General features: G+C 59.4%; 101 protein-coding genes and 23 pseudogenes (2 of these 124 cut by a window edge). 57 read left to right on the top strand and 67 right to left on the bottom strand.

Going from position 1 to position 230,686, the window contains the following annotated elements:
* On the top strand, positions 1 to 1,407 hold the 3' end of the coding sequence (locus KBY02_RS06870; RefSeq protein WP_116893820.1) for a DUF3320 domain-containing protein. 4,431 nt of this gene lie to the left of the window's left edge; the window shows 1,407 of its 5,838 coding nt (coding positions 4,432-5,838); its start codon lies beyond the left edge, outside the window; it ends in the stop codon at positions 1,405 to 1,407.
* Between the two features lie 25 nt (positions 1,408 to 1,432).
* Here KBY02_RS06870 and KBY02_RS06865 read toward each other — a convergent pair whose 3' ends face one another.
* Complete coding sequence (locus tag KBY02_RS06865; protein ID WP_003406840.1) at positions 1,433 to 2,551, bottom strand: metallophosphoesterase; 1,119 nt, start codon at positions 2,549 to 2,551, stop codon at positions 1,433 to 1,435.
* Positions 2,552 to 2,804: 253 nt separating this feature from the next.
* Between KBY02_RS06865 and KBY02_RS26430 the strand changes: the two genes are divergently transcribed.
* Positions 2,805 to 3,110, top strand: coding sequence for an alcohol dehydrogenase catalytic domain-containing protein (locus KBY02_RS26430; RefSeq protein WP_374754958.1), 306 nt, complete (start codon positions 2,805 to 2,807; stop codon positions 3,108 to 3,110).
* On the top strand, positions 3,074 to 3,211 hold the full coding sequence (locus tag KBY02_RS26425; protein WP_225650245.1) for a zinc-binding dehydrogenase: 138 nt from the start codon (positions 3,074 to 3,076) through the stop codon (positions 3,209 to 3,211). Before KBY02_RS26430 ends, KBY02_RS26425 begins: the two co-directional genes overlap by 37 nt.
* A 427-nt stretch (positions 3,212 to 3,638) precedes the next feature.
* On the opposite strand, the gene KBY02_RS06855 is transcribed toward KBY02_RS26425, so the two are convergent.
* Entirely contained in the window at positions 3,639 to 4,493 is an 855-nt protein-coding gene (locus KBY02_RS06855; RefSeq protein ID WP_003406836.1) for a helix-turn-helix transcriptional regulator, read from the bottom strand.
* Between the two features lie 1,050 nt (positions 4,494 to 5,543).
* On the bottom strand, positions 5,544 to 6,332 hold the full coding sequence (locus KBY02_RS06850) for a helix-turn-helix transcriptional regulator (protein ID WP_024638706.1): 789 nt from the start codon (positions 6,330 to 6,332) through the stop codon (positions 5,544 to 5,546).
* Positions 6,333 to 7,095: 763 nt separating this feature from the next.
* On the opposite strand from KBY02_RS06850, the gene KBY02_RS06845 reads away from it, so the two are divergent.
* The 3 genes and pseudogenes from KBY02_RS06845 to KBY02_RS06835 form a co-directional block, all read left to right on the top strand.
* Positions 7,096 to 8,271, top strand: a complete 1,176-nt coding sequence (locus KBY02_RS06845) for an efflux RND transporter periplasmic adaptor subunit (RefSeq protein WP_173924662.1) — start codon at positions 7,096 to 7,098, stop codon at positions 8,269 to 8,271.
* Positions 8,272 to 8,519: 248 nt separating this feature from the next.
* Entirely contained in the window at positions 8,520 to 9,125 is a 606-nt protein-coding gene (locus KBY02_RS06840) for a LysE family translocator (protein WP_024638704.1), read from the top strand.
* A gap of 87 nt (positions 9,126 to 9,212) precedes the next feature.
* Positions 9,213 to 9,883 (top strand): annotated as a pseudogene (locus KBY02_RS06835) (helix-turn-helix domain-containing protein); the annotation flags it as partial.
* Between the two features lie 278 nt (positions 9,884 to 10,161).
* On the opposite strand, the gene adeC reads toward KBY02_RS06835, so the two are convergent.
* The 6 genes from adeC to syrB1 form a co-directional block, all read right to left on the bottom strand.
* Positions 10,162 to 11,580, bottom strand: coding sequence for an AdeC/AdeK/OprM family multidrug efflux complex outer membrane factor (gene adeC / locus KBY02_RS06825; protein WP_024638702.1), 1,419 nt, complete (start codon positions 11,578 to 11,580; stop codon positions 10,162 to 10,164).
* On the bottom strand, positions 11,577 to 12,407 hold the full coding sequence (locus tag KBY02_RS06820; RefSeq protein ID WP_011267816.1) for a helix-turn-helix transcriptional regulator: 831 nt from the start codon (positions 12,405 to 12,407) through the stop codon (positions 11,577 to 11,579). Before KBY02_RS06820 ends, adeC begins: the two co-directional genes overlap by 4 nt.
* Positions 12,408 to 12,631: 224 nt before the next feature.
* Complete coding sequence (gene syrE / locus KBY02_RS06815) at positions 12,632 to 41,005, bottom strand: non-ribosomal peptide synthetase (RefSeq protein ID WP_225650070.1); 28,374 nt, start codon at positions 41,003 to 41,005, stop codon at positions 12,632 to 12,634.
* 400 nt (positions 41,006 to 41,405) lie between these two features.
* Positions 41,406 to 42,617: a syringomycin E biosynthesis aminoacyltransferase SyrC gene (syrC, locus tag KBY02_RS06810; protein WP_032655798.1), complete on the bottom strand. Its 1,212-nt coding sequence runs from the start codon at positions 42,615 to 42,617 to the stop codon at positions 41,406 to 41,408.
* 72 nt (positions 42,618 to 42,689) lie between these two features.
* Positions 42,690 to 43,622, bottom strand: coding sequence for a syringomycin E biosynthesis L-threonyl-[L-threonyl-carrier protein] 4-chlorinase SyrB2 (syrB2, locus tag KBY02_RS06805; protein ID WP_011267819.1), 933 nt, complete (start codon positions 43,620 to 43,622; stop codon positions 42,690 to 42,692).
* Positions 43,623 to 43,639: 17 nt separating this feature from the next.
* Positions 43,640 to 45,484 carry a syringomycin E biosynthesis L-threonine--[L-threonyl-carrier protein] ligase SyrB1 gene (gene syrB1 / locus KBY02_RS06800; protein WP_054091199.1) on the bottom strand — a complete coding sequence of 615 codons (1,845 nt, stop codon included), beginning with the start codon at positions 45,482 to 45,484 and terminating at the stop codon, positions 43,640 to 43,642.
* Positions 45,485 to 45,815: 331 nt separating this feature from the next.
* On the opposite strand from syrB1, the gene KBY02_RS06795 reads away from it, so the two are divergent.
* The 7 genes from KBY02_RS06795 to KBY02_RS06765 all read left to right on the top strand — a co-directional run bounded on the left by KBY02_RS06795 (position 45,816) and on the right by KBY02_RS06765 (position 125,583).
* A complete protein-coding gene (locus KBY02_RS06795; RefSeq protein WP_058823026.1) occupies positions 45,816 to 46,877 on the top strand; it encodes a TauD/TfdA family dioxygenase in 1,062 nt (353 codons plus the stop codon).
* A gap of 80 nt (positions 46,878 to 46,957) precedes the next feature.
* The gene (gene syrD / locus KBY02_RS06790) at positions 46,958 to 48,658 is read left to right on the top strand and encodes a cyclic peptide syringomycin export ABC transporter SyrD (protein ID WP_003408051.1); all 1,701 of its coding nucleotides are present in this window, start codon (positions 46,958 to 46,960) and stop codon (positions 48,656 to 48,658) included.
* 138 nt (positions 48,659 to 48,796) lie between these two features.
* Complete coding sequence (gene sypA, locus KBY02_RS06785; protein ID WP_225650067.1) at positions 48,797 to 64,936, top strand: syringopeptin non-ribosomal peptide synthetase SypA; 16,140 nt, start codon at positions 48,797 to 48,799, stop codon at positions 64,934 to 64,936.
* Positions 64,937 to 64,974: 38 nt separating this feature from the next.
* Positions 64,975 to 81,348 (top strand): syringopeptin non-ribosomal peptide synthetase SypB, encoded by a 16,374-nt coding sequence (gene sypB, locus KBY02_RS06780; RefSeq protein WP_225650243.1) that lies wholly within the window; start codon positions 64,975 to 64,977, stop codon positions 81,346 to 81,348.
* 424 nt (positions 81,349 to 81,772) lie between these two features.
* Positions 81,773 to 122,398, top strand: coding sequence for a syringopeptin non-ribosomal peptide synthetase SypC (sypC, locus tag KBY02_RS06775; protein WP_225650065.1), 40,626 nt, complete (start codon positions 81,773 to 81,775; stop codon positions 122,396 to 122,398).
* Positions 122,399 to 122,461: 63 nt separating this feature from the next.
* The gene (gene macA / locus KBY02_RS06770) at positions 122,462 to 123,619 is read left to right on the top strand and encodes a macrolide transporter subunit MacA (protein WP_225650051.1); all 1,158 of its coding nucleotides are present in this window, start codon (positions 122,462 to 122,464) and stop codon (positions 123,617 to 123,619) included.
* Positions 123,620 to 123,621: 2 nt separating this feature from the next.
* On the top strand, positions 123,622 to 125,583 hold the full coding sequence (locus KBY02_RS06765) for a MacB family efflux pump subunit (RefSeq protein WP_011267827.1): 1,962 nt from the start codon (positions 123,622 to 123,624) through the stop codon (positions 125,581 to 125,583).
* A gap of 214 nt (positions 125,584 to 125,797) precedes the next feature.
* On the opposite strand, the gene KBY02_RS06760 is transcribed toward KBY02_RS06765, so the two are convergent.
* Entirely contained in the window at positions 125,798 to 127,132 is a 1,335-nt protein-coding gene (locus KBY02_RS06760; RefSeq protein ID WP_011267828.1) for a diaminobutyrate--2-oxoglutarate transaminase family protein, read from the bottom strand.
* Between the two features lie 276 nt (positions 127,133 to 127,408).
* Here KBY02_RS06760 and KBY02_RS06755 point away from each other — a divergent pair, with 276 nt between their 5' ends.
* The 6 genes and pseudogenes from KBY02_RS06755 to KBY02_RS06735 all read left to right on the top strand — a co-directional run bounded on the left by KBY02_RS06755 (position 127,409) and on the right by KBY02_RS06735 (position 136,492).
* Positions 127,409 to 128,839, top strand: a complete 1,431-nt coding sequence (locus KBY02_RS06755) for an efflux transporter outer membrane subunit (RefSeq protein WP_024651665.1) — start codon at positions 127,409 to 127,411, stop codon at positions 128,837 to 128,839.
* Positions 128,836 to 129,939 carry an efflux RND transporter periplasmic adaptor subunit gene (locus KBY02_RS06750; protein ID WP_096135967.1) on the top strand — a complete coding sequence of 368 codons (1,104 nt, stop codon included), beginning with the start codon at positions 128,836 to 128,838 and terminating at the stop codon, positions 129,937 to 129,939. The genes KBY02_RS06755 and KBY02_RS06750 overlap by 4 nt, the downstream gene beginning before the upstream one ends.
* The gene (locus tag KBY02_RS06745; protein ID WP_225650050.1) at positions 129,936 to 132,965 is read left to right on the top strand and encodes an efflux RND transporter permease subunit; all 3,030 of its coding nucleotides are present in this window, start codon (positions 129,936 to 129,938) and stop codon (positions 132,963 to 132,965) included. Before KBY02_RS06750 ends, KBY02_RS06745 begins: the two co-directional genes overlap by 4 nt.
* A 476-nt stretch (positions 132,966 to 133,441) precedes the next feature.
* A pseudogene (locus KBY02_RS26420) lies at positions 133,442 to 134,212 on the top strand (MCP four helix bundle domain-containing protein); the annotation flags it as partial.
* Positions 134,207 to 135,070, top strand: coding sequence for a methyl-accepting chemotaxis protein (locus KBY02_RS26415; protein WP_374954521.1), 864 nt, complete (start codon positions 134,207 to 134,209; stop codon positions 135,068 to 135,070). The pseudogene KBY02_RS26420 and the gene KBY02_RS26415, both read left to right, overlap by 6 nt.
* A gap of 243 nt (positions 135,071 to 135,313) precedes the next feature.
* A complete protein-coding gene (locus tag KBY02_RS06735; RefSeq protein ID WP_011267844.1) occupies positions 135,314 to 136,492 on the top strand; it encodes a DUF2252 domain-containing protein in 1,179 nt (392 codons plus the stop codon).
* Positions 136,493 to 136,588: 96 nt separating this feature from the next.
* On the opposite strand, the gene tspO is transcribed toward KBY02_RS06735, so the two are convergent.
* Positions 136,589 to 137,029: a tryptophan-rich sensory protein TspO gene (tspO, locus tag KBY02_RS06730; protein WP_024642940.1), complete on the bottom strand. Its 441-nt coding sequence runs from the start codon at positions 137,027 to 137,029 to the stop codon at positions 136,589 to 136,591.
* Positions 137,030 to 137,397: 368 nt separating this feature from the next.
* On the opposite strand from tspO, the gene KBY02_RS06725 reads away from it, so the two are divergent.
* Positions 137,398 to 138,723: an NAD(P)/FAD-dependent oxidoreductase gene (locus KBY02_RS06725; RefSeq protein ID WP_225650048.1), complete on the top strand. Its 1,326-nt coding sequence runs from the start codon at positions 137,398 to 137,400 to the stop codon at positions 138,721 to 138,723.
* Positions 138,724 to 138,749: 26 nt separating this feature from the next.
* Here the strand turns inward: KBY02_RS06725 and KBY02_RS06720 are convergent, their stop codons facing one another.
* The gene (locus KBY02_RS06720; RefSeq protein ID WP_116894075.1) at positions 138,750 to 139,820 is read right to left on the bottom strand and encodes an alpha/beta fold hydrolase; all 1,071 of its coding nucleotides are present in this window, start codon (positions 139,818 to 139,820) and stop codon (positions 138,750 to 138,752) included.
* A 382-nt stretch (positions 139,821 to 140,202) separates the two neighbouring features.
* Here KBY02_RS06720 and KBY02_RS06715 point away from each other — a divergent pair, with 382 nt between their 5' ends.
* From KBY02_RS06715 to KBY02_RS06695, 5 genes and pseudogenes are all read left to right on the top strand, one after another.
* Positions 140,203 to 140,733: a hypothetical protein gene (locus tag KBY02_RS06715; RefSeq protein ID WP_024638175.1), complete on the top strand. Its 531-nt coding sequence runs from the start codon at positions 140,203 to 140,205 to the stop codon at positions 140,731 to 140,733.
* 326 nt (positions 140,734 to 141,059) lie between these two features.
* Entirely contained in the window at positions 141,060 to 141,284 is a 225-nt protein-coding gene (locus KBY02_RS06710; protein WP_024638174.1) for a hypothetical protein, read from the top strand.
* A 756-nt stretch (positions 141,285 to 142,040) separates the two neighbouring features.
* Positions 142,041 to 142,505 carry a DUF3429 domain-containing protein gene (locus KBY02_RS06705; RefSeq protein WP_116894076.1) on the top strand — a complete coding sequence of 155 codons (465 nt, stop codon included), beginning with the start codon at positions 142,041 to 142,043 and terminating at the stop codon, positions 142,503 to 142,505.
* An 811-nt stretch (positions 142,506 to 143,316) separates the two neighbouring features.
* Complete coding sequence (locus KBY02_RS06700) at positions 143,317 to 147,387, top strand: P-loop NTPase fold protein (RefSeq protein WP_122319739.1); 4,071 nt, start codon at positions 143,317 to 143,319, stop codon at positions 147,385 to 147,387.
* Between the two features lie 507 nt (positions 147,388 to 147,894).
* Positions 147,895 to 148,122, top strand: a pseudogene (locus KBY02_RS06695) (IS3 family transposase); the annotation flags it as partial.
* On the opposite strand, the pseudogene KBY02_RS06690 reads toward KBY02_RS06695, so the two are convergent.
* Positions 148,062 to 148,602: pseudogene (locus KBY02_RS06690) on the bottom strand (IS21 family transposase); the annotation flags it as partial. The pseudogenes KBY02_RS06695 and KBY02_RS06690 overlap by 61 nt on opposite strands.
* Positions 148,603 to 148,723: 121 nt before the next feature.
* Complete coding sequence (locus KBY02_RS06685) at positions 148,724 to 149,800, bottom strand: hypothetical protein (protein WP_116893650.1); 1,077 nt, start codon at positions 149,798 to 149,800, stop codon at positions 148,724 to 148,726.
* A 705-nt stretch (positions 149,801 to 150,505) separates the two neighbouring features.
* On the opposite strand from KBY02_RS06685, the gene KBY02_RS06675 reads away from it, so the two are divergent.
* The gene (locus tag KBY02_RS06675) at positions 150,506 to 151,363 is read left to right on the top strand and encodes a TIGR02391 family protein (RefSeq protein WP_116893649.1); all 858 of its coding nucleotides are present in this window, start codon (positions 150,506 to 150,508) and stop codon (positions 151,361 to 151,363) included.
* A 127-nt stretch (positions 151,364 to 151,490) separates the two neighbouring features.
* On the opposite strand, the gene KBY02_RS06670 is transcribed toward KBY02_RS06675, so the two are convergent.
* From KBY02_RS06670 to KBY02_RS06660, 3 genes and pseudogenes are all read right to left on the bottom strand, one after another.
* On the bottom strand, positions 151,491 to 153,272 hold the full coding sequence (locus tag KBY02_RS06670) for a UvrD-helicase domain-containing protein (protein WP_116893648.1): 1,782 nt from the start codon (positions 153,270 to 153,272) through the stop codon (positions 151,491 to 151,493).
* A complete protein-coding gene (locus tag KBY02_RS06665; RefSeq protein WP_116893647.1) occupies positions 153,272 to 155,410 on the bottom strand; it encodes an AAA family ATPase in 2,139 nt (712 codons plus the stop codon). Before KBY02_RS06665 ends, KBY02_RS06670 begins: the two co-directional genes overlap by 1 nt.
* 99 nt (positions 155,411 to 155,509) lie before the next feature.
* Positions 155,510 to 156,094 (bottom strand): annotated as a pseudogene (locus KBY02_RS06660) (site-specific integrase); the annotation flags it as partial.
* A gap of 1,495 nt (positions 156,095 to 157,589) precedes the next feature.
* Between KBY02_RS06660 and KBY02_RS06655 the strand changes: the two are divergent.
* Complete coding sequence (locus tag KBY02_RS06655) at positions 157,590 to 158,885, top strand: tyrosine-type recombinase/integrase (RefSeq protein ID WP_024642949.1); 1,296 nt, start codon at positions 157,590 to 157,592, stop codon at positions 158,883 to 158,885.
* 101 nt (positions 158,886 to 158,986) lie between these two features.
* Here KBY02_RS06655 and KBY02_RS26410 read toward each other — a convergent pair whose 3' ends face one another.
* From KBY02_RS26410 to KBY02_RS06640, 3 genes and pseudogenes are all read right to left on the bottom strand, one after another.
* Positions 158,987 to 159,379: an MFS transporter gene (locus tag KBY02_RS26410; RefSeq protein ID WP_370737600.1), complete on the bottom strand. Its 393-nt coding sequence runs from the start codon at positions 159,377 to 159,379 to the stop codon at positions 158,987 to 158,989.
* 418 nt (positions 159,380 to 159,797) lie between these two features.
* Positions 159,798 to 160,187, bottom strand: coding sequence for an MFS transporter (locus KBY02_RS06645; protein WP_050586788.1), 390 nt, complete (start codon positions 160,185 to 160,187; stop codon positions 159,798 to 159,800).
* A gap of 268 nt (positions 160,188 to 160,455) precedes the next feature.
* Positions 160,456 to 161,349: pseudogene (locus tag KBY02_RS06640) on the bottom strand (acetyl-CoA C-acyltransferase); the annotation flags it as partial.
* 2 nt (positions 161,350 to 161,351) lie between these two features.
* Here KBY02_RS06640 and KBY02_RS06635 point away from each other — a divergent pair.
* A pseudogene (locus KBY02_RS06635) lies at positions 161,352 to 161,684 on the top strand (DUF3772 domain-containing protein); the annotation flags it as partial.
* A 160-nt stretch (positions 161,685 to 161,844) separates the two neighbouring features.
* Here KBY02_RS06635 and KBY02_RS06630 read toward each other — a convergent pair.
* The 10 genes and pseudogenes from KBY02_RS06630 to KBY02_RS06585 form a co-directional block, all read right to left on the bottom strand.
* A pseudogene (locus tag KBY02_RS06630) lies at positions 161,845 to 163,089 on the bottom strand (OprD family porin).
* Positions 163,090 to 163,160: 71 nt separating this feature from the next.
* Positions 163,161 to 164,504: pseudogene (locus tag KBY02_RS06625) on the bottom strand (MFS transporter).
* A gap of 56 nt (positions 164,505 to 164,560) precedes the next feature.
* The gene (locus KBY02_RS06620) at positions 164,561 to 165,322 is read right to left on the bottom strand and encodes a 1,6-dihydroxycyclohexa-2,4-diene-1-carboxylate dehydrogenase (RefSeq protein ID WP_024642953.1); all 762 of its coding nucleotides are present in this window, start codon (positions 165,320 to 165,322) and stop codon (positions 164,561 to 164,563) included.
* Positions 165,323 to 165,332: 10 nt separating this feature from the next.
* Positions 165,333 to 166,355, bottom strand: coding sequence for a benzoate 1,2-dioxygenase electron transfer component BenC (gene benC, locus KBY02_RS06615; protein ID WP_024642954.1), 1,023 nt, complete (start codon positions 166,353 to 166,355; stop codon positions 165,333 to 165,335).
* A 10-nt stretch (positions 166,356 to 166,365) separates the two neighbouring features.
* Positions 166,366 to 166,854 (bottom strand): benzoate 1,2-dioxygenase small subunit, encoded by a 489-nt coding sequence (gene benB / locus KBY02_RS06610; protein WP_024642955.1) that lies wholly within the window; start codon positions 166,852 to 166,854, stop codon positions 166,366 to 166,368.
* Positions 166,851 to 168,242 carry a Rieske 2Fe-2S domain-containing protein gene (locus tag KBY02_RS06605; RefSeq protein ID WP_024642956.1) on the bottom strand — a complete coding sequence of 464 codons (1,392 nt, stop codon included), beginning with the start codon at positions 168,240 to 168,242 and terminating at the stop codon, positions 166,851 to 166,853. The genes benB and KBY02_RS06605 overlap by 4 nt, the downstream gene beginning before the upstream one ends.
* Before the next feature lie 83 nt (positions 168,243 to 168,325).
* Positions 168,326 to 169,294: an AraC family transcriptional regulator gene (locus KBY02_RS06600; protein ID WP_024642957.1), complete on the bottom strand. Its 969-nt coding sequence runs from the start codon at positions 169,292 to 169,294 to the stop codon at positions 168,326 to 168,328.
* Positions 169,295 to 169,396: 102 nt separating this feature from the next.
* Positions 169,397 to 170,302, bottom strand: a complete 906-nt coding sequence (gene catA / locus KBY02_RS06595; protein ID WP_024642958.1) for a catechol 1,2-dioxygenase — start codon at positions 170,300 to 170,302, stop codon at positions 169,397 to 169,399.
* 62 nt (positions 170,303 to 170,364) lie between these two features.
* On the bottom strand, positions 170,365 to 170,655 hold the full coding sequence (gene catC / locus KBY02_RS06590; RefSeq protein WP_024642959.1) for a muconolactone Delta-isomerase: 291 nt from the start codon (positions 170,653 to 170,655) through the stop codon (positions 170,365 to 170,367).
* Between the two features lie 26 nt (positions 170,656 to 170,681).
* Entirely contained in the window at positions 170,682 to 171,803 is a 1,122-nt protein-coding gene (locus tag KBY02_RS06585; protein WP_060400589.1) for a muconate cycloisomerase family protein, read from the bottom strand.
* Positions 171,804 to 171,905: 102 nt separating this feature from the next.
* Here KBY02_RS06585 and KBY02_RS06580 point away from each other — a divergent pair, with 102 nt between their 5' ends.
* Positions 171,906 to 172,772, top strand: coding sequence for a LysR family transcriptional regulator (locus KBY02_RS06580; RefSeq protein WP_024642961.1), 867 nt, complete (start codon positions 171,906 to 171,908; stop codon positions 172,770 to 172,772).
* A gap of 379 nt (positions 172,773 to 173,151) precedes the next feature.
* Here KBY02_RS06580 and KBY02_RS06575 read toward each other — a convergent pair whose 3' ends face one another.
* Positions 173,152 to 173,781 (bottom strand): substrate binding domain-containing protein, encoded by a 630-nt coding sequence (locus KBY02_RS06575; RefSeq protein WP_306345887.1) that lies wholly within the window; start codon positions 173,779 to 173,781, stop codon positions 173,152 to 173,154.
* An 18-nt stretch (positions 173,782 to 173,799) separates the two neighbouring features.
* On the bottom strand, positions 173,800 to 174,057 hold the full coding sequence (locus KBY02_RS26255; RefSeq protein WP_024642963.1) for a LysR family transcriptional regulator: 258 nt from the start codon (positions 174,055 to 174,057) through the stop codon (positions 173,800 to 173,802).
* Positions 174,058 to 174,402: 345 nt separating this feature from the next.
* On the opposite strand from KBY02_RS26255, the gene grxB (KBY02_RS06570) reads away from it, so the two are divergent.
* A complete protein-coding gene (gene grxB, locus KBY02_RS06570) occupies positions 174,403 to 175,050 on the top strand; it encodes a glutaredoxin 2 (RefSeq protein ID WP_225650041.1) in 648 nt (215 codons plus the stop codon).
* 329 nt (positions 175,051 to 175,379) lie between these two features.
* Positions 175,380 to 176,788, top strand: a pseudogene (locus KBY02_RS26405) (carboxylesterase/lipase family protein).
* A gap of 53 nt (positions 176,789 to 176,841) precedes the next feature.
* Here KBY02_RS26405 and KBY02_RS06560 read toward each other — a convergent pair.
* The 6 genes and pseudogenes from KBY02_RS06560 to salA (KBY02_RS06535) all read right to left on the bottom strand — a co-directional run bounded on the left by KBY02_RS06560 (position 176,842) and on the right by salA (KBY02_RS06535) (position 184,173).
* The gene (locus KBY02_RS06560; protein WP_225650040.1) at positions 176,842 to 177,984 is read right to left on the bottom strand and encodes an MFS transporter; all 1,143 of its coding nucleotides are present in this window, start codon (positions 177,982 to 177,984) and stop codon (positions 176,842 to 176,844) included.
* A gap of 265 nt (positions 177,985 to 178,249) precedes the next feature.
* Positions 178,250 to 179,044, bottom strand: a complete 795-nt coding sequence (locus tag KBY02_RS06555; RefSeq protein WP_032607983.1) for a transporter — start codon at positions 179,042 to 179,044, stop codon at positions 178,250 to 178,252.
* A 175-nt stretch (positions 179,045 to 179,219) separates the two neighbouring features.
* The gene (locus KBY02_RS06550; RefSeq protein WP_024642968.1) at positions 179,220 to 180,671 is read right to left on the bottom strand and encodes an aldehyde dehydrogenase; all 1,452 of its coding nucleotides are present in this window, start codon (positions 180,669 to 180,671) and stop codon (positions 179,220 to 179,222) included.
* Between the two features lie 44 nt (positions 180,672 to 180,715).
* Positions 180,716 to 181,849 carry an NAD(P)-dependent alcohol dehydrogenase gene (locus KBY02_RS06545; protein WP_024642969.1) on the bottom strand — a complete coding sequence of 378 codons (1,134 nt, stop codon included), beginning with the start codon at positions 181,847 to 181,849 and terminating at the stop codon, positions 180,716 to 180,718.
* Positions 181,850 to 181,893: 44 nt separating this feature from the next.
* A pseudogene (gene catA / locus KBY02_RS06540) lies at positions 181,894 to 182,831 on the bottom strand (catechol 1,2-dioxygenase).
* Positions 182,832 to 182,889: 58 nt separating this feature from the next.
* Positions 182,890 to 184,173 (bottom strand): salicylate 1-monooxygenase, encoded by a 1,284-nt coding sequence (salA, locus tag KBY02_RS06535; RefSeq protein WP_024659597.1) that lies wholly within the window; start codon positions 184,171 to 184,173, stop codon positions 182,890 to 182,892.
* 143 nt (positions 184,174 to 184,316) lie between these two features.
* Here salA (KBY02_RS06535) and KBY02_RS06530 point away from each other — a divergent pair, with 143 nt between their 5' ends.
* A complete protein-coding gene (locus KBY02_RS06530; protein ID WP_024642971.1) occupies positions 184,317 to 185,216 on the top strand; it encodes a LysR family transcriptional regulator in 900 nt (299 codons plus the stop codon).
* Positions 185,217 to 185,478: 262 nt separating this feature from the next.
* Here KBY02_RS06530 and KBY02_RS06525 read toward each other — a convergent pair whose 3' ends face one another.
* A complete protein-coding gene (locus tag KBY02_RS06525) occupies positions 185,479 to 186,381 on the bottom strand; it encodes a LysR family transcriptional regulator (protein ID WP_024642972.1) in 903 nt (300 codons plus the stop codon).
* A gap of 216 nt (positions 186,382 to 186,597) precedes the next feature.
* Between KBY02_RS06525 and KBY02_RS06520 the strand changes: the two genes are divergently transcribed.
* The 5 genes from KBY02_RS06520 to KBY02_RS06500 all read left to right on the top strand — a co-directional run bounded on the left by KBY02_RS06520 (position 186,598) and on the right by KBY02_RS06500 (position 189,804).
* Positions 186,598 to 186,795 carry a tautomerase family protein gene (locus KBY02_RS06520; RefSeq protein ID WP_024642973.1) on the top strand — a complete coding sequence of 66 codons (198 nt, stop codon included), beginning with the start codon at positions 186,598 to 186,600 and terminating at the stop codon, positions 186,793 to 186,795.
* A gap of 89 nt (positions 186,796 to 186,884) precedes the next feature.
* Positions 186,885 to 187,238, top strand: coding sequence for a putative quinol monooxygenase (locus KBY02_RS06515; RefSeq protein ID WP_046236254.1), 354 nt, complete (start codon positions 186,885 to 186,887; stop codon positions 187,236 to 187,238).
* An 80-nt stretch (positions 187,239 to 187,318) separates the two neighbouring features.
* The gene (locus KBY02_RS06510) at positions 187,319 to 187,933 is read left to right on the top strand and encodes a nitroreductase family protein (protein WP_024642369.1); all 615 of its coding nucleotides are present in this window, start codon (positions 187,319 to 187,321) and stop codon (positions 187,931 to 187,933) included.
* 76 nt (positions 187,934 to 188,009) lie between these two features.
* Positions 188,010 to 188,804 carry an SDR family NAD(P)-dependent oxidoreductase gene (locus KBY02_RS06505; protein ID WP_024660247.1) on the top strand — a complete coding sequence of 265 codons (795 nt, stop codon included), beginning with the start codon at positions 188,010 to 188,012 and terminating at the stop codon, positions 188,802 to 188,804.
* A 49-nt stretch (positions 188,805 to 188,853) separates the two neighbouring features.
* Positions 188,854 to 189,804 (top strand): alpha/beta fold hydrolase, encoded by a 951-nt coding sequence (locus KBY02_RS06500; protein ID WP_024642371.1) that lies wholly within the window; start codon positions 188,854 to 188,856, stop codon positions 189,802 to 189,804.
* Positions 189,805 to 189,892: 88 nt separating this feature from the next.
* On the opposite strand, the pseudogene KBY02_RS06495 reads toward KBY02_RS06500, so the two are convergent.
* A pseudogene (locus tag KBY02_RS06495) lies at positions 189,893 to 190,793 on the bottom strand (LysR family transcriptional regulator).
* Between the two features lie 100 nt (positions 190,794 to 190,893).
* Between KBY02_RS06495 and KBY02_RS06490 the strand changes: the two are divergent.
* Positions 190,894 to 191,523 carry an NADPH-dependent F420 reductase gene (locus tag KBY02_RS06490; protein WP_024642388.1) on the top strand — a complete coding sequence of 210 codons (630 nt, stop codon included), beginning with the start codon at positions 190,894 to 190,896 and terminating at the stop codon, positions 191,521 to 191,523.
* Between the two features lie 20 nt (positions 191,524 to 191,543).
* Positions 191,544 to 192,407: pseudogene (locus KBY02_RS06485) on the top strand (DODA-type extradiol aromatic ring-opening family dioxygenase).
* On the opposite strand, the pseudogene KBY02_RS06480 reads toward KBY02_RS06485, so the two are convergent.
* From KBY02_RS06480 to KBY02_RS06455, 7 genes and pseudogenes are all read right to left on the bottom strand, one after another.
* Positions 192,360 to 192,762: pseudogene (locus KBY02_RS06480) on the bottom strand (IS3 family transposase); the annotation flags it as partial. The pseudogenes KBY02_RS06485 and KBY02_RS06480 sit on opposite strands and share 48 nt — an antisense overlap.
* Position 192,763: 1 nt before the next feature.
* A pseudogene (locus KBY02_RS06475) lies at positions 192,764 to 193,487 on the bottom strand (IS3 family transposase); the annotation flags it as partial.
* Positions 193,488 to 194,037: 550 nt separating this feature from the next.
* A complete protein-coding gene (locus KBY02_RS06470; RefSeq protein WP_024641763.1) occupies positions 194,038 to 195,090 on the bottom strand; it encodes a LacI family DNA-binding transcriptional regulator in 1,053 nt (350 codons plus the stop codon).
* A gap of 227 nt (positions 195,091 to 195,317) precedes the next feature.
* On the bottom strand, positions 195,318 to 195,689 hold the full coding sequence (locus tag KBY02_RS26400; protein ID WP_328585991.1) for an MFS transporter: 372 nt from the start codon (positions 195,687 to 195,689) through the stop codon (positions 195,318 to 195,320).
* An 18-nt stretch (positions 195,690 to 195,707) separates the two neighbouring features.
* A pseudogene (locus KBY02_RS06465) lies at positions 195,708 to 196,583 on the bottom strand (MFS transporter); the annotation flags it as partial.
* Positions 196,584 to 196,762: 179 nt separating this feature from the next.
* Positions 196,763 to 197,923 carry an L-talarate/galactarate dehydratase gene (locus KBY02_RS06460; protein WP_024641764.1) on the bottom strand — a complete coding sequence of 387 codons (1,161 nt, stop codon included), beginning with the start codon at positions 197,921 to 197,923 and terminating at the stop codon, positions 196,763 to 196,765.
* A 40-nt stretch (positions 197,924 to 197,963) separates the two neighbouring features.
* Positions 197,964 to 199,280, bottom strand: coding sequence for an MFS transporter (locus KBY02_RS06455; RefSeq protein ID WP_046236274.1), 1,317 nt, complete (start codon positions 199,278 to 199,280; stop codon positions 197,964 to 197,966).
* 371 nt (positions 199,281 to 199,651) lie between these two features.
* Here KBY02_RS06455 and leuC point away from each other — a divergent pair, with 371 nt between their 5' ends.
* Both leuC and leuD read left to right on the top strand, forming a co-directional pair.
* Positions 199,652 to 201,073: a 3-isopropylmalate dehydratase large subunit gene (leuC, locus tag KBY02_RS06450; RefSeq protein ID WP_024641766.1), complete on the top strand. Its 1,422-nt coding sequence runs from the start codon at positions 199,652 to 199,654 to the stop codon at positions 201,071 to 201,073.
* Complete coding sequence (leuD, locus tag KBY02_RS06445; protein WP_024641767.1) at positions 201,070 to 201,684, top strand: 3-isopropylmalate dehydratase small subunit; 615 nt, start codon at positions 201,070 to 201,072, stop codon at positions 201,682 to 201,684. The genes leuC and leuD overlap by 4 nt, the downstream gene beginning before the upstream one ends.
* A gap of 73 nt (positions 201,685 to 201,757) precedes the next feature.
* Here leuD and KBY02_RS06440 read toward each other — a convergent pair.
* Positions 201,758 to 201,958, bottom strand: a pseudogene (locus KBY02_RS06440) (LysR substrate-binding domain-containing protein); the annotation flags it as partial.
* Between the two features lie 65 nt (positions 201,959 to 202,023).
* On the opposite strand from KBY02_RS06440, the gene KBY02_RS06435 reads away from it, so the two are divergent.
* Both KBY02_RS06435 and KBY02_RS26395 read left to right on the top strand, forming a co-directional pair.
* Complete coding sequence (locus KBY02_RS06435) at positions 202,024 to 202,323, top strand: IS3 family transposase (RefSeq protein ID WP_011266541.1); 300 nt, start codon at positions 202,024 to 202,026, stop codon at positions 202,321 to 202,323.
* Between the two features lie 59 nt (positions 202,324 to 202,382).
* A complete protein-coding gene (locus tag KBY02_RS26395; protein ID WP_225650235.1) occupies positions 202,383 to 202,784 on the top strand; it encodes an IS3 family transposase in 402 nt (133 codons plus the stop codon).
* On the opposite strand, the gene KBY02_RS06425 is transcribed toward KBY02_RS26395, so the two are convergent.
* The gene (locus KBY02_RS06425) at positions 202,677 to 203,492 is read right to left on the bottom strand and encodes a LysR substrate-binding domain-containing protein (RefSeq protein WP_374954518.1); all 816 of its coding nucleotides are present in this window, start codon (positions 203,490 to 203,492) and stop codon (positions 202,677 to 202,679) included. The two genes, KBY02_RS26395 and KBY02_RS06425, sit on opposite strands and share 108 nt — an antisense overlap.
* A 102-nt stretch (positions 203,493 to 203,594) precedes the next feature.
* Positions 203,595 to 204,480 (bottom strand): annotated as a pseudogene (locus KBY02_RS06415) (alpha/beta fold hydrolase).
* A gap of 202 nt (positions 204,481 to 204,682) precedes the next feature.
* Here KBY02_RS06415 and KBY02_RS06410 point away from each other — a divergent pair.
* From KBY02_RS06410 to KBY02_RS06400, 3 genes are read left to right on the top strand one after another with little or no spacing between them, the layout of a single operon-like run.
* Entirely contained in the window at positions 204,683 to 205,111 is a 429-nt protein-coding gene (locus KBY02_RS06410) for a MarR family winged helix-turn-helix transcriptional regulator (RefSeq protein ID WP_024642061.1), read from the top strand.
* 50 nt (positions 205,112 to 205,161) lie between these two features.
* The gene (locus tag KBY02_RS06405; RefSeq protein ID WP_024660460.1) at positions 205,162 to 206,418 is read left to right on the top strand and encodes a M20 family metallopeptidase; all 1,257 of its coding nucleotides are present in this window, start codon (positions 205,162 to 205,164) and stop codon (positions 206,416 to 206,418) included.
* Positions 206,384 to 207,034, top strand: coding sequence for a trimeric intracellular cation channel family protein (locus KBY02_RS06400; protein WP_225650032.1), 651 nt, complete (start codon positions 206,384 to 206,386; stop codon positions 207,032 to 207,034). Before KBY02_RS06405 ends, KBY02_RS06400 begins: the two co-directional genes overlap by 35 nt.
* Before the next feature lie 22 nt (positions 207,035 to 207,056).
* Here KBY02_RS06400 and KBY02_RS06395 read toward each other — a convergent pair whose 3' ends face one another.
* On the bottom strand, positions 207,057 to 207,953 hold the full coding sequence (locus tag KBY02_RS06395; RefSeq protein ID WP_024642059.1) for a LysR family transcriptional regulator: 897 nt from the start codon (positions 207,951 to 207,953) through the stop codon (positions 207,057 to 207,059).
* Positions 207,954 to 208,060: 107 nt separating this feature from the next.
* Here KBY02_RS06395 and KBY02_RS06390 point away from each other — a divergent pair, with 107 nt between their 5' ends.
* The 3 genes and pseudogenes from KBY02_RS06390 to grxB (KBY02_RS26390) all read left to right on the top strand — a co-directional run bounded on the left by KBY02_RS06390 (position 208,061) and on the right by grxB (KBY02_RS26390) (position 209,759).
* Positions 208,061 to 208,675 (top strand): nitroreductase family protein, encoded by a 615-nt coding sequence (locus KBY02_RS06390; protein ID WP_024642058.1) that lies wholly within the window; start codon positions 208,061 to 208,063, stop codon positions 208,673 to 208,675.
* 21 nt (positions 208,676 to 208,696) lie between these two features.
* Positions 208,697 to 209,002: a putative quinol monooxygenase gene (locus KBY02_RS06385; protein WP_024642057.1), complete on the top strand. Its 306-nt coding sequence runs from the start codon at positions 208,697 to 208,699 to the stop codon at positions 209,000 to 209,002.
* Positions 209,003 to 209,073: 71 nt separating this feature from the next.
* Positions 209,074 to 209,759: pseudogene (gene grxB, locus KBY02_RS26390) on the top strand (glutaredoxin 2).
* 48 nt (positions 209,760 to 209,807) lie between these two features.
* Here the strand turns inward: grxB (KBY02_RS26390) and KBY02_RS06375 are convergent.
* The 4 genes from KBY02_RS06375 to catA (KBY02_RS06360) form a co-directional block, all read right to left on the bottom strand.
* On the bottom strand, positions 209,808 to 210,674 hold the full coding sequence (locus tag KBY02_RS06375) for a transporter (RefSeq protein WP_046236259.1): 867 nt from the start codon (positions 210,672 to 210,674) through the stop codon (positions 209,808 to 209,810).
* 150 nt (positions 210,675 to 210,824) lie between these two features.
* Positions 210,825 to 212,276, bottom strand: a complete 1,452-nt coding sequence (locus KBY02_RS06370; RefSeq protein WP_024642055.1) for an aldehyde dehydrogenase — start codon at positions 212,274 to 212,276, stop codon at positions 210,825 to 210,827.
* 27 nt (positions 212,277 to 212,303) lie between these two features.
* Positions 212,304 to 213,452 (bottom strand): NAD(P)-dependent alcohol dehydrogenase, encoded by a 1,149-nt coding sequence (locus KBY02_RS06365; protein ID WP_024642054.1) that lies wholly within the window; start codon positions 213,450 to 213,452, stop codon positions 212,304 to 212,306.
* A gap of 46 nt (positions 213,453 to 213,498) precedes the next feature.
* The gene (gene catA, locus KBY02_RS06360) at positions 213,499 to 214,455 is read right to left on the bottom strand and encodes a catechol 1,2-dioxygenase (protein ID WP_032607580.1); all 957 of its coding nucleotides are present in this window, start codon (positions 214,453 to 214,455) and stop codon (positions 213,499 to 213,501) included.
* A 742-nt stretch (positions 214,456 to 215,197) separates the two neighbouring features.
* Between catA (KBY02_RS06360) and KBY02_RS06355 the strand changes: the two genes are divergently transcribed.
* A complete protein-coding gene (locus tag KBY02_RS06355; protein WP_024642052.1) occupies positions 215,198 to 216,445 on the top strand; it encodes a hypothetical protein in 1,248 nt (415 codons plus the stop codon).
* A gap of 145 nt (positions 216,446 to 216,590) precedes the next feature.
* On the opposite strand, the pseudogene KBY02_RS06350 reads toward KBY02_RS06355, so the two are convergent.
* From KBY02_RS06350 to salA (KBY02_RS06335), 4 genes and pseudogenes are all read right to left on the bottom strand, one after another.
* Positions 216,591 to 216,809: pseudogene (locus KBY02_RS06350) on the bottom strand (type II toxin-antitoxin system RelE/ParE family toxin); the annotation flags it as partial.
* A 143-nt stretch (positions 216,810 to 216,952) separates the two neighbouring features.
* Positions 216,953 to 217,090 (bottom strand): annotated as a pseudogene (locus KBY02_RS26140) (helix-turn-helix domain-containing protein); the annotation flags it as partial.
* A 74-nt stretch (positions 217,091 to 217,164) separates the two neighbouring features.
* Positions 217,165 to 217,986 (bottom strand): C58 family peptidase, encoded by an 822-nt coding sequence (locus tag KBY02_RS06340; RefSeq protein WP_024660461.1) that lies wholly within the window; start codon positions 217,984 to 217,986, stop codon positions 217,165 to 217,167.
* Positions 217,987 to 218,585: 599 nt separating this feature from the next.
* A complete protein-coding gene (gene salA / locus KBY02_RS06335; protein ID WP_024642050.1) occupies positions 218,586 to 219,875 on the bottom strand; it encodes a salicylate 1-monooxygenase in 1,290 nt (429 codons plus the stop codon).
* A gap of 259 nt (positions 219,876 to 220,134) precedes the next feature.
* Here salA (KBY02_RS06335) and KBY02_RS06330 point away from each other — a divergent pair, with 259 nt between their 5' ends.
* Both KBY02_RS06330 and KBY02_RS06325 read left to right on the top strand, forming a co-directional pair.
* Positions 220,135 to 220,332, top strand: a complete 198-nt coding sequence (locus tag KBY02_RS06330) for a tautomerase family protein (RefSeq protein WP_024642049.1) — start codon at positions 220,135 to 220,137, stop codon at positions 220,330 to 220,332.
* An 87-nt stretch (positions 220,333 to 220,419) separates the two neighbouring features.
* Positions 220,420 to 220,773, top strand: coding sequence for a putative quinol monooxygenase (locus KBY02_RS06325; protein ID WP_024642048.1), 354 nt, complete (start codon positions 220,420 to 220,422; stop codon positions 220,771 to 220,773).
* A gap of 45 nt (positions 220,774 to 220,818) precedes the next feature.
* Here KBY02_RS06325 and KBY02_RS06320 read toward each other — a convergent pair whose 3' ends face one another.
* A complete protein-coding gene (locus tag KBY02_RS06320) occupies positions 220,819 to 221,688 on the bottom strand; it encodes a LysR family transcriptional regulator (protein ID WP_225650030.1) in 870 nt (289 codons plus the stop codon).
* Positions 221,689 to 221,786: 98 nt separating this feature from the next.
* Here KBY02_RS06320 and KBY02_RS06315 point away from each other — a divergent pair, with 98 nt between their 5' ends.
* From KBY02_RS06315 to KBY02_RS06305, 3 genes are all read left to right on the top strand, one after another.
* Complete coding sequence (locus KBY02_RS06315; protein WP_024642047.1) at positions 221,787 to 223,154, top strand: MFS transporter; 1,368 nt, start codon at positions 221,787 to 221,789, stop codon at positions 223,152 to 223,154.
* A 120-nt stretch (positions 223,155 to 223,274) separates the two neighbouring features.
* On the top strand, positions 223,275 to 223,742 hold the full coding sequence (locus KBY02_RS06310) for a carboxymuconolactone decarboxylase (RefSeq protein ID WP_225650028.1): 468 nt from the start codon (positions 223,275 to 223,277) through the stop codon (positions 223,740 to 223,742).
* A complete protein-coding gene (locus tag KBY02_RS06305; RefSeq protein ID WP_225650026.1) occupies positions 223,705 to 223,857 on the top strand; it encodes a hypothetical protein in 153 nt (50 codons plus the stop codon). The genes KBY02_RS06310 and KBY02_RS06305 overlap by 38 nt, the downstream gene beginning before the upstream one ends.
* Positions 223,858 to 223,962: 105 nt before the next feature.
* On the opposite strand, the gene KBY02_RS06300 is transcribed toward KBY02_RS06305, so the two are convergent.
* From KBY02_RS06300 to KBY02_RS06280, 6 genes and pseudogenes are all read right to left on the bottom strand, one after another.
* Positions 223,963 to 224,757, bottom strand: coding sequence for an SDR family NAD(P)-dependent oxidoreductase (locus KBY02_RS06300; protein WP_024642046.1), 795 nt, complete (start codon positions 224,755 to 224,757; stop codon positions 223,963 to 223,965).
* Positions 224,758 to 225,226: 469 nt separating this feature from the next.
* On the bottom strand, positions 225,227 to 225,436 hold the full coding sequence (locus tag KBY02_RS26385) for a hypothetical protein (RefSeq protein WP_412548784.1): 210 nt from the start codon (positions 225,434 to 225,436) through the stop codon (positions 225,227 to 225,229).
* Positions 225,437 to 225,440: 4 nt separating this feature from the next.
* A pseudogene (locus KBY02_RS06295) lies at positions 225,441 to 225,592 on the bottom strand (IS66 family transposase); the annotation flags it as partial.
* 466 nt (positions 225,593 to 226,058) lie between these two features.
* Complete coding sequence (locus tag KBY02_RS06290; protein ID WP_024642044.1) at positions 226,059 to 226,463, bottom strand: response regulator; 405 nt, start codon at positions 226,461 to 226,463, stop codon at positions 226,059 to 226,061.
* Positions 226,417 to 227,097 (bottom strand): response regulator, encoded by a 681-nt coding sequence (locus KBY02_RS06285; protein ID WP_225650024.1) that lies wholly within the window; start codon positions 227,095 to 227,097, stop codon positions 226,417 to 226,419. The genes KBY02_RS06290 and KBY02_RS06285 overlap by 47 nt, the downstream gene beginning before the upstream one ends.
* Before the next feature lie 192 nt (positions 227,098 to 227,289).
* Positions 227,290 to 228,483 (bottom strand): PAS domain-containing protein, encoded by a 1,194-nt coding sequence (locus tag KBY02_RS06280; protein ID WP_225650022.1) that lies wholly within the window; start codon positions 228,481 to 228,483, stop codon positions 227,290 to 227,292.
* A gap of 557 nt (positions 228,484 to 229,040) precedes the next feature.
* On the opposite strand from KBY02_RS06280, the gene KBY02_RS06275 reads away from it, so the two are divergent.
* Together KBY02_RS06275 and KBY02_RS06270 are read left to right on the top strand one after the other, a co-directional pair.
* Positions 229,041 to 230,060 carry a sensor histidine kinase gene (locus tag KBY02_RS06275; protein ID WP_197709712.1) on the top strand — a complete coding sequence of 340 codons (1,020 nt, stop codon included), beginning with the start codon at positions 229,041 to 229,043 and terminating at the stop codon, positions 230,058 to 230,060.
* Between the two features lie 150 nt (positions 230,061 to 230,210).
* Positions 230,211 to 230,342 (top strand): annotated as a pseudogene (locus tag KBY02_RS06270) (integrase); the annotation flags it as partial.
* Between the two features lie 100 nt (positions 230,343 to 230,442).
* Here the strand turns inward: KBY02_RS06270 and KBY02_RS06265 are convergent.
* Positions 230,443 to 230,686 carry the 3' end of a putative bifunctional diguanylate cyclase/phosphodiesterase gene (locus KBY02_RS06265; RefSeq protein WP_024660464.1) on the bottom strand. 1,745 nt of this gene lie beyond the right edge of the window, so the window shows 244 of its 1,989 coding nt (coding positions 1,746-1,989); its start codon lies beyond the right edge, outside the window — the gene reads right to left on this strand; its stop codon occupies positions 230,443 to 230,445.

The raw sequence follows: 230,686 nt of genomic DNA, 5'->3' as shown, positions 1-230,686 counted from the left end.
GACCTGTTGGACAACGCCCGCAAGCAATACCCGCAGATCGAGCCGTTTTTTCAGGACACACAGACCGAGCCGGTGGTCGTCAAGAATCTGGAAACAGTCCAGGGTGATGAGCGCGATCTGATCATGCTCGGGATAGGCTATGGCCCGACCGAGCCGGGTGCGCAGGTCATGTCCATGAACTTTGGCCCCCTCAACAAGGACGGCGGCTGGCGCAGACTGAACGTCGCCATCACACGGTCTCGCCGGGAAATGCTGGTGTTCTCATCCTTTGACCCGTCAATGATCGACCTGAACCGGACCAATGCCCGTGCAGTCCGTGATCTGAAGCATTTCATAGAATTCGCCCAGCGCGGACCAAAAGCCCTGGCCGAGGCGGTACAGGGCTCGGTCGGTGGTTATGACTCGCCGTTCGAGGAAGCAGTCGCTCAAGGGCTACGGCGCCTCGGTTGGCAAGTGATTCCGCAGATCGGAGTCTCTCGTTTCCGCATTGATCTGGGAGTTGTCCATCCGGATCGTCCGGGTGACTATCTGGCCGGCGTCGAATGCGATGGCGCTACCTATCACAGCGCCGCCACTGCCCGGGATCGGGACAAGGTCCGCGGAGCAATTCTCAGTGGCCTCGGCTGGAGTCTGGTGCGGCTATGGTCCACGGAATGGTGGGTGGACAAGGAAGGGGCATTGCAGAGGCTGAACGCAGCGTTGAACGATCTTTTGGCGCAATCCCGGGCAGAAACAGAGGACCATCGGATACCAGAGCCGCCAACGGCCGAGCCTGTCGTCATAGACTTTTCTAACGGTCCCCGCATCAGTGGCGAGTCATCTGAAGAGCTGGCTGCCCCAATCAGTGAGTTGTCGGCGGAGACGGGTGAGATTCGCATAGCGCGGTCTCATGACCTTCCACCTGCCGCCGCGGGGCAGAAGGGTATCTATCGCATAGCCGACCTTTCTGCCCTTGCGCCACTGATCCAGGCCGACCAGTTTCACCTGCCTGGTTACACGCCGGTACTTCGCCAGCTCATTGAAGAGGTGCTGCGCCAGGAAGCGCCGATTCTCGATGCAGTTTTAGTCCAGCGCATTGCGCGTGCACATGGTTTCCAACGCTCGGGGCGGCTTATCAGAGACCGCGTGCTGGAGTTGGCGGAACAGCATCATTATGTCCAGCAAGCGGGGTTTGAAGAGGTATTCGTCTGGCACGCGGAAGGCGACGTGGCCGGATGGACGACATACCGGGTTCCGGCCTCAAGCGAGGACACACGAGCCATAGAAGAGGTTGCTGCTGAAGAATTAAGCATTGCAGCGGCGAATGTCGATGCCGAAGACAAGGCCCTGGAGGTTGCTCGATTGTTCGGTATAAAGCGCCTCACAGGACCTGCGCGTGAACGGATGGAGCGAATCTTCAGTGCATAAAAGCTAGCGCCCCGCTGATGGGGCGCTAAAGCGCCCGCCGAAGCGTGATCCGGGTCAATTCCGAAGGTTTGCCAAGCCGAATGGCAAACCCCGGCCAGAGTGCGGTGCCGTTGTTGACGTACAGTTGCATCCCGCCCACCTCATAAAGCCCCGACACAAATCCGCCGTTGGCCAGGGCCAGCAGCCAGTGAAGGCCAAAGATCATGCCGCCATGGGTATGCCCGGAGAGTTGCAGCGCTACGCCGTGGGTCGCTGTTTCCTCCGCGTTTCTGGGTTGATGGTCGAGCAGGATGATCGGAGTGTCTTTCGCGATGCCTGCTATGGCTTTTTGCAGGTCAGGCGCGGGGAAGCCGGTTTTCGGCGCCGTGACATCGGTGACGCCGGCCAGAGCGATGCGTGCACCGTCGTGCTCGATCAGCGTGTGGCTGTTGGCGAGCGGGATCATGCCCAGAGAGACGAAGTGCTGCATCCACGCCTGGTTATCAAAAAAGTACTCATGATTGCCGGGGATGACGTACACGCCGTCCGGCGCACGCAAATCGCGCAGGGCCTCGATATCCTGCTTCCGGTCGTTGAGCGAGCCGTCAATGAGATCGCCGGTGATGACGATCAGATCGACACCCAGCGCATTTGATTGCTTGACGACCTCACGCGTCCACGGCGCATCGAACAGACGACTGATGTGCATGTCCGTCAGTTGCAACACTTTATAGCCGTCGAATTGCGGAGGCAGGTTTTTAATCGCGATCTGGATGTCTTTCACCGGCGGCACGCGCGCGGCCTGCTGGACACCGACTGCCGCCAGCACCAGAGCTGCCACACCGATGAAGTACCGCAGATTGGCCGGAATGCTCAGCGTCTGCCAGCGCACCAGCATCGTCAGCAATGTGCCGATGTCGACAATGATTTGCAGTACCGCCAGCAACAGGATCGCGCCGAACGCCCAGTTGAACAGCATCACGATGTAGCGTGGAAACTCCGGCGAGAACACGCTGCCGGAGGAAAACCGGCAATACAGATGGTATTGCGAGGCAAGGACAAGCAGCACCGCAACGGCGATTTTCGCCGATAACGCCCAGGGCATCGGCCATAGGAATCGGGCGATGACGTACAGGCAGGGCATGCTGAACATGACGTGAAACATTAACGTGCTCCGTTGGCGATATCGATGAAGAGGATAACTGCGTCAAGGGCACGGGCAGTAATGAGGTCGAACTATTCTCGTACTGCAGCGTATTGCCGGGCCGGGGTGCCAAAGATCATCGTACCGAGGCAGAATTGCGACACAAGCAGACCTGAGCTGCCAAGTTTCTGGTAACGAGCGGCGATTGTCGAGCCATGCTTGAACGTGTCGATATATCGGCAGGCACCCACATCGATAGCGCTGAGCAGGTATCGTGCAGGCGACACGCTGCAGAACACGCGGCCCGAGCCGATCGCCGGGCCGGGGCAGACTATCGTGCGTGGCGCCGCGCCTGGTGAGCCTCATCATCCGGGATGTTCAAATCCTGCGTGGCAGATACGGCCCCAGACAATTACCAGAGCGCATTCCCATGTCCGAAAGCGTGGGTGAGGTCATCGCGGTAGGCGAGGGCGTCAGCCAGGTCAAACCGGCTGAACTCGTTTTGTGTCTGGGGACCGGCGGAGTGGCGTTGGCTGAGTTCTTATTCAAGCCATCGAGGCCAATGGAATTGCAACGGTAGTCGCCAGGACATTCAAATTCGCCGATGCCCCCGAGGCCTACGCGTATTTCGCTGCCGCGCAGCACATCGGCAAGGTACTGATCGAGTTCGAACAGCAGTGAGGTCACCGCGCCGTAGTTGAACCTATAGCGAAAGGCTTACACGAGCCGGAGCGGATCAGCCCTGTACGACTCGCTCGCGAAGTAGCAATCTATACCCATCAACCGTTGCGCAGGAGGCGCTTCGGAGGTCAAGGATGATCACTATTGCCGGGATGGCTACTGACAGGATGTTGGAATGGTATTGATAGAAAAACGACCCGCTTCGGCGGGTTTTTTTATGGGCGCAAGGAATGGCGATGCGCACATGCCTGAACAGGGTGGTCGTCTACACTCGACGTTGATCAGTCGAGCGATGCGGTGATGATCTCTGGCATACGCCCGATGGCGCGGCGGTCGCGGTCGCGACGGGTATCAACCGATCTACAGACCGTACCGCTGCATGGCGGGAGAATCCCCGAACGTGGAACAGCAATTGGACGCCTTCTGCTCAGACAGCTGCCTGAAACATCTCTACAGGGATGGAGTGCTGCACGCTATGCTCGGTATGCAACCAGCGAAGTAGCGCACTGCGACCGGCGATGCCCATTTTTACCGCAGCGCGTTTGAAGTAGCTTTCCACCGTGCTGACTTTCAGATCAAGCCTGTCCGCCAGTTGCGGTACTGTGAGACCGGCCAGCAGCCCGACACACACTTCGGTTTCGCGCGAAGACAGGCTCAGCGCAGAGGCCTCGAGGCGGCCAAGGAAACGCTGACGCAGGCCTTCCATGGCATCTTTGTTTTTCAGGCTTTTTGTGACAGGCGAGGGGATTGTCGAAATAAGGGTAGGCGTCACAGTCGCGATATGCTGCTTCACAATGGGCAACACGACCCAGGACAGGTCCTTGAGACGGGCGCGCTCCTGACTGGTGAATGCCTTAGCAGAGGGTGACCGATAAACCGACAGTACATATTCACCCTTGCCCGGGTAGGCGAGATGTACCTGGGGGAGAGATGCATGAGGGTGCAGTTCACCTGGCTTCTCCTGCGCGTTGTAGGCGGGTGACTCGAACCTGATGGATCTGTCGACGCGAGTGTCTGCCAGCTCTGTCGGGCTCAACAGAACAGGCTCCAGACGTCTGTTGTCGATCCCCGGGTTGAGCACCTGGTGCAGATTTCCACCAAAGACACCGATGGCGTGAGTGCCGGTTACTTCATTCGTAGATCGACTGAGTCCCTGAATGACATGGGTCGCATCCACGGGCAGCGAAGCGGTAATCATCTCGTGGAGCAAGCGGGCGAACTGACGGCTTCCAATACCGGAGATCACTTTGCCGAGATGCGGGAAAAGCTGTTGCATGTTCATCGGGGTTCCTTTTTCCGTTTATAAAGAGACACGCCAAGGCGCAGCCTTGATTCAGCAGATGAATAAGTAAGTGTTTTGTATTCTTTGAGTCCTGTGGGCAAACAGGTTGTATGTAGATCGTCATACAAAGTTTATAAAGGTTCAGCAATAGGTTGAAAGTTAAATAGGAACGGTGTCCAGGAGCGTACAATAATAAAAAGTCAAGCGCGTTACGAAAAGCGAGAACGCTAACCCTACACACTGCACTGTTTAACAGTGGCGACTTTTATCGATTTTTATTGAGTTTGGCATTTCCTGCACGCCTCCGGGAAATGCGAATCACTCTGGATAACTAGCGGACTGGCTGATGACAGTCGCCCTGGAGGGCGCCACCCTGCAGCCTGAAGTGGCGGTGTAAAAGCAGGCAGTAACGTTGGCATGACGATCAACTCCTATCCCTATCCATGTTGTCGGCGTATGCGCACGGGGCGTGGCGATACGGGTCGTGCAGCACCGTTTTTTATATTAAGGTGATCATATAGGTCACAAAAAGCTTGAATTAAGCTACGCTGACCGTTATGACCGAATACTAACCATATAGTTCATGTTTCACGCCTGAATTGCAATGAAAAAAGATTAATCGAAAAGAGAGGTATCTCACACTACTGCTTCTATAGGGCTGCGTGTCATTCCGCGTCGCATTACTGGATGTGCTGCGCATCGGGAAGAAGCGCGTGAGTGCCCCGGCGCGTCGCGACCTACTATTTATTGGGCTGGATAGCAAGTGAATAAGCCCTTGCGTTAGTGCATAGGAAATGCGAGCAATAACACCCTTCATCAGGACGCGCTTGTTTTCTATTTTATTTTATGTTGGTTTCTCTACAAGCCATTGTTTAATTCTGTTTGCCGCAGAACAGTAGATTCAGTCTGTTTAGCCGATGGATGGCCCGTTGGCTGACAGTGCGGCCGGGTAGCGTCGTCTCGGAGCTGCCTGGGCCGACCGCCTGGTGCAGATTGACTTCAGCCGCCAGTCGATCGAACGGCTAACAACGCTCTGCGGTGGAGGCTGGCTCACGCTATTTGAGATACGCCTGTCATCCACTTGACCAAACCGTGTCGCCCCTTCACGCCAAGTTTCGCTCCGGCGCGCTTGAGGTAGGTCTCGATAGAGCTGTTCTTGACGTGCAGCTTGTCAGCCAGCTCTGGAACCGTCGCACCCGCCAAAATGCCAAGGCAGATTTCTTTTTCACGCAATGACAACCGGACCTCCGACTGGCTCAGCTTTTCGTTGAATTCACGGTGAAGCTGCTGGCCGCCCTGTGTAATGGCTTCGTTGTCAGCGTGCGCATTGCACAAGGTACGGGTCGTCTGGGCATGTCGCTCCAGCAGGGGCAGCAATGCCTCTGAAAAATTTTTCAAGAACGATAATTCGTGAAGTGAAAAGTCACGTTGGTGCTGATCGCGGTGCAAGGAAATGACATAGCGCCTGTTCGACTTGCGCGACACGAGATTGCAGTGATACGTACCCGACGAACCAGAGCTGGCCTGTCCAACGCTGCAGAGTGGTTTCAGATGAACGAGCAGAAAGTCGTCCACATTGAGCATTCGAGCGAGCAGCATCTCCTGGTTCTGCGACACAGTCAGGCTCATCGGTTTGTGATCGGCGTTCTCTTGCCCCAGAGGCTGGATGCTGATAACGCTTCCTTCATTCTCGTCGATCGTCCATTCGCTCAGGTCAAGGAAATCGATGGGGACGGTGGCCGCGATGATTTGATACATGTTCGCAGCGAATCCTGCATCACCCACACTTGCGATTAACTTCCCCAGTTCCAAAAAATACGCTGACTGATTTCCCGTCATTTGTAGATTGGCTTCCATTACACATTTGCCCCCATGGCGTTAGTCTCCAGCCGAACCAAAAGCAACCTCGCATACAGGGCAGCCCTCTTATTGCCTAGTAATGAGTATACTGTCTGATTGTAGGACAATATTACTAGCGCCTTAAAGAATTTACACATAGGGACCCTGCTCAGTCTGTAGGGGAAAAGGGGGACAAACGTCTCGCTACAGGCCGGTTCGCCAGCGCCCACTGTGTTCACCTAGTACTTGGCAAAAACCATAAGAGGACATTCAGTGCAACGTCTCAGAATAAAAGATCTTTTACGGCTGGCCGTTTCGAAACATCACCGGTGCAACTACTCAGGCACGACGTTTACAGCGACATACATGACGGGCCGGGTGTCTCGAAAATAAAGTTTTCACGCCTGCGCTATTGCCTCTCGCGGCCGCTGTAGCGTGCTCAAAATATATTTCGCTTTTGCGTTTCAGACACAGCCGTCCGGCGGCACCGTCCACAGTGCCCGCACAGGAATCGGTTCTCGTCCAGGCCGCCATCCGGAAAAGCCGGATAGAGCAATCGGCGACGCCCCGCGACAATGTCCCGGAATGCGGGGACAGACGCACACAGGCCCTGATGTTTCCATTAGTACATGGCTGCAGGATGAACGCCTGCCTCGCAGGACAGCTGTAGTATCGAAGTAGAGACTCTCATGTACGCCCTTTATTTAAGTGTTGATCCGTTGATTCATCCGAGATCCGGGACGCCCATTGAGCGGGGAATACCGTGAGCATGGTCGGCTTTTTCCGGAAATTGAATGTCCGCAAAATCCTTTTGAGAATCGTCCTGATCGATCTGACGGTTTCGCTGGCAGGCTATGCCTTCTATAAGGGCGCCAGCGGAGAAGAAGAGACTGCCTTTCTATCAGCCGCAGCAGAAGTTACGGACATTGAGTACGCCGTATCCGCACAGGGTGTGCTTCAGGGGCGTAATCAAGTGGACGTTGGCGCCCAGGTTTCCGGGCAATTGCAGTCCCTGAAAGTCAAACCAGGTGACCAGGTCAAAAAAAACCAGCTGTTGGCAGAGATCGATCCACTGCCCGCCAGAAATGCTCTGCGCCAGGCGGTTGTCAAGATCGAACAACTCACGTCTGAGCGGGACGCGACACTGCACAGGTTGAAACTTGCCGAGTCGAATGATCGTAGATATCAGGAATTGGGCGCTACGACGGCGGTTTCCAAAGCGGATCAGGACAAGGCCCGATTCGAGCTGGAGACCCAACGCGCCAACCTGGTGTCGCTCACCGCACAATTACACACGGCCCGCGTGCAGGAAGAAGCCGCACGCATCAAACTCGACTACACACGAATCTTCGCACCAATGGATGGTCAGGTCCTCGCCATCGTCACTCAGGAGGGCCAGACAGTCATTGCAGACCAGACGGCACCGGTCATTCTGAAGATGGCGCAACTCGACACCATGACCGTGAAGGCGCAGGTTTCCGAAGCCGACGTGCTCAAGATCAAACCCGGTCTTGCGATTTACTTCACTATCCCGGGCGATCCTGACACACGCTATAACGCCACCCTCAAGGCGATCGAGCCGGGTCCTGTGGACGCTGCAAGCCAGACCGGAGCAACAGCCGAAAGCGGCAAAGCCGTCTTCTACAACGCTCTTTTCGATGTCCTCAACCTTGAAAACCGCTTCTACATCAACATGACCGCTAACGTGCGAATTGTGCTGGAGGCGAAGGAGGGCGTATTAACGATCCCTGTCGCCGCACTGGGTGATCGGCGGGACGACGGCACCTACAGTGTAAGGGTGCTGGGTGAAGGTAACGAGATCAGAACAGCCTACGTAGGGCCGGGTATCAATAACCAGGTCAGGGTCGAAATACGTTCGGGGCTTAAAGCCGGCGACAGAGTGGTCATCGGAGAGCGGGGCGGTGTGGAAGGTGTTTAAGGGTAGGACGAGGATGTATTGGCAATAAGCGATCAAGGACAGTTTTCAGCCGACGTCAAATCGATAACGCACACCTTGCAAGCGTCTGATCAATGAAATGGGCGTACGTTTAGAAATAAGGTCACTAGCGGATTAACAATCGGTGCCCGCTTCAGGGAATTCCTGAAGGTGTAAGCGCTGGCCCATGCGCCTGTCGTTTTAATGTTTGAAAACCTGGTGAATTGGAAAACTATTTTGGAGTACAGGGCATGACCATGTATTACGTTGCAATTGCAATGCTCACCGTGCTGCTGGTGCCGGGGCCGACCAATTCGCTGCTGCTGCAGTCCGGGATCAGTCGTGGCCTGAGTACGTATTCGCTGAAGCTGGTCGCTGCCGAATGGGCGGCTTATGTGATTCAGATTAGCGCGTGGGGGTTATCCATTGATGCTCTGATCGAACACTATGGTTGGGTGGTGGTGACGACCAAGGTTCTGGCCGTGATGTTCCTGTTCTACATTTCCCTGAAACTGTGGTTTTCGATTCACCAGGACCCCGACGGAAAGCCCTCTCCGATTTCGGTCTCCGCGTTGTTTTTGGCAACACTCAACAATCCGAAAGGGCTGTTTTTCGCCACACTCATAGCCCCCGCAGGGACGTTTTTGCACGTGGAAAGCTACCTTTCATTCATGACGGTTTTTTCCCTCGTGGTTCTTCCTGTCGGTATGACATGGGTTGCGCTGGGTGCCATTTTTGGTCGAAAACTACCGTCGATAATAGCGGGCAATCGAGTCAATCGATTGGTTTCACTGGTCATCGGACTGTTCGCGATTATTGCTTTGTATAACGTCGCGGCAACAACGATTTTCACCTGAACTGCCCACTCCGTCACTGCGCCGCCTCTTTAATATTTATCTAACGTTGATTGTGCTTATGTGGTTAGTCACTGTTGGAGTCGTCACGTGAGCTATCGAGACATAGTGCTCAGTGACGAGGAACAAGTCGAATTGAGTCAGCGCTTGAATTCAGCGACGATCAGCCCTCGCGAAGGCCGCCGGGCGCAGGTGATTTTGCTCGCTGCACAAGGCTGTTCTCGTACCGAGATTGCCAGGTTGACCGGGCTATCGGTTGTTTCAGTCACCCGCTGGTGCAAGCGTTTTCGAGAGCTGCGCCTGTCAGGCCTGGTGGATCTTCCTGGACGAGGCCGCAAGGCATACCTGCCAGCCGAAGCCTTGAAACAAACTCTTGATCAAGTCACCCAGCCGCGTATCGGCCATGCCCGATGGAGCTGTCGAAGCATGGCGAAACTGGTCGGCATATCGCCAGCCAGCGTCCAGCGCATATGGGCCGCCAACGACATGAAGCCGCACCTGACGCACACGCCAAAACTATCCAGCGATTCGGGTATTGAAGAGGAATCCGGGGAGGTTGGTGGAGGTATATCCGAAACGTCCGAATAAGGCGTTGGCGTTTTGTTGTAATGAGCAACGCCAGTCCCGGGTTTTGGAGTACCCAGGCCCGGGCTCTTGAGGTTCTACCTGTCCGATCAACTACCGCATGGCAAACTGAATTACCTGCAGGGCGCTTGATCAGATCCATTGAGGGCCGGTATCAGCCATGGCTGAAATGCCTGAACTGAATACCGGCGCGCAAGTGCTTGCTGATGCGACGCAACCCGCCAGGCCGGGTTGCTCTCAGCCATGATTGGGCATTGGCTCGCCGCGCGCAGGAATCAGATCCCGCTCCGAATAAAAGCCCTGCACCAGGCGATTCTTTGACCGGTACTCACACAGCACGAGCAGAGTGTCCGGGAGCGGGGTAACCGCGGGTTCATGCTTGACCACCATGATTCTGCCGCCCGAGCGAAGGCGTACATGTGCTCCAGGTTCGAATATGCCCATCTTCAGTTCCTCACAAGGGTGTTGATGTACGCTCTGTCCAGCCGCCGCCCAGCGCCTTGTAGAGATTGACCTCGGCGGTCAGCTGCGACAGTCGATCGGTGATCAGGTTTTGTTGAGCGCTGAATAAAGAGCGTTGGGCGTCGAGGAATGTCAGGCTGCTGTCGACGCCAATGCGGTAACGTCGTTCGGCAAGGCGGTAATACTCCTGGTTGGCCTGTACAAGATCGCTCTGCGCCTTCAACTGATGCTTGTAGGTCTGACGCGCTGCCAGACCATCGGCGACCTCCTGAAAGGCGGTCTGTATCGATTTTTCGTACTTTGAAACGCTTATATCCTTCTGGATTTTCGAATAATCCAGGCTCGCTCGCAGACTGCCGGCGTTGAAAATCGGGATATCGATCTGCGGTGAAAACACCCAGCCTCCCGAACCGCCTTTGAACAAACCGGACAGTTCGGTGCTGGATGTACCGGCGTTGGCCGTCAGGGTAATGCTCGGGAAGAATGCCGCTCGCGCAGCACCGATGCTGGCGTTGGCCGACTGCAACTGGTATTCGGCTTCAAGAATGTCCGGGCGTCGTTGCAGCAGATCAGAAGGCAGCCCCGCCGGCACTTCAGCGAGCCATTCGGAGGACAACGGACGGCTGGGCGCGCTGTCCGCAACCTCCGTGCCCACCAGTAAAGTCAGGTTATTGAGGTCCTGAGCGGCCTGGCGCTGGAACGTCGCCAGACTTGCCCGTGCGCTCTCCACCGATGTGCGCGACTGGGCCAGGTCCAGTGACGAAGAAGCGCCGACTTGCTGGCTGCGAGTGGTCAGCTTCAGGCTCTTTTCGTAGGACATCAGCGTGTCCTGAGTCAAGGCCAATAGCTCCTGGTCGGCACGCCAGGTCAGGTAGGCAGTGGCGACACTCGCCACCAGGCTTAGTTGGGTGCTGCGCCGGGCCTCTTCGCTGGACAAATAGGTGAGCGAGGCCTGATCGCTGAGACTGCGTATGCGTCCGAACAAATCAAGCTCGTAAGAGCTGATACCCAGCGTTGCCGAATAAGTACCGCTGGTCACCGGGCCGCCGGTCTGCGTGATACTGGCGGGCTGGCGTTGCCGGGTACCGCTGCCTGTGGCGCTGATCGCGGGAAACAGATCGGCGCGCTGAATGCGGTATTGCGCTTGATAGGCCTCGACGTTGAGCGCTGCAACGCGCAAGTCACGATTGTTGAGCAGGGCGCTTTCGATAAGCTGTTGCAGCGTCGGGTCGCGGAACAGGTCACGCCAGCCCATGTCCGCCGCCAGCGGACCAGAGAGTGCTGGCGCATAGGCTGAGGATTGTGGGTAGTGCGCGGCAACCGGTGCCGCCGGGCGCTGATAGTCCGGAATCAACGAGCAGCCGCTCAAGGACAGTGCCGTAAACAGCCAGGGGCCAATTGATCTGTTCATTCTGCGCCTATCATCCATTTGGCCAGTCCATGTCGACCGCTGATGCCCAGCTTGGCGGCGGAACGTTTCAGGTAGGTTTCGATGGAACTGCTCTTGACGCAGAGTTTTTCGGCGATCTCAGGGACTGTGCCGCCCGCGAGGAATTCCAGACAGGCCTCCTTCTCGCGTGCCGATAGCGAGACGTCGCAGGCAAGCAAGCGTTCGTTGAACTCGCGTTGCAGGTACTTGTACTCAATGGGAACCGAGCCGTGAGACAGCATGCCACCAGCGTTTTTCATACCGGATTGGCGATGTACGCGGGCATGCCGTTCCGACAAAGGCAACAGGGCCTCCGAGAGGTATTTCAAAAAAGACAGCTCTTGCAACGAGTAATCTTTGTCAGCTTGCGGACGGTGCAGTGAGATCACACAACAGCGATTGGCCTTGCGCGAAATCATGCTGCACTGGTGGGAGGTTCCGAGACAGTCATTGCCTTGCTGGTTTTTCATCCGGGCGTTCAGGTGAATCAGCAGGTCGTCCTCTACCTCCAGCACGCGCTTGACCAGTGGATGGTCGCTGCGGTGTCTGGCACGGGTCGGACACACCGTTTGCATCTGCGGATTCAACTCAGCGCCCGCGTAGCCCAGCAGCTGTACATCGGTCACCGTCGCCTGACTGTCATCAACGGTCCACTCGCTCAGTTCCACACGGCTTACAGCCAGCGATGTATTGATTAACTGGTACATGTTGCTCAGAAACATGTCATCTCCGACGCTAGACACCAGCTTCCCGAGTTCCAGATAAATGTGCGTTTTCACTTCATCTTTGGCATTCACTTGTCGGTTCATATGTCCATTCCTGAAGATCAGAAGTTGCGTGCAATTCTGTCGACCAGACTGTGAATTCCGCCCTCAGGACGCTCAAATCCTTCGCGCCTTAACATCACTAGAATCCGGCATCACGCATGAAAGTCTTCACAAAAAACGATTCAGCTCTAGGTTCCAATTAAGCTGAGTTGCGCAGGAAAAGTCTGTCACTGGATACCGGGACATCCTGCGCAACCTGGCGGTTACTACTCAGCTGGCGCGGTTATCGAACGTAAAACCTCTTCTCTGCGGGGCTCCTGGTTGGGCTCCTTGTTCAGCGCCCGGGAGATCGCCTGGCCCAGTGCGCTGACCTGAGGCGCCCTGACCAGCGTTTCGTGGGTGCCGGGAAGCTCAGTAACGTTCACCGGGGAATCGAGCAAGGCCGTCCAGCCCAGCAGCGGATCGTCGCGCTCCTCTGCACTGGCGGTAAACAGTGTCACCGTAAGTGGGGCAGGCGGGCTGACATAGTTACCGATGGCGATATGGGTTGCATGGGCCACAGCAAGATGGCTGCGTAACAAGGTGGCATCGACGTCCTGTGGCAGTTCCTCCGGGAGCAGGCGGTGTGCCATGCACAGTGCCAGCATTTCATCGATGGCATCCGTGCCGGCCAGCTCGGTGAGCTGCCGGAATACTTCGGGGTCGAGCTGCTCTGGTAGCCAGTCCATCAGGAATTGACCTTCGCTCAATGCCTCCGGCGCTTGCTGCTCAAGACGCGCGGAGGTGTCGATGATGCCCAGGAACTCCAGTTTTTCACCGCTGGATTGCAGCTGGCGGGCCATTTCATAAGCGATAAGACCACCTGCAGACCAGCCGCCGATCCGGTAAGGCCCTTTCGGTTGTACCTGGCGAATCGCCGCCAGGTAACGCGCAGCCATGGCCGGCACCTCAAACAGCGGCGTCTCTCCAGCCGCCAGACCACTGGCGGCCAAGCCATACAGCGGCACCTGCGGGTCGATTGCCGCGGCCAGATCGCGCACGTACTGCACTTCGCCGCCCAGTGGGTGCACCAGAAACAGCGGTCTTTGCGAGCCAGTGCGGCGGACCGGCACCAGGTTGCTGTGCTGGCCGGGGCGTGCCTGGCCGTCCAGGGTTCTGGCAAAACCGGCAATGGTCGGCTCGATGAACAGATCGCGGACCGCGATCGGTTTGCCGAGCACCTTGCGCAGGCGCGAGGCCATTTGCACCGCCATCAGCGAAATACCGCCCAGCTTGAAGAAGTCGTCATGGCGACTGACCTTTTCCAGCTTGAGCAACTCTTTCCAGAGGTTGGCGAGGGCGATCTCGGTCTCGCCTTCGGGCGCTTCGTAAGGCAGGGCTTCAGGCTGTTCGTCTTCGACCGTCGCAGCGATAGTCGCGGTATGCGCCGAACGCGGCAGCGCTGGCGTGTTGTCCAGCACTTGGCCAATCGACTGCCGAGCGTCGCTCACCATGTTCTCCAGAACCCTTGCAAACAGCTGCATGATGGCCTGCGCAGTGGTTTTGTCGAACAGGTCGCTGGAGTATTGCAGGCCGCCGCTCAGGCTTTCGCTAGAATCCACCAGTGACAACGACAGGTCGAACTGAGTGGTGTGATGCTCGCTGTCCAGCAACTCGACTTCCAGGTCAGGTAATTGCAACAGCGAAGGCGGCGTATTATCCAGGCTCAACATCACCTGGAACAACGGGCTGTGGCTCATGTTGCGGGTTGGCTGCAAGGCGCTCACCACTTGCTCGAACGGCAAGTCCTGATGATTGTAGGCAGCCAGCGTAAGGCTCTTGATCCGGTCGAGCATGTCGTTCAAACGCGTCTCTCGGTCGGTTGCCACACGCAATGCCAGCGTATTGGCAAAGAAGCCGATCATTGGCTCCAGCTCGGGATGCTGGCGGTTAGCGACAGGCGTACCTACCACCACATCGGTCTGCCCGCTCAGGTGGCTCATGAGCATCGACCATCCTGCCAGCAGAACCATGAACGGCGTGCTGCCTTGAGCCTGGCTGAAGGCACGCAAGTCGGCACTCAATGCTGGCGAAAACACATGCTCGACCATCCCGCCGGTATAGCTCTGGATGGCCGGGCGCGGACGGTCCAGTGGCAGATTCAACACACTTGGCGCTCCTTCCAGATGCTTGCGCCAGAAGTCGATCTGGGCCTGCAGGGCGGGGCCGTCGAGGGATTGCCGTTGCCAGGCGGCGTAGTCCACGTATTGCAGTGGCAGCGCGGGCAGCGGGTCTTTCTGGCCTTGACTGAAGGCGGCGTAAAGCGCGCTCACTTCCTGAGCAAGGACGCTGTTGGACCAGCCGTCGGAGACGATGTGATGCAACGTGATCAACAGCACATGCTCAGCATCCGCAACCCGCAGCAAATGCCCGCGCAGCATCGGCCCCTTGGTCAGATCGAACAGTTGCGTGGCATTTTCCTGACCCAGACGGGCCAGGGTCGAAGTGCGCTCGTCACCGGACAGGTCGCGCAGATCCTGTTTCAACAACGGAAAGCGGCTATCGGCCGGGGCGATCTTCTGCACCGGTTCACCGTCCACCAGTTCAAAACGCGTGCGCAGGGTTTCGTGGCGGGCAACCAGGCGATCCAGCGTTGCCTCCAGGGCAGCGGTGTCAAGTGCCCCTGTAAGGCGCAACGCCATCGGCAAGTGATAGGCCGCACCCGCGGCGTGATCCAGGTGATCGAGGAACCACAAGCGCTGCTGGGAAAAGGACAGCGGCAGACGGCCAGAGCGATTGGCCCTCGGAATCGATTGTGCTTCACCTGGCGCTGCGGCGTTGACCAGTGAAGCCAGGCCACGCACGGTCGGGGCGTCGAAGAGTTCACGCAAGGTGATTCGTGTACCAAGTTTGCGCCGCAGTCGCGACAGCAACTGCACGGCGAGCAACGAATGACCACCCAGTTCAAGGAAGCCGTCGTTGCGACCTACCTGGTCCAGATGCAACAAGGCTTTCCATATCTCGGCGATGGCCTCTTCGGTTTCGCCTTGCGGCGCCTCGTAAACCTTGCTGGCCAACGCATCCTGACCGGGGGCCGGCAGCGCACGGCGGTCGAGTTTGCCGTTGGCGGTCAGCGGCAGGGCGTCCAGCTGGACGAAAGCGCTGGGCACCATGTACTCCGGCAGATGCCTGAGCAATTCGCTGCGCAAGTGTTCGGCTGCCACCGATTCACCACAGACATAAGCGACCAGGCGCTGGCTGTCCGAATCACCCTGGCTGTCGTCGCGGGCAATCACCACCACCTCGCGGATGCCTGGTACGGCCAGCAGAACGTTTTCGATTTCACCCAGCTCGATACGGAAACCGCGAACCTTCACCTGGAAGTCGTTGCGGCCCATGTATTCCAGCGTGCCGTCTGCCAGCCAGCGACCCAGGTCGCCGGTTTTGTAAAGCCGGGCGTTGGCGACATCGGAGAACGGGTCAACGATGAAACGCTCGGCACTCAGCTCGTCACGGTTGAGGTAGCCACGGGCCACACCGCTACCGCCGATATGAATTTCCCCGGCGACGCCCAGTGGTGCCGGCTCGCCACGCGCATCCAGAACATGCACCTGGACGTTGGCAATAGGCCGGCCGATGCTTGGTTTTTCACCCAGGTCGCGGATCAGATCGATGGTCGCGTCCACTGTGCACTCGGTCGGGCCATACATGTTGTAGAAGCGGATGGTCGGGCAGTTACGCAGTTTCTCCCAGGTGCTGGCGTTGATCGCCTCACCACCCAGCAGCACGCTGACCGGCTGATAGCTGCTGCGTTCCAGCAGGCCGGCCGAGAGCAGGGTGTCGAGCTGCGACGGGGTGGAGTCGAAGGCATGAACCTGATGCGCTTCGAGGAAGTCCAGCAGTTCGCTGCCGTTGGCACGCAGCAGTTGCGGGATGATCACCAGCTTGTGGCCAGAGAACAATTGCGAGATGCCTTTGATCGACATGTCGAAGAAGAAGCCGGCATTCAGCGCCACGGTGGCCGGTGTCGGGCAATGCTGATGGGTCGTGCGGGTCAGCACGTTCCAGAAGTTGAACACCGAGCGGTGCTCGACCATGACACCTTTCGACTGGCCGGTGGAGCCTGAGGTGTAGATCACGTAGGCCAGGTTTTCCGCCGTCAGGCCGTCGACCACGGGATTGGCGTCGAACGCCTGATCATCCGCCGCGAGCAGCGATTCAGCGCTGTCCAGCAGCATCAACGGCGTGTCGCCGACCGGCAGGCTGAGCGCGCCCTGCGTCAGCAGCGCGCGCGGCTGACTGTCCTGCAGCATGAAGGCCATACGGTCAGCAGGGTGGGCAGGGTCAATCGGCACGTAGGCGGCACCGGACTTGAGCACGCCCAGCAGGCCGACAATCATGTCCAGGCTGCGTTCGGCGCAGATGGCCACGCGCTCGTCCGGCTGCACACCGAGTTGCAGCAACTGCCGGGCCACGTGGTTGGCGCGGCGGTTGAGCTGGCGATAGCTCAGTTGGCGGTCTTCATAGACCAGCGCTACGGCATCAGGATTGCGGCGGACCTGGTCTTCGAACAAGGCATGGATCGGTACGGCCGGTGCGAAGTCGCTGGCGGTGTCGTTGAAGTCGTTGAGCAGCAGCTGCCGCTCGGCTTGCGGAATCACTTCAAGACTGCTCGCCAGGCGTGCCGGATCCTGCTCAAGGGCGTTGACCAGCTCGGCAACCGCCTGACCGAGGTAGGCGGCAATCCGGTGCGGATCAATGCCATCTATAGACTGCGCGGTCAGCGAAAAGCCATTGGCCTCATTGGCTACGGCAATTTCGATCGGGTAGTTGGTACGGGTTTCGGAGCCCAGGAAATGAACACCTTCCTGCTCCTCGCCCATGTCCTCGATGTTTTCCCCGGCAGTGTTCACCAGATCACCGTGACGGCAATTGAGGATCACGGTGAACATCGGCAGCGATGCATCCACTGCGCTGCAGCGCTGCGCCAGGGCCAGAGGCGCCTGCTCGTGGGTCAGCAGCCCGCTCAGCTGTTGGTAGGCATCCTGAACGATATCGCGCACGCTGTTTTGTTGCAGGCGAATACGCATCGGCAAGGTATTGATGAACATCCCCAGCGCATGGTTGGCGCCGGAGGTGCCCTGGGAACGTCCCGAAAGCACGGTACCGAAAATCCCGTCGTCACGGCCGCTGGTGGCGGCCACCACCAACCCCCATGCCGCGTGGAACAGCACCGAGGTTGGTACGCCCTGGGCCCGTGCGGTGCTGTGGATCCGCGCGCTGAGATCGTCGCTCAGATCCTGCACCGAACGCAGGATTGTTGCATCGCCGCCACGCACATCGAGCACGCCGTAGGGCGCAGTGGTGGTATCGACATCGCCCAGCAGTTGACGGAAGTAGGCTTCATGTTCGGCCTGGGAAACACACGCGGCCCGGGCGATGAAGTTGCGGTACGGCTGGGATGGCGGCAGGGCGTCGGCGCGTCCGTCCATCACTGCCTGGATCTCGCCCATGATCAGGCGCAGGGTAACGTTGTCACTGATCAGGTGATGGTCCAGCAGTGCCATCAGCCACTTTTCCTGCCGGGTATCGTAAGTGATATACGCGGCTATCAGCGGTGCCTGTTGCAGGTCCAGGCGCATATGGTAGGTATTGGTGCGTTCGCGCAGCATCTGCAAGGCGTCTTCACCCGGCGCGGTGTCGAGCTGAATGACTGGCAACTGTGCCTGACGATGCACCACCTGCACCGGCTGCGGCAGACCCTGCCAGCGCAGGGAGCTGCGCATGATGTCGTGGCGGTTGATCACCACTTGCAGCGCGCCGAGGAATTTGTCGAGCAACGCACGGCTGTCGAACGTCGCTAGGGTGCGCATCAGGTAGGCGTCGCCTTCTGACTGCAACAGATGGTGAAACAGGATGCCTTCCTGCAACGATGACAGTGGATAGATATCCTGAACATTGGCGACGCCGCCTGGCACATCGGCAACGATATGCTCCAGTTCCTGCCGGGTCAGTTTCACCAACGGCAGCATGTCCGGGGTCAGCGCCGTGCAATCGACGGGAATCAGGTTCGCCGGGGCGACCCGTTCCGCCGCAGTACCGCCCGCCAGGACCGCGGCCATGGCTTGCAGGGTTGGTGCCGAGAACACCGTACTCACGTCCAGCAACAAGCCGATCTGACGCAAGCGCTCGATCAGGCTGATGACGAGGAAGGAGTGACCACCCAGTTCGAAGAAGTGATCCTGACGACCGACACGTTCAACCCCGAGCAATTCCTGCCAGGCAGCGGCCAGGGTCGTTTCGATAGCGCCTAGCGGTGCTTCGTAGTCACGACTCACCGTCGCGAACTGGTCCGGCGCGGGCAGGGCGGCACGGTCCAGCTTGCCGTTGGTGGTCAATGGCCAGGTTTCAAGGGTCACAAAGGCACTGGGCAGCATGTGTTCGGCCAGCACGCTGGCCAGTTGGCTGCGCAGCAGCGCTGACTCGGGAGCAGCGCCGTCCTCGGCAATCAGGTAGGCGACCAGGCGTTTGTCGCCGGGGCGATCCTCACGCACGATGACCATCGCTTCACGAACGTCGGGGCAGGCGAGCAATTGCGCCTCGATTTCGCCCAATTCGATACGAAAGCCGCGAATCTTGATTTGCGAGTCATTACGGCCGACGTAGACCACGCCGCCGTCGCTGCGGTAGTGCGCAACGTCGCCGGTGCGGTAGAGCCGTGCGCCGCTTTGCAACGCATAGGGGTCGGCAATAAAACGTTCGGCATTCAGTTCCGTGCGGTTCAGGTAATGCCGGGCAACGCCGGCGCCGCCGATATAAATCTCGCCATTGACGCCCACCGGTACCGGCTGCTGATAGTCATCGAGGATACGCAGGCACAGGTCGTCCAGTGCCGGGCCGATCAGGCTTGGCATGGCGGTGTCGATTTCCGACTGGCTGATCGGGTAGTAGGTGGCATGCACGGTGATTTCCGTGATCCCGTACATGTTCACCAGACGGGTACGCGACAGCGGTGTGCGTGCGGTCCAGGGCTGCAGGCTGCGGAAGTCCAAAGCCTCACCACCGAACACCACTTCACGCAGCGCATGCTCCTGCGGGCTGCGTTCGCGGGCCTGGATGAACTGGCGGAAAGCGCTTGGCGTCTGGTTCAGAACGGTGACCTGCTGCTCGCAGACCAGCGCATAGAAGTCATCCGGCGAACGCGCCACCTCACTCGGGACGATGACCAGTTTGCCGCCGTAGCACAGCGCGCCCCAGATTTCCCAGACCGAGAAGTCGAAGGCGAAGGAGTGGAACAGCGTCCAGACATCCTCATGCCCGAAGTTGAATTGCCCGGCGGTGGCGTCGAACAGGCGGGCCACGTTGCCGTGCTCGACCAGCACACCTTTGGGCAGGCCTGTCGACCCTGAGGTGTAAATGACATACGCCAAATGCTCGCGAGACAGTCCCAGCGCAGCAGGCTCAGGGTTGCGGTCCAGTGATTCATCTGCCAAATCGGCACTGTCGTTGTCCGCGCCGAGGGTCAGTACCGGCACGCTGTGTGCCGGCAGCACGTCAAGGCAGGCCGACTGGGCCAGCAACGCCACCGGCGCACTGTCTGTCAGCAGGTAGCCGAGACGCTCGGTGGGGTAAGTCGGGTCCAGCGGTACGTAGGCCGCACCGGACTTGAGCACGGCCAGCACTGCGCAGATCATCTGCGTACCACGCTCTGCGAGGATCGCCACCCGGTCATCGGGACGCACGCCTTGGGCGAGTAGTTCATGGGCCAGGCGGTTGGCTCGGCGATTGAGCGCCTGGTAGCTCACCTCATGCCGGCCAAAGACCAGCGCGATGTTCTGCGGATGGGCGGCGGCGAACTGTTCAAAGCGCTGATGCACCATCAGCCCCGAGGCGAATACCGCCTTGGGCTGCAGTAGCGCTGGCGAGGCCAGGCGCTGCGCCGGGCTGAGCAACGGCAGGCCGAGCACAGGTTGCGCGACATCCTCGACCATCGCTTCCAGCAGCGTATGGAAATGCTGGGCAAAACGCTCGACGGTGGAGCGATCGAAGAGATCGCTGGCGTATTCGATGACCCCGTTCAGGGCGCCGTTTTCGCTAGCCAGGGTCAGCATCAGGTCGAACTGCGCGGTTTCATGGGCTTGTAGCACGGGGTGCAGGCTAAGGCCCGGCAGCTTCAACTCGCCGCCGATGCTGGTGTTATCCAGCGACAGGGCGACCTGACACAGCGGGCTATGACTCATCGAGCGTGGCGGCTGCAAGGCTTCGATCACTTGCTCGAATGGAATGTCCTGATGCTCATTGGCCGCCAGCGTGGTCTGGCGGACCTGTTCCAGCAGTTGCGCCACGCTCGGGTTCTGCGTCAGATCAACGCGCAGGGCCAAGGTGTTGACGAAGAAACCGATCAGGTTCTCGGTTTCGGTGCGGCCACGGTTGGCGCTCGGCACACCTATCACCACATCGCGTTCGTTGCCCAGACGGGTCATAAGCACCGACCAGGCACTGAGCAGGCCCATGAACAAGGTGACGTTATGGGCCTGGCAGAAGCGCTCCAGACGCTGATGAAGCGCTGCGTCGATCGTCACGGGTACAGCGCCGCCGCGGTAGCTTTGCACCGCCGGACGTGACCGGTCGGTGGGCAGCGACAGCAGTGTCGGCGCGCCGCCCAGGTGCTCACGCCAGAAGTCGGCCTGCTCGGCAAGGCGCTCGCCGGTAAAGGTGCGGCGTTGCCAGGCGGCGTAGTCGGCGTACTGGATTGACAGGGCCGGCAGCGGGTCCGGCCGCTGCTCAGTGAAGGCCTGGTAGAGGGCGGTGAACTCGTTGATCAGCACCCCCACCGACCAGCCGTCGGAGATGATGTGGTGCTGGGTGATCAGCAACATGTGCTCATCATCCGCCAGGCGCAGCAGACGCCCGCGAATCAGCGGGCCCTGGCGCAGGTCAAACGGCGCAGCGGCCTCGCTGTCGGCGATGCGTGAAGCGTTGAGGCTGGCCTGTTCATAAGGCTGCGAGCGCAAGTCCTCTTCTGCCAGGGCGAAACCGCTGTCCGCCGCAGCGATGACCTGCACCGGCTGTTCACCGTGCAGCTCGAAGGTGGTGCGCAGGCTTTCATGACGTGCAACCAGACGGTCGAGCGCAGCCTTGAGCGCGCGGTGATCCAGCTCGCCGCGCAGCAGCAGCGACATCGGCATGTGGTAAGCACTGCTGGCACCAGGGTCGAGCCTGTCGAGGAACCATAGACGCTGCTGGGAAAAGGACAGTGCCAGCGGCGCGTTACGCTCGATGGGTTCGATGCTGTCGGAATCGACCGTTTGCAGGCCGTCGACCACCTTCGCCAGCTCGGCCACGGTCGGGTGATTGAACAGCTGGCGCAGCGCCATGTCACCGTTCAGTTGCTGACGCACACGGGAAACCAGTTGCGCAGCCAGCAGCGAATGACCGCCAAGCTCGAAGAAGCCGTCATGACGACCCACGCGTTCAAGGCCCAGCAGTTCCTGGAATATTTCCGCCAGGGCCTGTTCGGTGGCACCTTCCGGCGCAACGTAGGTTCGCTCGAACATCGCATTCAGGTCGGGGACCGGTAACGCCTTCTGATCAACCTTGCCATTGAGCGTCAGCGGCAAGGCATCCAGGCGTACGAACACACTCGGAACCATGTACTCCGCCAGATCGGCACTCAATTGCGCACGCAGATCCTCCGGATCAGGTGCATCAACGCCCGCATGCACGGTGTAGTAAGCCACCAGACGGGTGTCACCCGGGCTGGCTTCATGCGCCACCACCACGGAGTTGCGAACGCCGTCGCACAAATGCAGGACGCTTTCGATTTCGCCAAGCTCGACGCGGAAGCCGCGGACCTTGACCTGCCCATCGTTACGCGCCAGGTATTCAAGGTTACCGTCCGGCAACCAGCGCGCCAGGTCGCCGGTGCGATAGAGTCGCGCGCCGGCCTGCTGGCTGAACGGGTCTTCGCTGAAACGTTCAGCGGTCAGCTCCGGGCGGTTCAGGTAGCCGAGTGCGACGCCTGTGCCACCGATATAGATCTCGCCGACCACGCCCATCGGCACCGGCTCGCGCCGGGCGTCAAGCACATAGACCCGCACGTTGGCGTTGGGCTTGCCAATCGGCAGGCTGAGGGTGTCAGGCAGTACATCGAAGATTTCGTAGCTGGTGGCACAGGTGGTGCCCTCGGTCGGGCCATAGCCGTTGAACAGGCGTACCTGAGCGGAGTGCTCCCGGACCCGACGGAACGAGGCCGGATCAGCGCGCTCGCCGCCACACATGATCATACGCAGGCCTGCCAGGGCCTCGGGAATCAACCCGGCATACAGGTTGAACAGGGCGGTCGAGCTGATCATGGCTGTTACACCATGGCGCTTGAGCAGGGCGGCGAAGGCCACCGGCTCAAGCAGCACCTGCGGCTCGATAATCACCGACTGGCCGCCATTGAGCAATGCACCCCAGATTTCCGGAGTGCTGGCGTCGAACGCCGGGTTGGACGAAAACGCCACACGGTCCTCGGCGGAGAAGTCGTAGTAGCCGTTGTCCTGAACCAGCCGCACAATGCCGTTGTGGGTCACGATCACGCCCTTGGGCACACCGGTGGAGCCAGAGGTGTAGATGATGCACGCGGGGGTCTCGCCTGCGACTTCAGTTGCAGGCACGACTGGCTCTTGGTTCAGCGCTGACAGCTCCAGTGTGTCCAGATCCAGCCTTGGCGTCATGTCAGGTGCCGTCAGGTCGCTACGGCTCAGCAGCATGATGGCTTCGCTGTCCTCGAGCATGAAGCGCAGGCGCTCTTCAGGGGCCAGACGATCCAGCGCCAGATAAGCCGCGCCGCATTTGAGGGTGGCCAGCATGCTGGCCAGCAATTCCACCGAACGATCCAGCAGAATCGCCACCCGGGTTCCCGGTCCCACACCGTGTTTGCGCAGGTGCTGAGCCAGGGCATTGGCGCGGCTGTCGAGTTCAGCGTAGGTCAGTGTCTGCTCACCCTGGCGGACGGCAATTGCCTGCGGTGCAGCTTCGGCATGGGCCTCGAACAAGCGATGCATCAACTGACCGACAGGGTAGGTGCGCTCTGTGGCATTGATATCCTTCAGCAGGTACTCGCGCTCGGCAGTGTCGAGCAACGGTACCTGTTCCAGCACTTGCTGATCATCGGCCGCCATAGCCTCCAACAAGCGCAGGAAGTAGCCTCGATACCGACGCATGGTGCTTTCGTCGAACAGTGCCGTGGCGTACTCCAGCGTGCCGATCAGTTGCCCGTCCACCTCGCCGATGTCCAGCGCCAAGTCGAACTTTGCCGTATCACCGGCCACTGCGACGCCTTGCAGGGTCAGGTCGCCAAGCACCAGCGCGGTGTCCTCGTTGTTTTGCCATGACAGCATGGCCTGAAAAATCGGGCTGTGGGACAGGCTGCGTTGCGGTTGAACCACTTCAACCACTTGTTCGAACGGCAGGTCCTGATTTGCCTGGGCAGCCAGAGTTCGCTGTTTGACTTGCCGTACCAGCGCTTCGACGCTCGGCGTGCCTGAGAGGTCGACCCGTATAGCGAGGGTGTTGACGAAGAAGCCAATCAGGTTCTCCACTTCGGCGCTCATACGGTTGGCCACCGGCGTACCGATCACCACGTCATCCTGACCGGACAGCCGTCCCAACAGCGCGGCCCAGGCGCCCATGACGGTCATGAACAGACTGCTGCCGTGGCGTTGGCTCAAGGCCTTGAGGCCACGGGTCAATTGTGTATCGAGCACCAGTTCCAGCGTCTGCCCGCTGTAGTCCTGTTGCGCCGGACGTGGTCGGTCGGTCGGCAGGGTCAGCAAGGCCGGCGCACCAGCCAGGGCCTGCTGCCAGTACTGACGCTGTTGTTGCAGCACGTCGCCACTCAACCAGTCACGCTGCCACAGTGCGTAGTCGACGTATTGCACTGGCAAGGCCGGCAGTGGATCATCCGCACCCTGGCGGAAGGCGTCGTAAAGGGCACCCAGCTCGCGATTCAACACCCCGGTTGACCAGCCATCGGAGACGATGTGGTGCATGGTCACCAGCAACACGTGGTCGTCATCGGCCATGCGCACCAGACGCCCGCGCACCAGTGGTCCATTGACGAGGTCGAAGTGCTCGCTGGCCTCTTGTGCCGCGATGGCGAGCAGCTTGTCTTCGGCATCGGTCTGCCCGGCCAGTACCTGCAGTTGCAGTCTGAAACCTGTTTCTGCGGCAGAGATACGCTGCTCCGCAGGCTGTCCCTGCTCTTGGACAAAGGTCGTGCGCAGCGCCTCATGGCGGGCCACGATACGGTCCAGTGCGCGTTGCAGCGAAGCCTGATCAAGGTTGCCACGCAGACGCAGTCCCGCCGGAATATGGTAAGCGGCGCTGCCACCTTCCAGTTGCGCGAGGAACCATAGGCGCTGTTGGGCAAACGACAGCGGTAGCGCACCCGAACGTTGCACAGGCTTGATCGCCACGCGAGCGTTGTCCTGCGTGTTGCCCAGCCGCTCGGCGAACTGCCGCAGCACCGGTGCCGCGAAAAACACTGACGGTGAAACCTCCAGATTCAATTGCTGACGAACCTGAGCCAGTACGCGCATGACCAGCAATGAATGACCGCCGAGCGCGAAAAAGTCATCATGACGGCCGACTTGTGCGACGCCCAGCACATCGGCCCAGATTGCGGCGATTGCCGTCTCCAGCGGGCCATCGGCTGCTTCGAAATCATGCTGATCGAAGGCGTCGGCATCCGGCTCGGGCAACGCTCTTCGATCCAGTTTGCCGTTGGCGCTCAGCGGCAATGCGGCCATGCGCACGAACGCTGCCGGGATCATGTATTCCGGCAGGTTGAGTTGCAGTTGCTGGCGCAGCGCGCGCGGGGTCAGGGCAGGGCCAGACTCGTCGCGAGTGGCATATTCCACAAAATACGCGATCAGTTTCGGCGTGCCGCCGCTGTCCTCGCGAATCACGACGAGGCTTTCGCGCACACCTGCAACCTCGGCCAGGCGTGCTTCGATTTCGCCCAGCTCCAGACGCAGCCCGCGCAGCTTGGCCTGGGAGTCGTTGCGGCCGAGGAATTCGATATTGCCATCAGCCCGGTAGCGCGCCATGTCGCCGCTGCGGTACAGCCGTTCGCCCGCCACGAAGGGGTTGTCCATGAAGCGTTCGGCAGTCAGTTGCGGCAAATTCAGATAGCCGCGAGCAATACCTGCGCCGCCGATATACAGCTCGCCCGCGACACCCGGCGGAACCGCTTGGCCAAGCTCATCGAGCAGATAAATCCGCGTATTGGCCAATGCCCGACCAATCGGCAAGACCCCGTCGACCTGGCTGGTTGCCTCGAACTCGAAGCAGGTGCTGTCGATACTGGCTTCAGTGACACCGTAGGCCTGGACGATCTGCACGTGATCGCCACAAAGCTTGCGCAGTTGCCGGGCGCTGTGCGCGGTCCAGATATCCGAACCACAGACCACTGTGCGCATGAACGACAGGTCGTGCCCCGTCTCTTCCACCCAGCCCAGCAATGCGTTGAGTACGGCTGGCACGAAATCCGCAAATCCGATCGACTCCTCGCTCAACAGGCGGTAAAGCGCAGGCGGGTCCATCAATGTCTCGCGTGGGCACAGTACCAGTGTGCCGCCGAAAGACAGAGAGCGGATCAGGTCGGCGCTGAACACATCGAAGGAAAACCCGGCCATCTGCAAGTGATTGAGTGGCGCGTGCAGTGCGTACAGTTGCTCCCACGCCGCGCTGACGGCGAACAATCCGCGATGCTCGACCATTACGCCTTTCGGCACGCCGGTGGAGCCCGAGGTGTAGATCACGTACGCCAGATTGTGCGCACCGAGTGTTTCCACCACCGGGTTGTCGCCACGCTCGGAGAGGGTGGTGCGCTGATCCTCATCGAGCAGCACCAGCGGCAAGTCCAGCGTCGGCAGATGCGCCTGCACATCACGCTGGGCCAACAGTGCCGACGGCGTACTGTCTTCAATCATGTAGGCCAGACGCTCGGCGGGGTAAGCCGGATCCAGTGGCACATAAGCAGCACCGGCCTTGAGCACACCGAGCACGCCGATCAGCATTTCCACGCCACGCTCGACGCAGATCGCCACCCGATCATCCGGTTTGATGCCCAGGCTGATCAGATGGTGAGCCACACGGTTGGCCTGACGGTTCAATTCGGCATAGCTCAAGCGCTGCGCCCCGAAGGCCACGGCGATGGCGTCGGGCTGCGCCTGAACCCTTTCTTCGAACAACTGATGAATCGTGCGATCCTGAGGGAAGGGCGCCTCTGTTGCGTTGAGGCCTGCCAGCAAATGTTCACGTTCGTCGGCACCCAGCAAGGCTACGTGCTCCAGCACCTGCTGGTCGTCGGCGACCATGGCCTCCAGCACACGCTGGAAGTAGCCCAGATAGCGCCGCATGGTGCTCTCGTCGAACAACGCTGTGGCGTACTCCAGCGTGCCGACCAGTTGCTCATCCACCTCGGCCATGTCCAGCGTCAGGTCGAATTGGGCAGTATCAGCGGCCAATTCGATGCTTTTCAGAGTCATGTCGCCGAGCGTCAGATCAGACGCCTCGTTGTTTTCCCACGACAACATGGCCTGGAAAATCGGGCTGTGGGACAGGCTGCGTAGCGGATTGATGACTTCCACGACTTGTTCGAACGGCAAGTCCTGATGCGCCTGGGCATCGAGAGTCTGCTGCTTGACCCGCGCCAGCAGCGTCTCTGCCGTGGGCTTGTCACTGAGGTCGACGCGGATGGCCAGAGTGTTGACGAACAGGCCCACCAGCCCTTCGACTTCGCTGCGAGTACGGTTGGCTACTGGCGTACCGATGACCACATCATCCTGGCCAGCCAGGCGTCCCAGCAGGCCGGCCCACGCGGCCATGACCGTCATGAACAGGGTGCTGCCGCGGCGTTGGCTCAATGCCTTGAGACCTCGGGTAAGGTCTTTGTCGAACACGACGGGCAGTGCTGCACCGGCATAGTCCTGCAGCGCCGGACGCGCACGGTCGGTGGGCAACATCAACAACGCCGGAGCATCTGCCAGGGTTTGCTGCCAGAAATTGCTTTGCTGTTGCAGCACATCGCCACTCAGCCAGCGACGTTGCCACACGGCGTAGTCCAGGTATTGCAGCTCCAGCGGCGCCAGCGGGTCGTCCTGGTCCTGACTGAATGCGGCATAGAGCGCGGACAATTCGCGGGTCAGCACATCAACCGACCAGCCATCGGAAACGATATGGTGCAGGGTCAGCAACAATACGTGATGGTCCTCGGCCATACGAATCAGGCGGCCACGAATCAACGGGCCCTGTTGCAGATCGAAGCTTTGCAGCGACTCTTCGCTGGCCAGTGCCTGAAGTTTTTCCTCGGCATCCGCCAACCCTTGCAGATCGTGCATTTGCAGGTTGAAACCGGTGTCCGCCGGGCTGATGCGTTGCACCGGCTGTCCGTCATCGCCCTGCATGAACGTGGTGCGTAAACCTTCGTGGCGCGCCACGATACGCTCCAACGCCCGTTGCAATGCCTTGAGATTCAGGTTGCCATGCAGGCTCAGGCCGGCAGGTATGTGGTAGGCCGCGCTGGCGCCTTCCATCTGGGCGAGAAACCACAGACGTTGCTGGCCGAATGACAATGGCCACGCCTGATCGCGTGCCACCGGTACGATGTCCGGCAATTTGCTGCGTCCGGCCTGAGCGATGGCTACGGCCAGGGCACTCAGTTCGGGATGGGCGAACAGTGCAGCCAGACCAAGTTCGACGCCCAATTGATGACGCACCTGGGAAATCAGGCGCATCGCCAGCAAGGAGTGGCCGCCCAGTTCAAAGAACTGATCATGACGGCCCACCCGTTCCAGATCGAGCAGGTTTTGCCAGATCTGCGCCAGCGCAATCTCGGTAGCCCCTTGAGGCTCCACGTGCTCGCGGCTGGCAAAGGCATCGTCAGCCGGAGCCGGCAAGGCCTTGCGGTCGAGCTTGCGGTTCGGCGTCAACGGCAGTTCATCAAGCAGCACGAACGCGCTCGGCAGTATGTACTCGGCCAGTTGCGGTGCCAGTTCGGCGCGCAGTTCAGCGGCTGTGATCTGGGTTTGCGGCTGGGCAACCACATAGGCCACGAGACGTTTTTCACCGGGATTGTCCTCCCGAGCGATCACCACCGCTTCCTTGACCCCTTTGCAATTGCCGAGACGGGCTTCGATTTCGCCCAGTTCGATGCGGAAACCGCGCACCTTGACTTGGAAATCGTTACGGCCCAGGTACTCGATCCGGCCGTCAGCCATGTAGCGTGCCAGGTCACCGGTTTTGTACATCCTGGCATCAGGGCTTTTGCTGAACGGATCAGCGAGGAAGCGCTCGGCGTTGACCTCTTCAAGGTTCAGGTAACCGCGTGCCACGCCGTCGCCGCCAATGTAGATTTCACCGGCCACGCCATACGGCACTGGCTGCTGATGAGCGTCGAGCAGGTAAATGCGCGTGTTGGCCATCGGCTTGCCGATGGTCGCATTGCCGCTGCCTTCGCTGCCGGCCGCAGCGTCGTAGCTGACGTAGGCCGCAGTGCAGGACACCGTCGCTTCGGTCGGCCCATAGGTGTTGATCAGACGAGTGTGCGCCGGGCGCACCTCGTCCCAGAGCTTGAGCTTCTGCGCCGACAATGCGTCACCTGTGACGTTGATCAGACGCACATGCTGCAGACGTTGCTCAGCAGCCTGCGGCTGGTTGTGCCATTCGGCAACCAGCGTATGCCAGTGCGCAGTGGTCAGGTGCAGGACGGTGGGTTGAATGCCATGGGTTTCAGTCCCTTCGCTGCCGAAGATCTCGCGGCTTGGTGCCAGGGTCGCGCCGGCCAGGAGTGCCGGGAAGATCTCTTCCACCGACAGGTCGAAGTTCAGGGTGTTCTGCTGCAGCACCGTGTCGCTCTGAGACAGGTCGAACAGCCGCGCCGCATCGACGCTGTAGTTGACCAGGCCGCGATGCTCGATCATCACGCCCTTCGGATTACCGGTGGAGCCCGAGGTGTAGATCACATACGCCAGGTTGCGCACGCCGAGGGTCGGTACGACCGGGTTGTCATCACACTCGGCCAAGCCCTGGTATTGCTCGTCATCGAGCAATACCAGCGGCATGGACAATGCGGGCAAGCGCTCCTGCAAGCCGCGCTGAGTGAGCAACGCCGCTGGCTGGCTGTCGGTGATCATGTATGCCAGGCGCTCGGCCGGATAGGCCGGGTCAAGTGGTACATAAGCCGCCCCTGCCTTGAGCACACCGAGCAGGCCGATCATCATTTCCACGCCACGCTCGACACAGATCGCCACCCGATCATCCGGAACAATGCCCAGGCTGATCAGGTGATGAGCGAGACGGTTGGCCTGACGGTTCAAGTCGGCATAGCTCAGGCGCTGCCCCTGGACAGCCACGGCGATGGCATCAGGTTGTGTGCGGACCTGTGCTTCGAACAGGTGCTGAATGCACAGGTCCGTCGGGTAGTCCTGGCGCGTCTGGTTGAAGGTCTCCAGCAGCAGGTTGCGCTCGGCGGCAGGCAGCACATCCAGCTGCGTAACGGCCATCTGCGGTGTGTGCGCCAGCGCGTCGGTCAGTTGCTCCAGCGCGCACTGCATCATGGCGCACAGGCGTTGCGGATTTGCGGGCTGCATGCTGTGTATTATCAGGTCGAGCTCACTGCCGTAATCGTTGACCGACAAGCACAGCGGATAGTTGGTCCGCTCGGTGCCGTCGAGCAGGCGCATGCCCGGCCATTGCAACCGGCTGTCCTCGCCCTGGTGCCGGTAATTGAGCAGGCTGGAGAACAACGGCACCCCTGTGGCCACGCTACTGCAACGTTGGGCCAGGGCCAGTGACGCCTGCTCGTGGCTCAGTAATTCGCTGAGATCACGGTGTGTGGCCATGACCAGTTCCTGGGCGCCTTGTGTGGTCAGTTGCACGCGGACCGGCAGGGTGTTCATGAACATGCCCATGGCCCGCTCGGCGCCGGCCGTACCTTGCAGGCGGCCGGTGACCACGGTGCCGAACACCACGTCATCGCGACCGGTACAACGGGCCATCACCTGGGCCCAGGCGACATGGAACAGAACCGCCGGGGACATGCCGCGCTCCCGGGCCTGAGTCCGAATACGTATGCAAAGGTCACTGTTCAATGCCAGTTTGGCCTCTTCGACGTCATTGCCGTCGCCCTGAACTTCCAGCAGTTCGAAAGGAGCGGTGGGTGAATCAACATCAGCCAGGCGGCGTGTGAAGTAAGCTTCGTGGGCACTTGAAGGGCTGGCGAGGGTCTGTGCGACAAAATCCCGGTAAGGCTGCGGTGGCAGCAGGTCTGCGCTCTGGCCTCGCATCAACAGGCGAATTTCTTCGAGTATGAGTTCTACGGTGACGTGGTCGCTGATCATGTGATGATCAATCAGCGCCAGTAGCCAACGTTCCGAGTTTGGGTCGCGAGCAATGTAGGCCAGCAGCAGCGGGGCCTGTCGCAGATCCAGGCGCAGACGACCTGGATCACTTAGCCGGTCCAGCTGACTGAGTGCGTCTTCCTCCGGCGTCAGGGTGAGGGTATGGACCGGCAATTGCGCCTGGCGGTGCACCACTTGCACCGCTTGCGGCAGGCCGATCCAATGCACCGAGCTGCGCAGGATGTCATGGCGGTCGATAACCGTTTGCAGGCCCTCAAGAAAGGCGTCAAGGCGCGCACGGCTGTCGAACTCGATCATCGAGCGCATCAGGTAGGCGTCGCGCTCACGATTCAGCAGGTAATGGAACAGGATGCCTTCCTGAAGCGGTGCCAGCGGGTAGATGTCCTGGATATTGGCGGCTCCGCCGGCAACGGCGGAGGTGATCAATTCAATCTGAGCGACGCTCAGTTCCACCAGCGGCAACATGTCTGGCGTCAATTGCGTGCAATGGGCTGGAATGCGGTTGGCGGGTACCTGGAACAGAACGTGTTTGTCCTGACTGATAGCCAAGGCCATTTCACGCACGGTAGGCGCAGTGAATACAGTCTTTACGTTGAGATTCAGGCCCTGCTTGCGCAGACGCTCGATCAGAGAGACGGCCAGCAGTGAGTGGCCACCGAGCTCGAAAAAATGGTCGTGACGCCCGACCTGCTCAATGCCCAGCAGGTCTTGCCAGATAGCCACGATCTGCGTTTCGGTTTCGCCTTGTGGGGCTTCATAGCCACGGCTGATCAGCGCATCAGCATCCGGAGCCGGCAAGGCCTTGCGGTCGAGCTTGCGGTTCGGCGTCAGCGGCAGTTCATCAAGCAGCACGAACGCGCTTGGCAGCATGTACTCGGCCAGTTGCGGTGCCAGTTCGGCGCGCAGGTCAGCGGCTGTAAGCTGGCTTTGCGGCTGGGCAACCACATAGGCCACCAGGCGCTTGTCTCCCGGGTTATCTTCCCGAGCGATCACCACCGCTTCCTTGACCCCGGTGCAATTGCCCAGGCGGGCTTCGATTTCGCCCAGTTCGATGCGGAAACCGCGCACCTTGACCTGGAAATCGTTACGGCCCAGGTACTCGATCCGGCCGTCAGCCATGTAGCGCGCCAGATCGCCGGTTTTGTACATCCTGGCATCAGGGCTTTCGCTGAACGGATCAGCGAGGAAGCGCTCGGCGTTGACCTCTTCAAGGTTCAGGTAACCGCGTGCCACGCCGTCGCCGCCAATGTAGATTTCACCGGCCACGCCATACGGCACTGGCTGCTGATGAGCGTCGAGCAGGTAAATGCGCGTGTTGGCCATCGGCTTGCCGATGGTCGCATTGCCGCTGCCTTCGCTGCCGGCCACGGCGTCATGGCTGACGTAGGCCGCGGTGCAGGATACCGTCGCTTCGGTTGGCCCGTAGGTGTTGATCAGGCGAGTGTGCGCAGGGCGCATCTCGTCCCAGAGCTTGAGCTTCTGCGCCGACAGTGCGTCACCCGTGACGTTGATCAGGCGCACATGCTGCAGACGTTGCTCAGCGACCTGCGGTTGCTTGTGCCACTCGGCCACCAGCGTGTGCCAGTGTGCGGCGGTCAAGTGCAGGACAGTCGGATCAATCCCGTGGTTTTCAGTCCCTTCGCTGCCGAAGATCTCGCGGCTCGGCGTCAGGGTGGCACCCGCCAGCAAGGCCGGGAAGATTTCTTCCACCGACAGGTCGAAGTTCAGGGTGTTCTGTTGCAGCACGGTGTCGGTTGGGGATAAGTCAAACAGCCGCGCCGCATCGACGCTGTAGTTGACCAGACCGCGATGCTCGATCATCACGCCCTTCGGATTACCGGTGGAGCCCGAGGTGTAGATCACATACGCCAGATTGCGCACGCCGAGGGCTTCCACCACAGGGTTATCGTCACGCTCGGTAAAGGTTTTGCGCTGATCATCGTCGAGCAACACCAGTGGCAAGGTCAGGGTCGGCAGATATTCCTGCAAGTGACGCTGGGTCATTAACGCCGCTGGCTGGCTGTCTTCGATCATGTAGGCCAGGCGCTCGGCAGGGTAAGCCGGGTCCAGCGGCACATAAGCGGCACCGGCCTTGAGCACACCGAGCAGGCCGACCATCATTTCCACGCCGCGTTCGACGCAGATCGCCACCCGATCATCCGGGCCGATGCCTAGGCCGATCAAGTGATGAGCCAGACGGTTGGCCTGACGGTTCAATTCGGCATAGCTCAGGCGCTGCGCCTGGAAAGCCACGGCGATGGCATCCGGTTGCGTGCGGACCTGTGCTTCGAACAGGTGCTGAATGCACAGGTCCGTCGGGTAGTCCTGGCGGGTCTGGTTGAAGGTCTCCAGCAGCAGGTTGCGCTCGGCGGCGGGCAGCACATCCAACTGCGTAACTTCCTTCTGTGGTGTGTGCGCCAGCGCGTCGGTCAATTGCTCCAACGCACACTGCATCATGGCGCACAGGCGTTGCGGATCCGCAGGTTGCACACTGTGTATCAACAGGCCCAGGTCACTGCCGTAATCGTTGACCGACAAGCACAGCGGATAGTTGGTGCGCTCGGCGCTGTCGAGCAGGCGCAGGCCCGGCCATTGCAACTGGCTGTCCTCGTTCTGGTGCCGGTAGTTGAGCAGGCTGGAGAACAACGGCACACCCGTGGCCACGCTACTGCAACGCTGGGCCAGGGCCAATGATGCCTGCTCGTGGCTCAGTAACTCGCTGAGATCACGGTGGGTGGCCATGACCAGTTCCTGGACGCTTTGCGTGGCCAGTTGCACGCGGACCGGCAGGGTGTTCATGAACATGCCCATGGCCCGCTCGGCGCCTAACGTACCTTGCAGACGGCCGGTGACCGCGGTGCCGAACACCACATCATCGCGACCGGTACAACGTGCCAGCACCTGAGCCCAGGCGACATGGAACAGCACCGCCGGGGACATGCCGCGCTCCCGGGCCTGAGTCCGGATACGTGCGCAGAGGTCACTGCTCAATGCCAGTTCGGACTCTTCGACGTCATTGCCGTCGCCCTGAACTTCCAGCAGTTCGAACGGAGCGGTGGGTGAATCGACATCGGCCAGGCGGCCGGTGAAGTAAGCTTCGTGAGCACTGGAAGGGCTGGCGAGGGTCTGTGCGACAAACTCCCGATAAGGCTGCGGTGGCAGCAGTTCTGCGCTCTGGCCTCGCATCAACAGGCGAATTTCTTCGAGTATCAGTTCCAGGGTGACATGGTCGCTGATCATGTGGTGATCAATCAGCGCCAGTAACCAACGTTCCGAGTCTGGGTCGCGAGCAATGTAGGCCAGCAGCAGCGGGGCCTGTCGCAGATCAAGGCGCAGACGACCTGGATCACTTAGACGATCCAGCTGGCTGAGTGCGTCTTCATCCGGCCTCAGGGTGAGGGTATGGATCGGCAATTGCGCCTGGCGGTGCACCACTTGCACCGCTTGCGGCAGGCCGACCCAATGCACTGAACTGCGCAGGACATCATGGCGGTCGATAACCGTTTGCAGGCCCTCAAGAAAGGCGTCAAGGCGCGCACGGCTGTCGAACTCGATCGTCGAGCGCACCAGGTAGGCGTCGCGTTCAAGATTCAGCAGGTAATGGAACAGAATGCCTTCTTGCAGCGGTGCCAGCGGGTAGATGTCCTGGATATTGGCGGCTCCGCCTGGAACCGCGGAGGCGATCAGTTCAATCTGATCGACGCTCAGTTCCACCAGCGGCAACATGTCTGGCGTCAACTGCGTGCAATGGGCCGGAATGCGGTTGGCCGGCGCCCGGAACAGGGCTTGTTTTTCCTGGCTGATGGCCAAGGCCATTTCACGCACGCTGGGCGCAGTGAATACGGTGTTTACGTTGAGATTCAGGTCCTGCTTGCGCAGACGGTCGATCAGAGAGACGGCCAGCAGTGAGTGGCCGCCGAGTTCGAAGAAGTGGTCATGACGCCCGACCTGCTCGACGCCCAGCAGGTCTTGCCAGATTACCGCGATCTGCTCCTCGATTTCGCCTTGTGGGGCTTCGTAGCCACGGCTGATCAGCGCGTCACCGTCGGGTGCCGGCAGCGCCTTGCGATCCAGCTTGCCGTTCGAGGTCAGTGGCATCGCTTCAAGCAGCACATAAATGGCCGGAACCATGTACTCCGGCAACACTTGCTGCAGGTGACCGCGCAGGGTTTCGAGATCGACAGCAGTGTGCTCGGCAGACTGCGTGTAGTAAGCCACCAGACGTTTGTCGCCGGGTATGTCTTCGCGAGCAGTGACCACCGCTTCATGGACCGCCGGGTGTTTAGCCAGGGCGGCCTCGATTTCGCCGATTTCGATACGCAAGCCGCGGATCTTCACCTGAAAGTCATTGCGGCCCAGGTATTCCAGTGCGCCATTGGCCAGCCAGCGACCGACGTCGCCGGTTTTGTACAGACGTGCCTGCGGGTCGTTGGAGAACGGGTCGGCGATGAAACGTTCGGCGCTCAGTTGCGGCTGGTTCAGGTAACCCCGCGCCACGCCGATACCGCCAATGTGCAGCTCACCGGCCACGCCCATTGGTTGCAGCTGGCCCAAGGCATCGAGTACGTGCATCTGAATGTTGGCAATCGGGCGGCCGATGGGCACGCTTTCGCCCGGATCCGTCGGACGACATTCCCAGGCGGTAACGTCGATGGCCGCTTCGGTCGGGCCATACAGGTTGTGCAGTTCAACGCCCTTCAGGTGTTGCTCGAAGCGGCGCTGCAACGCACGAGGCAAGGCCTCGCCACTGCACAGCACGCGGCGCAGTTGCGGGAAGTCGCGGGTTGAGCGGTGTTCCAGAAACACATCGAGCATCGAGGGCACGAAGTGCAGCAGGGTAATGCCCGCGTCACTCATCACCTGCGCCAGGTAATCCGGATCCTGATGGCCACCGGGACGGGCCATGACCAGCTCGGCACCGGTCAGCAGTGGCAGGAAAAACTCCCAGACCGAGACGTCGAAACCGAACGGGGTCTTTTGCAGTACGCGATCCTGACTGTTCACCTGATAGGCGTCGCGCGCCCAGAGCAAGCGGTTGACCACGCCCAGGTGTTCGTTCATCACGCCTTTGGGCGTGCCGGTAGAGCCCGAGGTGTAGAGCACGTAGGCCAGGTGATTCGGCTGGAGGCCCAGGGCCTTGGCATCCGGGTTGCCGGTCGGCTGCCTGGCCAGTTGCGCGCGGTCATCGTGGCCATCGAGCACCAGCACCGGATGATCCGAGGCCGGCAGGTTGTCGCTCAGGTCCCGAGTGGTCAGCACTGCCTGCGGCGAGCTGTCCTCGAGCATATAAGTCTGGCGGGCGCTGGGCAGGTCAGGGTCGATCGGCACGTAGGCGCCACCGGCCTTGAGAATACCCAAGAGCGCCACGACCATTTCCGCGCCGCGACGCAGGCTGACTGCGACCCGCGTATCCGGCTCCACGCCCAGTTCGATCAGGCGATGGGCGAGCTGGTTGGCCTGCTGGTTGAGTTCGGCGTAAGTGAGCAACGGCCCGCTGTCGCCGCGTACGGCGCAGGCATCCGGACGCTGGGCGGCCTGTTGTTCGATCAGTTGGTGAATCAGGACATCACGCGGATAAGGGTGGGCTGTGTCGTTGAAGCCCGTCAGCAACAGCTCGCGCTCATCGTCCGGCAGTATCGACAGGCTGTTCAGCGCTGCTTGCGGCGTGTGTTCCAGTGCGTCCACCAGGTTGCGCAGTGCAACCTGCATGTACTCGCCGATGCGCTGGGCATTGATTTGCTGGACGGCCTGAATGGTGAGTGTAAAAGCATCGCCCAGATCATCGACATTCAGGGTCAACGGGTAGTTGGTATGGTCTTCGGTGCCGAAGGACTCGATCCCGCCCCAGGCGCTGGCAGCTTCTGCCGAAACATCGCTCACGACCCTGTGTCGGTAGTTGAGCAATGCACTGAATAGCGGCGTCGGTGCGGCCACGCCGCTGCAACGCTGGGCGAGCACCAGCGGAGCATGCTCATGCCCCAGCAAAGCTGTCAGCCGCTCGTGGGTCGCCTTCAATCCCTCGGCCACTGTCGTTGCGCCGATATCGACGCGCAACGGCAAGGTGTTGATAAACATGCCCAACGCACGGTCGGCGCCATCACCGGCCTGCATACGGCCCAGCAGTACAGTGCCGAACACCACCTGTTCGCAGGCCGAGACATTGCCCAGCACCCGTGCCCAGGCCAAATGCATCAGGCTCGCGACGCTGACGCCTGCCTGTCGAGCCTGAGCCCGCAAACGCAGGTTCAGTTCAGCCGCCAGGGTCACGCTGGCCTCTTCGAGGTTGCGACCACGGTCCTGCACATCCTGCAAACCGAACGGCAGCGTCGGCTCGTCGATATCGCCGAGCATGTCGCGGAAGAACGCTTCGTGCTGTGCCTCGCTGACACCCAGGCGTGCCTGAGCGACATAGTTGCGATATGGCACTGCCTCACCCAACGCCTTGCCCTGACCGAGCAGGTGCGCCTGAATTTCCTGCAGTATCACGGACAGGGAAGTGGCGTCGCTGACCAGGTGGTGGCACAGCAGCATCGCCAGCCAGCGGTCGTTGACCGGGTCATGGCTAAAGACAATGCGCATCAATGGCGCAGTACGCACATCGAGGCGGTAATGCCGACGGTCGAAGCGTTGGTGTAATTGCTCGTCAACCGGGCCGTCTGCAGAGTCGAGGAACAACTCGGTGACGTGCAGTTCAGCTTGACGCAGCACGACTTGCACCGGCTCATCGAGATCTTCCCACAGCACCGCGGTGCGCAGGATATCGTGGCGGTTGATCACGCCTTGCAAAGCGCCACTGAAATCGTCCAGTCGCGCCCGGTCAGATAGCGCGAACAGTGCTTTCAGGGTGTAGGGGTCGCCCTGTTCGGCACTGATATGGTGGTAAAGAATCCCAGCCTGCAACGGTGCCAGCGGGTAGATGTCCTGCACGTTGGCCACGCCGCCCGGCATGTCCTTCACCACGTGGTCGATCTGCGCCTGAGAGAGGTTGATCAGCGGCAACATCTGCGGGGTGATACGGTCGCAATGCTCGGGAATAAGATTGGTCGGCACCACGACTTCCGAGCCTCCACCGGCAGCTGCCGCCAGTGCCGCCACGGTCGGTTGGCCGAACAGCACATGCACATCGGCACTCAGGCCAACCTGGCGCATGCGTTCGATCAATTTCACCGCCAGCAGTGAGTGGCCACCCAGTTCGAAGAAATGGTCATGGCGTCCCACCTGTTCAACCTTGAGCACATCGGCCCAGATCGATGCCAGCAGGGTTTCCACTTCGCCTTGCGGCGCTTCGTAACCACGGCTGATCAGCGCATCACCGTCCGGGGCTGGCAGCGCCTTGCGATCGAGCTTGCCGTTCGATGTCAGTGGCATGGCCTCGAGCAGCACATAAATGGCCGGAACCATGTACTCCGGCAACTGTTGCTGCAGGTGACTGCGCAGGATTTCAAGATCGACAGCAGTGTGCTCGGCAGACTGGGTGTAGTAAGCCACCAGACGTTTGTCGCCGGGTATGTCTTCGCGAGCAGTGACCACCGCTTCGTGGACCGCCGGGTGTTTGGCCAGCGCCGCCTCGATTTCGCCGATTTCGATACGCAAGCCGCGGATCTTCACCTGAAAGTCATTGCGGCCCAGGTATTCCAGTGCGCCATTGGCCAGCCAGCGACCGACGTCGCCGGTTTTGTACAGGCGTGCCTGCCGGTCTTCGGAAAACGGGTCGGCGATGAAACGCTCGGCACTCAGGTCCGGCTGATTCAGGTAACCCCGCGCCACGCCGATACCGCCAATGTGCAGCTCACCGGCCACACCCAATGGTTGCAGCTGGCCCAAGGCATCGAGTACGTGCATCTGAATGTTCGCAATCGGGCGGCCGATGGGCACGCTGTCGCCCGGATCCGTCGGACGGCATTCCCAGGCAGTAACGTCGATGGCCGCTTCGGTCGGGCCATACAGGTTGTGCAGTTCAACGCCCTTGAGCTGTTGCTCGAAACGGCGCTGCAACGCACGAGGCAAGGCCTCGCCACTGCACAGCACGCGGCGCAGTTGCGGGAAGTCGCGGGTTGAGCGATGTTCCAGAAACACATCGAGCATCGAGGGCACGAAGTGCAGCAGGGTAATGCCCGCGTCACTCATTACTTGCGCCAGATAGTCCGGATCCTGATGGCCACCGGGACGGGCCATGACCAGTTCGGCACCGGTCAGCAGTGGCAGGAAAAATTCCCAGACCGACACGTCGAACCCGAACGGGGTCTTTTGCAGCACGCGATCCTGACTGTTCACCTGATAGGCGTCGCGCGCCCAGAGCAAGCGGTTGACCACGCCCAGGTGTTCGTTCATCACGCCTTTGGGCGTGCCGGTGGAACCGGAGGTGTAGAGCACGTAAGCCAGGTGATTCGGCTGCAGGCCCAGGGCCCTGGCATCCGGGTTGACGCTCTGCTGCCTGGCCAGTTGCGCACGGTCATCGTGGCCATCGAGCACCAGCACCGGAAGATCCGAGGCCGGCAGGTTGTCGCTCAGGTCCCGAGTAGTCAGCACTGCCTGCGGCGAGCTGTCCTCGAGCATATACGCCTGGCGGGCGCTGGGCAGGTCAGGGTCGATCGGTACATAGGCGCCACCGGCCTTGAGAATACCTAACAGCGCCACGACCATTTCCGGGCCGCGACGCAGGCTGACCGCGACCCGCGTATCAGGCTCCACGCCCAGCTCGATCAGGCGATGGGCGAGCTGGTTCGCCTGCTGGTTGAGTTCGGCGTAAGTGAGCAACGGCCCGCTGTCGCCACGTACGGCGCAGGCATCCGGACGCTGGGCGGCCTGTTGTTCGATCAGTTGGTGGATCAGGACATCACGCGGATAAGGGTGCGCAGTGTCGTTGAAAGTTGCCAGTTGCTGATGCTCGCTTGTGCTCATCAGCGGGAAGTGCGCCAAAGGCGTGTCGTGTTGATTCAGCACAGCTTCAAGCATGGCGAAAATGCGCTGCTGTACGCGCTGAGCTTCCTCGAAGGTGAAGTAAGCGGTGTTGAAGTTGAAATCCAGGTGGATGTCTTCAGAAGGATGGTAGTCGCGTACGAAGATCGCCATGGGCGTCTGCTCGTAACCGTTGTCCAGCATCAGCACCCGCGCCGGGTCCTCGCTGCCGAACGTGACGTCACCATCGAAGCTTTCGAATGACAGTGAAACATCGAACAACTGGTGGCGTCCGTTTTGCGCCAGCCGCAGGCTACGGTTGAGTTCGGCAATCGGGAAACGCTGGTGGCGATAAGTGCGACGTAGTTGCGTGCCGATGTTATTCATCAGATCGACCAGCGTTTCATGCGGATCGAAGCCCACGCGAATCGGGCTGACCGAGGAAAACATACCGATGGTGGCTTTCTGACGAGCATTGGTACGGTTATGCACCGGCATACCGACAACGATCTCATCGACGCCCACGGTGCGGCAGAAATAGGTGCTGATCACTCCGACCAGTACATGAGCCACGGACAGGTTGCATTCGCTGGCAAACTGCGTCAGCGCGTTGTAAAGCGCGCGGGGCAACATGGCTTGAACCTGGTCACTGGGGGCTGGGACGTTGGTAAGGCCTGCCTTGAAGTCCGCCCTGCGTTGCAGCAGAACCGGCGGCAGTTGTGCGTAGGACTGCTCCCAGAACAGTCGATCACGCTCGTAGCGAGAAGACGCCATGTAGGCCCTGTCTTCTTCAAGGAACGAGAGGTAAGAAGGCCCCTCGGCAAGCGTTTCCTTGCCTTCCAGCAAACCTGAGTAGGCATCGCTTACGGCGTGCGCGATCAGCACTGCACCGATGCCGTCGGCAACCAGGTGGTGCAAGCGATTGAACCAGTAATGGAGTTGCGGCCCGCAACGAACCAGACGCGATTCCCAGAGTTGTCCGGTCATTGACTCAAAGGGTTGGCGGAACGACTCGCGCAGATGCGCAATGGCCTGCTCGGTGTCGCCGTCGACCTCAGGAAAATCGGTCACTTCAAGCTTGAACGGCGCCTTGGACAGAACCCGCTGGCCGCCCATACCCCTTTCGTGGCTGAAACTCAGACGCAGCGCGTCATGGCTGTCGATAACCCTCTGGATGGCTTTTTCGAACAGTGCAATATCGATGTCGCCCTTGATCTCCAGAGTCATGCCGATGTTGTAATAAGGCAGGTGCGGATAGGCGAGCTGATCAAGCCAGATACCTTGCTGAACCGAAGCCAGCGGAAGGAGCTCTTGTCCTTGCGTGCACAGATTGTCGATCAACGAATTCATCTCAAAGCACCTGTTTGCGAAATCAATTGGCTCGTCTCCGGTCGATGGACGGCGCGGCATGGCGCTGGACGACTGCCAGTCGGCGGGAGGATTAAAAACATTGAAAAAAAAATAGAGCATCCACCTGGGGATGTCTGTCATGGGAAGCTGGGACAACTGCGCGCGGTGGTCTTCCGGGTTGGTTGATCAGTGATTCGGGACGGCGCCGCGCCGCGCCGGTATAGAGGCCTGGACCGATTCGATTGACCTATGGAGCGGGGCGCTGAAGGGAAGGTTGGTGATTGCTGCGCCAGTGTGCCGCTTTGAAGGTGAGTCGGTCGCCGCCGCGCTCAAGGTCGCAGAGCAGAGTAAAGCTGGGGGCCTAAGCCCCCTTTCCATTCGGCGAGGTATCGAATGCCTGTCAGGCGACAGCGGGCTGAAGAACTTCTTCGAGGAAGCTGAAGGCGGTTTGTTTCGATTGCTGGCTGGAGGCAAAGAACGCCAGGTGGCTGCCATTGCGCTCTACGTGCAGCGTGGCGTCCTTGATCGACGCGGCGATATGCCGTGAGCCGCCGATGTGCGTAGTCGAGTCGGCATCGCCAGCCACTACCAGGGTTGGCGCGGTGATGCGCGTCAGTCGTGGTGCCAGCTCGGTCTTGTTCAGCGCGTCATTCAAACGCGCATAGCGATAGAACAACTCGGGATTGACGTAGGGGTAAAGCACTACGTGGGCAATGGACTCAGGGGTGGTGGCCAGCGTTGCCTGATCGAGGAACATCGCTTGCAGGTCGGCAGCCTCGTCTCGATCCTGAGCAGCGCTTTCCATCAGCCACTCGAAGTTTTGCTGATGAGCGGTGCGCAGGTCATTGTCGCCCAGGTTGTAATCCCCATGCCACAGGCTCAGGGAGTTGACCCGCTCGGCGTGGGCAGCAGCGGCGCTCAGGGCGATGACCGCGCCGCCGCAGATGCCCATCAGATGTGCGGTCGATAACCCGAAGTGATTCATTACGCTGATCATGTCGGCAACCTGGGCATCGGTGTCCACCGCGATCTGGTCGAACGCCTCGCAGGCACCGAACAGCCCTCGGGTTTCCCAGGTCACGACAAAAAAGCGCTCGCTCAAGGCGTCGAACCAGTCGCGGCAGAGATCGAACGGAATGCCGCAGGGCAATGCCAGAACCACAGGAGGCCGTTCGCGGTTGGCACTGGCATGCACCAGCAACGGAGCATGGTCGCGGGTGGTCAGGTGTAATGTCTCGATGTGCGGCACTGCACCGCTGAATTCGAAATGCTTGAGCAGTCGATTGAAGGCGGTGACGTCTCCAGCATCGTCGAAGTGCTCGTAGCTATAGTCGAGCGCTTCGCAGATTTTGCGGCTTATAAAGTATTCGAACGACGACAGTTGCGTCTCGCCACCGTGCAAGTACTGCAGGGTGCGCACACCAATGCGCGCAAACGCCGCATTGATCGCCCGCTCCGTGGCTCGCACGCTGGAGCACGCCGGCTCTGGCAGAGGGCCGTCGTCCCGGGCGAGAAAGCTCAGGCACACCGGATCGGGCAAATTGAGGGCAAGGTGCCTGAGCATCCTCACCGTCTCGCACAGACGCATCGCTGCATCGGAGGAAATAGTCATGGATCTTCACTCTTTGTCGGGCGCTTTTTTCAGGCACATTGCGCGAGGCTACTGTCGTATGACGTGTGCGGGTCAGACCGCTTCGAATTTCTTGCCGCGTGTAGTGTGGGTCACAAGCCGGTTGTATTCCGGTGTTTCGTCACCGATCACTTGCACCGCGCCGTATTTCTCCAGACTGATGCGACCGCCGTACTCTTCGATATGATCCGAATCCGGGTAGACATGGACGAACGAGGGTACATAGCGTGACGCGAAGCCCATGCGCATTTCCTGTGATTCGCCACTGTGCGGATAGGACGCGTGCATCAGCGTCGACCAGAAAATAATGAACTGCCCGGCTTTCATCTGCATGGGCACAGCAGAGGCCTCATCGGGTTTCCAGTCCTTATCGATCTGCAACTGGCGATAGTCATAGCCGAAGAAACCGCGACGCACGCCATCCTTGACCACCGAGTTGTTGGCATCGGGCTCATAGGTCATGCGCTTGGTTTCGTCGTAATTCATGCTGTTCTGGGTGCCGGGAATGAACTGCAGGCAACCATTGGCAATGTTCGCGTCGGTAAATGCGGTCCAGACAGTAATGGTGCCGCCGAACTCTTCGTTTTCCGGCCAGATGATCTGTGGCTTGCCGGAGGCATTGGCGAAGGTGTCGGCCTGGTGCCAGTCGGTGCCTTCATCGCCCGGATATTTGGGAAAGAACTCGGTACGCCAGCAGAGGACGTTCGGGCCGAGGATGCTTTCGACGCGATCGCAGATTTCCGGGCGACAGATGTGGCTGGCCAGGAAATCATCGTCCAGATGGCGATCATAGTTGGCGATGTTGGTGCCACCGGAAATGGCGTCCAGATCCTGGTAGGCGGCAGCGCTACGGTCGAGCAGGCGCAGACGGGTGCGCTTCCAGGTTTCTTTCATTTCTTCTGGCGAGTAAGCGTCAAACGGCCCGATAAAACCGTTTTTCTCGAACGAGGCACGCTGTTCCGCAGTTAAGGCGAATTTTTTGCTCATGAGCTTTTCCTTTTCGGTCAATGGGCTTGAACAAGGCTACGGGTGATGTGGTCGGCCAGGACTTTGGCCGTTGCGCCATCCGCCAGGATCCCGGGGTCGAGGTTGATTTTGTAATGTGTCTTGAGCTTGCTCAGCGAGCGGATCAGTGCCAGTGAAGTGCCGCCGGAATCGAAGAAATCATCATTGACGCCGATGTTTTTCAGACCCAGGTCTTCGCTCCAGACCTTGAGCACGAAGTGCTCCTGCTCACTGAGGCCCTTGACGTCTGCCGCGCCTGAAGGCGCCGTGCCAGCGGCAGGCGAGGGCAGTTGTTGCTTGTCGATTTTGCCGTGATGAGTCACCGGCAGTTCTGCCAGCGGCACATACACCGAGGGACGCATGTACTCCGGCAAATTTTCGGCCATCAATGCGGCAACTTCGCTGCGAGCCTGTTCGGTCCAGGCGTCGACGCCCTGGCCTGGCACCACGTAAGCCACCAGGCGCAGGTCGCCATCACCGTAATCATGTACGCCGACATGGGCAGCGGCCACGCTCGGGCTGGTTTGCAGAGAGGCTTCGATCTCGCCGGGCTCGATGCGGAAACCGCTGATTTTCAATTGCTCGTCGCAGCGACCGGCATAACGGTATTCGCCATTACTCTCCAGGGTCATCAGGTCGCCAGTACGATAGGCGCGTACAGCACCGGGTAACTCGACGAAGCGCTCGACGTTGAGCGCCTCACGGTTCAGGTAGCCCTGAGCCACGCCCGCGCCTTCGATGTACAGCTCGCCGCTAGTGCCTGCCGCGACCGGCGCCTGGTTGGCGTCAAGCAGGTGCAGGCGCCAGCCGTGCAGCGGCTTGCCCAGCGACACCATGGCTGCTGTTTCCAGGTCCTGCGCCAACACTCGCTTGAAGGTGGTGTGAACGGTGGCCTCAGTGATGCCGTACATGTTGATCAGCGCGGGCTTCTGGTCACCGTGGCGCTCGACCCAGGGACGCAGCACGCTGGCGGGCAACGCTTCGCCACCGAACACCACGTAGCGCAGCGCCAGCGGCGCGGTGTTGCCACGATCGGCCTCATCAAGACCACGGAAAGCCGATGGCGTCTGGCTGAGCACGGTGATGCGCTGATCGGCGAGCCATTGACGCAGGGCGGCAGGAGAGCGCGAGACGTCATACGGGACAACGGCCACCTGGCCGCCGTGGGCGAGGGCACCCCAGATTTCCCAGACCGAGAAGTCGAAACCGATGGAGTGGAACATCGACCAGACATCCTGGGCGTTGAAGTCATAGGCGCGTTGGGTACTTTCCAGCAGGCGACTGACGTTGCCATGGGAAACCTGTACGCCCTTGGGCTCACCGGTGGAGCCAGAGGTGTAGATGATGTAGGCAGTGGAATTATTCGGGTCGATACGGGTGTCTTGAGCGGCCGGTTGCAGCGCCGGCGCGGACAGTAACTCGTCAAGTGCCAATACGCGCAGAGACGATATTTTCGGCAGGTTGGCGGCATCGCCGATGATCAGGCTCAGCTCGCTGTCGCGCACGATGTGCTCGACGCGTTTGCCAGGGTATTGCGGGTCGACCGGCACATAGGTGCCGCCGGCTTTGAGAATACCCAGCAGGCTGGTGACCAGATCGACGCTGCGCGGCAGGTACATGCCCACACGCGTGCCGTAGGTCACGCCTTCATCGCGTAAACGTGCAGCCAGCTTTGTCGACAGCGCGTCGAGCTGTGCGTAGCTCAACGTCCGGGCTGCATCGCTCACCGCGGTGCGCTCAGGAAATTGACGCGCCCTGTCACTGAATATCTCGTGCAGGAAAGCACCGGGCTTGAGAGGGGCTGACGCGGCGCTAAGCGATTCGTCAGTGTTCGTAATCGGCATGACCAAAGCTCCTGTGTAATAACCAGATGCAGCGCTCAAATCCGCTGCAATCGAGACATCCCTGCGGCCTGACGAATCCGTCAATGGGCCGGCATGATCCGCAGTTGGCGCATTTCAGCACCGACTACCGGGCTGCGTCTGTCGAGGGAAATGGGGACAAAGCCTGCCGATTCAGATCAGTACGCATCGACACTCTTCGCGACCGATGTCCCGGATTGCGGTGACAGACGCCTTAGGCCATCAGTGTTTTTATTCTTGCGCGGTGCCGGAGCGTGCTGGTCTGGCGCCCTACAAAAGTGGATGTGAAGGGCTGAGGTCCAGGAGTTTGTTCATGAGTCTTCAAGCTAACACTGCGCCCGTTTTCGCTGATGAACAGCAAACGGATGCGCCAACCTGGCCCGACAGGGCCGCTGACCCGTCGGTACGGTTGTCCTTGCTGGCTACCGGTAACAGTTTGCCTGTGGTGATCGAGCCAACGGCTGACGGGCTGGACCCGGTGCAGTGGGCCAGCGCCCGGCGCGAAGCGATCGAGACGCTGCTGTGCCGTCACGGCGCGGTCTTGTTTCGGGGATTTGATCTGCCTTCGGTCGCGGCCTTCGAAGGCTTTGCCGAGGCGCTTTCGCCTGGCTTGCACGGCACTTACGGCGACCTTCCGAAGAAGGAAGGCGGGCGCAATGTCTATCGCTCAACGCCGTATCCCGAGCGCGAGATGATCCTCTATCACAACGAGAGTTCGCACCTGGAAAGCTGGCCACGCAAGCAATGGTTCTTCTGCGAGCAGCCATCGCGGGTGGGTGGGGCAACGCCGCTGGCGGATATCCGTCAAGTGCTCGCGTACCTGCCGAAAGAGGTGGTCGAGCGCTTCGAGAGCAAAGGTCTGCTTTACAGCCGCACCTTCACCGCCGGTGTCGAGCCGAGCTGGGAATCGTTCTTCGGTACGTCCGAACGCAGCGTTATTGAACAGCGTTGCCGCGAGCAAGGTACGGACTTCGAATGGCTTGACGGCGACACCCTGCAGCTGCGCACCCAGTGCCCGGCGGTGATCACCCATCCATTCACGGGCGAGCGTTGTTTCTTCAACCAGGTGCAATTGCATCACCCATATTGCATGGGCGAGGAACTGCGTGAGGACCTGCTCGACATGTTCGGCCCCGACCGCCTGCCGCGGTTGGTCAGCTATGGCGACGGCTCAGCCATCGAGGACCCGGTAATGGCCTTGATCGGTGAAGCCTACGAGGCTTGCGCTGTGCGTTTCGCATGGCGCAAGGGCGATGTGGTGATGCTTGACAACATGCTTGCCGCCCACGCCCGTGATCCTTATGAAGAACCCCGGCTGATCGTTGTCGCCATGGGCGAAATGACCGCTCGGGGCGACGTTTGGCAACCGGCCTGAATGATCGACATCCCGTTATCAAGCCAGGACTTTCAACCACCGGCGCCCGCGCTGGCTAATGCATTCAAGGGCAGCAGCTAATGAAAACCAAGCAAGAGAAGAAGGCCAGACCAGGCTCGATCATGCGTCTGTTATGGAGCAGCCATCCCTGGCTGACGTTCTTTACGCTGCTGACAGGGCTCATCAGCGGCGTTGCGTCCATTGCCGTGGTCAATGTGATCAACCAGGCGATTCACGAGGAGACCTTTCAGCGTCAGTCGCTGTTCTGGTTTGTCGGCCTGAGCGTGGTGGCGCTCCTGTTCCGCAACGGTGCGTCGCTGTTTCCGGCTTACGCCAGCATGCGCATCATGACCCGTCTGCGCATTGCCCTGTGCCGCAAGATCCTCGGCACGCCGCTTGAGGAAGTCGACCGCCGCGGTGCGCCGAATGTGCTGACCCTGCTGACCAGCGATATTCCGCAACTCAACGCCACGCTGTTGATCATGCCGACGATCCTGGTGGAGTCGGCGGTGTTCCTGTTCGGTATTGCCTACCTGGCCTACCTGTCCTGGGTGGTGTTTGCGATAACCATCTCGCTGATGATCCTGGGCGTTGCAATGTACCTGCTGTTTTTCATGGGTGGCATGAAGTTCACCCACAAGGTGCGCGACGAATTCACGGCCTTCAACGAATACACACACGCGCTTGTGTTCGGCCTCAAGGAACTGAAACTCAACGGTATTCGCCGCCGCTGGTTCAGCCGCTCGGCGATCCAGGAGTCTTCGGTTCGGGTCGCGAAGTACAACTACATCGAACGGCTCTGGTTTACTGCCGCCGAAAACGTTGGCCAGTTGACCCTGTCGTTGCTGGTCGGCTGCCTGCTGTTCGCTGCGCCGATGTTCGCTGTTATCGACGCCAAGACCATGAGCGCCAGTGTGCTGGCGGTGCTGTACATCATGGGCCCGCTGGTGATGCTGGTCAGCGCCATGCCGATGCTGGCCCAGGGACGTATTGCCTGCACGCGACTGGCGGATTTCGGATTCTCCATCAACGAACCGCATCCGGAGCCGGAAACCAGCGATGCAGACAATGTGCTGCTTCTCGATCACAAGAAGTCCTGGGGCAGTATCCAGCTCAAGAACGTACACATGAACTACAAGGACCCGCAGAGCAGTTCCGGTTTTGCCCTGGGACCTATCGACCTGACGATCCACTCCGGTGAGCTGGTCTACATCGTCGGCGGCAACGGTTGTGGCAAAAGCACCCTGGCCAAAGTGTTCTGCGGCCTGTACATCCCGCAAGAGGGTCAGCTACTGCTCGACGGTGCGGCGGTCACGGACGACTCGCGCGGCGACTATCGCGACCTGTTCTCGGCGGTGTTCTCTGACTTCCATCTGTTCAACCGATTGATAGGTCCTGACGAGAAAGAACATCCCAGCACCGATCAGGCGCAGACATACCTCTCGACTCTGGGCCTGGAAGACAAGGTCAAGATCGAGGGACTTGGTTACTCGACCACCACGGCCTTGTCATACGGCCAGCAGAAACGCCTGGCACTGGTGTGCGCCTACCTGGAGGACCGTCCGATTTACCTGCTGGACGAGTGGGCCGCCGACCAGGACCCGCCGTTCAAGCGCTTCTTTTACGAGGAACTGCTGCCGGACCTCAAGCGCCGCGGCAAGACGATCCTGATCATTACTCACGACGATCAGTACTTCCAGCTGGCCGACCGCATCATCAAGTTGGCGGACGGTTGCATCGTCTCCGACGTGAAGTGCGCGGTTGAGGGCAAGCGCGCCTGATCTGAAGCGCTGTTCAACTTTCCAGGGACGATCCTTCACGACACGGCATGAAGCCGGTTGCTCCCTGGCCACGACCTGACTACCGGCTGCCGCCGCCTTTTGCGCGCGGCGAGGCCGCCCCTTTGCGAGAAGAAATGTATGGCACTTGCCCTGACCGCTGCCCAACGCAATATCTGGCTGGATCAGATGACCCAGGGCGACTCGCCGTTATACAACATCGGCGGCCATCTGGAGATCGACGGCGCCCTCGATTACGAACTGTTCCAGCGAGCCGTGGACCTGTTGATTGCAAAACACGACGCCCTGCGCATGGTCCTGCTCGACCAGCGTGACGAGGAGGGCGTGCCGTTGCAGGCCTTCGCCACGAGCATGCCGATGCCGGTCACACCGATTGACCTGCAAGGGCAGGACGATCCGTTTCAGGCTGCCGAATGCTGGATGCAGCGTCAGCTTGAGCGTGCGTTCCGTCTCGATGGCGAACCGCTGTTCCGTATACATTTGCTCAAGCTCGAAGCACAGCGCTTCTACTGCATGATTTACGCCCACCACATTGCACTCGACGGCTGGGGCATCGACGGGCTCTGCGCGTCGCTCAGTGAGCTTTACAACGCGCTGCACGATCAGCACACACCCGATCTGACGGCACCGTCCTATGTCGACTTCATCAAGGACGACAGCCAGTATCGCGGATCGCGACGTTTTGCCCTCGATCAAACCTATTGGCTGGACAAGTACCGCGACATCCCCGAGCCCTTGCTGGTGCCACGCCCGCGTCCGGCTCAGATTCAGAACGAAGCACCAAGCCGCAGCGGCCACCTCAGCTACGGTCTGGCCCGTGACCTGGAACAGCAGATCGACGACCTGGCCCTGAGCCTGAACGCCTCGTCGTTCCATGTTTTGCTGGCCGTGCTGTACGTGTACTTCACCCGCGCCTATCAGCGTGACGAACTGGTTATCGGCTTGCCGATCCTCAATCGCCCCAATGCCAGCTACAAAAAGACCCTCGGGCTCTTTACCCAGCTCAGCTCAGTGCGTCTGAAATTCAGTGTCGACCTGCCGTTCGCCGAGCTGGTCCAGGGCATCTGCCGGGCGGTCAAGCAGGATTACCGCAGCCAGCGCTTTCCGGTCAGCGAACTCAACCGTTTGCTTGAATTACGCCGTGCCGAGCGCACGCAACTGTTCGATCTGACGTTCTCCTATGAGCGCAACAATCACCTGCTGCGCTTCGGCCAGGCAACCGCCCACGCCGTCAAATCTTCGAACAATCACGAACAGACGCCGCTGGCCATCCATTTGCGCACCAACGCTTACGAGGCTGAATCGCGACTGCACTACATCTACAACGAGGCATATTTTCAGCACGACGAAATCGCCCCCCTTGCCGAACGCTTGCAGCACGTCATTGAGCAGGGGCTGGCGAACCCGCACCTGCCTGTGCATGGCTTCTCGCTGACCGGCATGACCGACACTTTCAAGATGCAGACGTGGAATGCCGGTCAGCCACATTTTGCCAATGACCTGACGATTCACCAGCAGTTTGAAGCTCGCGCCGCAGAACGCCCGGACGCCGCTGCACTGGTGTTCGAAGAGCAGACCCTGAGCTACGGCGAGCTCAACGCGCGTGCCAATCAGGTTGCCCATCGTCTTTTGGCCTTGGGGGTACGCCCTGACGATCGCGTGGCCATCTGCGTCGAACGCGGCCCGGCAATGATTATCGGCCTGCTGGGCATCCTCAAATCCGGCGCCGGTTACGTGCCTCTGGACCCGGCTTACCCGCTTGAGCGTCTGGCCTACACCCTCGGCGACAGTGCGCCGGTAGCATTGTTGAGCCAGCAGTCAGTACAGCCGGCATTGCCGGCGTCGGATGTGCCGCTGATCTATCTCGATGATGTCGACTTGCAGGACGAGCGCGCCTGCAATCCGCAGGTATCGGTCAGGCCCAGCGACCTTGCCTACGTGATCTATACCTCCGGTTCCACCGGCCTGCCCAAGGGCGTGATGGTCGAGCATCGTAATGTTGCACGGCTGTTTTCGGCCACCGAAGAGTGGTTCGGCTTCAATGAACAGGATGTCTGGGCGCTGTTCCATTCGTTTGCCTTCGACTTCTCGGTCTGGGAAATCTGGGGCGCGCTGCTGCACGGCGGGCGCCTGTTGATCGTCCCGCAACTGGTCAGTCGCTCGCCCGAAGACTTCTATAACCTGCTGTGCAGCGCCGGGGTCACGGTGCTCAACCAGACGCCGAGTGCGTTCCGCCAGCTGATTGCGGCCCAGGGCGACAAAGAGCAGGTGCATTCGCTGCGCCAGGTGATTTTCGGCGGTGAAGCGCTGGAAACAGCGATGCTCAAGCCGTGGTACGCCCGTAAAGTCAACGCCTCAACACAACTGGTTAACATGTACGGCATCACCGAAACCACGGTGCATGTGACTTATTACCCGTTGCAGCCCGAAGACGCCCAGCGCGTTGGCGCCAGCCCGATCGGCAAACGCATTCCTGACCTTCAGCTGTACCTTCTGGATGCCTATGGCCATCCGCTGCCACCGGGTGCAGTCGGCGAGTTGTACGTCGGCGGGGCAGGTGTGGCGCGTGGCTACCTCAATCGCGATGAATTGAACACGACGCGCTTTCTCGACGATCCGTTTGCCTCGGCGCCCGGTGCGCGGATGTACCGCTCTGGCGATCTGGGTCGCTGGTTGCCGGACGGCAGCCTGGAATACCTGGGGCGCAACGACGAACAGGTCAAGATTCGCGGTTTCCGTATCGAGCTGGGCGAGATCGAAGCCCGATTGAGTGCCTGCGAAGGCGTGCGTGATGCCGTGGTTGTGGTACGTGAAGACGAACCGGGCGACCGGCGTCTGGTGGCCTATGTCATCGGCACCGCCGGGCAGGAACCGGACGCTACCTGGTTGCGTGAACAGCTGCGTCTATCGCTGGCCGAGCACATGCTGCCGAGCGCTTTTGTCAGCCTGGAGGCTTTCCCGCTGACCGCCAACGGCAAGCTCGACCGCAAGGCACTGCCGGTGCCAACTGCCGAGGCCTTTGCCCGGAGTCAATATGAGGCGCCGGAGGGCCTGGTGGAAACCAGGCTGGCCACATTGTGGGTAGAGCTGCTGGGCGTCGAGCAGGTAGGCCGACATGACCAGTTCTTCGAACTGGGTGGGCATTCGATGCTGGCGGTAAAACTGATCGAGCGCATGCGCGACATCGGTCTGAATGCCGACGTGCGCGTACTGTTCGGCCAGCCGACCCTGGCCTCGTTGGCGGCCGCCAGCGGCAAGACCACAGACGTGCAGGTGCCAGCCAGCAGGATTCCCGCCGATTGCCAGCGTATAACGCCGAACATGCTGCCCCTGGCCCGGCTCACCCAGGCACAAATCGACCGTGTGGTCGCCGCAGTGCCGGGCGGGGTGAGCAACGTGCAGGATATCTATGGGCTGGTGCCGTTGCAGGAGGGCATCCTCTACCACCATCTGTCCAGTGGGGAGGGTGATCCGTACCTGTTGCAGGCGTTGTTGCGGTTCAATGGCTTCGAGCAGTTGCTGGACTTCACGGAGGCCTTGCAGCAAGTCATTGACCGTCACGACATTCTGCGCACGGCGGTAGCCTGGGAAGAGCTCGACGAGCCAGTGCAGGTGGTCTGGCGTCAGGCACGGCTGCGGGTCGAGGCGTTTTTGCCGCACCCGGACCAGGGTGATGTCGCGGCCCAGTTGCAGGCACAGTTCGATCCACGACGGATACGCATGGACCTGCATCAGGCACCGATGATGCGCCTGCATTACGCCGAAGATCCCGTCAACCAAAGCTGGGTGGCGGTGTTGCTGTTCCATCACCTGATCGATGACGCCACCTCGCTGGCCCTGCTGGGCGCAGAGATCGAGGCGTTCAGACAAGGACGCGGCAACCGTCTGCCAGCGTCGGTACCGTATCGCAATCATGTGGCTCAGGCGCGATTGAGCATGAGCCGCGAGGAGCACGAAGCGTTTTTCCGCGACATGCTCGCCGATGTTGACGAGCCGACCCTGCCGTTCGGCCTGCAAGACGTGCAAGGCGACGGCAGCGGAGTGGAAGAAGCCCTGTTGCCGGTTGACCCGGAGCTGGCCGGACGCCTGCGCGCCCATGCCCGGCGCCTCGGCGTCAGCAATGCCAGCCTGCATCACCTTGCGTGGGCGCAGGTGGTCGGGCGCCTGTCAGGGCGTCAGGATGTGGTCTTCGGTACCGTGCTGATGGGCCGCCTGCTCAGTGGTCAAGGCGCCGAGCGGGCCTTGGGCATGTTTATCAATACCTTGCCATTGCGCGTCGCTGCCGGAGAGCAGGGCGTTGAGGCCGCTGTGCGCACCACCCACGCACGGTTGGCGGCGTTGGTCAGTCATGAGCATGCACCGTTGTCCCTGGCCCAGGGATGCAGCGGCGTGGCAGCACCGACACCTTTATTCAGTGCGCTGATGAACTACCGCCATGTCGCGGTCGGCGCCCAGACACCTCAACAGGCGGGGCAGACCAGAACCTGGGCCGGTGTCGAGGTACTCGGCGGTGAAGAGCGCACCAACTACCCATTGTCGCTATCAGTGGACGACCTCGGCGATTCCTTCGGCCTGACCGTTCAGGCGGTGGCCGGAATCGATGCCCGGCGCATCTGCGGTTACATGCACACCGTACTGGAGCAACTGGCCGACGCGCTGGACAGCCGACACGATGCTCCCTTGCACAGCCTCGACTGGTTGCCCGCGCACGAGCGTCGTCAATTGCTGGAGGACTTCAACGCGTTCGATCGCGACTACCCGCAAGACCTTCTGCTGCACCAACTGTTCGAGGCCCAGGCGGCTGCGCAACCGGATTCGGTGGCGGTCACCTACGAAGACCAGCGCCTGAGTTACGCCGAGCTCAATCAGTGGGCCAACCAGATTGCCCATCGGTTGATCGCTGCAGGCGTTGGCGCTGATGACCGCGTAGCGATCTGTGTGGAACGCAGTCTGGAAATGATCGCCGGCCTGGTGGGCATTCTCAAGGCCGGCGCAGGCTACGTGCCACTTGACCCTTCCTACCCTGAAGAACGCCTGGCCTATATGCTCGAGGACAGCGCACCGAAAATGCTGCTGACCCAACGTGGTTTGCGCGAGCGCTTTGCGCAGGTCGCCATGCCGGTGCTGCTGCTGGAAGCCGACGCCCGCGCCGAGAACGGTATCGACCGCGCGCCGGTGACCAATCCGCATCCCGCGGGGCTTGGCGCACAGCACCTGGCGTACCTGATCTACACCTCGGGCTCTACCGGTCAGCCCAAAGGCGTGGCCATGCCCCATGCGCCGCTGGTCAACCTGATGCAGTGGCAGATCGCTCAGAGTGTCGAGGACTCGCGCCCCAGGCAGCGCACCTTGCAGTTCGCAGCACTGGGTTTTGATGTGGCCTTTCAGGAAATCTTCAGCACCTTGTGCGCAGGTGGCGAGCTGTCGCTGATCCACGCTGATACCCGACTGAATTTCCGCCGCCTGTTCGAGCATATCTGCGAGCAACGTATCGAACGCCTGTACATGCCGTGCATTGCCCTGCAGGCGTTGGCCGAGGCCGTGGTCACCGAACCCGAACAGCCTGAGTGCCTGTTGCAGGACGTGATCACTGCGGGTGAACAACTGCGAATCACCGAACCGATGCGCCAGTTCTTCGCCCGTCTGAACGACGCTCGCCTGCATAACCACTACGGTCCGACCGAGTCGCATGTGGTCACGGCGCTGACCCTGGATGGCGACCCACAGACCTGGCCAACCTTGCCGAGCATTGGACAGCCGGTGGCCAACACCCGCATCTACCTGCTCGACGAACACATGCGTCCGGTGCCGGTGGGCGTTGCGGGTGAACTGTACATCGGCGGCGCGTGTGTCGCCCGTGGCTACCTGAACCGCAATGACCTGACCGCTGAACGCTTTATCGCTGATCCGTTTGCTGCCAGCGATGCCGGCAACCCACGCACACGTCTGTACAAGACCGGCGACCTGGGTTGCTGGCAGGCGGACGGCAGGATCGTCTACCTGGGCCGTAATGACGACCAGATCAAAATCCGTGGCTTTCGTATCGAGCTGGGGGAAATCGAGGCACGCCTCGGTCAATATCCTGGCTTGCGCGATGCAGCGGTGCTGGCCCGCGAAGACCTTCCCGGTGAAAAGCGCCTGGTGGCGTACTTCAGCGTGCAGGCCGGTCAGGTTGTGCCCGAGGCCGACCCGTTGCGCCTGCATTTACAGGCACTGCTGCCTGATTACATGATCCCGGCAGCCTATGTGCACCTGGAAAAACTGCCGGTGTCGCCCAATGGCAAGCTGGATCGTCGTGCGTTGCCGCAGCCGTCGGCCGATGCCTTCGTCAGTCGCGACTATCAGGCGCCGCTCGGCGACACCGAAACCACGCTGGCTGCGCTCTGGTGCGAAGTGCTGAGTGTGGAGCGGGTCGGTCGGCAGGACCATTTCTTCGAGCTGGGCGGTCATTCGCTGCTGGCGGTGAAGCTGATCGAGCGCATGCGCCAGGTTGGCCTGAGTGCCGACGTTCGCGTCCTGTTCGGCCAGCCCACCCTTGCTGCACTGGCGGCGGCGGTGGGCGGCGGCATCGAGATCGAAGTGCCCGCCAATGGCATTCCCGAGGGCTGCAGGCACATCACCCCGGACATGCTGACCCTCACCGCGCTGGACCAGGCAAGTATCGAGCGCATTGTCGCCGACATTCCCGGTGGCGCGGCGAACGTGCAGGACATCTACCCACTTGCACCGTTGCAGGAAGGCATTCTTTATCACCATATCGCGGCTGAACAGGGCGACCCGTATCTGCTGCAAGCGACCTTCGCCCTGCGCGACCCGGCACACGTACGGCGCTTTGCCGAAGGCTTGCAGGCGATGATCGATCGCCATGACATCCTGCGCACGGCGCTGGTCTGGGAGGGTCTGGAACAACCGCTGCAAGTGGCTCTGCGCCGGGTCGAACTGTCGATGGAGCAGATCACCCTGGCCCAGGACGGCGGCGATATCGTCGCTCAGTTGCAACGCCGTTTTGATCCACGCGAGTACCGCCTCGATCTCAATCAGGCCCCGCTGATTCACCTGGCCTTTGCCGAGGACTCGGAGAACCAGCGCTGGGTGGCAATCCTGCTGTTCCACCACATTGCCCTTGACCACACCGCGCTGGACGTGATGAGCGTAGAAATGCTCGCCCACTTGCAAGGCACCGCAGCACAACTGCCGGCGGCGATGCCTTACCGGAACTACGTGGGTCAGGCTCGTCTGGGCGTGAGTCGCAAGCAACACGAGGCGTTTTTCCGCGAGATGCTCGGTGATGTCGATGAACCGACCCTGCCATTCGGCCTGCTTGAAGTGCAAGGTGACGGGCAGGGTATCAAGGAGGTTCGCCACGCTCTTCCGGCTGATCTGTGTCAGCGTCTGCGTACTCAGGCGCGGCAACTGGGGGTGAGTGCAGCCAGCCTGCATCACCTGGCCTGGGCGCGAGTGCTGGGCAGCGCCAGCGGACGGGAAGACGTGGTCTTCGGCACTGTGTTGCTGGGACGTATGCAAAGCGGCCTGGGTGCTGACCGCGCCCTGGGGATGTTCATCAACACCTTGCCGCTGCGGGTCGATGTCGGTAACTGCGCCGTGCGTCAGGCCGTGCGTCAGACCCACGCCCGATTGACCGCATTGCTCGGCCACGAACATGCGCCGTTGGTGTTGGCTCAACGTTGCAGCGCGGTGGCCGCAGCCTCGCCGCTGTTCAGCGCGCTACTCAACTACCGCCACAGCCCGGCACGCGAAGCCAGCGGTGGCGAGCGTTGGGCGGATACCCAGGTGCTCGGCGTACGCGAAAGGACCAACTACCCGTTGACCCTGTCGGTGGACGATCAGGGCGACGGTTTCCTGTTGAGCGTACAGGTGGCTGCCGGATTCGATGGCCAGCGGATCTGCGGTTATATGCAGACCGCCTTGAGCCATCTGGTCGAGGCCCTTGAATCCGCGCCGGACTCAGCCGTGCGTGACCTGTCGGTGGTGCCGGAAACAGAACGCCGGCAACTGCTGGTGGCGTTCAACGACACCGCGCGGGATTACCCGCAGCAACAGACCGTGCATGGCCTGTTCGAAGCTCAGGTGCGTGCGCACCCAGAAGCTTGCGCGGCGATCCACGACGGCGTTGCCGTGAGCTACGCCGAACTCAACAACAGAGCCAACCGCCTGGCGCGGCATCTGCTGGGGCTCGGTGTGCAGCCGGGTGACAGCGTGGCGATCCTGCTGGAACGCAGCCATGATTTGCTCGCCAGTCAGCTGGCAGTGCTCAAGTGCGCGGCGGTGTACGTGCCGCTGGACGTCAACGCGCCTGTAGAGCGACAGACGTTCATGATCGAGGACAGCCAGGCGCATGTCCTGCTGACCCTCAGCCGGATGTCGCTGACAGCCAGCACTCAGCGTATCGATCTCGACGGCCTGACCCTGGACGGTCTGAAAGACACTGATCTGACATTACCGCAGTCCAGCGAAAGTGTCGCCTACATCATGTACACCTCTGGTTCGACGGGTGTTCCGAAAGGTGTGCTGGTGCCGCATCGGGCCATCAGCCGTTTGGTGATCAACAACGGTTATGCCGATTTCAACGCTCAGGATCGTGTGGCGTTCGCCTCCAATCCGGCCTTTGACGCCAGCACCCTGGACGTCTGGGCGCCACTGCTCAATGGTGGCTGTGTGGTGGTGATCGGGCAGCACGATTTGCTCTCGCCACTGAATTTCCAGCGCCTGCTGCTGGAACAATCGGTAAGCGTACTGTGGATGACCGCCGGATTGTTCCATCAATACGCCACGGGTCTGGGCGAGGCTTTTTCGCGGCTGCGCTACCTGATTGTCGGCGGCGATGTGCTGGACCCGGCAGTGATTGCTCGGGTGCTGGCGAACAATGCGCCGCAACATCTGCTCAACGGTTATGGTCCGACAGAAGCCACGACGTTCTCCGCGACTTACGAAATTACCTCGGTCGACAATGGCTCGATCCCTATAGGCAAACCGGTGGGCAACACTCGCCTGTATGTGCTCGACAGCCAAGGCCAGCCGGCGCCGTTGGGCGTGGCCGGCGAGCTGTATATCGGCGGGCAGGGTGTCGCCAGGGGTTATTTGCACCGGGATGAGCTGACCCTTGAGAAATTTTTAGCTGACCCGTTCGACAGCGACCCACAGGCTCGCTTGTACCGCACCGGCGACCTGGTGCGCTGGCGTGCCGACGGCAATCTGGAGTACCTGGGTCGCAACGACGATCAGGTCAAAATTCGTGGTTTCCGCGTTGAACTGGGTGAAATCGAAGCGCGCCTGGCCGAACACGTCGATGTTCGCGAAGCCGTGGTGCTGTGCCGTCAGGATGTGCCCGGCGACAAGCGTCTGGTGGCTTATGTCACAGCGCAGCAGGCTGAAACTGCGCTGGACATCGAACACCTGCGCAACCATCTGCATGGCTTGTTACCGGACTATATGGTGCCGGCGGCCTACGTGCAGCTCGATGCGCTGCCGCTGACCGCCAACGGCAAGCTCGATCGCAAGGCGCTGCCAGTGCCGGATGCGCAGTCGCTGATCAGCCGGGGCTATGAAGCCCCTCAAGGTGAAGTCGAGACTCTGCTGGCGTCGATCTGGGCCGACGTGCTCCAGGTCGAGCAGGTAGGGCGTCATGATCATTTCTTCGAATTGGGCGGCCACTCGCTGCTCGCGGTGACGCTGATCGAGCGCATGCGTCAGATCGGCCTGAGAGCCGATGTCCGCGTGCTGTTCAGCCAGCCTACTCTGGCGGCGCTGGCAGCGGCGGTCGGCGGCGGAACGGAAGTTGTAGTGCCGGCCAACCTGATTCCCGAACGCTGCGAACACATCACCCCGGACTTGCTGCCGCTGATCAGTCTGACCCAGGCGCAGATCGACCTGGTGGCTGCCAGCGTGCCGGGCGGCATGGCGAACGTGCAGGATATTTATCCACTGGCGCCTTTGCAGGCCGGGATTCTCTATCACCACATCAGTGCCGAAGAGGGTGACCCCTACACCTTGAAAGCGTTGTTCGGGTTATGTGACCGGGCGCGACTGGACGATTTCAGCGGCGCTCTGCAAGGCGTGATCAATCGCCACGATATCCTGCGCACCGCCGTGCTGTGGGAAGGTCTCGACGAACCGGTGCAGGTGGTGCTGCGCAGGGCCGAACTGCAAGTCACCGAGCTGTTCCTCGACCCGGCGGACGGCCCGGTCGATGAGCAATTGCACCAGCGCTTCGATCCTCGGCATTACCGCCTCGATGTGCGTCAGGCGCCACTGATGCAAATTGTCTTCAGCCACGACCCGCTCAACGACCGCTGGCTGGCAATGCTGCTGTTTCACCACATGGTCAACGACGCCACCTCGCTGCAGGTGGTGCTGCATGAAGTTCAAGCGCACCTGCTTGGCCAGAGCGCAGTCTTGGGCGAGCCAGTGCCGTATCGCAATTATGTTGCCCAGGCCCGCTTGGGTGTCAGCGATGCCCGACACGAAGCGTTTTTCCGCGACATGCTCGGCGATATCGACGAACCGACGCTGCCATTCGGGTTACAGGATGTTCAGGACGGCGGCCGCGACATCGAAGAGGCCTGTGTGACCCTGACCACAGAACTGAACCAGCGTCTGCGGGCTCAGGCCAGGCAGGCGGGCGTCAGCGCCGCGAGCCTGATGCACCTGGCCTGGGCGCGGGTGCTGGGCAGTGTCTCAGCCCGCGAGCAGGTGGTGTTCGGTACGGTATTGTTGGGCCGTATGCAGGCCGGTGATGGCGCCGACCGTGCCCTGGGCATGTTTATCAACACCTTGCCGCTGCGCGTCGATGTCGGCGCAGCAACGGTGGTCGAGGGATTAAAAGCAACTCACGAGCAACTGACCGCCTTGCTGGGCCATGAACATGCGCCGCTGGTGCTTGCCCAACGCTGCAGCGGTGTCGCTGCACCGGCACCCCTGTTCAGCGCGCTGCTCAACTATCGGCACATGGCGCAGACCAGGATGACGGCGCAGTACGAAGCCGCCTGGCAAGGGATCGAGACCTTCAACGCCAAGGACAACACCAATTACCCGCTGACCTTGAATGTCGACGATACAGGCGATGGCTTCCGGTTGTCGGTGCTGATCACTGCCGATATCGGTGCGCAGCGGCTGTGCGATTACATGCAGGCGGCGATTGAGCAACTAGTTCAGGCTCTGGAGCAAACGCCTGCGGCGCCGCTGAACAGCCTGACCATCCTGCCAGCGGCGGAGCGTCAGAAGGTACTGGTCGACTTCAACGCCACGGCTACCGATTCACCACGGCAGATGACCGTGCACGCGCTATTCGAGGCTCAGGCTGAGCGCACGCCTGAAGCCACGGCAGTAGCGCATGATGCGACGACTCTGAGTTACCACGAGCTGAACCTTCAGGCCAACCGTCTGGCGGCAAAACTGCTGGAGCTGGGCGTGCAGCCGGGGCACAGCGTCGCGCTGCTGTTGCCACGCTCCATCGACCTGGTGCTCAGCCAGCTTGCTGTGCTCAAGTGTGCGGCTATCTACGTACCGCTGGACATCAATGCCCCGCAGGAGCGTCAGACCTTCATGGTGCAAGACAGCCAGGCGGTGCTGGTGCTGACCTACAGCACTGAAACCCTGGATCCGGGCACGCAGCGTCTGGACCTGGACACCCGGCCAGCGAGCACGGTGCCGGCAGACAACCCGAATCCAGAGGCCTGCGCCGATTCTGTGGCCTACATCATGTATACCTCCGGCTCGACCGGCACGCCCAAGGGGGTGCTGGTACCGCACCGTGCCATCAGTCGTCTGGTAATCGACAACGGCTACGCGGACTTCAATGGGCAGGATCGCGTGGCTTTCGCCTCCAATCCGGCCTTCGACGCCAGCACACTGGATGTCTGGGCACCGCTGCTCAACGGCGGCTGCGTGATCGTGGTCGAGCAGTCGGTATTACTCTCGCAGGAGGCATTCCGGGCGCTGTTGCTGGCGCAGTCGGTCAGCGTGCTGTGGCTCACCGCCGGCCTGTTTCATCAATATGCCGACGGCCTGATGGAGGTCTTTGCGGGCTTGCGCTACCTGATTGTGGGCGGCGATGTGCTGGACCCGGCGGTCATCGCCAGAGTCCTGGCACAGGGCGCGCCGCAACATCTGCTCAACGGCTACGGCCCGACCGAAGCCACGACCTTTTCCACGACCTACGAGATCACTGCGGCAGACCACGGTGGCATTCCGATCGGCCGGCCGATTGCCAACAGCCAGGTTTATGTACTCGATGCCTTGCGTCAACCGGTGGCGGTGGGCGTGCCCGGCGAGCTGTACATAGGCGGGCAGGGCGTGGCCAAGGGCTATTTGAACCGTGATGAATTGAGCGCCACACAGTTCGTCGCCGATCCATTCAGCGGGCATGACGGTGCGCTGATGTACCGCACCGGCGACCTGGGACGCTGGAGGGCCGACGGCAATCTGGAATACCTGGGCCGTAACGACGGTCAGGTGAAAATTCGCGGCTTCCGTATTGAACTGAGTGAAATCGAGGCCGTTCTGGCCACGCACCCTGCGGTACACGAAGCCGTGTTGCTGGCGCGGCAGGACACAGGAGAAAAGCGCCTGGTCGCCTATTTCACCCTGCGTGAGCCACAGCAAACGCTGGAAATCGAAACCCTGCGCAGTCATCTTCAAGCCCGCTTGCCGGACTACATGGTGCCCGCAGCTTATGTGCGCCTCGATGCGCTGCCACTGACAGCCAACGGCAAGCTGGACCGCAAAGTGCTGCCTGTACCCGATGCACAGGCATTGGTCAGCCGTGGCTACGAAGCGCCGCAAGGCGAGGTGGAAAACCTGCTGGCGACCATCTGGGCCGAGGTGCTCAAGGTCGGGCAGGTCGGTCGACATGACCATTTCTTTGAACTGGGCGGGCACTCGCTGCTGGCCGTCAGCCTCATCGAACGCATGCGCCAGGCCGGCTTGAGCGCTGACGTTCGCGTGCTGTTCGGCCAGCCAACCCTGGCAGCGCTGGCTGCAGCGGTGGGTGGCGGAAGTGAAATAACAGTCCCGGAAAATGCCATCCCGGACGATTGCACGCGCATCACTGCGCAGATGCTGCCACTGGCCGATCTCGATCAGGTCGCTATCGACCGTATTGTCGCCAGCGTGCCGGGTGGCGTCAGTAATGTGAAAGACATCTACCCGCTGGCACCGTTGCAGGAGGGGATTCTCTACCACCATCTGGCTGCCGAACAAGGCGACCCGTACGTTCTGCAGACGCTCTTCGAGATCGCTGATCGTCAGCGTTTGAACGCCTTTGTCGACGCCTTGCAAAGTGTGATCGACCGTCACGACATCTTGCGTACCGCAGTGCTGTGGCAAGGTCTGGAAACACCGATGCAGGTCGTCTGGCGGCAGGCTCGCCTGCATCTGGAGCAGATCGAACTCGACCCGGCCGACGGCGCGGTCATCAATCAGTTGCAACAGCGCTTCGACCCTCGCCATTCGCGGCTGGACATGAGCCAGGCACCGCTGCTGCGTGTGGTCTTCGCCGAAGATTCGCCCAACCAGCGCTGGGTGGCAATCCTGCTGTTCCATCACATGGTCCTCGACCATACGGCGATGGAGGTTGTGCTGCATGACATGCAGGCACACTTGCTCGGCCAGGCTGACCAACTCGACGCCGCCATTCCGTATCGCAATTATGTGGCCCAGGCTCGCCTGGGCGTGAGCCGCGAGGCCCATGAAGCGTTCTTCCGCGAACTGCTGGGGGACATAGACGAACCGACGCTGCCGTTCGGCCTGCTGGATGTGCAGGGCGACGGCCGCGATATCGAAGACAGCAGCCTGACACTGGACGCTCCGCTCAATCTGCGCCTGCGTGCCCAGGCCCGCCAGTTGGGAGTAAGTGCCGCGAGCCTGGTGCATCTGGCGTGGGCTCAGGTGTTGAGCAAGGTATCGGGCAGGCAAACAGTGATATTCGGTACTGTGCTGATGGGCCGCATGCAGAGTGGCGAAGGCGCCGACCGGACGTTGGGGATGTTCATCAATACCTTGCCGCTGCGCGTCGATCTGGCCGGGCAGGGTGCACGGGACGGGGTGCGGGCGACCCATGCCCGGCTCACCGCGTTGCTCGGCCACGAACACGCGCCGTTGGTGCTCGCGCAGCGTTGCAGCGGCGTGGCGGCGCCATTGCCACTGTTCAGTTCGCTGCTCAACTACCGTCACAGTGCCGTGGCAGAGCCCTGCGACGAGTCGATTGAGGCCTGGCGCGGTATCGAGGTGCGCAGTGGCGAGGAACGCACCAACTACCCGCTGACCTTGAACGTCGATGACCTGGGCGATGGTTTCCGGTTGTCAGTGCTGGTAACCGGCAAGGTCGGTGCCGGGCGGGTTTGCGGGTACATGCAGACCGCGCTGGAAAACCTGCTTGTTGCGCTGGAACAGTCGCCGGACACTGCCCTCGACAGCCTGCCGATCCTGCCGGCTGCCGAGCGCGAGCAGTTGCTGGTGCGGTTCAACGATACCGAGCTGGATTACCCGCACGAACAGACCATTCATGGCTTGTTCGAAGCACAGGCCGAGCGCACGCCGGAAGCGCTGGCAGTAGTCCACGGCAAACAGCGCCTGACGTATCGCGCGCTCAACGAGCAGGCCAACCGCCTGGCCCATGCGTTAATCAAGCAGGGTGTTCAGCCGGATTCCAGAGTCGGAATCTGTGTTGAACGCGGCGCGGAAATGGTCGTCGGTTTGCTGGCGATTCTCAAGGCGGGCGGCGGTTACGTGCCGCTCGACCCGGCTTATCCAGCGGAACGTATTGCCTACATGTTGCAGGACAGCGCTCCGGCAGCCGTGCTGGCTCAAACCGCTACTCAGGGCTTGCTGGCCGACGTTTCGGTACCTGTCATCAATCTTGACCTGAGCGATTGGCAGGACGAATCCGTCCAGAATCCGCGGGTGCCGGGGCTGACTTCGGCGCATCTGGCCTACCTGATCTACACCTCGGGCTCCACCGGCTTGCCGAAGGGTGTGATGATCGAGCACCGCAATACCGTGAACTTCCTGACCTGGGCGCACGCAGCTTTCGACGCTGGTACAAACAACTCGGCGCTGGAAAAAACGCTGTTCTCTACCTCGCTGAACTTCGACCTCGCGGTCTACGAATGCTTTGCGCCGCTGACTTCAGGCGGCAGCATCGAGGTCGTCAGGAACGTTCTGGAACTCCAGCATCTGGATGACGATATAAGGCTGATCAACACTGTGCCTTCGGCGCTGAAGGCGTTGCTGGAGACGGACGGCCTGCCGAAGTCAGTCCACACCGTCAACGTGGCCGGTGAAGCGCTCAAACGCAGTCTGGTCGAGGTGCTGTTCGAGCAAACCGGCGTGCAGCGCCTGTGCAATCTCTATGGCCCATCGGAAACCACTACCTACTCGAGCTGGGTGGCGATGGATCGCGAAGACGGCTTCGCTGCGCACATCGGCAAACCGGTGGGCAATACCCGGTTCTACTTGCTGGACGAACAGCAACAACCTGTTCCACGGGGTGTTGCGGGTGAGATCTATATCGGCGGCGCGGGCGTGGCACGGGGTTACCGGAATCGCGATGACCTGACCGCCGAACGCTTCCTCAAGGACCCCTTCAGCCCGCAGCCAGCAGCACGCATGTACCGCACCGGCGACCTGGGTCGCTACTTGCCGGACGGCAATATCCAATACCTGGGCCGTAACGATGATCAGGTGAAGATCCGTGGCTTCCGTATCGAGCTGGGCGAGATCGACGCCTGTCTGGCCAAGCATCCTGCAGTGCAGGACGCGATAGTCACCGCCCGTGAAGACGTCCCCGGCGACAAACGCCTGGTGGCCTATTACACGGCTCAGTCCGCACAAACGGAACCGGCCATCGACAGCCTGCGCGGCTGGCTGCTGGGGCAGTTGCCGGCCTACATGGTCCCGGTGGCTTATGTGCGTCTCGACGCATTGCCCCTCACGCCCAACGGCAAGCTCGACCGCAAGGCGTTACCTGCGCCGGGCGAGGGCGCTTTGATCAGCCGTGGCTATGAAGCTCCGCAAGGCGAGAGAGAAATACTGATCGCCGAGATCTGGCAAGCATTGCTGGGCGTCTCGCAGGTTGGACGACATGACCACTTTTTCGAACTGGGCGGCCACTCGCTGCTCGCGGTGAGCCTGATGGAACGCATGCGCCAGGAAGGCCTGGAAGCCGAAGTCAAGTCGCTCTTCGAGCACCCGACCCTTTTGGAATACGCGGCAACGACGGAAAGAATGGAGATTGTTCTGTGAGCATGATCGAACTGCTGGCAATACTGAAAGAGAAAGATGTGCAGCTTGCCGTCAAGGGCGACCAACTGCTCGTCAGCGGCAAGCGGCAGTCCCTCACCGAGCCCGCCGTGCTGGCGATGTTGCGCGAGAACAAGGCGGCGTTGATCGAACTGATCAATGCCGGCGAGTATTACAGCGGCAAGGCCGATGAAGTGGAGGTTCCTGCTCAGGCGATTGCGCCGGGCTGCGAGCGCATCACGCCGGACATGTTGCCGTTGATAGAACTCGACCAGGCCGCCATCGAGGCCATCGTGGCCCGCGTCCCTGGCGGTGTGCGCAATGTGCAGGACATCTACCCGCTGGCGCCCTTGCAGGAAGGCATTCTTTATCACCATATCGCCGCCGGGCAGGGCGACCCTTACATACTGCAGGCACAGTTCACGATTGCCAGCCGGGAACGTTTCGACGAGTTCACCACGGCCTTGCAACAGGTCGTCGATCGCCACGACATCCTGCGTACCAGCGTCATATGGGAAGGCCTGGCCGAGCCAGTGCAAGTTGTCTGGCGCAAGGCTGATCTGGTGCTCAGCGAAATCACCATTGACCCTGCCGCAGGCACCGCCAGCGAGCAATTGCAACAACGCTTCGACCCACGGCATTACCGCCTCGATATCAGCCAGGCACCCTTGCTGCGACTGGCCTTCACCCACGACGTGGTCAACCAGTGCTGGGTAGCGATGCTGCTGTTTCACCACATCGCCATCGACCATGCAGCCCTGGAACTGGTCCAGCACGAAATCCATGCGCACCTGTACGGCCAGGCCCACACCCTGGGCGAGCCGGTGCCTTACCGTAACTACGTGGCCCAGGCCCGACTCGGCGTCACCAACAAACAGCACGAAGGTTTTTTCCGCGAGATGCTCGGCGACGTCGATGAACCGACGTTGCCGTTCGGCCTGCACGATGTGCGCGGCGACGGCCATGGCGTCGAAGAAGCACACCAGACTTTGCCCATCGAGCTGAGCCAGCGTTTGCGGACTCAGGCCCGGCTGCAAGGAGTGAGCGCGGCGAGCCTGCATCACCTCGCCTGGGCACAGGTGCTCGGGCGCCTTAGCGGGCGTAATGATGTTGTGTTCGGCACGGTTCTGCTGGGGCGCATGCGCGGTGGCGAAGGGGCTCGCCGGGCCTTGGGGATGTTTATCAATACCTTGCCGCTGCGGGTGGCCGTGGGAGAGCAGGACGTGCGCGCCGGGGTCAAGGCGACCCATGCGCATTTGACAGCGTTGCTCGGCCACGAACACGCCTCGCTGGCGTTGGCCCAGCGTTGCAGCGGCGTGTCCGCACCGACGCCACTGTTCAGCGCGTTGCTCAACTACCGCCACAGTTCCGCTGAGGCGGTGACTGGCCAGGCGGTTCAATTATGGGAAGGGATCGCGGTGAGGGGCGGCGAAGAGCGCACCAACTATCCGTTGATTTTGTCCCTCGATGATCTTGGCGAAGGATTCAGCCTCAATGTTCAGGCGGTCGCCGGTATCGGCGCCCAGCGGGTTTGCGGGTATATACAGACGGCACTGGAAAGCCTGGTGCATGCGCTGGAGCAGACGCCGCAGGCGCCTTTGAACCGCTTGCCGATATTGCCAGCCGATGAGCGTGAGCAGTTGCTGGTGGCGTTCAACGACACCGCACTGGATTACCCGCAGCAGCAGACCATTCACGGGATGTTCGAAGCCCAGGTCGAGCGCACGCCGGAAGGGTTGGCAGTGGTCCACGGCAAGCAGCGCCTGACGTATCGCGAGCTTAACCAACAGGCCAACCGTCTGGCCCATGCGTTGATCAAGCAGGGCGTACAACCGGATTCCCGCGTCGGCATCTGCGTTGAGCGCGGTGCGGATATGGTCGTCGGCTTGCTGGCGATCCTCAAGGCGGGTGGCGGTTACGTGCCGCTCGACCCGGCTTATCCAGCGGAACGTATTGCCTACATGTTGCAGGATAGCGCTCCGGCCGCAGTACTGGCTCAAACCGCTACTCAAGGCTTGCTGGCCGACGTTTCGGTACCTGTCATCAATATGGATCTGAGCAATTGGCAGGACCAATCCGTCCAGAATCCGCAGGTGCCAGGGCTGACTTCAGCGCATCTGGCGTACCTGATCTATACCTCGGGCTCCACCGGCCTGCCGAAAGGCGTGATGATCGAACACCGCAACACCGTTAACTTCCTGAGCTGGGCGCACAGTGCTTTCGACGCTGCTGCACTGGAAAAAACACTGTTCTCCACCTCATTGAACTTCGACCTCGCCGTCTACGAGTGCTTTGCGCCGCTGACCTCGGGCGGCAGTATCGAGGTCGTCAAGAACGTGCTGGAACTGCAACACGGCGAGCACGATATCGGCCTGATCAACACCGTGCCGTCAGCGCTCAAGGCCTTGCTGGACGTTGACGGTCTGCCGACATCGGTCCACACCGTGAACGTGGCCGGTGAAGCACTGAAGCGCAGTCTGGTGGAGTCGCTGTTCGAAAGAACCGGCGTGCAGCGCCTGTGCAACCTCTACGGCCCTTCGGAAACCACTACGTACTCAAGCTGGGTGGCGATGGACCGCGAACACGGCTTCGCTGCGCACATCGGCAAACCAGTGGGCAATACACAGTTCTACCTGCTGGATGAACAGCAACAGCCTGTGCCGCTGGGCGTCGCGGGCGAGATCTACATCGGCGGCGCCGGTGTGGCGCGGGGTTATCTGAACCGCGACGACCTCACTGCCGAGCGCTTTGTCAAAGATCCGTTCAGCTCGCAGCCAGCGGCACGCATGTACCGCACCGGCGACCTGGGGCGCTACCTGCCAGACGGCAATATCGAATACCTCGGTCGTAACGACGATCAGGTGAAAATCCGCGGCTTCCGCATCGAACTGGGCGAGATCGATGCACGCCTGGCCAAACACCCAGCCATTCATGAAGCGGTGGTGGCTGCACGCGAAGATGTACCGGGCGACAAGCGTCTGGTGGCCTATTACACCCTGAGCGCAGGCCATGCTTCGGTGGACATCGACAACCTGCGCAGCCATTTGCAGGAAAAGCTGCCTGAGTACATGGTTCCGGCCATCTACATAATGCTGGAAAAACTGCCGCTGACCCCTAACGGCAAGCTTGACCGCAAGGCGTTACCAGCGCCGGACAGTGAAGCACTGAGCTGTCGTGGTTATGAAGCCCCGCAAGGCGAAACCGAAACGCAGATCGCGGTCATCTGGCAAGACCTGCTGGGCGTTGCCCGGATCGGGCGTCACGACAACTTCTTCGAACTGGGTGGACACTCGCTGCTGGCGGTGAGCCTGATCGGGCGCATGCGTCACCTCGGCCTGAGTGCTGATGTAAAAACGCTGTTCAGTCAGCCAACCCTCGCCGCACTGGCCCGTGCCTTGGGCGGCGCTGAACCAGGTAACGGGGAAGTCATTGTACCGGCCAACCTGATTACCCAGGGTTGCGAACGCATCACTCCAGACCTTTTGCCACTGATCAGCCTGACCCAGGCGCAGATCGATCAGGTAGTGGCCTGCGTGCCCGGCGGCGTAGCGAATGTGCAGGACATCTACCCGCTGGCGCCATTGCAGGAAGGCATTCTCTATCACCATATCGCCGCAGAGCAGGGCGACCCTTACGTGCTGCACTCACAGTTCACACTGTCGGATCGTCAGCGTCTGGAAGCCTTTGCCAAAGCGCTGCAACAGGTCATCGACCGCCATGACATCCTGCGCACGGCGGTGATCTGGCAGGGGCTGGACGAACCGCTGCAAGTGGTCTGGCGCAAGGCCGAGCTGAGTATGGAACAGGTCCATCCGGACCCGCGCAACGGCGATATCGCACGCCAGTTGCGAGAGCGCTTCGACATTCGTCACTCGCGCCTTGATCTGACCAGGGCGCCACTGATGCAACTGGTGTTTGCCGAAGACGAAGCCTGCCAGCGCTGGGTGGTAATGCTGCGCTTCCATCACATGGCGCTGGACCACACTACGCTGGAGGTGGTGCGCCATGAGATTCAGGCGTATTTGCTCGACCAGCCAGATACCCTCGGCGCGGCCATACCGTATCGCAACTACGTGGCCCAGGCCCGCCTGGGTGTGAGCCGCGAGGAGCAAGAGGCGTTCTTTCGCGACATGCTCGGCGATGTCGATGAACCGACGCTGCCGTTTGGCGTAAGCGATGTGCAAGGCGACGGTCAGCCGGTCAAAGAGGCTACCTGTGTGCTGCCGTCGACGCTGAGCCTGCGTCTGCGCGCCAGTGCCCGACAACTGGGGGTGAGTGCCGCCAGCCTGCATCACCTGGCCTGGGCTCAGGTGCTGGGCAGGGTATCGGGCAAGCAGGATGTGGTGTTCGGCACCGTACTGATGGGCCGTATGCTGGGCGGCGAGGGCACGGAACGGGCACTGGGGATGTTCATCAACACTCTGCCACTGAGGGTTGTCGTGAACGAACAGGGCGTGCGCGCCGGGGTCAGAGCGACCCACGAACGCCTGACCGAATTGCTCGGCCATGAGCACGCATCCCTCGCCCTGGCCCAGCGTTGCAGCGGCGTAGCCGCACCGACCCCGTTGTTCAGCGCCTTGCTCAACTACCGGCACAGCGCCCCGACCAGCGTGTCCGAACAGGCCATGCAGGCGTGGCAGGGTATCGATGCCCTGAGCAGCGAAGAACGCACCAACTACCCGCTGACCCTGAACATCGATGATCTGGGTGACGGCTTCAGCCTCAATGTATTGGCGGTCGCGGACATCGATGCCCAGCGCGTCTGCGATTATATGCAGACGGTCTTGAGCCATCTGGTCGAGGCTCTTGAATCCGCACCGGATTCAGCCGTATGCGGCCTGCCGATAGTGCCGGAAGCCGAACGCCAGCAACTGCTGGTGGCGTTCAACGACACCGCGCGGGATTACCCGCAGCAACAGACCGTGCATGGCCTGTTCGAAGCTCAGGTGCGTGCGTACCCCGAGGCTTGCGCGGCGATCCACGATTGTGTTGCCGTGAGCTACGCCGAACTCAACACCCGGGCCAATCGCCTGGCGCGGCATCTGCTGGGGCTCGGTGTGCAGCCAGGTGACAGCGTGGCGATCCTGCTGGAACGCAGCCATGATTTGCTCGCCAGTCAACTGGCAGTGCTCAAGTGCGCGGCGGTATATGTACCGCTGGACATCAACGCACCGGTCGAGCGCCAGAGTTTCATGATTGAAGACAGCCGGGCTCGTGTCCTGCTGACTCACAGTCAGGTATCGCTGACAACAAGCGCCCAGCGTATTGACCTCGATGGCCTGACGCTGGAGCGTCTGAAAGGCACTGATCTGGCATTGCCGCCGCAGTCCAGCGAAAGCGTTGCCTACATCATGTACACCTCCGGCTCCACCGGCACGCCGAAGGGGGTGCTGGTGCCGCAACGGGCCATCAGCCGTCTGGCGATCAACAACGGCTATGCCGATTTCAATGCACAGGATCGCGTCGCATTTGCCTCCAACCCGGCCTTTGACGCCAGTACCCTGGATGTCTGGGCGCCGCTGCTCAATGGCGGCTGTGTGGTGGTGATCGGGCAGCACGACTTGCTCTCGCCGCTGAATTTCCAGCGCCTGTTACTGGAACAATCGGTAAGCGTACTGTGGATGACCGCCGGATTGTTCCATCAATACGCTTCAGGTCTGGGCGAGGCCTTTTCGCGCCTGCGCTACCTGATTGTCGGCGGTGATGTGCTGGACCCTGCCGTTATTGGACGGGTACTGGCGAACAACCCCCCACAGCATTTGCTCAACGGTTATGGCCCGACCGAAGCCACCACGTTCTCCGCTACCTACGAGATTGTGTCGGTCGGCAATGGCTCGATTCCTATCGGCAAACCCGTGGGCAACAGCCGTTTGTATGTGCTCGATAACCAAGGCCAACCGGTGCCGCTGGGCGTGCCCGGCGAGCTGTATATCGGTGGGCAGGGTGTCGCCAGGGGTTATCTGCACCGGGATGAGCTGACCCTTGAGAGATTCGTCGCCGACCCGTTCGACAGCGACCCACAGGCTCGCTTGTACCGCACCGGCGACCTGGTTCGCTGGCGTGCCGACGGCAACCTGGAATACCTCGGTCGCAATGACGAGCAGGTGAAGATTCGTGGTTTCCGTGTTGAACTGGGTGAAATCGAAGCACGTCTGGCCGAACACGCCGAGGTTCGCGAAGCCGTAGTGCTGTGCCGTCAGGATGCGCCCGGCGACAAGCGTCTGGTCGCTTATGTCACGGCGCAGCAGCCTGAAACTGCACTGGACATCGAACACCTGCGCAGCCATCTACAAGGCTTGTTACCGGACTATATGGTGCCGGCGGCCTACGTGCAGCTCGATTCACTGCCGCTGACCGCCAACGGCAAGCTCGATCGCAAGGCCCTGCCAGTGCCGGATGCGCAGTCGCTGGTCAGCCGTGGTTACGAAGCACCGCAAGGCGAAGTGGAAAAACTGCTGGCCTCGATCTGGGCTGATGTACTCAAGGTCGAGCAGGTCGGTCGTCATGATCACTTCTTTGAACTGGGCGGCCACTCTCTGCTGGCGGTGACGCTGATCGAGCGCATGCGTCAGGTCGGCCTGAGTGCCGATGTGCGTGCGCTGTTCAGCCAACCGACCCTGGCCGCGCTGGCAGCAGCGGTCGGCGGCGGCACGGAAATCGTAGTGCCGGCCAACCTGATCCCGGAACGCTGCGAACACATCACCCCGGACTTGCTGCCGCTGATCAGTCTGACCCAGGCGCAGATCGACCTGGTGGTTGCCGGGGTGCCGGATGGCGCCGCAAACGTGCAGGACATCTACCCGCTGGCGCCCTTGCAGGCGGGGATTCTCTACCACCACCTCAGTGCGGAACAGGGCGACCCCTATGTACTGCAATCGCAGTTTGCTTTTGCAAGTCAGGAGCGTCTGGAGGATTTCGTCGTGGCCCTGCGACGGGTTATCCAACGCCATGACATCCTGCGTACCGCGCTGGCCTGGGAAGGCCTCGACGAGCCGGTGCAGGTGGTCTGGCGTCACGCCAGCCTGATCCGCGAGCGTCTGCATCCGGACCCGCAAGGCCCCGATGTGTCTGCACAGCTTCATCAGCGTTTCGACGCCCGGCACTATCGTCTGGACATTCGTCAGGCACCGATGATGCGTTTGATTCATGCCTGGGATGAGCCCAACCAGCGCTGGCTGGCCTTGCTGCTGTTTCATCACCTGGCGCTGGACCACACGGCGCTGGATGTGCTGCGACACGAGATGCAGGCCTGCCTGCTGGGCCAGCAAGCGCAACTGGGCGCGCCGGTGCCGTATCGCAACTATGTGGCTCAGGCGTGTCTGGGCCTGAGCCGCGAGGAGCACAAGGCATTCTTCCGCGACATGCTGGGCGACGTCGACGAGCCGACGCTACCATTTGGCCTGCAGGATGTGCAGGGCGACGGTCACGCTATCGAAGAGGCGACGCGGGTCTTGTCTGCGGCGCTGAACCTGCGCCTGCGGGCTCAGGCCCGGCAACTGGGCGTGAGCGTTGCCAGCCTGGCGCACCTGGCGTGGGCGCAAGTACTGGGTAAGGTGTCGGGCAAGCAGGATGTGGTGTTCGGCACCGTACTGATGGGCCGGATGCAGGGTGGTGATGGCGCTGACCGGGCCCTGGGAATGTTTATCAACACCTTGCCGCTGCGGGTTGCCGTAGGTGAGCAGGGCGTGCGGGCCGGGGTGCAGGCGACGCATGCGCGACTCACGGCATTGCTGGGCCATGAACACGCGTTTCTGGCACTGGCCCAGCGTTGCAGTGGCATATCCGCGCCGACACCGTTGTTCAGCGCCTTGCTCAACTACCGGCACAGCGCCGAGGCCCGGGTGTCCGAGCAGGCCACACTGGCCTGGCAGGGTATCGAAACCCTCGGTGGAGAGGAGCGCACCAACTACCCGCTGGCCTTGAATGTCGACGACCTGGGCGATGGTTTCAGCCTGAATGTGCAGGTCAGCGGCAACGTAGGCGCCATGCGGGTGTGTGACTATATGGAAACCGCGCTGGAGCAGCTGCTTCTGGCGCTGGAGCAGAACCCCGAAGCGCCGCTGAACAGCATTGCGATTCTTTCGGCTGCCGAACGGGAGCAGCTACTGGTCGGGTTCAATAACACCGCGCTGGATTACCCGCACCAGCAGACCGTGCATGGCCTGTTCGAAGCACAGGTCCGTAACAACCCGGAAGCTTGCGCCGCAATCCACGACGGCGTTGCCTTGAGTTATACCGAACTCAACACCCGGGCCAACCGTCTGGCGCGGCATCTGCTGGGGCTTGGCGTGCAGCCGGGTGACAGCGTGGCGATCCTGCTGGAACGCAGCCATGATTTGCTCGCCAGCCAGCTGGCAGTACTCAAATGCGCAGCGGTGTATGTACCACTGGACGTCAACGCTCCGGTAGAGCGCCAGGCGTTCATGATCGAGGACAGTCAGGCGAGTGTCCTGCTGACCCTCAGTCAGATGTCGCTGACAACCAGCACTCAGCGCGTCGACCTTGACCGCCTGATGCTAAACGGCCTGGATAACGATGATCTGGCGCTTGCGCAGTCCAGCGAAAGCGTCGCCTACATCATGTACACCTCAGGCTCCACCGGCACGCCGAAGGGGGTGTTGGTGCCGCACCGGGCCATCAGCCGCTTGGTGATCAACAACGGTTATGCCGACTTCACTGCGCAGGATCGCGTGGCGTTCGCCTCCAATCCGGCCTTTGACGCCAGCACCCTGGACGTCTGGGCGCCACTGCTCAATGGTGGCTGTGTGGTGGTGATCGGGCAGCACGACTTGCTCTCGCCACTGAATTTCCAGCGCCTGCTGCTGGAACAATCGGTAACCGTACTGTGGATGACCGCCGGGCTGTTCCATCAATACGCCTCGGGGCTGGGCGAAGCGTTTCCACGCCTGCGCTACCTGATTGTCGGCGGCGATGTGCTGGACCCGGCAGTGATTGCACGGGTACTGGCGAACAATGCGCCGCAACATCTGCTCAACGGTTATGGCCCGACCGAAGCCACGACGTTCTCCGCCACCTACGAGATTGTGTCGGTCGACAATGGCTCGATCCCTATCGGCAAACCGGTGGGCAACACTCGCCTGTATGTGCTCGACAGCCAAGGCCAGCCAGTGCCGTTGGGCGTACCCGGCGAGCTGTATATCGGCGGGCAGGGCGTTGCCAAGGGCTATTTGAATCGGGATGAGTTGAGCACTACGCAGTTTGTCGTCGATCCGTTCAGTGAACAGATCGATGCGCTGATGTACCGCACGGGCGACCTGGTTCGCTGGCGCGCCGACGGCATCTTGGAATATCTGGGTCGCAACGACGATCAGGTCAAAATCCGTGGTTTCCGCGTTGAACTGGGTGAAATCGAATCGCGCCTGGCCGAGCACGCCGATGTTCGTGAGGCCGTGGTGCTGTGCCGTCAGGATGTGCCTGGCGACAAGCGTCTGGTGGCTTATGTCACAGCGCAGCAGGCTGAAACTGCGCTGGACATCGAACACCTGCGCAACCATCTGCAGGGTACGTTGCCGGACTACATGGTGCCGGCAGCCTACGTGCAACTCGATACACTGCCGCTGACTGCCAACGGCAAGCTCGATCGCAAGGCGCTGCCGGCGCCGGATGCGCAATCGCTGATCAATCGTGGTTATGAAGCCCCGCAAGGCGAAGTCGAGACCCTGCTGGCAGCGATCTGGGCGGACGTACTGACGGTCGAACGGGTCGGTCGGCATGATCACTTCTTCGAACTGGGCGGTCATTCGCTGCTGGCGGTGATGCTCATCGAACGTATGCGTCAGGTCGGCCTGAGTGCCGACGTGCGTGCGCTGTTCAGTCAGCCGACCCTGGCCGCACTGGCGGCGGCGGTGGGTAGCGGTCGTGAAATTCACGTCCCGGCCAATGGCATTACAGCGGACTGTCAGCGGATTACACCGGACATGGTGCCGCTGGCAAACCTCGATCAGGTCGCCATCGACCGGATCGTTGCCACGGTACCCGGTGGCGTCGCCAACGTGCAGGACATCTACCCGCTGGCGCCGCTGCAGGAAGGTATCCTCTATCACCACCTCAGCGCTGAACGCGGTGATCCGTATTTATTGCAATCGCTGTTCAGCTTCGACAGCCAGGAGCATGTCGACGATTTTGCCCGCGCCTTGCAGTTCGTGATCCAGCGTCATGACATCCTGCGCACTGCGCTGATCTGGGAGGGCCTGGACGAACCGATGCAAGTGGTCTGGCGTCAGGCGTTGCTGATGCGCGAAAGCTTCGATGCCGACCCGCACGGTAGAGACATGGCAGCACAGTTGCACCAGCGTTTCGACGCCAGGCACCATTGCCTGGACATTCGTCAGGCGCCGATGATGCGTTTGATTCATGCCTGGGACGAGCCAAACCAGCGCTGGCTGGCGTTGCTGCAGTTCCATCACCTGGTCATGGACCACACCACGCTGGACGTGGTGCGCTACGAGATGCAGGCCAGCCTGCTGGGGCAGGAGGCGCAACTGGGCGCGGCGGTTCCGTATCGCAACTATGTCGCCCAGGCACGACTGGGCGTGAGCCAGGACGAGCATGAAGTATTCTTCAGCGACATGCTGGGCGACGTCGACGAGCCGACGCTGCCGTTCGGTTTGCAGCAGGTGCACGGTGACGGCCATGGCATCGAAGAGGACCAACTGGCGGTAGGTGCAGACCTCAGCCGCCGCTTGCGGGTCCAGGCCCGTCAACTGGGAGTGAGTGCCGCGAGCCTGGTCCACCTGGCCTGGGCGCGATTGTTGGGTCAGGTCTCGGGCCGTGACGACGTGGTGTTTGGCACCGTGCTGCTGGGCCGGATGCAAGGCGGCGACGGCGCCGATCGGGCGCTGGGGATGTTTATCAACACCTTGCCGCTGCGTGTGACGCTGGGCAGTCGCAGTGTCTGTGAAAGTGTCAGGGAGGTGCATGACAAACTGACCGCGTTACTCGGCCATGAGCACGCCTCGCTGGCACTGGCCCAGCGTTGCAGCGGCGTGGTCGCACCGGCGCCGTTGTTCAGCGCCTTGCTCAACTATCGCCACAGCAGCGTTGCCGTGACCGATGAGGCGCTGACGGCCTGGAATGGCATGCAATCGCTGGGCGATGAAGAACGCACCAACTATCCGCTGACCCTGAACGTCGATGACCAGGGCGAAGACTTCCTGTTGACGGTCCAGACTGTGCCTCTGATCGAGGCCGCACGGATCTGCGCCTATATGCAGCAAACCCTGAACAGTCTGGTCGATGCACTGGAACAGGCGCCGCAAACTCCACTGCACGCCATTTCGATACTGCCGCGCAAAGAGCGTACCCAGTTGCTCGAACAGTGGAACGAGCCTGGCCAGCACTACGCGAATGAAACACCGATCCACCAGCAGTTCGAAGCCCATGCCGCAGAACGGCCGGACGCCGTGGCACTGGTGTTCGAAGCGCAGACCCTGAGCTACGGCGAGCTCAACGCACGTGCCAACCAGGTCGCTCATCGCTTGCTGGCGTTGGGTGTGCGCGCGGATGATCGCGTGGCGATCTGCGTGGAACGTGGCCCGGCGATGATTATCGGCTTGCTGGGCATCCTCAAATCCGGCGCTGGTTACGTGCCACTGGACCCGGCTTATCCCCCTGAGCGCCTGGCCTACACCCTCGGCGACAGCACACCGGTGGCATTATTGAGCCAGCAGTCAGTGCAGCAAGCGTTGCCGGTGTCGCAAGTGCCGGTGATCTATCTCGACGATGCCGGTTTGCAGGACGAATCCGTCGACAATCCGCAGATTTCGGTCAAGCCCGACGACCTGGCCTACGTGATCTACACCTCCGGCTCAACTGGCCTGCCCAAAGGCGTGATGGTCGAGCATCGCAACGTTGCAAGGCTGTTCTCGGCCACCGAAGACTGGTTCGGTTTCAATGAACAGGACGTGTGGGCGCTGTTCCACTCGTTCGCCTTCGACTTTTCGGTCTGGGAAATCTGGGGCGCGTTGCTGCATGGCGGGCGTCTGCTGATTGTGCCGCAGTTGGTCAGCCGTTCACCCGAAGACTTCTACACCCTGCTGTGCAGCACCGCAGTGACGGTGCTCAACCAGACACCGAGTGCGTTCCGTCAACTGATTACTGCCCAGGGCGAGAACGATCAGGCGCATTCACTGCGCCAGGTGATTTTCGGCGGTGAAGCGCTGGAAACAGCGATGCTCAAGCCGTGGTACGCCCGCAACGTGAATGCTGCTACACAGTTGGTAAACATGTACGGCATCACCGAAACGACCGTGCATGTGACCTATTACCCATTGCAGCCTGAAGATGCCCAGCGCGTCGGCGCCAGCCCGATCGGCACGCGTATCCCGGACCTGCAGCTTTATCTGCTCGATACCTGTGGCGAACCGGTACCGGTCGGCGTAGTCGGCGAGCTGTACGTGGGCGGGGCCGGTGTGGCGCGCGGCTACCTGAACCGTGAGGCACTGACGGCCGAGCGTTTTCTAGATAACCCGTTCAGTACGGTGCCGGGCACGCGCCTGTATCGCACCGGCGACCTGGGGCGCTGGCTGGCAGACGGCACCCTGGAGTACCTGGGGCGTAACGACGAACAGGTCAAGATTCGCGGCTTCCGCATCGAGCTGGGTGAAATCGAAGCGCGTCTGGCTGAATATCCTGACGTCCGCGATGCCGTTGTGTTGTGTCGTGAGGACGTGCCCGGAGACAAGCGTCTGGTGGCCTATGTCACGACGCTGCACCCGGAAAGCCTGCTGGACATCGAAACCCTGCGCGAGCATTTGCAAGAGACATTGCCGCAGTACATGGTGCCGGCAGCCTACGTGCAGCTCAATGCACTACCGCTGACCGCCAACGGCAAGCTCGACCGCAAAGCCCTGCCAGCGCCCGACCGCTCGGCGCTGGCCAGTCGTGGCTACGAAGCGCCCGAGGGCGACACCGAGATGGCCATTGCGCGGATCTGGCAAGACCTGCTGCAACTGGAGCAGGTCGGTCGGCATGATCACTTCTTTGAACTGGGCGGTCACTCGCTGCTGGCCGTGAAATTGATCGAGCGCATGCGCCAGATCGATCTGGTTGCCGACGTGCGCGTGCTGTTCAGCCAGCCGACCCTGTCTGCCCTGGCGGCAGCGGTGGGCGGCAAGGAGGCCGTCGAGGTACCCGCCAACCTTATTCCCGCCAACTGCGAGCGCATCACCCCCGACATGCTGCCACTGGTCTCACTGAGCCAGGAAGACATCGACCGTGTGGTGTCCAGCGTGCCCGGCGGTCTGGCCAATGTGCAGGACATCTACGCGCTGGCGCCGTTGCAGGAGGGGATTTTGTATCACCACCTTGCCGCGGCCGAGGGTGATCCATACCTGCAATACGCACTGTTTGCCTTTGACAGCCTCGAGCGTCTGCACAGTTTCGCCCAGGCGCTGCAAGGTGTCATAGCGCGGCACGACATCCTGCGCACCGCGGTGCTTTGGGAGCGCCTCGATGCAGCGGTGCAAGTGGTCTGGCGTGAAGCCCCACTGTGCCTGGATGAACAGCTGCTGGACCCGGCCGATGGCGACATCGCCGAACAGTTGCTCAAGCGCCTGGACCCGCGTAACACGCGGCTGGACATCCGTCAGGCGCCGATGCTGCGCATCGGCTATGCACAGGACACGGTGAACAACCGCTGGCTGGGCATGCTGTTGTTCCACCACCTGGTCGACGATGCCACGTCATTGCGCATACTGAGCAGCGAAATCGAGGCGCACATGCTCGGTCAGCAAGCCTCGCTGCCGCCGTCCGTGCCTTACCGCAACTACGTGGCCCAGGCCATGCTTGGTGTCAGCCGCGAGGAGCACGAGGCGTTTTTCCGCGACATGCTGGGTGACATCGATGAACCGACGCTGCCGTTCGGTCTGCAGGACGTGCAGGGCGACGGGCGCGGTATCGAAGAAGCGCGCCGGTCGCTCGATATCGACCTGAGCCGACGCCTGCGCGTGCAGGCCCGCCAACTCGGGGTGAGCTCCGCCAGCCTGTATCACCTGGCCTGGGCCCGTGTGCTGGGCGCTGTGTCAGGCAAAGAGGATGTGGTGTTCGGCACCGTGTTGCTCGGTCGCCTGCAAGGCGGCGCCGGGTCCGACCGGGCGCTGGGAATGTTCATCAATACCTTGCCGCTGCGTGTCACGCTGGGCGAGCAGGGCGTGCGCAGTGGTCTGAAAGCCACTCACGCACGACTCAGCGGGCTGCTGGCCCATGAACACGCCTCGCTGGTACTGGCCCAACGTTGCAGTGGTGTACCCGCTTCGACGCCACTGTTCAGTGCCTTGCTCAACTACCGGCATGTCGCCGCCGAGGTCAATCAGCAGACGTTCGATGCCTGGCAGGGCATCGACAACCTGCACGGCGAGGAACGCACCAACTATCCGCTGACCCTTTCAGTAAACGATGAAAGTGTCGGCTTCAGCCTGACGGTCCAGGCCATTGCCTGCATCGACGCGCAACGCGTCTGCGCCTATGTGCAGACTGCGCTGGAAAAACTAGTCAGTGCACTGGAGCAGTCCGGCGAAGTGCCGTTGGCCGGTTTGTCGGTTCTGCCGGCAGCAGAGCGTGAGCAACTGGTGCTCGGGCTCAACGCTACCGAGCTGGATTATCCGCATGAGCAGACCATCCATGGGCTGTTCGAAGCGCAGGTGCAGCGTACTCCGCAAGCGCTGGCAGTGGTCCATGGCAAGCAGCGCATTACATATCGCGAGCTTAACGAGCAGGCCAACCGCTTGGCGAATGCCTTGCGCAAGCAGGGCGTTCAGCCGGATTCTCGCGTCGGGATCTGCGTTGAACGCGGCGCGCAAATGGTCGTCGGCTTGCTGGCGATTCTCAAGGCGGGGGGTGGTTATGTACCGCTGGATCCGGCCTATCCGGCGGAGCGGATTTCGTACATCCTGCAGGACAGCGCGCCAGCGGCGGTGCTGGTCCAGGCGGCGACCCGGCATTTGCTGGCAGGCGTTTCGGTGCAGGCCATCGACCTTGATGATCAGAGCGCCTGGCAAGACGAGCCGGTACAGAATCCAGACGTCGAGGGCCTGAGCTCGGCACATCTGGCGTACCTGATCTACACCTCCGGTTCGACCGGCTTGCCGAAAGGCGTGATGATCGAGCACCGTAACACCGTTAACTTTCTGACCTGGGCCCACCATGCTTTCAACGGTTCGGCACTGGAAAGGACGTTGTTCTCCACCTCGCTGAACTTCGACCTGGCAGTCTACGAATGCTTCGCGCCGCTGACGTCGGGTGGCAGCATCAACGTGGTGAAAAACGTCCTTGAACTGCAACACGGCGAACACGATATCGGCCTGGTCAACACCGTGCCGTCAGCGCTGAAAGCGCTGCTGGAAATCGACGGTTTGCCAGAGTCGGTCCACACCGTAAACGTCGCCGGCGAAGCGCTCAAGCGCAGCCTGGTGGAAAACCTGTTCGAAAAAACCGGCGTGCAGCGGCTGTGCAACCTTTACGGACCGTCTGAAACCACCACCTACTCAAGCTGGGTCGCCATGGATCGCGAAGACGGCTTCGCTGCGCATATCGGCAGGCCGGTGGGCAACACCCGGTTCTACCTGCTGGACGAGCAGCAACAGCTCGTTCCACGCGGCGTGCCAGGTGAAATCTATATTGGCGGGGCCGGTGTAGCCCGCGGTTATCTGAACCGCGATGATCTGACCGCCGAACGCTTCCTCACGGACCCGTTCAGCCTCACACCGGGGGCGCGGATGTACCGCACCGGCGACCTGGGGCGCTACTTGCCGGATGGCAATATCGAATACCTGGGGCGCAACGACGATCAGGTGAAGATCCGAGGTTTTCGTATCGAACTGGGCGAGATCGATGCGTGTCTGGCCAAACACCCAGCGGTACACGAAGCGGTGGTCATGGCTCGTGAAGACGTGCCGGGCGAAATCCGTCTGGTGGCGTATTTCACACCGACCGACCCGGCAGTGATAACGGATAGCGGGAGTCTGCGCACGCACCTGCAAGGGCTGCTGCCGGACTACATGCTGCCGGCCGCGTATATGCCGCTTGATGCGTTGCCGTTGACGCCGAACGGCAAGCTCGACCGCAATGCCCTGCCAGTACCGGACAGCAGCGCATTTGCCTCGCGAGCCTACGAAGCCCCGGTGGGTGAGGTGGAGATCAAGCTGGCAGCGCTGTGGGCGGAGCTGCTCAATGTCGAAAAGGTCGGGCGTCATGACCATTTCTTCGAACTGGGCGGGCATTCATTGTTGGCGGTGACCCTGATCGAACGCATGCGTCAGGCGGATATGGAAGCCGACGTGCGAGTGCTGTTCGGTCATCCGACGCTTCTTCAGGTGGCGGCCTCGGTGGGGCAGGTCAAGCGGGTGGAGGTACCGCAGACGAAAATCCCGATGCTCAATCGCAAACGCCGTATCTGAAACCACGGCAACTGCCCGGCCGATCGATAATCGGTCGGGCGGTTGCCTTTCACCTTGAAGCCTTTCTCAAGACCTCCTTTCAAGGTCGGTTCGCAACCTTCCAGTCCGTATCCGTCTGACTGAACGCCCCTGTATCGCTGCGTCGACGTCACGCTCAAGTCTTGTCCCAGCTTCCCACGACAGACAGTCGCCCATGGATGCTCTAATTTTTGCGGCGTGTGGGAAGCACGGCGAACGGGAAGTTTCGTGTGTGTATCGAAGGACCGCAGCCCTTTGTTGCTGCGGCTCCCATCATACCTGCGCCCGGACCCCGCTCTGTCTTCGAGTTTCGAAGCCCCTCCGTTTTTATCGTGCGAACACTGTTTGCGACTCCGTGCTCCAGAGTCGTCGACCCTCTCCGAAATGATAAACAGCAGGTTACTCGATGCACTTCAGCGAATTGATGGCAGTTCTTTCCACGCACGCTATCCGTCTTCAACAGGAAGAAGACGATCTGGTGATTCTCGGTGACGACGAGGGGCTGGACAGTGCCACTCTTGAAAGCCTGAGCGTGCACAAGGCGGAGCTGCTTACGCTGGTGGCTCGAATGGGCGGTGACTGGCTCAGCCCGGCCTTTCGCATTACTGCCGACATGCTGCCGCTGGCCAATCTGAGCCAGGAAGCGATTGACAGAATCGTCGACGCGATACCGGGTGGGGCTGGCAATGTGCAGGACATCTACCCGCTGGCGCCCCTGCAGGAAGGCATTCTCTATCATCACCTGACGGCCGGGCAGGGCGACCCCTATGTGTTGCGAGCGTTGTTCGGGGCCGAAAGCCGCGAACGTCTCGACGACTTCGCCCAGGCACTGCAGGCGGTGATCGAACGCCATGACATCCTGCGCACGGCGATGGTCTGGGAAGGCCTCGAAGAACCGGTGCAAGTGGTATTGCGCGAAGCAACGCTGGCCGTGGATGAGCTGACGCTGGACGCGGCTGGCGGCGACATCGAAACCCAGTTGCACGAACGCTATGATCCCCGGCATTTCCGTCTCGATCTGCGCCAGGCCCCGTTGATGCGCATGGTGTGCGCTGAAGATCCGGCCAACGCGCGCTGGGTCGCTATCCTGCTGTTCCACCACATCGCCATTGACCACGCTGCGCTGGACCTGGTGAAGCACGAGATGCAGGCGTTTCTGCTCGGCGAAGGCCATGCCTTGCCCGAAGCAGTGCCTTATCGTAACTACGTGGCACAGGTCCGACTGGGTGTCGGGGCTGATGCTCATGAAGGTTTTTTCCGCGAGATGCTGGCCGACATCGATGAGCCGACGCTGCCGTTCGGCGTGCTCGAAACGCCGGGCGGCGACTCACTGATCGAAGATGTGCACCTGCCCGTCGATGACGCATTGAGCGCGCGCCTGCGGACACAGGCCCGACAGCTTGGGGTCAGCGCCGCGAGTCTGCATCACCTCGCCTGGGCGCGGGTGGTGGGTGCACTGTCGGGTAAATCGGATGTGGTTTTCGGCACGGTGCTGATGGGCCGGATGCAGGGCGGCGACGGCGCTGACCGGGCGTTGGGCATGTTCATCAACACCTTGCCGTTGCGGGTCAGGCTCGAAGGGCATGCGGTGCGTGAAGGGGTCAGAACCACCCATGCACGGCTGACGGCCTTGCTCGGTCATGAACATGCGTCGCTGGCCCAGGCCCAGCGTTGCAGCGGCGTTGCCGCACCGGCGCCGTTGTTCAATTCGCTGCTCAATTACCGTCACAGTGCCAGCGAAGCGGTGGCTTCAGCCGAAGCGCTCCAGGCCTGGAACGGCTTGCAGAGTCTGGGCAGCGAGGAGCAGAGCACTTACCCGATCACGCTGTCGGTGGATGACCTGGGCCAGGGCTTCAGCCTGACGGTTCAAGCCTTGGCGCAGATCGGTGCACAGCGTATCGGCGAGTACATGTTGACGGCACTCGGCGCGCTGGTAGAGGCGCTGGAGCAGCAGCCGCAAACCCCGTTGCAGCGTCTGCAAGTCCTCTCTGCAGCCGAACGCCAGCAAGTGCTGCACGACTTCAATGACACGGCACGCGAATACCCACGCAACAGCAGCCTGCAGGAACTTTTCGAACAACAAGTGGCGACGCAGCCTGATGCACTGGCTGCTGTGCAGAATGACCAGTGCCTGACGTACCGGGAACTGAACGGTCGCGCCAACGCGCTGGCCCGTCACCTGGTCGACCTCGGTGTGCAACCGGGCGAGCGGGTGGCATTGCTGCTGGAGCGCTCCCTTGATCTGCTGGCCGGTCAGTTGGCGATTATCAAATGCGGGGCGGCGTATGTGCCGCTGGACATCAACGCCCCCGCCGAACGTCAAGCGTTCATGCTGCAAGACTGCGGTGCGCGGCAGGTGCTGACGCTGTCTCGCCATGACCTGCCCGACGGCATTCAGCGGATTGACCTTGACCTGCTGGAACTGCAAAGCGATGCACCCAACCCGGTACATTCGGCGTCCGCCGAGTCGGTGGCCTACATCATGTACACCTCCGGTTCCACTGGCATGCCCAAAGGCGTGTTGGTGCCGCACCGTGCTGTCAGCCGTCTGGTGCTCAATAACGGTTATGCCGATTTCAATGCCGGGGATCGTGTAGCGTTCGCCTCCAACCCGGCATTCGACGCCAGCACCCTGGATGTCTGGGCGCCGCTGCTCAATGGCGGCTGCGTGGTGGTGGTCGAGCAGTCGGTGCTGCTGTCACTTGACGAGTTCCGCGCGCTGCTGCTGTCTCAGTCGGTCAGCGTGCTGTGGATGACCGCGGGCCTGTTTCATCAATATGCCAGCGGCCTGATGGAGGCCTTAGCCAGGTTGCGCTACCTGATCGTCGGGGGGGACGTGCTGGACCCGGCAGTAATCGCCCGGGTGCTGGCAGAAGGCGCACCGCAACACCTGCTCAACGGCTACGGCCCGACCGAAGCGACGACCTTTTCCACGACCCATGAGATCACCTCGGTCGGCAGCGGCTGTATACCCATCGGCCGGCCGATTGGCAACAGTCAGGTCTATGTGCTCGATACCTTGCGCCAACCGGTAGCGGTCGGAGTGGCGGGGGAGCTGTATATCGGCGGACAGGGCGTGGCCAAGGGTTACTTGAACCGCCCGGAGATGAACGCCACCCAGTTTGTCGCCAACCCTTTCAGCGACGACGCTGGAGCCCTGCTGTACCGCACTGGCGACCTTGGCCGCTGGAACGCAGACGGGATTGTCGAGTATCTGGGCCGTAACGACGACCAGGTGAAAATCCGTGGTTTCCGTATCGAACTGGGTGAAATCGAAGCGCGTCTGGTCGAGTGCCCCGGCGTCAGAGAAGCCGTGGTGCTGGCCCGCCAGGACGAATCTGCACACAAACGCCTGGTGGCGTACGTGGTCGGCGAAGAAAACAGCGCCTTGTCAGCGGTCGAACTGCGCCGCGAACTGGCGGCGTCTCTGGCCGAATACATGGTGCCAAGCGCCTTTATGGTGCTGGACTCTTTCCCGCTGACCGCCAACGGCAAGCTTGATCGCCGGGCCTTGCCGGTACCGGACGCCGACGCCTACGCCAGCCGCGAATTCGAGGCACCCGAGGGTGAAGTGGAAATCACCCTGGCGCGCTTGTGGTCCGAATTGCTCAACGTTGAGCGCGTCGGTCGTCACGATCACTTCTTTGAGCTGGGCGGGCACTCGCTGCTGGCCGTCAGCCTGATAGAGCGCATGCGCCTGGCGGGGCTGAGCGCCGATGTACGCGTGCTGTTCAGCCAGCCCACGTTGGCCGCACTGGCCGCCGCCGTCGGCGCAGGCCGTGAAATCAATGTACCGGCCAACCTGATTGGCCAAGGCTGCGAGCGCATCACTCCAGAGCTGTTGCCGCTGGCAAGTCTGACCCAGGTGCAGATCGACCAGGTGGTGGCCAGCGTGCCCGGCGGCGTGGCGAATGTTCAGGATATCTACGCGCTGGCGCCGTTGCAGGAAGGCATTCTTTATCACCACATGGCAGCCGAGGTCGGCGACCCCTATGTGTTGCAGAGCCAGTTCGCCTTTGATAACCGCGAGCGCCTGGACGCCTTCGTTCAGGCTTTGCAGATGGTTATCGACCGTCATGACATTCTGCGTACCGGGGTGGTCTGGGATGGTCTGGACTCACCTGTGCAAGTGGTCTGGCGCGAAGCGCAGTTGCACCTTGAAGGGCTTGAGCTTGACCCGGCAGACGGTGAGATCGGCGCGCAACTGCATAGCCGCTTCGACCCGCGTCACTACTGCCTCGATATGACTCAGGCGCCACTGATGCGCCTGGTCTACGCCGAGGATCCGCTCAATCAGCGAATCACCGCGATGCTGCTGTTCCATCATATGGCCCTGGATCATATGGCTATGGAGGTGGTGCAGCATGAAATGCAAGCCTGGCTGCTCGACGAGAGCGAAACCCTGTCGGCGCCAGTGCCATACCGCAACTACGTGGCTCAGGCGCGGCTGGGTGTCAGCCAGGCTGATCATGAAGTGTTTTTCCGCGACATGCTGGGTGATATCGACGAGCCGACGCTGCCGTTCGGCCTGCAGGATGTGCAGGGCGACGGGCGTGGTATAGAAGAAGCCGTCCTTGCCGTGGATAGCCAGCTGAACCTGCGCCTGCGTGCTCAGGCCCGACAACAAGGGGTGAGTGCCGCCAGTCTGGTGCACCTGGCCTGGGCCCAGGTGCTGGGCAAGGTTTCCGATCGTCGCGATGTGGTGTTCGGCACCGTACTGCTGGGCCGTATGCAGGCCGGCGAAGGCGCCGACCGAGCACTGGGGATGTTCATCAACACCTTGCCGCTGCGGGTCGCCGTGGGCGGGCAGGGTGTACGCGCCGGGGTCAAGGCGACACACGCGCAACTCACTGCGTTGCTCGCTCACGAACATGCATCGCTGGCGCTGGCTCAGCGTTGCAGCGGGGTTGCCGCACCGACGCCACTGTTCAGCGCACTGCTCAACTACCGCCACAGTGCGGTTGGCAGCGTGTCCGAACGTGCCGTACAGGCCTGGCAGGGTATTCATGCCCTGAGCAGTGAAGAGCGCACCAACTATCCATTGACGTTGAACGTCGATGATTTGGGTGACGGCTTCAAACTGGCTGCGCTGGCGACGAACGCGATCGGTGCGCAGCGCGTGTGTGGCTACATGCACACGGCTCTGGAGCATCTGGTGGACGCGCTTGAGCTAATGCCACAAGCGTCGTTACAAGGCTTGTCGATCCTGCCGGCTGTCGAACGTGAGCAGTTGCTGGTGGGTTTCAACGACACCGCGCTGGATTACCCGCAGCAGCAGACCATTCACGGTATGTTCGAAGCGCAGGTCGAGCGTACTCCGCAAGCGTTGGCAGTGGTCCACGGCGAACAGCGCCTGACGTATCGCGAGCTTAACGAGCAGGCCAACCGCCTGGCGCATGCGTTGATTAAGCAGGGCGTGCAGCCGGATTCCCGCGTCGGCATCTGCGTTGAGCGCGGTGCGGATATGGTCGTCGGCTTGCTGGCGATCCTCAAGGCGGGCGGCGGTTACGTGCCGCTCGACCCGGCTTATCCAGCGGAACGTATTGCCTACATGTTGCAGGACAGCGCTCCGGCCGCAGTACTGGCTCAAACCGCTACTCAAGGCCTGCTGGCCGACGTTTCGGTACCTGTCATCAATCTTGATCTGAGCGATTGGCAGGACCAATCCGTCCAGAATCCGCAGGTGCCAGGGCTGACTTCGGCGCATCTGGCGTACCTGATCTACACCTCAGGTTCGACCGGTCTGCCGAAAGGCGTGATGATCGAACACCGCAACACCGTTAACTTCCTGACCTGGGCGCACAGTGCTTTCGACGCCTCTGCACTGGAAAAAACGCTGTTCTCCACCTCATTGAATTTCGACCTGGCGGTCTATGAGTGCTTCGCGCCGCTGACCTCGGGCGGCAGCATCGAAGTCGTCAAGAACGTGCTGGAACTGCAACACGGCGAACACGATATCGGCCTGATCAACACCGTGCCTTCGGCGCTGAAAGCGCTGCTGGAAGTCAACGGCCTGCCGGAATCGGTGCACACCGTGAACGTGGCCGGTGAAGCGCTCAAGCGCAGCCTGGTGGAAGATCTATTCGAAAGGACCGGCGTGCAGCGCCTGTGCAACCTCTACGGTCCTTCGGAAACCACCACCTACTCGAGCTGGGTGGCGATGGATCGCGAAGACGGTTTTGCTGCGCACATCGGCAAACCGGTCGGCAACACCCGGTTCTACTTGCTGGATGAGCAGCAACAGCCCGTGCCACTGGGTGTTGCGGGTGAAATCTACATTGGCGGTGCCGGTGTGGCCCGTGGCTACCTGAACCGTGACGACCTGACCGCCGAACGCTTCCTGCTGGACCCGTTCAGCCAGCAGCCGGCGGCACGCATGTACCGCACCGGCGACCTGGGCCGCTACCTGCCAGACGGCAATATCGAATACCTCGGCCGTAACGACGATCAGGTGAAAATCCGCGGCTTCCGTATCGAACTGGGCGAGATTGATGCGCGCCTGGCCAAACACCCGGCGGTCCACGAAGCCGTAGTCACTGCCCGCGAAGACATTCCCGGCGACAAGCGTCTGGTGGCTTATTACACCCTGGTGTCCGGGCACACCCCGGTGGACATCGACAACCTGCGCAGCCATTTGCAGGAAAAGCTGCCTGAGTACATGGTTCCGGCCATTTACGTGCTGCTGGAGGCCATGCCTCTGACACCGAATGGCAAGCTCGACCGCAAGGCCCTGCCGGCGCCGGACGTTGAGGCACTGAGCAGTCGTGGCTATGAAGCGCCACAAGGTGAGACCGAAACGCAGCTTGCTGCCATCTGGCAAGACTTGCTGGGCGTGGCCCGGATCGGTCGTCACGACAACTTCTTCGAACTGGGCGGTCACTCGCTGCTGGCGGTGAGCCTGATCGGGCGTATGCGCCAATTGGGCCTGAGCGCCGATGTGCGCGTGCTGTTCAGCCAGCCAACCCTGGCCGCACTGGCTGCTGCAGTTGGCGGTAGCACGGACATCGTGGTGCCGGCCAATCTGATCACCGAGGATTGCCAACGCATTACGCCTGATCTGCTGCCACTGGCCAGCCTGACCCAAACGCAGATTGATCAGGTGGTCGCCACAGTGCCGGGCGGCGTGGCGAATGTGCAGGACATCTACCCGCTGGTACCGTTGCAGGAAGGCATTCTCTATCACCACATCGCCGCCGAGCAGGGCGATCCCTATGTGCTGCAGGCACATTTCGCCTTTGATGACCGCGCGTGCCTGGACGCCTTCGTCCAGGCTTTGCAGACGGTTATCGATCGTCACGACATTCTGCGCACCGGTGTCGTCTGGAAAGGTCTGGACTCACCCGTGCAGGTGGTCTGGCGCCACGCACAATTGCCTCTTGAGATGTTGCAACTCGACCCGGCAGCCGGTGATGTCAGCGCGCAACTGCACGACCGCTTCGACCCGCGTCACCACCGCCTTGATGTCACTCAGGCACCGCTGATGCACCTGGCCTATGCCGAAGACCCGCTGAATCAGCGGATCTGCGCGATGCTGCTGTTCCATCACATGGTCCTCGATAACATGGCGATGGCCGTGGTACAGCATGAAATGCAGGCCTGGTTGCTGGGCGAAGCTCAAAACCTGGCGACACCGGTGCCATACCGCAATTATGTGGCCCAGGCACGCCTGGGCGTCAGCCAGGCCGATCACGAAGCGTTTTTCCGCGACATGCTCGGTGATGTAGACGAGCCGACGCTGCCGTTCGGTCTGATCAATGTGCAGGGCGATGGCCTTGATATCGAGGAAGCCAACCTTGCGCTGGCCCCTCGGTTGAACCTGAAACTGCGCGCTCAGGCCCGACAACAGGGGGTGAGCACCGCCAGTCTGCTGCACCTGGCCTGGGCTCAGGTGTTGAGCTCGGTTGCAAACAGGCAGGACGTGGTGTTCGGCACCGTGCTAATGGGCCGGATGCAGGCCGGGGAAGGCGCCGAGCGTGCATTGGGGATGTTCATCAACACCTTGCCGCTGCGGGTTTCGGTGGGCGGGAAAAGCGTGCGGGACGGGGTCAAGGCCACTCATGAACGTCTGACTGCCTTGCTGGGTCATGAGCATGCTTCACTGGCGCTGGCTCAGCGTTGCAGCGGCATTCCCGCACCAACGCCACTGTTCAGTTCGCTGCTCAACTATCGCCATAGTGCGCCTGGCAGCGTATCCGAGCGGGCAACCCAGGCCTGGCAGGGTATTCATACGCTGAACAGCGAAGAACGCACCAACTATCCATTGACCTTGAACGTCGATGACTCCGGTGAAGGCTTCAACCTGAACGTACTGGTCACCGGCGCCGTGGGTGCCAAACGGGTCTGCGCTTACATGCAGACCGTGCTGGAACATCTGGTGGATGCGCTTGAGCAGTCACCGTCTGCGGCCCTCGATAGCCTGTCGATCCTGCCTGCTGGCGAACGTGCGCAATTGCTGGTGGCGTTCAACGACACAGCAATGGCTTACCCGCAGCAGCAGACCATTCATGGCTTGTTCGAAGCACAGGTCGAGCGCACCCCGCAGGCGCTCGCAGTGGTTCACGGCGAACAGCGCCTGACGTATCGCGAACTCAACGAGCAGGCCAACCGCCTGGCCCATGCCTTGCGCAAGCAGGGCGTGCAGCCGGATTCCCGCGTCGGTATCTGTGTTGAACGCAGTGCCGAGATGGTCGTCGGTTTGCTGGCGATCCTCAAGGCGGGCGGTGGTTACGTGCCGCTGGATCCGGCTTATCCAGCGGAACGTATTGCCTACATGCTGCAGGACAGTGCGCCGGCAGCCGTGCTGGCGCAGTCGGCAACCGAGGCGCTGCTGGCCGACGTTTCGGTGCCAGTCATCAACCTTGATTTGGGCAACTGGCAGGACCAATCCGTCCAGAATCCGCAGGTGCCGGGGCTGACTTCTGCGCATCTGGCGTACCTGATCTACACCTCGGGTTCGACCGGGCTGCCGAAAGGCGTGATGATCGAACACCGCAACACCGTGAACTTCCTGACCTGGGCGCATAGCGCTTTCGACGCCGGGACCGCCACTTCGGCACTGGAAAAAACGCTGTTCTCCACCTCATTGAACTTCGACTTGGCGGTCTACGAGTGTTTTGCGCCGCTGACCTCGGGCGGCAGTATCGAAGTCGTCAAGAACGTGCTGGAACTGCAAAACGGCGAGCACGATATCGGCCTGATCAACACCGTACCGTCAGCGCTCAAGGCCTTGCTAGAAGTCGATGGCTTGCCGACGTCGGTCCATACCGTGAACGTGGCGGGTGAAGCGCTGAAACGCAGCCTGGTGGAATCGCTGTTCGAGAAAACCGGCGTCCGGCGCCTGTGCAACCTCTACGGGCCTTCGGAAACCACCACCTATTCAAGCTGGGTCGCGATGGATCGCGAAGACGGCTTCGCTGCGCACATCGGCAAACCGGTCGGCAATACGCAGTTCTACCTGCTGGATGAACAGCAACAGCCTGTTCCGCTGGGCGTCGCGGGTGAAATCTACATTGGCGGTGCCGGTGTGGCGCGCGGTTATCTGAACCGTGACGAACTCACTGCCGAACGCTTCCTTACGGATCCGTTCAGTCAGCAGCCAGCAGCACGTATGTACCGCACCGGCGACCTTGGCCGTTATTTGCCAGACGGAAATATCGAATACCTGGGTCGTAACGACGATCAGGTGAAAATCCGTGGCTTCCGCATCGAACTGGGCGAGATCGATGCACGTCTGGCCAAGCACCCGGCGGTCCACGAAGCGGTGGTCACTGCCCGTGAAGACATTCCCGGCGACAAGCGTCTGGTGGCTTATTACACCCTGAGCGCAGGGCATGCTTCGGTGGACAGCGACAGCCTGCGCGGCTGGCTGCAGGAACAACTGCCGGCCCACATGATCCCGGCGGCCTATGTGCTGCTCGATGCAATGCCGCTGACCCCGAACGGCAAACTCGACCGCAAGGCCCTTCCCGCACCGGACGGCGATGCACTGATCCGTGGCGGCTACGAGGCGCCACAAGGCACAGCCGAAATCACTCTGGCGAAGATCTGGAGCGACTTGCTCAACATCGAGCGTGTCGGTCGCCACGATCATTTCTTTGAACTGGGCGGCCATTCGCTGCTGGCGGTGAGCCTGATTGAACGTATGCGCCAGGCCGGCCTGAGTGCCAACGTGCGTACATTGTTCAGCCAGCCGACCCTCGCGGCACTGGCTGCGGCGGCAGGCGCGGTCGACGAGCTGGTGATCCCGGCTAACCGCATTCCAGCCGACTGCCAGAAAATCACCCCGGACATGCTGCCGCTGATCAACCTGACCCAGGTGCAGATCGATCAAATGGTCGCTGGCGTGCCTGGCGGCGCGGCGAACGTACAGGACATCTACCCGCTGGCCCCCTTGCAGGCGGGCATTCTCTATCACCACATCAGCGCCGAGCAGGGCGACCCCTATGTATTGCAGGCGCAGTTCGCCTTTGACAGCCGCACTCACCTGGATACCTTTGCTCAAACGCTGCAAACGGTCATCAACCGCCATGACATCCTGCGCACCTCCATGCACTGGGAAAGCCTCGACGAGCCGTTGCAGGTGGTCTGGCGCCATGTCGAGATCAGCGTAGAAGAAGTTCAGCTCAACCCTGGCCTTGGTGATATATCCCGTCAGTTGCAAGAGCGTCTGGACCCACGCCAGATACGCCTGGACATCCGTCAGGCCCCCTTGATGCGTCTGGTGTGTGCGTTGGACACCGTCAACCAGCGCTGGCTGGCGACCTTGATGTTTCACCACATGATCCTTGACCACACCGCGCTGGATCAGGTGCGCTATGAGATGCAGGTCTGCCTGCTCGGTCAGGCCGATCAGCTTGGCGACTCCATTCCTTACCGCAACTATGTCGCTCAGGCCCGACTGGGCCTTAACGAACGCGACCACGAGCTGTTCTTCAAGGACATGCTTGGCGACATCGACGAGCCGACGCTGCCGTTCGACCTGCACGATGTACAAGGCGACGGTAACGCTATCGATCAGGCCCGTCTGATGCTGGACAGCGGTTTGAGCCAGCGCCTGAGAGTTCAGGCGCGGCAGCTTGGGGTCAGCGCGGCGAGCCTGATCCATCTGGCGTTCGCGCAAATGCTGGGTCGCCTCAGCGGACGTGAACACGTAGTGTTCGGCACCGTATTGATGGGCCGGATGCAGAGCGGCGAGGGCGCCGAACGAGCCCTTGGCATGTTCATTAACACCTTGCCGCTGCGGGTGGACCTGGGCGAACAGGCCGTGCGTGACGGGGTCAAGGCCACGCATCGGCGGTTGACCGGGCTACTCGGGCATGAGCACGCGTCGCTGGCGCTGGCCCAGCGTTGCAGCGGCGTAGTTGCACCGGCGCCGTTGTTCAGCGCCTTGCTCAACTATCGTCACAGCAGTGTTGCCGTGACCGATGAAGCGCTCACCGCCTGGAATGGCATGCAATCGCTGGCGCTGGACGATGAAGAACGCACCAACTACCCATTGACCGTCAATGTCGACGATATGGGCGAAGGCTTCCTGTTCACTGCGCTGGTGGCGGCGAGCATAGGCGCGCAGCGTCTTTGCGACTATCTGCAGTTGGCAGCAGAAGGGCTGGTCGATGCGCTGGAACAGGCGCCGCAAACTCCACTGCACGCCATTTCGATACTGCCGCTCAACGAACGTGCGCAGTTGCTCAAGCAGTGGAACGAGCCTGGCCAGCACTACGCGAATGGCACACCCATCCACCAGCAATTCGAAGCCCGTGCCGCAGAACGGCCCGACGCCGTAGCGCTGATGTTCGAAGCGCAGACCCTGAGCTACGGCCAGCTCAACGCACGTGCCAACCAGGTCGCTCATCGCTTGCTGGCATTGGGTGTGCGCCCGGATGATCGCGTGGCGATCTGCGTCGAGCGTGGCCCGGCGATGATTATCGGCTTGCTGGGTATCCTCAAATCCGGCGCCGGTTATGTGCCGCTTGATCCGGCTTACCCCCTTGAGCGCCTGGCCTACACCCTCGGCGACAGCACGCCGGTGGCGTTGTTGAGTCAACAGTCAGTGCAGCAAGCCTTGCCAGTGACGGAAGTCCCCATCATTAGCCTTGACGATGCCGACTTGCAGGACGAATCCGTCTGCAATCCAGAGGTGTCGGGGCTGACGGCTGCGAGCCTGGCCTACGTCATCTACACCTCCGGCTCGACCGGTCTGCCCAAAGGCGTGATGGTCGAGCATCGCAACGTTGCGCGGCTGTTCTCGGCCACTCAAGACTGGTTCGGATTCGGCGAGCAGGATGTGTGGGCGCTGTTCCACTCGTTCGCCTTCGACTTCTCGGTCTGGGAAATCTGGGGCGCGCTGCTGCACGGCGGACGTCTGCTGATCGTGCCGCAACTGGTCAGCCGTTCACCTCGAGACTTCCACGACCTGCTGTGCAGTGCCGGGGTCACGGTGCTCAACCAGACACCGAGTGCGTTCCGCCAGCTGATTGCCGCACAGGGCGAGAACGAGCAGGCGCATTCGCTGCGCCAGGTGATTTTCGGTGGAGAAGCGCTGGAAACGGCGATGCTCAAGCCGTGGTATGCCCGGCAAGCGAACGCCGGTACACAACTGGTAAATATGTACGGCATCACCGAAACCACGGTGCATGTGACCTATTACCCGTTGCAGCCCGAAGACGCCCAGCGTCTTGGCGCCAGCCCCATCGGCAGGCGCATCCCCGACTTGCAGCTGTATGTTCTTGATGCCCGCGGCGAGCCGGTGCCGGTCGGCGTGGTCGGCGAGTTGTACGTCGGCGGTGCCGGTGTGGCACGTGGCTACCTGAACCGTGAAGCACTGACGGCCGAGCGTTTCATCGATAACCCGTTCAACACGGCGCCGGGTGCGCGCCTGTACCGCACCGGTGACCTGGGCCGCTGGCTGGCCGATGGCAGCCTTGAGTACCTGGGCCGGAACGACGAACAGGTCAAGATTCGCGGCTTCCGCATCGAGTTGGGCGAAATAGAAGCACAACTCGTCGCGTGTGACGGTGTACAGGATGCCATGGTGCTGGTCCGTGAGGACGAACCGGGCGACAAGCGTCTGGTGGCCTATGTCATCGGTACCGCGGGCGCCGAACTGGACGCCACCCACTTGCGCGAGCAACTGCGCCTGTCGCTGGCCGAGTACATGCTGCCGAGCGCCTTTGTCAGCCTTGAAGCTTTTCCACTGACGGCCAACGGCAAACTCGACCGCAAAGCCCTGCCAGCGCCCGACCGTTCGGCGGTGGCCAGTCGTGGCTATGAAGCGCCCGAAGGCGACACCGAGATGGCCATTGCACGGATCTGGCAAGACCTGCTCCAGCTGGAGCAGGTCGGCCGGCATGACCATTTCTTCGAACTGGGCGGTCACTCGCTGCTGGCCGTGAAATTGATCGAGCGCATGCGCCAGATCGATCTGGTTGCCGATGTACGCGTACTGTTCAGCCAGCCGACCCTGTCTGCCCTGGCGGCAGCGGTGGGTGGCAAAAGTGCAGTAGAAGTGCCCGGCAACCTTATTCCCGCCAACTGCGAGCGCATCACCCCCGACATGCTGCCATTGGTGTCACTGAGCCAGGACGACATAGATCGTGTAGTAGCCAGCGTGCCCGGCGGTCTGGCCAACGTGCAGGACATCTACGCGCTGGCGCCATTGCAGGAGGGGATTTTGTATCACCACCTTGCTGCGGCCGAAGGTGATCCATACCTTCAATACGCACTGTTTGCCTTTGACAATATCGAGCGTCTGTACAGCTTCGCCGAGGCCCTGCAAGGCGTGATCGCCCGGCACGATATCCTGCGCACCGCGGTGCTTTGGGAGCGCCTCGATTCCCCGGTGCAAGTGGTCTGGCGTGAAGCGACTCTGGGTCTGGATGAACAGGTGCTGGACCCGGCCGATGGCGATATCACCGAACAATTGCTCAAGCGCCTGGACCCTCGTCATACGCGCCTGGACATCCGTCAGGCGCCGATGCTGCGCATCGGCTACGCACAGGACGCGGCGAACAACCGCTGGCTGGGCATGCTGCTGTTCCATCACCTGGTCGACGATGCCACCTCGCTGCGCATTCTGAGCAGCGAAATCGAAGCGCACATGCTCGGTCAGCAAGCCTCGCTGCCGCCGTCCGTGCCTTATCGCAACTACGTGGCCCAGGCCATGCTCGGCGTTAGCCGCGAGGAGCACGAGGCGTTTTTCCGCGACATGCTGGGTGACATCGATGAACCGACGCTGCCGTTCGGTCTGCAGGACGTGCAGGGCGACGGACGTGGTATCGAAGAAGTGCGCCAGTTGGTCGACGTCGACCTGAGCCGACGCCTGCGCGTGCAGGCCCGCCAACTCGGGGTCAGCTCAGCCAGCCTGTATCACCTGGCCTGGGCCCGTGTGCTGGGTGCGGTATCGGGCAAAGAGGACGTGGTGTTCGGCACCGTGTTGCTCGGTCGCCTGCAAGGCGGCGCCGGGTCCGACCGGGCGCTGGGGATGTTCATCAACACCTTGCCACTGCGTGTCACGCTGGGCGAGCAGGGGGTGCGCAGCGGTCTGAAAGCCACCCATGCACGACTCAGCGGGCTGCTGGCCCATGAACACGCCTCGCTGGTACTGGCCCAGCGTTGCAGTGGCGTACCTGCTTCGACACCATTGTTCAGCTCGCTGCTCAACTTCCGCCATACCGGTGATCTCGACGCGAGCGACCAGGCGCTGGCCGCCTGGGAAGGTATTCAGGCGCTGCATGGCGAAGAACGCACCAACTACCCGCTGACCTTATGCGTGGATGACCTGGGCGAAGGTTTCAACCTGACCGTCATGGCCGAAGGGCAGATCGGTGCCAAGCGTGTGTGTACCTACATGCACTGTGTGCTGGAAAATCTGGTGCAAGCACTGGAGCAGACCCCGGACGCAGCGCTGGGAGCACTGAATATCCTGCCTGCTAGCGAGCGCCAGCAACTGCTCGAAAGCTGGAACACCCCGCATGCGCTGCAGGCCGACGACGCCTTGATTCACCGTACCTTCGAAGCCTGGGTGGTGGCGCAGCCGAATGCCGTGGCCCTGGACTATGAAGAGCGCACCCTGACCTATGCCGAGCTGAACACCCGCGCCAACCAGGTAGCCCACTACCTGCTGGGCCTTGGCGTGCAGCCGGATGACCGGGTGGCGATCTGTGTCGAGCGCAGCCTGGAAATGATTGTCGGCCTGCTCGGGGTGCTCAAGGCCGGTGCGGGTTACGTGCCGATTGACCCGGCCTATCCGGCCGAGCGTATCGCCTATCAGTTGCAGGACAGCGCGCCGATGGCGGTGCTGGCCGATGCTGCGGGGCTGGCATTGCTGGGCTCGTTCGATGGCCCACGCGTAGATCTGCACAGTCCGGCGTTGCAGGCACAGCCGGGTCACAATCCACAACTGACCGGGCTCAGCCCGCGCCACCTGGCTTACGTTATCTACACCTCCGGTTCGACCGGCCTGCCCAAGGGCGTAATGGTCGAGCACCGCAACGTGGCCCGGCTGTTCTCGGCCACCCAGAGCTGGTTTGGCTTCAACGAGCAGGATGTCTGGGCCTTGTTCCATTCATTCGCTTTCGACTTCTCGGTCTGGGAAATCTGGGGCGCGCTGTTGCACGGCGGGCGTTTGTTGATAGTGCCGCAACTGGTCAGCCGCTCCCCGCAAGACTGCTACGCATTGTTGTGCAACGCCGGAGTGACGGTGCTCAACCAGACCCCGAGTGCATTCCGCCAGTTGCTCAATGCCCAGGGCGAGAGCGATCAGCGACACTCCTTGCGCCAGGTGATTTTTGGTGGCGAAGCGCTGGACACCGGGATGCTCAAGCCTTGGTACGCCAGGGTGATCAACGCGGGTACGCAGTTGGTGAACATGTATGGCATCACCGAAACCACGGTGCATGTGACCTATCACCCTCTGGTGGCGGCAGATGCTCAGCGTTCAGGCGTGAGCCCTATTGGTGTGCGCATTCCCGATTTGCAGTTGTATGTACTTGATGCACGCCGCGAGCCGGTGCCGGTGGGTGTGGTCGGCGAGCTGTATGTCGGCGGCGCCGGCGTTGCGCGGGGCTACTTGAACCGTGAAGCGCTGACGGCCGAGCGTTTCCTGGCGAATCCGTTCAGCAAGGAGCCTCAGGCGCGCCTGTACCGAACCGGCGACCTGGGTCGCTGGATGGCCGATGGCAGTCTCGACTACCTGGGCCGCAACGACGACCAGGTGAAGATCCGTGGTTTCCGTATCGAGCTGGGCGAAATTCAAGCCGTGCTGGCCGCCTGCAACACGGTCCGCGAAGCGCTGGTGCTGGTCCGCGAAGATCAACCGGGTGACAAGCGCCTGGTGGCCTATGTGATCGCTGCGCCCGGCCACGAAATCGTGGCGGCTGACTTGCGTGCGCAGTTGCTGCTGTCCCTGGCCGACTACATGGTGCCCAGTGCTTTTGTAGCCCTGGACAGCTTCCCGCTGACCGCCAACGGCAAGCTCGACCAAAAGGCGTTGCCTGCACCGGATGCTCAGGCGCTGGCAATGCGCGAATACGCGCCGCCAGAGGGCGACGTCGAGATCGCCATCGCACAGATCTGGCAGTCTCTGCTGCAAGTGCCACAGGTTGGCCGCCACGATCATTTCTTCGAGCTGGGCGGGCATTCCTTGCTGGCCGTCAAACTGATCGAGCGCATGCGCCAGATCGACCTCTCGGCTGACGTGCGCGTGCTGTTCAGCCAGCCGACCCTGGCCGCACTCGCCGCGGCGGTGGGCGGGTACACAGAAGTACAGGTGCCGGATAACCTGATCGTACAGGGCTGCGAGCGTATTACCCCGGACATGCTGCCGCTGGCTGATCTGGATCAGGCAGGGATTGATCGCGTTGTGGCGAGCGTGCCGGGCGGCCTGGCCAACATCCAGGACATCTACGCTCTGGCCCCCTTGCAGGAAGGCATTCTCTATCACCACCTGGCCGCGGATGAAGGTGACCCCTACGTCTTGCAGATGCTCTTCGCCTTCGATGATCGCGAGTGCCTGGCCGGTTTCGCCGCGGCCTTGCAGAGCGTGGTCGAACGCCACGACATCCTGCGCACCAGTGTGGTCTGGGAAGGGCTTGAACAGCCGGTACAGGTGGTATGGCGCAACGCGAAACTGAGCCTGGAAGAGGTGGCCATCGATCCGCTCGACGGTGACGTGCTGACACGACTGCGCGAGCGTTTTGACCCGCGTCACTATCGCCTGGACATCGGCCAGGCGCCGCTGATGCGCATCGCCTACGCCGAGGACAACACCCACCAGCGTCTGGTCGGCATGTTGCTGTTCCACCATCTGGCGCTGGATCACACCTCGCTGGAAGTGGTGGTGGAGGAAATGCAGGCCAGCCTGCAGGGGCAGATCGAGCAATTGCCGACCCCGGTGCCTTATCGCAACCATGTGGCCCAGGCGCGTCTGGGTATCAGCCAGGCCGAGCACGAAGCGTTTTTCCGCGACATGCTCGGCGACATCGACGAACCGACCCTGGCTTACGGCATACAGGACGTGCAGGGCGATGGCAGTGGTATCGAGGAAGTGCATCAGGTGCTCGACAGCCAGCTGAGCAGCCGTATACGCAGTATTGCGCGGCAGTTGGGAGTTAGCGCTGCCAGTCTGGCGCACCTGGCATGGGCTCAGGTGGCAGGTCGGGTTTCGGGCCGTGAAGAAGTGGTGTTCGGTACCGTACTGATGGGCCGCATGCAGGGCGGCAACGGTGCCGACCGGGCGCTGGGAATGTTCATCAACACCTTGCCGCTGCGCATCAGCGTCGGCAGCCAGAGCGCTCTGGCGGCGGTCAAGGTCACTCACCAGCGCCTGTCGGCGCTGCTGGGGCATGAGCATGCCTCGCTGTCGCTGGCCCAGCGCTGCAGCGGCGTGCCCGGTTCGCTGCCGCTGTTCAGCACCTTGCTCAACTACCGCCACAGCAACGGCAGTGCGGCTTCGAGCGAAACATTGTCAGCCTGGCAGGGCATTCAGACCCTGAGTATGGAGGAACGCACCAACTATCCGTTGTGCCTGAACGTCGATGACCTGGGCGATGACTTCATGCTCACCATTCAGGCCGTCAAGCAAATCAGTGCCACGCGCATCGGCGAGTACATGCAGGTTGCACTGCGCAGCCTGGTGCAAGCGCTGGAACACACGCCGCAAGCAGCGCTGAACAGCCTGCCGATATTGCCGGACGATGAGCGCGAGCTATTACTGGCGGGGTTTAATGACACTGCCCACCCTTATCCGCGCGACGTACTGATCCACCAATTGATCGAACAACAGGCCGCCCAGCGTCCGGATGCCTGCGCAGTACGTGGCGACAGCGGGCCGTTGCTCACTTACGCCGAACTCAACCAGCAGGCCAACCAGCTCGCCCATCGCCTGATCGAACTGGCCGTGGAGCCGGATACGCGGGTCGCAGTCAGCCTGCGTCGCGGCGCGGAAATGGTCGTGGCGCTGTTGGGTATTCTCAAGGCCGGTGGCGCCTATGTACCGATCGACCCTGACCTGCCCAGCGCTCGCCAGGCTTATATGCTCAGCGACAGCGCCCCCCGTGCGCTGCTGACCAGCCAGGATCTGCTTGCAAGTCTGCCAGCCCTTAGCGTTCCGGCGCTGGTGCTCGATGGCCACGATGACAGCGCCCAGCTTGCCTCACAGCCGATCAACAACCCGGATGCCAAGGCGCTGGGCCTGCAGCCGAATCACCTGGCCTATGTGCTGTACACTTCAGGTTCCACCGGCACGCCCAAAGGCGTGATGAACGAACACCTGGGCGTGGTCAACCGCTTGCTCTGGGCGCGCGACGCCTATCAGGTGAACAGTCAGGATCGCGTACTGCAAAAGACCCCGTTCGGTTTCGACGTGTCGGTCTGGGAGTTTTTCCTGCCGCTGCTGACCGGTGCCGAACTGGTCATGGCCCGTCCCGGTGGCCATCAGGATCCGGACTATCTGGCGCAGGTGATGAGTGACGCGGGCATTACCCTGCTGCACTTCGTGCCCTCGATGCTCGATGTGTTTCTGGAACACCGCTCAACCCGCGACTTCCCGCAACTGCGCCGCGTGCTGTGCAGTGGCGAGGCCTTGCCTCGTGCGTTGCAGCGCCGTTTCGAGCAACAGCTCAAGGGCGTTGAACTGCACAACCTGTATGGCCCGACCGAAGCGGCCATCGACGTTACCGCCTGGGAATGTCGTCCGACGGATCCGGGCGAAAGCGTGCCCATCGGCCGCCCGATTGCCAACATTCAGATGCACGTACTCGATGCCTTGGGCCAGCTGCAACCATTGGGTGTGGCCGGTGAGCTGCACATTGGCGGTATCGGCGTGGCGCGGGGTTACCTGAATCAGCCGGACCTGAGTGCCGAGCGTTTCATCGCCGACCCGTTTTCCGAAGACCCGCAGGCACGCCTGTACAAAACCGGCGACGTCGGTCGCTGGCTGACCAATGGCGCGCTGGAATACCTGGGCCGCAACGACTTTCAGGTGAAGATCCGCGGCTTGCGTATCGAAATCGGCGAAATCGAGGCGGCGCTGGCCAAACACCCGGCGGTCCACGAAGCGGTGGTCACTGCTCGCGAAGACATACCCGGCGACAAACGTCTGGTGGCTTACTACACGCAGTCTGCCGAGCACACTGCTGTCGATCTCGAAACCCTGCGCGGTCACCTGCAGCAACAGTTGCCTGAATACATGGTTCCGGCCATTTATGTACTGCTCGAGGCCATGCCATTGACGTCCAACGGCAAGCTGGATCGCAAGGCGCTGCCGGCACCCGACGGTGACGCGCTGATCAGCCGTGGCTACGAAGCCCCACAAGGCGAAATCGAGGAGCAGATCGCGGTTATCTGGCAAGACCTGCTGGGCGTCGAGCAGGTCGGTCGTCACGACCATTTCTTCGAACTCGGCGGTCACTCGCTGCTGGCGGTCAGCCTGACCGGGCGTATGCGCCAGTTGGGCCTCAGCGCCGATGTACGCGTACTGTTCAGCCAGCCGACCCTGGCTGCACTGGCCGCAGCCGTGGGCGGTGGCACCGAGATCGTGGTGCCCGCCAACCTGATCAGCGAGGACTGCCAACGCATTACGCCTGAGCTGCTGCCATTGGCCAACCTGACCCAGGCGCAGATCGATCAAGTCGTCGCAACCGTGCCGGGTGGCGTGACCAATGTGCAGGACATCTACCCGCTGGCGCCGTTGCAGGCAGGCATTCTTTATCACCATCTGGCCGCCGAAATCGGTGACCCCTATGTGTTACAGACGCAGTTCGCCTTTGATAACCGCGAGCGCCTGAACGCCTTCGTTCAAGCGTTGCAAATGGTCATCGACCGTCACGACATTCTGCGCACCAGCGTGGTATGGGACGGTCTGGAGTCACCGGTGCAAGTGGTCTGGCGTCAGGCACAGTTGCACCTTGATGCACTTGAGCTTGATCCGGCTGACGGCGATATCGGTGCGCAACTGCACAGCCGCTTTGACCCGCGTCACTACCGCCTGAACATCGGCCAGGCACCTTTGATGCGTGTGGCCTATGCCGAAGACCCGCTCAACCAGCGCATCTGCGCGATGCTGCTGTTCCATCACATGGCGCTGGACCACGTCGCGCTGGAAGTGGTGAAGCATGAAATGCAGGCATGGCTGGCAGGCGAGGCCGACACTCTGGCGGCGTCGGTACCCGTGCCGTATCGCAACTATGTGGCCCAGGCACGCCTGGGTGTCAGCCAGGCCGATCACGAAACATTTTTCCGCGACATGCTCGACGACATCGACGAGCCGACGCTGCCGTTCGGTTTGCAGGATGTGCAGGGTGAAGGTCGCGACATCGAGGAAGCCAGCCTGGCGCTGGACCCTCAACTCAACCTGCGCCTGCGTGCTCAAGCCCGCCAGCAAGGGGTGAGTGCCGCGAGCCTGGTGCATCTGGCCTGGGCCCAGGTGCTGGGCAAGGTGTCAAACAGGCAGGATGTGGTGTTCGGTACTGTACTGATGGGCCGGATGCAGGGTGGCGAAGGTGCCGAGCGAGCCTTGGGGATGTTCATCAACACCTTGCCGCTGCGGGTTTCAGTGGGTGAGCAGGGTGTGCGTGACGGGGTCAAGGCCACTCATAAGCGCCTGACTGCATTGCTCGGTCACGAACATGCCTCACTGGCGTTGGCCCAGCGTTGCAGCGGTGTTGCCGCGCCGGCGCCCTTGTTCAGCGCACTGCTCAACTATCGCCACAGTGGGGTCGGCAGTGTGTCCGCCCAGGCCATGCAGGCCTGGCAGGGCATCGCGGTCCTCAGCGGTGAAGAACGCACCAACTACCCACTGACCTTGAACGTCGACGATCTGGGCGAAGGGTTCAGCCTGACGGCGTTGGTGGTTTCGTCAATCGGCGCGCAACGTGTGTGCGGCTACATGCACACGGCACTGGAAAACCTGTTGACGGCGCTGGAGCAGACGCCAGAAACGTCATTGCAAGGTTTGTCGATCCTGCCAGTTGTCGAGCGCGAGCAGTTGCTGGTGGCGTTCAACGACACCGCACTGGATTACCCGCAGCAGCAGACCATTCACGGGATGTTCGAAGCCCAGGTCGAGCGCACGCCGGAAGGCGTGGCAGTGGTCCACGGCGAGCAGCGCCTGACGTATCGCGAGCTCAACCAGCAGGCCAACCGCCTGGCTCATGCGTTGATCAAGCAGGGCGTGCAGCCGGATTCCCGCGTCGGAATCTGTGTTGAACGTGGCGCCGCGATGGTCGTCGGTTTGCTGGCGATCCTCAAGGCGGGCGGCGGTTACGTGCCGCTCGACCCGGCTTATCCAGCGGAACGTATTGCCTACATGTTGCAGGACAGCGCTCCGGCCGCAGTACTGGCCCAAACCGCGACTCAGGGCCTGCTGGCCGACGTTTCGGTACCTGTGATCAATCTTGATCTGAGCGATTGGCAGGACGAATCCGTCCAGAATCCGCAGGTGCCAGGGCTGACTTCAGCGCATCTGGCGTACCTGATCTACACATCCGGCTCCACCGGCCTGCCGAAAGGCGTGATGATCGAACACCGCAACACCGTGAACTTCCTGAGCTGGGCGCACACCGCTTTCGACGGCTCTGCACTGGAAAAAACGCTGTTCTCCACTTCGCTGAACTTTGACCTTGCGGTCTACGAGTGCTTCGCGCCGCTGACCTCGGGTGGCAGCATTGAGGTCGTCAAGAACGTGCTGGAACTGCAACACGGCGAGCACGATATCGGCCTGATCAACACCGTGCCGTCAGCGCTCAAGGCCTTGCTGGACGTTGATGGCTTGCCGAGGTCGGTACACACCGTGAACGTGGCCGGTGAAGCGCTCAAGCGCAGTCTGGTAGAAAACCTGTTCGAAAAAACAGGCGTGCAGCGCCTGTGCAACCTATATGGCCCCTCGGAAACCACTACCTACTCAAGCTGGGTGGCGATGGACCGCGAAGATGGCTTCGCTGCGCACATCGGCAAGCCGGTTGGTAATACGCAGTTTTACCTGCTGGACGAGCAACAGCAGCCCGTGCCACTGGGTGTCGCGGGTGAAATCTACATCGGCGGTGCAGGTGTGACGCGCGGTTATCTGAACCGCGACGACCTGACCGCCGAGCGCTTCCTCAAAGACCCGTTCAGCCAAAACCCGGCTGCACGCATGTACCGCACCGGCGATCTTGGCCGCTACCTGCCAGACGGCAATATCGAATATCTGGGCCGTAACGACGATCAAGTGAAAATCCGCGGCTTCCGCATCGAGCTCGGCGAGATCGATGCACGCCTGGCCAAACACCCGGCGGTCCACGAAGCGGTGGTCACTGCCCGCGAAGACATTCCCGGCGACAAGCGTCTGGTGGCTTATTACACCCTGGCGTCCGGGCACACCTCGGCGGACATCGACAGCCTGCGCGGCTGGCTACAGGAGCAATTGCCGGCCTACATGATCCCGGTGGCCTATGTGCTGCTCGATGCACTGCCACTGACGCCAAACGGCAAGCTGGACCGCAAGGCCTTGCCGGCACCGGAAGCCGATGCACTGATCAGCCGTGGTTCTGAAGCCCCACAAGGCGAAACCGAAACGCAGATCGCGGCTATCTGGCAAGACCTGCTGGGCGTTGCTCAGGTCGGTCGTCACGACAACTTCTTCGAGCTGGGCGGTCATTCGCTGCTGGCCGTCAGCCTGATCGGGCGTATGCGTCAGTCGGGCTTGAGCTCGGACGTACGCGTGCTATTCGGTCAGCCGACGCTGGCGGCGCTGGCAGCAGCAGTTGGCGGCGGCACGGAAATCGTGGTGCCCGCCAATCTGATTACCGAGCACTGCGAACACATCACCCCGGACCTGCTGCCGCTGGCCGACCTGACCCAGGCGCAGATCGATCAGGTGGTCGCCAGCGTGCCGGGCGGCGTGGCGAATGTGCAGGACATCTACCCGCTGTCGCCGTTGCAGGAAGGCATCCTCTATCACCACCTCAGCGCTGAGCGCGGAGATCCGTATTTGCTGCAATCGCTGTTCGCCTTCGACAGCCAGGAGCATGTCGACGACTTTGCCCGCGCCTTGCAGTTCGTGATCCAGCGCCATGACATTCTGCGCACCGCACTGGTCTGGGAGGGGCTGGACGAACCGATGCAAGTGGTCTGGCGTCAGGCGTTGCTGATGCGTGAAAGCTTTGACCCGGACCCGCAAGGCGGCGACGTCGCGACACAGTTGCACCAGCGTTTCGACTCCCGCCACCAGCGTCTGGACATTCGTCGGGCGCCGATGATGCGTCTTGTACATGCCTGGGATGAGCCAAACCAGCGCTGGCTGGGCTGGCTGCAGTTCCATCATCTGGTCATGGACCATACCACGCTGGAAGTAGTGCGCCATGAGATGCAGGCCTGCCTGCTGGGGCAGGGTGCTCAACTGGGCTTGACGGTGCCATATCGCAATTACATCGCTCAGGTCCGCCTGGGCATGAGTCAGGAGGAACATGAGGCGTTCTTCCGCGACATGTTGAGTGACGTTGACGAGGCGACGCTGCCGTTTGGTTTGCAAGAGGTGCAAGGTGACGGTCATGACATCGAAGAAGGCTGTCTGGCGTTGGATCTGGAGCTCAGCCGTCGTTTGCGCGCTCAGTCCCGTCAACTGGGCGTAAGTGCCGCGAGCCTGGTCCACCTGGCCTGGGCGCAGCTGTTGAGCAAGGCCTCGGGGCGTGACGACGTAGTGTTCGGCACCGTGCTGCTGGGCCGGATGCAAGGTGGTGAAGGCTCAGAACGGGCGCTGGGCGTGTTTATCAACACCTTGCCGCTGCGTGTGAGTCTGGGCGACCAAGGCGTGCGTGACGGGGTCAAGGCCACGCACCGACGGCTGACCGCATTACTCGGGCATGAACACGCGTCTCTGGCGCTGGCCCAGCGTTGCAGTGGCGTGGTCGCACCGGCTCCGTTGTTCAGCGCGCTGCTCAACTATCGCCACACCAGCGTTGCCGTGACCGATGAGACGCTGACGGCCTGGAATGGCATGCACGCCCTGGCGCTGGGCGATGAAGAACGCACCAACTATCCATTGACCCTCAACGTCGATGACCGGGGCGAAGACTTCCTGTTGACCGTACAGACTGTACCGCTGATCGACGGCGCACGTATCTGCGCCTACATGCAGCAAACCTTGAGCAATCTGGTCAACGCGCTGGAGCAGGCACCGCAGACCCCGTTGCACGCCATTGCGATACTGCCGGACAGCGAGCGCGAGCAGTTGCTTGAACAGTGGAAGCAGCCCGGCAGTACCTACACGAGCGAGACCTGCACGAGCGAGACACCGATTCATCTGCAATTCGAAGCCCGCGCCGCGCAACAGCCAGACGCCGTGGCGCTGGTGTTCGAAGCGCAGACCCTGAGCTACGGCGAACTCAACGCCCGCGCCAACCAGGTTGCCCATCGCCTGCTGGCTCACGGCGTTCGTCCGGATGATCGGGTGGCGATCTGCGTCGAACGCGGTCCGGCGATGATCATCGGCTTGCTGGGTATTCTCAAATCCGGCGCTGGATACGTGCCACTGGACCCGGCATACCCCCTTGAACGGCTGGCCTACACCCTTGGTGACAGCGCGCCAGTAGCGTTGTTGAGTCAGCGGTCAGTGCAGAGCACCTTGCCAGCCTCGGAAGTGCCGGTGATCAGTCTCGACGATGACTTGCAGGGCGAATCCGTCTGCAATCCGCAGGTGCCGGTAAAGCCCACCAACCTGGCTTATGTGATCTACACCTCCGGCTCCACCGGTCTGCCCAAGGGTGTGATGGTCGAGCATCGCAACGTTGCGCGGCTGTTTTCGGCCACCGAAGAGTGGTTCGGCTTCAATGAACAGGATGTCTGGGCGCTGTTCCATTCGTTCGCCTTCGACTTCTCGGTCTGGGAAATCTGGGGCGCGCTGCTGCACGGCGGCCGTCTGTTGATCATCCCGCAACTGGTCAGCCGCTCGCCCGAAGACTTCTATAACCTGCTGTGCAGTGCCGGGGTGACGGTGCTCAACCAGACGCCAAGTGCGTTCCGTCAGCTGATTGCTGCCCAGGCTGAGAACACTCAGGCACATTCGCTGCGTCAGGTTATTTTCGGTGGTGAAGCGCTGGAAACGGCGATGCTCAAGCCGTGGTACGCCCGGCAAGCGAACGCCGGTACACAACTGGTAAATATGTACGGCATCACCGAAACCACGGTGCATGTGACTTATTACCCGTTGCAGCCCGAAGACGCCCAGCGTCTTGGCGCCAGCCCGATCGGCAGGCGCATTCCCGACTTGCAGCTGTATGTTCTCGATGCCCGCGGCGAGCCGGTGCCGGTGGGTGTGGTCGGCGAACTGTATGTCGGCGGCGCCGGTGTGGCTCGGGGCTACCTGAACCGTGAAGCACTGACGGCCGAACGTTTCCTCGACAACCCGTTCAGCCACGCAGCGGATGCGCGGATGTACCGTACCGGCGACCTGGGACGCTGGCTGGCCGACGGTAGCCTTGAATACCTGGGGCGCAACGATGAGCAGGTGAAGATTCGTGGTTTCCGTATCGAACTGGGCGAGATCGAAGCGCGTCTGGCTGAATGTCCTGACGTCCGCGATGCCGTTGTGTTGTGTCGTGAGGATGTGCCCGGCGACAAGCGTCTGGTGGCCTATGTCACGGCGCAGCAGCCGGAGAGCCTGCTGGACATCGAAAGCCTGCGCGAGCATCTGCAGAGTGCATTGCCGGAGCACATGGTGCCCGCAGCCTACGTGCAACTCGATGAGTTGCCACTGACGGCCAACGGCAAGCTCGATCGCCGGGCGTTGCCGGTGCCCGACCGCTCGGCGCTGGCCAGTCGTGGCTACGCAGCACCTGAAAACGACACCGAGATGGCCATTGCGCGGATCTGGCAAGACCTGCTGCAACTGGAGCAGGTCGGTCGGCATGACAACTTCTTCGAACTGGGCGGTCACTCACTGCTGGCCGTGAAACTGATCGAGCGCATGCGCCAGATTGATCTGGTTGCCGATGTGCGCGTGCTGTTCAGTCAGCCGACCCTGTCCGCCCTGGCGGCGGCGGTGGGCGGCAAGGGTGCAGTGGAAGTACCCGCCAACCTTATTCCCGCCGGCTGCGAGCGCATCACCCCGGACATGCTGCCTCTGGCAGCGTTGAGCCAGGATGATATCGACCGCGTGGTGGCAAGTGTGCCCGGCGGTCTGGCCAACGTGCAGGATATTTACGCTCTGGCGCCGCTGCAGGAAGGGATTTTGTATCACCACCTTGCCGCGACCGAGGGTGACCCGTATCTGCAATACGCACTGTTTGCCTTTGACAGCCTCGAACGTCTGCACAGTTTCGCCCAGGCACTGCAAGGCGTGATCGACCGGCACGATATCCTGCGCACCGCTGTGCTTTGGGAGCGTCTCGATGCAGCGGTGCAAGTGATCTGGCGTGAAGCGCCTCTGGGTATGGATGAGTGGGTACTGAACCCGGCCGATGGCGACATCGCCGAACAACTGCTCAAGCGTCTGGACCCTCGTCACACGCGTCTGGACATTCGTCAGGCGCCGATGTTACGCATCGGCTATGCACATGACGCGGAAAACGACCGCTGGCTGGGCATGCTGCTGTTCCATCACCTGGTGGACGACGCCACATCGCTGCGCACTCTCAGCAGCGAAATCGAGTCGTACATGCTCGGGCAGCAGGCCTCTCTGCCACCGTCCGTGCCTTACCGCAATTACGTGGCGCAAGCCATGCTCGGCGTGAGCCGCGAGGAGCACGAAGCGTTTTTCCGCGACATGCTCGGTGACATCGATGAGCCGACGCTGCCGTTCGGCCTGCTGGACGTGCAGGGCGACGGTCGCGGTATCGAGGAGGTGCACCAGCCGGTCGATATGGACCTGAGCCGCCGCCTGCGCTTGCAGGCCCGGCAGTTCGGGGTCAGCTCCGCCAGTCTGTATCACCTGGCATGGGCACGTGTTCTGGGCGCTGTGTCAGGCAAAGAGGAGGTGGTGTTCGGCACCGTATTGCTCGGCCGCCTGCAGGGTGGTGCCGGGTCTGACCGGGCGCTGGGGATGTTCATCAACACCTTGCCGTTGCGTGTCACGCTGGGCGAGCAGGGCGTGCGCAGCGGTCTGAAGGCTACCCACGCCAGGCTCAGCGGGCTGCTTGCCCATGAACACGCCTCGCTGGTACTGGCACAGCGTTGCAGTGGCGTGGCCGCTTCAACGCCGCTGTTCAGCGCCTTGCTCAACTACCGGCATGTCGCCGGTCAGGCCAACCAGCAGACACTGGACGCCTGGCAAGGCATTGAAAGCCTGCGTGGCGAAGAACGCACCAACTATCCGCTGACCCTTTCAGTAAACGATGAGGGAACGGGCTTCAGTTTGACGATTCAAGCCAGTGCCTGCATCGATGCGCAACGCATCTGCGCGTATGTGCAGACCACTCTGGAGAATGTGGTCAGCGCACTGGAACAGTCCGGCGAAGTGCCGCTGGCAGGTTTGTCGGTTCTGTCGGCGGCGGAGCGTGAGCATCTGGTGTATGGCCTGAACGCTACCGCGCTGGATTACTCGCAGCAGCAGACCATCCATGGGATGTTCGAAGCACAGGTCGAGCGCACGCCTCAGGCGCTGGCAGTGGTCCACGGCGAGCAGCGCCTGACGTATCGCGAGCTTAACGAGCAGGCCAACCGTCTGGCGCATGCGTTGATCAAGCAAGGCGTGCAGCCGGATTCCCGCGTCGGCATCTGCGTTGAGCGCGGTGCGGATATGGTCGTCGGTTTGCTGGCGATTCTCAAGGCGGGCGGCGGGTATGTGCCGCTGGATCCGGCTTATCCGGCGGAACGTATTGCCTACATGTTGCAGGATAGCGCTCCGGCCGCAGTACTGGCTCAAACCGCTACTCAAGGCCTGCTGGCCGACGTTTCGGTACCTGTCATCAATCTGGATCTGAGCAATTGGCAGGACCAATCCGTCCAGAATCCGCAGGTGCCTGGTCTGACTTCTGCGCATCTTGCGTACCTGATCTACACCTCGGGTTCGACCGGTCTGCCGAAAGGCGTGATGATCGAACACCGCAACACCGTGAATTTCCTGACCTGGGCGCACAGTGCTTTCGACGCCTCGGCGCTGGAAAAAACGCTGTTCTCCACCTCATTGAATTTCGACCTGGCGGTCTACGAGTGTTTTGCGCCGCTGACCTCGGGCGGCAGCATCGAAATCGTCAAGAACGTGCTGGAACTGCAACACGGCGAACACGATATCGGCCTGATCAACACCGTACCGTCGGCGCTGAAAGCGCTGCTGGAAGTCAACGGCCTGCCGGAATCGGTGCACACCGTGAACGTGGCCGGTGAAGCGCTCAAGCGCAGCCTGGTGGAAAATCTGTTCGAAAAAACCGGTGTGCAGCGCCTTTGCAACCTCTATGGTCCTTCGGAAACCACCACCTACTCAAGCTGGGTGGCGATGGATCGCGAAGTCGGCTTCGCTCCTCATATCGGCAAGCCCGTCGGCAATACACAGTTCTACCTGCTGGATGAACAGCAACAGCCTGTGCCGCTGGGCGTCGCGGGTGAAATCTACATCGGTGGTGCCGGTGTGGCGCGGGGTTATCTGAACCGCGACGACCTCACTGCCGAGCGCTTTGTCAAAGATCCGTTCAGCCCGCAGCCAGCGGCACGCATGTACCGCACCGGCGATCTTGGCCGCTACCTGCCAGACGGCAATATCGAATACCTCGGTCGTAACGACGATCAGGTGAAAATCCGCGGCTTCCGCATCGAACTGGGCGAGATCGATGCACGCCTGGCCAAACACCCGGCCATTCATGAAGCCGTGGTGGCTGCACGCGAAGATGTACCGGGCGACAAGTGTCTGGTGGCCTATTACACCCTGAGCGCAGGCCATGCTTCGGTAGACATCGACAGCCTGCGCGGCTGGCTGCAGGAGCAATTGCCGGCCTACATGATCCCGGTGGCCTATGTACTGCTCGATGCACTGCCACTGACCCCGAATGGCAAGCTGGACCGCAAAGCCTTGCCGGCACCGGACGCCGATGCACTGATCCGTCGTGATTACGAAGCCCCACAGGGCGAAACCGAAACCCTGCTGGCGCAAATCTGGAGCGACTTGCTCCAGCTTGAACGCGTCAGCCGTCACGACCAGTTCTTCGAGCTGGGCGGCCATTCATTGCTGGCGATGCGCCTGATTTCGCAGATTCGCCAGCAGTTGGGCGTCGAACTGAGCCTGGCCGCGTTGTTTGCCCACCCCGAGCTGAGCGCACTGGCGCTGGCCATCGCCCAGGCAGGACGCAGCATCCTGCCGGATATCGTGCCGGTGGCACGCGATCAGGCCTGGCCATTGTCGTTCGGCCAGCAACGTCTGTGGTTCCTCGCCAAGATGGAAGGCGCCAGCGCGGCCTACCACATGCCTGTCGGTCTGGGCCTGCGTGGCGAGCTGGATCGCGCGGCGATGCAACGGGCGCTGGAGCGCATCGTGGCGCGCCATGAGGGCTTGCGCACCACCTTCATTCAGGGCGATGACGAACAGCCATTGCAACGGATCAGCCCGGCGGATGCCGGCTTCAACCTGCAACTGCATGATCTGCAAGGGCTGGTGGATGCCAAGGAGAAGCTTCAGGCACTGGCCAGCGAAGAGTCGCTGCAAGGCTTCGATCTGGAACAGGGCCCGTTGATCCGTGGCCGCCTGATCCGTATGGCCGAGGACCATCACGTCCTGTTGCTGACCATGCACCACATCGTTTCCGACGGCTGGTCGATTGGCGTGCTGACCCGTGAACTGGCCGCGCTCTATGCGGCATTCAGCCAGGGCCAGGACGACCCGCTGGCGCCACTGACGCTGCAATACCTGGACTACGCAGTGTGGCAGCGTCGCTGGCTGAGCGGCGATCTGCTGCAGCAACAAAGCGACTACTGGCAGCAAACCCTGGCAGACGCTCCGGCGCTGCTGATGTTGCCCACCGACCGGGTACGTCCGGCGCAGCAGGACTATGCCGGCGCGGTGCTGCCCATCGTTTTCGACGAGGATCTGACTCGCGGCCTCAAGGCCTTGAGCCAACGTCACGGCAGCACCCTGTTCATGACCGTCATGGCCGCCTGGGCTGCGCTGCTGGGGCGTCTGTCCGGTCAGGACGATGTGGTCATCGGCACGCCAGTGGCCAACCGCACACGCAGTGAAGCCGAAGGGCTGGTGGGCCTGTTCGTCAATACCCTGGCGATCCGCGTCGACCTCAGCGACAAGCCCACGGCAGAGACTCTGCTGGCGCAGGTCAAGACCAACACCTTAGGCGCCCAGGACCATCAGGACCTGCCGTTCGAACAAGTGGTGGAAGTGATCAAGCCGGTGCGCAGCCTATCGCACAGCCCGGTGTTCCAGGCCATGCTCAGCTGGCAGGACATGAGCGGCGGGGATTTGGTCCTCGGCGATCTGCAACTGGAAAGCCTGAGCGCAGGCCATACACTGTCCAAGTTCGATCTCTCGCTGGACATCGGCGAAGCGCAGGGTCAGCTGCTTGGTTCGCTGGAGTACGCCACCGCGTTGTTCGATGAAAGCACCATCGCCCGTTATCTGGGCTACCTGAAGCGCTTGCTGCACGCCATGGTCGCCGATGACCGCCAGGTGCTGGAACATGTGCCACTGCTTGATGCGGTGGAGCGCAAGCATCTGCTGATCGACCTTAACGCTACCAACGTGCCTTACCCGCAAGACGCCACGATTCATCAGCTGTTCGAAGAAAAGGTCCGGGCACAGCCCGAGGCCATCGCCGTGGCTTTCCAGGCGCAGCGCTTGAGCTATGCCGACTTGAACCGTCAGGCCAACCGTCTGGCTCATCACCTGATCAGCCTCGGCATCGGCCCTGATGATCGGGTGGCGATCTGCGTCGAACGCGGGGTGAAAATGATAGTCGGCCTGCTCGGCGTGCTCAAAGCCGGTGCTGCCTATGTGCCGCTTGACCCGGCTTACCCCGCCGAGCGCTTGGCCTACATGATCAACGACAGTCAGCCAGCAGCATTGCTCACCCAGCGCGGCTTGCAGGAGCGGTTGCCCGCACTGTCCATGCCGCTGGTATTGCTCGACGACGAGCATTGCCAGGGCTTCACCGAGTGTGATGACAACCCGGTCGTACCGACCCTCGGCGTGCGCAACCTGGCGTATGTGATCTACACCTCCGGTTCCACCGGCAACCCGAAGGGCGTGATGATCGAACACCGCGGCCTGGTCAACTACAGCGTCGATGCTGCACGCCTGTTCGGCCTGTCCCAGAGCGACACGGTGCTGCAACAAAACACCCTTAACTTCGACCTGTCGGTGGAGGAGATCTTCCCGGCACTTCTGGCCGGTGCCACCCTGGCGCCAAGCCGCGAGATATTCGGCAGTGAAGGCACTGAAAATCACGGCATTTACCCGACCGTTCTGCACTTGACCGCTGCGCACTGGCACACGTTGGTGGCCGAATGGCACAACCAGCCGCAGGCTGCTGAACAACGCCTGGCCGAGGTGCGCCTGATCAACGTCACCGGTGACGCATTGTCGGCACAGAAACTCAAGCTCTGGGATGAGGTGCGCCCGGCACACACGCGCCTGATCAACACCTATGGCCCGACCGAGGCGACGGTGTCCTGCACCGCCGCCTACGTCAGCCACGACGCTGCCGCTGGCAGCGAAGGCAGCGGTAACGCGACCATCGGCAAGCCGATGGCCAACACCCGCATCTACCTGCTCGACGCTCACCAGCAGCCGGTGCCATACGGCGTGGCCGGTGAGATTTTCATCGGTAGCGACGGCGTGGCACGCGGTTACCTGAACCTTGAAGAGGTCAATGCCGAGCGTTTCCTCGCTGATCCGTTCAGCAACAGCCCTGATGCCAGGATGTACAAAACCGGTGACCTGGCACGCTACATGGCCGACGGTCGTATCGAGTACCTGGGGCGTAACGACTTCCAGGTCAAGGTGCGCGGTTTCCGTATCGAACTGGGCGAAATCGAAGCCCGTCTCGGCAATTGCAAAGGGGTCAAGGAAGCGGTGGTGATCGCTCGGGAGGACAATCCCGGTGAAAAACGTCTCGTGGCCTACGTGATCGCCCAGCCACAAGCGAACCTGGATGCCGCCAGCCTGCGCGCTGAGCTGGCGCCGCAACTGGCCGAGTACATGCTGCCAAGTGCGTTCGTGCTGCTTGATGCACTGCCGCTGACGCCGAATCGCAAGCTCGATCGCAAGGCCCTGCCGGCCCCGGCGGACGATGCCTTTGCCAGTCGTGAACATGTCGCCCCGCAAGGCACCAGCGAAAAAGCCCTGGCGCAGATCTGGCAGAACCTGCTCAACCTGGAAGCAGTAGGGCGTCATGACCACTTCTTCGAACTGGGCGGGCACTCGCTGCTGGCAATGCGCCTGATTTCCCAGGTGCGTCAGCGCATGGGCGTCGAGCTGAGTCTGGCGGACATCTTCGCCCAACCGGAACTGGCGGCGCTGGCTCAGGTAGTGGCGCACGCTGCCGGCAGCAGCCAGCAGCCCATCGTGCCGGTGTCCCGCGATCAGTCCTTGCCGCTGTCGTTTGCCCAGCAACGCCTGTGGTTCCTCGCGCAGCTGGACGGCGGCAGTGCGGCTTATCACATTCCAGCCGGTCTGCGTCTGCGCGGCAGCCTCGATCAAGTCGCCCTGAAGCGGGCGCTGGACCGTATCGTTGCGCGCCACGAGGCATTGCGTACGACCTTTGTCCAGGAGCAGGACCAGGATCCGCTGCAGTGCATCGCCCCGGCCGATATCGGCTTCAGCCTGCAACTGCAGGTGCTGAACGGGCAGGCGGATGCGGAACAACAACTGCTCGCCATCGCCGCCGAAGAGGCCGAAGAGGGCTTCGATCTGGTGAACGGGCCGCTGGTGCGCGGACGCCTGGTGCGCATGGCCGATGACGACCATGTGTTGCTGGTGACCATGCACCACATCGTCTCTGACGGCTGGTCCGCTGGCGTGTTGACCCGTGAACTGGGCCTGCTCTATGCAGCGTTCAGCGAAGGCGCCGAGGATCCGTTGCCTGCGTTGCCGGTGCAATACGCCGATTATGCGCTGTGGCAGCGCAACTGGCTGAGCGGCGACGTGCTGCAGCAACAGCGCCAGTACTGGCAGCAGACTCTGGCCGGCGCGCCGGCCTTGCTGACCTTGCCGACCGACCGGCCACGCCCGGCACAACAGGACTACAGCGGTCAGTTGCTCGGGCTGGTACTCGACGCCGACCTGACCCGTGGCCTCAAGGCGCTGAGCCAGCGGCATGGCAGCAGCCTGTTCATGACGGTCATGGCCGCATGGGCTGCGCTGCTGGGACGTCTGGCCGGTCAGGACGACGTGGTCATCGGTACGCCGGTGGCCAACCGCATGCGCGCCGAGGTGGAGGACCTGATCGGGTTCTTCGTCAACACCCTGGCCGTGCGCGTCGACCTCTCGGGGACACCGAGCGTGCAAAGTCTGTTGCAGCAGGTCAAACAGCAGACCCTGGCCGCCCAGGCGAATCAGGACCTGCCGTTCGAACAGGTGGTTGAGGTGGTGCGCCCGCAGCGCAGCCTGTCCCACAGCCCGATTTTCCAGGCCATGTTGTCGTGGCAGAACAACGAAACGTCCGATCTGGCGCTTGGCGACATGAGCCTGCAGGGCGTCGCAGTGGCTGGCCATACCGCCAAGTTCGACCTGACGCTGGACATGACCGAGGTCGGCGATCAATTGATCGGCACCCTGGAATACGCCACGGCACTGTTCGACGAAAGCACCCTGCAGCGCTACATGGGCTACTTCCAGCGCTTGCTGGAAGCCATGGTCGCCGACGACCGCCAGTTGCTGGAACAGGTGCCGTTGCTCGATGCGGTGGAACGCCAGCATCTACTGGTCGACCTCAATGCTACCGACGTGCCTTACCCGCACGACTGCACGATTCATCAGCTGTTCGAAGCAAAGGTTCAGGCACAGCCCGACGCCATCGCCGTGGCCTTCCAGGCGCAGCGCTTGAGTTATGCCGAACTGAACCGTCAGGCCAACCGTCTGGCTCATCACCTGATCGGCCTGGGCATTGGCCCTGACGATCGGGTGGCGATCTGTGTCGAGCGTGGCGTGGAAATGATGATCGGCCTGCTCGGTGTGCTCAAGGCAGGGGCGGCTTATGTACCACTTGACCCCGCCTATCCGGCCGAGCGCCTGGCATACATGATCACCGACAGCCAGCCAGCGGCGTTGCTGACCCAGCGTGATCTGCAGAAGCGCTTGCCAACCCTGACCTTGCCGCTGGTGCTGCTCGACGATGATCAGCGCAACACCTTTACCGAGCGTGACGATAACCCGGTGGTGGAAGCCCTCGGCGTGCGCAACCTGGCGTATGTGATCTACACCTCGGGCTCCACTGGCAATCCGAAAGGGGTGATGATCGAGCATCGCGGTCTGGTCAACTACAGCACCGATGCGGCGCGCCTGTTTGGCCTGGCCCCGACAGACACCGTGCTGCAACAGAACACCCTGAACTTCGACCTGTCGGTAGAAGAGATCTTCCCGGCGCTGCTGGCCGGGGCATCTCTGGCACCAAGTCGCGAGATCTTCGGCAGTGAGGGGACTGAAAATCACGGTATTTACCCGACCGTTCTGCACTTGACTGCTGCGCACTGGCACACGCTGGTGGCCGAATGGCACAACCAGCCGCAGGCTGCAGCGCAACGCCTGGCCGAGGTCCGTTTGATCAACGTCACCGGCGACGCATTGTCGGCACAGAAGCTCAAGCTCTGGGACGAGGTGCGCCCGGCGCACACCCGTCTGATCAACACCTATGGCCCGACCGAGGCGACGGTGTCCTGCACCGCCGCCTACGTCAGCCACGATGCTATAGCTGGCAGCGAAGGCAGCGGTAACGCGACCATTGGCAAGCCGATGGCCAACACGCGTATCTACCTGCTTGATGCCCATCAACAGCCGGTGCCGTATGGCGTGGCCGGTGAGATCTTCATTGGTGGCGACGGCGTGGCACGGGGTTACCTGAGTCTTGAAGAGGTCAAGGCCGAACGCTTCCTCGCGGACCCGTTCAGCAACAGCCCTGAGGCCAGGATGTACAAAACCGGCGATTTGGCACGCTACATGGCCGACGGTCGGATCGAGTACCTGGGTCGTAACGACTTCCAGGTCAAGGTGCGCGGTTTCCGTATCGAGCTGGGTGAAATCGAAGCCCGTCTCGGCAATTGCACCGGGGTCAAGGAAGCGGTGGTGATCGCTCGGGAAGACACTCCGGGAGACAAACGCCTGGTGGCTTATGTGGTCGGTCAGCCACAAGCGAGCCTGGATGCCGCCAGCCTGCGCGCTGAGCTGGCGCCGCAGCTGGCCGAGTACATGCTGCCGAGTGCGTTCGTGATCCTCGACGCCTTGCCATTGACGCCGAACCGCAAGCTCGATCGCAAGGCGCTGCCGGCTCCGCAAGCCGAGGCCTTTGCCAGCCGTGAACATGTGGAACCGCAAGGCGACACCGAGATGGCGCTGGCGCAGATCTGGCAGAACCTGCTCAACCTTGAACAGGTGGGCCGTCATGACCAGTTCTTCGAGCTCGGCGGGCACTCGCTGCTGGCGATGCGCCTGATTTCCCAGGTGCGCCAGCACTTGGGTGTCGAGCTGGGCCTGGCGGATATCTTCGCCCAGCCTGAACTGGCCGCCATGGCACGCATACTCGCCGACGCCAAAGGCAGCAGCCAGCCGCCTATCGTGCCGGTGTCCCGCGACCAGACCTTGCCGCTGTCGTTTGCCCAGCAGCGTCTGTGGTTCCTCGCACAGCTGGAGGGCGGCAGCGCGGCTTACCATATTCCGGCAGGGCTGCGTCTACGTGGCACTCTGGATAACCCTGCGCTGAAACGCGCGCTGGACCGTATCGTCGCCCGCCACGAAGTGCTGCGTACGACCTTCGTGCAAGTGCATGGCGAGGACGTTGCACAACACATAGCCTCGGCCGATATCGGTTTCAGCCTGCAACTGCAGGTGCTGACCGGGCAGGCGGATGCTGAAGAGCAGCTGCTCGCCATCACCGCTGAAGAAGCCAACGAAGGCTTCGATCTGCTCAACGGTCCGCTGGTACGCGGACGGCTGGTGCGCATGGCCGAGGACGATCACGTGTTGCTGGTGACCATGCACCATATCGTCTCCGACGGCTGGTCCGCGGATGTATTGACCCGTGAGCTGAGTGCGCTCTATGCCGCGTTCAGTGCCGGTGCCGAGGATCCGTTGCCCACCTTGCCGGTGCAATACGCCGACTATGCCGTGTGGCAGCGCAACTGGCTGAGCGGCGACGTGCTGCAGCAACAGCGTCAATACTGGCAGCAGACCCTGGGCGGTGCACCAGCCTTGCTGACCTTGCCGACCGACCGGCCGCGCCCGGCACAACAGGACTACAGCGGCAATATTCGCGGCCTGGTGCTCGATGCCGAGCTGACCCTTGGCCTCAAGGCCCTGAGCCAGCGGCATGGCAGCACGCTGTTCATGACCGTGATGGTCGCATGGGCCTCGCTGCTGGGGCGTCTGGCCGGTCAGGATGATGTGGTGATCGGTACGCCGGTGGCCAACCGCCTGCGTGCCGAAGTGGAGGACCTGATCGGGTTCTTCGTCAACACCCTGGCGATACGCGTCGATCTCTCCGGCGCACCGAGCGTCGAAGCGTTGATGCAGCAGGTCAAGCGTCAGACGCTGGCAGCGCAGAGCCATCAGGACCTGCCGTTCGAACAGGTGGTCGAGGTGGTTCGTCCGCAACGCAGCCTGTCCCACAGCCCGATCTTCCAAGCGATGTTGTCCTGGCAGAACAACGAAACGTCCGACCTCTCGCTCGGCGCCATGAACCTGCAAGGCGTGGCGGTAAACGACCACACGGCCAAGTTCGATCTGGTGCTGGACATGACCGAGGTTGGCGGTCAATTGATCGGCACGCTGGAATACGCCACGGCGCTGTTCGACGAAAGCACCATGGACCGTTACCTGGGCTATTTCCAGCGCCTGCTGGAAGCCATGGTCGCCAATGAACACCGCATACTGGAACACGTGCCATTGGTGGATGCGGTCGAGCGCGAGCACCTGTTGACCGGTCTCAATGCAACCGACCGCGCTTACCCTCAGGGTCAGTTGATGCATCGCCTTTTCGAGGCGCATGCAGCGTCTCGACCTCAAGCGATTGCGGCCCGTCAGGGCGAGCAGACGCTGACCTACGCCGAACTCGACAGCCGCGCCAACGCCCTGGCTCAGCACTTGCGCCAGCACGGTGTGAAAGCGGGAGCCCGAGTGGCGATCCTGCTGGATCGTTCGGTGGAGCTGCTGACCAGTATGCTGGCCACGCTCAAGTGCGGCGCGGCGTACCTGGCGCTGGATCGCCTGGCCCCCGAAGAACGTGTGCGCTTCATGCTCGAGGACAGCGAAGCACTCATGTTGCTGACCCGCAGCGAACTGACAGCACCTGAAACGACGCCGCGACTCGATCTGGACACCCTGGATCTATCAGTGGCCGGCCAAGGGCCAGTCGCGCTTGCAGCTGAAGTCGCAGGCGAGACCCCGGCGTGCATCATCTACACCTCCGGCTCCACCGGCATACCGAAGGGCGTAATCGTGACCCACAACGGCATCGTGCGGCTGGTGCGGGATAACTACGACTTCCGTGCCGATGACCGCGTGGCGTTTTCTTCCAACCCGGCGTTCGACGCCAGCAGCCCGGAGATCTGGGGTGCGTTGCTCAATGGCGGCCAGTCGATAATCGTCGAGCCTTCCGTGTTGCTTGAGCCGGCTGCCTTTGCCGCCCTGCTCAAACGCCACGCAGTCACGGTGATGTTCAGCTCGACCGCCTTGTTCAACCTGTATGCCGGGTTGATTCCCGAAGCCCTGGCCGGCTTGCGCATGCTGGAGTGCGGTGGCGAACGGGCGGATCCGGCGTCGTTCCGCCGGGTGCGTGAGCACTCGTCCCAAGTGCGCCTGTTCAACGGCTATGGCCCAACCGAGGCCACTACGTGCGCCACTCGTTACGAAGTGTTTGATGTGCAGCCAGGCACCCTGAGCCTGCCGATCGGCAAACCCAACGCCAACGTGCGCATCTATCTGCTCGACGTTTGCGGCGAGCCGGTGCCGATGGGCAGCGTCGGCGAGATCTACATCGGCGGTGTCGGGGTCGCGCTTGGCTACCTGAATCGCCCGGAACTGAGCGCCGAACGCTTCAGCGACGACCCGTTCAGTCAGCAGGCAGGCGCGCGGCTCTATCGCACTGGCGACCTGGCGCGCTGGTTGCCGGACGGCAACCTCGAATACCTGGCGCGTAACGATGGCCAGGTGAAGGTCCGCGGCTTCCGCGTCGAGCTTGGGGAAGTCGAAAGCAGCCTGCATGGGTGCGATGGCGTGCGTAACTCCGTGGTGGTGGCGCGCGAAGACAGCCCGGGCGACACGCGTCTGGTGGCGTATTACACCGTGCACGCTGACGTTGAAGCCCCCGAGCCGGAGGCCCTGCGTGCACAACTGAGCGCCAGCTTGCCGGAATACATGGTCCCGAGCGTCTTCATCTGCCTGCCAGACTTGCCGCTGACGCTCAATGGCAAGGTGGACGTCCAGGCATTGCCAGCGCCGACAGCGGATCAGTTCGCGAGCCATGCGTTTGAAGCCCCGGCAGGGGAGTTGGAGATTCGTCTGGCGAAAGCCTGGGCGGAGGTACTCGAATTACAGCAGGTGGGACGTCATGACAGCTTCTTCGATCTCGGCGGTCACTCGCTGATGGCCGTGCGACTGGTCAACCAACTGGTGCAGAGTGGCTTGGCGGTGTCCCTGGCCGACGTTTTCCAGCACGCCAGCGTGGCCGCCCTGGCCAGCCTGCTGGGCAGCCGCAGCGAAGAGGTTGCAGCGCAGCTTCATGAGCAACTGGTGCCGGTGCGCACCTCCGGCAACCAGCGTCCATTGTTCCTGGTCCACGAGTTCACCGGCCAGGATGTGCACTTCGCGGCGCTGGCGGTTCACATCGACAGCGATATTCCGGTCTACGGGTTGAGCGGCATCCCGCTCGGTCAGGAACAGTTGCTGACCATGGAATGCCTGGCGACGCGCTTGCTGGGGGCGATGCGCAGTGTTCAGCCGCACGGACCTTATCGCCTGGCGGGCTGGTCGTTCGGTGGGCTTCTGGCCTACGAAATCGCCATCCAGCTGGAGGGCATGGACGAGCAGGTAGAGTTTATCGGCATGCTCGACACCTACATGCCGCGCCTGGTGGATCAGGGTCGCGAGCGCTGGGACCTGAAGACCGCCCACCGTCAGCACCTGCTGGAACACTGCGAGCAGTTCTGGAAAGCCCGCGGCGAATGCGCGCAGGCTCTAGAGGCCCTGGAGCGAGTGCGTGCAAACCGCCAGGACTTTGATTTCGCCGGGCTCCTGCAGCACTGCCGTGAGCAGGGCGTACTGCCGCCGGAGCTGGACATCTACACGAACGAGGGTCTTTGCCAGTACCTCGACCGAGAGGTGGCTCACGGTCATGCGCAGGCCAATTACACGGTTTACCCCAACAGCGTGCCGCTGCACCTGTTCACTGCCAGCGAGTGGCAACCCAACTCACAGAAACACAGCGGTTACCTGGGTTGGGACAGCGTCCTGCCCGTCAGTCAGTTGCGCAGTATCAAGGTTGCGGGCGATCACATGAGCATGATGAAGCCGCCGCATATCGAGGGCCTGGGTCAGGCGATCAGCCAGGCGCTGGCTGATCTGCCCGATCGGCCACGGGAGGCTGACAGCGCCCACCGGCCGTTGCTGACGATTCAGGGCGGACGTCGCGACCACGCGCCAGTGTTCTGCGTACCGGGGGCAGGGGACAGTGTGACCGGCTTCATCGGTCTGGCCGAGGCATTAGGCCCGCACTGGCCGATCCACGGGCTGCAACCGCGCGGGCTGGATGGCCGCACGGTGCCTTACAGCCTGGTGGAAACCGCCGCCGAGGCGTATCTGCAAGCACTCGACAGCACTCACCCCGAAGGGCCGGTGCATCTGCTCGGTCATTCGTTCGGCGGCTGGGTGGCCTTCGAAATGGCCCAGCGCCTGACGGCACGCGGCCGCGAAGTGGCTTCGCTGACACTGATCGACAGCGAGTCGCCGGGCGGCAACGGGGTGGTGGGCAAACCTTACACCGCGATAGGCGTACTGGAACGTTTGATCGAGACCATGGAACTGGCTGCGGGCAAGTCGCTGGGCATTGATCGTGCGGCCTTCCGGGCCCAAGACGATGTCGGCCAGATGCGCTTGTTGCATGCCGGGATGGTGCGCGCAGGGATGTTGCCGCAGCGTTCGTCGCCGGACGCAATGCGCGGGCCTGCGCGGGCATTCGGTACGGCGTTGCGTACACGTTATCAACCGTCGCAGATCTACACCGGGCCGGTGCGTCTGGTGCTGGCCGATGACCCGGTGCTGGATGCGGCGGGCAATCAGCGCGAACAACAGGCGATGGTCAGCGGCTGGCGCCAGTGTGCCCCGGATCTCACTGTCTGGCGTGGACCGGGCAACCATTTCACCATCCTCAAGGCGCAGCATGTACGGCATCTGGCGAACTGGTGGCTACCCCATGAATAACGTCGTTTCTTCAAGCCCGGCGGCTGATCGCCGGGTCAATCCTCAACACATTCGTGGCTTTCTATGAAAAAGTTGAAGTTTCGCAAAGTGCTCATCGTTGTCGTGTTGTTGGTTCTGGCAGCGGGTATTGCCTACAGCGTCCAGTCCCCGGAAAAGGCTCCGGAGTACCTGACTGCCAAGGTCGAACGCACCGATATCGAAAACTCGGTGCTGGCCAGCGGGGTGCTGCAGGGCATCAAGCAGGTTGACGTCGGCGCGCAGGTCTCGGGCCAGCTCAAGTCTTTGAAGGTCAATCTGGGCGACAAGGTCAAACAGGGTCAGTGGCTGGCGGAAATCGATCCCGTGGTGCTGCAGAACACTCTGCGCCAGTCGCAGGTCAACGAACAGAACCTGATCGCCCAGAAGGATGCGGCTGTCGCACAGCTCAAGGACGCCAAAGCCATTTACCAGCGCTACAAGCAACTGCGTGCGGATGATGCGATCTCGCAAAAGGACTTCGATACGGCGCAATCGGACTTCGAGGTCCGGAGTGCCAACCTGCGGTCGCTGGAAGCCCAGGTGCGCGACGCAAGAATCCAGATCGAGACCGCCAGGATCAACCTGGGCTACACCCGTATCGTCGCGCCGATCAGTGGTGATGTGGTGGGTATCGTGACGCAGGAAGGTCAGACTGTGATCGCCAGCCAACTGACACCGGTGATTCTCAAATTGGCGGATCTGGACACCATGACCGTCAAGGCTCAGGTCTCCGAGGCCGACGTGATTAATATCACCCCCGGGCAAGAGGTGTATTTCACCATCCTCGGCGATGCCGAAAAACGCTATTACGCCAAGCTGAAAGGCACGGAGCCAGCGCCGCAAAACTTCCTTGATGCGCAATCCAGCACCGCCAGCAAACCGAACAGTGCGGTGTTCTACAACGCATTGTTCGACGTCCCCAACCCTGATCACCGCCTGCGTATTTCGATGACCGCCCAAGTGCATATCGTGCGTGAAAAGGCCAAGGACGTGTTGACTGTCCCTGTTGCGGCCCTGGGCGACAAGAATGGCGACGGCAGCTTCCCGGTGCGTGTGGTGGACGCGCAGGGCCAGGCCCAGAGCCGCAATGTGCAGACCGGCATCAACAACAACGTGCGGGTCGAGATCAAGAGTGGCCTTGCCGAGGGTGACCAGGTGGTGATCGGTGAACCGTCGGCTACACCAGCAGCAGCGGGGGCCTGACCATGAGTCGAGCTCTTCTGGAACTCAACGGTGTCACCCGTCGTTTCGTCGCCGGCGAAAAGGACTTCATCGCGCTTAATGACATCAACCTCACGATCAATGCCGGCGAACTGGTTGCCATTACCGGGGCCTCGGGTTCCGGCAAGTCAACGCTGATGAACGTGCTGGGCTGTCTGGACCACCCCAACAGCGGCAGTTACAAGGTCGACGGGCGTGAAACCGGTACGCTTACCGATGATGAGCTGGCAGAGCTGCGTCGCGATCACTTCGGTTTCATTTTCCAACGTTATCACCTGTTGCCGCACCTGGCGGCGATCCAGAATGTCGAAATGCCAGCTATCTACGCAGGCACCGGCAAGGGCATGCGCGTGGAGCGCGCGCAGAAGCTGCTCGAGCGTCTGGGCCTGTCCGGGCATCTGGAGCATCGGCCAAGCCAGTTGTCAGGCGGCCAGCAGCAGCGGGTGAGTATCGCCCGGGCCTTGATGAACGGCGGCGAGATCATTCTGGCCGACGAACCCACTGGCGCCCTCGACAGCGTGAGCGGCAAGGAGGTGATGAATATCCTCCTGGAGCTCAACAGCGCCGGACACACCGTGATTTTGGTGACTCACGACGAGAAGGTGGCAGCGCACGCCGAGCGCATCATCGAGATGCGTGACGGCGAGATCATCGCCGACCGGGTCAACACCGATCGCCCGATCATCAACGAAAAAACCACCGAGCGCCTGCCGACCAAACCCAGGCAGGGCAACCGGCTGATGGCTAACATCGGCCTGTTCCAGGAAGCTTTCGTCATGGCGTGGGTGGCGCTGATCTCGCATCGCATGCGCACGCTGCTGACCATGCTCGGGATCATCATCGGCATCACCTCGGTGGTGTCGATCGTAGCGATCGGCGAAGGGGCCAAGCGCTATGTGCTCAAGGACATCCAGGCCATCGGCAGCAATACCATCGAGGTGTTCCCAGGCAGTGACTTTGGCGACACCAAGTCCATGGATATCCAGACCCTGGCGCTGTCCGATGTGGCGGCGTTGAGCAGTGAGTACTACATCGACAGCGCCACACCGAATATCGGCCGCAACCTGCTGGTGCGCTACCGAAATATCGACGTATCGGCGACGGTGAGCGGGGTCAGCCCGAGCTACTTCCAGGTGCGTGGCACGAAGATGGGCCTGGGGGTGGGTTTCAACAAGGATGACGCCCGGCGGCAGGCACAGGTGGTGGTGATCGATCACAACACGCGGATTCGCCTGTTCGGTCCCAAGGTCGACCCGCTGGGCCAGGTGATCCTGGTGGGTAACCTGCCGTGTACGGTGATCGGCGTGACCGAGAACAAGAAAAACATCTTCGACACCAGCAAGAACCTGAATATCTGGATGCCCTACGAAACCGCCTCCGGACGCCTGCTGGGTCAGACCTACCTGGACGGCATCACCGTGCGGGTCAAGGACGGACAGCCAAGCAAGGTGGTCGAGGACAACGTAAACAAGCTGTTGCAAAAGCGGCACGGGACCAAGGACTTCTTCACCTACAACCTCGACAGCGTGATGCAAACGGTGCAGAAGACCAGTCAGTCGCTGGCCCTGTTGCTGTCGTTGATCGCGGTGATCTCGCTGGCGGTCGGCGGCATCGGGGTGATGAACATCATGCTGGTGTCGGTCACGGAACGGACGCGCGAGATCGGCATTCGCATGGCCGTCGGGGCACGCCAGTCGGATATCCGTCAGCAGTTTCTGGTGGAGGCGGTGATGGTCTGCCTGATTGGCGGCGTCATCGGCATCAGCCTGTCGTTCGTGATCGGCTATGTGTTTTCACTGCTGGTCAAGGAGTGGCAGATGGTGTTCTCCCTGGGCTCGATTGTCACTGCGTTCATCTGCTCGACATTGATCGGCATCGTGTTCGGCTTCGTACCGGCACGTAACGCGGCACAGCTCGATCCGATCGAGGCACTGGCACGGGATTGACAGGGGGATTGCAGGACAAGGATGTCCTGCCCAGTGGAGAAGGGCGCGTGCGCGCGACCGCGCACTGACAAGCGCTTGCTGCCGGTGGAGTCAAAACGATCGGCTTATTACATCCAGGCAGGAAGCCAAAGGGGGAAATGCTGCTCGCGAGACTGGCGCAGTCGACGGGTAGCTATCGTCTGCGCCAGCCTCTCTGGCAAGCTGTTGCGAGGACTCAGCCTACCGCGCTGACACTGGAAACCCGAGCCGCGCTACTGCTCTTGAGGGACTGTTCGAAGCGGTCGAGGATCATGCCCACTTCCGACTCGGTAATGTTCAATGGTGGCAGGAAGCGCAGGACTGCACTGTTGCGTCCACCGGTCTCGATGATCATGCCGTTGTTGAAGCACTCCAGCTTGATCGCCCGCGCCCGTGCGCCATCGCCAGCCCCCGGACGTGACCCGTTGGTCGGCTTGACGATTTCCACACCGAGCATCAGGCCACGACCACGAACATCGCCGATAAACGGGAACTGCCGGGCGATGTCCTCCAGCCCGCTGTGCAATTGCTCACCCCGGCGCGTGGCATTGCCGACCAGATCGTGCTCCTTGATATGACGCATGGTCGCAGCCCCGGCCACCATTGCCACCTGGTTGCCACGGAAGGTACCTGCGTGCATGCCAGGGCCCCATGTATCCAGGTGCTCGGCATAGACGATCACTGATATCGGGTAACCGCCACCGATGGCCTTGGACAGCACCAGAATATCCGGCGTTATCCCGGAGTGTTCGATGGCAAACAGGTTGCCGGTACGTCCGAGGCCGGTTTGCACTTCATCGATAATCAGCAAGATCCCGAGCTCATGGGTGATCTCCCGCACGGCGCGCAGCCACTCGGCCGATGCTGCGATGCAGCCGCCTTCGCCCTGGATCACTTCGACCACCACCGCCGCCGGTTTGGGCACGCCGCTCTCCGGGTCACTGAGTACAGTGCGGATGTACTCGATGGAGAGGCGGTCAGTATGTTCACCATCGGTGCCGAACGGGCAGCGGAAGCGATAGGGGAAGGGCAGGAAGTGGGTGCCCTGGGCCAGCAGGCCTGCCTTGGGGTTGAGGTTGCCCATGGCCGACAACGCACCAGCGGTCATGCCGTGATAACCCCCGTGGAAAGACATCAGCGGCGAGCGCTGGGTGTAATGACGGGCCAGTTTGATTGCGGCTTCGACCGCGTCTGAGCCGCTGGGGCCGCAGAACAGGATTTTGCTGTTGTCACGCATGCTGGCAGGCAACGTTGCGAACAGTTCTTCGACGAAGGCGTGCTTGGCCGGTGTGGCCAGGTCAAGGGCCTGCTGCAGATGATCACTGTTCAGAAATTCGATCACCGCTTCACGGACCACCGGTGGGTTATGACCCAATGCAAGCGTGCCAGCGTTGGACAGGCAGTCAAGGTATTCCTGGCCGTTGGCGTCCTTGACTCGCATGCCTCTGCCGCTGACAAACAGCTGCTGGAAGGTCGCTGCGTAGGTGCGCGCATTCGACTCCAGTTTCTTGAGATTGCTTAACTCTTCCATAGTCGATCCCTTGGTGGCACAGGTACGGATTCATTGATACTCGCTTCGAGCAGAGCCCGATTCTGTAAGAACCTCAGGGTGATCGCCAACTTATCGCCGTGGGACTGTCCCCGTATTCCACGACAGACTTCCTGCGGTCTCAGGCGTTAAATGCATGCTACGAAAGGGATTTATGGCGCTGTAAGAAACCTTGCGACAACGCTCCTGATCGTCCGGATTCTTGCCCCGTTGCTTCCTTTCTCAAGACGCCACTGTTCCGGAATCTTCGAGAGCTTTATGTCTATTGGCAAACCTGCTGGCCACTTCCTGTTGTCGACGCTTCTGGTCTCATTGCTGAGTGGCTGTACATTAGGCCCGGACTACCAATTGCCTGCGGTGAAGGTTGCCAGCCAGTGGCATGCGCCGCTGCCCCATGGCGCGTCGATGGTCGGACTGCAGGATTGGTGGCAACAGTTCAATGACCCGGCACTGGCAACCCTGCTGCGTATGGCACAGGCAGACAGCCCGTCTCTCGATAAGGCTCTGGCACGCATTGCCCAGGCACGCGCGACGCTGGACGGCAGCGTTGCCGACCGGCTGCCGCAAGTAAGCGGCGGCGTGAGCAAGTCACGCGCCGGCATCAGGCAGAGCGGGGTGCGCCAGAGCGGTAAGACCTCCGGGGCAACCCTCGATGCATCCTGGGAACTGGACCTGTTCGGCAAACTGCGACGCACCGACGAGGCGTCGCGCAATCTGCTCGAGGCACGTGTCAATGACTGGCATGACGCTCGTGTATCGCTGGCCGCCGAGGTCGGTGATGACTTTGTGCAGTACCGCGGCTGCCAGATGCTGGTGAACGCTTACCGTGATCAGGCGCAATCCCAGGAGCAGACCGCACGCCTGACTCGCGTATCGTTTCAGGCCGGGTTTACCGCAGCAGCCGACTCATCGTTGAGCGACGCCAGTGCGGCATCCAGTAATGCGACCCTCATCAAACAGCAAGGCGAGTGCGATGTGCTGCTCAAGAGCCTGGTGGAGCTGACCGGCAGCGACGAGGAACAGGTACGAGAAGTGCTCAGCCATAATCCGGCGAGACTGCCGCAGCCTGCGTTGCTGGATGTTCGGGAAATACCTGCCAACCTGTTGCGCCAGCGCCCGGACCTGGCGTCCAGCGAACGCGAACTGGCCGCCGCGAATGCGAAGATCGGCGCTGCCCAGGCTGATCGTCTGCCCAGCCTGAGCCTGGTTGGCTCGTTCGAGGTGGGGACCACCACCGGAGTATTCAGCCGCGAATGGAGCCTCGGCCCGCAACTGACTGTTCCGCTGTTCGACGCAGGCAAGCGCCGGGCGGCAGTGGACTCGGCGCGGGCAGATTATGACTCGGCGCTGGCGACCTACCGGCAAACCCTGCGCACAGCGGTAATGGAGGTCGAGCAGGCGCTGGTGCGCCTGGACGCGGCGCGGCGTTCGCAAGCCAGTACGCAACGGGCCAGTGAGGGTTATGAAGCGTCGTTCCAGGCCACAGACCGCAACTGGCAGGCCGGCAATGCCAGCCTGCTGGACCGCGAAGAGGCTCGACGCTCGGCGCTGTCGGCAGAAATCGAATTGATCACCGTGCAACAAAATCAGGTTCGCTACTGGATTGCCCTGTACAAGGCCCTGGGCGGTGGGTGGCAGGACAGTCGCGAAGGTTTGGCCGGTGAAACACCGAAGCGGGGCGGCGTATGAGGAAGATACACGTTTATGGGCTGCTGACGCTGGCGGTGTTGGGCGTTTCGGGCTGGCTATTGTCTGGCCGCGCAGAGCCGCCCCCGGCCGCTGCGGCGCCGCCGGCCACCAGCCTGACGGTGGAGGCAGTGCAACCGCGCCGCGAAGACTGGCCGCAGGAACGGGTGGCCAGTGGTGCGCTTGCGCCGTGGCAGGAAGCCGTGATCAGTGCAGAGACCGGAAGCTTGCGTATCGCCAGCCTGAAGGCTGATATCGGCGATCAGGTGAAGAAGGGCCAGGTTTTGGCGACCCTGGCCGATGACAGCGTGCTGGCCGAGGAAAACAAGCAGAAGTCGGCGGCCGCCCAGGCCACTGCGCAACTGCAGGAAGCCCGCTCCAATGCCAGGCGGGCGGCCTCGGTAGGGCAGAGCGGCGCCCTGTCCGAGCAGAAACTGGAAGAGTACCGGGTCAAGGTGCAGACCGCCGAAGCTGACCTGGCCTCGGCGAATGCCGATCTGCGCAGCATCCGGATCAAGCTTGCGCAGACGCGCATCGTCGCGGTGGATGACGGGATTATCTCCGGGCGCAAGGCCTTGCTTGGCGATGTGGTATCGGCGGGCAGTGAAATGTTCAGGATGATCCGCGATGGCCGCATCGAGTGGCAGGCGGAACTGGATGCCCAGCAACTGCCAGGCGTTAAGGCCGGTCAGCTCGCCCGTGTGGCGCTGCCCGGTGGTATTGAGGTGCAGGGGCGCGTGCGGCTGGTCTCGCCAATGCTCGACAGCAAGACCAGCAGGGCGCTGGTCTATGTCTCCCTGCCGGTGGGGTCTGTGGCGCGCGCCGGCATGTACGCCAGCGGTCGCATCGAACTGCCGTCCAGCCCGGCGCTGACGGTTCCGGACACCAGCGTGATCCTGCGCGACGGGCGCTCTTATGTGTTTGTGCTGGGCAAGGACATGCGCGTCAGCCAACAGGTGGTCGAGGTCGGAAGACGTCGTGGATCGGCGCTGGAAATCCTCGGCGGCCTGGCAGAGCAGGCACAGATCGTCCGTAGCGGCGGGGCCTTTCTCAATGACGGGGCCAGCGTGACACTGGTCAACGCCGAGGCCCGTGTGCAATGAATATCTCCGCGCTGTCGATTCGTTACCCGGTCCCGGCGGTCATGCTGTTTTTACTGCTGACCCTGTTTGGTTTCCTCGGATTCGAGCGCCTCGGTATTCAGGACTTTCCCGACACCGATCTGCCTGCAGTGGTCATCAGTGCCTCGCTGGAAGGGGCCGCTCCCGAACAACTAGAAACCGAAGTCGCGCGCAAGCTCGAAGACAAGCTGACCTCGTTGCGTCTGCTCAAGCATGTCACCACGCAAATTACCGAAGGCAGCGTCCTCATCAATGTCATCTTCGACATCGACAAGGATGGCAACGAAGCCCTCAACGAAGTACGCAATGCGGTGGACAGCGCTGCGGCTGAATTGCCCGCCAATCTCGACACGCCATCGGTAACCCGCCTGACCACCAATACCACGGCATTACTGACCTATGTGGTCGATGCGCCACGTATGGACGAAGAAGCGTTGTCATGGTTTGTCGACAATGAGTTGAGCAAGCAGCTGCTGACCGTACGTGGTGTCGCAAAGATCAGCCGCGTGGGCGGTGTGGACCGCGAAGTCCAGGTTGACCTTGATCCGGCGTTAATGGCCGGCCTGGGTCTGAGTGTGACCGACATCGCGGATCGTTTGCGGGCGATGCAGAAAGACAATTCCGGCGGCCAGGGCGATCTGGGCAGCGGTCAACAGGCGCTGCGTGTCCTGGGCGGCATTGACGACCCGGCGGCGCTGGGCGCCATCCGCATTCCCGTCAGCGATGGACGAATGCTCGCAGTGCAGCAACTGGCAACCGTGCGTGACACCCATGCCGAGCGCAACACCCTGGCGTATCGCGACGGCAAACCGGTGATTGGCTTTCAGGTCATCCGCTCCCTGGGTTTTTCCGACGTCGGCGTGACCAGGGATTTGCGTCAGGCAGTCAATGAGTTCGCCATACAACACCCTGATGTGCGTATCGAAGAGGCGAGTAATGCCGTCGAGCCGGTGATGGAAAACTATCGCGGCTCCATGGCCCTGCTCTACGAAGGGATGTTACTGGCGGTTTTGGTGGTCTGGTGGTTCCTGCGTGACTGGCGGGCGACGATTATCGTGGCCACGGCACTGCCTTTGTCGATCATCCCGACCTTCGGCGTGATGTATTTTGCCGGCTTTAGCCTCAATACCGTTTCGCTGTTGGCGCTGGCGCTGGTAATCGGCATTCTGGTCGACGATGCCATTGTTGAGGTCGAAAACATTGCGCGACACCTGCGCATGGGCAAAACCCCGCGACAGGCCGCGATTGAGGCGTCCGACGAGATCGGCCTTGCGGTATTGGCAACCACCGTGACCCTGGTCGCGGTATTCCTGCCGACCGCTTTCATGGGCGGGATTTCCGGCAAACTGTTTCGCCAGTTCGGTGTGACGGCCAGCGCTGCGTTGATGTTTTCGTTGCTGGTCGCCCGTCTTCTGACGCCGATGATGGCGGCGTATTTACTCAAGCCACGTCCGCATGGCGAGCATGACAGCGGTTTGATGAGACGTTACCTGGGCTGGATTCACACCAGCCTGAGCCGCCGCAAGACCACCATGGCCATTGTTGGTGCTTTGTTTATCGGCTCGCTGGCGCTGATCCCGTTGCTGCCGACCAGCTTTCTGCCTGCCCAGGACATTGCCAGCAGCACCGTCGGCCTGGAACTGCCGCCCGGCAGCAGTCTGGCTCAGACCGGTGAGGTTGCCTTGCAGGCTGAAAAGCGTTTACGCGCGATTCCTGAAGTGGCCCACGTGTTCATCGCGGCAGGCAGCGGCGAAACGGGCGGTGCAGGTGATCGCGATGCGAAACTGACCGTCGATTTGCTGCCGCGTGACCAGCGCGCACTGAAACAATCCCAGGTGGAAGCGAGCATGCGTGAAAGTCTGCGCAGCTTGCCTGGTGTGCGGGTGACGGTCGGCGGTGACGCCAGCGGCGAACGGCTGGACATCGTCCTTGCCAGCGATGATGGCGATTTGCTGGAGCGGACTGCCGCCGCGCTTGAACCGCAGTTACGCCAGATAAAAGGCATCGGCAACGTCACCTCAAGTGCTGCAGTACAACGGCCGGAAATCCAGATGCGCCCGGATGTTGTCCGCGCGGCAGAGCAGGGCATCAGTAGCCAGGACATCGCCGACACTCTGCGCATGGCCACCTATGGCGAATACAGTTCGTCCCTGGGCAAGATCAATCTGTCCCAGCGCCAGGTCAATGTGCGGGTGCGCATGCAGCCGCAAGTACGTACCGATCTGCAAAGCCTCGGTCAGTTAAGGGTCACCGGGCGTGATGGCCAGATAGCACTGGCGTCGCTGGGCGAGCTCAGTATGGGCAGCGGCCCCGCGCAGATTGATCGTATCGATCGCTTGCGCAATATCACGCTGTCCATCGAACTCAATGGCAGCAACCTGGGCGAAGTGATGGAGCAGGCCAGGCAGTTGCCGGTCATGCAGAACCTGCCAGCGCAAGTAAAACTGGTGGAGCAGGGCGAGTTGCAGTTGATGAGCGAGTTGTTTGGCAACTTCAGCCTGGCGATGGCCGTCGGCGTGTTCTGTATCTACGCGGTACTGGTGCTGCTGTTCCATGACTTTATGCAGCCGCTGACAATCCTCTCGGCGCTGCCTCTATCGTTGGGCGGCGCACTGTTGGCACTGTTGATCGGCGGGATGAGTTTTTCCATGGCGTCGGTCATCGGTTTGCTGATGCTGATGGGGATCGTGACCAAGAACTCGATCCTGCTGGTGGAGTACGCAATCATGGCCCGCCGTGCACCGACCGTGAGCCGCTATGACGCGTTGATCGACGCCTGCCACAAACGCGCCCGACCAATTCTAATGACCACCATTGCAATGGGGGCGGGCATGTTGCCGACCGCATTGGGATGGGGTGGCGAATCAGGTTTCCGCCAGCCGATGGCGGTGGTCGTCATCGGCGGACTATTGGCCTCGACCGTACTAAGCCTGTTGGTAGTGCCCGTTATCTTTACTTATGTCGATGATGGTCATGAGAGGCTTAAACGTTTGTTCCGCAGACCTTGATAAAACAGTGTAATCCGCCATGGCGGCATGCGCCCGGACAGGGATAAGCACCAGAGAGAGTACTTCGCATTTCGATACGTTTCCTCTCTGGATTCCACTGAACGCACCCAGCGCAGCAGTGCCCGCGTTCATCTAATCACCACTTTTTTAGTCCGTTCCACCCTAGGCCTGTTCATAAAATCCAATCCATGCCGATAAAGTCAGGGATCGCGAAAGGTTAGAGTGCCATGAACAGCACTCCCCAGCCTTGCGGCCTGTAAAGCTCACGACTTGACGGCAGATAGCCACTACACAGCGGCACCGTTACTTGTTGTTATCGGCAGGTTCCACTCTGGCGCAGAAATGGCTGACCATTTCTGTAGTGCAACGAACCGCTTATAGCAAACGTGCGCAAAATCCACGTGTAACTACTTGCCTCTAGTGCAGTAGGGCTCTCGGACAGAAGTGACCCCTTACTTAAAGATGATGGATAATCAATGAACATGATAAATCGCACCAGTTTCGCTAAAAAACTCATGGCCGCGTTCATCGTTTGCGCCATGATCACATTGGCTGTGGGTGGTTTGGGGATGCTCGGTATCAACCGGCTTTCCGATGCCCTTGAGCTGACATTCTCGAATAACCTGGTTTCAGTGGCCAACACCAACGAGACGATGACCGCCCTGACCACTCATAACCGCGGGCTTTACCGTTTGCTTGATGCCAAGGATAAGGCCACGGCTGAGAAAATGCGCCAAAGCATCAACGGCGAGCTGGAGCGTGCGCAGAAAGTCTATGCCATCTACCGCGCGACTCCGTTGGAGGACGATGAACGCGCAGCGGGTGACCAGTACGACGCCTTGATGCCGGCCTACATGTCTGCTTCCCAGAACATCTTTGACCTGCAGCAGGCAGGCAAACTGGAAGACGCGCGCAATCGCCTCAACGCACTGGCGGAAGGAGAGTTCAACAAGGCTCGCGGCTATCTACAGATCATGATCGACTCCAACAAGCGCCAGATCAAAGAGGGGGCAGAGGCCGCTGACAGGTTGCAAAGCACCTCGGTATTCATGCTGACCGCGGGTATTGTCATCGCGTTTGTGGTGGCGATCATGTTGGGTATTGTGATCACTCGCATGATTACCGGACCACTGAGAAGCGCTATCGAAGTTGCACAACGTATTGCATCGGGTGACCTGACCCAGAGCGTTTCCAGCACCCGAGGCGATGAAGCGGGGCATCTGCTCAATGCGATCGGCACGATGCAGGGCAATTTGAAACGAACGATTCAGGAGATTTCCAGCGCGTCCGATCAGCTTGCCTCCGCTGCCGAAGAGCTTGGCGCAGTCACTGAAGAAAGCACCCGCGGCCTTACTCGGCAAAATGACGAGATTCAGCAGGCTGCAACGGCGGTGAACGAAATGACTGCTGCCGTGGAAGAGGTAGCCCGCAATGCGGTATCTACGTCGGAGGAGTCCAAAACACTGGCAACCGACGCCGCTAACGGTCGTGGCCAGGTAAATGACACCGTTAAGGGCATCGGCACGATGGTCAGCGAAATTACCGAGTCGACAGGGTCTGTGACAACACTCGCCGGCCACGTCCGGGATATCAGCAAAGTGCTCGAGGTCATCCGCAGCATCGCCGAACAGACCAACCTGCTGGCGCTGAACGCCGCCATCGAGGCAGCACGCGCCGGCGAACAAGGCAGAGGGTTTGCCGTAGTAGCCGACGAAGTGCGCGCGCTTGCACACCGCACTCAGGCTTCAACGGTGGAAATCGAAGGCATGATCGGTACTGTGCAGTCCGGCGCCGACGGTGCGGTCGCGGCCATGAGCAAAAGCCTGGCAACGGCCACCAACACCCAGGAACTCGCGCAGCGCGCCGGCAGTGCGCTGGAAAAAATCACCAGCGGCGTGGGGATGATCAACGAGCGCAACATGGTGATTGCCTCGGCGTCCGAAGAGCAGGCCCAGGTCGCACGCGAAGTGGATCGCAACCTGGTCAACATTCAGGAGCTGAGTGCCCAGTCGGCGGCAGGCGCCAATCAAACGAGCGCATCCAGTCAGGAACTGTCACGGCTGGCGACTTCGTTCAACACCATGGTTGCGCAGTTCAAGCTTTAACGGGCTTGTGCAGGTGTATTCCCGGTCTGGTCGTCTGGACCATTTGGGCCGGGAATACACGCTGCTTTCCTTTGCTTTTCTCTTGTTTCAGGGTTGACCTCGCCAGTTCGCGGGGCCGAAGCGCATGAGAGTGATATGAGTCTGGTCTCGACGCTGAAGACGAATAGCGACCAGATGCGAAATATCTTGAAACATTCGTGTCACATACCGAGTCAATGGAATAACCCTCTTCAAGGTTTTCCAATGAAAACGCCTCGCCCCGACACCCGTCTCAAATCCCTCATCAACTTGCGCAATTTAAAGATGGCGCGGTCTGCGCACGCGTTCGTGCGAGGCAATACCGCCCAGTTCTATGAGTGGCTTCACAGTCAGTCAGGCAGACGTCTGCCCAGCGGTCCGCCGGTCTGGATCTGCGGAGACTGTCATGCCGGCAATCTGGGGCCCACGGGGGACTCGAGAGGGCGCATCGACATGCATATCCGCGACCTCGATCAAGCCGTCATCGGCAATCCTGCCCATGATCTGGTGAGGCTGGGATTGTCGTTAGCGACGGCTGCTCGTGGCTCGGATCTACCCGGTGTCACCACTGCAAGAATGCTGGAAGAGATGATGCAGGGCTACGAAGAAGCGTTTATGGGCGACGACGATGAAGAGCCCGATCGTCCTGCGCAAGTGAAAGCCGGAATGCGTAGCGCGGTGCAACGCACGTGGAAGCATCTGGCCAAGGAACGCTTCGAAGGTACGCAACCGACCATTCCGCTGGGCAAGCATTTCTGGCAACTGTCGCGTGCGGAACGCGATGCGATCAAGGCGCTTTGTGAGACGCCGGAGATTCATGCGCTGGTGACCTCGCTCAAAGGCAGGTCCCAGGATGACCGTGTGCGCTTGCTTGACTCCGCCTATTGGGTAAAAGGATGCAGCTCTCTGGGGCTGCTTCGCTATGCGGTGCTGATGGGTGTTGGCGATGAAGAGGATGAAGAGTTCTGCCTGCTAGACGTCAAGGAAGCCGTCGCAGCAGCGGCCCCACGTACGGCGAGGGCTCGCATGCCCAGAGACAACGGCAAACGGGTTGTGGAAGGCGCCCGCAACCTGTCGCCCGGCCTGGGTAGCCGAATGGTTGCCGTGCGCATGCTGGATCACTCGTTCTTCATTCGTGAGCTGCTTCCTCAGGACATGAAGCTGGAACTGGATGAGCTCACTGAGCAAGAGGCCATGCAGGCCGCAGCATATCTCGCAAAAGTGGTTGGTAACGCCCATGCCAGACAGATGGACCTGGCCACACGTGCGGCGTGGATCAGGGATCTGCAAAGCAATCGGTCCGAGACCCTGGACGCTCCCTCCTGGCTATGGTCGAGCGTCGTTCAACTGGTCGGCAGTCACGAGCAGGGCTACCTTGAGCATTGTCGGCGCTACGCGCTGTAGCGCCTTATGAATGCCGAGATGAGCGGAACAGAATTCAGTTAATCGATATTCCGCTCATATTCTTCGGGAACGCATAAGGCGGTCAGCGCCAGGTACTTATCGGTTATGGCGCAGAATGGAGAAGTTCAGCGCCGCTGCCACCGAGAGCCAGACCAGATAGGGGAACAAAATCAGCCCGGTGATGATGTCCAGTTGCAAGGCCATTACGATCATCGCGGCAACCACGATCCACAGCAGAACCAGAATCACCATCGCAGCAACCAGGCGGTTCGCACCAAAAAATACCGGCGTCCACAACGTATTCAGGGCAATTTGAGCCGCCCACAGGGCCAGCACGATCTCGCTGCCGGGGATCAGCGTCAGGCGATAGCCTGCCCAGGCGAGAAGCAGATAAATCGTCGTCCACGCCACCGGAAACGCCCAGTCAGGTGGGGTGAAACTCGGCTTCTTAAGAGATTCGTACCATGCTCCTGGCTTGAAGATGATGCCGGTTGCTCCGGCGGCGCAGCAGGCTAGAAGGAAAATGAAGAAGGTCATGGGTTGTCCTGGGGCGAGGGCTTATGAGGCTGATCGGTGGTAGCGATACCCAGGTTGGACGCCTTTGCGTTGAAAAGGTCCGTTTTTTTGATGTGAGGGGCAGGGCGAGGAAGGGTCGATCCTCCAGCTCGCCCCGTGGGGCATACCCGGCGCCTCGATAAAGTCTGCCGAGGCGTGCCGTTTAAACGGTGGTTTCTACCATGTAGCCCTGCGTTTAAGCGCTTATTGACGGCCTCACGGTGCTGTAATAAGCCCTTTATGGCCAGATGCCCGGTACACACCACAGTGGTTGGCGCCGTATCGGTGGGCAGGCCGGATCGGGCTCTAGCAACACGTCACTCTTCTGAACTCAGGTGGATAACCAGAACATGCCAGCACCTTTAACTCCCGTGCATACCTCTGCAGATCTGCCGGCGCAGGCCGATGTGGTTGTGATCGGCGGCGGTATCATCGGCGCGTTTACCGCCTATTACCTTGCCAGGCGCGGCATGAAGGTCGCGCTGGTTGAAAAGGGCCGCATAGGCGCCGAGCAGTCAAGCCGTAACTGGGGCTGGTGCCGCCAACAGAATCGCGATGCGCGTGAACTGCCGATGGCCACCAAAAGCCTGGAACTGTGGGAGCAATTCGCCGAGCAATCCGGTGAACAGACCGGCTTTACACGTTGCGGCTTGCTCTACCTGAGTAACAACGACCAGGAGCTGGAAGGGTGGGCGCGCTGGGGCGAGTTTGCGCGCACTGTCAACGTGCAGACCCAGATGCTCACCGCCGAGCAGGCCGCCGAACGGGGCAGGGCGACGGGCAAGCCTTGGAAAGGCGGGGTGTTTGCGCCCACCGATGGCATTGCCGACCCTTCCCGCGCAGCCCCCGCAGTCGCGCGCGCCATCATGGCACTGGGCAGTAGCGTTCATCAGGACTGCGCCGTGCGGGGCGTCGAGACCGAAGCCGGTCGATTATCGGCAGTCGTCACCGAAAAAGGCACTATCCGCACCCGGCTCGCGGTGCTTGCCGCAGGCGCCTGGGCATCTTCGTTCTGCCGCCAGTATGGTATTCGCTTCCCGCAAGCGACGATTCGTCAGACCGTGCTTTCGGTCACCGCCCCGAGCCAGGAAATTCCCAGTGCGCTGCATACCACCGGCGCGCCCATGACCCGCCGCTTTGATGGCAGTTACACGCTGGCGATCAGTGGCCGGGGTCGAGTCGATATCACGCCGCAGTTGCTAAGGTTCTCTACGCAATTCCTGCCAATGTTTCAGCGTCGCTGGCGCAACCTTGCACCTGGGGGGCTGGAAGGCTGGCAGGCTGGCCACGAAAGCTTGAAGCGCTGGCGCCTGGACCAGCCCACGCCGATGGAGAGAATGCGCATTCTCGACCCAAGCGCTGACGCCTCCGCAGTTGCGCTGACTTACAAGCGCGCGGTGGAATTGGTGCCGGCACTGCAGGGTACGTCGATCAAGGCGTCCTGGGCCGGTTACGTGGACAGTACGCCGGACGGCGTTCCCGGTATCGGCGAAATGGCCAGCCTGCCGGGGTTGGTGATCGCGGCCGGGTTCAGCGGGCATGGCTTTGGTATTGGTCCGGGCGCGGGTCATCTTATTGCCGATATTGTCAGCGGTGTGAGCCCCATTGTTGATCCGCGGCCTTATCACCCGGACCGTTTTCAAACGTCCGCCTGGGGCAAGGTGGCGGACTTTTGAGCTGAAGCTGGGGCGAGGGGGTGGATTTATTTCACCTTTTCAGTCTCGCGCATAAACTGCTTGAGTTCCTTGCTATAGAACTTCGCCATGCTCGTGGTGCCGTGACCACGGGTGTCGGCACTGGCAAGGATAAGTAATAACCGTGCGTGCTTGAGTTCTTTCATCGACGCCTCCATCAGACCTGTTTCCGGCGGGATGCGCTCATCGTCCGCCGAATTGATGGCCAGCACCGGCGCTTGAATTTTTTTCAGACCGGGGGCTGCGTTGAAGTCAGCGGAAGATTGCCATTGATAGATAAAGTCATTGGCGTCACCGGTTTGTGCAGCGCTGAGACGTTCATCCACCAGCTTGTCGGCCTGGGCGCGGGTCGGGGCAGCCGCCTGATACGCCAGGGTGCCGCCACTGGTCGCCACGCTGAACATCGCGTTTGCCAAGCGCAAGGAGGGTGGTTGCGTGCTGTAGTTACCGTTGTTCCAGGCCGGGTCTTGCTTGATCGACTCCACCAGCAAGCGGCGCATCATCCAGTTGCGGGATGACATTTCGGTGGGTTGGGACGCCATGGGCACCAGTGCGTCCATCATCTGCGGCCAGTTCTGGCCCCACATCCAGGTTTGCATGCCGCCCATGGAGTTACCGATGATCAGCCTCAGGTGCTTGATACCCAGACCTTCGGTGACCAACCGATACTGGGCTTGAACCATGTCATTGTAGTTGTACGCCGGAAACCGAGTGCGCAAGCCATCTGATGGTTTGCTGGACTGGCCCACGCCGATGCCGTCGGTGGAAATGATGTAGTACTTGCTGGCGTCCAGCGGTTGACCAGGGCCAAACAGTTCCCCGCCAAAATCCTTGCTCAGCATATCGCTGCCTGGCCGATAGGTGCCGTGCAGAAAGAGGATGGCGGGATTCCTGGGATTGCCAAGGGTGATGTAGTGCAGTTTGAGGTTGGCGAGTTTCTCACCGGTATGGAAGGTGAACTGCGGAGCAATCCAGTCGCCCTCGGTCGCGGCGGGTAAGGGCGCGGCACTGATGGCGGGGCCGAATAAGGCTAGAGAAAACAACAACCCGATCGCGGGACGTGAAATGAATCTATGCATGGTTGTGTCCTATTATTTTTGTTTTAGGAGGTCCTGCGCTTCGATGCCTGCAGGAGTGATCACTTGGCTAATCCTCAGGGCGAGGCAATCATGATGCAACGTCGCCAGGTCTAAATACGGGGATCTTCGCTCCCGTCCTGCTTTGTATTTTTGTCAGGGCGTCATGGGTGTTGGAGAGATAATCTGCCAACGATCAGATAATGTTAAGTTAATTTTTATATAACATTACTTAACACCTTCGTGCCACGGAGCCTTGAAGAACGGGTTGGGAAAGCAGAGATTCGCAGAACATGTAACAATGCCGCATGTCTGGGCCTGGGTGCATTAAAGGAAACGACACGACTATCCAGGATGGAATCCTTCATAGAAGATCACAACACACATGAAAGTACTGCCCCTTTTGGTCACCATAGCCCTACTGACACTGTCTCTGAACGGGTGCATGTCGGACACGGAAGAGGATCGATTGCGCAAACCTTTGCATCTCACCGTGCGCGTGAACGATGACAACGGCGAGCCACTTGCCAATACAGCTATAAAAATCCACCAACTCGTGCCCGCCGGCGATAAATTTTTTTGCCTGAGCATCCCGACATTAGCCGGTGGTGGAAAGAGTTGTGCAAACTATAAAAGATTCCCTATCTTCAAAGGCGAATTCCCCGCTAGTGGTTCACTCGACTTTACTGCCGAGTACCTGACCGGGCTATATATTGAAATAGCCGAGTCCTGCGATAAAGCTGACCCCAAAACCAGACGCCGGTATTTCAGGCGCACGATGTACACAGGGGATCTTATGGACAAGGAAATCATCACGATGAACCCCTTGGATAAGGCCTACTTGGGATACTACATACGATATGAACCCTGCACGACCCGCACACCTCCCGTTGAAAACTGGGACGATTATTATTGATGGGCGAACGCCGCCACAAACCAGCGTTGTGACGCAATAAAACACTACAACACGAAGAGTAGAGCCTCATCACCCGAAACAACTCTAGGAGATGGTTCGCGGTGAGCAATGCTCGGCGATTGAATGGGGGAATCAATACCTACGGATATGTTAGTGCGAATCCTCTGCGTTGGAGCGATCCTCTAGGACTAGCTCCTTGGGATTGGAATGATAGAGGAAATACGGGAGTTTGCAGCTATTATGATCAGAGGGTATGTGAAACCACTGGCGACCTGCATAGCTATTATAAGCGAGCAGAAGAAATTTGTAACGGCGAAGATCGTGCAATGAATAGTCTTCTTACGCTCGGCATAGCCAGCGCCTGGACGCGCGGAACGACAGATCTATCGGAATCCGATATCTACAACAAAATCCGTGCTGAACTGATAGCCAATGACAAGAATGCTTCGTCCATGAATGGACCAGACGGCGTCACCGGTGATATGATTGATGCTTACCATAACGATGTATTTAGCGATGTGGGTATTGGTCCATTATCCAGTGCCACGTAGCGGCCATAATTAGTTGATGACGGTGATAATTGTGCTCGCTCGCATCATTTGCATAGCAATAGCTACTTTAGCGTTCCTAGCCCTGTCGGTTTCTGGCTATATCGGCTGGCGTGAGGTAGATGGAACCGCATGGGAATTTTTGGAGTTCTCAGTACTAGGGGCTGGTTTTTTTCCTTGGCTAACGTGGGTGTTGATTTTCTGTCATGCGCGCAAAGGAAATCTTACCCCGCCGCTTGCTGTGGGGGGGCTAATACTATTAATACATTATGTTCTCTTCGCATTTTTAGCGCACTCGTATGAAAAAGTGTATATAGCGCTTCAGGTGGCTGAGGTACTATTTACTGCGACAGTAATATATTTATTAAAATTACCAGCAAAAAGATTATAATCTTTAAGGTATTAATGGCGACCCCTAACAGGCAATGAGAACTCCAATGGAAATATCTGCGAACTCATTAGTTTTAGCATTGTACTAACATGTTAAAGAAAAATATTGACGCAGATCCGTCTAGCAAGTTTGGGTATTCAATGCCGTAACCTTTAGAAATGCTGGGGCTTGATTTGGATAGGCCGGGCAGGGGGCCGATGCGGAATCTCGTTCAATTTGCCCAAATGGTCACTGCTCTCGGCTCAATCACGATATGGGGTTACCCTGAAGACCGGGTCATAAGGCGGGGCCCACCTGCCATCAATGTATCGCTCAAGCGGGGCTTTTAGGCCTACAGTCTTGAGTGTCGCTCACTGCAAGGAATACAAATGAACGCGTTGCCTTCAACCTCTCTGCCAAAGCACGTCAGCCTGCTGAGTTATGGCGGCCTTTTGCCGTTTATTTCTCTGGCGCTGCTGATCCCGTTCTCTACCGACTATCGGCCGCTGTTTGCGATTGCCCTTGTCAACTATGGAGCCGTCATCCTGAGCTTCGTCGGCGCCTTGCACTGGGGCTTCGCCATGACCGCGCAAGACATGAAAGTCGAGCAGCGCAGCGGCCGGTTCATCTGGAGTGTCATTCCTGCACTTATTGCCTGGATTGCCACGTTACTGCCAATGCCATTGGGTTGCGTGCTGTTGGTCATCGGCTTTGTTGTCCACTTTTGGCAGGATAAACAGCTATTGCGGGTTATAAGCTTGCCCGGCTGGTACCTTCCTATGCGATTAAGGCTTACCGCTGTGGTTAGCGTCTGCCTGCTGCTTGCCGCGATGGTTGAGGCGCTTCATTTATGAAGCACCTCACAATCAAATATTGGCCGTGGAAGATTCGCCGATGCAGCGTCAGCAAGCACAGAGGGAGGTCGAGGCATCGGGGTTCATGAAAGGGAGGGAAGGGTTGGTGAAGAGGCTACGCATAGACAGACATAGAAATACACATTATTTAACAAGTGGGTGTTGTCAGGTGCTCATAAGTAGCTCACGGGCCCGAGATTGCTGACTTAAACGTCTCGAAATTAGCGCGGTTGTTCATGGATTGATGTTCATAGGCACCGTTGCCTGCCCGTTTTAGTCTCACCGCTAGACCTCTGGCGGTCAAACATGCAGTGAGGACGAGGCATGCGGGTCTTCAAAAAACGCGCGTTGGGGGCTGGATTAGAAATCGATGGCGGGTAGCAAGGTGGGGCAGGGAGGAGTCGTTCTCTTTGCAGCCGAAGGCTGCTGCTTCCGCTTTGATACCAAACCACAGGGTTTCGTTTGACTCATCAGTCTGTCTGAAAGTTTCTCCGTGTCGTACAACAGGCCAGTGGGCACCGCGTAACAGTCAAAACGTCAAGCGGGCCGGCATTATTCATGTGGGGAAGGTTGCGCGATTTATGGCCAACCTAGCCTACCTGGTACGGCACTTCGAAGTGCTCGCGCCCGAACCGCATGCCTTGAGGCGACTAAGAGCCAGGCGATGACGACCTTTGCAATATGGCTTTGATGCTCAGCCCGAGTTCAAGCCCAAATTTGTACCAACGGCAAAGTTGTGTTGCCCTCCATCCTTCCAGTAGGCTTGGCTGATAGTGGCAGCCCGCCAGTAACACGTTGAAGGACGCAACGCATGCCTGAATCCTACAAGCCAATGCCGGCAGTGCTAGATCGGCAAATCGAAAACGAAGCTCAGGATGCATTTGGTCACAGGCATTTTTCCCAGGCACTCCAGAGCCTCATTGAGGCCGATCACCATAAGCCTCCGTTCAGCATTGGATTACTCGGCGGATGGGGGACCGGGAAAAGCTCTATCAAAGAGCTTTACACCCAAGGCCTCGCAGACGGTGCATCCGACGGTTCCGGTAAACCCTCGCGCAGGTCTTGCATCAAGAGCATCACTTTTAACGCCTGGCGTTTCGGCGGGAAAGATCAGGACATCAAGCGCGCGCTTCTGCGCCATGTTTTTATCGAGCTTGGGGGAGACGAACAGGCGCTTCATGACAAGCTCTTCCGCAACATCACACAGGTTGACCATCAGTGGAAAGGATTTCGAGAGTATGCCTGTCAGTTGTGGCGCGCGTGGTCGATGCCGTTGCCTGCCTTCCTGGTGGCCATACTGTTGCTTTTTTGTTTGCTGTGGGTTGGGCTAACCGTCCTCCCATGGAGCGACCCCTATGTTCGATCGACCTTCATCTTGGCAATAAGCGGTGCCTACAGCTATCTACTCAAGAATCTGAAGCCCTCAAAGGTCGATAGCTTCCGGTCGATCACCAAGGTTTCTCTTCCCAGCGCCAGCGCAGAACAATACGAAGAGATGCTCCTCGAACAGTTGAAAGCGTTCAAGGAGCCTTCGGGGATATTTCGAAAAGTAAACCCTTGTGAGCGCCTGGTGATCTTCGTCGATGATCTGGATCGGCTCTCAGCAGAAGAAATGGTGCTCGGCCTCGACGCCGTCCGGGCGTTCATGGAAATCCCCTCTGAAAAGCTTCCACACGGGTTGGGACTAGTGTTTGTGATCTCGTGTGACGAAGCAAAAGTTGCCGATGCGCTGGCGCGTGGTCGCGGCAAAAACCCTGAGCAGCCAGGTACCGTTTTCACGCACATGGACGCTCGTCGGTACCTTGATCGCATCTTCCAATTTCGACTTGAAATCCCGCCAGTACCTCGAGGCGACATGAGGCAATTCGCGCTGAAAAATCTCCTGTCATTTACTGAGATTGTCAGCGACCTGAAGACTTCGGGCACCAGCCCGGAGCAAGTGATTGATCGGATGATCCATGTGAATGTCGCGGATCCCCGGAACGCTCTGCAAATTGTCAACGCTTTTGCACAGTCCTGGTGGTTGGCGAAACGTCGTGAATACGAGGGCAGTGCAGGGGAGCGACCAGGCGGTCTGCACGAGGGATCGGTGACTGCTCACCCCATATCCTTGGGTGCACTCAGTGCAGCGCGGGTGAGCTTTCCGGACTTCTATCGCGATCTTCAGGATGACCCGTTGCTGCTCGGTCGACTGACCCAGTTACTGGTGAATGAAGGCTCACTCCTAGATCAACCAGTTGAGGCCCAAGCGCTATTGGGTAAGCGTTATGTAACCTTGGACAAGGACACAAAGACAACGACCATCCGCGATGACTGCAGAGAGCTTCGTCAATTCCTGTCCAGCCTTGTTGGTATTCGTTGGCCAGACTCTCTTCAGAGTCTGCTTCTGCTGTCTGAAGATCCAATAAGTCGAAAGTTTGGTGCCGGGACCAGCGTTATCTACAACCTGCTGATGTCTGGCGATACTCGCGGTGTGGTTGAGCAACTGTCCACGCGCGCTGATAATGTCGTCCTAGGCGATGACCACGCGCACCTGCTCCATGAGCTGGTCAGCGATCTGCACCTGGAGACGACTGTCCGCCGTCATAATGCAATGCGTGTAATCGCCAACCTCCTTGACCGCCTACCACCACGGACAGTGCGCCTGATGCTGGGAAAACTGTGCAACGAGCTGACGGCGTCACTCGATCTCCGGTCAATGATTGGTCTGGACAAAATTGGCAATGTCGTAAAAAGCGCCAATGCTCAAGAACAACGCCAAATCGCCGCAGAGTTGGTTGACGATCTACTGTCGACCAGCCAGACCATCGAGTTTCGCCTTGAAACCATGCAGACTCCGAGTCTTGACGAAGCACGGGGGATGGTTAGTAAGGCCTGTAACATCGTGCTCAGTGTCCGCGCAGCTCACGGGCTCCCCGCTCCTCAGGAACGTAAGCTGATCGATTGGCTCAAGGTCAGAGATGTCAATCTCAGCGGAGGCTCCTACCAATTCGAGTTCCAAGAGCTGGAGCGGTGGATTGATGATCATGAAGCCATGCTGCTGACGATGTTAGGCACGGACTATGTGACACTTGTGGCCGACGAATTGGATGCAAACCGTGGCGAAGTGATGAAGTTGCCAGCAGTTGCGGCTCGAGTGGATCGGCTGTTTGCCGAGTTGGTTTCCCAGGGGGAGGAGAGCAGATCCATTTTGTGGCCACTCGTACTGAGATATTTGACTCTGCCGCGAATTGAGCTGCAGGCTTGCGCACTGACTGTACTGGAGACATCACATCAAAGGGCTGACGCACAAACGCTTTCGGGATGTGTGATCGCGGTGGCGAAAAACCTTGTGGCTCATCCAAAACCTGAAATCGATTACCGTCGAGCGTTCCAATGGACAATGGCTGTGGCTTCAGCTCGCTTTGGTGAGCTGACGACGGACGCACAATCCAATCTTGTTTTACTGTGCAACAACCTATCCACGGGAGAATCGTACCAAACTGATGCAGTAGCGCTTTTCGAGTTAATGCTCCAGCGTGCCCCTGAGCTTATTGCCCAGGTCAGCACCAACTGGGTCGAGCGTCTGGCTGACGAACTGCCGATAGAATGCCGTCGCTCCCTGATGAAGGCCTTCGACAAATTGCCGGACGCGGTTCAAGTTCAGATCACTACGTATTTCGACTCCGGGTTTACCGCTCCGATGCCTGAAGGTTTTGGCGAGATTTACACGATGGCCTCCGAGGAAATTCCGAGTCAATGCTGGGCGACTGGGAATCTGCAAGCACATCTTGATCGCGCGCTGAGTCGGCTGCCCTCATTCGTATCACGATCAACCGATGATCTCGACAGCGTTATGGTCGGCCTTTCAAAAATCTACCTCAATGGGTCGCCGGCGACGATCGCAGCTTGTTTGCGAGATACGTTTTCTTCCGCTGGCAGCTACCCCGCTCAGAATAATCAGCTCCATCAGCATTTCGCACGGACGTGGCCATCGGTCGAGCAGGTACATCCAGGCTACGTGCCCGACACGATCTTTACGGAAGCGATCAGCACCGGTCGGCGCGACCTCAAGGAAGCGAAGCGCGGTTTGCTGGCTTCCCTTGACTCCATGATCACAGCCAAACGGGTACCCGCCGAGCGTGAAGCTGAGCTCCTCGAATTCGCCTGCCAGGTATGGCAAACCCACCCAGCCGAAGCGGAGCATTTCTTCACCTGTGCTGCCAGGCGTCTTTCGCCAAGTCAGATCGTTCTGCTACCAACGCCCATCAGTTGGGATTCGGAGCAAGAGGTGGCCTTGTTGGCAGCTGCGTGGAAAAAAGCGGTATCGGTGCTGAATCTACCGCAAAGCGTCGCATCGACATTAGAGGTGCTGGCGCTAGGGCATACCGGCACCGTGGATGCGCCCGATCAGGTGTTGTCGCTGTGGTCGAAGTGCTTGGACAAGACGGCTTATCAAGTACTGGCGCAGACCATCCTTACCGCCGAAGCTACCGACGATGGGCGACGCCGACTCTGGCGCCAGATCACATCACTTGATCCAATGCCGGCGCCACAAGAGCTTATTGATCTTGGCATCCGGATCTTGGCACTGGGCTCAGTACCGGAAACTGCCAGCGCGGTTAACGACAATCTGGAGTCTTTCTGCGTCCGCCTGACCAACCAAGAGAGCAAACTCGCTACTGCCCATACCTTCTTGAGAACACTGCCGTGTTGCTCCTCGATCAAGATCAAGACAAACCTGGCTCGTTTGTCCTATAGCCTCGGTACCCATGCAGCATTGGCATCGGTCGACGCATCCACACTCAGCGAAGGGGACATGCAGATAATCTCGGACGCGTTTGGGAAGGGGCGTGAATTGACCAAGCTGAAAGGTCGATTCGAAAAGGCTTCAGAAGAATGACGAGCAATGTAATCACCACAGGGGCATCTCCAATGCAAATGACAGCTGGCAAGCTCGCCGACTACCTGGCTGCCACAGCCGTTACTCTCACATAGAAGATGTACGTGTGATAGGCATCCACCTTACAAAACGTCGGGGAGAGCAGGTGGTTGAACCCAAGCCCAAGAAAACAGCTCGGCCTAAAAAGCCCGCGACTGGCAATAGCGCGAAGGTGCGGCAGCCGCGGAAAATTCAATGATAGGTCATCCGCACCGAGAGGTGATTCCGTGTCAGTCGACCACCGCTTTCTTCACGACGTGCGGCAAGGCTGGCACTTTACTCATCCTGGCCGTGTCAACGATGAATGATGAATGATGAATGTGAATCGGCCGGGATACGCCTCAATGACTCCTGTAGGCGAGAGCTTTCTAATGAGTTCCAAGAACCGAACGCGCTCCAGTCCCTCATTGCGGAACGGGTAAAAATTAAATGATGTAGTCATATTCAAACGCGTACTTGTCTCGGTTAGCGATGAAGCAGGTCGCGGTCATCGCGCTTTGCATGCGACTTGAAAGTGCGAAAGCCGTGGTTCAAAAGCTGGGCGTGTGCAGGCCGACCTTGTACAACTGGAAAAATCAGTTACTCGGCCCAGAGGCATCCGTATCCATGAAACGCCGACAAGAAACTCCGTCGTCACCGGAACGAGAAGATTTGGAGCGGCAACTTGAATCTCTTCGGCTCGACGTGCGTCGTCTGGGATACGCCACCAACCAAAATGCAAGACTGGCGCCCAGCTTCATATGGGAGACCTGATGCGTCGGAACAGGCCGCCGATCAGCAGGCCTTCTTCGCTCCAGTCGATTTGAAAGGCCTCGCCGAGTGCAAAGGTCAGCGGTACGAAGGCCCGTAAAAAACTTGCCTTGCTCGCCGCGCCACGCGCGTATGAAGGCGGTGAGCTGGCTGTAGCCGCCGTCGCATCCCTCGGGCTTGATCTGTTCGAAGAGTGCTTTGGCACTTCTGTGGTTGTGCTTTGCCTGAAACGAATTGGCCTTGAGCGCCTGCTCCAGCGTCTCTTGAAATGGACTGAGTTTGTTGAAGGTTGCGTACCGTTGGTACGCCGGCTGAGCGGCTTCGGGTGCTCCCACCCATAATAGTGTTTCTCGACAGCCCGGTACGCTTGGCTAGCTGATGCAGCGCCAGCTTGTCGCGAAAGTACATCCGCCGAATTTTCCCCAACATTTCCATGCTGATCACCCTGTGTTCTCCTGCTCGGAAAGCGAGCAGAAGCAGTTGAACACCTGGGTCAGTTTTCGGTCAGCGGCAACACGCCAGCAGCATCAACAACGCTGCCTGTAGCCTACGGTGTGTCGGGCGCTAGCATCCATGACTCCAACGCTCCGACCACATAGTCCTCAACGCCAACACCTCCTGCATGCAGCTCAAGAACCTCGCGCGCCAAGGCCTTGTTATTAGTTACCGTTTCGGGGGAGTAGCCTCCAAAATACGAGCCTTGGCTAATGTGCGATGGACGCACGTTCACAATCGTCTGACGGAAGGTCGCTGGCGCCGTCTCCTCATTAAAATGAACGTTGATCTCAATGAGATAGAGCGACAATCCGTCCGGGTCTGCCCAAAATTTCGAGTGCAGCTTAAACCTGATTCTATCCGTTTCTTGAGGCTTTAATTCGTGGTGAATCTTTTTCTTGGCTACGCTTCCAGCCTTCTCGGAGAGAGAGATGTCATAGGTAGCTGAAACATCCACAATCCGGTGATTCCGGTCTGTCACGAGGTTCCAATGCTTAACCGTGTGGATTGAAATTTCCTTAACGAAAGCGACTTCAGAGCCCGAATTTCTCAGCTTCAGTTCGACTTCGGTAGCGAGATCATCCCGGTCTTTTTGATTGTCCTCGTCCTCATCAATCACCTCGTAGAAGTCGACAACCTTGAGGCTGTGAGCGGGCGGTGAAGGCTCAAATGAGTTCAGCACCTGCTTGATCTGGTCGTGCTCAAGCGAGAAGAGCTTGTTTTCCAATTGGCTTGCCAGAAACACTTCTGAGCGATCTAAGTCGTGTAGATGTTTCAGTTTATCAACGGCTTCGTAGATGTGAGGGGAGACGCCCTTGAACTTATCATTAACGACGAAGTAAAACTCTCGAACAGGTGATAGATGATTCCAAAACCCCTTCAACTTTTCAAAATCTTCAGACAGCTTACTAAGTGCGCTTTTCGTATTTTTTGCCAATGACTCAGGCGCGTAGGACTGATAGTACCGACCTTTCTTGGCCACCCAGCCGTCATTGCCTCGATCTCCAATATTGCCGTACGCCTTGATCGGTTGAAAATCCGGATCACTATAGGACATTATTTTGACGAACAAATCTTCGTATCTCTGACCATCTGATTCGTGAACCAGTAGTTTGAACGCAGTACGCATCTTACATCCTGTGCTGTGTTAATCATGTTGACGCTTTACAAGTGCTCCGAGCGACCAATATTGCTCAGCCTGTAGATCCAATCGTATCATATTAAAAAGGAGATTTTCATGCCTCTCCCAAGCCTAACCTTTTTTAGTATTCCTCGTGCGTAACGTTGATCTACTCACCGTCGAGCAGCACGTGGAGTTGCTCGGTAGCGAGACACTGCTGGAATTCTAGGCATTTGGTTTGCTCTATCATATGGCCGATGCACTGGATAAGACTCTTATCCTCCGGGTAGGTACACCGGGTCTGATTCCCCCGCTCTTCGCCAAAATGTGCTGTATCGATGATTGGTTTCGATCAAATAGTTGGGCAACTTACTGGAGAGAATCGCCTTTCCGCCAGTGATCCTACATCAATTTTTCCTGGTTTTCGGTGTAATAGATCCGAGGTCTCTGCTTCATCTGCAACACTTCTTCTGCTCACACAGAATATAGTCATGTTGCGTCGACCGGTTAAATCCACAGCCGAAAGCGGACGCTCAAATTTCTCGTACTCGATCCCTGACTCAGGTCAGCTGCCCTAGCGGTTTTTCTACCATTCACACCTTTAGCCCTGTCGGTTTACGCGAGCTAGGCAAGGGAGTAGTCTATTTTGGCGTAGTTAATTACTCATCGAAACTCTAAGATAGAAGCGGTACAAAAAGCGAACGGAATGCGGTGATGGGCAAAAAGATCGACATGAGTAAACTCGCGGGTATCGAATATCATGGCACGCCCGGAGTTACCCAGCGGTGCGTAGACGCACTAAAAAGCGTTCTAGCCGCGGGTGAACGTGTACAATCGGCTTGGATTTTGTCGTGGTCCGATGGAGGAATAGGCGAGCACAGTATCCTGCTGACCGTCTCACCTTATCTGCAAATATTGATCAGGCCTGGATTCAGATCAGGATATTCAGGAACCGGACCGACAGGGCTTTCTACTGCCATTGGGTTGCTTCAGCTGTTTAAGGTGGATATTGAGGAATACGATATCGATGAGGAATTTCATCGTCGTTGCGAAGCTGGTTGCCTCCATTCATCTGATCTGAAGAATTTGACTCAATCTAGGCCCGTCCGACCCTCCCGATATTACGAATACGTTGAGCGGCCGTCCTATCGCGCCAAGGCTGATGTCATACACCTGCTTGAAGAGTTTCCACCTGTACTGAATTTGGGGCTGCTCGACGAACGACTGATCGATTTGTCGATTGGATTTCTCGACAATCCGGACTTCGCCATCACGACTGCTTTTCGAAGATTGGAAGATATCGTTCGAACCCGGATCGGAGTCTACGATAAGAGCAGCAACCAGCTTTTCACGCACGCATTCGAAGGGAATAGATCGTTGCTGCATTGGGATGACCCGGACGCAGGGGAGCAAGCGGGCAAATCCAATTTGTTCAAGTCCGTAACGATGGCCTACCGCAATCCACGCGCTCACCGAGAAGTTGTAATGAGTAGTCGTGACGCGGTTCGCGAGTTCATGCTCGTCAATCAGTTGTACCTCCTCGAAGCAGCTGCGGTACCGAGGTTGATCTAATTCATCTTCATGATCAGAAGAGCGCCCCGTCGCTCGACGAGAGTGATCGTCCAACCGCCTGTTAAGCCTTTGACACCGCACGGTTCCTCACTGCTGGTGCCCCAATTGGACACTGCGGCAGAGGATCTTAATGAGGGTCGTAGTCAAAGCGGCAAGCAGTGAGTGATTCGGTCGGACTATACTCACCATAACGTCCTCTGCTTCGTCCCTTTTCCGAGATCAGATGCAGGTGCTTACGGGCGCGAGAACTCAATACATACAGGAGCTTGTTCGCCGCAACTTGTCCATTCGGGTCATTGAAGTGCGGCACCATACCTTCCAGCAGTCCAAACGCGATGACAATGTCGAACTCGGCGCCTTTGACACCATGGATGGTGGAAACCGTAATGCCAGTTCGTTCACGAAACACTTTCTTGAAGAATGAAACGTGATTGATGTAGCTCGCTCCGTCCTTCTGCAGCCTCTCTATTCTCGCGGCCGAGCTGCCGAAAAATGCCTCTCGGTGAGTCGAGAGTGCTGGAAAGACGTCCTGGGAAATATCGAGTCTTTTGAGCAGATCAGTGAAAGCCTGGTCCAGATAGCGGAGTCCATCCGTTTCGTCAACTCTGAGCGCATTGCTTTCCCGCAGCAAGGCGCGTGGTGTTAGCCGTGTGGTGTCGACGCCCAAGCTATCGAGGTCTTTGATTACTTCGCTTGCCCAACGCATTCGCCTAATCAGCAGCCTCGGGGAGGACTCCGTCAGCACGATCTTGGAGAGCTTGAACCAGAAGTTATCGATGTTGTTGCTAAAAGGGACAAGACCTGGGCCGTCAAATTGCTGGTCGGGTAGCATCGCCGCCAGTTTGCGCGTCGTTGAGGCCAGCAAGACCCACTGTGGAGCGAGAACGCAAATATTTTCGGGTGTGTTGCCGTCGGAGAGGCTTGCCTGAATCAACCTGACAATCTCGTCATGCACGTCGCTTCGTGTCGCATCCTGATTGTAGGTCACCTGACTGGGAAACGTGGCATGTTTGCCTGCGCCGTTGATACTTGTCTCATGCACCTTGTAGTTCGAAAAGTAGTTGATGATTCGATTGCTGGACCGGTAATTGAGGCTGAGAGCCAACTCCTTGATCGGGATCCCGGCTCGGGTGCGGAACTCCTCCACCGGCATCGCGTAGCCACCCAGTGTGCCGTAGATGGCCTGATTCGGATCGCCTACGATGAGCGTCTTAGTCTGTCCGCAGCCTGCACGAAGAATGGACGTCACGAGACTGTACTGGATCTGTTTGGTGTCCTGATACTCATCCACGAGGATGTGGGAAAACACTCGTGACAGCAGAACTGCGATGTGGGCTCTGTCCCGCACCAAGGTGTAGGCGTGCCAAAGAATCAGTTCGAAGTCGATCTGTCGATTCGATGAAAGCTCATCGAAGTATGCAGTCAGGACCTGTTGAATCGTAGGGTGCTTTCGACTGTCTGGACAGCCAAGCTGATAGCCCGTCTCGGTGACGTAATAATCGCAATCCCAGTGAGTGACACCTTTATATGGTGCGCATAGCCTCTCCAGTAGACGCTCGCGATCATGCGTGTCGATCACGCGATAACCCTGAGCCAGGTCGGATGAATAGATGCCGTATGGTTTGAGGATCCACTCAAGGCAGAAGGCATGGATCGTACCGATCCATAGGCCCGAGGTGTCGACTCCCAGGTCCTCGATACGTTCTTGAATCTCATCGGCGGCGCGATGGGTGTAGGTAATGGCTACAACGATGCGCTTGTCAGTACGGCGTGATAGCTCGTAGGCAATCTTGTAGGTCAGGGTGCGTGTTTTACCGCTGCCAGGGCATGCAATCAGGAAGATGCTCGACGGCTCGATCACAGCCGCCGCCTGCTCAGGATTGAGGTCCTTCGGATCCCAAGTGAGCATCACTGCATTTCCGCAAAGAAGTCGTTGACGGCATCCCCAGGTAGCATGAGGTCGATCGACGCTTTGAGTGTTTCCAAGTCTATATGCCCGTGTACAAAGCTATCCACGTCATACAGAAATGCCTTTTTCATCGAAGGATCCACTGGGTTGGATCTGAAGCGGCATTCCGCGCGATATTGGAAGACTCGGGCGAGAAGGGGGAGGGGGAACGTGCCATGTGCGAAATGAATGGCTTTCAGGATGTAGCCCGGGATCTGGACTTCGGGAGTAATGTATTCAGCGAGCAAGAGAGCGAACCATCCTTTGCCCTCCTGTTTGGCCATCGTCAACGTCCGGCTGCCCATTTTGCTCAAATGCCCCGATTGGAGCTGCTGCTTCGCTAGCGCCCTGGTGTCATCGTCCTTGTAGACTTCTGGAAGAGTTTGAACGACGGCTTCATGGTTGCCGGCAGCGACAAAGTCGACCTCGAAGGTGTGTTTGGCGTAGAAGGTTTCGAGCCATGGATTTCCCGCAGTGAATGCCGTCAAATCGGCCTGCCGTTCTAAACCGGCTTTCTGTGACCCGGCGGCTTTGGTTTTTCTCTTCGTCATGGCATCTGTATCAGTTGCCTGAATGGTGATGTCGAAGAACGCCTGGTCCAGGTCCGTGACGATGGCGCATCGCTTTCGGATACGCAGGTTGTGGAACAGGACGGCTACGTTTTTGAAGCCTGTACTACGAATGTTGATGACGCTGATGCCCAACTCGTCAACGCTTACCCCCAGCACTTGCTTAACGAGGATTGGTATCAGAATTTCCTCCACATCACCTTCGACGAGTATCACGCTTTTGGCGAATAGCAGGTTGCTACGCACCGCATCCAGGTAGCGCTGGATGCTGTTGATCTGGGCGGGCTCCAGGCCTTTGGCAGGCTGGTAGGCCTCACAGAGCGCACCGTGACGTCCTAAGATGTTGACGTTGCTGACATTGCTCACTTCGGAGATGTGAGTGGAGTGGGTGGTGTAGATGATCTGTGCGTCGCTGTACGCGATGCGGTCGAACAGAGTTTTCTGGATGTGGGTATGGATGTGCGCTTCTGGCTCCTCGATCAGGAGGAAATTGGCCATGGCCATCTTTTCGCGCTGGTATTTGAACTCGAGCAGCTTGAGCGTCAGGTAGATGAGGTTGGCCCCGCCCAGGCTCAACTCATGAATCGCGCCTTCATACCCCTCTTCTGATTCGCCCACGAAAAGCCGAAGAGACTGGAAAAGCTTATCGGCTTCTTCCGGTAGGTCGGATTTGATCGAGAGTGACGCTGGCGAGTAGGTTTCACCCGCGGCGTCCTTGATGGTCTCGCGAATATGATTACGAACCGACTGAACATCCTCCAGATCCTCGATGGAAGTGTTGAGTTCGCGGACCATCTCGGTGATGGACTCCATCGAGGCGGGGTTGATCTGCCCACTCTTGCTCTTGAGCAGGGTAAGCAACGGGTTCGTACGGTTGTTGTGGAATTCCGAAACGACGTCGCGCAAAGCCTGGATAAAGGTCAGAGATACCTCTTTGGTAACGGAGAGAAAGCCGGGTACCTTCGACCCGATTTCCGGAAACTCCGTTTCTGATGAGAAGTCACACAGCTCGAAATCGCCAACGAGTTCTTTGTAGACTTTTGGGTCGCTGAAGTCGGCCTCGCTTCGTCCCGTGAAAATCGTTTCGTAGTCGTTGATCGTAATCGTACTGCGGATTTGCGCTAGCTCGTCTTCATCCCAGACATTGAGCGCAGCGAACTTCGATCGAATTTCTTTCTTCGGGCGGAAGATAAGGTTGTAGGTCGCCTTACGAACGATGGGCTCGTCCAGCACTGCTGCACCGTGGAGGAACAGCGCCTGCACGGATTCGTCGGTGCTGATCTCCTCAAACTCCACACTAATGATGATCCAGTGGCCCTGCCATTGGCCGAGTGAGCGGCTGAAATCAGACTCTTCCAGGCGGTAGGCAGCCCGCACCATCGTATCGTCGAGCAGAAGGCGAATTGCCCGCAGGATGTTCGACTTACCGGAGCCGTTCTCTCCGATGATGGTGTTCACTCCCTTGTGAAACCGGAGAGACGTGCTCTTGAAGTTCCTGTAGTTGATCAGGGTTAGTTTGGAAATGTGCATGTTTCTCCGGCCTGCCGCTCCCTGAGCAGCCTTGGTTAATTGCAGGCGATCATAGCGCACTGGATCCAATGCCACGACTGGTGTGATGACTTAGGTGGGCTACGCTTGGATCGGAACAGGGCGGGACGGTCTGGCGATTTGCTTGAACTCTCGCAAGCCATTACGCCATCTGATTATGAGCTCCACTAATGAGATCGGTGTTTTATCCGTCGGGCGGCTAGGCTGTTTTGATTCAAGAGGGTGAAAGGCGGAGCAACGCATGGCATTCCCATGAGCGTCACGCCGGTTACTGCAAGTCCAAGCTCGATAGAGGTAATCTCCACACATTGCATAACGGCGCGGCATCGTCGAAGTGTCGGACCAACCGCATACTCGCCGGAGTTCGTCAGTGGCCCGCTCGAGGTCATACCCACGCTTCTCGACCAGGTAAGCCAAAAACTGGTCGGCAAAGGTGTGGCGAAAGTCATGCGCGGAAAGTGTAGGCAACAACCCCGGATGAGCCAGTTCAATAGTCAGAAACAACCGATCAAGGACGTTAGACAAAGCGCGGATCGACAGTGGGCGGCCTCGATCCGAGATGAACAAATAGCGGTACCGCAGTTTCATTGGTTTGCCGCTACGCAGCGGGCGCCGTTCGTCTTGGATATAGCGCTCATAGACCTCATACAACTGCGAGGAAATACCTACGGTCCGTCCGTGTGTTTTGAGCGCAGGCTCCTCAGCCCGTGGGTCGCCTGGATCATGTTCGCGATCATTAGCTTGAGTTGGACGTAGATGAACGGAACGAGTATGGGCAACGGCTCCGCGTTACCAGCGTGCACGAGCAGCGGAACACGCTGACCTGAAGAGAAACGGCACTGAATCAGCTTCATCGGCAGCCACCACATTGAATGACTCACCATGAACACGAAGGATATGGCCCGTTGAAAGAGTGGACGTCAGAAACGGATTTGTCGAATCAGTGGCTTAGACAGCTCATGAACATTTATGACATGACCTTTCGTTTAACATAATATACATTATGCGTAACAAAGTGTTACGTAATCTGGACCAGTGCTCAGCGCACTTCAGCAGGAAAAGGCTCCTGCCTGCACATGCTGTCGCCGGTCATTTATTAATGGACAGCTGCCGTCAGGTAATAAGCCGTTGATTCTGCTAGACAAATACAGCTTGTGCAAAAATGCGTATTCCAGATTTGGGCGTTAATCGCCGGAATCCTGTGCTCGGATGTCGGTGAATTCCCTAATGCAGGGCTTTTCCACCGATTAACGATCCAAGCCCCGGTGAACTCCAGCGATTAATAACCATGGCGCTTCACCATTTTCAACGTAAACCCGTTGATTCCTCTGGCTTACATTCCACGTCTGAATCTGTGAAACCTCGTTTCTGAAGCAAACCGTTCGGGCTCAGGTTAGCGCCACGGTCGTTTATCACCGGAAAAAGCGCCTAATTTGAGGAGAATTCCATTGAATAACGATCATGGCGCTCTGCCAAGGCCACCGAATAGTGACCATGACTCTTACCCTGCATAGCAGGAACTTCCTGTTTAACAAGGTTTTCCTGGCGTTTCCTGAAGCTGCCAGCCGATACCAAAGGCAAACGGTTTGACGGTGATTTGCCCATTTGGTCATTAATTCGTGGACTAATTACTCTGATCTCTGCAGCCAATATGCATCTGTGCGGCTTAATCCACCGCGATTTACTACAGCGTGCCGCGGTGGCGCCTATCGAAATCTCAATCGCATCGCCGCTACGTGCAAACGCCCCCTGTCGCCCCCAAGCTCAATCTGGCCAGTAGTCTCGAGGTTGCGATGCTGGCGCATTCCAAGTTTGCCGATGGTGTCACTAACGTGTGGTAATCCATACATCGTCCAACCCACAGATCAACCAGATCGCAGTCTAAGTGGGCGATGACCGGCTCTCCGGGATGCTCATCCACCGCCGCCGCGGGGTATCCCCCACCGGGAAATACGTGATGCAAAGTGGGGAATGGTCAGTCGGATGAAAGCGTCGGCGTGCTTGGCCGGCAAAGTAGAGCCGATCAATGTGCAGGATCTCTAGGAGGGCGATTTGATCTGTGCAATATCCGATAATCCCCAGACCCGGATATTGCATAGCCCGGTGTTTGCTAGGATCATGTCAGTCCTTTCATCTGCCTGCTCAAACTAATTTTATGCTTGTGCCTTCCATGCCACATCCGCTGTTTGAAACCTATGCGCGATTTGGCGAGCTCAATTTCAGTTCTCTAAAAGAAGAAAGTTCTGCCGTCACCCAGTATCTCGGGCAGTTTCCAGAGCACATCCAGGCGCTCGACGGCTACCGCTCCGTTCGCAGTTTCCTGAAGTCTTACGCGGGCAACGAGGCTACGTTCAACTCTTATCGTACCCACGTCGAGCGCCTGCTGCTGTGGACGCTGCTCAAGGCGCGAATCCCTTTGCTGGAAATGCGACGCACACATGCTGAAAGCTTCATGGAATTCTGCCTGGCGCCGGATCCCGTCTGGGTCGGGCCAGTGGTCAAATCCCGCTTCAACCGCGTCGGTGCGCGCAAGAAAACCGCGACCGATACGTACGTGGTAAACCCCGATTGGCGGCCGTTCAATCAGACAGTCTCCAAGGAAGAACGCAAGCGCGCCAAGGAGCGGAACCGCCCCGCTCTGCCTGACGCCTACAAGCTTGCCCAAGGCTCCATCGCGCAGATCTTTGCGGTGTGCGGCAGTTTCTTCCAGCATTCGATCGACGAAGGATTCTGTGAGCAAAATCCGTTTCGGGCAGTCAAGCAGAAGAGCAAGTACAAACAGCGCAACACCGATGACCAAGACACTCGGATTCTAACTTCATTGCAGTGGGACTTTGTGCTGGAGACTGCAGAGAATCTGGCTGCTGAGGACCCTCGATATGAACGCACGCTGTTCATTGTGGCAACGATATTCGCTATGTATTTACGGGTTTCCGACCTTGTCGGGCGTGATAACTGGCAACCGACAATGGGCGATTTGCGAAAGGACAGCGCGGGCAACTGGTGGTATCACGTGGTGGGCAAAGGCAACAAGGCCGGCAAGATCAGCGTGCGCGACGATTATGTCGAGAATTATCTGAAGCGCTGGCGGCTGCATCAGGGACTGGCTCCCCTGCCCGGTTTCCGCGAAACCACGCCGCTGATCGCAACTCAGCGTGGCCGCGCCGGGCTCTCTGATCGGCATATTCGTGTGCTGCTTCAAGAAGTGTTCGATCGGGCACTGGCACGCATGCAGGACGAAGGCTGGCCGGATGAAGACGTCGGCCGCTTGCGCGCCGCCTCACTGCACTGGTTGCGGCACACCTCGGCGACCTTCGATGCGCCGCATCGGGACATGAAGGATCTCCAGGTGGATCTGCGCCATAACAGCCTCAGTACTACGCAGAACGTCTACTACAACTCAGAAGATGAGAAACGGGCGTATTCGGTAAAGCGCCTGCCGATGAAAGAGCGCTGAGGCCATACGCTGGCGCTCAGAGAATCTCTCAGCGCCTTGCTAACCAAGTTGGCATCGTTGGTCAGATAAACCCCCAGCCCACGACTTTGCGGGCGAACAGATCAACGACTACTGCTAGGTGAACCCATGATGGCACCCACGCGGCCCATGCCGATCGCCCAGCCGGTAGCAGTTGCTCTCAGTGCCGTGGAGTACGCCGAAACGACCAGATAATTCAGCGCCAGCTGCTGCCCTCCTACGCCCACGCCAGCCAGAGCGACGCAGACAAAGACCAGTTGCCAGTGACTCCCCGCGTAACTCAGCCCAAGGCGTGCCACCATGCCGACAGCCAGTAGCCACAACAATACCCGGCGCAGGCTCACACGGGGCAAGAGGATCGACAGCGGTAAGGCGAAAACGATGAAGGCAGCGTTCACTGTTACCGTAGCAATTGGGGCCTGGATAGCGCTCAGGCGCAGTTGTTTAAGCACGGGCGGCAACCAGGATAACAACATGAACCACGCTACCCAATTGAACAGGTACGTCGCCCAGATCGCTAGGGTGATTCGACGTAATGTAGGCGCCAATAACACGCCGACAGCGCCGCGCTCGACAGGCTCGTCAACCACAAGCGCGGCGGCGCAATCTCGTTCAATGCCGAGAAGACGTCCAACTTGGTCGGCCGCTTGGGAGGCGCCCTTGCGAGTGATCAGGTACTGCGTCGACTCGGGTAATCCGAACAGCAAGACTTAAACCAGCATTGCAGGTGTCAGCCCACCGACGATGAGAGTTCCTTCCCAACCGATAAGAGGTAACGCGCGCGAAGCAAGAAGGCCGCCAAGCATCGCCCCTGCGGGCAAGACTAGCAGGATGCCGGTGACGGCGCGGCGCCTCGATGGCAAGTAGGTACGTACTCGCTCACAAGAGCAAGCATTACCGGCGTTGCTCCGCCCATGCCCAGTCCGGCAATGAAACGTAGGACGAGGATGGATTAAGGTCGCAGGTCCAAGCGGTGACCAGAATGGTCAGACTGAACCACACGACTGCTCCAACTACCACCGGCCGACGACCGAAACGGTCTGCCAGCGTGCCCAAGAGCATCGCGCCTAGTGCCATACCGATCACCCCGGCTGTCATTTTTGGAACCAACGCCGTGGGGGCCAGAGAGAAATTCGCGAGCATAGCAGGGCCGGTATAAGCGATGGCCGGGGTGTCGAAACCATCGAATAGTGCGACAAAAAAGCAAAGTGCAAGCACACGCACTCGCAGTGCGACAAGCGGGCGCTGGTCAATCAGCGCGCGGGGGGGTATTGCGGCATCCAAGGCGGCACCCTCAGCGTGTATTGGGACTATTGGTACGCCTGGAAACTATAAGAAAATTGCACGACAGGTCGAAATACATTTTGTATGGATGTCGATACCCACAAGGCATCACGTACAAATGGCCAGTCATGCGTGACTGACTACGCACTGCCCCATAACAAGAGCCTATGGATCAGGACGGTTGCGCCATGTCAGCGCCGCCAGGGCTGAGCTCTTTCGTATCAGCCATGACCACGAACCTGGCAATCCAGAGAGAAGCAGCCCCGACTTATGGCCGGTCGATGGCTAAAGCCACCCCTTGGCCGCCGCCAATACAAAGCGTTGCAAGGCCTTTTTTCACGTCCCGGCGGATCATTTCATGCAGGAGCGTGACCAGTACACGACAGCCAGAGGCACCGATCGGGTGGCCCAGAGCAATTGCACCGCCATTTACATTAACCTTCTGCATGTCCCAGCCTAGCTCTACAGAGACCGCTAAAGCTCGGGCGGCAAATGCTTCATTGGCCTCGAACAAGTCCACATCGCGGAGCGCCCATCCCGCTTTGCCCAGGCACCGTCGCGTCGCAGCTACTGGCCCGATGCCCATCATAGCCGGGTCTACCCCGGCATTTGCGTAGCCAGCTATGCCTGCAGCACCGGGACTCTCAGGGCAGCGGTTCTCTCAGCGCTCATAAGCATGACGGCCGCGGCGCCATCGTTGAGGGACGAGGCATTTCCTGCAGTAACAGTGCCCTCCTTTTTGAAGGCAGGCTTGAGTTTGGCTAGCGCCTCGACCGTAGTGCCGGGACGCGGTTGCTTATCGTCGATGAATTGCACTGGGTCGCCTTTACGCTGTGGCACACTGACGGGGACAATCTCGCTGCGAAACCGCCGCGATTCGATTGCTTCAGTAGCCTTGTGTTGGGAGGCGGCGGCGAAGGCGTCCTGATCTTCTCGGCTAAAGCCATATTTCTCGACCATGTTTTCAGCCGTTACGCCCATGTGATAGTCATTGAACGCGTTACGCGCCCCAGGTAGTACATACCCTGCCAGGCTCATGCTTTCCCGCCCGCCCGCCCGCTATGATGATGTCCGCATCGCCGCAACGGATAGCCTGGGCGGCGAGATGCGCTGCCTTCAAACCCGATCCGCGTACCTTGTTCAAGGTCATTGCGGGCACACCATGGCAATGCGCTGGGGGTCGTCGGAGTTACATTGACCCTTCCACTGGACACAGATGTACTGAAGATACGCGAACTACTGATTCAGGCCTTCAGCGAGCACGAGGCCATCCTCGACATTTCACCTCCATCGGTTTCGTTCAAGGACCTGACCAACTCAGGTTTGATCATCAGCGTCAGCGGTTACGTTAACAGTCCACGCTCTGTGGGGGGAGCGAGAAGCGACCTGCTGTTTACTATTCTGGGTCGCCGGCGGGAACTGGGCATCACACTGTCTACGCAGCCGAGCATAGTGCTGCTCAATGAAACGATGGACAAAGAGCACTCCGAACGGTAGGGACAGCTTCGACTAGGGCTAATGGCCAGAACAGGTGATGCAGGCACCTGCTCTGGCCCCGGTCGATCAAAAACTCCAGGTAAATAAATGGTCGCAGAAGCTAATGCCACGTATCAGATCATAGGCACCTGCCATGACGGGTATTGGCCAGCCGGCCGGCTCACAGGAGCCACCAGGTGTAGGTCAGAATCAGCCTGTTTTCATCGATGTCGCTGCGATAGTTCGACCGCGCCATGACGTTTCGCAGCCGTACACCCAGTCCGCTCAAGGTTCCGCTTCGAAATGCATAGCCAATGTCCAGGTCCCGTTCGGGTTCTCGACCTTCGTAACCGGCACCCGTAGTGACATTGTTGCCCGCGATATAACGGACCGTCGTTGTGAGACCAGCAATGCCCATCGCTGCAAAGTCATAGTCATAGCGGGCTGCCAGGAACGCTCGTCGGTGTATGCAAACTCGTAAGTCGGCACTTCGTTACCCAGCGGGGTAATATTGGCGAATACGCTTGGAAATGCACTATCGCCGTAAATTGCCTGGTAGCCTGCGTACAAGGTGTGACCTCCACGCTTGGCCGACAGCAGTGAGAAGAATGCCTGGTTATCAATCCTCCCCAGCTTTTCACTCCCGTTCTCGCTGGAGTCGAAGTAACCGAGGCTGGCACCTAGAACCCAGTCGCCAAGTGGCTGACTGTGCTTGAGACCAATGAAGGTCTGCGAATAGATGTCGGTCAGCCGGCTGTGCTAAAGGTTGATGCTGGTCTGTTTCCTGTTAAAGCTGTACTCGCCGCCAAGGTAGTCAAAAGCATCGCTGTCGGCCTGTCGTTGCGGCACATGCCCAAGCATGGCAACCATTTTTTCGTCCCCGGCTTCGTTGCGCAGGCTGGTCGTGGTCAGGTGACCTGCCTGCATGTTAATGCCACTTATCTCACTGGAACTTACGCTCACGCCCTGATAGCTCGGCGGCAGCAAACGAATGTCGCTGAAGGTCAGCACCGGAAGATTGGGCTGCAACTCTCCAACCTTGAGTTCGGTTTTTGAAACCTTTGCTTTAAGAGTTATCCCGAGACGGCTGTAATCATCGGCCGCACGACCATCGCTGTTGATCGGCAACAAACCGGTATTAACCCGGTCGGGGCTGCTGTCGAGCTTCAAGCCCGCCATCCCGAGCGCATCAACGCCAAAGCCTACTGGCCCTGCTGTATAACGTTAGAATAAAACTCTGTCCCCATTCCTCTGCTCTGGATTGCGGATTAGTGCCTTTGATCTCGGAGTAGTCGCGACTGAAATAATAGTTACGCGCCTGCTGGGTGGCGGTGGATTCCTCGACAAAGCCCTTATCTATCCTTGAAGCGGCAAATGGAACGCCCGGGACTGAAAGCCATAGACGCTGTATGGTCTGCTGATTCATGTCGTCGCTCTTATTTATTGTTATCGACAGCTATCAGCCCGGCACTAGAACGCCCGGGCTTGATGCTTACATCAGGCCTGGGCTGGCGGCGTAGGGATTGCGTCTGGTGCTGTCCTACATTCGTTGAAGGCGAACATAGTCATCGCCAGAGCGGCGATCGCACCAGGAATGGCGAACGCCAGGAAGTTCAGTTGCAACGGCAACTCGATCCCCATCAGCGCACCGCCCAGCAACGGACCAACGATCGCGCCGTTGCGGCCGATACCTGACGCCCATCCCAGGCCTGTGGAGCGAATGTTCAAGCCGTATAGCTGCGCGGTCCCGGCATACAGGAGGATCTGGGTACCGATCGTGGTTGCGCCAGCGATGAATATGAGCAGGTAAAGCACGGGCATCGGGCTTTTGATACCCAGCAAGCTGATAGATAACGCGGCGGCAAGAAAGAATCCGATCATGACTTTCACCAGATTCAAACGATCCCCAAGGCAGCCTCCCAAAATAGCGCCTGCCATGCCCCCGAAATTCAGGGCCAGCAAGAATGAAAGGCTTGAGCCCAAGCTGTAACCGGCGCCGGCCATGAGCTTGGGTAGCCATGAGCTCAGCGCATACACCATCAGCAGACAGCAAAAAAATGCTACCCAGATTGATAGCGTTCTTACGCCTAGCCCTCCTCTGAACAGCTCCAATACTGAAGCACCCTTGCTCTTGCCCTTGGCATCATCGACCTACAGGATGTCTTGCGAAGTGATCACGGTCTCAGGCGCCAGACGCTTGATTAGCATCCGCGCCTGCTCGGTACGGCCTTGTTTGATCAGAAAGCCGACGGATTCCGGAAGGTAGTGAAGGATCAGCGGCAGCAGCAGTGGAAGGGTCGCGACGAAAAACATGGACGGCCAGCCAAAGCGCGGCAGCATGTAAATACCAACCCCGGCCGATAGCATACCTCCGAGCGAATAGCCGCTGAACATCAATGCGACCAAGGTGCTACGCATTTGTTTGGGGGCGTACTCGTTCATCAATGCGACCGCGTTAGGCATTAGTCCGCCGCAGCCAAGCCCGGCGATAAAACGGCAAACGCCGAACTCGCTGGGCGTAGTGGTAAACCCATTGATAACTGTCGCCACGCTGAACAAAGCGAAACAGATAGCGATGCCTTTTTTGCGGCCGATTCTATCGGCGAGACTGCCGAATATCAGGGCGCCAAACATCATGCCGAACAACGCATAACTGCCCAGCGCGCCAGCCTGTAGAGGTGTCAGCCCCCACTCCTTCATGATGACTGGCAAGACCACACCGTAGATGAACAGGTCATAGCCATCAAAGATCAACATCAAGGCGCACAAGCCCATGATTAGCCAGTGGAAGGGCCCGAAACGGGCGCCGTCGATAATCGAATGTACGTCGATGGTCCGCATGGCATTTACTCTCATTATTTTTGTTGTGTGTGAGATACGCAGGTACTACCGTTGAGTCAGCCTAGGTCGCCACCTCCCACCGGCAGCGTCACGCCGGTGATGTAGGAAGCTTCATCTGACGCCAGAAAAAGAATCGCGCCCGCCTGCTCATCTATGGTGCCGTAGCGTTTCATCAAACTGCTGTCGATCGTCTGTTCGATGATCTGCTGATACCAGACACTTTCCTGCTCGCTTTGCGGTTGGCTATTGCGGGGGATCCGTCGCGGCGGCGCTTCGGTGCCGCCGGGCGCTGTCGCGTTGACGCGAATTCCGCTGCCGGCGGTCTCCAGAGCCAGGCAGGCGGTGAGCGCATTGACGCCACCCTTGGCCGCGCCGTAAGGCACGCGGTTTACGCTGCGTGTGGCAATCGAGGAGACGTTGACGATAGAACCACTGCGCTGTTCGAGCATGTAAGGCAATACGCTGTGGCAGCACCACAACGTGGGGAATAAAGAGCGGCGGATTTCAGCCTCGATCTCATCCTCGGCATAGTGCTCGAAAGGTTTGGCCCAGATGGTCCCGCCGACGTTGTTGATAAGGATATCTATGCGTCCGAAACGCTCTTTGGTCGCGGCCATCACCTTTGCGCACTCCGCGTGGTGCTCAAGATCAGCGGTCAACGTCAACACACGCTCATGCTGCATTTCGTGAACGATCTCCGAGCGGTCGACGGCGACAAGCAAGGCGCCCTCCTCCAGCAATCGCTCAGCAACACGCCGACCGATGCCCTGGGCTGCGCCGGTAACCAGCGCAACCTTGTCATTGAAACGTGGGTTCATTTCGGTGCCCTCAGGCTGCGTCGCCGGTGACGATTGCGTTGGGTGTGAATTTCTCGTAATGGAAGCTGGCCGGGCTGACGCTCTGATCCCTGAAATACTCGCGCACCGCGTCGACCATCGGCGGTGGTCCGCACAGGTAAACATCGACGTCGCCTCCATTGAGCACTTCCGCTGCCATGTGTTGCGTTACGTAGCCTTGTCGGGGATGGCTGGTTCCAGGATCCGCCACGCAAGTAACGAAGCTGAAACCGGACAGCCGTGCGGCGAAAGCTTTTAGAGCGTCGACCATTACCAGATCCTGATCGCGGGTCACGCCGTAGATCAGAGACACCTTTTGCTTTTCGTTGCGCTCAACAAGGACTTCGAGCATCGACAGGAACGGCGCCAGGCCGGTGCCGCCAGCCAGGAACAATAACGGCCGCCTGACCTCTCGCAAATAAAAACTCCCTAAGGGGCCGGTCATGGCGACTTTGTCAGATGTCTGGGCGCGCTCAAGCCAACTGCTCATCAGCCCGCCGGGGACGTGTTTGATCAAAAAGCTCGCGTGCTTTTCGCCGGGCAGGTTGCTGAAGGAATACGAACGCGTCTGGCCGCTGCCCGGAACTTCGATATTCACATATTGCCCAGGCAGGAAAACGGGCGGCTGGTCCAGTTCGAATCTGACTTCCAGCGCGGCATCGGCATGGCGCGTAAGCCGGCTGACGCTGGCCGTGAATTGACTGGTGCCGGTCTTGCAGGCGCTGGAGGGGACGGGTACGGCGATCACGCAATCTGACTCCGGCACCATTTGGCACGTCAGTACCTGCCGTTCCTGCACTTCCGACTCATTCAAAGCGTCTTCGATGTACTCGTCACCAAGATCATAAGCACCGCTCTCGCATCGACACTTGCAGGTGCCGCAAACACCGTCGGAGCAATCCATGGGCAGGTTGATACGCTGGCGAAAAGCAGCATCAAGCACCTTCTCGCCCGCTTTGCATTCGATGAAACGGGTTACTCCGTCTTCAAAGTTGAGGGCAATGGAATACGTCATGGGTTTGACCTCAGATGTGATAGATATCGATGACCTGATGGATGTAGTCGTTTTTCAGTACCACCTTCTTGCGCGTAATCAGTGGTTGCGCCGCCCTGACATCCAGGCGATAGAACGAGGTGCCAAAATACATATCCGTGGTCTTGTAGCGATGGCTGAGGGTTTGCCAGTTAAAACGCAGTTCCACATGTGCCGCGTCTTGGGCGAGCACTTCAACGTTGGTAATGAAATGTGCAGTGCGCGGCTCAGGAGTACTGGCGCTGGAACGTTCGGTCTTGATGCGAAACACGCGGTCCTCCAGACCGTCACGGCTGGGGTAATAGACCAGCGAAATTTCGCGCTGGGGATCGTCCGTTAGCGTGTCGTGGTCGTCCCACGCAGGCATCCAGAACTCGGCTTTCGGCGAGTAGCACTCCAACCACTCGTCCCACTGCCGGTCATCCAGCAGGCGCGCTTCACGGTAGAGAAAGGCAAGCAGGCAGTCCCGGGAAATACTCATGAGCGCTCACTCTTGTCAGGGGAAATCCGGTCGGTGGCGATCAGGTCTTTCTGTTCGAGCTCGATCGCGCGCTTCAGGCTCGCGGCCCAGTACGCATGCTGACGAACGAACAGACCTTCATCTTCGGTTTTCACACCGCTGAGCTGGGGATTCATGCCCATGGCACGAGCGTTGTCATCAGCCCCCTCGACCCATTGTTTAGCCCCGCGACTGAGGTCATTCCACATGGTCGTGGCACCCTGATAGCCGGTCTGGCAAGCGCGGAACTCTTCCAGATCATCCGGCGTTCCCATCCCACTGACGTTGAAGAAGTCTTCGTATTGACGGATCCGGGTTGTGCGGTCCTGGGCGCTTTCACCCTTTGGTGCCATGCAGTAGATAGTTACTTCGGTTTTGTCGACCGAGATGGGACGCACCACGCGGATTTGGGTCGAGAACTGATCCATCAGGTAAACGTTGGGATAGAGGCAGAGGTTGCGAGTCTGATCGACGATGAAATCCGCACGCTCTTGCCCAAGGCGTTCGGCAAGCGCTGCGCGATGGGCGTGCACCGGACGCACTTCCGGGTTGAGCAACCGGGTCCAGAGCAAGATGTGGCCATGCTCGAAGGCGTAGACGCCGCCCAGGCTTTTCGACCAACCATTGGCGTCGACGGTACGTGTGCCTTCTGCCTCGTAATTACGCCGCCCCATGGTTGCCGAGTAATTCCAGTGCACCGAACTGACGTGGTAGCCATCGGCGCCGTTCTCGATTTGCAGTTTCCAGTTGCCGTCATAGATATAGGATGAACTGCCACGCAGCACTTCCAGCCCCTCGGGCGCCTGATCGACCATCTGATCGATGATGATCCGGGTTTCGCCCAGGTAATCGCTGAGCTCTGGAACCCCCTCACTGAGGCTGCCAAAGAGAAAGCCACGATAGTTTTCGAATCGGGCCAGACGCTTGAGGTCGTGAGAGCCATCGCAATCGAAGCTATCGGGATAGGCACCGGACTTGGCATCTTTGACTTTAAGCAGTTTGCCGGCGTTGCTGAATGTCCAGCCATGGAACGGGCAGGTGAACGAACCTTTGTTCCCCTGTTTGCGTCGACAAAGCATGGCGCCACGGTGTGCGCAGGCGTTGACCAGCCCGTGTAGCGCACCGTGTTTGTCGCGGGTAATGACAACCGGCTGACGGCCGATGTAGGTGGTGAAGTAGTCGTTGATCTCAGGTACCTGGCTTTCATGCGCGAGGTAGACCCAACTACTTTCATAAATATGCTTCATCTCCAGCGCGAACAGTTTCGTGTCAGTGAAGATATCGCGGCGGCAGCGGAAGACCCCGGTAGCGGGATCTTCCTGCACGGACTCGCTGAGTTGAAGGGCGAGTCTGTCGAGATTGCTGATCATGGGGAGGCCCTCGGTTGCTCTTGTATCAGGCCCCTCACCCTACGTGTTCCTCCATGGCACCAATATCCGCTCGCTGCAATTCACTATCCGCCTGGCGCAACATGCTGATGGTGACGCCGCCAGGTCTGTGAAGGCAGCTCGCCAAAGCGCTTACGATAGGATTCGGAGAAGCGTCCCAGATGGATAAATCCGTGGTTCAGCGCGACTTCGGTAACGCTTCGGGCAGTGGCCGCTCGCAGCTGCGCATGCACCCGTTCCAGCTTTCGCTGGCGCATATAGTCTCTAGGGGACAGCCCGACCTGTCGCTCGAACAGCGTGTATAGAGACCGCTCGCTGACCCGGGCGACCGCCATAAGCTGCTCGACGCTGATGTCCTCTACCAGATGTTCCTCAATGAACTCCCGCACGCGATCGAAACCACTGCTCTCATCAGGTCGTGGTAGCACTCTCAATACGTTGCTTGTCAGCTGAGCTAACAGCTTATTGGCGACTATCCGCTCATAAAGAGACTGAATCTCACCTTGGGCCGCATTCTCGGCCTCGTGACAAACCAATCCCAACAACTGGACGAAACCACTCATCGCACCCACTTCGTGGCGCTCGACAGCGAAGCGTATACCCTGCGCCGGCAGCGTCCAGTGCTGTTCTAGGCAAGCGTTTTCCAACAGCCTCACCGGTACCTTGACGATAAATTTCTCGCAGTCTGCCGAGTACGTCAGGTCAACTGGATCATCCGGGTTGATTAGCAGAATCTCGCCAGCGCGGAATGTCTGCTCCTTCCCCCGGGCGGCAGATCGGCAGTGTCCCTGAAGCAGAATTTGCAGATGATAGATGGTTTCCAGCGCAGCAGATGTAACCCGTACCGGCGCGCCGTAACTGATGCGGCATAGGTCCAGGCTGGAGAACGTACGATGGCTGATGCTCGCTTCAGGGCGACCTTTGGGTGGCAGGCGGATGCGATGGCTGCCCACATGTTGGTTGACGTAATCCGACACGGTGTACGCATCCGCACGGTCGAAAATTTGACTGCGCTCACTCAGTAACACGGTCATGTTCGCGCCTCTCTTGTTGTTTTATTCAAGGCCGGGCTGAAGCCACTGAGCCTCCGACAGCAGTCGCTGCTGAGGCTCAGTGGCTTCAGGTGAAACGGTAAATCAGACTTCCAGCGCCCTTGCGCGCTCAGGACGACTTTCGTCTTTTGGAGCTGCAGAAGGTTGAAGGACGAAATTGAACTCGATATCTGCGCGCGGGCCATTTGCATCGTCGCTGAAACGAATCTCAGCGATCAACTCATCACGGGTCGCGTAAGCGAAGTCATCGTGCAGGTACTTGTCCCCCGCCAGATTGATCTGAGTTGTCAGGTGACGATATCCAGGTGCAGAGATGAAGAAGTGAACGTGCGCGGGACGCTGGCCGTGACGTCCCAACTGGTTAAGCAGTTGCTGGGTGGGCCCGTCCGGCGAGCAGCCGTAGCCCGAGGGCACGATACTCTGGAAGCGGTAGCGTCCTTCAGCATCGGTCAGGATCCGGCGGCGGAGGTTGAATTCGGATTGGGAAGGATCGAAATAGGAGTAGGTCCCTTTAGTATTGGCGTGCCAGACATCGACAACCGCATCGGCCAAGGGCTTTCCGTCAGTACCGCGCACCTGACCGGTCATGTATAACACGGTGCCGGGATCCTGGCCGTCGTCCAGGCGAGCGAAGTGTTCCGAGAGAGGAGCACCTGCAACGTAGAGGGGGCCTTCAATGGTCCGTGGGGTGCCGCCGACATGGCCGGCCTGAGCATCTTCAGCGTCCATCAGCATGTCCAGATAGTGCTCCAGACCCAGACCTGCAGCTACCAGCCCCGCTTCCTGACGACTGCCGAGATCATTCAGGTAATTGACAGCCTTCCAGAACTCCTCCGAAGTGATCTGCAAATCCTCGATGATCTTGACCGAGTCATTCAAAACACGATGGACGACGGTTTTCATTCGCTGGCTTCCGGTTGGCTGATCGAAGCCGGATGCTTTCTCCAGGAATTGCTGTACTTCAGCGGTTTGCGAGATACGAACGGTCATGGCTTGTGCCCTCATCAATACTCATTGTTATTGTCGATGTCAGTGCTTCAAATTAGGTGGACTCAACGGTCGTCGGTATGGATCGAAGATGGATGTCGGCACATCGGCGTGACCTCGATTTCCATGTAGGGATACAGCGGCAGCTGCATCAAGGTGTCGTGCAGCGCCTGGTTGTCCTGCACGTCAAAGACGCTGACGTTGGCGTAGAGCCCGGCAAGCCGCCAGAGATGGCGCCAGGTACCTTCGCGTTGCAGACGCTGAGCGAGTTCTTTTTCGTCGGCCTTGAGTTGAGCGGCCCTCTCCGCTGACATATCAGCAGGGAGTTTGACGGTCATGCGTACGTGGAAAAGCATGTCGTGGGTGTCCTCTTTATGGCAGATCAGCGGCGCGCAAAGCGCGAAAGACGATGTTCGTCCAGTTCGATGCCGAGCCCAGGCGTACGTGGGACCATCAACTGAAAGTCACGATAAACCGGGGGCTCGACCAGGATATCTTCGGTCAACAAGAGTGGACCGAAGAGCTCGGTATGCCACTCAAGCTTGTCCAGCGTCGCAAAAGCGTGAGCGGCAGCCAGCGTTCCAACACTGCCTTCGAGCATCGTGCCGCCATACAGCCCGATACCTGCTGCTTCGGCGATGGCGGCAGTCCGCAAGACAGCCAGAGGCCCACCTGTCTTGGCGATTTTCAAAGCGAATATCGAAGCGGCACCCATCTGTGCCAAGGCAAAGCTGTCTTGGACTGATTCGATCGCTTCATCGGCCATCAGCGGAATGGGACTGTGGGCACTAAGACGCACCATGCCCGGATAATCGTAGCGGGACAAAGGCTGCTCGATGAGCTCAACCCCAGCATCGGCCAGCCGTCGACATGCCCGTACGGCCACAGCTTCGCTCCACGCCTGGTTTATATCGACTCGCACGCTGGCCCGATCGCCTAGCGCGCGCTTGATAGCGGCAACATGTGCAATGTCACGAGCTGGCTCTCCAGCACCGATTTTCAGCTTGAAGTGGCGATGGCGACGCATATCCAACATGCGTTCAGCTTCTTCAATGTCCAGGCCGGTATCACCGCTGGCCAGCGTCCAAGCCACTTCCACGCCATCGCGCACTCGTCCGCCGAGCACCTCCGCCACAGGCAAACCCAGGCGTTTGCCCTGTGCATCGAGCAGTGCCGTTTCAACTGCTGAGCGCGCGAATGTGTTGCCTCGAATGGCACGATCAACGCGTTGCATGGCAGCGTTGAGGCTACTGGCATCTTGCCCAATCAACAGGGGGGCGAACCATTTATCGAGGTTGGTCTTGATGCTTTCCGGGCTCTCACCAGCGTACGCCAAGCCGCCGATAGTAGTCGCCTCACCGACGCCGACGATGCCGTCGCTGGATTGAATCCGGAGGATGACCAAGGTCTGGCCGTGCATCGTATGCATCGCCAGCTTATGCGGCCTGATAGTAGGAAGGTCTACGATTTGGGTATCGAAGCGTACGATGGTGATAGCAGTCATGAGCGTTCCGTCTGCGTTGTGTTTGTTCTTGAGCAGAGGTTGACGCTGGTGAAGCGGAACGTCCAATATTGATTAAGTCTCGTTTCATACCCTGGAGGTATCGTGGAACTTCGGCATTTACGCTACTTCCGGGTGCTGGCCCAGACCCTGAACTTCACCCGTGCCGCCGAGCAATTGAATATCGCTCAGCCGCCGCTGAGCCGGCAGATACAGCAACTTGAAGATGAGCTAGGCGTAGCGTTGCTGGAGCGATCCAGACCGCTAAGGCTGACTGAAGCCGGCCGGTTTTTCCACGAGCACTCCAGCCAGTTACTTGAACAGCTGACGCGTATCGGGGATGACACTCGACGCGTCGCGGAGGGCGAGAAACGCTGGCTCGGGATCGGTTTTGCACCTTCGACTCTGTACGGGGCCCTACCTGAGCTCATCCGTCAGCTACGGGGCTTCGGTGATCTGGAACTAGGCTTGTCAGAGTTGATCACCCTGCAGCAGCTGGAGGCCTTGAAAAGTGGGCGCATCGATATCGGCTTCGGAAGAATGCTGCTCGACGACCCGACCATCACACAGGAGATCCTCCGCCAGGATCCGCTGGTGGCCGCCCTGCCGGCGGGCCACCCGTTACTGTCCGGGCCAGCCACGCTTAAACAACTGGCGGCCGAGCCTTTTGTTCTCTATCCCGGCACACCCCGTCCCAGCTACGCAGATCACGTGCTCGGAATCTTCGCTGCACAGGGGCTGCGGATTCGCGTGGCTCAGACGGTGAACGAAATGCAGACCGCCATAGGCCTGGTCGCTGCAGGCATCGGCATCACGCTGGTGCCCGCCTCGGTTCAAAGGCTCCATCGCGACGACATCGGCTACACGCCTCTATCGGACAGCAGCGCCACTTCGCCAATCGTTGTGAGCTACCGGGCCGGAGACGTATCCCCTGTCCTGCAGCAATGTCTTCGACTGCTTTCCAGCAGATGAACTAGGTATTACACGAATCGGCTGCGAGCTGCGATCAGCAGGGTTCATCAAGGCGCAGAAACGGACCCCAAGGACACCGTATCGCTGCGTTGCCGCAGCACTCTCTTCCACCGCTCACATTCTGGCCCAGACCACGTGCAAGCAATGAAGAGCGGAGCTTATGGCAAGCACTGGCAGCCCGCTCGCGTCACGCGTTGAAGCTGCTGCGGCTGACTCCATTCAGCACTCCATCATAGCGCCCGATTGAAATGTTCAATGCATCAGACCAGTTCAACCCCCTCCGTTTGGCTATGCGCACAGCCTCATCTCTACCGACGTGTTGCCGATTTACTTCAATCCGTTTCTCGACATACGCATATTCCGGTTTCAGCAAATAGCATCACCGACTCGTGCCTGGGGAAATACTACATGCGTCCAGCAGACATGGCAGACGCCGGCGACAATACTCAACATAAGTGCGCACTACGGCAGAAGGATGGCAATGCGCCGGATATAGAAGGTTCAAGGAAAACTCAGGCAGCACATGGTCCGGAAGCAGAGGCACAAGTAGCCCTTGTTTGATGGCGTCCTTGACTATAAAAGGGGGCAACTCGGTGACTACATTCCCTGCCACTGCACTGTGCAACAGATGCATGCTGTCATTCGTTGACAGCACTACGTTGGGCTCCAAGATTACGCCTGGAAATCGCCACGTCCCGGTCATGTTTGTTCCCAAAGTCCATGTCGCACAGGGGAACCGGTTTAGGTGATACGGGTTCTTCGGCGTCCCGTGCGACGCGAGCAGGCGCGGACTTGCGACCAAGATATGGCGATAGTCAAGCAGGTGTCTTGCAACCAACGATTCGTGTTCCACTCTGCCCACACGAAGCGCCACGTCTACGCCATCCTCCACAGGGTGAACCCGGCGCTCTGTCGAGAGAAGGTGAACACGGATATCGAGATGATCTTTTTGAAAATCCGACATCAGCTGCCACCAGGGCGAAAACGATGGAGGAACTGAAAGCCGCAACTTCCCTTTGATATGGGCCTAATCGCTTTCCAAGGCGTCGCGCCCTTCCTGCAACAGCTCCAGGCCTCGGCTCGCATGCTCGAAAAGACGTGTCCCAGCTTCGGTGAGCTTTACACCCTTGGCCGAGCGCTCGAGCAATTCAACTGCGAGTGTCTGCTCAAGCGCGCGGATTCTCCTACTTACAGTAGGTAGCGGCCCCCCCAAACGTTCAGCGCCTGCGGTCATACTCCCAGCCTGGACGATCGTAACCAGCATCTGCAACGCATTGAGATCCATGGAAAGCTCCTCTCATTCTGAAAGGCAATGTCTCATGAGTATACATTCCCTTTCAATCATGCGGCCGTTAGAGTGTTGTTTCGTCTTACGGATAATCCCCTGTGCGGACGGCTGTCCTAGTAAACGGCAACACCGTGCTGTCCATAGGCGCCCGCCCTCAGCGCGCCTTCCAATGGCACGGGAGTCGCATGCAGCCAATCTTTCTTCATGCAATACGCGGATTCAAGTCTGGTGCGTGATGCTGCACATGGCATAGTAGCGGCCCGGGTTTACACGCTTCGGCCCGCACTCAGACTGGTGCACGGTAAGCCGCTGTCGATCTCGTTTACAACCTGGAACTCAAACATGATTAAGCTCTATGTGTACGATCACTGCCCGTTTTGCGTCAAAGCCCGGATGATTTTCGGGTTGAGGCAGATAGCGTTCGATCTAGTCATTCTCCTGAACGACGACGAGGCTACGCCTATTCGTATGATTGGCAAAAAAATGGCGCCCATCCTTCAGGATGCTGACGGCTACCTGGCCGAGAGCATGGATATCGTGGCGCATGTTGATGGCATGTCTGGCACCAGGTTGTTGTCTGGCCCTGGTAACCAGTCAGTGGCTCACTGGAACAATGCTGCCGCCGATTCACTCTTTCCGCTGGCGCTCCCCCGTTGGGCGGCCGCAGACTTTGGAGAGTTCTCTACCCCGGCTGCGCGGGCGTACTTCACCAGAAACAAAGAGCGAATTATCGGACGGTTCGAAGAGCATCTGGATGCCAGCGCCGACTATATCGCCAACCTTAACCGCCATCTGCTGGCGCTTGAGCCTTTGATTCAATCCCCGGATGCGGTGAACGGCGAGCTTTCGAAGGACGATATTCATCTTTTTGCGACGTTGCGGAGCATGTCAATCGTGCGGGGCATAGTCTATCCGCCTGCAGTCGAGGCTTATCGGATGCGGATGGCCGAGCTTAGCGGGGTCGATCTTCATGATCACATTGCGATGTAGCGATGTTAGCGACGTGCTAACCACAATAAGGTCAGCAAGCTTACGACACGACTGTTCACACTGATCCGACAGCGGTGGCAACGTTCGCCCCTGGAAGCACTTGGTTCAGCGTTCAAGTAATGTCCTTTCAGTAGCTTGAGGTGGATCGCCAACGAAGGGGCGGGTCGCCCTTCAACCATTATTCAAGGAAATGTATGCTCCGGAAAAAGTTGTCTTGCTTTATTGCGGCCGCAGGGATGCTGTCGTTCGGAGCCGCGAGCTATGGGACTACGATTCACGTCGCTTAAGGGACCTTAAGCGGATCCAGCGCCGACGGCGTCGACAGCTATCTGGGTGTTCCCTATGCGGCTGCTCCTGTCGGATCGAAAAGATGGAGAATGCCGTCGCCAGTACCAGCTTGGCAGGGCGTGCGTTCGGCCACCCAATTCGCGAGAAGCTGCGGGCAAGACATCAGCGGTGGGTTCGGTCCCTATGCTAGCGAGTACATGGTGCCTGAGGGTGTCAGCGAAGACTGTCTTTATCTCAATATTTGGCGCCCCTCCAAGCGTTCCAGCACGCCGCTGCCGATCATGGTGTGGATTCCTGGTGGAGGATTTACGTCAGGCTCGGGTTCTGTGCCCATCTACAATGGAGCGCCGATGGCATCTAGGGACGTCGTCGTTAACATCAATTACCGACTTGGCGTCTTCGGTTTCCTTGCACATCCGGAATTGACCAAGCAAGGCCAAGGCTCCGGTAACTTCGGGTTTGCCGACGTTATCGCTGCTCTGGAATGGGTAAAAGAAAACGCCGCTGCACTTGGCGGAGACGGGAACAGGATTACCCTTGCGGGCCAGTCGGCGGGCTCCATGGCGATCCACGATATGATCGCCAGCCCAGCAGCGAAAAACCTGTTTGCCAGGTAATACCACAAAGTGGTCCGGGTATGGGCCGACCGCCGATGTCATTGGCCGAAGCCGAAACGATAGGGCAACAACTCCTCAAGGCCGCCAAGGTTTCGTCCCTCGCTGAGTTGCGCGAGCTACCGGCCGATCAGGTAAGAAAGGCAGAAAAAAGCCTTGGCCCAGGCCTCCTTCGTTTTGCGCCAGTCATTGACGGCGATCTGATCCCGCATGACCCATACAACAATGCGGTGGGTTCGTACGCTGACACGCCGATTCTGGCTGGAATGAACGCCGACGCATCGTTCAGTCTTCCGCCTGAAGATCTGCCAGCCTTACGCGCTGAATTAAGGGCGATGTATGGCGGCATGACGGATCAGCTCGATGCCTTATACAGCACTCAGGCAACGAGCGACCCGAGGTCGACCGCGAAGGAAATTCGCCGTGACCGTGGCTTGGCGTCCACCTGGCTTTGGGTCGCTGGTCGAGCGCAATCGAGTCGTCAGCCGATCTACCTGTATCTGTTCGCGCACGTCGAACCAGGCACCGAGCAGTGGGGGGCATTTCATACGTCAGAAGTGCCCTATGCACTCGGCAATTTGAGTGTTCCAACCGCTCGCGTGTTTTCCGACAAAGACAAGAGAGTTTCAGACCTGATGTTAGGTTACTGGGAAAACTTCGTGAAAACAGGCAACCCCAATAAATCCGGGTTGCCCCTATGGGCGGAATTCGATATCGACAACCCCTTGATGATGAGACTTGATTCCAATCCTCGCATGCAGTCAATGCTCCCCTCGCATAAGCGGCGATTTTACGAGCAGTTCATAACCAGAGGGGGTCAGCTGTCGCTCTTCTGATACCAGGGTCGCGGGGTTCAGGGCGGACGTCACGCTGTGGCCCCCGATCGCGTCTATTCCCCTACATACCGGTTACGTCCGGCCAACACAGCAAAAATGACTTGTAGGCAGGCAGCCGCAACCAATGTCACTAAAGGGAGCTCCCAGCCGCCGCTTAGTGCATGCAGCCAACCTGTCAGAAAAGGTCCACAGGCGCCGAGGCCGTATCCCACGCACTGCGCCATGGCAGACAGGGCGCTTGCCTGATGGTGGTCGCGCGTACGCAAACCGAACAGGCTGAGGCAAGTCACCATCGACATACCCGCCCCCACTCCAGCGAACGCTAGCCAGACCAATGAAAATGATGGCGCCAGAAGTAAGCCGGAGATACCAACGACGATGGTTAATGAACAGATACCTCCCGGCACGCGCTGATCGTCCAAGCGTTTGATGGCTGCCGAGGTTCCCAGGTTTGCTAGCACGGCGATAGCTTGGTAGACAAACAAGTAGGCACCTGCCTGGGAAGCGTTTACGCCCCCCGACGCCGCCATGGCTGGAAACCAGTCAATGAGGGTGTAGAAGGTCATGGTCTGTAGTGCCATGAAAATGGACACCTGCCAGGCGATGCCGCTGGACCAGACGCTGTTACGCCGGACAGAGGCCACGGCAGCAGTCTGCGGATGCGCGGCTTTGGCATGAGGCCACCAGCAGACAACCGCGATGAGAGCCAGTAAGGTCCAAACGCCCAGTGATACCATCCACCCATAATTCGAAAAGCCCGACAGTGGCGCTGCGATCCCGCTTGCCAAAGCGGCCATCAATGCCATCGTCGCTGCATAAAGGCCGACACACAGCGCTGCGTGACCAGGGAAGTCACATTTGACCAGCGGCACAACGAGCACGTTGGCTACGGCGATGCCAGCCCCGATGCTCAACGTCCCCAGCCATAGACCAGCGTACCAGCCTGCGGAAGGAACCAGGCAACCCAAGGCAATAAGGACAAGAGCGCCCAGCAGCGCACGCTCAAGCCCAAGCCGGCGAGTCAGCCAGGGGGTCAAAGGAGACACACCTGCGAATATCAGAAGAGGAAGCGCATTGAGCAACCCGGATGCAGTCGAGCTCACCCCGAAATATTCTTGCACCTGAGACAGGACAGGCCCCAAAGAGGTGATGGGGGCGCGCAGATTGGCTGCAATGAGTAAGATACCCAGCAGCAAGGAAGATCCGAATACAGTGGTTTCGACCCGAACGGTCGGGGAGGAATTTGACATTTTACCCACGCACGACAGAGGGATGAAGGCATCCCATGTGTGCGTTGGTAGACGTTAACGCTTACGCAGAGCGTCCGCAAACGCCATGTCTGGGACGGAGGGTATCAAATTGCGCTCTCATCGCAAAGCCTTGGGGCACGTGGCGACATTTATGATAACGGCGCAGTAAAGTCCTGAGCCGCGCTCGAGCTCCTCGGTCAGGGCCCGTAACTTAGAGCGGAATAGTCAACTTGAGCCAATACGCCTCCCCTTCCGGACGGTTGCGGACGTCGCTCTCTTTCTGCCATTTAGCCTTCAAAAACCAACCCGAAGTGCCGGTGTACTTGATCGATGGGCCGATAGCAAAAGCGCGTCCTCGGGCGTTACTGACCGAGTCTCCATCTTGACGGTCGTCGGTGGTCTGCCGATACACGTACCCCCCGACACCGACTATCCAACCGTTCCCCAGCCCCCATCCTAGTGAATAGTCGGCGTGTGCTTCCTGGCCAGAACGATAATCGGTGTCCCGGTTTCGCTGGTTGAAGTCATACATCATCTTCAAGTCAGCATTCAATCCGGCAGGGTCAACATACGAGAACCCCGCGATCGGCTCGATTGCCCAGTAGTTGCGGCCGATGTTAGCCAGGTCACCACGATCGTACTCACCGGTTGGAGCAAAAATGTCTATCGCATATATCGCATGAAAGTTTTGGCTGTAGTGATACCCCAGGGCCGGTCCAAAAATGATATCCCCCATACCGGACTTGCGTTGATGCTGCCCATTGATCTCGACCTTGAGGTCCACCAACGGCACATTCAGGTGAAAAGCAAGATCACCGTCAAACAGCTTTTGGCCCGTGACCCAGATCAGGCGGGGAGCAATAACATCTGCGCTTAGACGAAAATCGTCAACTGCCTTGTCACCACTGTTATCGAGCAACCGGTCGGCGCGATAACTTTCGGCAAACACTTGCCCATAGAGGCCCGCGGGCGGCATGGCGCCCGTCAGGTAGTTTTCAGCGCACATGGGGTAGGAGGACCCCCCCTCCTTCTGTAGCGTGCGCACTTGGCAGGAAGGCCGCCGAGGCGACCCCAACCAGGGTGAGCGATGTTCTAACGAGATAGCTGATCAGCTTACGGACGTTTTTATTATTCATTGTCGCAACCATAAGAAGTTGAAGGTCTGCGGATCCAACGCGCAATCAGAAGGGATACTGCTGATCGGCAGGTTCGACCGTCACCCATTTCACTTCGGTGAATTCGTCGATCACAGCACTACCGTCGAAACGGCCGTAGCCGCTGTTTTTCATACCGCCGTAGGGCGCTTGTGGCTCGTTCTGTACAGTAGCGCCGTTGATGTGCACGCACCCTGCGTCCAGGCGGCTGGCGAGATCCAAAGCGCGACTCACGTTACGGCTGAAAATGGCAGAGGAAAGTCCATACGCATTATCGTTAGCGATCTGGAGGGCGTGCTCTGCACCTCTGACGCGTACGATAGTGGTCACGGGGCCGAAGGTTTCTTCGTCGTAGATTGACATTGCGGACGTGACCCGGTCGACCAGTGTCGGCCTCATCAAAGCTTGATCACCCAAGCCACCTGCAACGATTTTGGCACCCTTACCGATGGCATCATCGAGCAGTTGGTTGATCCGCTGAACAGATCCCTGCGCGATCACAGGGCCGATGACGCATGAAGGAGTATCGACGGGATTACCTTGTTCCAGCTTGCGCACGCGGTCTGCGAATTTCTCGACAAAGGTATCTGCGATGCTTTCATCCACTACAAAGCGCTCGGTCGACATGCAGATCTGACCCTGGTAAAGGAACGCGCCGAATATCGCCGCATTGACCGCCCCTTCCAGATCCGCGTCGTCAAGCACCACAAAAGGCGCTTTGCCGCCAAGCTCCAGCAGGCAACGCTTGAGGTGTTTGGCGCTGGTCTGAGCAATCATGCGGCCGACGTGGGTCGAACCGGTAAAGTTCACCCGTCGGACCGTATCATGGGCGATCAACGCTTCGGTGACCGCAGCCGCGTCTTCAGGGGCCGTGACCAGGAAGTTCAGCACGCCAGCCGGCAAACCGGCCTCAATGAACGACTCAGCGAGCAGTTCGTGAGTTCTCGGGCTGTTCTCTGATCCTTTGAAAATCACCGTATTGCCGCACGCAAGCGGATACGCGATGGCGCGAGCGCCGAGGATGACCGGACCGTTCCATGGGACAATGCTAAGCACCGTTCCTACAGGCTGACGCAGCGTCATCGACAGCGTGCCAGGCTTGTCGGTCGGGATTGTTTCGCCCTTGATCTGAGTCGTCAGCGCTGCGGCCTCGCGCAAAAGGTTGGCCGAAGCCCCTACATTGAACTGTGCCCAAAGTTGCGAGGCACCAATTTCCTCAGCCATTACGCTACAAAATTCAGGCATTTTGCTTATGAGCATGTCCGCGGCTGCGAGTAAAAGACGGCGGCGTTCGGTAGGGCCAACCTTCGACCACTGTTCGAAAGCCTGCTGCGAGGAACGGGCAATTGTGAGCGCGTCCGCTACTGAGGCGGCAGCGCCAGTTGTTACGGTTTTGCCACTCAGCGAATCATGGCGCTGATAAGTTTTGCCTTCCGATGCGGGTTGTTTGACGTTATCGATCAGCAGTTGAACATTCATGCTTGATACCTTTTTGTTAGTCGTGAAAATCAGAGCTGGCGGGCCTAGACAGGCATGCGCAGGATAGGCTTGATAGTCATACCGCTCTCGCTGTCCGCCATCGCGTCGTTAATCTGCTCGAACGAGTAGAAGCGGCAGAGTTTGTCGAACGGAAAACGCCCTTGCAGATGCAGGTCGACCAGGGTAGGAATGAATGCATTGGCGACGACGTCTCCTTGCACGATACCCATGATGCGTTTGCCAGGGATCATGACGTCATTGATGTTGAAGGCGACTTCTGTGCCCATCTTCGTGGCGCCGACTATGCCGCAGGTACCCAGCGTGGTGACTGCATCGATAGCTTGGCGCAGGACGTCCGCGCGGCCCGAGCACTCGAGGCTATAGTTCGCCCCGCCATTAGTGATCTCGCGAATACGCTGTACAGGGTCTTCTTCGCGGCTGTTGATGACATGAGTTGCGCCGACTTCGAGCGCCAGTGTCAGGCGACTGGGGGTAACGTCGACGGCGATGATGGTGGTTGCTCCGGCAACCTTGGCCGCCATCACGGCCGCGAGGCCAACTGCACCAGCACCGAAGGCCACGAAGCTGGCTCCTGCTTCGACCTTCATCGCCTTGAGCACCGAACCTGCACCTGTCTGGATACCGCACCCCAATGGACCTAACAATTCCAGCGGAGCATTCTTCGAAACTTTGACAACGTTGCGCTCGTTGGCCACAACATAGGTCGAAAACGAGGACTGGCCAAAAAAGTGATCATGGAGCGGCGCATTGTCCTCACAGCTACAGGTCGAGGTGCTGCCATCAAGGCGACCGCCACCGAAGTTCAGGGGATGCATGTGCGAACAGTGCGCCGGATGCCCGGTTTCGCATGGCGGGCACAGGCCGCAGGACATGTACGTCATCACCACATGGTCACCCGGAGCAACGGTGGTGACTGACGCGCCAACGGCTTCCACCACACCCGCGCCTTCATGCCCAAGGACGATAGGTAACGGTGTAGGAAATAGCTGATCGCGTACCACCATATCGGTATGGCAGACCCCAGTGGCTACGATACGTACCCGAACTTCGTCAGCGCGAGGTACACCTAGATTTGCGCGCTCCAACTTCAATGCTGCCCCTGCTTCCCGCAGTACAGCGACAGTGACTTCAACAGGCTCGAGTTCATTGATGGACATGTATTGATCCTCTTTTATTGTTTTCGTGGCGTGGGAGGGATTCGTCAAACTTCCTGCAAGGCGCGCGGGCGGTTACTGCGGTGCTGTGCCTTTCCCGTAGCAGCTGGACGAAGATGGAAGTCGAAGGTCATCAGTGCAAAACGGCCGACTACGTCGTCCTCTGGGGCCAACGTCGGATCTTCGACAAAGCGCACTTCGCCAATCAAACCGTCACGGGTTGCATAGGCGAAGTCGTCCCACAGATAGGATCGTTGGAGAGGTTGATCTGGGTGGTCAGGTGCTCGTATCCAGCAGCAGATACGAAAAAGTGCATGTGCGCGGGACGCTGGCCATGGCGACCCAGCGGGTTCAAACATTCCTGCGTAGGACCGGCGGGGTTGCAGCCATAGCCTGAGGATACGATGCTGCGAACACGGTAACGGCCATGAGAGTCGGTTATGATCCTGCGGCGAAGATTGAACTCGGATTGACTAGGGTCGAAATGGGAGTAGTTGCCCTTGCTGTCGGCTTGCCATAGATCCACCAATGCCCCCGCAATCGGTCGGCCTTCAAGGTCAAGGATTCGGCCATCCAGAAACATCGGAGTGGCAATGCCGTCTTCGCTCCCGTCGTCCATACGGTCATAGCCCTCTCGCAGGGGCGCGCCCGCTACGTCCAGAGGGCCCTCAATCGTGCGCGGCGTGCCGCCCGCCTTGCTGACTGCAGCCTGCCTGGCATCGTGAAGCAGATCCAGAAAATGCTCGACGCCAAGCCCCGCAACCAGTAACCCCGCTTCGTTGTTTTTGCCTAGCCGATTGACGTACTCGACGCAGGCCCAGAACTCGTCGTCACTGATGTCCAGTTCTTCGATAAGCTTTGTAGTCTCCTGCAACAGGCGTAGCACGATTAGTTTGGTTCGTGGACTGCCCTGCTGATTGTTGTAGCCCGCGGCGTCCCGCAGCAGGTCTTGGACTTCTGGTGAGTTGGCAATTGTCAGGGGCATGATTTCACCTTTTTATTATTGATTGCACGCAGCAGCGCGGCGCTGCTGCTCCATCAGGTCACGCTGCTACGGTCCATCCCAGCCGGACGTGAGCGTCGGCCAGGTCGACGGCCATATCGTGGCTCCAAAGCCAATCGAAACGGCTTGCCAGCGTTGTTGAGAGCAGCGCTTCGTTGTCTTTCGCCTCCTGGTCCCGATATTCGTAGAGTTCGCCGGCTTCGCGGGAAGTGCGTTGCACGCGACAGGCCCGTGGGCGGCGGATCTCGTCGTACACTTTCAGAACCTCAGTCGGACTCGCCTGTGTCACACGGGGATCCGCCAGCAGTTGCGCCAAAAGCCAGGCGTCTTCCAGACCCTGGCCCGCTCCGGCACCCTGATGAGGAAGCATTGCGTGCGCGGCATCACCTATCAGCCCAACGCGGCCATGCACATAGCAGGGCAGTTCATCGAGTTCGTGAAGCGCCCAAAGAGTGGGTTGCGGAATACATTCGAGCAGCACGCGCACGGCATCGCCCCAATGGGCAAAGGATTCGAGCATCTCTTGTTGAGAGGTATTTTTCACCCAGGGCATGTCTTGTGGCCAGACAGGGTTGGCAACGCTACGATCCGAGATGAACGCGACCACGTTGATCAATCTGCCCTGTTTGACCGGGAAGGTCAGGATATGTGCATCCAGGCCGAGGTACATTTGCGGGACGTTGATCAAGTGTTCGTCGATGTCAGCGGCCTGGTAGGCAGCCCGAAGTTGCTCACTGTCGATCATCCCGCGGTAGGCGCAGGTACCACTGAACCGGGGGGCGGCCAAGGGCTGGGCAAGCCCCTCAAGCACGTAGTCACGAATACTGGATTTGATACCGTCAGCCGCGATCAGCAAGTCGCATTCATGGGCGGTACCATCTGCGAAGTGGACACGGACACGCTCGTCCTGCTCCTCAACCCGCGTAGCACGCTTGTCAAAGTTCGCGACGCCCGTTGGCAGACGCGTAGCTAACGCGTCCAGGAAGTCGGCGCGGTGAACAGATGATTGGCCCACACCTTCGGCTACACTGGCGCCCAGATACCCTGCATCTTCTCCGCGACGCCATTCGAACCATATGTCTTGCCATGGCGCCGCAGTGCGATCTGCGATGAGCTTGTATGGCTTACCTAGTCCAAGCCCTTCGATAGCTCTTACGGCATTGGCACCGAAGGAAACACCTGCGCCTACTTCTCCAAACGCCGGTGCGGCTTCAAAGAGTTGAACATCAAGATGGGAATGGCAGCACAACTCCAGTGCCAGCGCGACGCCAGCGATACCTCCGCCAACGATACTGACCTGGAGTTTCGGATCGGGACTACTCATGGCAAAACCTTATGTGTTGTTTCTGGAATAGCCCGATCATGACTATTCACAACCCATTGATAAATGCCGCGAACTCCATACACACTATCACCACTGTGAATAGGACCCCGACGCGTTTTCCCATTAATTTCGAGGCAACTCTCATGCGGCTACGCGAACTGGATCTCAATCTATTAGTGGTCTTTCATCAGTTGCTCATCGATCGCAGCGTGTCCAAGGCCGCCGAAAATCTAGGCATGACCCAGCCTGCAGTGAGTAATGCGTTAAAGCGTCTACGCGGCGTGCTCGCTGATGATCTCTTCGTCAGGACTTCCCTGGGGATGGACCCGACGCCCTATGCCGTGCAACTGGCAGAGCCGGTATCCCATGCTATTGCGACACTGCATGGCGCCCTCAATCGGCATGACCACTTCGATCCTGCCACCGCGCATAAACGCATTACGGTGGCAATGACTGACATTGGGGAAATCTACTTCATGCCGCGGCTGATCGGGCGGTTATTGGCCGCCGCTCCCGGGGTTTCGGTCAGCACCGTACGCAGCCATGCGGGGCTGTCCGAGGGAATGGCCAATGGCGATGTCGACCTTGCAGTAGGCTTGTTGCCAGACCTTCAGGCAGGATTTTATCAGCGCCGACTTTTCCATCATCGCTACGTGTGCCTTTGCCGAAAGGATCACCCGATTACGCGCAGCGCCATGACTCAGGAGCTTTTCTGCAAATTCGGCCATGTGCGCATTGTGGCCGCGAATACGGGGCACGGAGAGATAGACACGTTTATGCAGCGTGCGGGGCTGGTGCGCGACATTCGCCTTGAAGTGCCGCATTTTGTTGCGGTGGGCCATATACTGCAAAACACCGATTTGATCGCCACTGTACCCGAACGTTTTGCCACTAGCTGCGCCGGTCCGTTCGGGCTGACTACGGTGGCATTGCCGCTCCCCTTGCCCGAAATAGCTATCAACCTGTTCTGGCACATGCGATTCAACCGCGATCCGGCCAACGTCTGGTTTCGCAATTTGATGTTCGAACTGTTCAGCGACTAGGCCCGCACCTGATAGCGCGCTTTCGCGCAACCTGACACGTACATCCAGGGCCTTATCAACCACCACCTCGCTCACTGGTACCCTTGCCACCGACGCGCAGGTAACAGTTACGATGGATTACTCTTCGCCAGTGATTTCCCATGGCGTGTCATTGATGATTCAGCAAATGCTCCACCTGCACAGAAGGGCCGCGTGCGGCAGGACTGCTTCCGGGCATCGGGAAGTCAACGTGAAACGTGAATAGTTGAAAGCATTCATGTCGTCAGGACCAGTCCTCGCAAACCTTTACCAGTTCGTCGACCACATAGCGGACCTTGGGCCGCAAATGTGAAACCTTCGGCCACACGGCATGGACATCCACCGCCTCTGGCTCAAAGTCCTGCAATACTTCCACCAGCCTGCCGGCAACAATGTCGTCCTCCAGCAGGCTACGCGGCATCTGGCACAGCCCTATCCCGGCAACAGCGCCGGTGATCATGACCTCACCGTCGCCGATCTGATGAGTCGAGGGTGGCGCGTAGCGGACAGTTTCTCCGTTTAGATTCACGCGCCAGCTCAAGGGCTGACCGCGTCGATGGCCCACGATGCAATGATGAGTCGCCAACTCTGTGAGGCTTCGTGGCTCTCCTGCCCGAGCCAGATAGCCTGGCGACGCGCAGATGACCCAGCGCTGACGTGTAAGCAAGCGCGCAATCAGCCCATGGGTATCCTTGGGTTCGCCAAAGCGCACCAGTAGGTCAATACCTTCTTCGATGGGATCAACCAAGTGGTCCGAAAAGGTGATATTGAGTTGCAGCGCTGGGTATTTCTTTGCGATCTCAAACAACAACGGTGCCCCAACTCGCCGTCCGAAGGCCACTGGCATATCAACCCGTAACCGGCCTGAAGGTTCGCGATCTCCCGGCCCCAAACCCCGCTCAGCAGTAATTATTTCTTCCAGGCCGGCAGAACATGCAGAGAAATACGCTTCGCCGTCAGCGGTCAGACTGATACGTCGAGTGGAGCGATGAAAAAGCTGAGTGCCCAGACGCTCCTCCAGACGCGCAATGGATTTGCCAACCGCTGACTTGGAAATGCCAAGGCGTTCGGCGGCCTCGGTGAAACTGTGTGCATTGGCAGCTGCGACGAAGGTGAGCACACCCTGGAGGGAGTCTGTAGGAAGCATACGAACCGACCATTGCAGACAATATATCTACCCAGATGAGAGTCATGGGCTGTTTATCGCTAACGCTTTCTACATTAGCATGGATTTATCTTAAAAGTGACCTGGCCTCCACGTCTGTTCGCTGGAACATCTGCCTTTTGCCTGCGAGCGTGAAGTCAGAACGAAGGCTGGAAGGCCGCCGACTTCATCATTGATTTTACTCAAGAGGAAAATCCCATGCCTGTAGTACGTGTCAGCTGGTTCGAAGGTAAAGAGCACGCCGCCAAGGAAGCGGTTGCCGAAGAGATCACCGAGAGCATCGTCAAGAATACGGGTACCGATGCCAATTACATCTACGTCATTTTCGAAGATGTCGCGCCCTCGGATTGGGCGGGTGCCGGCAAGCTGTTCGGCGGTGCTCCTGACAAGTCCTGACGTGTCTGTATGACATAAATGCACCGGCCGTTTGAGCGGTGCATTGCCTTGCCCGTCTACATCCAGCATCAGCATCTAGAGACCTTGTTATGCATCCGTATATTTCCTGCCTGTTCACCCTCTCGGTAAAGCCTGAGGAATTCGCTGAATTCAAAGCCCTGATTGCCAAAATCGTTCCTGAGACCCAGAAGGAGCCCGGCACCCTGATCTACGAATACAGCGTCAATGAAGACAACAGCACCGCGCATATTCTGGAGCGCTACAGGGCCGACGCTGTAGTCAGCCACGTCGATACCACCTTCGCACCTTTCGGCGAGCGCTTCCTGCAGCTGTGCACCATCACCAGCCTGACGGTATACGGCACGCCCGACGCAGAAGTTCGCAAGCGTCTCGATCCGTTCGGTGCTGTGTACATGACGCCGTTCGACGGCTTCAGCCGCTGATAGCAGCGACCTGCGCAGATCCGAATGCAATCCTGGTCTGCGCCGCCGTCAGCCCTTTACCTGCTTTCAAAGAGATAACGATGTCTGCCATTGTCGAAACCATCAAACACCGGATTTCTGCCAACAGCTACGATCCCACGCGCCAGCTTTCCGATCAGCAGATTGCCGAGCTTATCGATCTGGCGACTCGCGCGCCGTCGGCTTTCAACCTGCAGAACTGGCGCTTCGTAGCTGTGCGTAGCGCGCAAGCCAAGGAGCGCCTGTTGCCGCTGGCTTACAGTCAGCGGAAGGTTGTGGACGCAGCGGTCACCTTTATCGTGTGCGGCACCCTGAAGCCGCATGCCACCCTGCCTGCCGCGCTCAAGCCCGCCGTTGATGCCGGTATCCTTGATGAGGCTGTATTCGACATGTGGATAGGTGCCGCCCAAGGCATGTACAGCAAAAACCCCGCATTGCAACGCGACGAGGCCATTCGCTCCGGTTCGCTAGCAGCTATGACCCTGATGCTCGCTGCAACTGACCTCGGTATGGTGTCGGCGCCCATGATTGGCTTTGACCAAGGCGCGGTCGCCGACGCCTTCGGCCTGTCAGCTGATGAAATTCCGGTGATGATGGTGACCGTCGGCTATGCCGGCGAGGCCAATTGGCCACAGAAACCACGCAAGGCAGTTCAATACGTGCTGGAGTTCGTTTGACTGCGACCACGCTGGGAGGAGTCGGCTAGTTTGGTAGAGGGCTCGAACCTCTCATCCTTGCTCTTGAGGAATCAGCATGAAAATTGATCTAAACGGTAAACGCGCACTGGTCACCGCTTCCACCGGCGGTATTGGCTATGCCATAGCCAGAGGCCTGGCTGAATCCGGCGCCACTGTCATCATCAACGGCCGCAGCGACAAATCTGTGGATGCCGCAGTGGCACGTCTGAAAGCAGAATTACCAGAGGCGTTGGTCATGGGTGCCACTGCCGATCTGGGCACCGCACAAGGCGCAGCTGCCTTGGCTGACGCTGCGGGAAAGATCGACGTACTGGTCAACAACGCTGGCATCTACGGCGTTCAGGACTTCTTTGAAACCGACGATGAGGTGTGGGACCAATACTGGCAAACCAACGTGATGTCCGGGGTACGCCTGAGTCGTGCGTTATTGCCAGCCATGGTAGATAACGGGTGGGGCCGGATGGTGTTCATTGCATCCGAATCGGCCCGCAACATCCCTGCCGACATGATCCACTATGGTGTATCCAAAACAGCGCAGCTGGGCCTGGCCCGAGGATTGGCAAAGCGGGTCGCCGGCAGCGGCGTCACGGTGAACAGCGTGCTGCCCGGGCCGACTTTGTCCGACGGCCTGGCCGATATGCTGCAGGCCGAAGTGCAGCGTGGTAGCAAGTCACTGGAATCAGTGGCCGCAGAGTTCGTGATGGAGCACCGTCCCAGCTCAATTATCCAGCGTGCTGCGTCTACCGAAGAAGTCGCCAATATGGTCGTCTACGTCTGCTCTCCTCAAGCCAGCGCTACCACTGGCGCCTCGCTTCGGGTCGACGGCGGCGTGGTCGACGACATCGTCTGACATGCCGGAAGGCATATGTCGCAATCTCAGCCTTCTCCAGGAGCACTCTGTGGATTACCCAATACAACATCTTTCGCTTCGCGATTTACTGAGCGAAGATTTTAAATTCCCCCACGACATTCCGGGTCAGCCCTCCAGGGCATCAGACTTCGCAGACATCAAGATCGGCAGCTTTACCACAAGCGACGCAGTTGATCTCTGCTACTGGGAGGCCGGGAGCGGCAGACCGTTAGTATTTATTCCCGGCTGGTCAGCCAACGGTGCGATGTACTTCCACCTGATGCAGTTGTTAAGCAAGCACTACCACGTTTACGTGCTAGACGTACGCAATCAGGGCTTGTCGCAAAAGGTAAGCTTTGGCAACCGTATTGCTCGCTATGCAATGGACGTGAAAGAGTTTTCCGAGCATCTGTGGCTGGACCAGGCCGACTACTGCGGTTGGTCGATGGGGGCGTCAGTCATGTGGGCCTACATCGATTTGTTCGGGACCGAGCGCATTCGCACCCTCAGTATTATTGACCAGGCGCCATCCATTTACTGCCACGCCGACTGGACCGAGGAGGAACGCCTTGAGGCGGGAGCTTTCACGACTTCCCCGGAACGCATGATCGCCTCATATACCGGCGGCACCAGTAACATGCTGATTTCCGCAACTCGGGTGCTTGAAAGAGCGGTCGATCTGTCATCGCCGTATTTTCATAACGTCCTAAGTCTCGCGCAGGCGGTGATCAAGGACGACATGACTTATACCGCACAGGTGCTGTTCGATCACACCACCAACGACTGGCGCGATGTGATCCGGACCAAGGTCGATGTGCCCACCGCGATCTTTACTGGCGAATACAGCGACTGGCTGCACAGCCAGCGCTGGATGAATTCGGTGATCGCAGGCTCGGTATTGCACGTCTACAAGAAAGACGAGCACGGAGATCATTTTCTGGCTTTCAAGAACCCCGAGAAGTTCGCCAACGACCTCAGACGTTTTCTCAACAACGCTTGAGGGCATTTGCCTGGACAGAAACGTCTACGACTTCCTGCCCCGCCGATGGTTCTCTCCCTCATCGGCGGGGCTTTTTCACGCCTCCACGTCACACATCCGATGCCGGATGCGCAAATCGCTCAGCGAGGAAAATTGACCAGAGCTCGCAACTTTGGAGGCAAATGCTTGCGCGATGGATAGCCACGTAGACGCCAAGCTCGATAGAGCGATATTCGGGAAGAACTTCCACTAACCGCCCAGCACGTAGATCCCTAGCCACCATAAAGCTCGGTTGCAAGGAAATACCTCCCCCCGCCAACATGATGCTATGACATGTGTCGCCATTGTTGCACCGGACGACCGATCGCGTGCGCACGCTCTCAGGTCCAGCCGGGCCGTCAAACTCCCAATCATTGCCACTGGCGAAGTTCGTGTCAGCGACGACACGATGCGTACCGAGGTCCGTCAGGGTCATTAAAGGAGGATGTCGTTGAAGATACTCTGGCGAGGCACACAAGCACATGCGCGTCGTAGCCAGACGGCGCCCGACCAACGAGGAGCTTTCCATGCGAGCAATGCGTACTGCTGCATCAAACCCCTCCTTCTACCAGATCAACCAGCCTGTCATTGAGGCTGATATCCAGTTCGCCCCTTGGATAGGCCTTCATGAATTCCGCCCAGATCGGGCCCAGGTGCAAAACGCCGAAGCTGACCGGTGCGTTGACTCGCAACACCCCGACGGGCTCGGGCGCTGCAGACGATACGGCTTCTTCCGCCGCATCCATCATGGCCAATACATCTTTTGCTTGATGGTAGAACTGCCGTCCTTCATCCGTCAGCGAAAGTCGGCGCGTGGTGCGATGCAACAATCGGGCACCCAGTCTTTCTTCGAGCCCGCTGACATAGTGTGAAATGGCGGCCTTGGACATGTTCAGCGGGTGCGTCGCGCCAACGAAGGTCCCTTTGTCGACCACGGTGCAGAACACCAGCATCTCAAGTGCGCGATCCATGATTGTCTCGCTCAGTGGAACTATTAACCATAGTTATCTCATTATTCAACGCTATAAACTGACCTCATCGAAAAGGCAAACCACCTCTCCTAAGGTAGCTATGAAAATTACATTAATCGGTACCGGCAACATGGGCTCGGCATTCGCAAAACAACTCAGTGCTGCTGGTCACGCTATCCGCATCACTGGTCGCGATCTGAACAAGGCAAAGGCTGTGGCCGCATCGTTGACCAACGTCAACGCCTATGACGCCAACGACGCATTGGGCGACAGCGACGCCGTCATCGTAGCAACCGCATTTGCGGATGCAGCTTCTGCGCTCCAAAGTCTGGGCGATTTAAGCGGCAAAGTGGTCATCGACATCACTAACCCACTGAGCGCTGACTACATGTCGCTCACCATTGGTCATGTGACAAGTGCCGCCGAAGAAATAGCCAAAGCAGTGCCTGGCGCACAGGTTGTCAAAGCCTTCAACACTCTGTTCGCTCAGGTGCTGGACGACGGCCCTCTTTTTGCCGACAACCAGCGAGGCAGCGTATCCGTCGCCAGCGATAGTGAACGTGCCAAACAGACTGCGGTAGCACTCGCACGCAGCATGGGCTGGAACACCATTGATGCGGGCGGGTTAGTCAACGCGCGTTATCTGGAGCCACTGGTAGGCTTCAATATCTATCTCGGTTACGGTGCCGGCCTGGGGACTTCGGTTGCTCCCGCCTGGCTCAAGAAGTAATTCAATACGGAGTACGCCCCTTGAACACGTCCTTCCCGCTGCTGTTTGTGTCTCATGGTGCTCCCATGTTTGCAATCGAGCCCGGTCTGGCTGGTAAACATCTTGCCGAGGTCGGTAGCGAACTGCCGCGCCCCGACGCCATCGTCATCCTGTCTCCACACTGGATGACCCACGGCGAGATTGGCGTTACCGGGAGCATCGCACCTTCTACCATTCATGATTTCGGTGGTTTTCCCGACGCTCTGTACCAGATTCGATATCCAGCGCCAGGTGCACCGGCGTTGGCGGAAAAGATCGTGGACATGCTCCATGCCTCAGGGTGGAAGTCCAGCCTGAACGCCAGTCGGGGACTGGATCACGGCGCTTGGGTGCCATTGCTGTACCTGGCGCCTGACGCAGACATTCCAGTGGTGCAAGTCTCAATGCCTGCTTCGCTTGATGCCCGCGAAGCCTGTAAGTTGGGCCAGGCGCTTAAACCTCTGCGGGACATGAACGTACTGATCGTGGCCTCGGGCAGCCTGACTCACAATCTGTACGAATTCCGCGGTGCCATGCCTCATGGTGCGCAGTACGTCAAGGATTTCGCTGCCTAGACTGCTAAGACTCTGGCTTCGGGCGACCTGGACCAACTGCTGGACTACAAGCAATACGCGCCGTCGGCTGAGCGCGCCCATCCTACGGATGAGCATTACCTGCCACTGTTCATCGCGCTCGGTGCGGCAGGTGAATACTATGAAATACGCGTCGTGGAAGGCGGCGTGACCTATGGGGTATTGGCAATGGACAGCTACCTATTTACTTCGGCTGGTGGACTGCCCCCCGAAAGTTGGACAGTTTTAGCTCGCCGCCTGAGCCCTGTATTTTACGGGGCTCAAGCCGTTTAGCTTCAGCTTGATGCGGTCATTGTTGTAGTAGCGGATGTACTCATCCAGACCTGCCTTCAGCTCTTCTATGCTTTCAAATCGTTTCAAATAGAAAAACTCGGACTTCAGCGTACCAAAGAAGCTTTCCATTGCGGCATTGTCCAGGCAATTTCCCTTACGCGACATGCTTTGCTTTACACCCTTTACCGCCAGCTTTTGACGGTACTGCGCGTGTTGATACTGCCAGCCCTGATCCGAGTGCATCACAAGCTTCGGCTCGTCCTGCAACTGCTGGAGAGCCTTGTCCAACATATTGGTGACCAGCTCAAAGCACGGCCTGGTAGACACTTCGTACGCCACGATCTCACCGTTGTACNCAGCAAATTCGGCGCAATTTTCCCGACGGTGCCCTTATAGGAGCGGTACTTCTTGGGTCGCACAACTGATCTCAGGCCCAATTCAGCCATCAATCGCTCCACAACCTTCTTGTTGACCAACGTGCCTGAGTTGCGGATAACCGCCGTGATGCGCCGAGCTCCATAAAGACCTCTCTCCTCGTGATAAATCCGCTCTATCTCCTGCTTTAGAGCAGCATCTGGATCGGGTCTGGATTGCACCTGAGCCTGATAGTAAAACGTGCTGCGCGCCAGGCCCGCCAGCGTCAGAAGGGCGCACATCGGAAACCGGTTCCTCAGTTGTTTGACGATCAGGGCTTTTTCTTTTGCCGTCGTTGCTGCTCCTTCAACTCTTCCAACTTTTTTAGGTAAGCGTTCTCCATGCGCAGGTATTCAAGCTCGGCCATTAACTGGTCGCGTGTCTTGTGCGTATCGTCAGCGGTTACGGGTTCGGTGGGATAAGGCTTCTTGGGCATGGCAGCAGGCTTTCTTCTTGTGGGAACACGCGGGGCTAGACCGTCACTGTAATGCTGCTGTTCCCAAGCTTGCGATGGCCTGTGTGCCCATGGCTCTTGTAATTGGCGACCCAGCGTCGAAGCAGGCTGAAATCGATCGAGAACTGGCTGGCCACCTTGCGAAAGCCGATGTTGCCTGCAAGGTACGCTTTGACGACGGTGAGCTTGAATTGCTCTGAATACTTGGCCATTTGAACACCCCCCATTAGGTCGGATTGGTGTCCAACTTCTTGGGGGCAGTCCAAAACGGATCAAGCCCGCGCCGTTCACTTCGCAGCGGCAACCATTTGCAACAGGAGCGCTCCATGAGCTTCGAAGACGCTACCGAGATTCAGACCACGGACGATGATGACTTGCTCAACCAGTTGCTCAAAGTTGGGGTGGGAACTGCTAGCCGTCACCCGGGGCCGCACGCTACCGATGTACACGCTGGGGCGCCGGGATGAACAGCAAACGGCGTTGAAGATGAGCCTGAATGCCCACAAGAAAGCCGACAACAACCGCTCATAGCCGGCGCCGAATATCGGCTGGTGTGTCGAGAGGCTCCGCTGACTCACACCCCGTGCGTTGGCCTTTTCAAGCGGGGAACGTTCATAACCCGCTTAGTGTTGCAAGTAGCAAGGATTCGTGAACAGGTTTTTACACACCCAGGACAAAAGTGTCGCTGCGCAGAGGCCCTACCATCGCGGGATGCGGAGGCCGACCGAAATACCGGTCTGAGTGAGTGTTCAAGCAACCGCATCAAGTACTAGCGCGATCAATCAAAGCAAAACCGGTATCAACACGGATGCGCGTGCTGGGGGATGTGTGGTCTTGAAACCGGTCAAGCAAGGCTTGGGCTACTTGCAACCCGATGCGACTGCCGTTGACGCTGACCGTCGACAACGCCGGATACACCTGAGCTGCGCTGCTCAGATCGCCAAACCCCATGACCGCCAGGCCCTTGGGGACCTGAAGACCACGACTCGCCGCCTCGGCCAGCACCCCCTGCGCGACTGTGTCCGAACTGCACACGACCACGTCAGTATCGATGCCCCGTTCGAGCAGTCCAGCCAGCCCTTCCCGTCCCACTTGCAACGTCGCCGGAGGCGCGAGCAATTGCATGGGTACATCGGCGATGCCGTGCCTTTTGAGTTCGGCGATCAGGCTATTGCACCGCCGCAGACCCCGGGGGTCGCTGATCGCCACGACGGAGAAGCGCCTGTAGCCTTTTCGCAGTAAATGCCGAGCCGTTTCTTCCCCGACCCGTTCATGGGAGAAACCCACCAGCATGTCGATAGGGTCTTCACTCAAGTCCCATGCTTCCACGACCGGAATACCCGCCTGCGCCAGTCGGGTACGACTGGACGCAGTGTGTAATGTACCGGTCAGCACGATGCCGTCCGGCCGACGCCCCAATACCGCTTCCAGGAGCTTTTCTTCCTGCTCGGCGTCGTACCCGGTAAGCCCGAGAAGAGTCTGATAACCGGCTTGAGTCAGCCGATCCATCAGGGCTTGAACGGTGTCGGCAAAAATACTGTTGGCGATAGTGGGCAAAAAGATCGCGACCAGACGGCTTTTGTTGCTCGCCAGCCCGCCCGCCAGCATGTTGGGCACATACCCGGTTTTTCGCACGGCTTCGCGCACTTTTTCGCGGGTGTCCTCGCTCACCAGATCAGGTCGGTGCAATGCCCGTGAAACGGTCATGGGCGACACCCCCGCCACTTTGGCAACATCGATCAACGTGAGACTGGAAGGCTTTCTCGGCACGGACGACAGTTCCTGCTGGGCAGGCCCGCCTGATTTTTTGGGCATGAAGGATTCCGGATTCAACACTGGGGGCTGGCTCAGCTCTGAGACACGCTGTGTCGAAGGGAATTTAACAAAGCTTGGGACCACAAGCACCCAGTTAAATATTCGCTCGCTCGCTCGAGCGGGAAATGAAGCCGGAATGTCGAGCACCGTGATTGCCCGATGCAGCGCTGCGCCAGGCGACTCGGTGGGCAACGCGCGTGGGAACAGTATGCCCCACGCGCGTTGAACTAGCGCGGCTGCAACTCCAGACGTCGCAGGCTGCCCATGCTGAGGAACGCCAGCGCGCCAACCAGCGCATGCGCCGCCACGACGTACATGGCGCCTTCGAACGAGCCGGTGGACTGCACGATGTAGCCGATCACAATCGGCGTAAATATCCCCGATAGATTGCCGAACATGTTGAACAGACCGCCCGCCATGCCGGTGATTTGCTTGGGCGAGGTGTCTGATACCAGAGTCCAGTCCACCGCTACCACGCCCTTGCCGAAGATCGCGAGGGACATGAGGATCGTCACCACCCACATCGATTCTGTGAAATTGCAGAACACCAGAGTGGCGCCCATGGTCATGCCGCACACCAGCGGAATCTTGCGTGCCACGGAGAGAGAAAAGCCCTTGCGCAGGAGAAAGTCACACACTGCCCCGCCGCACAATGCACCGAGCAAACCACAAATTCCCGGGATCGCCGCAATAGCGCCTGCCTCCATGATGTTGAGCCCGCGGCCCTTGACCAGGTACACCGGAAACCAGGTCAGGAAGATGTACTGCAGTGAGGTATCGCAATACTTGCCCAGATAAATCGACCACATCATCGGACTTTTCAGCAGCACTTTCAGGTCCGAAAACGCGGCACGAAATCACCTTTTGTCTTGGGTTTGTCCATGTCCACTTGAGCATCGCCGTCACAAAGATGCGCAAGCTCTGCACTGTTGACCCGCGGATGCTCCGTCGGTGGCTTGACCAAGTTTGAACCAGACCAGACTGACGATGATGCCCAGCCCACCCATGAACCAGTACACGTGTTCCCAGCCATACCGATGCGCGACGATGCCCATCGCTGGCGCGAGCAGGACCACTGACATGTACATCGAGGAGTTGAAGATCTCCGTCGCCAGCCCGCGCTCCTGCAGCGGAAACCAGGCGGCGACAATCCGGCTATTGGCGGGATACACCGGCGCCTCGATCAGGCCAAGCAAAAACCGCAGCACGAACAAAGTGCCGATCGCCATGGGAACCGATAAAAAGCCGATCATGCCTTGGGCCACCGTGATGGTGGACCAGAGAAACAGGGACACGCCATAGACCCGCACCGAACCAAACTTGTCGAGCAACCAGCCGCCCGGTAATTGCCCGAGCACATACGCCCAGGCAAATGCGGAAAACATGTAGCCCAACGTGACCGAATTAATCCCCAGCACTTCGGTCAGCGCAGAGCCGGTGATGGACAACGTGGCGCCATCCCCCACGTTGATGGCGGTAACGATGAACAGCATTGCCAGAATCTAATAGCGCACCCGGCTGCGCACCACGGTGGCGACAGCCGGACTGGCTGCGCTTGCAGCGTTGACGTGTTCCACATGAAAGTCCTCGTTTTATTCTTATAGATCGGCTGGCAAGGGCGCCGCGTTCGCAGGCGCTCTCGCTCATGTACGCAAGGATTGAACCGCTGCAATCAGGGGCGCGAACCTGCCTCGGCGACCTGTGCGGTCCACGCTCTGGTTTGCTCGCTCAACGACAGCCCGAGGCCCGGGCGGGTTGGCACCAGCATGCGTCCGTCGCGGGTTTCCAGGCGCTCGTTGAACAACGGCTCCAGCCATTCGAAATGCTCAACCCACGGCTCTGTCGGGAACGCGGCGGCCAGGTGAACGTGCAACTCCATGGCAAAATGCGGCGCCAGCATGACCCCGGCCTGCTCGGCCATGGCCGCGACTTGCAGGTACGGCGTGATGCCACCCACGCGTGGAGCGTCCGGCATCAGAAAGTCGGCGCCGCGCTTATTGATGAATTCAGCGTGTTCCGCAACGCTGGTGAGCATCTCGCCTGTCGCGATCGGTGTATCAAACTGTTGAGCCAGCGCGGCGTGTCCTTCGGCGTCGTAGCAATCGAGCGGCTCCTCTATCCAGATCAGGTTGAACTCCTCGAAGCGCCGGCACATGCGCTGCGCGGTAGGGCGATCCCACTGCTGATTGGCGTCAACCATCAACGGGAAGTCATCACCCAGATGTTTGCGCACGGTCGCGACGCGGTGCAGATCGAGCGCCCAATCGGGCTGACCCACTTTCAGCTTGATGCCGCCGATGCCCTTCTCGCGGGACATATCGGTGTTGTGCAGCAACTGCTCCAGGGGCGTGTGCAGGAAGCCGCCTGATGTGTTGTAGCAGCGCACCGAATCCCGATGAGCGCCAAGCAAGCGGGCCAGCGACAAGTTGGCGCGTTTGGCTTTCAGGTCCCACAACGCAACGTCGAAGGCACCGATGGCCTGAGTCGACAGACCGCTGCGCCCCACCGACGCCCCTGCCCAGCACAATTTGGTCCACAGCTTGGCGATGTCGCTGGGGTTTTCGTCGATCAACGCAGGCGCAATCTCTTTGGCATGGGCAAACTGGCCCGGGCCTCCGGCACGTTTGGAATAACTGAAGCCCAGGCCACGATGGCCGTCCCGGGTTTCGATCTCGGCCACCAGAATGGCGATTTCAGTCATCGGCTTCTGCCGGCCGGTCAGCACCTTGGCGTCGCTGATCGGGTTGGCCAGAGGCAGAAACACCGACGACACTTTTACCCAGGCAATCTGGTCATCGTCGGAAGACATGGTGCTTTGTTGTTCTACGGGCATGGTGCGCTCCTTGGTCTTGAAGAGAGGTCTGGTGAGGTATTCAGGCGCGAGAATTCGCGAGATCGGGTTTTGCGGGGCCGTCGACAATCGGTGCTACCGCGTGGTCGTCCAAGTCGTCGATTTCCAGTCTTTTTAACGGCCCGACGATGACGAGGTACGCGAACGCCCCGAGCAGGCCCATCGCTGCAACATAAACAAGGGCCGAATCAAACGATCCCATCTGGTTGACCAGTACGCCGATGGCGACGGGGGTCACGATGCTGGCGATGTTGCCGCAGAAGTTGAACATCGCGCCGCTGATGCCCATAGCGCGTTTGGGCGAGACATCTCCGACGATGCACCAACCGAGATTGCCGACGCCCTTGGCAAAAAACGCCAGCGACATCACCGCGATGACCAGCGCGACAGACTGGGTGTAGTTGGCAATGACGATGCTGCTGGACAGCAGCAGCCCGGAGATGATCGGGGTCTTGCGTGCCGCCGTGAGGCTGAAGCCCCTCTTCAGCATCCAGTCCGACCAGACGCCACCGATCATGCCGCCCAGGCAGCCGGCGATCGGCGGGATGGCGGCGACCAGGCCTACTTTGAGCATGGTCATGCCTTTGGCTTCAATCAGATAGGTCGGGAACCAGGTCAGGAAGAACCAGGTGATTGACGTCAGGCAGAACTGGCCCAGATACACGCCCAGCATCATCCGGTTGCCGCCGATCGCGCGAACGCGCTTCCAGCTGAAAGGGGTCTTCACGTCCCCCATGTTGGGTAACCCGCCGCCCGCCTCGATGTAGTCGATCTCCGCCTGGTTGGCGCGCTTGTCCCGGCGGGGCTCACGGACCATCTTGAACCAGAGCAGACCAATCAGGATCCCTGCCCCGCCTGTCCAGAAAAACACATGCTGCCAGCCGAAGCTGTTGAGGAGCAGGACCATCAACGGCGTGAAAACGGCGAGGGCGAAATATTGCGCAGACTGGAACACAGCCGTCGCCAGGCCCCGTTCATGGCGCGGAAACCACATGACGGTCAGGCGATTGTTGGCCGGAAACGCCGGGGATTCAGCGACACCCATCAGGAAGCGCAGCACGAACAGCACCAGGAACGCCGAGCTGAACATGTCGACGTAGCCCTGCAGATAGGTCAGCGCCGACCAGACAATCAGGCTCAGCCCGAGCACCGCGCGGGAGCCATACCGGTCGAGAATGATGCCGCCGGGGATCTGCATGCTGGTGTAGGCCCAGCCGAAGGCGGAGAAGGCAATGCCCATGGTCACCGCGTCGAAACCCAGATCCGCACGCATTGCGGGGGCGGCAATCGACAAGGTGGCACGGTCAACGTAGTTGAACACCGTCACGATGAAAATCATCACGAGGATGAGGTAGCGGACTTTCGTCCTCACTTCAGGGTCGGTCGGGATCACTTTTATTTTCCTTATTGTGATGTGTCGTACGCGGCTCGGCGGACCTTTCACGGGACGTCGGCGGCGTAATGATTGCGCAATCATGTCCAGCTAAAAAAAGGGAGCGCTCCTCGCGGCTCACGTCCCGATGGTGAAAATACTATACTGATTGCGCAATCATTCAACTGGCCGCTCATCTCTTTTGCGGATCCAGGAGGTCTCGTCAGTCACACACGCATCGTAGATCCATGGATTCCGAAGCGGCTCTTGATGGTATTACCCCGGTCCCTATCCTGTTGGAAGTGTCCCCGCGAGTGTCCCCCATCCGAGAGTTCATTATGAGCAGCCCCAAAACCCTCTACCAAAAGCACATTGATGCGCACACGGTGTGCTCGCTGGACGACCAGGGTCATGTCCTGTTGTACATCGATCGTCAGGTCATCAACGAATACACCAGCCCGCAGGCGTTCAGCGGCTTGCGCGAAGCCGGGCGAAAGGTATGGCGTCCCGGGGCGGCGCTGGCGGTGGTCGATCACGTCAACCGGACCGCTCCTGAACGGACCGCCGTCATGCCCGATGCGGGTGGTGCGCGGCAAGTTTCTTATCTGGCCGAGAACTGTCAGGACTTCGGGATCGAGCTGTTGGACATTCTTGATAAGCGCCAGGGTATCGAGCACGTCGTCGCCCCCGAACAGGGGTTCATTCTCCCCGGGATGGTCATTGCCGCAGGCGACAGCCACACCACTACTTACGGTGCACTGGGTGCCTTCGGCTTCGGCATCGGCACCTCTGAAATAGAGCATCTGCTGGCTTCGCAGACACTCGTCTACAAACGCTTGAAAACCATGCGAATCAGCGTCGTGGGTGCCTTGTCGCCTGGCATGACATCCAAGGACGTCATCATGGCCCTGATCGGTCAGATCGGCGCGTCCGGTGCCACGGGTTTTGCCATCGAGTTTGCCGGAGCGACCATCGATGCCCTGAGCGTCGAGGCGCGAATGACCATTTGCAACATGGCCGTCGAAGCCGGCGCTCGTGGCGCATTCATGGCACCTGACCAGAAAGTCTTCGACTACCTGGAAGGCAGGCCGCGCGCACCCAAAGGCGAGCAATGGCAGCGTGCGGTCGAACGATGGCGCCACTTGCGGAGCGACCCGGGCGCCGTGTTCGACCATGAGGTGACGCTCGACGTCAGTACCCTCCTCCCGATGCTCACATGGGGCATAAGTCCCGATCAGGTGGCTGCCATTGATGCCCGGGTTCCGGACCCGCAGCAGGTCAGTGATCTCATCCTGCGCGCGGACATGCAGCGCGCCCTGACCTACATGGGCCTTAAGCCCGGCGAGCCTTTGGATGAAATCGTCATCAGCCACGCGTTTATCGGCTCCTGCACCAATGCCCGTATCGAAGACCTGCGCGATGCAGCCAGTGTGATTCGCGGCAGGCAAGTGGCAACGCACGTGCGCGCCATGGTCGTGCCGGGCTCCACCGCCGTTCGCGACCAGGCTGAAGCTGAGGGCCTGGCAGCCATTTTTCGGGACGCCGGCTTCGAGTGGCGCCAATCGGGCTGTTCCATGTGCCTGGCCATGAACGATGATGTACTCGCCCCGGGAGACCGCTGTGCATCGAGTACCAATCGCAATTTCGAAGGCCGTCAGGGTGCCGGTGCACGCACCCACTTGATGAGCCCGGCAATGGTGGCAGCCGCTGCAATCAGCGGGCATCTGACGGATGTTCGGCCATCAGGGGAACGCGTATGAGCATGAATCCCTTCACCTGCGTGACCGGCACCGCTGCGCCGATGCTGGCGGCCAATATCGACACCGACGTGATCATGCCCAAGCAATTCCTCAAGGGGATTGACCGCAGCGGGCTGGAGCACGGGCTGTTTCACGACGTGCGCTTTTTGCCGTCAGGGCAGCCAGACCCTGCATTCGTGCTCAATAAACCCGCCTGGCAGCGTGCGCGCTTCATGGTGGTCGGTCCGAACTTCGGCTGCGGTTCCAGTCGGGAGTATGCCGTCTGGGGCCTCAGGCAGAGAGGCATTCGCGCGCTGATTGGCACGAGCTTCGCCGGCATCTTTTACGACAACTGCCAGCGTAACGGTGTGCTGTTGATCAGCCTTGAGGCCGCTACGGTGCAACGCATCGGCGAGATCGTTGCGCAGCCGGAGACGTCCGGGATCACCATCGACCTGAACCAACAAACAATTCTCCTGCACGGGGATGAAGTGGTTCACTTCCAGATCGACACCTTGCGCAAAACCGCGCTGTTGCTTGGGCTGGATGCCATTGGCAGCAACCTGCAGCGCAGCGAGCAGATACAGGCATTTGAACGCGAGCATCTGGCCGCAAATCCGTGGTTGTCGTGATGGAAGGGCTATCTCGATAACCGCACGGTCAGGCGCACAATCCCGTGCGCCCTGCCCTGTCCAGAATCGACGTTCAGATCGACAGCTGCGCGAAGTGCGCTTGGAGAAACTCGACGCATGCCCTCAGCTTTCCCGAGTGAGCAAGCCGCGTGGGATAGACCGCCCACACGTTGGCGCTTTGCCCGTAATCGTGCAGCACCTGAATCAGCCGGCCCTGATCGAGGAACGGTTTGACATCCCACATCGAACGCAGCAACACCCCTCGCCCATTGATGTGGCCTAATCATTCCGGACACACCCAAAGGAGCGGTACCCTACCGCTCAACGATGAGGTGTCCGATGTCAAAACGTCAGTTTCCAACCGAGTTCAGACTTGAGGCTGCCCGCCTTGTTCTTGATGCCAATTATTCAACCGCTCAGGCCTGCGAGGCTATGGGTGTCGGGGCAACAGCACTGCGTCGCTGGGTTGAGCAGTTAAGGCAGGAGCGCGGGGGAGTAACGCCTGAAACGGCTAATGCCATGACCGCTGAACAACAACAGATTCAAGCTCTGCATGCCAAAATTCGCAAGCTTGAAATCGAGAAGGAAATCCTAAAAAAGGCTACCGCTCTCTTGATGTCCGATTCCCTCGATCGGTGACTCTGATCGAGAAATTGAGTGAGCGCTTTACTGTGACTGACTTGTGCCGTGTGTTTGGAATGAACCGCGGCCGGTATTACGACTATCTGAAGCAGCGAGATCGAGTTGATCCCGACAGAGAGCGGCTCAAGTTCGAGGCGATTCAATTACACACTCAAAGTCGCCGATCAATGGGAGCTCGCAGTTTGTCAGCGGCCTTGAAAGCCCGGGGTGAGCAGGTTGGCAGGTTTTTGGCTGGTCGTCTGATGGCCGAGGCGGGTTTGCAAAGCTGTCAGCGTCGACCAAGGCCTTATCGGCATAGCGTCGTGCAATCCCGATTTGCCGAGAATTTGTTGGACCGCCAATTTGAAGTATCAGCCCCCAACCAGGTCAGGCTGCACAGCTACAACGAATACCGCACGCCAGTGGATCAGGAAAAAAATGGCGGCGTAGCTTCTATAACTGTGTCCGGAATCAGTTGACCAGATCACATGCAACGCCCACTGCAACACGATCTCGCCGCTGTTGGATGACAAGGGGCCGCCGACCCGCACGCTTTCCTGCGAGCTGTCACGCTCCAGCACCCAGACCCCGAAGGCGTTATCGCGCTCCTTGAGGACGAGGCATTCATGCTGCTCAAGATCACACAGCTGCGCAGGCGTTCCGCGACGCTCGAGGTAGTCGGGCGCCGCGCACAAAATACGTCGGTTGCTAACCAACTGACGTCCGATGTGCTGGCCGGGAATGTCGTCACCCACGCGGATTTCCAGATCGAAGCCTTCGTTGACGATATCTACCACCCGGTCGAACAGGTCCAGGCGGATTTCCAGCTCCGGGTAGCGGTCGGCCAGCAACGCCAGCGCGGGTGCCACGTAATTGCGGCCAAAGCCGAACGTGCTGCAGATATGCAACCGGCCACGGGGGTTGTCATGGGCGTCGACCAGATCGTCAGACAGATGCTGAAAGTCTCCCAGGATGCGCGCCGCCCAGTCCTTTACGCGCTCGCCATCGTCGGTCAACGTGATACGGCCACTGGTGCGGTGCAGCAAACGGGTCGCCAGGGTTTTTTCGAGGATCTGAATACGTTTGCTGACGTATGCCGCCGACACGCCAAGCTCATCGGCGGCCGCTGCAAAACCGGCCTTGCGGATCACGGCGAGGAATACCCGCAGGTCTTCGGGGAGGGGCATGGAGCCTTTCTTGTCGATCATCAAAATGGCATGCGTGGCGGTGGGAACCGCGAGGATAACATCGCATCAACGGGCGGTTGCTGCGCCACTTATGGAGCTTGGCTAGACGCGTTCAGCAAAAAACCCAAGCACCTCTTCCAGCAGTAGCTCCGGCACTTCTTCAGCGATGTAATGACCTGAAGGCAACGCCTTGCCGCGTACATCGGTGGCTACTTGCTGCCATTCCTTGAGCGGATCGAAACAGCGCCCGACGGTGCCTTCGGCGCCCCACAACCCCAACAATGGGAGCGTCAGCTGATTACCCGCAGCAATATCTGCACGATCGTGTTCCAGATCGATGCCGGCCGAGGCGCGGTAATCTTCGCAAATGCCCCGCGCGCTGCCGGGGATGTGCAGGCAGCGCAGGTACTCGGCAAACGCCTCTGCCGTGAACGGCTGCATGCCAGCGCTGCGGCTGCCCATCACACTGCGCAGAAAAGAGTTCGGGATTGGCCTCGATCAGGCTCTCCGGCAATGGCGCCGGGCGAATGGGGAAGAACCAGTGCCAGTAGGCGCGGGCAAAGGCTTCATCCGTTTGCGTGTACATCGTCAGGGTGGGCGCGATGTCGAGCAACACCATCTGCTTGACGGCATGTGGATGATCGAGGGCCAGACGATGGGCCACCCTCGCCCCCCGGTCATGGGCAAGCACGCTGAACTGCGCAAAGCCTAGGGACTTCATCAACTCGGCAGCGTCGAGCGCCATCTCACGCTTTGAATAATGCAAATGCTCAGCATCGGCAGCCGGCCTATCGCTGTCGCCGTAGCCACGCAAGTCAGCGGCGACCACGGTGAATTCCGTCGCCAGCTGCTCGGCGACCTTGTGCCAGATGACGTGGGTCTGAGGGTGGCCGTGCAACAGCAACAGCGCAGGGCCACTGCCGCTGATGCGATAGCTGATGGTGAGGCCATTGACCTGGCGTTGTTGTTTCTCGAAACCAGCGAACATGATTCGACTCCGTAAGGGCGCAGGCTGAATCCTGAGATCAACCGAAGCGCGCGGCAATAGGCCAAACGTAGAGGCAACGTTCGTGAAGTGTGTAGCACGGCAAGCGAACCATAGTTGTCCGCTGTCTGGATGACCGCCAGCAAAATATAGTTGAAACATTCAACTATATTGTTATGCTTCAGCAATCCAACTGGAGCCGTCCATGTATTCCGACTTTCTGAACTTCAAACTCGATATGGCGAGCGCCTTGCTGATGGAGCGCGCCAACGTCGTTTACCGCGATCATTGGGATCTGGATGTTCGTGGGCTGCGAGTGCTTCGCCTGATTCAGGCGTGCCCGGACATTACGCCCAAGGAAGTGTCGGCTCGCGCCATGCTTGAAAAGACCCTGCTGTCCAAAACCCTGGCGCTGCTGGAATCGCGTGCGCTGATTTCTCGCCATACCCACCCTGTCGATCGCCGAAGCGTCGGGCTGCGTTCCACTGCTCTGGGCGCCCAGATTGCCGAGGACTCCTCGATCGTGGGTGCCGACCTTGAAAAGCGCCTGATCGGCAGCCTTTCGCCACAGGAGCGTGAAACGCTGGACGCACTGCTTTCCAAGCTGGTGAACAGCCTCCTGCCACTATCATAACGCACTAAATCTACCCACATCTTTTGCCCTCTTTTTATAAGGAGTAACCCATGTCGTCCCTGAAAAAGTTGATTCCCGATCTCGATGCCCTGCTGCCGGAGCTTGAGGCTATCTACAAAGACCTGCATCGCCACCCGGAATTGTCGATGTGCGAGTACCGCACTGCGAAAATCGCCGGCGACTACCTGGAGCGCTATGGCTACGAGGTTACACGTGAAATCGGTGTGACCGGGGTGGTCGGCGTGATGCGCAACGGCGATGGTCCGGTAGTCATGCTGCGCGCGGACATGGACGCACTGCCCATGGCCGAAGCCACCGGTCTGCCCTACGCCGCCGATGTGGTCAGCCAAAACGAAGACGGCGTGGAGGTGCCCGTTTGCCACTCCTGTGGACATGACATGCACGTCACGTGGCTGATGGGCGCGGCGCGGGTACTCGCCGAGCACCGCGACACTTGGCAAGGCACACTGTTAGCCGTTTTCCAGCCCGGCGAAGAGGTGGGGGCCGGGGCACAGAACATGATCGATGACGGCATGCTCGAACGCTTCCCCAAACCCGACATCATTTTGGGCCAGCACGTGATGGTCGGGCCGGCCGGGACAGTCGGCCACCGCAGTGGCACCATCCTGTCGGCCGGTGACAGCTTTAAGATCAAGCTATTCGGCCAGGGCTCCCACGGCTCGCAGCCACAGACGTCGATTGATCCGGTCATCATGGCGGCATCCACCGTGCTGCGCCTGCAGACCATTGTCTCGCGAGAAATATCTCCGCTGGAGCACGCCGTGCTGACCGTAGGCTCGTTGCAGGCAGGCACCAAGGAAAACATCATCCCCGATGACGCCACCCTCAAGCTGAACATGCGCACCTACGATGAGGGCGTGCGCGAGCACATGCTGGGGGCAATCAAGCGCATTTGCTGCGCCGAATGCTCGGCCTCCAACGCGCCCCGCATGCCTGAATTCACCACGCTCAATCGCTACCCGTTGACCGTCAACGATGCCGAGGCGTCCGAGCGTCTGGCTTACGCATTCGGTGACTGGTTTGGCGAGCGCGCATTTGAAACCGCGCCCGCCGCGGCCAGCGAGGACTTCAGCGTTTTCGGCCGCACCTGGAAAGTGCCGTACGTTTTCTGGTTTGTCGGCTGTACGGACCCGGAGATCTACGCTCAAGCCAAGGCGCATAACCAGATCAACCGCATTCCAAGCAACCATTCGCCCAAATTTGCGCCGTTGCTGCACCCTACCTTGCGCACCGGTCTGGAAACCATGCTCTGTGCGTCATTCGCCTGGTTCGCAGGCACCGAGTAAACCCACGATGCACAGTGACTGGATCTACACACTGCTCGATTTGCTGGGGACGTTTGCGTTTGGCGTCAGCGGCGCAGTGGCGGCGCGTCAGCAGCGACTGGACCTGTTCGGTATCGCCACCATCACCTTCGTCGTCGCCTGCGGAGGGGGAATTGTCCGCGATCTGTGTCTGGGCACACTGCCGCCTGCGGGCCTGACGAACTGGCGCTACCTGGGGGTATCCCTGGTGGCTGCGGCCTGGGTGATATGGGCGGATCCGGCGGCGAATCGGCTAAGGTCACCGGTGCAACTCTTCGATGCCATCGGCCTGGGGCTATTCGCAGTAGCGGGAGCAAAAAAAGCCCTGGCCGTGGGTGCGGGGGCCGAGGTCGCCATTGCGTTGGGCGTGGTCAGCGCTGTGGGAGGTGGGGTGCTCAGGGATGTGTTGCTGTCCCGCGTGCCCACGATTTTGCAACGGGAGATCTACGCCTCTGCCGCGCTGGCAGGGGCCGCTGCCGAGGTTGCGCTCAGTCAACTGGTTGCAGGCTCGGCGTGGACGCCATGGTTCGCCGCCTCGGTTTGTATCGTGCTGCGTCTGGGGTCGTTGCGCTTTGGTTGGCGCTTTCCCGTCATCTGAAGTCCCGGGGCCGCTGAATGCGCTACGTTGCGTCTGCCGTACAAGCCTCCACCAGCCACGGGATTTTTCGGCGACAGTATTCAAGGTAAGTGCGCACCACGGCAGAAGGATGACGATGGGCAGGATAGAGAAGATTCAAGGGCGCTGACGGCAACGGACATTCCGATAGCAGCGGCACTAACAAGCCGCGTCCAATGGCGTCCTTTACGATGAAGGGCGGGAGTTCGGTAATCACCTCGCCGGCCAATACACTGTGCAGTAAATGCATGCTGTCGTTCGTCGACAGCACTGTGTTTGGCGCTACAGAGGTACCTGCAAATCGCCATGTTCTGTTGGTATTGGTGCCGAGGCTCCACGTCGCACAGGGAAAACGGCTTAGATCTTCCGGCGTCATCGGCCGGCCGTGGGTCGCGATAAACCGGGGGCTGGCGACCAGCACATGGCGATAATCGAGCAGATGCCGTGCGATCAGTGCTTCGTGTTCCACCTCCCCGACGCGAAGCGCCACGTCGATGCCGTCCTCGACCGGGTGAACACGACGCTCCGTCGACAGCAGATGAACGCGGATATCGGGATGCTCATTCTGAAAGTCAGTAACAAGCTGCCACCAGGGCGAGAATGAGGGCGGCACTGAAAGACGCAGCTTCCCCTGAACATGGGCTTGATCGCTCATGACGGCGTCTTCGCCTTCCTGGATCAGTTCCAGGCCGCGAGTGGCATGCTCAAACAGCCGTGTCCCCGCTTCGGTCAGCTTGACGCCTCTGGCAGAGCGCTCCAGCAACTGAACGTTCAGCGCCCGCTCCAGCGCGCGAATCCGTCGGCTTGCCGTGGGTAACGGCACGCCCAGACGGTCGGAGCCAGCCGTCATGCTGCCCGCCTGCACGACGCTGACAAGCATCTGCACCGCATTGAGATCCATACGTTTTCCCTCTCATTCATGAAACCCATGGTCTCATTGGCAGGCATTCTCTTTCAACAATGCAGCACATAGAGTGGTGCCTCGCTCAACCACGGCAAGGAACACTCATGGTCACTGTCACCCAGGCCCTCCAGTCGCGCTTCTCGGCTCACAGTTATGATCCCACTCACGTTTTATCGGAGCAGGACATCAGTGGCCTGATCGACCTGACACGCCATGCACCCTCCGCGTTTAATCTGCAGAACTGGCGCTTCATCGCCGTGCACACCCAGGCTTCGAAAGCGACATTACTGTCTCTGGCCTATAGCCAGGAAAAGGTAGTCGACGCCGCCGTAACATTTATCGTCTGCGGGACACTTGACCCGCACAAGACCATCGCCGGTTCGTTGCGCCCTTCCGTGGACGCAGGAATCCTGGACGAAGCGACGTTCAAAGGTTGGGTTGGGGCCGTAGAGGGGATGTACGCGGACAATCCTGGGATGCAACGCGATGAGGCGGTTCGGTCAGCCTCTCTGGCAGCCATGACGCTGATGATGGTCGCCACTGAAAAAGGTCTGGCGTCTACGCCAATGATCGGCTTTGACCAGGCAGGCGTCGCCGCGGCGTTCAATCTGGGGGACCGTGAAGTTCCCGTGATGCTGGTGACTGTGGGACGCGCAGGTGCCAATAACTGGCCTCAAAAACCACGCAGGGCAACACGCGACATCCTGTCGATCGTCTGATTCTTTTTAATGGAAAACCCAATGTCGTTATCTACCTTTGTCGTCATCGCCAAAATTGCATTGCATCCCGGTGCGCGCGCCGCGTGCCTGCGAGTGGCAGCAGCAGACGCCGAAGGCTCGCTGAGCCAGGAAACGGGCTGCGTGGCCTTCAATGTTCTCGTTCCTGAAGATGATGAGAGCTATGTGGTCTTCCATGAAATTTATGCAGACCGCGAGGCGTTCGACCTGCATCTGACTCAACCGCACTTCCACGCCTTCGAGCGCGACGCCGAACATTTGATGATCGGCAAACCCGACATCATCTTTTTTGCCGCTTATTCAAACTGAATCATTGCTGACGACTGCCTTCGAGCAGGTTGTCCGCCTGGTCCGGGCCTGCCTTGCGTCCCCATTGCCCAGTGCCTTTGTCGCGAGGCCCTATTGTCTGGAGTTCGAACACCGTGAAGCTGTACGTCTACGATCACTGCCCCTTCTGCGTGAAAGCGCGCACGATTTTCGGATTGAAGGACACCGCATTCGATCTCGTCATTCTCCTGAACGACGATGAGGCCACCCCAAAGCGGATGATCGGCAAGAAAATGGCCCCCATTCTGGAGCACGACGGGCGCTACATCGCCGAAAGCATGGACATTGTGGCCCATGTCGATGGCTTGTCCGGCGACCGGGTCCTGACCGGCGCCAGCAACCCGGCCCTGACAGACTGGAACAGCGAAGTGACCGGCCCGCTCTACTCCCTGGCTATTCCACGGTGGGCGAATGCCGGTTTCGAAGAGTTCTCCACACCGGCTGCACGCGCCTATTTCACGCGCAACAAAGAGGCCATGCTCGGCAGCTTCAAGGATCACTGGCGGCCAGCGCCAACTATATCGCGACGCTGAACCGTCATCTGCTGGCGCTGGAGCCAATCATCCAGTCGCCGGACGCAGTGAATGGCGAGCTGTCGGAAGATGACGTCCATCTGTTTGCGACCTTGCGCAGCATGTCCATCGTACGCGGTATCGTGTATCCGCCCGCTGTCCAGGCTTACCGCTTGCGCATGGCCGAACGTACCGGCATCGACCTCCACGATCACATCGCCATTTAATAGCGGTCCGTCCGGCGATCAAGGTTCGACAGTCAGTTCGGGGTTTCCTCAAAGTGGCACGGTAAGTTTGATCCAGTACGCTTCGCCTTCGGGACGGTTGCGAACGTCACTTTCCTTTTGCCACTTTGCGGTGACGGACCATTCGGATGAACCGCTGTATTTAACTGCCGGACCTATCGCAAAGGCTCGGCCTTTATTGTTTTCCACACGGTCGTCGTCTTGGCGATCATCGGTTGTCTGGCGATAGATGTAGCCACCGACGCCCAGTACCCAGCCATGGCCGACGCCCCAGCCTAGGGAATAGTCTGCGTGCAGTTCCTGGCCCGATCGATAGTCGGTGTCTGAGTTACGCAAGTTGAAGTCGTACATCATCTTGATGTCGGCATTGAGCCCTGCGGGGTCTACGTAAGAGAACGCCGCGATGGGTTCGAATGCCCAGTAATTGCGCCCGATATTGGCAAGGTCCCCACGATCATATCGTCCTGTTGGGGCGAAAATATCCAGCGCGTAGAGCGCGTGGAATTTATCGCTGTAGTGATAGCCCAGAGCAGGGCCGAAGATGACATCGCCGAGGCCCTTCTTGCTTTGATGCTGGCCGTTGACGTCGACCCGCAGGTCAACCAGCGGAACGTTGACGTGAAAGGCCAGGGCACCGTCGAGCACCTTTTGCTCCGTCACCCAGATCAGCCTTGGCGCGATGACGTCTGCGCTCAGATGAAAATCGTCGACCGCCTCGCCGCCCCGATTGTCACGCAGCTCATTTGCCCGATAACTTTCGACGAATATCTGACCGTACAGACCCGGTGGCGGCATGGCCCCGGTCATATAATTTTCCGCCCCCATGGGGTAGGAGGATCCCCCGCCCTCCGTCGCCTGGGCGCCTGGCTGCACAAGCATCAGCGCTGATCCCACCATCGGATAATTAACATGTTGGATAAGGCGTGCCGGTTCGTACGATTTATTATTATTCATTGTTCGCAACCCTGAATGGGTGAGTACGCGCTGGCCCTAACGATGGCTGATCGCAGGGCCGCCTGACAGGTCGGGTTATGCCGTGTGTTATCCCTAGAAGGGATAAGGCTGGTCCGACGGCTCCACGGTGACCCATTTCACTTCGGTGAACTCGTCGATCACGGCGCTGCCATCAAACCGGCCGTAGCCGCTGTTCTTCATGCCGCCATAGGGGGCTTGGGGTTCGTTCTGTACCGTCGCGCCGTTGATATGCACGCAGCCAGCGTCCAGACGACTCGCCAACTCCAGCGCGCGGCTGACATCACGGCTGAAGATTGACGAAGACAGTCCATACGCAGTGTCATTGGCGACTGACAGCGCCTGCTCCGCCCCCTTCACCCGGACGACGGTGGTAACCGGTCCGAAGGTTTCCTCATCGTAGATATCCATTGACGAATTGACGTGATCGACCAGCGTCGCGCTCATCAACGCCTGCTCCGCCAAACCGCCCGCCACAATCCTTGCGCCCTTGCGGGTGGAGTCGCCGAGCAGTTGATTGATGCGCTGGATCGAGCCCTGGGAAATCATCGGCCCGATCACACAGGCTAGCGCCGAAACCGGGTTTCCTGTCTGCAGGCCGCTGATACGCGCGGCAAACATTTCGACGAACCGGTCCGCGATCGTTTCGTCAACGACGAAGCGCTCGGTCGACATGCAGATCTGCCCCTGATAGAGGTACGCGCCAAACACCGCCGCGTTCACCGCGCCGTGGAGATCAGCGTCGTCGAGAACGATAAAGGGCGCCTTACCGCCCAGCTCCAGTAGGCGCCGCTTGAGATATCTGGCGCTGGTCTGCGCAACCATCCGCCCCACATTGGTCGAGCCCGTAAAGTTGATTCGCCGCACAGTGTCGTGAGCAATCAAGGCTTCGGTAACGGCCGATGCGTCCTCGGGGGCCGAAATGATGAAGTTCAGAACGCCGGGAGGAAAGCCTGCTTCATGGAAGGATTGCGCCAGCAGCTCGTGAGTACGCGGACTGTTCTCCGAGCCTTTGAAAATCACCGTATTGCCACACGCCAGCGGGTAGGCAATCGCCCGGGCGCCCAATATCACCGGCCCGTTCCACGGGACGATGCTCAACACGGTGCCCACCGGCTGGCGGAGGGTCATGGACAGGGTCCCGGCTTTGTCGTTCGGGATGGTTTCACCCTTGATCTGAGTGGTGAGTGCCGCAGCCTCACGCAATAGATTCGCAGAGGCCCCCACGTTGAATTGCGCCCACAGCTGTGAGGCGCCGATTTCTTCTGCCATCACGCTGCAGAACGTCGCCATCTTGCTTTCCAGCACGTCGGCCGCCGCCAGCAGCAGGCGACGACGTTCGGTCGGTCCAACCCTGGACCAGGTCTTGAACGCGTGTTGCGAGGAGGCCGCTGCCCGCAACGCATCTTCAATGCCGCACGCTGCCCCTTCGGTGACCAGTTGCGCGCTGACAGGGTCCATTCGGCGGTAGGTTTTGCCGCTGGCGGCGTCCTGTTTTTGGTTGTCGATAACCAGTTGCACATTCATCGTTCGCTACCTTTATGAGTCAGGGGTTCAGGCCGGATCGGTCGCTGTCGGCATGCGCAGGATGGGCTTGATCGTGATTCCGCTTTCGCTGTCAGCCATGGCTTCGTTGATCTGGTCAAAGGAGTAGAAGCGGCACAGTTTGTCGAAGGGAAAGCGGCCCTGCAGATACAAGTCGACCAAGGTGGGGATGAATGCGTTGGCGACGACATCGCCCTGCACGATGCCCATGATTCGTTTGCCGGGAATCATGACGTCGTTGACGTTGAAGGCCACTTCCGTGCCCATCTTGGTGGCGCCAACAATGCCACAGGTCCCCAGGGTGGTTACCGCGTCAATCGCCTGTCGCAACACTTCCGCGCGGCCGAAACATTCCAGGCTGTAGTTGACGCCACCGCCGGTGATTTCACGGATGCGCTGCACGGGGTCCTCGTCCCGGCTGTTGATGACATGGGTCGCCCCCAACTCAAGTGCCATTTCCAGCCGACTGGGGGTGACGTCCACCGCGATGATGGTAGTGGCGCCTGCAACCCTGGCCGCCATCACCGCTGCCAGGCCTACCGCGCCTGCACCGAATGCGGCGAAGCTCGCGCCTGCCTCCACCTTCATGGCCTTCAGAACGGAGCCTGCGCCGGTCTGAATTCCGCACCCCAAGGGGCCCAGCAGTTCCAGCGGGGCGGCTTTGGAAACCTTGACCACGTTGCGTTCGCTGGCGACGACGTACGTCGAAAACGATGACTGACCGAAAAAATGATCATGGATGGGGGCGTTCCCGTCGCAGCTGCACGTCGCCGTGCTGCCATCCAGACGACCACCGCCGAAGTTGAGCGGGTGCATGTGGGAGCAATGGGCCGGGTGTCCGGTCTCGCACGGCAAGCACAGCCCACACGACATGTACGTCATCACGACGTGGTCGCCGGGCGCGACAGTGGTTACGGCCGAGCCCACTGACTCGACCACGCCCGCGCCTTCGTGACCCAGAACGATAGGCAGTGGCGTGGGAAACAACTGATCGCGCACGACCATGTCGGTATGGCACACGCCTGTCGCCACCACGCGCACGCGGACTTCGTCGTTGCGCGGGGCGCTCAGCTCGGCCTGCTCCAGGCGCAGGGTTGCGCCTGCCTGACGCAAGACGGCGACAGTGATTTCAATAGGTTTTGACTGACTCGGGGACATGCGGTGATCCTCTTTTTTATTGTCGACCGGGGTGTGGAATCGGTTGTCACAACGCCGGCAGTGCCCGCACACGGTTGCTTCGCTGCTCGGCCGTTTTATCCAGCGCCGGGCGCAGCTGGAAGTCGAACGTCATCTCTGCAAACCGCCCTTCGACCTCCTCCCTGCGGCCCTGCTCGGTGGCTTCGACAAAGCGGACCTCGCCGATCAGTCCGTCGCGGGTGGCGTAAGCGAAGTCATCCCAGAGGTAGGCATCGTTGGACAGGTTTATCTGGGTGGTCAGATGCTCATGCCCTGGCGCAGACACGAAAAAATGGATATGCGCCGGACGTTGACCATGGCGCCCAAGCTGGTTCAGGCATTCCTGAGTCGGACCTGACGGGTTGCACCCGTACCCCGACGGCACGATGCTGCGAAAGCGGTAACGCCCCTGCTCGTCGGTCACTATCCAGCGACGCAGGTTGTAGGCGGACTGGCTTTTGTCGAAGTGAGAGTAGTTGCCTTTGGTGTCCGCCTGCCAGACGTCAACCCATGCTGCGGCAATCGGCTGGCTCTGCAGGTCAACCACCTTCCCCTCCACGAACATGGCGGTGGCGGCATCGCCCTCGGCGCCGTCGTCCAGCCGTGCATAGCCTTCGCACAGGGGGGCGCCGGCGACATAAAGCGGCCCTTCGATGGTACGCGGCGTCCCGCCGGTTCGACCGGCATGTGTCTGTATCGCGTCGTTGCGCAGGTCGAGGAAGTGCTCGATGCCTAGCCCTGCAGCCAAAAGGCCGGCCTCATTGCTTGCACCGAGCCGGTTGAGGTATTCGACCGCCGACCAGAACTCGTCATCGCTGACGTCCAGCTCCTCGGTCAGGCGAACGGTTTCCTGCAGCAGCCGGAAGACGATCTGCTTGTTTCGCGCGCTTCCCGCGGTGTTTTTCAATCCTGCAGCGTCCGCCAGAAACGCGAGAACTTCAGGCGTGTTTGGGGAGCCTACAGAATTCGGAAAAAATCGTACGATAAGCTGAATCTGCTTGAGTGCGCTTCTTTTCCGGTGCCTCCTATTGCCCAGAATTACCAGTAGTCAGATTTAATGGGGGGCTGTGCCGTAATCGCCGGAAACTCCGTCGGAAAACGTCAACAGAGCGGTTTCCGGCTGATTTTGCTATCCGACACGGTATTCCGTATATGTTTTGGCTGCTCAATGAGGCCGTTTTCGGCTTGTTAAAATCCCGTTTCTTAGGCGACCGATGATAGTGGGAAGGTGCGTCCCCACATGAGTCTCACGGTGAAATGACTTGCATTAATGCAGGTTTTATAGGGATTTCGACGTTTAAAAAACTTTGGCGTTGGCCTACGTTTGCAAGGAACTGAATCCATCCCAGATGCCACACAATACGGCCATTTTAATGAAAATTTGGTGTATGCGTAACTTCATCGTTAGCGGTTGAAAACCTTTAAAAGCGGCAGTGAGCCAACGCCAATCCGAGAGCTTATCGCTGACGTTGAATGCATATCCACTATCTTGTACAGAGAACTATGCTATGGGATGTTTCAACGTTACGGGTGCCAGTGGCAGAGCGAACAACTATGTTGTCGAGCGCCACGAAGATCGGAGTTCGATAGGGCAGGAAAGCCCCAGGCAAGAGATTGCCGATAGTCCGCTGAGTCGATCTGGCCGCTCCTCCAACAGAACCTCTCCCCGCGTATCGCTGGACAGGCTCAGGGCTTTCAGTCCCCCAGGCGGCGCGTCAGTTGGCGCTTTGAGAAATTGGTTCTGGCAGGGACAGGCTGTTCAACATCTGCAACAGCTCAAAGCGGAGCTCGACAACGGTTCGAGCATTCGCGAGCTGTTGGACGGACCTGGATTTGGCGCCTTGCTGACCCATGTGATCGACGATATCGCCTCGATTTCAAACGCGGAAAACCTGTCGCCGATCGAGGCCGCAGAGGCGCTCAGGCAAGCTATTAGCACCGGGCGCGGGGCGAACAATATGGATATAGGTTTGAAAAACGTTCTGCAATTCGGACTTTATGCGGTCAGGGAAAAACTGCAAGGGGAAGCCGAGCTCGCCGACTCGATGCGCACACACCCGGCTTTTCAGTCTTTCCCGGTGGCCCACACCTGGAAATTTTGCATTGAGCAAGAGCGTTGGAATGATCACGGTGCGGCATCCGGCATGCGATTTGACAACGAGCCCGGCTACATGGGTGGTATGTCGCGCGGCTTAAAATTCGTCATCGACTCGGAAGCGGGTTCCTCGTCCAGGAAAAAAGGCGAAATCGATGCTACTTGGGTGGAGAATTTGCACGACATCGCTGTCAATGGCGTGTTCCAGCGCAGCGTCATGCATCCTTGGCAGTCCGGCGTCGATGCCGACGAAGCCGTGAATGCAGTCGCCGCCCTTACCGCGCCTGGCAGCAATATCAGCGATAAGATCAGTAGAGCAGCGTCGGCAATCTACCATTTGCCGCATCACCTAATGCCATTGGCGGGTGGGTATCGACACAACGAGCTGATCCAGTTCGGCCTGGATCACCCCAAGAATCTGACTCCGGCCGGGCTCGGCGACCTGCAAAAGTTCCAGTCCCGGTTCGCCGGGTGGGCTGAGTTTCGAAGCAGGGATAATCGTCCGATCGACTGGGATGAGGTAGAGCGCGGCAACGCCGGGGTTACTTGGGCGTGCCCGGGAAAAAGCCGCAAAGAGGTTACGAAGCTGGTGCAAAATGTGCTCCGAACGCATTATCACGAGATAAAAAGGACTACCAACGCAGAGGCCGCACTGCATGTGGTGGCACGAACGTGCGCCACCCTGGAGCGCGCGCACGTGTTCATGGATGGCAACGCACGAACTTTCGGTTGCCTGCTCCTCAACAAACTGCTGCTTTCCGCAGGTTTATCACCATCCATGGCCCCTGATGCCAACGAATTCGACGGCTACTCGAACGAAGAACTGGTGGCGCGGATTCGGGAAGGACAGGATATGTTCCGGGCACATTGCCAAGCCTAGCGATCGTCCGCGCATTGCCAATGATCGCTTTTTGATGTACAGGCATTTTAAAATGCTTATGCATCAAGCTGAGGCTATAAAGGAGGCGTTATGCCCGATCGTGGGAAGCGGCTTGCTAGCGGAGTTATCTGTCTTCGCGGGTGTGTCACAGGCGCAGCAGCGAGATAGTCGATTCGACTATCTCGCAGCGCATATCGTAATGACCAACATGGATTCGGCGTACATCCCGCGGTTCAAATTCTTCAAGTCGCTGACCAATGCGCGGATTGGTCAGCAGCGTGGTAGGTGCGGCGGTAAGTTGCTGCACTGTTCGTGCGGCGGCAGGCTGATTCACCGAGGCCAGACACTCGTATAATCGGGTAAGGGGAGCCTAGAGAATTCGGAAAAAATCGTACGCTAAGGTTTTCCGAGCTGTCGTAACGGCCTGAATTTACCGTCTTCCAGCTTGCGGCTCTGCCGCCAAACGTAATCGCCGGTCAGGTTGATGTGCTCCCAACCCAACAGCGACAGGTATTGGTAGAGGGCTTCCCTACTTATACCGAACTCACGGGCCAACTGGGCTTTCGGTTCCCGGAAGCCCAGTTGCCGGACTGCGACCGCCTGTTCGTCGGACAGGGTCTTCTTGCGAGCCCGGTAAGCTCCACGTTACTTGACCAGGATGCCTTTTTCGGCGGACTGCACTGTATAGGAATTTTGAAATCCCTATACATCGAGCAGCGTCACTCCACACGCTGAATAACCATGCTCTCCAATTGCAGGTGCCCATTCAGTCGACTGCCGTATCTGGTCATCAGATTCTGGAACATCAAAGGCAACTCCGGTAAAGTGGTAGAGAACTCGCCATAGTTTGGATCAAAGAGGTTCACACTGCCTTCGGAGCTGGAAGCAGTGATGGCATGCCTTACACGCTTTCCATTGTTTTCAAAGCACAAGCTGATCAAATGGGCGCTACCATCGCGCGCAATTTTTTGCAATGCGGTCGATTGCCGATCCGCATGGAATACCGAGGGTTCACCTACAGGCTGCAAATCTTGACTTCGCAAAAGGGTTTTGCGCGCCGATATTCGACCTGCTTCTCGCTGATCCCGCGACCCGCTCACTGAACCTGCTGCATTTTTGTATTGGTTCTGGATGTCCGAAGCATGGTCAAGATCCAGCGCCTCCATTCTGTAACTCGCCTCCCCCTCATCACGCAATCGCAACCATTGGATTGCCAAGCCCATACAAGATTGACTAGCGTTCGCATTATTCAACGCTGCAATTCTATAGTTAAATACTGCGTCGATATCCGCCTCAGAGGACTCAGCAGAGGACACGTCGTCATCTGAACTACTCAAGGCCTTCGACGATGAACAGCCGCGTTCAACAGATTGGTGAGTAAGTATTTCTAACCGATGAAGACCAGCCCCTAACCTGACCCTCGTTCTGCCACGTTGACCGATGCTAGTAGCCTGCTGCTTGTCTTCCTCCGCTGTCGAAAAGCTCTGCTCGAGCCGCTCTCTGGTTCGGCGCGACAACTCCGTGGACCGTAGCAAAAGCATCTCACGCCCGGCTGGAGCCGTCGAAGTAGGCGGTACCTGCGGACTGTTCGAGGGTCTAGCGCTGCTCGAGTCGCGAGCGCTCGCTCGCTCAGACTCTGTGTACCCACCTAAATAAGCGCCAGATGCCCCTGCTCTGTTGATAACCACCATATGCTGATTTTCTCCGCTTACTGGCTTGCAGGGTAACTGACCCTGCAAAATTAAAGTGTGTGGCAACGAGCAAGGAAAAGTTCCATCTTGATGCATAGGCATTTTTAAATTCCTATGCATAAGGTCTGTCGCCCCCGTCGAGACCGCCGCTTGGATGTACTCATGGATGGACTTGGAACTGGGTGACGGGAATTTCTGGGATTCCGGCTTACAACCCCGACCTGTATCAGTACCTGTCGCCGTTGGGTTGGAAGCACGTGAACCTGACCGGCGATTACGTCTAACGGCAGAGCTGGAAGAGCGTAAGTTCAGGCGTTACGACAAGTCGGAAACCTTAGCGTACGATTTTTTCCGAATTCTCTAGGCTCCCCTGTTTGCAATACCGACAGCCATGAGGTGGCTCCTTTTTTATAATTGAATGTGAGCAATTGGCCCCGGGACCGGGGTTATCAGCGAACGGCGGCGGGTTGCCATCCGAGTTGAGCACGAGCGCTCGCCAGGTCGTTTTCCAGGTCGTGATGCCAGGGCCAGTCGAATCGGTTGGCGAGGGTTTTCGACAGCAGGGATGGGGCGGCGCCGACCTCGCGATCACGCCACTCATACAATTCACCGGCTTCCCAGGACGTACGCTGAACCCTGCACGCGCGCGGCCTGCGTACTTCGTCGTAAACCTCAAGCACGCGCTGGACGCTGCCGGTGTTCACCTGAGGATCTGCCAGTAACCGCGCGAGCAGCCAGGCATCTTCGAGACCTTGACCGGCTCCGGCGCCTTGATGAGGCAGCATGGCGTGGGCAGCGTCACCGATCAGGCCCACGCGAGCGTGGACATAACCGGGCAGCTCTGCCAGGTCATGGAGCGCCCAGAGGGTCGGTGCAGTAATGCACTCCAGCAGAACCCGGACCGCGTCTCCCCAGTCCGAAAACGCGTCGAGCATCTCGGCTTGGGTCGTGTCTTTCACCCAGGGTTTGTCCCGGGGCCATTGCGGCTCGGGAACGCTGCGATCTGAAATAAAGGCCACCACGTTGGTCAGCCGGCCCTGCTTGATTGGAAAGGTGAGGATGTGGCCGTCCAGGCCCAGGTACATCTGCGGAACATTGATCAAATGTTCGTCAATGCCATTGGCGCGGTAAGCCGCCCTGAGGGTCTCGCTGTCGATCATTCCACGATAGGCGCAGGTGCCACTGAACCGGGGAGCCACAGCAGGCTGGCCCAGACCTCGCAGGACATGATCGCGGATCGAGGACTTGATGCCGTCCGCTGCGATTAGCAGATCACACGCGTGTTCAGTTCCGTCGGTGAACCGGATTCGAACGCGCTCGGCGAGTTCTTCAACCTCGACCGCACGCTTATCGAAACAGGCGATGCCGGCCGGAAGCTGGCACGCAAGAGCGTCCAGAAAGTCGGCTCTGTGAACTGACGACTGACCCACGCCCGGCGCGACGCTTGCACCCAGATAACCGGCGTCCTCGCCACGACGCCACTCGAACCAGATGTCCTGCCAGGGTTCAGGGGTACGGTCGGCAATGCGCCGATAGGGCTCACCGATGCCCAACCCTTCGACGGCACGCACGGCGTTGGCGCCAAACGACACCCCTGCCCCGACTTCACCGAATGCGGGGGCGGCTTCGAGCAGCTGAATATCGAGATGAGGATGGCGGCACAAATCCAGCGCAAGCGCGACGCCTGCAATACCGCCACCGACGATTGCGATCTGTAGTCTTGATTGAATACTGCTCATGGGAGGGACCTGCGTTTTGTTTTTGGAATGTCCCGATCATGCCCATACCCAGGGTTATTGATAAATGGCGTAACATGCATAAAATCTATCACCAGCATGAATAGCGGCTCTGGCTTGGGCCTTAAGCCCTGCAATTGTAGAGATTAACGCTACCCACTTTATAGTTTCAGGCGGTTTATCACTAGTGTGATCTACACTAGCATGGGCTCATCTGATGGCCCGAGCCTCGGGCCTTTTCAATACCCAAAAGGAAAACATCATGCCCGTCGTACGCGTTAGCTGGTTTGAAGGAAAAGAGCACGGTCAGAAAGCCACTGTTGCCGCCGAGATCACTGAAAGTATCGTGAAAAACACCGGCACCCCCGCCGAATACATCTACGTTATCTTCGAAGACGTAGCACCGTCCGACTGGGCAGGTGCCGGCAAGTTGTTTGGTGAGGCGCCTGCCAAACCCTGATCTGTTACAGCGTACTCAGTGCATCGGCTAAGCCAGCGATGCATCCTCCCAGGCGTCACGCACGCTCTTCGACGGAAGATCCTCCCAATGCATCCTTATATTTCCTGCCAGTTCACCCTGGCCATCAAGCCTGGCGACTTTCCGGAGTTCAAAGCTCTGATTGCACGCATCGTCGAGGCCACCAAGCAAGAACCTGACACGCTGGTTTACGAGTACAGCGTGAACGAAGACCAGAGCGTCGCCCACATCCTTGAGCGCTACAAGGTGGAGTCCGTCGTCAGCCATGTGGACACAACCTTCGCCCCGTTCGGCGCGCGCTTTCTGGAGTTGTGCACCATCACCAGCCTCATCGTGTACGGCACGCCTGACGCCGAGATCCGTAAACGCCTGGATCCGTTTGGCGCTGTGTACATGACGCCGTTTGACGGCTTCAGCCGTTAAAAGGATTGGATGACGCGCACTCTATTCCGGACGCAGAGGCTGTGTTCAAGGCAGCCCAAGGCCGGCGGATTCGAGTAATTGTGCAATGGTCTGCGAGATATGACGGACCACCGGGTCGCCGCGACTGTCCGGGTGCATGGCGACCCAGATGTCTAGGTCAAGCATAGGGATGCTGCTCTCCAGTCGGGTAAGACGTGGGTCGGCGTCCCCGAGAAAGCACGGTATTCCTGCCACGGCGATGCCGGTGCAGGCGGCCTCGTACTGGTGGCTCAGATCCGCCAGTTCGCAGGCCAAACGCTTGGAGCCAATGACTTCGTACAGCCATCTTTTATGGGCGAAGTCTTCTTGCCTATTGGTATAGCCAATGAACTCCCACTGCTCGGCATCTTGTGCATGGGGATAATCGCAACCGGCATACAGGGCGAACCGCATCTGCCCTACCTTCTTGATGATGTCTGTGTCTTCGATCGGTAGCGCCAGTCGCAACGCGAGGTCTGCTTCAAGGCGCGACAGCGAGGCCACGTGAGGTTCACTGAGAATACTCAGCTGAACGAGCGGGTGCAGGCGCGCCAGTGCAGCCACATGTGGGGCCAGGAAATGTCTGGCTAGTATCGGCGGCGCAGTGATGGAGACCTTTGCTCTGACAGTTGTGCTGGAGGCCAGGCACCTGCGTTCAATGGCAAAAGACTTCGCTTCAATGTCCAGCGCATCCTGCAATATTTGTTGCCCTACCCCTGTCAGGCGGGACTCGCGCGCAAGTCTGTCCACCAGCCGAACATTCAGTGCTGCTCCAGCGAGGCCAGTCGACGACTGACGGTAGCTTGGTTGACACCCAAGACACGCGCCGCGCCCTACAAACTGCCCGACCGCGCAATCGTCAGAAAAAATTGAAGATCTTCCCAGTTCATAAGCCATGCAAATATGCATTGATGGTCAGCGGAGTTTAGTATTTACGCATTGACTGCCAACCGATACTTTCCATCCACTGCCTCAGCATTGTGACGATAGAAACCATGTCAAAAACCTCATCCCTGGCTGCCATTCAGATCGCAGCCTGCCTCGGATTCCTCGTGGTCCAGCTTGATGTCAGCGTCGTAAACGTCGGGTTGGGCGCGCTGAAATCCGCTTTCGATACAAACCTCACGGGCCTGCAGTGGGTCATCAACAGTTACGCTCTGGCGTTCTCGGCACTGTTGATTCTTGGCGGTGCCTGGGGCGACACGTTCGGCGCCAGAACCGTATTCGCCTCGGGGTTTGCGATTTTCACGATTGCCTCCATCGGCTGTGGCCTGTCGAACAACATGAGCATGCTCATCGGCATGCGGATCGTTCAGGGTGTCGGCGCGGCGTTGTTGGTCCCGACGTCCCTGACGCTCATACGGCTGACATTTGAAGACCCGGATAAACGCAGGTCTGCAGTCGCGATGTGGGGTGCCTGTGGAGGTATTGCCCTGGCTGCGGGCCCGGTGATGGGCGGCCTTTTGATCGAATACCTGGGCTGGCGCAGCGTTTTCTGGATCAACGTACCCATCGGGATTCTGGCGATCGGACTGGTCATGCATTACGCCCCGCCATCGCCGCGCATTGAACGGCAAGTGGATGTTCCGGGACAGATCAGCATTGCCATGTGCCTGGCATCGCTAACCTACGGGCTGACCGAGCTGAGCGGACAGGGCTGGGGCATCGGGACTTTTTCGGCCATGGGACTTGCAGTGCTGTGCGCGATCGCATTTGTAATGATCGAGCGTCGGCTAAAACACCCATTGCTACCAAAACGGCTGGCCAGCAACCGGGTGTTGGCAACCACCGCTCTGGCCGGAGCCGCTATCAACCTCACGTTCTATGGGACGGTGTTCGTATTCAGCATCTACTTCCAGTCGTTTCTGCACTACGACGCCTTCAGAACGGGGATTGCGTTCATACCGCTAACGGCAGTGCTGACCGTCTCCACCATGATTTCGTCGCGTATAGCCAAACGGGTGGGTGCGACGCGGATCATTACCGCAGGCTTCCTGATTCAGGTACTGGGCTTTCTGGCGCTGTCCAGGGTCACACCCGATTCATCGTTGTTGTACTTGAACATTGCCTTGATGGTCGTGGGTATAGGCAGCGCCGCATCAGTGCCGTCCATCACCAACTCAATGTTGTCGTCTGTCTCCCGGGCCGATGCCGGCATGGCCTCCGGCCTGATGGCCTCTGCGCGGCAGCTGGGAGGAGTCGTCGGCGTGGCAGTGTTCGGAGCGATGATTACCAGCACCGAGCCCGCTGCGTTTTCTCACGGTTTGTCCAGGGCAATGATCGTTTGCGCACTGGCGCTGCTGTTCTGCCTTGCTGTGAGCCATTGGGTAACCCGCTCGTCCCGGCTACCCGTCGCTACGTGAATATCTCGGCGATTGATTCGTCCGTGGAACTTCAAGGTTCCCGCAACAACCACTGCCGCATCGCGGGAGCCACCACACCGCACAACCGCACACTATTAATCAACGCTCCAGGAGTGCCCCATGAGCAAGCCCGACGTATCCATTGAAAACATAAGTTCCAAAGTCCGGATTGAGTATCCCGACTTTTCGACACTGCCTGAACCGGTCAGGGAAAAGTTTGAAAGCCTGCCGACAAAAGTTAACTTCTTCCGGATGCTGGGTTACAGCGCAGGGGCATTTATACCGGTCATTGATCTGACCAACGCCATCTTCAGGGATCTGACGATCTCCGATTATCACAAGGAATTGTTGGTATTGCTGGTGGCTGCCCATGAAGACGTCGCTTACGAGTGGGAGCAGCATGTTTCCATCGCTCAGGTGGCAGGCGTTCGGCCGGATCAGTTCGTCGCCATTGCAGAAGGCCGTCTCGATGATTCCGCCGCGCTCAAAGAAGACGAACGCGTACTGCTTCGTTTCGGACAAGCCATTCTCGAAGGGCAAGGCACCGGGCGTGCTGTTCAAGCACGCGCAGCAGCACTTCTCGCTTGAGGAGTTGAGCGACGCAGTCATCGTCATCGGTTACTACCGGATGGTATCTGTCTATCTCCAGACTTTCGACATCGAGATCGATGCGCAGAAGGATGGCAGCTGGATCAAAGGTTGATGGCCACACCCGCGCCATCTCCCCGACCCTTTCGCCATTTGGCGACAGGGTACTGGCCGTCGCAACTGGACCTGCCCGGTACAGGTCTGCCCCGACCGTGATCAATCACACAATGTCGTCAACCACACCGCCGTCCACCCTCAACGCTGCTCCCGTGGTTGCAGAAGCCTGAGGCGAGCACACATAAACGACCATGTTGGCGACCTCTTCCACGGTGGCAGCCCGCTGAATGATCGAACTTGGCCGGTGCTTCTGAATGAATTCCCTAGCAACCTCATCAAGCGACTTGCCCGTACGCTCCACTTCGCTTTGCATCATGGCTGCGACGCCATCGGAGAGTGTCGGCCCCAGTAGAACACTGTTGACGGTCACACCACTGCCGGCAACACGCTTGGCCAGGCCTCGGGCCAATCCTAGCTGCGCGGTTTTGGAAACGCCGTAGTGAATCATGTCCGCCGGGATGTTGCGCGCAGACTCAGAGGCCACGAACACCACCCTTGCCCAGTTCTTTTCCACCATAACCGGCAGCAGTGCGCGGCTCAGGCGTACGCCTGACATGACGTTGGTCTGCCAGTAGGCGTCCCACACTTCATCTTCGGTCTCAATGAAATCCTGGGTGCCATAGATCCCCGCGTTATTGACTAGGATGTTGATATGTCCTGCACCCTGAAGCAGCGTTTCGACACCGCTCGCAGCGCTCAGATCAGCGGCCACGCCGCTAATGGTCGCGCCCGGCACAGCGCTCGCCAGTCTGGCGACTGCATCTTTTACAGAGCCTTCACTCCGGCCATTGATCACCACCTCGGCGCCTGCTTCGGCAAGGCCCTTGGCAATCGCGAAACCTATGCCACCGGTTGAACCGGTGACCAGCGCACGCTTGGTATCCAATTGAATTTTCATCTTTACTCCATCGCGTCCGGTTGGGATTGCCCCATCCTGTTAAAGCTTCCACAGCTGAATTTAGAGAATTAATACTGTCGCAACCGACATAAGAAATTCGGCGGGTCCAGCCTCCTCGGAAGAAAGCGCAAAACTGTCGAAAGGTGTTGAAACGAAGCTTGGCCGCCAAACACTAGTGAATCAAGCTGTCGCAGCCAACAACCAAGCCGCTTCGCGCTGTTCGGCGTTGGCTAGAGAACAGCGGGTGTCTGTCCTGGCCCGGCAATGGCAACGTTTCTGTATTGGCCGCAAAGAGAGATCCGCGCTTACCGTACCTGGCGCTTTATACACTCTTTAACATGGTGGTCCCTGTAGAGCAGAAAGCGCCTGTATCTGAGGGAATACCGACTGGAGTTTACGAACGGCTCGCTGCGGGAAATCCAGATGATGGGCGAAGACGAATGGGTGCTGTTCGATCCGGCCGACTGCATCACAAGATGATGGGGGGCCGGACTTGGTGAAGCAGGTCGTGGTCGGGCCCGACACAACATGTTTCGGCTCTTCGAAAGCAAAGCTCGGCGCCGGTCTGATATAACGTCTGGATCGCCATCAGGTGTGGTTGATCCTGCGCCCAGATATGGATGTTTAAAGAGGCCGTGACAAAGCCCTGTTCAAAATTGAAGGCTGTCAGTGCTTTCATTCTGCGTTTCATCGGCGTGACCACGCGCTGGGCCAGCACCACTTCGCGCAGCGCATCGACCAGAGGCTGCAACTGCACGCCGGTTTGACCCTCCCACTGCGCCAGTGTCGAGCGCGGTATGGCCAGGCCGACACGGCCGAAGATCTTTTCGTGTCGACGACGTTGATTTCCCCACTCATTTGATTGATGTTTTACTAAGCGATCAGTGCGCCAGTCTAGGCGCTTGGCCTAATTACAGGGAGACGGCTATGCGCTTGTCCGATTTCTTGATCGAAAACATCAAACCCATTGTTCAAGAATGGGAAAGTTTCGCTCGTACCCTGCCAATCGCCGTCTGTAGACCCTACTGCAACTCCAGGGGCAGCCCTATCGCTCGAATCATACGTCGGGGTTCATATCTGGAGTTGAGCAAGCGGCAGACCACGGGCTTCTTCTATCATTTGGGCTAACAGGTGGACGGTTACACCACCGCAGCACATGATCTGCACTCGCTAGCCCTTTGAGGTAAAACACCACACCGCTTAAGTATTCAGCGGTTCTGCGCAATAGATTATCTCGCGCGTTGCCGTGCTTAAATATTCATAGCGGGGTTTAACGTAAGTCCCTAAATATCTAGCTGCGATTAGTGGCCGTTTTTGAGCATGTGCCTGGCTGTCTGCACCAGCTGATCCAAACTCCAAGGCTTTTGCAGGAATGCGACTCCGGCAGGCAGGTCACGGCTCACCTCCGTTCCGTAGCCGGTGGTCACTATAATCGGGGTACTTGGCCAGCGCTGATGCACCATCATCGCGAGTTCCTTGCCATAAAGCTGACCTGGCAAAGTAGAATCGGTGATCAGCAATGCACAGGGGATTTTGGACTGCAGGAGGTGCATCAAGGCTTCGTCAGCGCTGAAAAATCCAATGGAGTCAGCACCAAGGTCAGTAAAGATTTCCACGATCAACCGATGCATCAAGGGATCGTCTTCGACAATCACCACGCTACCACTGACGGGCTCTTCCGTCGATGAAACCGAAATTATGGGCATTGCGTTCCTTGCTTTGTCGCGCTGAGCACCTGTTGAAGCACGCTCGATAGCTGCTCAACAGAGTAGGGCTTATGCACAAGCTTAAAACCTGTTGCGCCATTCTGCGCAAGTACATGGCTGTAGCCAGTACCACCGGCAAATCTGAGTACAACCGTTGAATTTCCTGGCCTAAATCGATTCCGCTCTTGCCTGGCATGACCACGTCAGAAAACACGATATCAAATCGGCGAGCATCCTTTGCTAATTCGGCAAGTGCCTCCTGGGCGTCGTGAGCCAGGAAGGTAGCATAACCGAGGTCAGTGAGCGATTGGACTGTGAAGATACCTATATCAATGTTGTCCTCTACCACCAATACGCTTGTCCCATGTCCGTTAATGAGCGCAACAGGAGTAGGAGCGTTTAAGGTTTCAGCTGGCTGGAATACGCGAGGCAAATACAGAGTAAATGTGCTGCCTTGACCGATCGTGCTTGTCACCACGATTTCGCCGCCCGATTGTTTCGCGAAACCAAAAACCTGGGACAGTCCAAGCCCGGTCCCTTTGCCTACGCTCTTGGTGGTGTAGAACGGCTCAAAGATCTGTTCCAGATTTTCTGGGGGGGATACCGGAGCCGGTGTCACTGATCGAGACAGCAACGTAATCGCCAGCAATGGCAGGATGCGATCGCACGGCAGGCAATTGCTTTGCAGCCTGGACTCGCAACGTGAGACGCCCCTGGCCTTGCATGGCATCCCGTGCATTGAGAGCCATGTTCACCAATGCGGTATCAAACTGATTGGTGTCGGCACGGATAAAATGATTTTGCTCAGGGAGATCAAGACTGATCTCTACTTGAGACCCACCATGGTACTTATTATCCCTGCCAAGGCTTTTACGCTGTCGCAGGCGACAAACACTGAGGGCTTCAATGCTTGACGCCTGGCAAAAGCCAAAAGCTGTGAAGTTACTTTCGCCGCCCGCTCAACGGTGTCCGAGATAACGGACACATACCGAGCCCGACGCTCATCGGCAATGTCCGGCCGTTTGAGCATATCCGTAGAGGATTTGATCACTGTTAACAGGTTGTTAAAGTCGTGGGCTACACCGCCAGTGAGCTGACCAATGGCCTCGAGTTTCTGAGATTGGCGCAATGCTTCTTCTGCTTTAGCCAGAGCCTGCGCGGCGTCATACTCAGCCGTGAAATCACGTCCTACCGCGTTAATTTGCTGGTCATCCGGCTGGGTCGACCATGAAATCCTTCGGTAACTGCCGTCCCTGTGACGGAAGCGATTGTAAGCATGTCCACTAGCCGACATGTTTACTGCTTTGATTGTATGGTCCAGGTCCTCGGGGTGAATCAGTTCGAAAATGGTCCGACCAATCAACTCATCCGTCTGCCAACCTAACAAAACAGTCCACGCGGGGTTGACAGCGGTGATCAACCCTTCAAATGTGCACCGAATCATGATGTCGGAAGACAGTAACCACAGCCTGTTTCGATCCTCGGTGCGCCGAGTCACCTCAGCTTCGAGCCGAGCATTCAGCTCCTTCAGCTGTACAACCGCCTGCGCGCGATCTCCTTCGGCTTTATCCCTTTCACGATCGGCCAGGATCTGCTGAGTCATTTCGGTAGCAAGGAGCAGGACGCCGGCAAAACCACCGCTCTCGCCCTGTATGGGGGAAAAGCTGTAGGTCCAGACGGTCTCCTCATCATGGCCATGCCGGTTCATGGTCATGGACAACTTCTCGATGGCAAACCCTTTACCAGTCCTCAGCACTTCGGCAACTTGAGGACCGAGGACGGGGCCAATGTCCGTCAGGACGTCAGGCATAGGCTGTCCGAAAGCCGAAGGATGCCGATCCCCCAACGCGAGACCATAGGCATCGTTGTACAGAAGCCACTGCCGTTCTCCCCAATATAATGCAGCGATGCCTTTGGCGTTCAACACCAGCGACAGTGCCGTGCGCATAGAGGCTGGCCAGCTGTTGTAAGCGCCCAGAGGAGTTAGAGACCAATCGGTTCCTCGCACCAGGTCACCCATTTGGCCCCCACCGATCATGGGTAGAGCGTCCGAAGTCAGCTTTCCCCTTGAGGAAGAAACGAATTCATCAGCAGGGGGTATGAACATACCGGCTTAATCCAAAGAGGTAGGGTGGCATTACGAGCATAGGCTACGCAGCGGTGCGTCCGCGTAGTACAGGCGCCGAGAAGGTATAGGGTAAACGAATATCTGCTAGTCAGACCCATTCTAGACGCCAGGGTTCGGGTAAAACCTATTTGCCTGGATTTACGGCCCAAGCGCATCCCTTTAAAATCCCTCGTATTCGTCAGGCTTCACTGCTAACTCCCAGGACGGATCTGGACGGCCATGACAAAGGCTCTCAATCAAAACGAAGGCCCCCCGTCATAGAGGTCATTAATGTCCGCTGATCATTACAATGCTGCGCCCGTCCCCCCCCGAGCAAGGAGCGGCCAACGCCGAAGAGTTGGCTTACCGACTCCGTCAACAGCAGCTGACGGCAGATTTTGGACTGCTCGCCTTGAAAACCCACGAGGCAGGGCTGTTGCTTCAGGAGGCTACCCGTTTGTGCAGAAGGCATGTCCACCCTGCTCTGCAAGGTCATGGCCTTTCAGCCGCAAGAGGGCGACTTTTTAATGATCGCCGGTGTGGGCTGGAAACCTGGATACGTAGGGCATGCACGCGCAGGAGCCGATCTAGAAAGCCCGGCGGGTTTCGCTTTTCAGACGAGACGAGCGGTCATTTCCAACCACCTGCAGGCAGAAGCGCGTTTCCGCACACCACGAATCCTGGCTGACCATAACGTGAAGCGGGCGATCAATGTGGTTTTACTAGTCGCGGATGAGCCCTATGGCGTACTCGAAGTGGACAGTCCGCTCGATGGCCGATTCACCGAAGCCGATCTGGCATTTATGCAGGCCTTTGCCAATCTCCTAGGCGTTGCGTTGCAACGTCAGAGCTATGAAGACGCACTGCGGGCTAACGAAGAGCAATTACGACAAGCCCTTGAATACCAGCATGTGTTGACGCAGGAGGTCAGTCATAGGGTCAAGAACAGCTTGGCAATTGTGGCGGGTTTGCTGCGCGTGCAGAGCAACAGCTCACCGTCCGCAGACCTTCGACAGGCACTCGACGATGCAGAAACGCGGGTATTGACCAATGCGCAACTGCATGACCGTTTGTGGCAAACGGGCGAAGTGCGAAGCCTGAACCTGGAGGATTTTCTGAGGGAACTTTGCGAGAAATTCAGCAGCTCCGCGTCGACCAAAATCCTGACATACGAAGCTCCTCCTGTAATGATTCCCACAGATGACGCGATTCCTCTAGGCCTGCTGGTGAACGAACTGGTCACCAATGCAGTGAAATACGCCTCTCCACAGAAACCAGGCGATGTAAGCATCAGCATCAAGCCCAACGGCGATCGTCTACGATTGGAAGTTCGTGATCGTGGCCCGGGGTTACCTGAGGGTTGGCAGCAGACGAAACCCGCTAGCTTGGGCATGAAACTCATCTCTCGCTTGAGCAGGCAGCTGGGAGGTGAACCTCAGTGGGAAAATGCTCTTTCTGGCTCACGCTTTACCCTGGAATTCTCTGCTTGATTATTCCGAGGTTCTGCCGGGTTGCCTCAGACTTTCTATGCCGAACCATCAAACAATGGTTCACGATTTTCAAAAAATCGCGCGATGGTGTTAGCAGTAATTCTTCAGCAAAGAAATCATGTAATTATCGAGCGCAGCCTGCTCGCATATGCCCTAGAGCACGAGGCGGATATCGCCAAGATCCAGGCTTGGCTGGGCCATGCCAACATCAGCACGACGAGGATATACGATCGGGGAGAAAATAGACCTGAGGACTCACCCACCTATAAAGTAAAGTATTAATAGAAGGGCTTCATTGACCAAGGCCCTCGCATTCGAGAAATCCTATTTCCAATAAAATTGACCGATAACCTCAATGGCAAGTCCAGTCAGTTACCCGAAACTATATGAAGCTGACAATGGGAGCCAGCGATTGTACGGGGGGCAATGAGTTACAAGAAAATGTATCCGGTTGAGGACGTCCAAGATAATAGCCTTGAGCATGGTCATAGCCTATATTACGCAGTAATTCGAGATCCTGAGCGGTCTCAACGCCTTCCGCCAACACCTTGAGACCAAAGGCATGCCCTAGTTTCAAAAGGGCCAGCAATACCTGCTCGCGTTGGGATTTGTCTTCAATTCTCAGT

Origin of the sequence: Pseudomonas sp. P129 (assembly GCF_020312195.1) — a bacterium.
Lineage (GTDB): Bacteria > Pseudomonadota > Gammaproteobacteria > Pseudomonadales > Pseudomonadaceae > Aquipseudomonas > Aquipseudomonas fragariae.
This window is presented reverse-complemented; position numbering and strand designations above follow the sequence as displayed.

Bases quoted from the DNA above. Each gene is read 5' to 3' on its own strand.
- KBY02_RS06700 (WP_122319739.1), top strand. From the start codon at position 143,317: ATGCCTGAATCCTACAAGCCAATGCCGGCAGTGCTAGATCGGCAAATC.
- KBY02_RS06530 (WP_024642971.1), top strand. From the start codon at position 184,317: ATGCGGCTACGCGAACTGGATCTCAATCTATTAGTGGTCTTTCATCAG.
- KBY02_RS06670 (WP_116893648.1), bottom strand. From the start codon at position 153,272: ATGCTCACTTGGGATCCGAAGGACCTCAATCCTGAGCAGGCGGCGGCT.
- KBY02_RS06510 (WP_024642369.1), top strand. From the start codon at position 187,319: ATGTCTGCCATTGTCGAAACCATCAAACACCGGATTTCTGCCAACAGC.
- KBY02_RS06855 (WP_003406836.1), bottom strand. From the start codon at position 4,493: ATGAACATGCAACAGCTTTTCCCGCATCTCGGCAAAGTGATCTCCGGT.
- KBY02_RS06820 (WP_011267816.1), bottom strand. From the start codon at position 12,407: ATGAACCGACAAGTGAATGCCAAAGATGAAGTGAAAACGCACATTTAT.
- KBY02_RS06365 (WP_024642054.1), bottom strand. From the start codon at position 213,452: ATGTCCCCGAGTCAGTCAAAACCTATTGAAATCACTGTCGCCGTCTTG.
- benC (WP_024642954.1), bottom strand. From the start codon at position 166,355: ATGACGTATTCCATTGCCCTCAACTTTGAAGACGGAGTAACCCGTTTC.
- syrE (WP_225650070.1), bottom strand. From the start codon at position 41,005: ATGAATTCGTTGATCGACAATCTGTGCACGCAAGGACAAGAGCTCCTT.
- KBY02_RS06620 (WP_024642953.1), bottom strand. From the start codon at position 165,322: ATGAACCCACGTTTCAATGACAAGGTTGCGCTGGTTACCGGCGCAGCC.
- catA (WP_024642958.1), bottom strand. From the start codon at position 170,302: ATGACCGTTCGTATCTCGCAAACCGCTGAAGTACAGCAATTCCTGGAG.
- KBY02_RS06310 (WP_225650028.1), top strand. From the start codon at position 223,275: ATGAGCAAGCCCGACGTATCCATTGAAAACATAAGTTCCAAAGTCCGG.
- KBY02_RS06600 (WP_024642957.1), bottom strand. From the start codon at position 169,294: ATGACCGTGTTACTGAGTGAGCGCAGTCAAATTTTCGACCGTGCGGAT.
- KBY02_RS06275 (WP_197709712.1), top strand. From the start codon at position 229,041: ATGTCCACCCTGCTCTGCAAGGTCATGGCCTTTCAGCCGCAAGAGGGC.
- leuD (WP_024641767.1), top strand. From the start codon at position 201,070: ATGAGCATGAATCCCTTCACCTGCGTGACCGGCACCGCTGCGCCGATG.
- KBY02_RS06850 (WP_024638706.1), bottom strand. From the start codon at position 6,332: ATGACGGGAAATCAGTCAGCGTATTTTTTGGAACTGGGGAAGTTAATC.
- KBY02_RS06705 (WP_116894076.1), top strand. From the start codon at position 142,041: ATGAACGCGTTGCCTTCAACCTCTCTGCCAAAGCACGTCAGCCTGCTG.
- KBY02_RS06760 (WP_011267828.1), bottom strand. From the start codon at position 127,132: ATGGAAGAGTTAAGCAATCTCAAGAAACTGGAGTCGAATGCGCGCACC.
- syrC (WP_032655798.1), bottom strand. From the start codon at position 42,617: ATGACTATTTCCTCCGATGCAGCGATGCGTCTGTGCGAGACGGTGAGG.
- KBY02_RS06555 (WP_032607983.1), bottom strand. From the start codon at position 179,044: ATGTGCGCTGAAAACTACCTGACGGGCGCCATGCCGCCCGCGGGCCTC.
- KBY02_RS06720 (WP_116894075.1), bottom strand. From the start codon at position 139,820: ATGCATAGATTCATTTCACGTCCCGCGATCGGGTTGTTGTTTTCTCTA.
- KBY02_RS26415 (WP_374954521.1), top strand. From the start codon at position 134,207: ATGCAGGGCAATTTGAAACGAACGATTCAGGAGATTTCCAGCGCGTCC.
- KBY02_RS06725 (WP_225650048.1), top strand. From the start codon at position 137,398: ATGCCAGCACCTTTAACTCCCGTGCATACCTCTGCAGATCTGCCGGCG.
- grxB (WP_225650041.1), top strand. From the start codon at position 174,403: ATGATTAAGCTCTATGTGTACGATCACTGCCCGTTTTGCGTCAAAGCC.
- KBY02_RS06300 (WP_024642046.1), bottom strand. From the start codon at position 224,757: ATGAAAATTCAATTGGATACCAAGCGTGCGCTGGTCACCGGTTCAACC.
- KBY02_RS06455 (WP_046236274.1), bottom strand. From the start codon at position 199,280: ATGATTTTCATCGTGACGGTGTTCAACTACGTTGACCGTGCCACCTTG.
- KBY02_RS06395 (WP_024642059.1), bottom strand. From the start codon at position 207,953: ATGGATCTCAATGCGGTGCAGATGCTTGTCAGCGTCGTGCAGGCGGGC.
- KBY02_RS06340 (WP_024660461.1), bottom strand. From the start codon at position 217,986: ATGCTTTTGCTACGGTCCACGGAGTTGTCGCGCCGAACCAGAGAGCGG.
- KBY02_RS06375 (WP_046236259.1), bottom strand. From the start codon at position 210,674: ATGGTGGGATCAGCGCTGATGCTTGTGCAGCCAGGCGCCCAGGCGACG.
- adeC (WP_024638702.1), bottom strand. From the start codon at position 11,580: ATGAACAGATCAATTGGCCCCTGGCTGTTTACGGCACTGTCCTTGAGC.
- KBY02_RS06330 (WP_024642049.1), top strand. From the start codon at position 220,135: ATGCCCGTCGTACGCGTTAGCTGGTTTGAAGGAAAAGAGCACGGTCAG.
- KBY02_RS06280 (WP_225650022.1), bottom strand. From the start codon at position 228,483: ATGGGTGACCTGGTGCGAGGAACCGATTGGTCTCTAACTCCTCTGGGC.
- KBY02_RS06665 (WP_116893647.1), bottom strand. From the start codon at position 155,410: ATGCACATTTCCAAACTAACCCTGATCAACTACAGGAACTTCAAGAGC.
- KBY02_RS06435 (WP_011266541.1), top strand. From the start codon at position 202,024: ATGTCAAAACGTCAGTTTCCAACCGAGTTCAGACTTGAGGCTGCCCGC.
- KBY02_RS06410 (WP_024642061.1), top strand. From the start codon at position 204,683: ATGTATTCCGACTTTCTGAACTTCAAACTCGATATGGCGAGCGCCTTG.
- KBY02_RS26395 (WP_225650235.1), top strand. From the start codon at position 202,383: ATGAACCGCGGCCGGTATTACGACTATCTGAAGCAGCGAGATCGAGTT.
- KBY02_RS06405 (WP_024660460.1), top strand. From the start codon at position 205,162: ATGTCGTCCCTGAAAAAGTTGATTCCCGATCTCGATGCCCTGCTGCCG.
- KBY02_RS26255 (WP_024642963.1), bottom strand. From the start codon at position 174,057: ATGGATCTCAATGCGTTGCAGATGCTGGTTACGATCGTCCAGGCTGGG.
- syrD (WP_003408051.1), top strand. From the start codon at position 46,958: ATGAAAACCAAGCAAGAGAAGAAGGCCAGACCAGGCTCGATCATGCGT.
- KBY02_RS06550 (WP_024642968.1), bottom strand. From the start codon at position 180,671: ATGAATGTTCAACTGCTGATCGATAACGTCAAACAACCCGCATCGGAA.
- syrB1 (WP_054091199.1), bottom strand. From the start codon at position 45,484: ATGCCGATTACGAACACTGACGAATCGCTTAGCGCCGCGTCAGCCCCT.
- KBY02_RS06745 (WP_225650050.1), top strand. From the start codon at position 129,936: ATGAATATCTCCGCGCTGTCGATTCGTTACCCGGTCCCGGCGGTCATG.
- KBY02_RS06470 (WP_024641763.1), bottom strand. From the start codon at position 195,090: ATGCCCAAAAAATCAGGCGGGCCTGCCCAGCAGGAACTGTCGTCCGTG.
- KBY02_RS06385 (WP_024642057.1), top strand. From the start codon at position 208,697: ATGTCGTTATCTACCTTTGTCGTCATCGCCAAAATTGCATTGCATCCC.
- KBY02_RS26385 (WP_412548784.1), bottom strand. From the start codon at position 225,436: ATGAAAGCACTGACAGCCTTCAATTTTGAACAGGGCTTTGTCACGGCC.
- KBY02_RS06370 (WP_024642055.1), bottom strand. From the start codon at position 212,276: ATGAATGTGCAACTGGTTATCGACAACCAAAAACAGGACGCCGCCAGC.
- KBY02_RS06515 (WP_046236254.1), top strand. From the start codon at position 186,885: ATGCATCCGTATATTTCCTGCCTGTTCACCCTCTCGGTAAAGCCTGAG.
- KBY02_RS06525 (WP_024642972.1), bottom strand. From the start codon at position 186,381: ATGCTTCCTACAGACTCCCTCCAGGGTGTGCTCACCTTCGTCGCAGCT.
- tspO (WP_024642940.1), bottom strand. From the start codon at position 137,029: ATGACCTTCTTCATTTTCCTTCTAGCCTGCTGCGCCGCCGGAGCAACC.
- KBY02_RS06320 (WP_225650030.1), bottom strand. From the start codon at position 221,688: ATGGCTTATGAACTGGGAAGATCTTCAATTTTTTCTGACGATTGCGCG.
- KBY02_RS06765 (WP_011267827.1), top strand. From the start codon at position 123,622: ATGAGTCGAGCTCTTCTGGAACTCAACGGTGTCACCCGTCGTTTCGTC.
- KBY02_RS06490 (WP_024642388.1), top strand. From the start codon at position 190,894: ATGAAAATTACATTAATCGGTACCGGCAACATGGGCTCGGCATTCGCA.
- KBY02_RS06735 (WP_011267844.1), top strand. From the start codon at position 135,314: ATGAAAACGCCTCGCCCCGACACCCGTCTCAAATCCCTCATCAACTTG.
- macA (WP_225650051.1), top strand. From the start codon at position 122,462: ATGAAAAAGTTGAAGTTTCGCAAAGTGCTCATCGTTGTCGTGTTGTTG.
- KBY02_RS06865 (WP_003406840.1), bottom strand. From the start codon at position 2,551: ATGTTTCACGTCATGTTCAGCATGCCCTGCCTGTACGTCATCGCCCGA.
- KBY02_RS06715 (WP_024638175.1), top strand. From the start codon at position 140,203: ATGAAAGTACTGCCCCTTTTGGTCACCATAGCCCTACTGACACTGTCT.
- KBY02_RS06675 (WP_116893649.1), top strand. From the start codon at position 150,506: ATGGGCAAAAAGATCGACATGAGTAAACTCGCGGGTATCGAATATCAT.
- KBY02_RS06585 (WP_060400589.1), bottom strand. From the start codon at position 171,803: ATGACTGCTATCACCATCGTACGCTTCGATACCCAAATCGTAGACCTT.
- KBY02_RS06795 (WP_058823026.1), top strand. From the start codon at position 45,816: ATGAGTCTTCAAGCTAACACTGCGCCCGTTTTCGCTGATGAACAGCAA.
- sypC (WP_225650065.1), top strand. From the start codon at position 81,773: ATGCACTTCAGCGAATTGATGGCAGTTCTTTCCACGCACGCTATCCGT.
- KBY02_RS06710 (WP_024638174.1), top strand. From the start codon at position 141,060: ATGAATAGTCTTCTTACGCTCGGCATAGCCAGCGCCTGGACGCGCGGA.
- KBY02_RS06325 (WP_024642048.1), top strand. From the start codon at position 220,420: ATGCATCCTTATATTTCCTGCCAGTTCACCCTGGCCATCAAGCCTGGC.
- KBY02_RS06390 (WP_024642058.1), top strand. From the start codon at position 208,061: ATGGTCACTGTCACCCAGGCCCTCCAGTCGCGCTTCTCGGCTCACAGT.
- benB (WP_024642955.1), bottom strand. From the start codon at position 166,854: ATGAGTATTTCCCGGGACTGCCTGCTTGCCTTTCTCTACCGTGAAGCG.
- KBY02_RS06505 (WP_024660247.1), top strand. From the start codon at position 188,010: ATGAAAATTGATCTAAACGGTAAACGCGCACTGGTCACCGCTTCCACC.
- leuC (WP_024641766.1), top strand. From the start codon at position 199,652: ATGAGCAGCCCCAAAACCCTCTACCAAAAGCACATTGATGCGCACACG.
- KBY02_RS06605 (WP_024642956.1), bottom strand. From the start codon at position 168,242: ATGATCAGCAATCTCGACAGACTCGCCCTTCAACTCAGCGAGTCCGTG.
- KBY02_RS06460 (WP_024641764.1), bottom strand. From the start codon at position 197,923: ATGCCCGTAGAACAACAAAGCACCATGTCTTCCGACGATGACCAGATT.
- syrB2 (WP_011267819.1), bottom strand. From the start codon at position 43,622: ATGAGCAAAAAATTCGCCTTAACTGCGGAACAGCGTGCCTCGTTCGAG.
- KBY02_RS06685 (WP_116893650.1), bottom strand. From the start codon at position 149,800: ATGCGTACTGCGTTCAAACTACTGGTTCACGAATCAGATGGTCAGAGA.
- KBY02_RS26410 (WP_370737600.1), bottom strand. From the start codon at position 159,379: ATGTTGTTATCCTGGTTGCCGCCCGTGCTTAAACAACTGCGCCTGAGC.
- salA (WP_024642050.1), bottom strand. From the start codon at position 219,875: ATGAGCAGTATTCAATCAAGACTACAGATCGCAATCGTCGGTGGCGGT.
- KBY02_RS06425 (WP_374954518.1), bottom strand. From the start codon at position 203,492: ATGCCCCTCCCCGAAGACCTGCGGGTATTCCTCGCCGTGATCCGCAAG.
- KBY02_RS06755 (WP_024651665.1), top strand. From the start codon at position 127,409: ATGTCTATTGGCAAACCTGCTGGCCACTTCCTGTTGTCGACGCTTCTG.
- sypA (WP_225650067.1), top strand. From the start codon at position 48,797: ATGGCACTTGCCCTGACCGCTGCCCAACGCAATATCTGGCTGGATCAG.
- KBY02_RS06315 (WP_024642047.1), top strand. From the start codon at position 221,787: ATGTCAAAAACCTCATCCCTGGCTGCCATTCAGATCGCAGCCTGCCTC.
- salA (WP_024659597.1), bottom strand. From the start codon at position 184,173: ATGAGTAGTCCCGATCCGAAACTCCAGGTCAGTATCGTTGGCGGAGGT.
- KBY02_RS06840 (WP_024638704.1), top strand. From the start codon at position 8,520: ATGACCATGTATTACGTTGCAATTGCAATGCTCACCGTGCTGCTGGTG.
- KBY02_RS06545 (WP_024642969.1), bottom strand. From the start codon at position 181,849: ATGTCCATCAATGAACTCGAGCCTGTTGAAGTCACTGTCGCTGTACTG.
- catC (WP_024642959.1), bottom strand. From the start codon at position 170,655: ATGCTTTTCCACGTACGCATGACCGTCAAACTCCCTGCTGATATGTCA.
- KBY02_RS06750 (WP_096135967.1), top strand. From the start codon at position 128,836: ATGAGGAAGATACACGTTTATGGGCTGCTGACGCTGGCGGTGTTGGGC.
- KBY02_RS06520 (WP_024642973.1), top strand. From the start codon at position 186,598: ATGCCTGTAGTACGTGTCAGCTGGTTCGAAGGTAAAGAGCACGCCGCC.
- KBY02_RS06290 (WP_024642044.1), bottom strand. From the start codon at position 226,463: ATGCCCATAATTTCGGTTTCATCGACGGAAGAGCCCGTCAGTGGTAGC.